The organism is Salmonella sp. SSDFZ69 (genome assembly GCF_004010755.1).
GTDB lineage: Bacteria > Pseudomonadota > Gammaproteobacteria > Enterobacterales > Enterobacteriaceae > Salmonella > Salmonella enterica.
Genome location: NZ_CP034831.1, coordinates 4,140,750 through 4,371,435, shown reverse-complemented (window position 1 = coordinate 4,371,435; position 230,686 = coordinate 4,140,750). Strand labels below are relative to the sequence as shown.

The following is a 230,686-nucleotide window of genomic DNA, read 5'->3' as shown; positions in this document are numbered from 1 at the left end:
GCGCGATCCTGGTTGTTGCTGCGACTGACGGCCCGATGCCGCAGACCCGTGAGCACATCCTGCTGGGTCGTCAGGTAGGCGTTCCGTACATCATCGTGTTCCTGAACAAATGCGACATGGTTGATGACGAAGAGCTGCTGGAACTGGTTGAAATGGAAGTTCGTGAACTTCTGTCTCAGTACGACTTCCCGGGCGACGACACGCCGATCGTTCGTGGTTCTGCTCTGAAAGCGCTGGAAGGCGACGCAGAGTGGGAAGCGAAAATCATCGAACTGGCTGGCTTCCTGGATTCTTACATTCCGGAACCAGAGCGTGCGATTGACAAGCCGTTCCTGCTGCCGATCGAAGACGTATTCTCCATCTCCGGTCGTGGTACCGTTGTTACCGGTCGTGTAGAGCGCGGTATCATCAAAGTGGGCGAAGAAGTTGAAATCGTTGGTATCAAAGAGACTCAGAAGTCTACCTGTACTGGCGTTGAAATGTTCCGCAAACTGCTGGACGAAGGCCGTGCCGGTGAGAACGTAGGTGTTCTGCTGCGTGGTATCAAACGTGAAGAAATCGAACGTGGTCAGGTACTGGCTAAGCCGGGCACCATCAAGCCGCACACCAAGTTCGAATCTGAAGTGTACATTCTGTCCAAAGATGAAGGCGGCCGTCATACTCCGTTCTTCAAAGGCTACCGTCCGCAGTTCTACTTCCGTACTACTGACGTGACTGGCACCATCGAATTGCCGGAAGGCGTAGAGATGGTAATGCCGGGCGACAACATCAAAATGGTTGTTACCCTGATCCACCCGATCGCGATGGACGACGGTCTGCGTTTCGCAATCCGTGAAGGCGGCCGTACCGTTGGCGCGGGCGTTGTTGCTAAAGTTCTCGGCTAATCGCTGATAACATTTGACGCAATGCGCAATAAAAGGGCATCATTTGATGCCCTTTTTGCACGCTTTCACACCAGAACCTGGCTCATCAGTGATTTTATTTGTCATAATCATTGCTGAGACAGGCTCTGTAGAGAGCGTATAATCCGAAAGGCGAATAAGCGTTTCGATTTGGATTGCCTCGCGATTGCGGGGTGAAAATGTTTGTAGAATACTTCTGACAGGTTGGTTTATGAGTGCGAATACCGAAGCTCAAGGGAGCGGGCGCGGCCTGGAAGCGATGAAGTGGATAGTTGTTGCCATATTGCTGATCGTCGCAATCGTCGGCAACTACCTCTATCGCGACATGATGCTGCCGCTGCGTGCGCTGGCCGTAGTAATTCTGATTGCTGCAGCGGGTGGTGTCGCGCTGTTGACGACAAAAGGTAAAGCAACCGTTGCTTTTGCCCGTGAAGCGAGAACCGAAGTCCGTAAGGTCATTTGGCCGACTCGCCAGGAAACGCTGCACACCACGCTGATCGTCGCTGCGGTTACCGCAGTTATGTCACTGATCCTGTGGGGACTGGATGGTATTCTGGTTCGCCTGGTATCCTTTATCACTGGCCTGAGGTTCTGAGATGTCTGAAGCACCTAAAAAGCGCTGGTACGTCGTTCAGGCGTTTTCCGGTTTTGAAGGCCGCGTAGCCACATCGCTGCGCGAGCATATCAAATTACACAATATGGAAGAGCTGTTTGGCGAAGTCATGGTGCCGACTGAAGAAGTCGTTGAGATCCGTGGCGGCCAGCGTCGCAAAAGCGAACGCAAATTCTTCCCGGGTTACGTTCTGGTCCAGATGGTCATGAACGACGCAAGCTGGCACCTGGTGCGTAGCGTGCCGCGTGTGATGGGCTTTATCGGCGGTACCTCTGACCGTCCGGCGCCGATCAGCGACAAAGAAGTCGATGCGATCATGAACCGCCTGCAGCAGGTTGGCGATAAGCCGCGGCCGAAAACTCTGTTTGAACCGGGTGAAATGGTTCGTGTTAACGACGGTCCGTTCGCAGACTTTAACGGCGTTGTCGAAGAAGTCGATTATGAGAAGTCTCGCCTGAAAGTGTCTGTTTCTATCTTCGGTCGTGCGACCCCGGTAGAGCTGGACTTCAGCCAGGTTGAGAAAGCGTAAGGCTGCGATCAAAAAAGCAGCGATCTAATCGTTGCATAGGGCGCGAAATTGACATACAATTTCGCGCCTTTTGTTTTTATGGGCCTTATGCCCATAAAGCGATATTTATCACGGGGAGCTTCTTTGAAGCGATACTACCCAATTCGAGGAATTTAGAATGGCTAAGAAAGTACAAGCCTACGTCAAGCTGCAGGTTGCAGCTGGTATGGCGAACCCGAGTCCGCCGGTTGGTCCAGCACTGGGTCAGCAAGGTGTGAACATCATGGAATTCTGCAAAGCGTTCAACGCAAAAACGGATTCCATCGAAAAAGGTCTGCCGATTCCGGTTGTTATTACCGTTTACGCTGACCGTTCTTTCACCTTCGTTACCAAAACGCCTCCGGCAGCTGTTCTGCTGAAAAAAGCGGCTGGTATCAAGTCTGGTTCCGGCAAGCCGAACAAAGACAAAGTAGGTAAAATTTCCCGCGCTCAGCTGCAGGAAATCGCGCAGACCAAAGCTGCCGACATGACCGGTGCCGACATTGAAGCGATGACTCGCTCCATCGAAGGTACTGCACGTTCCATGGGCCTGGTAGTGGAGGACTAAGAAATGGCTAAACTGACCAAGCGTATGCGCGTGATCCGTGAAAAAGTTGATGCGACCAAACAGTACGACATCAACGAAGCTATTGCCCTGCTGAAAGAGCTGGCCACTGCTAAATTCAACGAAAGCGTTGACGTTGCCGTTAACCTCGGCATCGATGCTCGTAAATCTGACCAGAACGTTCGTGGCGCGACTGTACTGCCGCACGGTACTGGCCGTTCTGTTCGCGTTGCCGTATTTACCCAGGGCCCGAACGCTGAAGCAGCTAAAGCTGCCGGCGCTGAGCTGGTAGGTATGGAAGATCTGGCTGACCAGATCAAGAAAGGCGAAATGAACTTCGACGTTGTTATCGCATCCCCGGATGCAATGCGCGTTGTTGGCCAGCTGGGCCAGGTTCTGGGTCCGCGCGGCCTGATGCCAAACCCGAAAGTCGGTACCGTAACGCCGAACGTTGCTGAAGCGGTTAAGAACGCTAAAGCAGGTCAGGTCCGTTACCGTAACGACAAAAACGGCATCATCCACACCACCATCGGTAAAGTGGACTTTGACGCTGACAAACTGAAAGAAAACCTGGAAGCTCTGCTGGTTGCGCTGAAAAAAGCAAAACCGAGCCAGGCGAAAGGTGTGTACATCAAGAAAGTTAGCATCTCCACCACCATGGGTGCTGGCGTTGCCGTTGATCAGGCTGGTCTGAGCGCATCTGCGAACTAAGATTAGTCTTTACGTGGGCGGTGATTTTGTCTACAATCTTACCCCCACGATTCTGTTGAAATATAACAGAGCACTATGCGAGTCATTTGAATTGCAGCAAGGCAGCAAGTGAGTGAATCGCCAGGAGCATAGTTAACTATGTGACTGGTGTGAACGAGCGCAGCTAACACAGCTGCGGTTCAAAGGACGAAGTCATAGAAAGAATTTGTTCGTTGGAGCCTGGCCTATCCAGGCCTCCGTCGAAGACCGCAGGCGTCTCGCAAGAGGCTTAATCCCCTGCGTAGACGGTGACAGAACGCTAAGATTATTTTTTATACTCTGGCTTGTTTCTGCTCACCGTATTAAGACGCTCTTCTCGTTGAGATGAGTGAAGTGAGTTCCGGAACATGAGTTCCGGCAAACATCCAGGAGCAAAGCTAATGGCTTTAAATCTTCAAGACAAACAAGCGATTGTTGCTGAAGTCAGCGAAGTAGCCAAAGGCGCGCTGTCTGCAGTAGTTGCGGATTCCCGTGGCGTAACTGTAGATAAAATGACTGAACTGCGTAAAGCAGGTCGTGAAGCTGGCGTATACATGCGTGTTGTTCGTAACACCCTGCTGCGCCGCGTCGTTGAAGGTACTCAGTTCGAGTGCCTGAAAGACACGTTTGTTGGTCCGACCCTGATTGCATACTCTATGGAACACCCGGGCGCTGCTGCTCGTCTGTTCAAAGAGTTCGCGAAAGCGAATGCAAAATTTGAGGTCAAAGCTGCAGCCTTTGAAGGTGAGCTGATCCCGGCGTCTCAGATCGACCGCCTGGCAACTCTGCCGACCTACGAAGAAGCAATTGCACGCCTGATGGCAACCATGAAAGAAGCTTCGGCTGGCAAACTGGTTCGCACACTGGCTGCTGTACGCGATGCAAAAGAAGCTGCGTAATCGCAGTTGTCTTTATCAAGCATTTGCTTACGTATAAACTTATTCTGATATTCAGGAACAATTTAAATGTCTATCACTAAAGATCAAATCATTGAAGCAGTATCCGCTATGTCCGTAATGGACGTTGTAGAACTGATTTCTGCAATGGAAGAAAAATTCGGTGTTTCCGCTGCTGCTGCTGTAGCTGTAGCTGCTGGCCCGGCTGAAGCTGCTGAAGAAAAAACTGAATTCGACGTAATTCTGAAAGCTGCTGGCGCTAACAAAGTTGCTGTTATCAAAGCAGTACGTGGCGCAACTGGCCTGGGTCTGAAAGAAGCTAAAGACCTGGTAGAATCTGCTCCGGCCGCTCTGAAAGAAGGCGTGAGCAAAGATGACGCTGAAGCACTGAAAAAATCTCTGGAAGAAGCTGGCGCTGAAGTTGAAGTTAAATAAGCCAACCCTTCCGGTTGCAGCCTGAGAAATCAGGCTGATGGCTGGTGACTTTTTAGTCACCAGCCTTTTTGCGCTGTAAGGCGCCAGTAGCGTTTCACACTGTTTGACTACTGCTGTGCCTTTCAATGCTTGTTTCTATCGACGACTTAATATACTGCGACAGAGCGTACGTTCTGTGTAAATCGCAATGAAATGGTTTAAGCGTGATAGCAACAGGCATTGCGGAAAGTATCCATTTTCCGGTCAACAAAATAGTGTTGCACAAACTGTCCCCCGCAGGACAGATGGGTCGACTTGTCAGCGAGCTGAGGAACCCTATGGTTTACTCCTATACCGAGAAAAAACGTATTCGTAAGGATTTTGGTAAACGTCCACAAGTTCTGGATGTACCTTATCTCCTTTCTATCCAGCTTGACTCGTTTCAGAAGTTTATCGAGCAAGATCCTGAAGGGCAGTACGGCCTGGAAGCAGCCTTCCGTTCCGTGTTCCCGATTCAGAGCTACAGCGGTAATTCCGAGCTGCAGTACGTCAGCTACCGCCTTGGCGAACCGGTGTTTGACGTTCAGGAATGTCAGATCCGTGGCGTGACCTATTCCGCACCGCTGCGCGTAAAACTGCGTCTGGTGATCTACGAGCGCGAAGCGCCGGAAGGCACCGTTAAAGACATTAAAGAACAAGAAGTCTACATGGGCGAAATTCCGCTCATGACCGACAACGGTACCTTTGTTATCAACGGTACTGAGCGTGTTATTGTTTCTCAGCTGCACCGTAGTCCGGGCGTCTTCTTTGACTCCGACAAAGGTAAAACCCACTCTTCGGGTAAAGTGCTGTATAACGCGCGCATCATTCCTTACCGTGGTTCCTGGCTGGACTTCGAATTCGATCCGAAGGACAACCTGTTCGTGCGTATCGACCGTCGCCGTAAACTGCCTGCGACCATCATCCTGCGTGCGCTGAACTACACCACTGAGCAGATCCTTGACCTGTTCTTTGAGAAAGTCGTCTTCGAAATTCGCGACAACAAGCTGCAGATGGAGCTGATTCCAGAACGTCTGCGCGGCGAAACCGCGTCGTTCGATATCGAAGCTAACGGCAAAGTGTACGTTGAAAAAGGCCGTCGCATTACCGCGCGTCACATCCGTCAGCTGGAAAAAGACGATATCAAGCATATCGAAGTTCCGGTTGAGTACATCGCAGGTAAAGTCGTCTCTAAAGACTACGTTGACGAATCCACTGGCGAGCTGATCTGCGCGGCGAACATGGAGCTGAGCCTGGATCTGCTGGCTAAGCTGAGCCAGTCCGGCCACAAACGTATCGAAACGCTGTTTACCAACGATCTGGACCACGGCCCGTACATTTCTGAAACGGTACGCGTCGACCCAACTAACGATCGTCTGAGCGCGCTGGTAGAAATCTACCGCATGATGCGCCCTGGTGAGCCGCCGACTCGTGAAGCGGCTGAAAGCCTGTTCGAGAACCTGTTCTTCTCCGAAGACCGCTATGACCTGTCTGCGGTGGGTCGTATGAAGTTCAACCGTTCTCTGCTGCGCGACGAAATCGAAGGTTCCGGTATCCTGAGCAAAGACGACATCATTGATGTCATGAAGAAGCTCATCGATATCCGTAACGGTAAAGGCGAAGTGGATGATATCGACCACCTCGGCAACCGTCGTATCCGTTCCGTCGGCGAAATGGCGGAAAACCAGTTCCGCGTTGGCCTGGTGCGTGTAGAGCGTGCGGTGAAAGAGCGTCTGTCTCTGGGCGATCTGGATACCCTGATGCCTCAGGATATGATCAACGCCAAGCCGATTTCCGCCGCAGTGAAAGAGTTCTTTGGTTCCAGCCAGCTGTCTCAGTTTATGGACCAGAACAACCCGCTGTCTGAGATTACGCACAAACGTCGTATCTCCGCACTCGGCCCAGGCGGTCTGACCCGCGAACGCGCAGGCTTCGAAGTTCGAGACGTACACCCGACGCACTACGGTCGCGTATGTCCTATCGAAACGCCGGAAGGTCCGAACATCGGTCTGATCAACTCCCTGTCCGTGTACGCACAGACTAACGAATATGGCTTCCTTGAGACGCCGTACCGTCGTGTGGTTGATGGCGTGGTCACTGACGAAATTCATTACCTGTCTGCTATCGAAGAAGGCAACTACGTTATCGCTCAGGCGAACTCCAACCTGGATGACGAAGGCCACTTTGTAGAAGATCTGGTGACCTGCCGTAGCAAAGGCGAATCCAGCTTGTTCAGCCGTGACCAGGTTGACTACATGGACGTTTCCACCCAGCAGGTGGTCTCCGTCGGTGCGTCCCTGATCCCGTTCCTGGAACACGATGACGCCAACCGTGCATTGATGGGTGCGAACATGCAACGTCAGGCGGTTCCGACTCTGCGCGCTGACAAGCCGCTGGTGGGTACCGGTATGGAACGTGCTGTCGCCGTCGACTCCGGTGTTACTGCAGTAGCTAAACGTGGCGGTACTGTTCAGTACGTGGATGCGTCCCGTATCGTTATCAAAGTTAACGAAGACGAGATGTACCCGGGCGAAGCGGGTATCGACATCTATAACCTGACCAAATACACCCGCTCTAACCAGAACACCTGTATCAACCAGATGCCATGTGTGTCTCTGGGCGAGCCGGTTGAACGCGGCGACGTGCTGGCAGACGGTCCGTCCACCGACCTCGGTGAACTGGCGCTCGGTCAGAACATGCGCGTGGCGTTCATGCCGTGGAACGGCTACAACTTCGAAGACTCCATCCTCGTTTCCGAGCGTGTTGTCCAGGAAGACCGTTTCACCACCATCCACATTCAGGAACTGGCGTGCGTGTCCCGTGACACCAAGCTGGGGCCGGAAGAGATCACCGCTGACATCCCGAACGTGGGTGAAGCTGCGCTCTCCAAACTGGATGAATCCGGTATCGTTTACATCGGCGCGGAAGTCACCGGCGGCGACATTCTGGTCGGTAAGGTGACGCCGAAAGGTGAAACCCAGCTGACGCCGGAAGAGAAACTGCTGCGTGCGATCTTCGGTGAGAAAGCGTCTGACGTTAAAGACTCTTCTCTGCGCGTACCTAACGGTGTCTCCGGTACGGTTATCGACGTTCAGGTCTTTACTCGCGATGGCGTAGAAAAAGACAAACGTGCTCTGGAAATCGAAGAGATGCAGCTCAAGCAGGCGAAAAAAGACCTGTCTGAAGAACTGCAGATCCTCGAAGCGGGCCTGTTTAGCCGTATCCGTGCGGTACTGGTGTCCGGCGGCGTTGAAGCTGAGAAGCTCGACAAACTGCCGCGCGACCGCTGGCTGGAACTCGGTCTGACCGACGAAGAGAAACAAAATCAGCTGGAACAACTGGCTGAGCAGTATGACGAACTGAAACACGAGTTCGAGAAAAAACTTGAAGCGAAGCGCCGTAAAATCACCCAGGGCGACGATCTGGCGCCGGGCGTGCTGAAGATCGTGAAGGTCTATCTGGCCGTTAAACGCCGTATCCAGCCGGGTGATAAGATGGCAGGTCGTCACGGTAACAAGGGTGTTATCTCTAAGATCAACCCGATCGAAGACATGCCTTACGATGAAAACGGCACGCCGGTCGACATCGTACTGAACCCGCTGGGCGTACCGTCTCGTATGAACATCGGTCAGATTCTGGAAACCCACCTGGGTATGGCTGCGAAAGGTATTGGCGACAAGATTAACGCCATGCTGAAACAGCAGCAGGAAGTCGCGAAACTGCGCGAATTCATCCAGCGTGCCTACGATCTGGGCGCCGACGTTCGTCAGAAAGTCGACCTGAGCACCTTCAGCGATGATGAAGTGCTGCGTCTGGCAGAAAACCTGCGTAAAGGTATGCCGATTGCCACACCAGTGTTTGACGGTGCGAAAGAAGCGGAAATCAAAGAGCTGCTGAAACTGGGCGACCTGCCGACCTCCGGTCAGATCACCCTGTTCGATGGCCGTACGGGTGAACAGTTCGAACGTCCGGTAACCGTCGGTTACATGTACATGCTGAAACTGAACCACCTGGTTGATGACAAGATGCATGCGCGTTCTACCGGTTCTTACAGCCTGGTTACTCAGCAGCCGCTGGGTGGTAAGGCGCAGTTCGGTGGTCAGCGCTTCGGGGAGATGGAAGTGTGGGCGCTGGAAGCTTACGGCGCCGCCTACACCCTGCAGGAAATGCTCACCGTTAAGTCTGATGACGTGAACGGTCGTACCAAGATGTATAAGAACATCGTGGACGGCAACCATCAGATGGAACCGGGTATGCCGGAATCCTTCAACGTTCTGTTGAAAGAGATCCGCTCGCTGGGCATCAACATCGAACTGGAAGACGAGTAATTCTCGCTCAAACAGGTCACTGGTGTCGGGGTAAAACCCGACACCAGATTGTGCTAACTCCGACGGGAGCAAATCCGTGAAAGATTTATTAAAGTTTCTGAAAGCGCAGACTAAAACCGAAGAGTTTGATGCGATCAAAATTGCTCTGGCTTCGCCAGACATGATCCGTTCATGGTCTTTCGGTGAAGTTAAAAAGCCGGAAACCATCAACTACCGTACGTTCAAACCTGAGCGTGACGGCCTTTTCTGCGCCCGTATCTTTGGGCCGGTAAAAGACTACGAGTGCCTGTGCGGTAAGTACAAGCGCCTGAAACATCGTGGTGTTATTTGTGAGAAGTGCGGCGTTGAAGTGACCCAGACCAAAGTACGCCGTGAGCGTATGGGCCACATCGAGCTAGCGTCCCCGACTGCTCACATCTGGTTCCTGAAATCGCTGCCGTCCCGTATCGGTCTGCTGCTCGATATGCCGCTGCGCGATATCGAACGCGTACTGTACTTCGAATCTTATGTGGTTATCGAAGGCGGTATGACCAACCTGGAACGTCAACAGATCCTGACTGAAGAGCAGTATCTGGACGCGCTGGAAGAGTTCGGTGACGAATTCGACGCGAAGATGGGTGCGGAAGCTATCCAGGCCCTGCTGAAGAGCATGGATCTGGAGCAAGAGTGTGAAACTCTGCGCGAAGAGCTGAACGAAACCAACTCCGAAACCAAGCGTAAGAAGCTGACCAAGCGTATCAAACTGCTGGAAGCCTTCGTACAGTCTGGCAACAAGCCAGAGTGGATGATCCTGACCGTTCTGCCGGTTCTGCCGCCAGATCTGCGTCCGCTGGTTCCGCTGGATGGTGGTCGTTTCGCGACTTCTGACCTGAACGATCTGTATCGTCGCGTCATTAACCGTAACAACCGTCTGAAGCGTCTGCTGGATCTGGCTGCGCCGGACATCATCGTACGTAACGAAAAACGTATGCTGCAGGAAGCGGTTGACGCCCTGCTGGATAACGGTCGTCGCGGTCGTGCGATCACCGGTTCTAACAAGCGTCCTCTGAAATCTTTGGCCGACATGATCAAAGGTAAACAAGGTCGTTTCCGTCAGAACCTGCTCGGTAAGCGTGTTGACTACTCCGGTCGTTCTGTAATCACCGTAGGTCCATACCTGCGTCTGCACCAGTGCGGTCTGCCGAAGAAAATGGCGCTGGAGCTGTTCAAACCGTTCATCTACGGCAAGCTGGAGTTGCGTGGCCTTGCCACCACCATCAAAGCCGCGAAGAAAATGGTTGAGCGCGAAGAAGCTGTCGTTTGGGATATCCTGGACGAAGTTATCCGCGAACACCCGGTACTGCTGAACCGTGCACCAACACTGCACCGTCTGGGTATCCAGGCCTTTGAACCGGTTCTGATCGAAGGTAAAGCTATCCAGCTGCACCCGCTGGTTTGTGCGGCATATAACGCCGACTTCGATGGTGACCAGATGGCTGTTCACGTACCGCTGACGCTGGAAGCCCAGCTCGAAGCGCGTGCGCTGATGATGTCTACCAACAACATCCTGTCTCCGGCGAACGGCGAACCTATCATCGTTCCGTCTCAGGACGTGGTATTGGGTCTGTACTACATGACCCGTGACTGTGTTAACGCCAAAGGCGAAGGCATGGTGCTGACTGGCCCGAAAGAAGCTGAGCGTATCTATCGCGCAGGTCTGGCCTCTCTGCATGCGCGCGTTAAAGTGCGTATCACTGAATATGAAAAAGATGAAAACGGCGAATTCGTTGCGCACACCAGCCTGAAAGACACGACCGTTGGTCGCGCCATTCTGTGGATGATCGTACCGAAAGGTCTGCCTTTCTCCATCGTCAACCAGGCGCTGGGCAAGAAAGCGATCTCCAAAATGCTGAACACTTGCTACCGTATTCTGGGCCTGAAACCGACCGTTATTTTTGCGGACCAGACGATGTACACCGGCTTTGCTTATGCAGCGCGTTCAGGTGCGTCCGTTGGTATTGATGACATGGTCATCCCGGAGAAAAAACACGAGATCATCTCTGAGGCGGAAGCTGAAGTTGCTGAGATCCAGGAGCAGTTCCAGTCTGGTCTGGTAACCGCTGGCGAACGCTATAACAAAGTTATCGATATCTGGGCTGCGGCGAACGATCGTGTATCTAAAGCGATGATGGATAACCTGCAAACCGAAACCGTGATTAACCGTGACGGCCAGGAAGAGCAGCAGGTTTCCTTCAACAGCATCTACATGATGGCCGACTCCGGTGCGCGTGGTTCTGCGGCACAGATTCGTCAGCTTGCTGGTATGCGTGGTCTGATGGCGAAGCCGGATGGCTCCATCATCGAAACGCCAATCACCGCGAACTTCCGTGAAGGTCTGAACGTACTCCAGTACTTCATCTCCACCCACGGTGCGCGTAAAGGTTTGGCGGATACCGCACTGAAAACCGCGAACTCCGGTTATCTGACCCGTCGTCTGGTTGACGTCGCGCAGGATCTGGTGGTGACCGAAGATGACTGTGGTACGCACGAAGGTATCCTGATGACCCCGGTTATCGAGGGTGGCGACGTGAAAGAGCCGCTGCGTGACCGCGTTCTGGGCCGTGTGACAGCAGAAGATGTGCTGAAACCGGGTACCGCGGACATTCTGGTTCCACGCAACACGCTGCTGCACGAACAGTGGTGTGACCTGCTGGAAGCAAACTCCGTTGACGCCGTTAAAGTGCGTTCCGTTGTATCCTGCGACACCGACTTTGGTGTATGTGCGCACTGCTATGGTCGTGACCTGGCGCGTGGCCACATCATCAACAAAGGTGAAGCTATCGGCGTTATCGCGGCACAGTCCATCGGTGAACCGGGTACACAGCTGACGATGCGTACGTTCCACATCGGTGGTGCGGCATCGCGTGCGGCTGCTGAATCCAGCATCCAGGTTAAGAACAAAGGTAGCATCAAGCTCAGCAACGTGAAGTCGGTTGTGAACTCCAGCGGTAAACTGGTTATCACTTCCCGTAACACCGAACTGAAGCTGATCGACGAATTCGGTCGTACCAAAGAGAGCTATAAAGTGCCTTATGGCGCTGTCATGGCGAAAGGTGATGGCGAGCAGGTTGCCGGCGGCGAAACCGTGGCAAACTGGGACCCGCACACCATGCCGGTTATCACTGAAGTGAGTGGTTTCATCCGCTTCACTGACATGATCGACGGTCAGACCATTACGCGTCAGACCGACGAACTGACCGGTTTGTCTTCGCTGGTGGTTCTGGATTCGGCTGAACGTACTACCGGTGGTAAAGATCTGCGTCCGGCGCTGAAAATCGTTGATGCTCAGGGTAATGACGTTCTGATCCCGGGTACCGATATGCCTGCGCAGTACTTCCTGCCGGGTAAAGCGATTGTACAGCTGGAAGATGGCGTACAGATTAGTTCTGGTGACACCCTGGCGCGTATTCCGCAGGAATCCGGCGGTACCAAGGATATTACCGGTGGTCTGCCGCGCGTTGCGGATCTGTTCGAAGCGCGTCGTCCGAAAGAACCGGCAATCCTTGCTGAAATCGCAGGTATCGTTTCCTTCGGTAAAGAAACCAAAGGCAAACGTCGTCTGGTGATTACGCCGGTTGATGGTAGTGACCCGTACGAAGAGATGATTCCGAAATGGCGTCAGCTCAACGTGTTCGAAGGTGAACGTGTAGAACGTGGTGATGTGATTTCCGATGGTCCGGAAGCGCCGCACGACATTCTGCGTCTGCGTGGCGTTCATGCTGTGACGCGTTACATTGTTAACGAAGTTCAGGATGTATACCGTCTGCAGGGCGTTAAGATTAACGATAAACACATCGAAGTTATCGTTCGTCAGATGCTGCGTAAAGCGACCATCGAAAGCGCCGGTAGTTCCGACTTCCTGGAAGGCGAACAGGTTGAATACTCTCGCGTCAAGATCGCTAACCGCGAGCTGGAAGCGAACGGCAAAGTGGGGGCTACCTTCTCCCGCGATCTGCTGGGTATCACCAAAGCGTCTCTGGCAACCGAATCGTTCATCTCTGCCGCATCGTTCCAGGAGACCACGCGTGTCCTGACCGAAGCAGCCGTTGCGGGTAAACGCGACGAGCTGCGCGGCCTGAAAGAGAACGTTATCGTGGGTCGTCTGATTCCGGCCGGTACCGGTTACGCGTACCACCAGGATCGTATGCGCCGTCGCGCCGCGGGCGAGCAGCCAGCAACACCGCAGGTCACTGCGGAAGATGCATCTGCCAGCCTGGCAGAACTGCTGAACGCAGGTCTGGGCGGTTCTGATAACGAGTAATCGTTAAATGGTGGAGGGGTATTTGTCCCTCCACCAGCTTCATGCTGGATGCCGAATTCCGGGTCGCTTGCCTACAAGGAAAGAAAATGCCAGCGATTATTTCATTAATCTATTTAATGTTTAGTCTTTTGGTATTTACAAAAAAGATAACCATTTCAAACGTTCTGTCCGCTTTTTTATTGTTTCTATCGTTATATATACTTCACCATAAATCATTACTTATATTTATTTATTGTCTTATTATTATTGTCGCCACCGTTATTCTTCTTCGAGTCAAAATCAGCGCGGATAAAAAATCCGTATTTTATTTTTCAATGCCATGCTGGCTCTTGATTTTATCTGTAATTATAAATTTAATGAATAAATGAATTATTTTTTTATGACTCTTGTTTCTCGTATTATTGGTGAAAACTCACTATCACTGGTTATATGAATAAATTGTCCAGTTTTTGCGTTATATTTTGCCATCGCACAGGGAAGACTATTACCGCCGTTAGCCATAACAAATTTTGCTTTTGTATTACGATAAAGATTGACGCCAGGAATGGGGTCCTGACCGAATGTATAAGGCGTTGGGACAATTACATTATGTTTGTTTGAGAACCACTTTGCTAAAATCCCGTCAACGCCATCAACCAGCGTAATAAAAGTAGAGAATCCACAATACTCAAAATTGAATTTTTTTACCATTGGGTTTCTTTTTTTTTGTAACATTAAATCCAAATGTGACTTTAAATTTATCCCATAAATCTAAGTTATTAAAGTCTATTGGCTCGCCATTATAAAATACCTGCTGTTAATACATTAAATGATAAACCTGTTTTATTGGTTGTTTACGCGGGAAATTTTAAATCATTAAATGAAGCATTTAATTCCATTAAGGTCTTTGTTTTACCTTATTACAGGAATTATAAATATGATGTCATTTCTGGAATAAAAATAAAGTTAACAAGCTATTTATTTAATTGCTCACTAGTAGGGTATTTATGTATCCACCGGTTAATGCTTAATTTAGCATCTTTTAGCTGACAGCGATTGCAACGCTAAAAAACATGTGCTAATAATCATCATGTAAAATATGTAATGAAGTAAGCATGGAGCATTTAATTGTTATGATCCCACCATTAAATAGATATGTTCCCGCGCTTTCAAAAAATGAATTGGTTAAAACTGTTACCGACAGGGACATTCAGTTTACAAGTTTTAATGGAAAAGATTATCCCTTGTGCTTTTTAGATGAGAAAACCCCTCTTCTTTTCCAGTGGTTTGAGCGGAATCCTGCTCGCTTTGGGAAAAATGATATACCTATAATTAACACAGAGAAAAACCCCTACCTTAACAATATCATTAAAGCAGCAACAATTGAAAAAGAACGTCTTATAGGTATTTTTGTAGATGGTGATTTTTTTCCAGGACAAAAGGATGCTTTTTCAAAACTTGAGTATGACTATGAAAACATAAAAGTCATATATAGAAATGATATTGACTTTAGCATGTACGATAAAAAATTATCAGAAATTTATATGGAAAATATTTCTAAGCAAGAGTCCATGCCAGAAGAAAAAAGGGATTATCATTTACTGCAGCTATTAAAAAAAGAATTGAGTGATATTCAAGAGGGTAATGATTCATTAATTAAATCTTACTTACTGGATAAAGGCTATGGATGGTTTGATTTTTACAGGAATATGGCTATGTTAAAGGCTGGTCAGTTATTTTTGGAGGCGGATAAGGTTGGGTGTTATGATTTATCAACAAATAGTGGGTGTATATATCTCGATGCTGATATGATTATCACGGAAAAACTGGGGGGTATATATATTCCGGATGGAATCGCTGTTCATGTAGAAAGGATAGATGGCCGTGCTTCTATGGAGAACGGGATAATAGCTGTTGATCGCAATAACCACCCGGCTTTACTTGCTGGATTGGAAATAATGCATACTAAATTTGATGCTGATCCCTATTCCGATGGTGTATGTAATGGAATTAGAAAACATTTTAATTATTCTTTAAATGAAGATTATAATTCTTTTTGCGATTTTATTGAGTTTAAGCATGATAACATTATAATGAATACCAGTCAGTTTACGCAAAGTTCATGGGCGAGGCATGTGCAGTAGTGGAAATGGCAATAATCATGCTATTGAATACATAAAATATTGGCATAAACTATCAAGTTTCGGCGAAAAAATATTTGATGCTCAGTTTTCTCTACTACAGCCAACTTTAAAATCGCAGTGCTGTTCAGAACGGACATAAAAAAACGGGAGGTCGATAACAATCTCCCGTTTTTCGCATTACGTACTCGTTCGTGAAATATTAATGCGTTTACATACGGGTTCACCGCATTTGCGAAGCGCGCCCCAGCCAACTGTCCCAGTCTTTCCACACGGGCTGTAACCCTTGCGCGCTTAACGCGCTTGCTACGGTTTCAGGCCGACGGGCATCGTGGGGAGAAAACTGCTCAAGTTCCGGATGATTATCCGCATACCCACCGGGCTGCGTTTTCGAGAAGGCGCTGACGTTGTTGATCGCCAGCGGGATCACGTTATCGCGAAACCACGGCGATTCGCGGGTGGAGAGTGATAATTCAATTTCCGGTGCCAATAACCGGAAAGCGCAAATCGTTTGCACCAGTTGCTTTTCATCCATCACAGATGTGGGTTCCACACCGCCAGTACACGGACGCAGGCGCGGGAAAGAGATAGAGTAGCGGCTTTGCCAGTACTGTTTTTGCATCCACAACAGATGTTCCGCCACCATATAGCAATCAACCCGCCAGCTGTCGGAAAGCCCGATTAGCGCGCCTAAACCAATTTTATCGATCCCCGCGCGTCCCAGTCTGTCTGGCGTCTCCAGCCGCCAGAAGAAGTCTTGCTTTTTGCCCCGTAAATGGTGCTGAGCGTATACCGGTTCGTGATAGGTCTCCTGATACACCATCACGCCATCCAGCCCCAGCGTCTTCAGCTCGGCATACTCCTCGGTCGCCAGCGGCTGCACTTCCATATGCAGCGAGGAAAACTGGCGACGAATGGCCGGTAAATGTCGGCGAAAATAGTCCATGCCGACTTTGGCCTGATGTTCGCCGGTGACTAACAGCAGATGCTCAAAACCCAACTCACGGATAGCATCGCACTCCCTTTGAATATCCACATCATCCAGCGTCTTACGCTTGATGCGGTTGCTCATTGAGAAGCCGCAGTAGGTGCAGTCGTTGGCACAGAGGTTTGAGAGATAAAGCGGCACGTAGAAACTGACGGTGTTGCCAAAGCGTTGTCGGGTCAGCCTTTGTGCCCGCTGCGCCATCGGTTCCAGATAATCGGCGGCGGCGGGGGAGAGCAACGCCATCAAATCGTCCCGGCTAAGATGCGCGGCGTTCAGTGCGCGCTCCACGTCGGCGGCAGTTTTACCGTTGATGCGCAGGCGAATATCGTCCCACTCCAGTTGCCGCCAACGGTCGCTGAAAGTTTTCATGCCAGGGCCTCCAGAAATCCGGTGAGCGGGCTGGTGGCGCTGGCGTAGGTGCTACGATTACCCGGCACCGCCTGACGCGCCAGTAATCCGGCTTCCACCGCCAGACGGAAAGCGGTTGCCATCATCACCGGATCGTCCGCCACGGCAATAGCGGTGTTAACCAGCACCGCATCAGCGCCCATTTCCAGCGCTTGAGCGGCGTGGCTGGGCACGCCAATGCCCGCATCAACCACCACCGGTACGGTGGACTGCTGGATAATAATCTCCAGCATCGCTTTGGTTTCCAGCCCTTGATTCGAACCGATAGGCGCGCCAAGCGGCATCACCGCCGCGCAGCCGACCTCTTCCAGCCGCTTGCACAACACCGGATCCGCGCCGCAGTAGGGCAGCACTACAAAACCCTGCTTCACCAGCGCCTCGGCGGCTTTTAGCGTTTCGATCGGATCCGGCAGCAGCCAGCGGGCGTCCGGATGGATTTCTAATTTCAGCCAGTGGGTTCCCAGCGCTTCGCGCGCCAGTTGGGCGGCGAAGATTGCCTCTTCGGCGGTTTTCGCCCCGGAGGTATTGGGCAGCAGCGTGACGCCCGCTTCAATCAGCGGCGCCAGGATAGCGTCGTTGTGCTGACGTAAATCCACGCGCTTCATCGCCAGCGTCACCAACTGGCTGCCGGAAGCGCGAATTGCCTCGACCATCAGTTGCGATGAGGCAAACTTCCCGGTGCCGGTGAACAGATGTGAATTAAACGCTTTGTCGGCAATACGTAACATCTCAACCTCCTGCTATAACGTGAAAAAGCAGGATCTGGTCGCCTTCCTGCACGATTTGCTGCTGCCACTGCTCGCGCGGCAGGATCTGCTGATTGAGCGCCAGAGCCGCGCCCGGTTTAAGCTGATTAAGCGTAGCGAGCAGCCCGCTGACGGTTTGCCCTTCGGCGCACTGCATCGGCTCGTCATTGAATTGAATTTGCATGTCGCCCTCCGCATACCGGACAGCCGCTGGCGCGACGCAGCGCGAGGCTGCGCCACTGGCTGGTTTTGCCGTCAAACAGGCGTAGCTCTCCGCTGGGCGTCTCAATACCGCTGAGTAATTTAATCGCCTCCAGCGCCTGCAAAGTACCCATTACGCCAACAACCGGTCCGACGATACCGGCGGTACGGCAGTTGCGTTCAGGCTCGACATCGTCCGGCCACAGGCAGCGGTAACAGCCTTGTTCCCACGGTGGCGTGAGGACCATTAGTTGGCCGCCAAAGCCGACGGCGCTGGCGGAAATTAACGGAGTGTTGAGCGCCACGCAGGCGGCGTTAATTTCCTGGCGCGTGGCCATGTTATCGGTACAGTCGAGAACCACATCGGCGCGAGCTACCGCATGCCGCAGTGCCTCGCCTTTTAGTCGCTGCTGGAGTGATACCAGTTCGATATCCGGGTTGAGCTGTGTCAGGCGCTGCTGGGCAACCTGAGATTTTGAACGCGCGATATCGTCGGTGGTGAACAGAATCTGGCGCTGCAAATTGCTCAGATGAATGTCGTCATCGTCTACCAGCGTCAGTTTGCCGATGCCTGCTCCCGCCAGATACAGCGCGGCGGGTGAACCTAACCCGCCTAAACCTACGATCAGTACATGACTCGCGAGCAGCTTTTGCTGGCCTTCAATGGCGATATCGCCGAGCAGGATTTGCCGGCTGTAGCGCATAAAGTCACGGTCATTCATCGCCGACTCCCGCGATTGCCAGCAGTTGTGCGGTGGCTTCACGCCAGTCTGCCGCTTGGGTAATGGCGCTAACCACAGCCACGCTGCCGACGCCGGTCGCCAGCACCGCCGGAGCGCGTTCAAGGCTGATGCCGCCGATCGCGACGGTCGGGTAATCCGCCAGACGTTCAATATGACTGGCCAGCTGCGCCAGCCCCTGCGGGGCGGAAGGCATCTGCTTGGTTTGCGTGGGGAAGACATGACCCAGCGCGATATAAGAAGGCTTAGCGGCCAGCGCGACGTCTATCTCCATATCATCGTGGGTCGATACGCCCAGGCGTAAGCCCGCCGCCTGAATCGCTTTCAGGTCGGTGGTTTCAAGGTCTTCCTGGCCGAGATGCACGCCGTAAGCGCGGTGCTTAATTGCCAGACGCCAGTAATCGTTGATAAACAGGCGGGCGTCATAACGACGCCCCAGTGCGATGGCGGCGATAACGTCGGCTTCCACCTCTTCATCGCGTTTATCTTTGATACGCAACTGGATCGTGCGCACGCCTGCCTCCAGCAGGCGCTCAATCCATGCAACGCTGTCCACCACCGGGTAAAGCCCGAGGCGGAACGGCACGGTCGGGAAATCAGGCTGATACATCAGGCTTCCTCCCGTTTGAGATAAATTTCGCCGCCTTTGGCGCGGAAGTTTTCCGACATATCCGCCATGCCGACTTCAATGGTTTGTGCGGCGGCGTAGTCGCGGACCTCCTGGCTGATTTTCATCGAGCAGAACTTCGGCCCGCACATGGAACAGAAGTGGGCGACCTTGCCGGATTCCTGCGGCAGGGTTTCATCGTGATAAGCGCGGGCGGTGAACGGGTCGAGCGCGAGGTTAAACTGATCTTCCCAGCGGAATTCGAAGCGCGCTTTCGACATGGCGTTATCGCGGATCTGCGCGCCCGGATGGCCTTTGGCTAAATCCGCTGCGTGGGCGGCTATCTTGTAGGTGATCAGCCCCTGCTTCACATCTTCTTTGTTCGGCAGGCCGAGGTGTTCTTTCGGCGTCACGTAACACAGCATCGCGCAGCCAAACCAGCCGATCATCGCGGCGCCAATGCCGGAGGTGAAGTGGTCATAGCCCGGCGCGATGTCGGTGGTCAACGGCCCCAAAGTGTAGAACGGCGCTTCGTGGCAGCTCTCCAGCTCTTCGGTCATGTTGCGCTGAATCATATGCATGGGTACATGACCCGGGCCTTCAATCATCACCTGCACGTCGTATTCCCAGGCGATTTTGGTCAGCTCGCCCAGCGTATGCAGCTCGGAGAACTGCGCTTCGTCGTTGGCGTCCTGAATGGAGCCGGGGCGCAGGCCGTCGCCCAACGACAGGGAAACGTCGTAGGCGGCGCAGATTTCGCAGATCTCGCGGAAATGTTCGAACAGGAAGTTCTCTTTGTGATGCGAGAGGCACCACTTCGCCATGATCGAACCGCCGCGCGAGACAATCCCGGTCAGGCGTTTGGCGGTCATCGGCACGTAACGCAGCAGCACGCCCGCGTGAATGGTGAAGTAGTCGACGCCCTGTTCTGCCTGCTCCAGCAGCGTGTCGCGGAACGCTTCCCAGGTAAGATCTTCGGCGATCCCGTTGACCTTCTCCAGCGCCTGGTAGATCGGGACGGTGCCGATCGGTACCGGGCTGTTACGCAGGATCCACTCGCGGGTTTCATGAATATAGCGGCCGGTGGAGAGGTCCATCACCGTATCCGCGCCCCAGCGGGTCGACCAGACCAGTTTTTCCACCTCTTCTTCGATGGAGGAGGTGACCGCCGAGTTGCCGATGTTGGCATTCACTTTGACCAGGAAGTTGCGGCCGATAATCATCGGCTCCGATTCCGGGTGGTTGATGTTGGCGGGAATAATCGCGCGGCCCGCGGCGACTTCATCACGCACGAATTCCGGCGTAATGTTTTCCGGCAGGCGCGCGCTAAAGCTCATCCCCGGATGCTGGTGGCGCAGCACTTCACTGCGAATGCGCTCGCGGCCCATATTTTCACGGATGGCGATGAACTCCATTTCGGGAGTGACGATCCCCTGGCGGGCATAATGAAGTTGCGTCACGCGGTGTCCGGCTTTGGCGCGTTTTGGCGTTAACAGACCGGTAAAGCGTAATGCGTCAAGCCCTCCATCTGTCAAGCGTTCGCGGGTATAGGCAGAACTGCGGTCAGCAAGCGTTTCTACATCAGCCCGCGCTTCAATCCATGGCTGGCGCAGTTTCGCCAGACCCTGCTGGACGTTAATCGCCACCTCAGGATCGCCATAGGGGCCGGAGGTGTCGTACACCGGCACGGCTTCGTTCTCTTCAAACTGCGGGTTGTCTTTACTGCCGCCGATGAGCGCCGGGCTCAGTTGAATTTCACGCATCGGTACGCGAATATCATGCTGCGAACCGGTCACGTAGATGCGTTTCGAGTTGGGAAAGGCAGTCCCTTCCAGCGTATCGATAAAATGCTGGGCTTTAGCGCGCTGCTCGCGGCGGGTTAACGTTGTTGTAGACATAGCTCATTCCAAAAAATTAAGGACGTGGCTTGTCAGACGACGGATGGAGTAATGGATGTGCGCCGCCCGTAAAGGCAGCAGCATAAAGCAGAATTACTCTTGTTCCCTTCGCAGGTATTAACCTGATCAGGTTCCGCGGATCCCGAATTAACGGTCTCAGCCTTTTCCACTTCATCCTTCGCGCTGCCTCTTCGTTGGCTTCGTCCGCTCACTCCAGTCACTTACTTATATAAGCTCCTGGAGATTCACCGACTTGCCGCCTTGACGCATCACGAACGCTTTTGTGGAAAATTAGCACTCCGACAAGATAACCGCCCCTCCGAAGAGGGGGCTGAAGTAAACTACCTGTTACTCGCGCAGAACTCAAGCGGGACGTTTGACTCTGGCGCCGTCGTGCATCGCGTCAAACACCAGCATAATCAGCTTGTCTTCCAGCACAAAGCGGGCTTCCAGCGCTTCGCCGATATCTGACAGAGCTTGTTGAAATTCGAGACAATTATCGTGATCGATGGCAGTTTCCAGGCTGGTGTCGTAATAATCCATAATGCGCTGCGTATTATCTTCCAGCAGCGGCCAGATTTTTGCCGCATGTAAAAGCTGACCGTTTCCTTCCAATTTATGGAGAATACGTTCATAAATACTGAAGTGCCCGGCGGAAAGGTAATCGACCAGGCTCTGACAAAAATCATCCAGCGCTTTTTCATTCAGCCGCATGTACGATTCTTTGCCAGGCTTAATGCCAACCAGATTGTAGTAAGCCACGAGCAGGTGCTTACGTACATCCAGCCAGCGATCGACCAGTTTGTTGCTTCCGCCAACGCGCTCCGTCAGGTTTTCCAGCTGGTTTAGCATGATTGTCTCCGCAAGTTAGATAAAGGCTGCTCGCCATGAATGTAAAAATAATGTTAACAACATGCCAGTGAAGCAAAGGTAGTGCAATAGCTATGGATCGTATAATTGAAAAATTAGAGAGTGGCTGGTGGATCGTCAGCCATGAACAAAAATTATGGTTGCCGTATGGGGAATTACCACACGGGCTGGCGGCAAATTTCGATCTTGTGGGGCAGCGCGCACTCCGGATAGGTGAATGGCAAGGCGAGCCCGTCTGGCTGGTGTTACAGCATCGACGCCATGATATGGGATCGGTTCGCCAGGTTATCGATCAGGATGCCGGGCTGTTCCAACTGGCGGGACGTGGCGTACAGTTGGCGGAGTTTTACCGATCGCATAAATTTTGCGGCTATTGCGGGCACCCTATGCACCCGAGTAAAACCGAATGGGCGATGCTGTGCAGCCATTGCCGCGAGCGTTACTACCCGCAAATCGCCCCCTGCATTATTGTTGCCATTCGCCGTGAGGATTCTATTCTACTTGCCCGGCACGTTCGCCACCGCAACGGCGTGCATACCGTGCTGGCCGGGTTTGTTGAAGTCGGCGAAACCTTAGAACAGGCGGTCGCGCGTGAAGTGATGGAGGAGAGCGGGATTAAGGTGAAAAATCTGCGCTATGTGACTTCCCAGCCGTGGCCTTTCCCGCAGTCGCTGATGACTGCTTTCATGGCGGAGTATGACAGCGGCGAGATTGTCATCGACCCGAAAGAGCTGTTGGAAGCAAATTGGTACCGTTATGACGATCTGCCGCTACTGCCGCCGCCGGGCACCGTCGCGCGCCGTTTGATCGAAGATACGGTGGCAATGTGTCGGGCTGAATATGATTGACATGTTACACTGGGCGCATCAACGCTAAAGGAATGTAAAAATGACCGAACTCAAAAACGATCGTTATCTACGTGCGCTGCTGCGCCAGCCCGTTGATGTTACGCCAGTGTGGATGATGCGCCAGGCGGGCCGTTATCTACCGGAGTACAAAGCCACTCGCGCTCAGGCGGGCGATTTTATGTCGCTGTGCAAAAATGCCGAACTGGCCTGCGAGGTCACTTTACAGCCGCTGCGCCGTTATCCGCTTGATGCGGCGATCCTTTTCTCGGATATCCTGACGATTCCGGACGCGATGGGCCTGGGGCTCTATTTTGAAGCCGGGGAAGGCCCGCGCTTTACGGCTCCTGTCACCTGCAAAGCCGATGTCGATAAGCTGCCCATTCCCGATCCGGAGGATGAACTGGGCTACGTGATGAATGCGGTACGCACGATTCGCCGCGAACTAAAAGGCGAGGTTCCTCTGATCGGCTTCTCCGGCAGCCCGTGGACGCTGGCGACTTACATGGTGGAAGGCGGCAGTAGCAAAGCCTTCACGGTGATTAAAAAGATGATGTACGCTGACCCGCAGGCGTTGCATCTGCTGCTGGATAAGTTGGCGAAAAGCGTCACGCTGTACCTCAACGCGCAGATTAAAGCGGGTGCGCAGTCGGTGATGATTTTCGATACCTGGGGCGGCGTGCTGACTGGCCGCGATTACCAGCAATTCTCCCTCTACTACATGCATAAAATCGTCGATGGCCTGCTGCGTGAAAACGACGGTCGCCGCGTGCCGGTAACGCTGTTCACTAAAGGTGGCGGTCAGTGGCTGGAGGCGATGGCGGAAACCGGCTGCGACGCGCTGGGTCTCGACTGGACGACAGATATCGCCGATGCGCGCCGTCGCGTTGGCCATAAAGTGGCGCTGCAGGGCAATATGGACCCCTCGATGCTGTATGCGCCGCCGGCACGGATCGAAGACGAAGTAGCGACTATACTTGCTGGTTTCGGTCAGGGAGAAGGGCACGTCTTTAACCTTGGACATGGCATCCATCAGGATGTGCCGCCAGAACATGCTGGCGCATTTGTGGAGGCAGTGCACCGACTTTCTGCGCAGTATCACAACTAAGGAGTTAGTATGGATCTCGCGTCGCTACGCGCTCAACAGATAGAACTTGCTTCATCGGTTTGCCGCGAAGATCGCCTGGACAAAGATCCGCCAGCGTTTATCGGCGGGGCGGACGTCGGTTTTGAGCAGGGGGGCGAGGTGACGCGGGCGGCGATGGTATTGCTGAAATATCCGTCGCTTGAACTGGTCGAGTACAAGGTGGCGCGTATTGCCACCACCATGCCGTATATCCCCGGCTTTCTCTCTTTTCGTGAATATCCTGCTCTGCTGGCGGCGTGGGAACAGCTCTCGCAAAAGCCCGATTTGCTGTTTGTGGACGGTCACGGTATTTCGCATCCGCGTCGGCTTGGCGTCGCCAGTCATTTTGGACTGTTGGTGGACGTGCCGACCATCGGCGTAGCGAAAAAACGGCTATGCGGTAAATTTGAGCCACTTTCCACCGAACCTGGCGCACTTAGCCCCTTAATGGATAAAGGCGAGCAACTGGCGTGGGTATGGCGCAGCAAGGCGCGCTGTAATCCGCTGTTTATCGCGACGGGGCACCGGGTCAGTACTGACAGCGCGCTGGCGTGGGTACAGCGCTGTATGAAAGGGTATCGCCTGCCGGAGCCGACGCGCTGGGCGGATGCCGTCGCTTCCGGACGTCCGGCGTTTGTTCGTTGGCAAGAAATTCAGCGCTGATTCAGGTAAACTGCCGCTAATTTCCGATTCGAGATTCCATCATGTTACAAAACCCGATTCATTTGCGTCTGGAGCGGCTGGAAAGCTGGCAGCACGTTACCTTTATGGCCTGCTTGTGCGAGCGCATGTACCCGAACTACGCCATGTTTTGCAAGCAGACGGAATTCGGCGACGGACAGATCTACCGTCGCATTCTGGATCTGATCTGGGAAACCCTGACGGTGAAAGATGCAAAGGTCAATTTCGATAGCCAACTGGAGAAGTTTGAAGAGGCAATTCCGGCAGCTGACGACTATGATCTGTACGGCGTTTACCCGGCGATTGATGCCTGCGTCGCATTAAGCGAATTAATGCATTCTCGCCTTAGCGGCGAAACGCTGGAACACGCTATTGAGGTTAGTAAGACTTCCATTACTACGGTAGCGATGTTGGAAATGACTCAGGCTGGTCGGGAAATGACCGATGAGGAGCTCAAAACGAACCCTGCCGTTGAACAGGAATGGGATATTCAGTGGGAAATATTCCGACTTTTAGCCGACTGCGAAGAACGCGATATTGAACTGATAAAAGGGCTCAGGGCAGACCTGCGCGAGGCTGGTGAGAGCAATATCGGTATAAATTTTCAGCAATGACACCAGAAAACGTGATTTAACGTCTGATTTGTCGTGCCATAAGGCTTCCCTTATGCCCCCCGTCTGGTCTACATTTGGGAGGCGAAAAAAAGTGGCTATCGGTGCGTGTATGCAGGAGAGTGCTTTTCTGGCATTTCCGTCGCACTCGATGCTTAGCAAGCGATAAACACATTGTAAGGATAACTTATGAACAAGACTCAACTGATTGATGTAATTGCAGACAAAGCAGAACTGTCCAAAACCCAGGCTAAAGCTGCTCTGGAATCCACTCTGGCTGCTATTACTGAGTCTCTGAAAGAAGGCGATGCTGTACAACTGGTTGGTTTCGGTACCTTCAAAGTGAACCACCGTGCTGAGCGCACTGGCCGTAACCCACAGACCGGTAAAGAAATCAAAATCGCCGCCGCTAACGTACCGGCGTTTGTTTCTGGTAAAGCTCTGAAAGACGCAGTTAAGTAAGACGCGTAGCTGTGAACAGTTTTATCGAAGGGGCTCGTCAGCCCCTTTTGTCTGTCTGGCGTCGCGCGTTTCTGTTTTCTGGCGCGCTGTTGCTGACTGCCTGCAGTCATAACGCTTCACCGCCTCCGTTTACTGCCAGCGGCTTTGCCGGCGATCACGGCGCGGTGCGTATCTGGCGTAAAGATACGAACGATGAAGTCCATCTGCTTTCTGTTTTTAGCCCGTGGCATAGCGGCAGCACGACGACCAGCGAATATCGTTGGCAGGGTGATACGCTTTCGCTTATTGAACTCAATATTTACAGCAAACCGCCAGAACATATTCGCGCGCGTTTCGACGCTCATGGCGAACTCAGTTTTATGCAGCGTGAAGTCGGGGGGCAGAAGCAGCAGCTTTCCAACGATCAGATTGCCTTGTATCGTTATCGCGCCGAACAAATCCGTCAGACCAGCGACGCCTTGCGCCTGGGGCGGGTCATACTACGCCAGGGACGCTGGCACGCCGACCATACGGTAACCACCTGTGAAGGTGAAACGCTGAAACCGGATCTGGATTCCTGGGCAATAAGCCACATTGAGCGCCGCCAGAACCACTCATCGGTAGAGGTGAGCGTAGCATGGCTGGAGGCGCCGGAAGGATCGCAACTTTTGCTGGTGGCGAATTCAGATTTCTGTCACTGGCAGCCGCAAGCGAAAACCTTTTGATGGAATACCGAATGGCGAAGCCGCCATTCGGCAAACATGCTTTACCAGTTTCCCATACCCATATGACCGCCGCCGCGATGATAACCGCCGCCATAGCCGCCGCAACCGCCATAGCCCATTCCTGCGCCGCGTGGTATGCCAGCCTGCGCCATCGCGACATCCCGTTTCACGCGTTGCTCATCTAACTTCTGGCCTAATGACTCCATCTCTTTGGCAACCGCGTTAATTTTCGCAGTATCCGGCGAACTGGCGGTCAGTAGCGCGTTGTATTCATAACGTTTGGATATCAGTTGCTGGCGCAGCGCGCTGGTCTGCGTATAGTAATCATCATAAATCTTCTGCGCCGTCGCCTGCTGTTCCGTAGTTAACGGGCTACCTCCCTGTTGCCACATACCGTCATTGTTGCCCCAGTGGTGCCCGGCGAAGGCGGCGCCGGAGCTCAGGGCCAAAAGAGAGAGGGCAATTAGCGCGATAGCTGATTTATTGTTCCGTTTCATTTTGCGTTCTCCTGTTGCTCATCTTATCCTCTCTCTTGCATCTTCCGTGCCAGGTAACTATTCCTTGTCGGGCAGCGAGTTAACCCGCTTCAGGCGGCAAAAAGCGAGTAAAAATGACTCGCATAACCCGCCTGGCGAGTCATTTTTACCCATCCGTATCCGAAAGGGTGTGCGACAACGCGCGGTTATGCGGAGCGAAGAATGGCATGATCTCTGCTTAAGTAAGGAAAATAAAAACGAGCCGGGGAAGCCTGTGAGTTTTATACGATTACATAAAGATGCCGCTGCAACGTGGTTGAGTCGGCTGTTACCTGCGGCGATCTTCATTCTGGTGGGGCTATTTTCCATTATGGTCATTCGCGACTATGGCCGTGAGAGCGCTGCCGCCAGGCAGACGCTGCTGGAAAAGGGAAATGTACTCATTCGCGCTCTGGAGTCCGGCACGCGAGTAGGTATGGGAATGCGGATGCATCACGCGCAGCAGCAGACATTGCTGGAAGAGATGGCGGGTCAGCCAGGCGTGTTGTGGTTCGCCGTAACGGATGCGCAGGGGGTAATCATCACTCATAGCAACCCTGGCATGGTGGGCAAATCGCTCTATTCCGCATCTGAAATGCATCAACTAAACCCCGGGCCGCAGGAGCGTTGGCGGCGTGTCGACGTTGCTGCTAACGGCGAGACGGTGCCTGCGCTGGAAATTTACCGTCAGTTCCAGCCGCTTTTCGGTATGAGAGGTCACGGTATGAGGGGGCACGGCATGGCGCGTAGCGCCAATGACGACGAACCAGCGAAACAAACTATTTTTATTGCCTTTGACGCCAGCGAGCTGGCCGCGACACAGGCAAGGGAGTGGCGTAATACGCTGATTGTTTTGTCTGCGTTAGCGGCGGTGCTGTTGGCAACGTTACTGGCGTTTTTTTGGCATCAGCGTTATCAGCGCTCACACAGAGAACTGCTTGATGCAATGAAGCGTAAAGAAAAGCTGGTGGCGATGGGGCATCTGGCGGCGGGCGTCGCGCACGAAATTCGTAACCCGCTCTCGTCCATCAAAGGGCTGGCGAAATACTTTGCCGAGCGCACGCCTGCCGGCGGCGAGTCGCATGAACTGGCGCAGGTGATGGCCAAAGAGGCCGACCGTTTGAACCGGGTGGTAAGCGAATTGCTCGAACTGGTAAAGCCCGCGCATCTGACGCTCCAGACGGTTAACCTCAATGATATTATTACCCACTCCCTGAATCTGGTCAGTCAGGATGCCCAAAGCAGAGAGATTCAGTTGAGATTCACGGCGAATGAGACGCTTAAGCGTATTCAGGCTGACCCGGACAGGCTGACTCAGGTGCTGTTGAATCTGTACCTGAACGCTATTCATGCGATTGGCCGCCAGGGAACGATTACCGTAGAGGCAAAAGAAAGTGGGACCGACCGCGTTATCATCACTGTTACCGATAGCGGGAAAGGGATCGCCCCGGATCAGCTGGAGGCGATTTTTACACCTTATTTTACGACCAAAGCTGACGGGACAGGCCTGGGGCTGGCGGTGGTGCAAAATATCATCGAACAGCATGGCGGCGCGATTAAGGTGAAAAGTATTGAGGGTAAAGGCGCGGTCTTTACTATCTGGTTGCCAGTGATAGCGAGACAACAGGATTAACAAGGGTGATACGCGGAAAAATCGATATTCTGGTTGTGGATGATGATGTAAGCCACTGCACGATTTTACAGGCGCTGCTTCGGGGCTGGGGCTATAACGTCGCTCTGGCCTACAGTGGGCATGATGCGTTGGCTCAGGTGCGTGAGAAAGTCTTTGATCTGGTACTGTGCGATGTGCGTATGGCGGAGATGGACGGTATCGCCACGCTGAAAGAGATTAAAGCGCTCAACCCCGCCATTCCGATTTTGATTATGACAGCATTCTCCAGCGTGGAAACGGCGGTAGAGGCGTTGAAAGCCGGCGCGCTCGACTATTTAATTAAACCGCTGGATTTTGACCGTCTGCAGGAGACGCTGGAAAAGGCGTTGGCGCATACGCGGGAAACGGGCGCTGAATTGCCATCGGCGTCGGCTGCGCAATTTGGCATGATTGGCAGCAGTCCGGCGATGCAACATTTACTGAATGAAATCGCGATGGTCGCACCATCAGACGCCACGGTATTGATTCACGGAGACTCCGGCACGGGTAAAGAGCTGGTGGCGCGGGCGCTACACGCCTGTAGCGCCAGGAGCGATAAACCGCTGGTCACGCTCAACTGCGCGGCGCTTAATGAATCGCTGCTGGAGTCTGAGCTGTTCGGCCACGAAAAAGGCGCGTTTACCGGCGCGGATAAACGTCGGGAGGGACGCTTTGTCGAAGCTGACGGCGGGACATTGTTTCTTGATGAAATCGGCGATATCTCGCCGTTAATGCAGGTACGTTTGCTGCGGGCGATTCAGGAGCGCGAAGTGCAACGCGTGGGAAGTAACCAGACGATATCTGTGGATGTTCGGTTAATTGCCGCTACCCACCGCGATCTGGCGGAAGAGGTGAGTGCTGGTCGTTTTCGCCAGGATCTCTATTACCGCCTGAATGTGGTGGCGATTGAAATGCCTTCTTTGCGCCAGCGTCGGGAAGATATTCCGCTACTGGCAGACCATTTTCTGCGGCGTTTTGCCGAACGTAACCGAAAAGCGGTGAAGGGGTTTACGCCGCAGGCGATGGATCTGCTGATCCACTACGACTGGCCGGGCAATATCCGTGAGCTGGAAAACGCTATCGAGCGGGCGGTGGTGTTGCTGACGGGAGAATACATTTCTGAACGCGAATTGCCTCTCGCTATTGCCGCGACGCCGATAAAAACGGAATACAGCGCCGAAATCCAACCGTTGGTCGATGTGGAGAAAGAGGTGATTCTGGCGGCGCTGGAAAAAACGGGCGGCAATAAAACGGAAGCCGCCCGTCAATTGGGCATTACGCGCAAAACGCTGCTGGCTAAACTCAGCCGTTAGTTCTGTTCACGCTCGATGGCGCGCCAGCCGATGTCGTTACGGCTGAAGCTGCCGTCCCAGCGGATGTCGGTCATCAGGGCGTAAGCGCGTTTCTGCGCTTCGGCCACGGTGTGGCCCAGCGCGGTGGCGCACAGGACGCGTCCGCCGCTGGTCAACACGCGGTCGTCATCGGCGAGTTTGGTGCCAGCGTGGAAGACTTTGCCGTCAGTGGAGGATTCCAGCGGCAGGCCGTGGATCTCATCGCCAGTGTTGTAGCTGCCCGGATAACCGCCCGCGGCGATCACCACGCCTAATGAAGCGCGTTCGTCCCACTCGGAGGTTTTCTCATCCAGCTTGCCGTCGCAGGCGGCCAGGCAAAGATCCACCAGATCCGACTTCATGCGTAGCATGATCGGCTGGGTTTCCGGATCGCCGAAGCGGCAGTTGAACTCGATAACTTTCGGGTTGCCCTGCTTGTCGATCATCAGACCCGCATACAGGAAGCCGGTGTACGTGTTACCTTCTGCTGCCATGCCTTTCACGGTTGGCCAGATGATGCGTTCCATGGTGCGCTGGTGCACTTCATCAGTCACCACCGGCGCCGGTGAGTAGGCCCCCATACCGCCGGTATTCGGGCCGGTATCGCCATTGCCCACGCGTTTGTGGTCCTGGCTGGTGGCCATCGGCAGAACGTGCTCGCCGTCGACCATCACGATAAAGCTCGCTTCTTCGCCGTCGAGGAACTCTTCAATCACGATGCGGTGGCCCGCGTCGCCAAAGGCGTTGCCTGCCAGCATGTCATGAACGGCGGCTTCGGCTTCTTCCAGCGTCATCGCCACGATAACGCCTTTGCCCGCAGCCAGACCATCGGCCTTGATGACGATCGGCGCGCCTTTCTCACGCAGATAAGCCAGGGCAGGCTCAATCTCGGTGAAATTCTGGTATTCCGCCGTCGGAATCTGGTGACGAGCGAGGAAATCTTTGGTGAACGCTTTGGAGCCTTCCAGTTGCGCGGCCCCTTCGGTTGGGCCAAAGATCTTCAGACCAGCGGCGCGGAATGCATCGACCACGCCAATCACCAGCGGCGCTTCCGGGCCGACGATGGTCAGATCGATCTTCTCGTTCTGGGCAAAGTTCAGCAGTGCCGGAATATCGGTGACGCCGATAGCCACGTTCTGCAACGCTGGCTCCAGCGCGGTACCGGCGTTACCCGGTGCGACAAAAACGGTATCAACCAGCGGCGACTGTGCGGCTTTCCAGGCCAGCGCGTGTTCGCGCCCGCCGTTACCAATGACTAAAACTTTCATCGTCTGCTCCCTGAATTAATGGCGGAAGTGGCGCATGTCGGTGAAGATCATCGCAATGCCGTGTTCATCGGCAGCGGCAATGACTTCATCATCACGGATAGAACCGCCAGGCTGGATAACGCAGCTCACGCCGACAGCGGCAGCGGCATCAATACCATCGCGGAACGGGAAGAAGGCATCAGAGGCCATCGCGGAGCCTTTCACTTCCAGACCTTCGTCAGCCGCTTTAATCCCGGCGATTTTGGCGGAGTACACGCGGCTCATCTGGCCTGCGCCTATGCCGATGGTCATGTTCTCTTTGGCATACACAATGGCGTTGGATTTCACGAACTTTGCCACTTTCCAGCAGAACAGCGCATCGCGCAGTTCCTGCTCAGTCGGCTGGCGTTTAGAGACCACGCGCAGTTCAGCTTCGCTCACCATACCCAGATCCCTGTCCTGAACCAGCAGGCCGCCGTTAACGCGTTTAAAGTCGAGGCCCGGTACGCGCTGTGCCCACTGGCCACAGGTCAGGACGCGAACGTTCTGTTTAGCGGCAGTGATCTTCAGCGCTTCTTCGGTCGCAGATGGGGCGATGATCACTTCCACGAACTGGCGGGAGATGATGGCCTGCGCGGTTTCAGCATCCAGCTCGCGGTTAAAGGCGATGATGCCGCCGAACGCGGAGGTCGGGTCGGTTTTATAGGCGCGATCGTAAGCGTCGAGAATAGAGGTACTTACCGCCACGCCGCACGGGTTAGCGTGCTTGACGATTACGCAGGCTGGCTCGTTGAACGCTTTCACACACTCCAGCGCCGCGTCGGTATCGGCGATGTTGTTGTAGGAAAGCGCTTTGCCCTGAACCTGTTGTGCGGTGGCAACGGACGCTTCTTTCACATTCTCTTCTATATAGAAGGCAGCCTGCTGGTGGCTGTTCTCGCCGTAGCGCATATCCTGCTTCTTAATGAAGTTCAGATTCAGCGTACGCGGGAAGCGACCGGCGGCTTCTTTGCTTTCACCGTGGTAGGCCGGAACCATGCTGCCGAAGTAGTTAGCGATCATGCTGTCGTAGGCGGCGGTGTGTTCGAAGGCTTTAATCGCGAGATCGAAACGGGTGTCGAGGGTCAGAGAACCTTCGTTAGCATCCATCTCTTTAATAATGGCGTCGTAGTCGCTGCTCTTCACCACGATAGCGACGTCTTTATGGTTCTTCGCAGCAGAGCGCACCATGGTCGGGCCGCCGATATCGATGTTCTCTACCGCATCTTCCAGCGAGCAGCCTTCGCGTGCTACGGTTTCGGCGAACGGATACAGGTTAACGACAACCATATCGATAGGGGCGATGTGGTGCTGTTCCATAATGGCATCGTCCTGGCCGCGGCGACCGAGGATGCCGCCGTGGACTTTTGGATGCAGGGTCTTTACGCGTCCATCCATCATTTCCGGGAAACCGGTGTAATCGGAAACTTCGGTCACCGGCAGGCCTTTTTCTGCTAACAGGCGGGCGGTGCCCCCCGTAGACAGCAGCTCCACACCGCGTGCGGAAAGTGCCTGGGCGAATTCGATGATACCGGCCTTGTCAGAAACACTGAGCAGAGCGCGGCGGACTGGACGACGTTGTTGCATGGTAAATCCCCTGGATTTGACGATTACAGAGAGCGTTAGCTGAATTTTTCGTGAAAAACTCAGCTAACGCCCCTTATGGGGCATTCTCATTTTGCGGCGACATTGTAACGAAAACGTTTGCGCAACGCTCGCGAATTTTTCTTTTTAAATTCTGGCCCCGCTTTTATCCCTGAAAGATCGTTTGCAGAGTGAGAAGATCCAGGAAATGAACGCGCATTTTGTGGATAAGTCTGTGCGTAAATGGGTATAACCAGGGGTTTTGCTGGGGAATGCAGCAAACAGTCATTTTTCTGCAATTTTTCTATTGCGGTCAGCAGAGAACTCCCTATAATGCGCCTCCATCGACACGGCGGATGTGAATCACTTCACACAAACAGCCGGTCGGTTGAAGAGAAAAATCCTGAAATTCAGGGTTGACTCTGAAAGAGGAAAGCGTAATATACGCCACCTCGCGACGGTGAGCTGCAAGCCGCGTCGCACCTGCTCTTTAACAATTTATCAGACAATCTGTGTGGGCACTCGAAGATACGGATTCTTAACGTCCTCGGACGAAAAATGAATACCAAGTCTCAAGAGTGAACACGTAATTCATTACGAAGTTTAATTCTTTGAGCATCAAACTTTTAAATTGAAGAGTTTGATCATGGCTCAGATTGAACGCTGGCGGCAGGCCTAACACATGCAAGTCGAACGGTAACAGGAAGCAGCTTGCTGCTTTGCTGACGAGTGGCGGACGGGTGAGTAATGTCTGGGAAACTGCCTGATGGAGGGGGATAACTACTGGAAACGGTGGCTAATACCGCATAACGTCGCAAGACCAAAGAGGGGGACCTTCGGGCCTCTTGCCATCAGATGTGCCCAGATGGGATTAGCTTGTTGGTGAGGTAACGGCTCACCAAGGCGACGATCCCTAGCTGGTCTGAGAGGATGACCAGCCACACTGGAACTGAGACACGGTCCAGACTCCTACGGGAGGCAGCAGTGGGGAATATTGCACAATGGGCGCAAGCCTGATGCAGCCATGCCGCGTGTATGAAGAAGGCCTTCGGGTTGTAAAGTACTTTCAGCGGGGAGGAAGGTGTTGTGGTTAATAACCGCAGCAATTGACGTTACCCGCAGAAGAAGCACCGGCTAACTCCGTGCCAGCAGCCGCGGTAATACGGAGGGTGCAAGCGTTAATCGGAATTACTGGGCGTAAAGCGCACGCAGGCGGTCTGTCAAGTCGGATGTGAAATCCCCGGGCTCAACCTGGGAACTGCATTCGAAACTGGCAGGCTTGAGTCTTGTAGAGGGGGGTAGAATTCCAGGTGTAGCGGTGAAATGCGTAGAGATCTGGAGGAATACCGGTGGCGAAGGCGGCCCCCTGGACAAAGACTGACGCTCAGGTGCGAAAGCGTGGGGAGCAAACAGGATTAGATACCCTGGTAGTCCACGCCGTAAACGATGTCTACTTGGAGGTTGTGCCCTTGAGGCGTGGCTTCCGGAGCTAACGCGTTAAGTAGACCGCCTGGGGAGTACGGCCGCAAGGTTAAAACTCAAATGAATTGACGGGGGCCCGCACAAGCGGTGGAGCATGTGGTTTAATTCGATGCAACGCGAAGAACCTTACCTGGTCTTGACATCCACGGAAGTTTTCAGAGATGAGAATGTGCCTTCGGGAACCGTGAGACAGGTGCTGCATGGCTGTCGTCAGCTCGTGTTGTGAAATGTTGGGTTAAGTCCCGCAACGAGCGCAACCCTTATCCTTTGTTGCCAGCGATTAGGTCGGGAACTCAAAGGAGACTGCCAGTGATAAACTGGAGGAAGGTGGGGATGACGTCAAGTCATCATGGCCCTTACGACCAGGGCTACACACGTGCTACAATGGCGCATACAAAGAGAAGCGACCTCGCGAGAGCAAGCGGACCTCATAAAGTGCGTCGTAGTCCGGATTGGAGTCTGCAACTCGACTCCATGAAGTCGGAATCGCTAGTAATCGTGGATCAGAATGCCACGGTGAATACGTTCCCGGGCCTTGTACACACCGCCCGTCACACCATGGGAGTGGGTTGCAAAAGAAGTAGGTAGCTTAACCTTCGGGAGGGCGCTTACCACTTTGTGATTCATGACTGGGGTGAAGTCGTAACAAGGTAACCGTAGGGGAACCTGCGGTTGGATCACCTCCTTACCTTAAAGAAGCGTACTTTGCAGTGCTCACACAGATTGTCTGATAGAAAGTAAAAAGCAAGGCGTCTTGCGATTGAGACTTCAGTGTCCCCTTCGTCTAGAGGCCCAGGACACCGCCCTTTCACGGCGGTAACAGGGGTTCGAATCCCCTAGGGGACGCCACTTGCTGGTTTGTGAGTGAAAGTCACCTGCCTTAATATCTCAAAACTGACTTACGAGTCACGTTTGAGATATTTGCTCTTTAAAAATCTGGATCAAGCTGAAAATTGAAACACAGAACGACGAAAGTTGTTCGTGAGTCTCTCAAATTTTCGCAACACGATGATGAATCGTAAGAAACATCTTCGGGTTGTGAGGTTAAGCGACTAAGCGTACACGGTGGATGCCCTGGCAGTCAGAGGCGATGAAGGACGTGCTAATCTGCGATAAGCGCCGGTAAGGTGATATGAACCGTTATAACCGGCGATTTCCGAATGGGGAAACCCAGTGTGACTCGTCACACTATCATTAACTGAATCCATAGGTTAATGAGGCGAACCGGGGGAACTGAAACATCTAAGTACCCCGAGGAAAAGAAATCAACCGAGATTCCCCCAGTAGCGGCGAGCGAACGGGGAGGAGCCCAGAGCCTGAATCAGCATGTGTGTTAGTGGAAGCGTCTGGAAAGGCGCGCGATACAGGGTGACAGCCCCGTACACAAAAGCGCATGTGCTGTGAGCTCGATGAGTAGGGCGGGACACGTGGTATCCTGTCTGAATATGGGGGGACCATCCTCCAAGGCTAAATACTCCTGACTGACCGATAGTGAACCAGTACCGTGAGGGAAAGGCGAAAAGAACCCCGGCGAGGGGAGTGAAAAAGAACCTGAAACCGTGTACGTACAAGCAGTGGGAGCACCCTTTGGGGTGTGACTGCGTACCTTTTGTATAATGGGTCAGCGACTTATATTCTGTAGCAAGGTTAACCGAATAGGGGAGCCGTAGGGAAACCGAGTCTTAATTGGGCGTTAAGTTGCAGGGTATAGACCCGAAACCCGGTGATCTAGCCATGGGCAGGTTGAAGGTTGGGTAACACTAACTGGAGGACCGAACCGACTAATGTTGAAAAATTAGCGGATGACCTGTGGCTGGGGGTGAAAGGCCAATCAAACCGGGAGATAGCTGGTTCTCCCCGAAAGCTATTTAGGTAGCGCCTCGTGAATTCATCTCCGGGGGTAGAGCACTGTTTCGGCTAGGGGGCCATCCCGGCTTACCAACCCGATGCAAACTGCGAATACCGGAGAATGTTATCACGGGAGACACACGGCGGGTGCTAACGTCCGTCGTGAAGAGGGAAACAACCCAGACCGCCAGCTAAGGTCCCAAAGTCATGGTTAAGTGGGAAACGATGTGGGAAGGCCCAGACAGCCAGGATGTTGGCTTAGAAGCAGCCATCATTTAAAGAAAGCGTAATAGCTCACTGGTCGAGTCGGCCTGCGCGGAAGATGTAACGGGGCTAAACCATGCACCGAAGCTGCGGCAGCGACACTCAGGTGTTGTTGGGTAGGGGAGCGTTCTGTAAGCCTGTGAAGGTGGCCTGTGAGGGTTGCTGGAGGTATCAGAAGTGCGAATGCTGACATAAGTAACGATAAAGCGGGTGAAAAGCCCGCTCGCCGGAAGACCAAGGGTTCCTGTCCAACGTTAATCGGGGCAGGGTGAGTCGACCCCTAAGGCGAGGCCGAAAGGCGTAGTCGATGGGAAACGGGTTAATATTCCCGTACTTGGTGTTACTGCGAAGGGGGGACGGAGAAGGCTATGTTGGCCGGGCGACGGTTGTCCCGGTTTAAGCGTGTAGGTGTGTGTTCCAGGTAAATCCGGTTCACTTTAACACTGAGGCGTGACGACGAGGCACTACGGTGCTGAAGCAACAAATGCCCTGCTTCCAGGAAAAGCCTCTAAGCATCAGGTAACATCAAATCGTACCCCAAACCGACACAGGTGGTCAGGTAGAGAATACCAAGGCGCTTGAGAGAACTCGGGTGAAGGAACTAGGCAAAATGGTGCCGTAACTTCGGGAGAAGGCACGCTGACACGTAGGTGAAGTGATTTACTCATGGAGCTGAAGTCAGTCGAAGATACCAGCTGGCTGCAACTGTTTATTAAAAACACAGCACTGTGCAAACACGAAAGTGGACGTATACGGTGTGACGCCTGCCCGGTGCCGGAAGGTTAATTGATGGGGTCAGCGCAAGCGAAGCTCCTGATCGAAGCCCCGGTAAACGGCGGCCGTAACTATAACGGTCCTAAGGTAGCGAAATTCCTTGTCGGGTAAGTTCCGACCTGCACGAATGGCGTAATGATGGCCAGGCTGTCTCCACCCGAGACTCAGTGAAATTGAACTCGCTGTGAAGATGCAGTGTACCCGCGGCAAGACGGAAAGACCCCGTGAACCTTTACTATAGCTTGACACTGAACATTGAGCCTTGATGTGTAGGATAGGTGGGAGGCTTTGAAGTGTGGACGCCAGTCTGCATGGAGCCGACCTTGAAATACCACCCTTTAATGTTTGATGTTCTAACGTGGACCCGTGATCCGGGTTGCGGACAGTGTCTGGTGGGTAGTTTGACTGGGGCGGTCTCCTCCTAAAGAGTAACGGAGGAGCACGAAGGTTGGCTAATCCTGGTCGGACATCAGGAGGTTAGTGCAATGGCATAAGCCAGCTTGACTGCGAGCGTGACGGCGCGAGCAGGTGCGAAAGCAGGTCATAGTGATCCGGTGGTTCTGAATGGAAGGGCCATCGCTCAACGGATAAAAGGTACTCCGGGGATAACAGGCTGATACCGCCCAAGAGTTCATATCGACGGCGGTGTTTGGCACCTCGATGTCGGCTCATCACATCCTGGGGCTGAAGTAGGTCCCAAGGGTATGGCTGTTCGCCATTTAAAGTGGTACGCGAGCTGGGTTTAGAACGTCGTGAGACAGTTCGGTCCCTATCTGCCGTGGGCGCTGGAGAACTGAGGGGGGCTGCTCCTAGTACGAGAGGACCGGAGTGGACGCATCACTGGTGTTCGGGTTGTCATGCCAATGGCACTGCCCGGTAGCTAAATGCGGAAGAGATAAGTGCTGAAAGCATCTAAGCACGAAACTTGCCCCGAGATGAGTTCTCCCTGAGACTTTAGGTCTCCTGAAGGAACGTTGAAGACGACGACGTTGATAGGCCGGGTGTGTAAGCGCAGCGATGCGTTGAGCTAACCGGTACTAATGAACCGTGAGGCTTAACCTTACAACGCCGAAGATGTTTTGGCTGATGAGAGACGATTTTCAGCACTGATTCAGAGTTGAGTACGCAATAATTTGCGCAGCAGCAAGGCGGCAAGCGAAGGAAAGGAAGGAGCATACAGAAGTATGTGACTGAGTTTACGAGCGCAGGCAACGCCGCTGATGCGATAAAGAATTGCGTACAGAGCACAAAGAATTTGCCTGGCGGCCGTAGCGCGGTGGTCCCACCTGACCCCATGCCGAACTCAGAAGTGAAACGCCGTAGCGCCGATGGTAGTGTGGGGTCTCCCCATGCGAGAGTAGGGAACTGCCAGGCATCAAATAAAGCAAAAGGCTCAGTCGAAAGACTGGGCCTTTTGTTTTATCTGTAGTCTGTCGGTGAGCACTCGTTGCGCAGCAACGGCCCGTAGGGTGCCGGGCAGGACGCCCGCCATAAACTGCCAGGCATCAGACAAGTGAAGAAGCCCATCCTGACGGATGGTCTTTTTTGCGTGTGCGGTAACATTTAAAAATGTAGGCCTGATAAGCGCAGCGCCATCAGGCAACCTGCACCGCCGGATGGCAGTTTAGCCTTATCCGACCTGTATGCACTTATCAGGCAGCACCACTACTCACGGATAAATTAAATTCAACAATGGATACGGTTTCCCAAGATCGTCAACCTCCGAACGTCCCGTCACCTTAAATCCCATTTTCTTATAAAATCCAACAGCTTGTGTATTTTGCTCGTTAACATTGGTTGTCAACCCCGGCGCCAGTGTTAACGCATGTTCAACTAATCTCTTACCGATACCCTGACCACGCACGTCCGGATCGACAAACAGCGCATCCATATGTTCGCCGGTAAGCAGCATAAATCCTACCGGCTCATCCTGATCGGTCACGGCAACCCATAGTGGCGCTTCTGGCAGAAAATCGCTCACCAGCTCTTCCAGTTCGGCCCGATAAGCGTTTGACAGAAAATCGTGCGTGGCATCGACTGAGCGACGCCAGATCGCAATCAGTTTTTCCCCTTCCTCATGCCTTGAACGGCGAATGTTAATCATCATCTTCACTCCTTTTTTGCTTACTTCTATTCTAATGCAAATGCTGTCGTGAAACTTTCTCACCTTGAACTTGCAGACTCGACATTTGCCTGATTTCTGAGTATCTTCAGCTATCTGGATGTCTAAACGTTTAAACGTATGTCGTGAGGTTATCAGGTTATGCCGATTCGCGTGCTGGACGAGCTACCCGCCGTCAATTTTTTACGTGAGGAGAATGTCTTCGTCATGACGACTTCTCGCGCATCAGGTCAGGAAATTCGCCCGCTAAAGGTACTTATCCTTAACCTGATGCCGAAGAAGATTGAAACGGAAAATCAGTTTCTGCGCTTGCTATCGAACTCGCCATTGCAGGTCGATATTCAACTGCTGCGGATAGATGCCCGCGAGTCGAGGAACACGCCAGCCGAGCACCTGAATAACTTTTACTGTAACTTCGACGATATCTGCGATCAGAACTTTGATGGGCTTATCGTGACCGGAGCGCCGCTGGGTCTGGTGGAGTTTAATGACGTGGCTTACTGGCCGCAGATTAGGCAGGTGCTGGAATGGGCGAAAGATCACGTTACTTCGACGCTATTTGTCTGTTGGGCCGTCCAGGCTGCACTCAATATTCTTTATGGTATCCCTAAGCAGACCCGTACAGATAAACTTTCCGGTGTCTATGAACATCACATCCTTCATCCTCATGCTCTGTTGACGCGTGGTTTTGATGATTCGTTTCTGGCGCCACACTCACGCTATGCCGATTTCCCGGCGGCGCTAATACGGGATTATACGGATCTTGAAATTCTGGCCGAAACAGAAGAGGGGGATGCGTACCTGTTTGCCAGCAAAGATAAACGTATTGCGTTTGTCACCGGTCATCCTGAATATGACGCTCATACGTTAGCGGGGGAATATTTTCGTGACGTTGAGGCCGGGTTAAATCCGGAGGTTCCGTACAACTATTTCCCAAAAAACGATCCGCAAAACATACCGCGCGCAACCTGGCGCAGCCACGGTAATTTACTGTTTACTAACTGGCTCAACTATTATGTCTACCAGATTACGCCATATGATCTGCGTCACATGAATCCAACCCTGGATTAATCTTCTGCTTCTGACGATCCTAAAGCGTTTCAGCATGTTGAATCAGGCACCTTCGGGTGCCTTTTTTATTTCCGAAACGCACCTCATCATGTAATTAAATTTAATTTACATTGTTATCAATAGGTTAATGCATAATTAAATTAAAAATGGAAATTGTTTTTGATTTTGAAATTTAATTGAGTAGTCTTAGTTGTGTTGAACGAAAAGCGCACAGTGATCCTTCGTTCGCATTGGGGATGTATCTGGATCAACAACGAGGAGCTGCATGATGAATCCACAGGCAACCACAACTGATGAATTAACCTTTACCAGGCCGCAAGGCGAGCTGGAAAAGCAAGTCCTGACCGCTGAGGCAGTCGAGTTTTTGACGGAGTTAGTCACCCGTTTTACGCCAAAACGCAATAAACTCCTGGCTGCACGTATCCAGCAACAGCAGGATATTGATAACGGTAAGTTGCCTGATTTTATTTCGGAAACCACTTCCATTAGAGAAAGTAATTGGCAGATTCGTGGTATTCCGGCGGATTTACAGGATCGCCGAGTAGAAATTACCGGGCCGGTTGAACGTAAAATGGTGATTAATGCCCTGAACGCAAATGTGAAAGTGTTTATGGCGGATTTTGAAGACTCGCTGGCGCCGGACTGGAATAAAGTTATTGATGGTCAAATCAACCTGCGTGATGCGGTGAACGGCACCATTAGCTATACCAACGAAGCCGGAAAAATCTATCAGCTCAAGCCCGATCCGGCCGTATTGATTTGTCGTGTACGTGGTCTACATCTGCCAGAAAAACATGTTACCTGGCGGGGGGAAGCCATTCCCGGCAGCCTGTTTGATTTTGCTCTGTACTTTTTCCACAACTATAAAGCGCTGCTCGCTAAAGGTAGCGGCCCGTATTTTTACCTGCCGAAAACGCAAGCCTGGCAGGAAGCAGCCTGGTGGAGTGAAGTTTTCAGCTACGCTGAAGACCGCTTTAACCTGCCGCGCGGTACGATCAAAGCGACCCTGTTGATTGAAACGCTGCCAGCTGTTTTCCAGATGGATGAGATTCTTCATGCGTTGCGTGATCATATTGTCGGTCTCAACTGTGGTCGCTGGGATTATATTTTCAGCTATATCAAAACGTTGAAAAATCACCCGGATCGCGTCCTGCCGGACAGGCAGGTGGTAACGATGGACAAACCGTTTCTGAGCGCCTACTCGCGCCTGCTGATCAAAACCTGTCACAAGCGCGGCGCGTTCGCGATGGGCGGTATGGCGGCGTTTATCCCGAGCAAAGACGTTGAACGCAACAATCAGGTCCTTGCCAAAGTGAAAGCGGATAAAGCGCTGGAAGCGAACAACGGCCACGACGGCACGTGGATTGCGCATCCCGGGTTGGCGGATACCGCAATGGCCGTCTTTAACGAGGTACTGGGCGAGCACAAAAATCAGCTGTTCATTACCCGTGATGAAGATGCGCCGATTACCGCTGAACAGTTACTGGAGCCATGTGAAGGCGAACGCACAGAAGCGGGAATGCGCGCCAATATTCGCGTGGCAGTGCAGTACATTGAAGCGTGGATCTCCGGCAATGGCTGTGTACCGATTTACGGTCTGATGGAGGATGCCGCGACGGCGGAAATCTCACGAACCTCTATCTGGCAGTGGATTCACCATGAGAAAACACTGAGCAATGGAAAACCCGTAACGAAAGCGCTTTTCCGCGAAATGTTGGCGGAAGAGATGCGGGTAATCCAGGACGAACTGGGCGAGCACCGCTACAGCAGCGGGCGCTTCGACGATGCCGCACGTCTGATGGAGCAAATCACCACCTCAGATGACTTAATCGACTTCCTCACCCTGCCGGGCTATCGCTTACTGGCTTAATTCACCACATAACAATATGGAGCATCTGCACATGAAAACCCGTACTCAACAAATCGAAGAATTACAGAAAGAGTGGACACAACCGCGCTGGGAAGGCATCACCCGCCCGTACAGCGCGGAGGAGGTGGTGAAATTACGCGGCTCGGTTAACCCGGAGTGCACGCTGGCGCAGCTCGGCGCCGCGAAAATGTGGCGGCTGTTGCACGGTGAAGCGAAAAAAGGCTATATCAACAGCCTTGGCGCGCTGACCGGCGGTCAGGCGTTGCAGCAGGCGAAAGCCGGTATTGAGGCGATTTATCTTTCAGGCTGGCAGGTGGCGGCAGATGCCAACCTGGCATCCAGCATGTATCCGGATCAATCGTTGTACCCGGCAAACTCTGTTCCGGCGGTAGTGGATCGGATCAACAACACTTTCCGTCGTGCGGATCAGATCCAGTGGGCATCCGGTATTGAACCCAACGATCCGCGCTATGTGGATTACTTCCTGCCGATCGTTGCTGATGCAGAAGCCGGTTTTGGTGGCGTTCTGAATGCCTTCGAACTGATGAAATCGATGATTGAAGCCGGTGCAGCGGCCGTTCACTTCGAAGATCAGCTGGCGTCGGTGAAGAAATGCGGCCATATGGGCGGCAAGGTGCTGGTCCCCACGCAGGAGGCGATTCAGAAACTGGTTGCTGCGCGTCTGGCCGCTGATGTGATGGGCGTCCCGACGCTGGTGATTGCGCGTACCGATGCGGATGCGGCAGATCTGATCACCTCCGACTGCGATCCCTATGACAGCAGTTTTATTACCGGCGAACGCACCAGCGAAGGTTTCTACCGCACCCATGCGGGCATTGAGCAGGCGATCAGCCGCGGTCTGGCGTATGCCCCGTATGCCGATCTGGTATGGTGCGAAACCTCTACGCCGGATCTCGAACTGGCGCGTCGTTTTGCCGATGCTATCCACGCGAAGTATCCGGGCAAACTGCTGGCCTATAACTGTTCGCCATCCTTCAACTGGCAGAAGAATCTGGACGACAAGACCATTGCCAGCTTCCAGCAGCAGTTGTCGGACATGGGTTACAAATACCAGTTTATTACCCTGGCGGGCATCCACAGCATGTGGTTCAACATGTTCGACCTGGCGCATGCATACGCGCAGGGCGAGGGCATGAAGCACTATGTTGAGAAGGTTCAACAACCCGAGTTCGCCGCGGCGAAAGATGGCTACACCTTTGTTTCCCACCAGCAGGAAGTGGGTACTGGTTACTTCGACAAAGTCACCACCATTATTCAGGGCGGCGCGTCATCCGTTACCGCGTTAACGGGTTCCACCGAAGAATCGCAGTTTTGATTGATGCCCGGTGGCGCTGCGCTTACCGGGCCTACAGATAGCGTAGGCCGGATAAGCGAACGCGCCATCCGGCATGACGTGGTGTCGGATGAGGGAAAAAAATGCCGCGTGGCCTGGAATTACTGATTGCTCAAACCATCCTGCAAGGCTTTGACGCGCAGTATGGTCGATTTCTGGAAGTGACTTCCGGCGCGCAGCAGCGTTTTGAACAGGCCGACTGGCACGCCGTCCAGCAGGCGATGAAAAGCCGTATCCACCTCTATGATCATCATGTGGGTCTGGTGGTGGAGCAACTGCGCTGTATTACCGATGGCAAAAGTACCGACGCGGATTTCCTTTTACGCGTTAAAGAGCATTACACCCGGCTGTTGCCGGATTACCCGCGCTTCGAGATTGCGGAGAGCTTTTTCAACTCCGTTTATTGCCGGTTATTTGACCACCGCTCGTTAACACCCGAGCGGTTGTTTATTTTCAGTTCGCAACCGGAGCGTCGCTTCCGTACTATCCCGCGCCCGCTGGCCAAAGACTTCTTTCCCGATCACGGTTGGGAGCCGCTGTTGATGCGCATACTCAGTGACTTACCGCTGCGTCTGCCCTGGCAGAATAAAAGCCGGGATATCCGCTATATTATCGCGCACCTGACTGAAACACTGGGCGAGGACGCGCTACCTCGCTGCCATGTCCAGGTGGCGAATGAGTTGTTTTACCGTAATAAAGCGGCCTGGCTGGTAGGTAAATTAACCACACCTGACGGTACGCTGCCGTTTTTATTGCCGATTCATCGTACTGATGAGGGGGAACTGTTTGTCGATACCTGCCTGACCACCACGGCAGAAGCGAGCATTGTGTTTGGTTTTGCCCGCTCTTATTTTATGGTGTATGCGCCGCTGCCTGCCGCGCTGGTTGAGTGGTTGCGTGAAATCCTGCCGGGTAAAACCACTGCCGAACTGTATATGGCGATTGGCTGCCAGAAACATGCGAAAACCGAAAGCTACCGCGAATATTTATGTTATCTGGCTGAAAGCGATGAGAAATTCATTGAGGCGCCTGGTATCCGCGGCATGGTGATGCTGGTGTTTACCCTGCCAGGTTTCGACCGGGTATTTAAAATCATTAAAGACAAATTCGCCCCGCAGAAAGAGATGTCTGCCGCCCATGTGCGTGCCTGTTATCAACTGGTAAAAGAGCATGATCGCGTCGGTCGTATGGCGGATACCCAGGAGTTTGAGAATTTCGTACTGGATAAACGGCAAATCGATCCGGCGCTGATGGCGCTGTTACGACAAGAAGTGCCAGAGAAGATTACCGATCTTGGGGAACATATCGTCATTCGCCATCTCTATATTGAACGTCGCATGGTGCCGCTCAATATCTGGCTGGAACAGGTCGAAGAGCAGCAACTGCGCGACGCGATAGAAGAGTACGGCAACGCCATTCGCCAGCTTGCCGCCGCTAATATTTTCCCCGGCGATATGTTGTTTAAAAACTTTGGCGTTACCCGTCATGGTCGCGTGGTGTTCTACGACTACGATGAAATTTGCTACATGACGGAAGTGAATTTCCGCGATATTCCGCCAGCGCGTTATCCGGAAGACGAACTGGCCAGCGAACCCTGGTATAGCGTCTCGCCGGGTGATGTTTTCCCGGAGGAGTTTCGCCACTGGCTGTGTGCCGATCCGCGTATCGGACCATTGTTTGAAGAGATGCATGCCGACCTGTTTCGCGCCGATTACTGGCGTGCGCTACAGACGCGTATTAAAGAAGGGCATGTAGAAGATGTGTATGCCTATCGTCGTCGCCAGCGCTTTAGCGTGCGTTACGGCGCGATCTCAAGTACGGCGAACTCTTCGTAAACCAGTTCCATCTCCGGCGACCAATTACCCTCGCGCTCAAAAAAGGCCCGGTGTACCGCTTGCCAGTACGCCAGGCTAAGATCGCCTTCGCCTTCCAGTGCGGCGAGATCGGCGCTCATCTCGTTAAAACGGATCAGCCTGAGCGCCAGCGTGCGTATGACGCACACGGCGTCGCCTGTGCCGTTGAGCACAATGTGATATGACCCGGGCGTGACAGGGGGCTGCTCTTTCTGATAGCTAACCAGCGAGCTACAGGTGCCACGCTTTTTACCGGCGACCACTAGCGCCGCCAGCTCGTCGGCCAGCGCCGGCGAATCACCGAAAGACCAACAGAAGGCCTGTGGGTACTTCTCCTGCCAGTATAATTTCAGGCTGCTCATTTCAGCGAGTTCCACCATAGGCCAGCGTCACCTCTTTCGCCGCTTTAATCACCATGGCGCCAAGTTCGGTGACGCGATCGTCGGTAATGCGTGAGCAGGGGCCGGAAATAGAGAGGGCCGCAAACGGTTCGCGGTGTTCGTCATAAATACACGAGGCCACGCAGCGCAGACCGAGCGCATGTTCTTCGTCGTCAAAGGAATAGCCGCGCTTGCGTGTTTGGGCGAGGTCATCTTTCAGATGCAGCGGCGACACCAGCGTCGCATGGGTATAAGCGTGCAACCCCTTGCGGTGCAGCAGACTGGTAACCTGTTCCTCACTGAGCTGTGATAAAAACGCCTTGCCCGCGCCAGAGGCGTGCATGGGCAGCTTGCCGCCAATAGGGGCGGACATGCGCATCAATTGTGTGCACTGCACCTGGTCGATAATAATGGCCTGATGGTCGCTCTGGTCGAGTACGGCAAGGTTTACCGTTTCGCCGGAGTCCTCCATCAGCTTGCGCAAAATCGGATGGACAATCGCCAGCAGATTACGGCTCTGTAAGAAGCTGCTGCCGACGATAAACGCGTGTGCGCCTACGGCCCAGTGGCCCAGCTCACCAACCTGGCGGACAAAACCCTGTTGCTGCATGGTGGTGAGTAGACGGTGAGTCGTGGAATTAGGCAAACCCGCCTGTTGCGCCAGTTCGGTCAGCGCGACGCTGCCGTTGGACTCGGCAATCCACTCCAGCAGCTTCAGACCGCGAGTTAAAGACTGAACCTGCCCGGTTACGGGTGCAGTGGTAGCGGCAGGTTTTCTCCCGCGTTTCGCGGGAACAGGGGCAACCATGGCAGACTCCTTTTTCTGTATCGTGGAAATCATTTTCGTTTTATTCAATTATAATGCAAGAGTTCCTGAACTGATCGGATGAGTGACATCACAGGATGCCCGATGGCGCTGCGCTTATCAGGCCTACGCTTTGGGAGCCGCCAAAGTAATTTGTAGACTGATAAGGCGCTTGCGCCGCCATCCGGCAAAGCGACAGAAGTGGGTGGCAAGCTGAACATGTCTCATGTTGCCCGTTGTTCTCTTTTCCGCCAGCACGCTTTGTGCCAGTATGGCTCGTTACGTGGAGCGTTGTCGGGAGCGAGTGTGAGCAGCAAAGTTGAACAACTGCGTGCGCAGTTAAATGAACGTATTCTGGTGCTGGACGGCGGTATGGGCACCATGATCCAGAGCTATCGTCTACATGAAGAAGATTTCCGCGGGGAGCGCTTTGCCGACTGGCCCTGCGACCTGAAAGGCAACAATGACCTGCTGGTACTCAGCAAGCCGGAGGTGATCGCCGCTATCCACAACGCCTACTTTGAGGCTGGCGCGGATATCATCGAAACCAACACCTTTAACTCGACAACCATTGCGATGGCGGATTACCGGATGGAATCCCTGTCGGCGGAAATTAACTATGTGGCGGCCAAACTGGCGCGTGCCTGCGCCGATGAATGGACGGCGCGAACACCAGAAAAACCACGCTTTGTTGCGGGCGTGCTTGGTCCAACTAACCGCACGGCCTCCATTTCGCCGGACGTCAACGACCCGGCGTTTCGTAATATCACCTTCGATCAGCTGGTGGCGGCCTACCGTGAATCCACTAAAGCGCTGGTGGAAGGTGGCGCAGATCTGATTCTGATTGAGACCGTCTTTGACACCCTGAATGCGAAAGCGGCGGTGTTTGCGGTGAAAGAAGAGTTTGAAGCGCTGGGCGTTGATCTGCCGATCATGATTTCCGGCACCATCACCGACGCCTCTGGCCGTACGCTTTCCGGCCAGACGACCGAAGCCTTTTATAACTCGCTGCGCCACGCCGAGGCGCTCACTTTTGGCCTTAACTGCGCGCTGGGACCAGATGAACTGCGCCAGTACGTCCAGGAACTGTCGCGGATTGCCGAATGCTACGTCACCGCGCACCCGAACGCCGGCCTGCCGAACGCTTTCGGCGAGTACGACCTCGACGCCGACACCATGGCGAAACAGATTCGCGAATGGGCGGAAGCGGGCTTCCTGAATATCGTTGGCGGCTGCTGCGGCACTACGCCGGAGCATATTGCGGCGATGAGCCGCGCCGTTGCCGGTTTGCCGCCGCGCCAGCTGCCGGATATCCCGGTGGCCTGCCGCCTTTCCGGCCTGGAGCCGCTGAACATTGGCGACGATAGCCTGTTTGTCAACGTCGGCGAACGTACTAACGTCACCGGCTCGGCCAAATTTAAACGCCTGATCAAAGAAGAGAAATACAGCGAAGCGCTGGATGTCGCCCGTCAGCAGGTAGAAAGCGGCGCGCAGATTATTGATATCAATATGGATGAGGGGATGCTCGACGCCGAAGCGGCGATGGTGCGTTTCCTCAGCCTGATTGCCGGTGAGCCGGACATTGCCCGTGTACCAATCATGATTGACTCCTCCAAATGGGAGGTTATCGAAAAAGGGCTGAAGTGCATTCAGGGTAAAGGCATCGTCAACTCTATTTCGATGAAAGAGGGCGTGGAAGCCTTTATTCATCATGCGAAGTTGCTACGTCGCTATGGCGCCGCAGTGGTGGTGATGGCTTTTGATGAGCAGGGGCAGGCCGATACCCGTGAGCGTAAAATCGAAATTTGCCGCCGAGCCTACAAAATTCTCACCGAAGAGGTGGGTTTCCCGCCGGAAGACATCATCTTCGACCCGAATATCTTCGCCGTGGCGACCGGTATTGAAGAGCACAACAACTACGCGCAGGACTTTATCGGCGCTTGTGAAGACATCAAACGCGAGCTGCCGCACGCGCTGATCTCCGGCGGCGTGTCTAACGTGTCCTTCTCGTTCCGCGGCAACGACCCGGTACGTGAAGCTATCCACGCGGTATTCCTCTACTACGCCATCCGCAACGGCATGGACATGGGCATCGTCAACGCCGGACAGCTGGCTATCTACGACGACCTGCCCGCCGAGCTGCGCGATGCGGTTGAAGATGTCATTCTTAACCGTCGCGATGACGGCACCGAGCGTTTGCTGGATTTGGCGGAGAAATACCGCGGCAGCAAAACCGACGAAGCTGCCAACGCCCAGCAGGCGGAATGGCGTAGCTGGGACGTGAAAAAGCGTCTCGAATACTCGCTGGTGAAAGGCATTACCGAGTTTATCGAGCAGGATACCGAAGAAGCCCGCCAGCAGGCCTCCCGCCCGATTGAGGTGATTGAAGGGCCGCTGATGGACGGCATGAACGTGGTCGGCGACCTGTTCGGCGAAGGGAAAATGTTCCTGCCGCAGGTGGTGAAATCCGCTCGCGTGATGAAACAAGCGGTGGCCTACCTGGAGCCGTTTATTGAAGCCAGCAAAGAAAAAGGCTCCAGCAACGGCAAGATGGTGATTGCCACCGTGAAGGGCGATGTGCACGACATTGGCAAGAACATTGTCGGCGTGGTGCTGCAATGCAACAACTACGAAATCGTCGATCTCGGCGTGATGGTGCCAGCGGAGAAAATCCTCAGAACGGCGCGTGAAGTGAATGCCGATCTGATTGGTCTTTCCGGGCTTATCACCCCGTCGCTGGACGAAATGGTCAACGTGGCGAAAGAGATGGAGCGTCAGGGCTTTACTATCCCGCTACTGATCGGCGGCGCAACCACTTCGAAAGCGCATACGGCGGTGAAAATCGAGCAGAACTACAGCGGTCCGACGGTCTACGTGCAGAATGCTTCGCGTACCGTGGGCGTGGTGGCGGCGCTACTCTCCGACACCCAGCGTGATGACTTTGTCGCCCGTACCCGCAAAGAGTACGAAACCGTGCGTATTCAGCACGCCCGCAAAAAACCGCGCACGCCGCCGGTCACGCTGGAAGCGGCGCGCGATAACGATCTGGCATTCGATTGGGAACGCTACACCCCGCCGGTAGCCCACCGTCTGGGCGTGCAGGAGGTGGAAGCCAGCATCGAAACTCTGCGCAACTACATCGACTGGACGCCGTTCTTTATGACCTGGTCGCTGGCCGGGAAGTATCCGCGTATCCTCGAAGATGAAGTGGTGGGTGAAGAGGCGCAGCGTTTGTTTAAAGACGCCAATGATATGCTGGATAAACTGAGCGCCGAGAAACTGTTGAATCCGCGTGGCGTGGTGGGCCTGTTCCCGGCGAACCGCATCGGCGATGACATCGAAATCTATCGCGACGAAACCCGTACTCATGTTCTGACGGTCAGCCACCACCTGCGCCAGCAGACCGAGAAAGTCGGTTTTGCCAACTACTGTCTGGCGGATTTTGTCGCGCCGAAACTGTCCGGAAAAGCGGACTACATCGGTGCGTTTGCAGTCACCGGCGGTCTTGAAGAAGACGCCCTGGCTGATGCTTACGAAGCGCAACACGACGACTATAACAAGATCATGGTGAAAGCGATTGCCGACCGTCTGGCGGAAGCGTTTGCCGAGTACCTGCATGAGCGTGTACGTAAGGTTTACTGGGGATATGCGCCGAACGAGAGCCTGAGTAACGACGAATTAATCCGCGAAAACTACCAGGGGATTCGCCCGGCGCCGGGTTATCCTGCCTGCCCGGAACATACCGAAAAAGGCACTATCTGGCAGCTATTGGATGTCGAAAAACACACCGGGATGAAGCTCACCGAATCTTTCGCCATGTGGCCTGGCGCGTCGGTCTCCGGCTGGTACTTCAGCCATCCTGAGAGCAAATACTTCGCGGTAGCGCAGATCCAACGCGATCAGGTGACAGATTATGCTTTTCGTAAAGGAATGAGCGTTGAGGACGTTGAGCGATGGCTGGCGCCGAACCTGGGTTACGATGCGGACTGATTCATAAAATCGTCACTTTTCCTTACAACATACAAGGCACTCATTGGGTGCCTTGTCTCTTTCTTACAATTAAACCCTTATACTGAAGGAAGGCTCTACGCTGAATTTGCCGGATGGCGGCGTAAACGCCTTATCCAGCATACCGTATTACGTATGGTAAGCCCGGTGGCGTGCAACGCCAGCAGGCCTTAACGCTTTGCGCCATCAGGCAATTTATCGCAAGTGAGCTTCAGGAAAACGTATAACGATAAGGAGAACCTGACGCCGTGTTAACTTTGCTCCATCTACTTTCTGCCGTTGCGCTGTTGGTATGGGGAACACATATCGTTCGTACTGGCGTAATGCGCGTGTTTGGCGCGCGTCTACGCACTGTCCTCAGCCGCAGCGTGGAAAAGAAACCGCTCGCCTTTTGTGCGGGTATCGGTGTTACCGCGCTGGTACAAAGCAGTAACGCCACCACTTTATTGGTAACGTCGTTTGTCGCCCAGGATCTTGTCGCCCTGACGCCAGCTCTGGTGATTGTGCTGGGCGCTGATGTGGGTACTGCGCTAATGGCGCGTATTCTCACCTTTGATTTGTCGTGGCTGTCGCCGCTGCTGATTTTTATTGGCGTGATTTTCTTTTTGGGACGTAAGCAGTCCCGTGCCGGGCAGCTTGGTCGCGTCGGTATCGGGCTTGGCCTGATTCTACTGGCGCTGGAGCTGATTGTGCAGGCGGTGACGCCGATCACTCAGGCTAATGGCGTGCAGGTCATTTTCGCGTCGCTGACGGGCGACATTATGCTGGATGCGCTGATTGGCGCGATGTTCGCTATTATCAGTTATTCCAGCCTGGCGGCGGTGTTGCTGACGGCGACCCTGACGGCGGCGGGGATTATATCGTTCCCGGTGGCATTGTGCCTGGTCATCGGCGCCAATCTGGGATCGGGGCTGCTGGCGATGCTCAATAACAGCGCCGCCAATGCTGCCGCGCGTCGCGTAGCGCTCGGCAGCCTATTGTTCAAATTGATCGGCAGCCTGGTCATCCTGCCGTTTGTCCATCCGCTGGCGAATCTGATGGATGAGCTATCGCTACCGAAGTCAGAGCTGGTGATCTATTTCCACGTTTTCTATAACCTGGTGCGCTGCCTGGCGATGGTGCCATTTGCCGAGCTGATGGCGCGTTTTTGTAAACGAATTATTCGTGATGAGCCTGAACTGGATACCCATCTGAAGCCGAAACATCTGGATGTCAGCGCGCTGGATACGCCAACGCTGGCGCTGGCTAATGCTGCCCGTGAGGTGTTGCGCATTGGCGATGCGATGGAACAGATGATGGAAGGGCTAAAAAAGGTCATGCACGGCGAGCCGCGTGAAGAGAAAGCGCTGCGCAAGCTGGCGGATGACGTTAACGTGCTCTACACCGCGATTAAGCTTTATCTGGCGCGAATGCCAAAAGACGAGCTGGCGGCGGAGGAGTCCCGTCGGTGGGCGGAGATTATTGAGATGGCCCTGAACCTCGAACAGGCGTCGGATATTATCGAGCGAATGGGCAGCGAGATTGCCGACAAGTCGCTGGCGGCGCGTCGGGCATTTTCAGAAGAAGGATTGAAAGAGCTGGATGCGCTTTACGATCAACTGCTCAGTAATCTGCAACTGGCGATGTCGGTCTTTTTCTCCGGCGATGTCACCAGCGCCCGTCGGTTGCGCCGCAGTAAACATCGCTTCCGTATACTTAATCGCCGATACTCACATGCGCATGTCGACCGCCTGCACCAGCAGAACGTGCAAAGCATTGAAACCAGCTCGCTCCATTTAGGGCTGCTGGGCGATATGAAGCGTCTTAACTCACTGTTCTGTTCGGTCGCCTATAGCGTACTGGAACAGCCGGATCAGGACGAGGAACGGGGCGAGTATTAAGTGAAATGCCGGATGGCGGGGCCTACGGAGAACATGCGTGTAGGCCCGCCATTCGGCATTCAATGTGGCCAGGGATTAAAAGCGATGACCCGCTTCCAGCGCCACGGCCTCTTCGCCCGCTTTAAACACCCAGGTGGTATTCGGGCCGCCGAGAACCGCCTGGCCGTTGCTCACCTGAATCCAGTTACCTTCCGGCAAACCAATCACTGTCAGTTCCGGCGCGACCACCAGCAGTTCGCGAATACGCTGCTCGCGGGTCTCGCCCTTATGACCTTCCGGCAAGGCGTTAGTGAAGTGAGGATTAATTTGCAGCGGGAACAGATCCAGCGCGTTGAAACCGTTTGGATCGACGATCGGCATATCGTTGGTCGTGCGGATAGTCGGGCAGGCAAGGTTGGCGCCCGCGCTCCAGCCGATATACAGCGCGCCGCGTTTTACCCTGTCCGCCATCGGCGCCAGCAGCCCGCGTTCACGCGATTCTTTCAGTAGCTGAAAGGTATTTCCGCCGCCGACAATAATGATTTCCGCTTTCTCAATCGCTGCAAGCGGATCGGCGACACGATGAATCCCTGTGACGTTTATCCCTAATGGCGCAAGTACCTCTGCGGTTTTATCCGTGTACTCGCCCCATGTTTGCGTGACGCCGGCAAACGGAATAAACACGGCTGAGCGTCGACCGTTCAATTGATTCGCTATCAGCGGCAGAGCGTGTTCCAGCCAGGCTTTACCCGGCAGCGTCGAGTTACTTAATAAAAGCAGTTCCATTACTTCTCCACCTCATCAGGAAATGTCAAAACGTAATAATGCTACCATTATCCATTTAATGTCTTACTGATATGGCTCATGATGTTGCGCGTGTTACAGGCAACGCGCGGTCGCTAAAAGTGACGCCAGGCCAGATCTGCTATCTGGTATCGCCTGAAAAATTACAGGTATAATCCGCAAAATTATTTAACACGTTTAGAGACGAAAATGGCAAAACTGACCTTACAAGAGCAACTGCTACAAGCGGGATTAGTGACCAGCAAAAAAATGGCCAAAGTCCAGCGCACGGCTAAAAAATCACGCGTTCAGGCTCGTGAGGCCAGAGAGGCGGTGGAAGAAAATAAAAAGGCGCAACTTGAGCGTGATAAACAACTCAGTGAACAGCAAAAACAAGCGGTTTTAGCGAAAGAGTTTAAAGCTCAGGTTAAGCAACTTATTGAAATGAATAGAATCAATGTATCTAAAGGCGATATTGGTTTTAACTTCACCGATAATAACGTCATCAAAAAAATAGACGTGGATAAGCTCACTCAGACGCAACTGATTAATGGGCGTCTCGCGATTGCGCGCCTGGTTATCAATAACAGCGGTGAATGTGAATATGCGATTATTCCCGCGAGCGTCGCCGATAAAATCGCACAACGAGATGCGGACAGTATTGTCGTAAACAGTGCGCTGAGTCAGGAAGAGCAGGACGAAGATGATCCGTATGCCGATTTTAAAGTTCCTGACGATTTGATGTGGTAAGTCACATTCCCGACGTTTATGTAGAAAAATTTCTCAGAGAGTAAATATGCTGACCGACACATCTACCCGGCTTAATAAATATATCAGTGAAAGCGGCATCTGTTCGCGTCGCGAGGCGGACCGTTTTATCGAACAGGGCAATGTTTTTATCAACGGCAAACGCGCCGCCATTGGCGATCAGGTGGTCGCCGGGGATGTTGTTAAAGTAAATGGTCGGTTGATTGAGCCGCGAGAAGCGGATGATTTAGTGCTGATTGCGCTGAATAAACCGGTTGGCATTGTCAGTACCACTGAAGACGGCGAACGCGACAATATTGTCGATTTTGTGAACCACAGCAAACGTATCTTCCCGATTGGTCGTCTGGATAAAGACTCGCAGGGGCTGATATTTCTGACTAACCACGGCGATCTGGTCAATAAGATTCTGCGTGCCGGTAACGATCACGAAAAAGAGTATCTGGTGACGGTGGATAAACCGATTACCGACGAGTTTATTCGTGGTATGGGCGCTGGCGTGCCGATTCTGGGTACTGTCACCAAAAAATGTAAGGTGAAAAAAGAGGCGCCGTTTGTCTTTCGCATTACCCTGGTGCAGGGATTAAACCGTCAGATCCGTCGTATGTGTGAATACTTTGGTTATGAAGTGACGAAACTGGAGCGTACGCGCATTATGAACGTCAGCCTGAGCGGGATTCCGCTGGGCGAGTGGCGCGATCTGACGGACGATGAGCTGATCGATCTGTTTAAATTGATTGAGCGTTCCTCTTCCGAAGCCAAACCAAAGGCCAAAGCGAAGCCGAAGACCACGGGTATTAAGCGACCGGTTATTGCGATCGAAAAAAGCAATGAGAAAGCGCGCCCGGCATCAAGCGGTAAGCGCTTTACCTCGCCGGGACGAAAGAAGAAAGGACGTTAACGTCTGCCGCGCGTCGGCGTATTCGCCGACCAGGAGAATGACGCTTCCGTATCGGGTTTATACGCCTGCTTTTTCTTCAACTGGCGGGCTTTTTTCGCTTCAGCCTCACGCAGCGCCATCAGCTTATCGATGTACTCTTTTTTTACGCTGTTGGTCTCAGAATTGGTCAGCGGACGACCGTGCGCAATACGGGCGCGGTCCAGCAACGTTTTCAGTTCGCGCTGTTCGCGCTCGGTCATCTCTTTTTGGGTAATGCGGGGGAGTGCCATACGGGTGCCCTCAGTTAGCCGATGCATTTAGTCTACGGCAATACGCAACGGGCGGATAGCGTGTAAGCCGGGTAAGCTTGCGCCACCCGGCAATATTTTAATTTACCTTTGCCGTTTCGCCCGATTTTTCAACAATCGATTTCCCGGACCAGTAACCAGCCAGTAGTGACCCTGAAAGGTTGTGCCACACTGAGAACAGCGCGCCAGGCAGCGCTGCGAGCGGGCCAAAGTAGATTTTACCCAATGCAGCAGCAAGACCAGAGTTCTGCATCCCGACTTCGATCGCCAGCGTTCGACAGGTTGACTCATCAAAACCGAACAGACGCCCACCCCAGTAGCCGCCAAGCAGGCCAAGGGTGTTATGCAGGATCACCGCGATGATCACCATAAAGCCGACGGAGGCGATATGTGAAGCTGAACCCGCGACCACCGCGCTGATGATTGCCAAAATGCACACCATCGAGAATGCTGGCAGATAAGGTTTTACCACTTTCACTACGCGCGGAAACAGATGGTGAATCACCAGCCCCAGCGTGATTGGAATGACCACAATCTGTAGAATGCTCAGCAGCATACCCATCACGTCGACTTGAATATGGGCATCGACGTACAGGCGCGTGAGTAGTGGTGTGGCGACCACGCCGACCAGCGTGGAGACCGATGAAATGGTGACTGAGAGCGCGACGTCTCCCTTCGCCAGATAGATCATTACGTTAGAGGCGGTGCCGCTGGCTACGCTGCCGACCAGTACCATCCCGGCGGACAGATCTGGCGGCATCTTAAACAGCAACGCCAGCAGCCATGCCGCGAGCGGCATTACCAGATAGTGCAGGAATATCCCTGCGGCGACAGGGGCTGGTCGGGAGAGCACGCGTTTAAAGTCGTCAACGTTAAGATGGACCCCCATACCGAACATAATCAACATCAGTAGTGTCGCGACCCACGGCCCAACAGGAGTAAAGGTGGATGGTGTGTAATGCGCAATGAGAGAGAGCAGCAGCGCCCATAACGGGAACAGCCGGGTAATGACGGCGAGCATGTTGTTTTCCTTGCAAGTATGTTGTGTTTGTTATCAACGGATCAGGATCGAGCCAGACCATAGTTATTGTTTATCGCGTGAAGGAAGATTATTCAAACAAATTACGCTCATGATCCAGTGTGGGCACATGGCAGGCTGGATGACGCGCCTGCGTCGCCATCCGGCAACGTATCGCCCGATGGCGCTTACGCTACCGTATTAGAAATATATAGAGGTTCTGGTGGCGTAAAGAAAAGCGCCGGCATTGAAGAGAAGGAAACTTTAACGCAGTGATAACTTATATTGTTTCACTTTGCTTTGGATTGTGTTTTTTAAACTAAAGTAAGGCACCCAGGGCAATGCTGTGTTCCAGGGGCGAGGGGAACCATGAAAACAGACTATGCTTGCTCCGTCAGGTAATTTTCCATTACCTGTCCCATCGTATAGTTCAGGGTTAAAACCAATCATTTTTGGTGTTGCTATATTAGCTTTGTAACTAATAATTCTTCCGGGTAAGATGTTTTGCCATCTTTCAGCATCTTGACATATTCTGCCGATAAATCCTTGATCGCCATGATAGGGCGGGGTTCTTATGGCATTGATTTCCTTTTCAGGATTTTTCATAAATTCATCCCACACATTTTTTTTTGCGGGTGCAGGAATAAACATAATACCTGTTGCTGGCGCAACTGAAGCACCATGCTGAGAAAAGTCATTAAGTAATGTTATTTTTTTCATAGTTGTCAGAGGAGTAATATCTCCCACAACAACGCTATCTATATCAATATAGAGAATATCCTCATTACCAAGAACAGGATGCAGTGGATTGAAAAGTTCTAGTTTTGCCCACCATCCTGGCCAATCATACAAAAGAGGCGCTGTATTTACCCCTTTTATCTTTAGCGCATCTGTTAAACAAACAGAATCATAACCTTTGAGCTGCTTATGTAACCATTGAGCATGTTTTGTGGTGAAGTCTTTGCTTTGTCTGAGCACAGAAACAATAATCATTATATTCCCCGGTGAATATTAGGTGTTTTTAGCCATGTTCCACTATATTTAATGTGCTTTATATTGCAACAAAATTAGTGTTCATATGGTTATTGAAGTTTAATTACATTCAAGATGTGAATGTAATTAATTTGTTTATAATGTTATTAATATATGTAATGTAAGTTGATAAATGGTTTAGTGATTGTTTTGTCTTTTATATTTCCATGGGGAGATATAAAATAAGAGTTGGGATGGGAGTGATCTTATTTCCCCTTTTTACTGCTCCCAGCTCTATATCAATTCCAAATTTGGAATTTAGCTTGCGATTAATCCATAATCCAGTTTTTTCTGTTTTTTTTGAACCATAGATATACATCTCATTTTCCAGACGCCACCAAAATAAAAAATTACGACGGCGATTGTTATTTGCCTGCATAAGTAATCGACATAATGAAAATTCATTCCTGCGAATAATCTCATGCCGCCAGTATTCCCGTAATCCACTTCCTTTTTTAGATATGGAAAATAATAAGCAATGTAAGAGTTTGATTTTTTCTTCCTCCAATGAAGAAAACTAACTTGTTAAATAAATGTTACTATCGTAGGAGGTTCACGTATCAATTGGTAAAAATACTATAAGATGGTTTTTTATAATACTTCATTTGCTATGCAAACTGAACATTTGATGCTAACAAATAAATACTAACGGGTATTACTTAATTCAACACCGCCGGGCTTTATACCCGGCGAGAGATTCAACAATCGTATTGCCAGCTACTGACTAAGGCATAAAGGTGGCTGGGGGAGTAGCGCCAGCTATCGTTTAGTCCGAGAAATTCAGCGCAAAACTCGCTGCAAAACAGTTTATCTTTGCGCTCCCGGTTATACAGCGCGATACCGAGCGCGCCCTGCCAGTCATAGCGTTTGCCGTTATGTTTGCGGAAAAAGGCCTCCACTTCCGGCAACGTGGCCTTTAACGGTAGCTTATCCCACTTATCGTCCGGTAACGGTATTATCTTTCCCCGCACGCCGCGATCGCGAAACGATGCAGAGTAGCAGAGGTATTCATTACCGCCGTGCGCCACCGCCAGTTCACAGTGAGAGTAGATACCGCGCGTGACTTTGCGCGTGAGCCAGTCGGCAAACCTGGCGATGCCGCGATACTCCGATCGCCCCTTATAGCAAGCGAGCCAGACGGTGGTTTGACTCATGGCTGCCAGCCTGATGAGTAGTCGTAGTCGAGCACAGCCTCGATATCCTCCAGCGCCTCTACCGCCGCAATATGCCGCTGCGCGTTGGCAAACAGGCGCATATCGTGATCCACGGTGACGGTTTCAAACTGCGCGGCGATGTCGTTGGTCAGTTTAATCAAACCGTTATTTTTGGTCTGCCACATTAACCCTGCCGGAATCTGCTTTGCCTGACCCATTCTGGTGAGTGACATTTGCTGAATACGGCTGTTAGCATCGCTGTGGAAATGGTTGCCGTCGATAACGATATAATCGGCGGTAACATCATCACGGTGAGCTTTGATTGCCTGTATAACTTGTGCTTTTACACTTTCAAGTGCTGAGACAAATAACGCTTCGTCATATACCCACTCGTTTCCCTGTAATCGGTAAAATTTTCCGGGTGGCGGTGTAGTAATAAATTCAAGAGGGTTAAGGCACACCCAACAATTTTTATCTCTTAGTCGCCACTGCTCATCATCTATAGAAATTACTGAGTCAGGTAACACTACGTTTAATGAAGAAGTATCAATCCAGTCTATAACCTCAAAGGTTGCCGGATGGTAATATGCATATTGAGTCATATATTCACCATGAGATTTTTACAAAACCGCTAGAACCGCGTCCACCAGCGTATCCTGATAAGGCTATATTTAAGCTGTTAACCGACGCTCCACCACCACCTCCAGCTCCGTAGCCACTCGCATTGCTTCCGTTAGATAAAACTGCGCCAGTTCCTCCTTTCCCAAAGAAAGTAGTTTCAGCATTACCACCTGATATAGAGTCCAACTGGTTAGAACCGCTTAAAGGTATTCTTGACTGAACAATGCCTCCCGCTCCTCCTGCCCCCCCGTTGGCGACAACATCTATAAAAATTGAGTTTCCACCGTTGATCCCAGAATTCCCAGCCTGTCCTACTTGCACCACGTTTCCAGTAGGGTTGCTATTAGGTAATACACCACCAGCCCCACTAGCGCCCCCAGCCCCCACGGTTACTGGATAATTATTTCCCGCAATAACGGGGACAATAGCAATCTCTGGCTCTCCACTTTTGCCAGCATTACCACCTGAACAATAGAGAAGACCATCTGTATTACTCGTATGCCCTCCACCTCCACCACCTCCACCGCCTCCTAACATTTCCACAAAGACCTGAGTCACCCCATCAGGTACCGTAAACGTACCGTTAGCCGTAAAAAACTGATAATGGGAATGATTAGCCGGAGCCGCTGCGCTCGCCTTGTCATACGCCGCCTTTACCGCGCTCGGCGTCGCCGCCTCCGTCGTACTGGTGCTGTCGGTGGCGTTATTAAGCTTCACGATCCCTTTTTGCGTCAGCGTGCCGTCCGGGACGCCGGTGATCTGCCCCCAGGCGTGAGTATGGTTCGCCGGGGCCGCCGCACTCGCCTTATCCATCGCCGCCTTGACCGCACTGGGCGTTGCCGCTTCGGTGGTGCTGGTGCTATCGGTGGCGCTATTAAGCTTCACAATCCCTTTTTGCGTCAGCGTGCCGTCCGGGACGCCGGTAACCTGGTTCCAGACGTGAGTATGGTTCGCCGGAGCTGCCGCATTCGCCTTATCCATCGCCGCCTTGACCGCGCTCGGCGTTGCCGCTTCCGTTGTGCTGGTGCTGTCCGTCGCACTGTTAAGCTTAACAATCCCCTTTTGCGTCAGCGTACCGTCCGGAACGCCGGTAATCTGGTTCCAGGTATGCGTGTGATTACGCGCTTCCGCCATCGCCGCTTTTACCGCCTTTGGCGTAGCCGCTTTGGTTTCGTCATCGCTGTCGGTGGCATTACTGAGCTGCGTAAAGCCTTTCTGCGTTAATGTCGCATCCGGGTGATTTGTCGAATGTTCATGCTCGTCCAGCCGGGCATCCACATAGTCGCGCGTCGCCAGCACGATGCTCGGATCGACCGTCAGCGTCACCGCCGTGGTGTTGGAGACCTCCATAATCAGGCGGATACAAACCTGCTTGCCACAGCCGCCGGGCAGCAGCGGTTTGTAGGATTCCGGGAACTTGCCGATGGCGATTAGCTCGCCCTCGTCGTCGAATACGCCCACTTCACGTACGTACCAGCCGCCAATCTCTTCCGGCAGTACCAGTTCGGCAATCAGCCAGTTGGGATTATTCGGCGCAACGGTCAGCGTATTCATCTCGCCGCGCCAGACTTCGTGGCGTAATTTGGCCTGGCTGGCGGTCGGTTCATAATATTGTCCGCCGCCGTCGCCAACCGCCATCTTTTGTAGATGTAGCTGTTTTTTGTCCGCAAGGGCGCTGGCGATTTTCGCCATTCCCCTGTCGGTCAGGAGGGTATAAAACTCATTATCCATAATTACTCCGGGTAAATAGATGTAATTTCAAGGCTCCATTGCCCTGTACCGAAATAGATCGGTTTAGTTTGTTGAACTTCCAGAACCTGGAAGGGTAAGACGGTCGTTATTTCTCCACCGTAAAGCGCGCTGCCGATAACAGGAATAGCGCTTTGGTTAATTATCCAGACAATTAACGCTTCCAGCTTTGAGCGCACGTTCTTATACTCATGAATAAGATCGACCAGGTTATTAAACAGATTTTCATCCATGCCCTGGTTAATTAGCTCAATTTCAACCTTAAAAAAATAAGCCTTACCGCCATACTCAAACCATTCGGAAATCGTGCCGGGTAAGGATAATATTTCCAGTACGCGGCGAACGGCCCAGGGAGTTCCTTTATATTTATGCAGTTCAATCGCCTGTTTAATTAACTCTCGTTTCTCCTGTTCATTGGCGGCAAATAGCCAGCCTTCAAGCCCCTGAACATGAAACTGCCCGGCCAACGAGGGCAGTGCCGAGGCATCAACGATATCCACCAGATAGACCAGCAACGCCGTCAGGTCGATTTGCGCAAAGCGTTCGGCGGCAATATTCGCCAGAATCGAAAAACATTCGTCGCTGGCCAGCGGCGGCAGAAGCAGTTTATCCATCGCTGACCCCGGCAATCGTCACGTCAATGGCCGTGCATTCCGCCCATTCGTGTGCCTGCAATACCTTTTTCGCGGGCATATCCAGCGCCACGTCGTAAACGCCATCAACCTGCAGCACTTTAATTATCTGGTTTGGCACAATGTCCTGGCCCAGCCGGGTCTGGCGCGAGCGCGTCCATGTATTAATCGCTTCACGCGCGGCGGCAAGCGTCGTCTCCTGATCGGCGGTGGTAAACAGCGTCAACCGGGCGCGGATCTGATAAGGTACGCGCGGAGAACATTTAGCGCTCACCTTATCGGTTAGCGGGCGCTTTTTCTCTTTGCTCACCTCCCGTTCGATCTGGGCAAGAAGCTCTGGCCCCGGCAGACCGTTCAGGGTCAGCGGATAGAGTTCCACGCAGCCTTCCGCCAGCCCTTCATCCGGCCCCAGCACTGCCACGTCGATAATCGACTGGCTGACCGAGAGCGTATGGAAGCGATAGGCGCCATAGCTGCCCGCGTTGCTGAAACTTTCCGGCGCTAGCTGGACGCGTTTACGTAGCGCGTCGTCGTTCTCTTCGCCGCAGCCGCCACTTGAGGCCGTCAGATTGGTGACGCTGAGATCGTAATTGCCTACCCGATCCACCAGCGCGCTGATTTGCGCAGGCTGCCAGTTATTGCCGGATTCACCGGTTCCTACACAGGTTGCAGTTACCGCAACGTTCAGGCTGCCCGCAGGCAACAGAACATCTTCGTCGGTGGCGAACATCACGCTATCCGACGCGCTGGCGCGGGTACCCTGTGGAATCACCAGGTTACTTTTAGCCGCTTGAGTAACAGAAAACTGCAGCGTGGTTTTCGCCGCCTGAGCGGGCAGACGGTGAACGCCAACCAGCTCGCCTAAATAATCCAGCATCGGCGCACGGGAATACGCGACCAGGTTTTGCTTCGCCGCCTCCTGGATGGCGATGCGGACAAGGTTTTCACGATAAGCAAACAGGTCAATGAGCAGCCGCTCAGCCTGCGCCGGATAGAGTTTTTTACCGCTGGCTTCTTCATATTGCGCAATCATCTCGCTGGTGATTTGCGCGGGATCGCGGTCAATAAAGTCGGGTTCGGCTATCGCCATAACACCTCCGTTGAGTTGATTACGCCGTCTGCGGCGCGCCATTGCACGCGTAACGTCAGGTGTTCACCGTCAATCGTCGGCGTCACCTTCAGCAACCGGCAGCGGGGTTCCCACATGCGAATCGCTTCCACCGATTCGCGAACAACGTGCGGAATGGCCCGCTCGATCGGGTAATCGATGTAGCGCCACAGATTGCTGCCAAAAAGCGGCCTGTGGGGATCGCTGCCGCGCGGCGTGCGCAGAATGATGTGTATTGCCTGATGAATATCATCCAGCCCGCAGACGTATTCTTCAGGACGTTGCAAGGCAGGTTGCCAGTGCAGGGTCGAGGGTCGTGTTTTCGTGTTCATGAGGCTATTTTCGCCTTCCGGCGGGGGGAGAGATATTAAAGCGCTTTAAGGAAATAATTGATGGCGGGGTCAGAATGTGTTTTGCCCGGCGGCGCTTCTGCGCTTACCGGGCCTGTGTTGATGCACATTTTGTTAAATGGCGAAGATCGCGTTTTACGTAAAGTTAAAATGAAATTGCTGTAATTTCACCTTTGCCTACAGAAGCGTAGTACCAGAATTCATCATTGATTTCTGCGTGCTTCATTTTTTCAACTGGAATCGTTTTCTGCCGTCCATTAACCGAGAGTGTGATCGAACCCGTTAGCTGCTCCCGGCTGATAATAGCGAAATCCCCGCGGGTGTTGCTATAAGCCGTCGTTTCATTGGGAAGGCTGTGCTTCGCTCCATTAGCGATTACAGAATAATCAAAATTGATTTTCTTTTTGAAAATAGCTTGTACATGATAATACTCGCCGTAAACAGCAGGATCATGGAATAAACCAAAATGACCACCGCTATTTTGCAACTTGACGAAATAATAGTCAGGGATGATAAACTTCTGTTTACCTGCCGCTATTTCTTTAGTAATGATTTTTTGTCTTACGATTTCCTGTCCGGCCGTTTTTTTATAACCGTTAAGCATCAATGAATAGGACCAAAGGAATACGATACCACAGAGTACAGTCACGGCAGTTACGCCTACGACTCCAGCCTTAACGCCACTTTTCAACAGGGCGTAAGCGATGAAGGAGATAGCTAAAAGGAAAAACATAAACGTACCGTTCATAACCCGATCGGGGTAGGACGGCGACGCGAACATGATTAAGGAAGTGCTAATACCTATACATACGACTAACGCAGCGCAGATAAGGGACGTTTTATCAATTTTGGCGCGAATCTGCTTATTGAATATGACCAGTAAGACCAGCAATAACAAAACAACATAAGCTATCCAGATCAGCGCCAGATGGTTATGAACGCGTTCTGTTAAGTGAATGAAAATACGTTCAAAAATCGGCCTTCCATACCAGAATTCTTTGCCGCTGGCGCGGATGAAATTGCCCGGAGAAAGTATCAATACGCATGAACCTGCGATTGCACAGAGACTATAAACTATCTTATTGCGCGAAACAGATTTGTTTTGCCATAACTCGTATGCAATGGCCAGAACAGAAATAAGCGAGACGAAAGGTGAGACGCTTTCATTGGAACAGCCTGCCATAAAGCTTAGTAATGCAACCCACGGGCTGATCGCTTTACTGTTTTTTATTGTTATGGTGTAAAAGAAGAACAGCCATGCAACAACGAACAGATTCGTCCACAAATAATTCGCAGCACCAACGATCCAGAAAGTGGTTTGACCCAAATTCGGGTTCGAAATCCAGTAAGTGAAGAATATTAGTGGGAATAATAAGTAGTCGGATTTATTCCAGCGTAATGTACCTGAGGGTATCTTCACAATGAAATAACAAAATGCCAGTGTCGAAACGGCAGCGCTGATGGAATACACGAGTTGAGAACGTGTATACAGGATGAGTGCGCTGGTGTAATCAGCTATAATCCTGCCACTCCATGTCATATAATGATGAAAATGTGATTCCGGCGAAATTCCTAAAAGGTAATAGCGGTAATCATCAGAGTGAATGGGGGTATACCATTCAATAAGAAAAATGGCCAAAAAAGCCAGTAGTATCATCGCCGTTTTCGGTAATATCTTGAGCATAGTAATCATTATTCCATCATTGTTTTTTTGTTTTTCACGATATAGCGGGGTCTTTGCTTCACCTCCGTGTAAACGCGTCCGATATATTCACCCATGATGCCTATGCCGATAAGCTGGATGCCGCCTAAGAAGAGAATCGCGGTCATAAGCGAAGGATAACCAGGAACAGGGTTTCCCCACATCAATTTATCAATGATCATCCACATGGCATATATCAGGGAGAGGGCAGAAACGCTCACTCCTATATACGTCCAGATACGCAAAGGGAAAGTAGAAAAACTTGTAATCCCCTCCAGCGCCAGGTTCCAGAGTTTCCAGCCATTAAATTTTGAGCTACCTGCGACACGTTCAGCACGGGCATATTCGACAACATCTGTTTGACCTCCAACCCATGAAAGTATACCTTTCATGAAAAGGTTACGTTCTGGTAATAGCTTGATATTTTCTACAATCTCGCGCGACATCAATCGAAAATCACCGACATTCTCTTCAATCTTTGGCGTACTGATTTTGTTATGCAGCCTGTAGAACCACTCAGCGCTTTTACGCTTCAGGTGGCCATCCGTTGAACGATCGATACGTTTAGCTAGCACCATTTCTGCACCAGCCTGCCATTTATTGATCAAATGTGGGATTACTTCGATGGGATCTTGTAAATCAACATCGATAGGGATCACCACATCTCCGGTCGCGTAATCCAATCCGGCAAAAAGTGCAGGTTCTTTACCAAAATTGCGGGTAAATGAGATCGGAACAACAAGAGGATCGGCAACAGCTAATGCGCTGATGATTGATTCAGTCGCATCGTGACTCCCATCATTAACGAAGATAATCTCAACGTTATAAGGTTTAAGTGAACTGTATTCTCTGACCGTTTTATAGAAAATAGGGATCGCGTCCTCTTCATTAAAGACGGGAACCACTAATGAAATTTTCATTTCTCATTCCTGAAAACAATGAATCTGGAATATAAAAATCCGCAAATAAGGCTAATTGCGGAAAATACAATGAGCGTAAAAATGGGAGGCATAGCACACTTGTCGCCTGTCCATCCCACGACAGCGCTCAGCACGCCCATAAAACCGACGTACAGCAAATAACGTCCGGTTGATACGCTGGCTCCAAAGGTAAACCGGGCGTTAGCGAAAAAACTAAAACTGACAGCGACAGCAAAGCCCGTTACGTTTGCCAAAGCCTGACTTGTTTGAAATCCATAGACGCAAAGGGCAAAGATAGCCCAGTGCAAAGCAGTATTAAGTACGCCTATCGAAACGTACTTTATAAATAATTTTATCATTATAGCAATCAAGAAGTTGTAATTCAGCGAAGTCTACCAGACAAAACTGAGAGGATCATTCCTGAACAGCAGATTTTATGTAAACAGGGCGAAGTTAAAGTAAAAAATAGCGTTAGTTTTCCAATATACATATATGCAATATTTGCAGCGCAAAGTGATTACATTTTCATCGGAAATAGCGCGCGAAAAGGGACTAATCACGTTGCGCTGAAAATAAATATCCTCCAGCAATTTGCCCGGTGGCGCTTTTGCGCTTACCGGGCCGGTGTTTATGCACCTTTTGCAGGCTGGATAAGGCGAAGCCACCATCCAGCAGCAATTTGCAGGTTAGTGAGAGTGGTGGTTGGAGTTGCCGCCGCTGTCCATCACTGAACCGCTGGCGTTAACGTTGCCGAGGACATTCACGTTGCCGGTAATCACCGCGCTGTTTCCGACGCCGCCGCTGCCTGCCATACCGCCAAGCCAGGTGAGTTTTTTCATCACGGTAACGTCGCCGGTAAAGGTGCTGAGCGGCGCATCGACGGTGACATTCAGCGCTTTAATGCCCGTATGGGGCGCTTCCACGTTGACATCTACCGCCTTGACGCCCACGGAGGTGGCCGCCACGTCTACGGTTTCTGATATCACCGTGACGTGCTGCGCCCTGACCTCTACTTGCGGTGAAGTAAGCTGCGTACGTTCCTTCACTTCAATGACGATTTTTTCTATGCCGCCGTTGACGGTGAGCTGGTGTAACGCACGGTCATATTCAAAGGCCGCGCCGTCGGAAAACTGCACGTAGCGCTTGTCGCGCGAGGCCAGCGGCGCGGTATCCACGCTGGAGTAGACCGCGCCCAGCACCACGCCATCCTCGCCGTTGTCGTCGAGCAGCACTTCCACCTGTTCGCCAATATCCGGCAACCAGTAATCTTTGTTGTCCTGTGTGTTGCGTTGCAGCACCGCAAGCCAGTTACTGCGCAGGTTATCGCACTCCGGTAGAGTGACTCTGACGCGCACGACCGCCTCATCAATATCGCTGATAATCCCCGTCTGGCGGGTAACGCCTTTCATATTGTCTCCTTACTGGCTGGTTGCCGGTCCGCGTGAAATGTCGATTTCGGTAGTGTAGCCGCCGCTGCGCGTGAGTTTGTGCATGGATTTATCAATCAGCCACTGCCCGGAAAGTACGCCAAAATCGCTCAGTTCTATCTTGTTGCCCGCCGTCAACTGCGGGCAGCCCATCATGCTGAGCGTGCCGGTTTGCTGGTATTCGTTGTGGCTGTCCAGCGCGGCATTGGCTTTAGCCTGCGCCGCGCCGGTATCCGGAGCGCGACTGTTAATCTTCAGGGTATCGGCGCTGGTCGCCGCACCGCGCGCCGAGGTCTTTTCCTGGCTGTCATGGGTGTAGATAACCAGTTCTTTTTGCTTGCTATTTTGATGCTGCACGGTGGCGTTTTTGTAGATCCGGTTGATGGTATCTTTGAACGTGTAGTGCGAAATATCCGTCCGCCTGAGCGTCTTCACCGGCGCCAGACAGCGCAGCGTCGGCAGATGCGAAAAGATCAGCTCCGTCGCTGTCACTTTCACGGTATAGCCATATTCACTCGCCAGCCGTTTGAGAAACGCCACGTCGGTTTCGGCATATTGCGTAACCCGATCAATCGTCAGCGGCGCAATCTTGCCCACCAGCGTTAAACCGTGTTTTTGCGCGATGCGACTGGCGATGGCGGAAAGCGTCGTCTCCTCAAAGCCCTGGCTGTTTTTGGTGCGTAGCGCTTTGCTGACCGAGGTGGCGATACCGTCGATATTGACCGTCGAAGGCGGCGCGCTGATATCAATTTTATCAATGACATAGAGTCCGCAATCGAGCAGATCTTCGCCCTGGTAGCCCAGGCGCAGCGCCAGCGTGTCGCCTTTTCCCGGATACCATTCGTTTACCCAGCGCCCGGCGCTATCTTCTAGCGCAATGGCAATAACATCCGACTCGTTTTTAATGCTGTCGCTGTAACTGATGCTGGTGACATAAGGCGCAATGTCGTAAGTGATCTCTTTATGTCCGTACCAAAGGGTAAAAATGGGCGTCAGGGTGGCGAACACCCCGCCGGATACCGTTATCTCAGCCATGGCGGTAGCTCCGGGGTCGTTTGCGTGACGCTGATAACCGGGATGATCAGCCGCACGCCTGACGGTAAAACCGGCATAATAGCGACGTGCGGATTGGCTGCGATGATGCGTTCGTAGGCCAGCGCATCGCCGTAATAGCGCCAGGCGAGATTATCCCAGCGTTCGCCGTCGGTGGTGACATGTTCAAGGTAGCGCATTACAGACTCCTCGTAATATCGGCGGCGGCAAGCTGGCTCACGTCAGGGGCGCTTGTTTGCAGCGTGCCGCGCGCCTGATTGACCAGCGTCGCGGCGCTGTCGTAAGTCGCTTCCGCGACGCTGCTGGTGATAGCGTCAAACAGCGATTCAGCGTGTTCGATAAGCGTGCCGGCATCGCCCGCGCATTCGCGGATCCCCGGCAGGCTGTCGATCAGTTCCTGCATTTTTGCCGCCAGCGCTTTCGGCAGCCCGGCCAGCGTTTGCAAATCCAGCGGCTGCTGGAACAGCGCGTCTATCGAACTCATGGTTTTTTTCAGCGAATCGACGATATCGCCGCATTTTTCTTTCAGCGCTTTGGCTTCCTTCACCAGTTCTTTCGCCTGGGCGATCGTTTTTTTGATGTCATCAATGGCGTCGGCCACCTCATCCATCATCTCTTTGGCTTCACGCATACCCTCTTCAACGGCGCTCATCAGTTCATCGAACCAGGAATCGCTAACGTCGGGAAGCTCATCCAACATCTCGTCAATGTTCGGTTCCTGGGTGGTGATGGCCGGAGGCAGCAACGGGCTCTTCGGATCGCCGGTGTACTCCTGTAGCGACAAACTGCCGCCCTGGGCAATGACGTTACCGTAAGGATCGGTGTGTTGGTGGGTAGCGGTCAGATCGGTAATCACGAACCAGCCGCGATAATCGCCGTTGCCGAACACCAGCGCCATCGCCTGGTGCGCGGTCATCGCTTCCCGCAGACGGTTCAGCTCGGTGGTCGGCTGGCAATACTGACTATGAAAGTTGAATTTCAGGGTGATTTTGTCCAGCTTATCGCCGATAAATTGCACGCCCGGTTTCCCTTCAATACGGGCATGGCTGGTATAATCCACGCCCATCGTGCTTTCAAATTCGTCCCAGTAAGCGACGACGTCAAATTCTATTTCGCCTAATACGGCATACATTATGCGTACTCCCGGCGCCGTTGTTGCGCCATGACATCGTTAATCATTCTCTCCAGCTCGCGTTTGCTCAGCGACAGCACATTGTTGATATCTTTGGCGGCATTCGCGCCGCTTCCCTGCACGGTAACCTGCGGGGAAAAGTGTACCTGCACGTTGCTTTGCGCGCGGGAGGGCAGCGTATAAGGTTTCCCGCCGGATTTGCCGGGAAGCGCGGCTGGCGTCGGCGGCGTGGCGGCGCTGTTCGTCTTCACAGGCTGCGGCGAGGCCATCGTTTTGGCCGTGGACGCCAGCGGCGTTGTCACCGCTTTCGCTCCCGATACCAGCGGCGCGCTGGCCTGTTGCGCGACCATTGTTCCGGCAATACCGGGGACGGCGGCGGCGACAGACGGCATTTCAGCGCTGATGCCCAGCGCGCTTTTCGCCCAGTCGGGGATCAGCGCTTTTATCTTCTCAATCGCCCCGTTCAGGAAAGGAAGCGCATTCAGAATGCCGTTGATCAGGCTATCGAGAATATTGCCGCCAAATTCGCTGAAGCTGGCGGGGAGTTCAATGCCAAACCAGTCCAGTACGCTGGCGAAGGCGCGGTAAAACAGCCCCAGCGGCGACCAGTCGAGAATCAAACGCGTGACGCCGGCAATGCCTCCGTCAAAGGCGGTTTTGATGCGCTCCCAGACTCCGGCAAAGAAACCGGAAATCGGTTCCCAGTAGCGATAAAGTAAATAGGCGGCGCCTGCGATAGCGGTGATAGTCAGGCCGACAGGGTTCATCAGCAGCGCCCGGCCCAGCCAGATAAACGTCTGGCCGACCAGCCGTAGCCCGCTCACCAGACCCCGACCCAGCAGCGTTGCCAGGCTTTTCGCACCGTTGCCAAACGATTTCAGAACCGACAGCGCGCGACTGCCGCCGCCCAGCGCCAGACCGGCTTTGACCTTCAGGAAGATATCGATCAGGCGAATAAACGGTGACGCAATGAGGTTTGCTCCCAGCCTGAGAATATTCAGCGCCCCGTTGAACAGCCAGATAACGCCAACGATTTTAGCGACCCCTTGCACCAGCGCCGGATTTTCCCGCAGCCAGGCGCTGAACTGCCGCACCAGCGGCGTGATGCTTTGCGCCAGTTCGCCAATGGCGGGCATCAGCTCCATACCGACGGTCAGCCACAGATCGTTAAGTGAAAGTTGTAACGCTTTGGTCTGTTCTCCGGGCGATGTCATTTTCGCGGCGAAGTCATCATCGATAAAATGTTGCTCCGCCGCCTGCATTGCGGAGGCTTTTAGCTGGCGATATTCGTCCATATTCGCCAGCATCGGGGCGAGAAAATCCCGCGTTTGCGCATCGCCGAACATCGCGCCGAGGTTAAATTTCTCCGTCATGGCCTGTAGCGCGTTGCCGCGCGCGGAAAGATCCTCAATCTTCATGGTTTGCCTGAAGGTGTCGAGGATCTGCGGGTTCATTTTCTCCAGTTGCATCTGCACGATGTGGGCCATCGCTTCCGTCACACCGATCCCGTTTTGCTGATGCTCCAGCAGCGATCCCTGAAGATCCACGCCCTGACGGGCAAACCAACTGTCCGTCTCTTTCGAGAAGGCGGATTTCAGGAAATGGTCGAAATTCGCTGCCGCCACGCTTACGTCAGGGGCGTTTTTCATGGCGATTTGCATCGTTGCGGTCAGTTCCGCAATGCCTTCTTTCCCCTGAGCGCCGGTTTTTCCGGCAAAGGCATTAATCCACTGAGTTTGTTCTGCAACGGAGCCGCCGCCGCTTTTTGCCACGCTGTACAGCATACTTTGCGCAAAACGGAAGTCGTCAGGGGCGATGTTCAGTTTGTCGCGAGTGGCCAGAGCCGCCTGCGCCCAGCTTTGCGCGCTGTCGCGGGAGGCGGTCGCGGCTTTGGCGATATCGGGCATGTAGCGGCTAAGATCCTGCAATGCGCTGACGCCGCCTTCGATCATCGTGGCGGCGGCGCTTTGCAGATCTTTTTGATCCTGATTGAAATCAAGGCTCCAGTCGCGGAGATTCAGGCTCAGAGCGTCCCGCGCGGTGTTATCCATACCGCCTTTCGCCGCCATATCGACCATGTTGCCCTGAAATTCGTAAGGCAGCTTCCAGTCGGGAGTCTCAACGTTCAGGAGCTTGCCGAGCTGTCCGGCGAACGTTTGTGTTTTTTCCAGCAACCCGGCGCGCTGTTTATCGTTCTCTTCCCGGCGAAGGGCGGAGTTAGCGAGCTGTTGCGTAAGCCGGGTGATTTTTGTTTGCTCAAAGCTGAGCGTGTGCAGCGTGCTGGCGTTGAGTGAGCCGTAACGGGCTATTGCCTGCGTCAACGTCTCATTACGCGCCTGAAGCTGAGTAATAATGTCGTTGGCCAAAATAGTGTCTCGTATAAGTTGCCCGGTAACAGGCTGCTTGCCGGAAAAAGGACAGGGAAGGAGTGAACCGGGCTTGGGTCAGGAAACCCGCAGGCATTAAGCCTGCGAGTCGTATTCGTGTTTAATTTGCGCGCTGGCTTCGTCCAGCCAGCAGGTAAAATCGTCAACCGACAGCGCGTCAATTTCACTGGGCGGAAAGCGAAACCACCTCGCCAGCAGCGCCATTGCCTGCCACAGTTGCTGTGGGTTCTGTAGCCATGCTAAGCATGGCCTGAAATCGTTTCTGCAATGCCTGATAGTCCAGCAGATCCATTTCTGCCAGGTCTTCGGTTACCAGCCCGGTCATAGCCGCCATCAGCGGCTCATCCCACTCTTCCGGTTTATCGCTGGCGCGGCGCGCGGCGCGCATATCTTTTACCTTCAGGCGACGTAATTGCAGAACGTCGATACGTTCCCCGGCGGCGGAGGTAAACGGGAATTGCAGGGTATATTTTTCGTTCATGGTGTAGTCCTTATTCGTCGTGTTAAATTCGGGGCCGTAGCCCCGAAGTAATTAACCGCCAATATTATTGCGGTAGGCATTTAATTGATCCGCGCCATTTACGCGGAAAATATTCGCCAGATAATCCAGTTCAAGAAGCGTTTCACCATCAACCACCTGTTTAATATAAGTGCAGCCGAAGGCGCTGCTAAATTCCGGGTTTTCATTCTGTTTAAACGTTCCCAGCGGGTTCTTTTTAAACATTACGGTCATATGCGTCACCAGCGCTAACTGATCCGCTTTACCCTGCGAGTTATAACAATCGATGCTGGAGCGGCACTGCAATGCCACCGCCTGCCACGGGTTTGCCGTTTTACGCATGACGTCGTGGTAAAACGAGTTCCATTTAATTTCACCTTCCAGTTTGTCAAAACCGGCAGGTAGCTCAATTTTACCGACCATCCCCAGCGCTTTATGCTCCTGCATAATCATGCTGATGTCAGGCAGTTTAATTTCACTCGCGCGACCTAAAAGATTATTACCATCAAGATAAATATTGGCGTTGGTAATACGGTTAATTTGAATTTTTCCAGCCATTAGCGATTGCTCTCCAGAGAAACTAAATATTCAGAGGTAATTTCGGTTTCAAACGTCAGACGTTCCAGCGGCGGCGGCGGGGTGAATTTGTAGCTCAGCAACAGATGCCCGGCGGCCAGTTCAGTCTGTTCATTACGCGCCGGGTCGTACCAGCATTCAAAGCCCAACAGCGCGCCGTCGGCAATCAACTTGCGGCCCCAGGTGTTCACCGATTCGGTTAGCGCATCGATCAGCGCCTGATTAATCGGCATATCCATATACTGCTGGCTGAAATAGCGAATGGATTCGTTAATCACATCACCGGTACGGCGCACGTTCTCAAAGTTACGCATATGAGTAACGGTCGGCCAGGCAGCGGTACGGTTGCCCCACAGGCGCAAACCGGAGCCATAGCTGTTGAAGATGGTGGTGATGCCGTTTTCGTTCAGTTGATTCACTTCGCTTTGCGGATCGTCGATCATCGCTGACAGCGAGCGCTCTACGCCGGTAATGCCCTGAATTTCCTGATTGGAGTTGCTCCACCAGAAGCCTTTTTCCAGATCCACTTTGGCACGCAGGCCAGCGGCGCGGGAGGAGAGCGGTTCCAGGACTTCGCTGTCCGTCGCGCTGTCGTACACTTTAACGTGCGGATAGCACAGACGCGCGCGATCGGAACTGGTATTGAAGTTAATCGCCCCCTGCGGGCCGCGCCCTGCCAGAACCTGCTGGAAAGTCGTGCCGATGGGCGCATCAATGTAGGTAATGGCTCCCAGCGCTTCTGCCTGAGCGATAAGCTTAACGGCGACCGAGTTTTGCGTACAAAAGACCGGCGCAATCAGGATCTTTGCGTAAAAACCAAACTGGTTCCAGGTGTCCTGTAACAGCTTCATGCCGGTACGGTCACCCGCGGTGTTTACCGCGCCAATAATATCGGCGGCAGTCACTTTGGTGGGGTCCGCGTAAGTATAATTTACATAGGCCTGAACGCCGGGTTTCAGGTTGGTCCCCATGCAGGTGATTTTACCGGTCAGCATATCAATGGTGTAATCGGTGCCTTTGATATAAGCGTTTCCGGCGTTCGTGCTGCGGCCAATGTTCATCGTTTGCACGGCCCCGTGCTTGAGTTGAATCTGACCGTTGTCATCAACCTTCACGGTTTCACTGGGAATGGTACTTTTGTGTACCGCCGGATTCAGCACGTTAATCACCACGACCGTCCCCGCGCCGTGATCGTAGATCGCCTTCAGCGCCTGCGGGATGGTGAAATTTGCTAGGCCTGGGCCAAACTGCGCCGCGTCGCTTTCAGAAAGGCACAGCGTTGGCTGGTTAACCGGGCCGCATGGCGCGGTGCCGATCAGACCAATAACCGCAGATTTAACCGCCTTAACCGGACGTGGGCCGGTTTCGATCTCAATGGTCTCTACACCGTGCAGGTAATTAGCTGCCATGGACAATTTCCTCTTCATTAGTTTCTACTTCTTGCGTAACCACTGGCGCCAGGTGACGGCGGGCAATCATGGTGATTACCCACTCGTTATCTTCCGGCAGCGAGATTTCGCTATTGGGCCACAGTAAGACTTCCTGACCGTCGGCGAGCGTGACGCCGCTTGCCGGGCCACTGTAGATATATTTCATTGAATTTCCTCATAATTAACGATTGTCAGCAGGGGGGAGTCCTTGCTTTCCTGTTCCGCGATAAACAGGGTGCTGGCGGTCATATCCAGGGCGTAACGGCAGAAGTTTGCGGCGTCGCCGATATATTTTTCGCTTTCCAGCCAGAGCGGACGATCACAGTCGGGAAGTTCAATGCCCCCCAACGAACGACGTAGACGATCCAGCGCGTTTATCGCGTCACTTATTTGCGGAACAATAACAGTGGCGGAAATCCGGATTAGTTGTTTTTGTACCGTGGCATCCGTATTTTCTGGTTCGGCAAAAACCGAACCGCAGTAGTGAATTAATACCGTTACCTGCTGTCCTGTTGGGATATATACTTTCGCATCGGTTGATGAAATATGTATATCCATATCAGGGTTTAATTCACGTAGTCTATTCGCCACGGTATGTACAACAGATAATGTTTCCATATACGCTTTCCTTGATTTACCGGGAGAGATAATATTCTCTCTTCGTTATCGTTCAGACGTATTTTGATGTATCAGGCATCAGGAATCTTTTAATCTCCTTTAGAGAAAAAAGTTAAAACGAATAAAAAATCCCCGGCGTATAAACGGCGGGGATTTGTTTAATGGTTCCCTCGTTGAATCAGTTCTATTTTGCTATATAGCGCATCCAGTTTTGCTTCCAGAACGGCCTGGCCGCGAAGATAATCCTCGCGGCGGACATAATGCAGCGGTAAATCGGCGCGAAATTCCAGAAATTCTCTCTCCAGCCTGGACCAGCCCGCTTCTGATTCGCGCCGGGCAGCTTCCAGTGCTTCAAAACGTTCATTCAGCCGTTTTTCAATTTGCGCCAGCAGAAGTTTACCAGCGGCAAACATTAATCCAACAAACGAAAGTAAGAGGGAGATGACTTCCCAAAAATCGATACTGAGTTTCATTACTCCCTCTGATTAATGAATGCAGCTAGCCTGCCCCCATTGCAAATAACGGGGAGCATGTTGGTATAAAATCGCTTTGGGGTAGTGACGATTCTCGCGCCAGTTTGCGGCGCTGCGCCCGGCGTTAACGCGTTCTACATGTTCAAACCAGATGGACGCATCCAACCCCTTTGCGGCGGCCAGCTTTTTATCTCTGTTAACCCAGCCTTGCCCGCCGTTATAGGCGCTCAGAGTGAAAGCCATTCGCTGGCAGCTATTTTTTGCTGACACGCTTTTCCACAACTGGCGGTCATACTGTACCAGCGCGCGTATCGCCCAGGCGGGATTAAACGGCTTGTTCTCGCGAAGCGCTGGGTACAACTGGCTTACCCATTTTGCCGTTGCAGGCATAAATTGCGCCATACCCTGCGCGCCAGCCGGAGAAAGCGCGTCAGGCGCCCAGCCGGATTCCTGATGTAGTTGCCCGGCAAAATCCGCAACGGGGGCGTTAAGCCCCCAGATTTCGCGCGCGGTACGAATCACTTCGTTGCTCCATTGCAGAGAAGCGCGCGGCGGTTCGGCAGCATCGGCAGGCAAGAAAGTCATAGCGCAGACCAGGCATACGTATTGATAACGCATCGTTACAGCCCCAGCGCGACGGCAAGGCAAATTGCCGCAACGATGATCGCGCGACGAATCATCGCCGCGGCGCAGCACAGCGATTCTTCCCAGGGGCAAAAGGAGTCGGGACGCGCCCAGGGGAAAAGACTGCGGTCGAGCCAGTAACCCAGCACCGCTGATAACGAAACCAGGCTGAGTTTATAGATGACGACCGGAATTTGCGCTGATGATGTCCAGCCGATAAGCGCAAACAGTACGACAGAGGCAATCAGCCAGCCGGAAAGTCGGGGAACAATAATTTTTCGCATACTCTATCTCCTGATAATTGAGAGAGAAGTATCGCTTTTCCCCATAGCGGAAGAACGAAAAGGGCTTTAATAAATAACTTTAAAAAATGTTTAGCGCATGGCGTCAAATGCCAACAAATAAACGAATAAATAAAGCTTTCGGGGCAGGGGGTAGAGGCTGCCTGCGGAGAGTCAGTATGTGTCTGTGGCAGGCTACGATGGCGGTATTGCTGCGTCATAATAATCTTTGATTAAAATTATCTTATTGATTTTTAAAGTCAGTTTAAAAACTCACGCGATCGTGAGGAAAGCGATCTTTTTGATCGAACGCAGAAAAAAATGCAAAAAATTAACTGTATATACATACAGTATTGTGTAAAATGATGACATCAGTGAAGGCTTACTTCACCTATAAAATAAATACATATTATAAATTGAAAGCGATATATACATTCTTTTAATTTATAATTAAATGCCGTTGATAGTAAATATTTATATATATTTTGAATATATTGTTAGGTAGTTATTGCACCGTTCTTTACGCTTCCCTTTTTGGTGCCGTCACGGGGAGCATGGTGCAGGATATGGAGATAAAATATGATTCAGAAATCAAAAGAAATGGTTCGGCTTCCGGAGATTATTAACGATCTGGCGTTTCATGCGTCGCAGGTACTTATTGAAAGCATGAATATTGATAGCGCGTCAGCCGAAAATGCCGGTCAGGCAATTGCTGACAGAATGATGCGCAACTGGGGCGGGCAAAGCATTTATTTCCCCAAAGGTATCTCTGGTCGGGCTTCGGAACGGGATTATCAGATTTACAGCGAGTGCGATGGGCGTAATTATGCGGAGCTGGCCAAAAAGTACAATTTGACACTGCAGTGGATCTATAAAATCGTTAAGCGGGTCCACACGGAAAAACAGCACCAGCGGCGTATGTTGTAAGCGATATCGGGTATGGCGTATAGCGACAAGCGCTATACGCCGGGAGCTGCGACAGGCCGGATAAGGCGCTTGCGTCGCCATCCGGCAGCGTATTGCCTGATAGCGCTCACCCGCTGCCGTGTCAGGGCGATTATTCAAATAAGTTCTGATGTAGCTTTTGCACCACTTTCTCGGCATCGTCTCCCGGCACGAGGAAGCACAGATTGTGGCTGGAGGCGCCGTAACAAATCATGCGAATGTTGAACGGTTCCAGGACGCCAAACACTTCTTTACCAACACCGCAGGCTTTTGACAGGTTGTTGCCAATCAGCGCGACCAGCGCCAGTCCTTCTTCAACTTCGACCCGACACAGCGCGGAAAGCTCCATCAATAAGGATTGGGTCAGTAACGTATCGCCCGTGGAGGTGGAGCCGGTAGTATCCAGCGTCAGCGCGACGCTCACCTCCGAAGTGGTAATCAGATCTACCGAAATATTATGCCGCGCCAGAATGCCGAACACCTCTGCCAGGAAACCTCGCGAGTGCAGCATATTCAGGCTGTGCAGCGTCAATAGCGTTTGATTGCGGCGCAGCGCCAGCGCGCGGAACAGCGGCGGGTTTTGGGTTTTATTGCACACCAGCGTACCGCCCGCTTGCGGATCTTTACTGGATCCAACGAAGACCGGGATATCACTACGCACGGCCGGGAGTAAGGTGGCTGGATGCAGTACTTTTGCGCCGAAGGTTGCCATCTCCGCCGCTTCTTCAAAGTCGATTTCATCAATTCGCTGCGCGACGGGCACTACGCGCGGGTCGGTGGTGTAAATACCGGGCACATCTGTCCAGATATCAACTCGCGCGGCATGGAGCGCTTCAGCCAGCAACGCTGCCGTATAGTCGCTGCCGCCGCGGCCTAACGTCGTGGTGCGGCCTTTGCTTTCACTGCCGATAAAGCCCTGAGTAATGACCAACGTTTCGCTCAGGCGCGGGAGCAACTGCTGCGCGGCCAGTTCCGCAAGCGCTGCGACGTCCGGTTCCGCACGACCAAAGCGATCGCTGGTACGCATCACTTTGCGCACGTCGAACCAGTGGGCCTGTACGTCGCGTTCACGCAGGATCTCAACAAATAGCAGGGTAGACATCAGCTCGCCGTGGCTGACCAGTTCATCGGTCAGGGCTGCCGATGTCGCCAGCGATGCCGCCTCCGCCAGAATAGTGATGTTTTCCAGCAGGCGTTCAATCTCTTCGCGAATGACATTTGGATGACGCAGACGATCAAGGATATCGAACTGGATTTTACGGATGGCGTCGAGCGTAGCGAAACGTTCGCCAGGCTCCATCCCTTCGGCCAGCGCCACCAGCAGATTAGTGATGCCGGCAGACGCGGAAAGCACGACTAAACGAACATTGGCGTCGGAAAGTACGATATCCGCGCTACGGTTCATGGCGTCAAAATCAGCGACGCTGGTACCGCCAAATTTGGAAACAACGATCTCTGTCATATCAACCTCGTGTCAGGAAATGAAAAACGCGACCATGGCACAAGGGCAGAACAGAAACCGGTGCAGGCGCAAATGCAAGTAACGTATTTATAAATAAAAGTTGTGGCCTGGACTGTCAACGTTGGGATTATGCGGATTTTTTATGCTGAGTTTAGGCTCAGTAACAGCGCTTATAACCCCGATACCCGTTTGTAGTATGTTGGCTTATCTATGCGCCCGGCGACTCACCCACTTGCTGCCTTTCTGCACCTCGAATTATTTAGGGTATATACTTTTTATCCTCATTCGACAGTGCCTGGGGCAACGGCACTAAAACAATCACACTTTTCTGTGACTGGCGTTACAATCGATCCCAGTCACAATTCTCAAATCAGAAGAGTATTGCTAATGAAAAACATCAATCCAACGCAGACTTCTGCCTGGCAGGCGCTCCAGAAACACTACGATGAAATGAAAGACGTTACGATCGCTGAGCTTTTCGCGAACGATAGCGACCGTTTCGCTAAATTTTCCGCGACGTTTGACGATCTGATGCTGGTGGACTTCTCCAAAAACCGCATCACCGAAGAGACGCTGGCAAAATTACAGGATCTGGCGAAAGAGACCGATCTGGCCGGCGCGATTAAATCCATGTTCTCCGGCGAGAAGATCAACCGCACCGAAGACCGCGCCGTGCTGCACGTGGCGCTGCGTAACCGTAGCAATACGCCGATCATCGTGGACGGCAAAGATGTGATGCCGGAAGTGAACGCCGTGCTTGAGAAAATGAAAACTTTCTCGCAAGCGATTATCTCCGGTCAGTGGAAAGGCTACACCGGTAAGGCCATCACCGACGTGGTGAACATCGGTATCGGCGGTTCCGACCTCGGCCCGTTCATGGTGACGGAAGCGCTGCGTCCGTATAAAAATCATCTGACTATGCACTTCGTCTCTAACGTTGATGGTACCCACATCGCTGAAGTGCTGAAAAAAGTGAACCCGGAAACCACGCTGTTCCTGGTGGCGTCGAAAACCTTCACCACGCAGGAAACCATGACCAACGCCCACAGCGCGCGCGACTGGTTCCTGAAAAGTGCAGGCGATGAAAAACACGTGGCGAAACACTTTGCTGCGCTCTCCACTAACGCCAAAGCGGTCGGCGAATTTGGTATCGACACGGCCAATATGTTCGAGTTCTGGGACTGGGTCGGAGGTCGTTACTCGCTGTGGTCTGCCATCGGGCTGTCCATTATTCTGTCCGTCGGTTTCGACAACTTTGTCGAGCTGCTTTCCGGCGCGCACGCGATGGACAAGCATTTCTCCACCACTCCGGCGGAGAAAAACCTACCCATTCTGCTGGCGTTGATTGGCATCTGGTACAACAATTTCTTCGGCGCGGAAACCGAAGCCATTCTGCCGTACGACCAGTATATGCACCGTTTCGCCGCCTACTTCCAGCAGGGTAACATGGAATCCAACGGTAAATACGTTGACCGTAACGGCAACGCCGTGGATTACCAGACAGGCCCAATTATCTGGGGCGAACCAGGCACCAACGGTCAGCACGCGTTTTATCAATTGATTCACCAGGGTACTAAAATGGTGCCGTGTGATTTTATCGCCCCGGCTATCACCCATAACCCGCTATCCGATCATCATCAGAAGCTGCTGTCTAACTTCTTCGCGCAGACCGAAGCGCTGGCGTTTGGTAAATCCCGCGAGGTGGTTGAGCAGGAATATCGCGATCAGGGTAAAGATCCGGCGCAGCTTGAACACGTTGTGCCATTCAAAGTGTTTGAAGGCAACCGCCCGACCAACTCTATCCTGCTGCGCGAAATTACGCCATTCAGCCTGGGCGCGCTGATTGCGCTGTATGAGCATAAAATCTTTACGCAGGGCGCCATCCTGAACATCTTTACTTTCGACCAGTGGGGCGTTGAGTTGGGCAAACAGTTGGCTAACCGTATTCTGCCGGAGCTGGGCGATGATAAAGCTATTTCGTCCCATGATAGCTCTACCAACGGTCTGATTAACCGTTATAAAGCCTGGCGCGCCTGATGACGCTGCGCTTATCCGGTCTACGTAATGCATAGCGTCTGTAGGCCGGATAAGGCGTTTCGCCGCCATCCGGCAAAAAGAGAATAAGATAATAAAAAAGCCGATATTCACATCGGCTTTTTTTATAAGATAATTCCGCTTGTCCGTCTTTATCCCCACAATTTTATATTGAGCTTAATCCTAAAATAAGCAATAACCAGAAAATCACTCTGCGTTATTTTCAGATTATACGGATGCCGATGTCTTTTATTTTAATTTTAACTTATTGATTTTATTTGTTTGTTAATTAAACAATGTAGACGTTACTTCTTTAAAGTTTAATTATCCTAAAACCTCGCTGTTATTTCTCCCGGACATAATCCGCCTGCTTTGGTTGTGTATACTCGGTAGCGCCCGAAATTCTTTTGGGTAAATCTCCATTCATTCAATGAAGGGAAATTATGATGAAAAAAGTACTGTATGGCATTTTTGCCATAACCGCGCTTGCGGCGACATCTGTCTCGGCAGCCCCCGTTCAGGTGGGTGAAGCGGCAGGGTCGGCAGCGACGTCGGTATCGGCGGGAAGTTCCTCCGCCACCAGCGTTAGCACCGTAAGTTCGGCGGTGGGCGTCGCGTTAGCGGCAACCGGCGGCGGCGATGGTTCCAATACCGGAACCACGACCACCACGACCACCAGTACCCAGTAGTATCGGTACGTTTAACCATAACCACACTCCGGTGTGGTTATTTTGCCCCTCTGGAGAAGCGTCGTGAAGCGACTCGCACTTATCCTGATTTGCCTGCTATTACAGGCGTGTTCGGCCACCACTAAAGGCCTGGGCGATTCACTGTGGGACAGTTTGTTCGGTACGCCAGGCGTACAGCTAACGGATGACGATATTCAAAACATGCCTTATGCCAGCCAGTACATGCAGCTTAACGGCGGTCCTCAGCTGTTTGTGGTGCTCGCTTTCTCGGAAAACGGGCAGCAGAAATGGGTGACGCAGGATGGCGCGACGATCGTGACGCAGCATGGCCGTCTGGTCAAAACGCTGCTTAGCGGCGACAACCTGATCGATGTGAATAATCTGGCGGCCGACCCGCTGGCGAAACCAGGACAGATTATCGATGGCGCGACCTGGACTCGCACCCTGGGCTGGACCGAACATCGCCAGGTGCGTTACGCCACCGCCCGTTCCGTTTTTACATGGCGAGGGACCGATAGCGTTAGCGTCGGCAGTGAAGAGACCGCCGTGCGGGTGCTGGATGAAGAAGTGACGACCGATCAAACGCGCTGGCGTAATCGCTACTGGATTGATAGCGAAGGCCAAATTCGCCAGACGGAACAGTATTTGGGCGCGAATTACTTTCCGGTGAAAACCACGCTGATTAAGGCGGCAAAATCATGATGAAAAGGATGATAAGCGCGCTGGCGCTGGCCTTTGTCGCGTCATCCGCCTTTGCCAGCGGCACTGTTACCGTTTTTACCCAAGGTAATAGCGAGCCTAAAACGGTGACAGACGCTGAGCGTCTGCTCGATTTAGTCGGACAGCCGCGCCTGGCAACGAGCTGGTGGCCTGCGGCGGTGATAGGCGAAGAACAGGCGACCGTGACGGCGCGTCAACAGCAGCAGGAACTTCTCGGGCGACTGGCGGCGCTCAGCGCTGAGGAAGATGGCGATGCGGCGGCGGCGATAAACACACTGCGCCGACAGATTCAGGCGGTGAAGGTGACGGGCAGACAATTCGTGAATCTTGATCCTGACGTGGTGCGGGTGAGCGAACGAGGTAACCCGCCGCTGCAAGGTCACTACACGCTCTGGGTCGGGCCGCAACCCACGCAGGTGACGCTCTTTGGCTTGATTAGCCAGCCGGGCAGCCAGCCGTTCGTCCCTGGGCGGGACGTCGCCAGTTATCTTGAGGGTCAGCGCTTACTCAGCGGCGCGGATCGTAGCTATGCCTGGGTGGTTTACCCTGATGGACGCAGCCAAAAAGCGCCGGTGGCTTACTGGAATAAGCGTCATATCGAGCCGATGCCCGGCAGCATTATTTTTGTCGGTTTTGCCGATTCCCTTTGGCGCGGCACGCCGGAGGCGATAAATGCCGACATTCTTCATACCCTGACGCAGCGGATACCGGAATAATGAAAAAAACACATCTGCTCAGCGTGCTGGCGCTGGGTATTAGCGCGGCCTGCCATGCCGAAACATATCCAGCCCCTGTTGGGCCTTCACAATCTGACTTTGGCGGCGTGGGCCTGCTGCAAACGCCGACAGCGCGTATGGCGCGTGAAGGGGAGATGAGCCTGAACTATCGCGATAACGATCAGTACCGCTACTACTCGGCTTCGGTTCAGCTTTTCCCGTGGCTGGAAACCACGTTGCGCTATACCGATGTCCGTACGAAAAAGTACAGCAGCGTGGAATCATTCTCCGGTGACCAGACTTACAAAGATAAAGCGTTTGATGTGAAACTGCGGTTGTGGGAAGAGAGTTACTGGATGCCGCAGGTGGCGGTTGGCGCGCGCGATATCGGCGGGACGGGGCTGTTTGATGCGGAATATATTGTAGCGAGTAAGGCCTGGGGGCCATTTGATTTTTCATTAGGTCTCGGCTGGGGCTATCTTGGCACCAGCGGCAATGTGTCTAATCCTTTCTGTTCGTATAGTGGTAAATTCTGTTCGCGTGATAACAGCTATAAAGAGGCAGGTTCCGTCGACGGTAGCGATATGTTTCACGGCCCGGCCTCGCTGTTTGGCGGCGTGGAATACCAGACCCCGTGGCAACCGCTACGCCTGAAGCTGGAGTATGAAGGCAATAACTATCAGCAGGATTTTGCGGGTAAACTGGAGCAGAAGAGCAAGTTTAACGTCGGCGCCATTTACCGCGTCACCGATTGGGCCGACGTTAACCTCAGCTACGAGCGCGGCAACACCTTTATGTTTGGCGTCACGCTGTGCACCAATTTCAACGATTTACGTCCCGCGTATCATGACAATTCACGCCCGCAATACCGACCACAGCCGCAGGATGCCATCCTGCAACATTCGGTAGTGGCTAATCAATTAACGTTATTGAAATATAATGCCGGTCTGGCGGACCCGAAAATCCAGGTCAAAGGCGATACGCTATACGTTACCGGTGAACAGGTGAAGTACCGCGACTCCCGTGAAGGGATCGTGCGCGCTAACCGGATCGTCATGAACGATCTGCCGGAGGGGATCCGCACGATCCGCGTGACGGAAAATCGCCTTAATCTGCCGCAGGTCACCACTGAAACCGATGTCGCCAGCCTGAAACGCCATCTGGAAGGCGAACCGCTGGGACATGAAACCCCGCTGGCGCAAAAACGCGTGGAGCCGATCGTGCCAGAGAGTACTGAACAGGGCTGGTATATCGACAAGTCGCGCGTTGATTTTCATCTTGATCCCGTGCTGAATCAGTCGGTAGGCGGCCCGGAAAACTTCTATATGTATCAGTTGGGCGTAATGGGAACTGCGGATCTGTGGGTCACAGATCATCTGCTCACCACGGGCAGCGTGTTTGCCAATATCGCCAACAACTACGACAAATTTAACTACACCAATCCGCCGAAGGACTCGCATCTGCCGCGGGTGCGTACGCATGTCCGTGAGTATGTGCAGAACGATGTTTATGTGAATAACCTACAGGCCAACTACTTCCAGTATTTTGGCAATGGTTTCTATGGGCAGGTCTATGGCGGTTATCTGGAGACCATGTTTGGCGGTGCCGGGGCGGAAGTCCTGTATCGCCCGGTAGACAGCAATTGGGCGTTTGGCCTGGATGCCAACTACGTGAAACAGCGTGACTGGCGTAGCGCGCAGGATATGATGAAGTTTACCGATTACAGCGTGAAGACGGGACATTTGACCGCATACTGGACGCCGTCGTTCGCCCAGGATGTGCTGGTGAAAGCCAGCGTTGGTCAGTATCTGGCGGGCGATAAAGGCGGTACGCTGGAGATCGCCAAACGCTTCGATAGCGGCGTCGTTGTCGGCGGTTACGCGACGATTACCGATGCGTCGCCGGATGAATATGGGGAAGGGGATTTTACCAAAGGCGTATATGTTTCCGTGCCGCTGGATCTCTTCTCGTCCGGCCCAACCCGAAGTCGTGCGGCAATTGGCTGGACGCCGCTGACGCGTGACGGTGGTCAACAGCTTGGCCGTAAGTTTGGCCTGTATGATATGACCAGTGACAGGAGCGTAAATTTCCGTTAATACTCAGGCCGGATAAGGCGTTCACGGCGCTATCCGGCAAATTATCTTATTGAACAAAATATAAACATAAATAAAAAATATAGATGCCCGTCACATTTGTGCGTTATACAGAAACCTCGCCGCAGAGAAAGAGGGGGCTGTTATGATGCCATTATCGCGCTCACGTCTTGAGTTTATCGCCACGATTTTACAAAACGTACTAAATTTGGGGCTGCTTACCCTCGGTCTGATCCTGGTTGTTTTTCTCGGTAAAGAGACGGTGCATCTGGCGGACGCATTATTCGTGCCTGAGCAAGCCAGCAAATATGAACTGGTGGAAGGGCTGGTGATCTACTTTCTTTATTTCGAATTTATTGCGCTGATTGTGAAGTACTTTAAGTCTGGCCTTCACTTTCCGCTGCGCTATTTCGTGTACATTGGGATCACGGCGATTGTGCGCCTGATCATTGTCGATCATAAAACGCCAATGGATGTATTACTCTATTCGGCGGCGATCCTCCTGTTGGTTATCACGTTGTGGTTATGTAATTCGAACCGACTACGACGAGAATAGGCGTCGCCACACCGTAACGGACGTATGGCGTGGCAATAAATTAGTCGCTGTCTATAACGCATAAAAAAAGCGCTCCGAAGAGCGCCAAAATACGACCATAAGTGGGGATAACATAACTTGAGGGCAGTGGCATTGCCCGTTACCGGGCAGGTACTTCGATAAAACTTAACCTTTCACCCCCCCTGCCGTCAGGCCGTTGACCAGCCAACGTTGCGCCAACAGGAACACCAGGGTGATAGGAATAGCGGAAAGGACGGCGGCGGCGGCAAAGTCGCCCCACAAATAGTTTTGCGGGTTGAGATATTGCTGCATACCCACGGCCAGCGTATAGCTGTCCACATCGCGCAGTAACAACGAGGCGACCGGAACTTCGGTAATCGCCGCGATGAACGACAGAATAAACACCACCGCCAGAATCGGTACGGAAAGCGGCAGCAGCACCAGGCGAAACGCCTGCCACGGGGTTGCGCCATCCAGCGCGGCGGCCTCTTCCAGCGAACTGTCGATAGTTTCGAAGTAGCCTTTAATCGTCCAGACATGCAGCGCAATGCCGCCAAGATAGGCGAAGATCACGCCGCCATGCGTATTCAGACCGATAAATGGAATGTATTGTCCCAGGCGATCAAATAACGCATACAGCGCTACCAGAGACAAAACCGCCGGAAACATCTGGAAAATCAGCATCCCTTTGAGCAGTGTTGCTTTACCTGGAAAACGCATTCGTGCGAAAGCGTAGGCGCAGGTGGTGGAGAGCGCCACGATGCCGATGGCGGTAATACCGGCGATTTTCACCGAGTTCCACAGCCACAGCAGGACCGGGAAGGGAGGCGGCGTTACCCGACCATCCGCATGTTCCACGCTGAAACCCAGCGCCAGCCGCCAGTGTTCCCAGGAGATTTTATCCGGGATCAGGCTTCCGGTGGCGAAGTTCCCTTCACGTAGCGAGATAGCGATGACCATCAGCAGCGGGAACATAATCGCTGCGATGAAAATCAGCAGCCCCAGGTGCGTGATGAGGAGACGCAGTTTCTGAGATTTGGGTTGGACCATAGCCATTGTTATTATCTCCCTTAATCAAACTTCATACGCGTGGCTTTCAGGTTCACTATTGCCAGCGCGCCTACCAGCAGGAAGATCAGCGTGGCAATGGCCGCCGCCAGACCGAAGTCCTGACCGCCGCCGCCTTCAAAGGCGATACGGTAGGTGTAGCTGACGAGTAGATCGGTATAACCGGCAGGCGTGGTGGTGCCGAGACGGTCTGGCCCGCCGTTGGTCAATAACTGAATCAGGACAAAGTTATTAAAGTTAAAGGCGAAGCTGGCGATCATCAGCGGCGTTAGCGGCTTAATCAGCAGCGGTAAGGTGATCTTAAAGAAATTCTGAAACGGACCGGCGCCGTCCATTGCGGAGGCTTCGTACAGGTCATCCGGAATCGCTTTCAGCAGCCCCATACACAGGATCATCATGTAGGGATAGCCCAGCCAGGTATTCACGATAATCACCATTGCCCGCGCGGTGTTGGGGTCGCTGAACCAGGCAGGTTTAATGCCAAACAGCGCGCTCAGCATCATATTGATTTCGCCAAAGCTTTGGTTGAATAACCCTTTGAAAATCAAAATTGAAATAAACGACGGTACGGCGTAGGGCAGAATCAGCAGGACGCGGTAGATAGCTTTACCTTTCAGCGCTTCCCACTGTACGAGGCAGGCCAATACCATACCAACCGCCACGGTTAACACCACAGTGAGGACCGAAAAGACCACGGTCCAGACGAAGATAGCGAAAAAGGGCTTCTGGATCCCTTCGTCGGTAAAGACGCGCGTAAAGTTTTTCGCGCCGATAGTAACGGTATAACCAGGACTGAGTTTTTTATCACCCCAGCTTCCGTCGGCGTTGATCGACTGATAATAACCGCTATCGTTATTTGGCCGGTATTTTACGCCGCTCTGGTTATTGGTCAGCAGGCCGTCATCAGCCAGTGTGTACAGCGGACGAGTACCGGAAAACTGACGCAGCGAGCTCATAATCACTTTACTTTCATCCGGCAGGACGGCGGTTATCTGGTTCAGCGCCAGACGGTTCTGGGTGATTATCCGCAGATTGGCGCGTTCGCCGCCCGGCAGGGCATCGGTCTCTTTCAGCTGTAATTTTTGTTCGCCGCCGAAGGAAAATGCGCCAGACAGGTAATGTTTGCCCGTTTCTCCGTCGGTGAGGGCCAGTTGCCACTCGTCGCCGGTCGGGTAAAGACCGAAGTTATAGGTTTTTCCTGCCTGATAAGAACGGTCCATCAGCACTTGCTGGGCGCGTTCAAAGGTGAGCTGGTTGGTGCTGCTGTAGTTAGTAAAGGCGATGGCGATGGTGCACACCAGCGGGAATAGCACAAACAGCCCCATGCCGGCGAGGCCAGGGTAAACGTAGCGCCAGGCATAGGTTTTACGATTTGCGAAAATATACAGGCCAGCAGAGCTTAAAATCAGCGTCATGATGGCGAACAGATACTCCCCTTGTACGTACATTAAAACTACAAGGTAACCCACCAGCAGGCCCAGCAGACCAATTACTGACCATTTAAGCTGGTCGCTTTGCCACCAGTGTTTCTTTTTAATGACATCCATGGGGGTTTTCCTCTACAGCGTTGAAACTTCCGGGCCGGAGATGTGCCTGATGGCGCTGCGCTTATCAGGCCTACGGTGTGTTGTAGGCCGGATAAGGCATTTATGCCGCCATCCGGCACAGGCTCGCGGCATTACTTAGTGATACGGCTTTGTGCATCTTTCAGCGCGGCATCCACGGTTTGACGGCCGCTGGCGGCGTTGATCACAGCCGTACGTACCGCATACCAGAAGGCGGACATTTGCGGAATATTCGGCATGATCTCGCCTTTCTGGGCGTTATCCATGGTGGCGGCGATACGGGGGTCTTTCGCTAACTGCTCCTGGAAAGATTTCAGCGCCACGGCACCCAGCGGTTTATCTTTGTTCACCGCTTCCAGACCCTGATCGGTCAGCAGGTAGTTTTCGAGGAACTCTTTCGCCAGCTCTTTATTCGGGCTGGCAGCGTTAATCCCCGCGCTCAGCACGCCGACGAACGGTTTCGAGGGTTTACCTTTGAAGGTCGGCAGCAGGGTGACACCGTAGTTGACTTTGCTCTTGTCGATGTTCGACCATGCCCACGGACCGTTGATGGTCATTGCCGTTTCGCCTTTATTGAAGGCCGCTTCGGCGATGGAGTAATCGGTATCGGCGCTCATATTTTTGTTCTTGATCATATCGATCAGGAAAGTCAGGCCCGCTTTCGCGCCGGCGTTGTCGACACCAACGTCTTTCACGTCATACTTGCCGTTTTCAAATTTGAACGCGTAACCGCCGTCAGCAGCGATCAAAGGCCAAGTGAAATACGGCTCTTGCAGGTTGAACATTATCGCCGACTTCCCTTTCGCTTTTAGCTCTTTATCCAGCGCCGGGATCTCTTCCCAGGTTTTCGGCGGGTTCGGGACGAGGTCTTTGTTATAAATCAGGGAGAGGGCTTCAACGGCGATGGGGTAGGCGATCAGCTTGCCGTTATAACGTACCGCATCCCAGGTGAACGGATAGAGTTTGTCCTGAAACGCTTTATCCGGAGTGACCTCCGCCAGCAGACCAGACTGCGCGTAGCCGCCAAAACGGTCGTGCGCCCAGAAGATAATGTCAGGACCGTCGCCGGTGGCTGCCACCTGCGGGAATTTCTCTTCCAGCTTATCCGGGTGCTCAACGGTCACTTTAATGCCGGTGTCTTGCTCAAATTTTTTACCGACCTCGGCCAGACCGTTATAGCCCTTGTCGCCGTTGATCCAGATAACCAGTTTACCTTCTTCAATTTTGGCGAGAGCCGGGGCGGAAATCATCATCGTCGTAAGTGCGGATAATGCGAGGATGCCTACGCCAGTTTTAATCTTCATATCTCCCATCCTTTTTGGTGATGTACACAGAGGTGGTTTAACGGTCTCTAGTTTCTTTATACGACAACCTCTTTCCATCCTCCCCGCCCCTACGCCCCACCCCGGCTTTATGTGATCTGTGTTACATAAATGTGAGTAATGCGTGCTGGCGCACATAAAAACACGCCGATTTTTGCGGGCGGCATCACGAAATTCCTTTTCTGTCCGCGCCCGTGGTCTCAGGCGCTGTGTCCTCATCCTCCCGCCTCCTCCCCCATAAAAAAGCCGGGGGGTGGAGGATTTACCCCAGTCAGGGATCGCGCATAGTCAGGCCATCATGAATGTTGCTGTCAATGACAGGTTGTAACGAAGGGAGAAGGGCATGGCGAGCGTACAGCTACGAAATGTAACGAAAGCCTGGGGTGACGTGGTGGTATCGAAAGATATTAACCTCGATATCCATGACGGGGAGTTCGTGGTGTTTGTCGGACCGTCAGGCTGTGGTAAATCGACCTTGCTGCGTATGATCGCCGGGCTTGAAACCATCACCAGTGGCGACCTGTTTATCGGGGAAACCCGTATGAATGATATCCCGCCTGCCGAGCGCGGCGTGGGCATGGTATTCCAGTCTTATGCGCTCTATCCCCATCTCTCCGTTGCAGAAAACATGTCTTTCGGCCTCAAGCTGGCGGGCGCCAAAAAAGAGGTAATGAATCAACGCGTCAATCAGGTGGCGGAAGTGCTGCAACTGGCGCATCTGCTGGAACGTAAGCCAAAAGCGCTTTCCGGCGGGCAGCGTCAGCGCGTAGCGATTGGCCGCACGCTGGTGGCGGAGCCGCGTGTGTTTTTGCTGGATGAACCGCTCTCTAACCTGGACGCCGCGCTGCGCGTGCAGATGCGTATTGAAATTTCTCGCCTGCATAAACGTCTGGGCCGCACGATGATTTACGTCACCCACGATCAGGTCGAGGCGATGACGCTGGCCGACAAAATCGTGGTGCTGGACGCCGGTCGCGTCGCTCAGGTCGGTAAGCCGCTGGAGCTGTACCACTATCCGGCGGACCGCTTTGTCGCGGGCTTCATCGGCTCGCCGAAGATGAACTTCCTGCCGGTGAAAGTGACCGCCACCGCGATTGAACAAGTCCAGGTCGAACTGCCGAATCGCCAGCAAATCTGGCTGCCGGTCGAAAGTCGCGGCGTGCAGGTCGGCGCCAATATGTCTTTAGGCATTCGGCCGGAACACCTGCTGCCGAGCGATATCGCCGATGTCACCCTGGAAGGCGAAGTCCAGGTGGTCGAGCAGTTAGGGCACGAAACACAAATTCATATCCAGATCCCCGCCATCCGTCAAAACCTGGTTTATCGCCAGAATGACGTGGTGTTGGTAGAAGAGGGCGCCACATTCGCTATCGGCCTGCCGCCAGAGCGCTGTCATCTGTTCCGCGAGGATGGCAGCGCATGTCGTCGTCTGCATCAAGAGCCGGGTGTTTAAGGCCTCCATAAAAAAACGAAACGCAAAACCATTCGCAGTTTTAGAAGGTGGCAGCGTTTAAAGAAAAGCAATGATCTCAGGAGATAGAATGATGATTACTCTGCGCAAACTCCCACTGGCAGTTGCTGTCGCAGCGGGCGTAATGTCCGCTCAGGCAATGGCTGTCGATTTCCACGGTTACGCCCGTTCCGGTATTGGCTGGACGGGAAGCGGCGGCGAACAACAATGTTTCCAGGCAACAGGTGCCCAAAGTAAATACCGTCTCGGTAACGAATGTGAAACCTATGCGGAACTGAAACTGGGCCAGGAAGTGTGGAAAGAGGGCGATAAGAGCTTCTATTTCGACACCAACGTCGCCTATTCGGTTAACCAGCAGAACGACTGGGAATCGACCGATCCCGCCTTCCGCGAAGCGAACGTGCAGGGTAAAAACCTGATTGAATGGCTGCCGGGCTCTACCATCTGGGCCGGTAAGCGCTTCTATCAGCGTCATGACGTACACATGATCGACTTCTACTACTGGGATATTTCAGGTCCTGGCGCGGGTATCGAAAATATCGATCTGGGCTTCGGTAAGCTTTCACTGGCGGCGACCCGCTCTACTGAAGCGGGCGGCTCTTACACCTTCAGCAGCCAGAATATTTATGATGAAGTGAAAGATACCGCTAACGACGTCTTTGACGTACGTCTGGCTGGTCTGCAAACGAACCCGGACGGCGTACTGGAGCTGGGCGTTGATTACGGCCGCGCCAATACGACCGATGGTTATAAGCTGGCTGATGGGGCATCGAAAGACGGCTGGATGTTCACCGCCGAACACACGCAAAGCATGTTGAAAGGCTATAACAAGTTTGTCGTGCAATATGCCACCGATGCCATGACCACGCAGGGTAAAGGCCAGGCGCGCGGTTCCGACGGTTCTTCATCTTTCACTGAAGAATTGGATGGAACCAAAATTAATTATGCCAATAAGGTCATCAACAATAACGGCGATATGTGGCGTATTTTGGATCATGGCGCCATCTCGCTTGGTGATAAATGGGATTTGATGTACGTCGGTATGTACCAGAATATCGATTGGGATAATAACCTGGGTACTGAGTGGTGGACCGTGGGCGTACGTCCAATGTACAAGTGGACGCCAATCATGAGTACCCTGCTGGAAGTCGGCTACGACAACGTGAAATCTCAGCAGACCGGCGATCGTAACAATCAATATAAAATCACCCTGGCGCAACAGTGGCAGGCGGGCGACAGCATCTGGTCGCGTCCGGCTATCCGTATTTTTGCCACCTACGCGAAATGGGATGAGAAATGGGGCTATATCAAAGACGGCGATAACATTTCCCGTTATGCCGCAGCGACTAACTCCGGCATTTCCACCAACAGCCGTGGCGATAGCGATGAGTGGACCTTCGGCGCCCAGATGGAAATCTGGTGGTAATACGATGGTCATCTGACGTAACGAGGGGCGCAAGCCCCTCTGAAACATCAGGTCTGATGATGCTTGTAAGCCGAATAAGGCGTCAGCCGCCATTCGGCGATATGTTTGGGTTGGCGCGCTATTGCCTGGCTACCGCTGAACCCGCCTTATTGAGGTGAGAATAATGAAAATGAAGAAAAGTCTCGTCGCCCTCTGTTTAACCGCAGGGCTGTTCGCCAGCGTGCCGGGTATCAGCCTGGCGGAAGTGAACTATGTACCGCAAAATACCAGCGCCGCGCCCGCTATTCCTGCTGCTGCGCTACAGCAATTAACCTGGACGCCTGTAGATCAGTCAAAAACGCAGTCTACCCAACTGGCGACTGGCGGCCAGCGCCTTGACGTCGCCGGCATTACCGGCCCGGTCGCCGCTTATAGCGTTCCGGCGAATATCGGCGAGCTGACATTAACTCTGACCAGCGAGGTCAATAAGCAAGCCAGCGTTTTTGCGCCAAACGTGTTGATTCTTGACCAAAATATGACGCCTTCGGCGTTCTTCCCCAGCAGTTACTTTACTTATCAGCAGCCGGGCGTCATGAGCGCAGACCGGCTGGAAGGCGTGATGCGCCTGACGCCTGCGTTGGGGCAGCAGAAACTCTATGTTCTGGTGTTTACGACCGAAAAAGATCTTCAGCAAACCACTACGCTGCTCGATCCGGCAAAAGCCTATGCCAAAGGCGTCGGCAACTCTATCCCGGATATTCCCGATCCAGTTGCTTGCCATACCACTGACGGCGTGGTGAAACTGAAGGTGAAAACCAACAGCAGCTCCAGCGTATTGGTCGGGCCGTTGTTTGGCTCGTCCGGTACCGGGCCGGTAACGGTAGGCAATACCGCCGCGCCGGTCGCTGCGCCAGCGCCAGTCGCGCCGAAGAAAAGCGAGCCGATGTTGAACGATACGGAAAGCTACTTTAATAAAGCGATTAAGGATGCCGTAGCGAAAGGCGACGTCGATAAAGCGCTGAAACTGCTTGATGAGGCCGAACGTCTGGGATCGACATCTGCCCGTTCCACCTTTATCAGCAGTGTAAAAGGCAAGGGGTAATTGTTTCCCCACAGTGCTGATTTTGCAGCAACTGGTGCGTCTCCTGGCGCACCTTTTTTTATCATTTCATGCGAATTGTTATTTTTTTGTTGCGCAACAGATCACTTAATTGTGATTACGCCCCCCGTAATGTCTTTTCTGAGATACAATGACTTTAGGTTATGAATCGGAGAGTAAGGCATGTCACACCCTGCGTTAACGCAACTGCGTGCGCTGCGCTATTTTGATGCGATTCCTGCGCTTGAACCCCATTTGCTGGACTGGCTGTTGCTGGAAGATTCTATGACTAAACGTTTTGAGCAGCAGGGAAAGCGGGTAAGCGTGACGCTGATTCGGGAAGCGTTTGTCGGCCAAAGTGAGGTCGAGGAAGCATCAGGTTTACTGCCATCCGAATCCCGCTACTGGTTACGTGAGATACTGCTTTGCGCTGACGGCGAGCCCTGGCTTGCCGGACGTACCGTGGTACCGGAATCCACGCTGTGCGGACCTGAACAGGTCTTACAACATCTGGGTAAAACCCCGCTTGGACGTTATCTATTTACATCATCGACACTGACCCGCGATTTTATTGAAATTGGACGCGATGCAACGCTGTGGGGGCGCCGCTCTCGACTGCGGTTGAGCGGAAAACCGCTGTTGCTTACCGAGCTTTTTTTACCTGCATCGCCGCTGTACTGAGAGGAAGATAAAGATGGAGTGGAGTCTGACGCAGAGTAAGCTGCTGGCGTTTCACCGTTTGATGCGTACAGATAAGCCTATTGGCGCGTTGCTGCTGCTCTGGCCGACGCTTTGGGCACTATGGGTGGCGACACCGGGTATGCCTCAGCTGTGGATTTTGGCGGTTTTTGTCGCTGGCGTGTGGTTAATGCGCGCGGCGGGCTGCGTGGTGAATGATTATGCCGATCGTAAATTTGACGGACATGTAAAACGTACGGTCAACCGACCTTTACCCAGCGGCGCCGTGACAGAGAAAGAAGCGCGCAACCTGTTTGTGGTGCTGGTGCTGCTGGCGTTTCTGTTGGTGCTGACGCTGAACGCCATGACGATTCTGCTTTCCGTGGCGGCGCTGGCGTTGGCCTGGGTTTATCCCTTTATGAAACGCTACACCCACCTGCCGCAGGTCGTGCTGGGGGCCGCTTTCGGCTGGTCAATCCCCATGGCGTTCGCCGCGGTGAGCGAATCCCTGCCGTTGAGCTGCTGGCTGATGTTCCTCGCCAATATTCTCTGGGCGGTGGCTTACGATACGCAATATGCGATGGTCGACAGAGATGATGATATCAAGATAGGCATTAAATCGACGGCGATCCTGTTTGGTCGTTATGACACATTGATTATCGGGATTCTGCAGCTTGGCGTCATGGCGTTAATGGCGCTGATCGGCTGGTTGAATGGTCTGGGATGGGGATATTACTGGGCTGTGCTGGTGGCGGGCGCGCTGTTTGTCTACCAGCAAAAACTGATTGCGAACCGTGAGCGTGAAGCCTGCTTTAAAGCCTTTATGAACAATAACTACGTTGGCCTGGTGCTATTTTTAGGGCTGGCGATGAGTTACTGGCACTTCTGATGTCATGCCGGGCGGACCCGGCCTACAAAGCCAAAATTTTCAATACGTCATATCAGTTGCCCGATGAGCTTGCACTATCGGGCATTTCAGGCACTGGCTTACTCGCCCTGCGTCGCGCTTTCAATCGTCAGACGGACATCAGAGGTAATTAGATCGGCAAGCATCTGATATATCTTCATCGTTTCTGCCGGTTCGGCATCGCCCGTATCACTGATATAACCCTCATCCCGTAGCGTCAACACGAGTGAACTGAACACCGCTTTGTCGAAAAACTCCGGCGCGTTAATACCGTGCAGGACAGACAGACGTTGCGCCACGGTACGGCTTTCTTTCTCCAGCGTACTGCGGTTGATGGACGGATTGGCGCTCAACAGCCAGAACGTAATGGCATAACGCTGTAGCGTTTCACGCGCGCCTGCCGCCAGCAGTTGCAGCGTACGGGAATGCGTCGGGTTGATATGCAGTTCATCATCCTGCAGGGTAATTAGCCCCTGACGCTGCATTTCACTGGCCAGCGCGTCAATGACCGAGGCTAACTCCTCGCGCTCCCAGCGCAGGAACAGCTCCGCTTTTAACATCGGATAGAGCGCTTCAACATGCTGCTGCAACGCATCACGCGAAATGCGACGATGCTGGGTGATAATCGCCGCCATCAGCGAAGGCATAATCAACATATGCGCGATATTGTTACGATAGTAGGTCATCAACACCGCCTGCTCGCGCGGCAGAATGATGATATCGCCAATGGTGTCTTTCTCGACCTCAAACTTATTCATCTGCAGCGCGTGAGCGATGAGCTCGCCAGCGCTGGCGGCAGGAACGGTTGAGTCTGTGGAATAAGGGACATTGCGCATCAGATCGAGATAGCAATCAAGCTGCTCGGTGAGCTGCTCGCGGGTGAGCGAGCGCTGACGCGACGCTAACAGCGCGGTACAACACAGGTTCATCGCGTTTGCCGCGCCAGCGTTGTTAATACGCACCATCAGATCGGCGGCGATACTATTTACCGTCGGCGTCAGCCAGGCTGGGCGTATGGCCTCTATAGGGTCGATAGATTCGCGCCACTCCGGCACATGCTGGTTCAGGTACGTCATGAGCGGCATCGGTTCGCCAAAGTTAACGTAGCCCTGACCCAGATTGCGCAGCTTGCTCAAGCCTTTCAGCATCTGCGGCAGGCTCTCTTTCTCTTTTGTCGCGCCGCGCAGTTCTTTCGCATAGGTGCCCACTTCCATGACGTGCTCATAGCCGATGTAAATAGGCACTAACGTAATTGGACGGGTACCGCCGCGCAGCATCGCCTGGATAGTCATCGACAGGGTGCCGGTTTTCGGGTCTAACAAACGTCCGGTACGCGAACGTCCTCCTTCGACAAAATACTCAACCGAGTAACCGCGGCTGAACAGCTCGCCCAGGTATTCGCGAAAGACGGTGGAATAGAGTTTATTCCCCTTAAAGGTGCGACGAATAAAGAACGCGCCCAGACGACGGAAAATCGGGCCAGCGGGCCAGAAATTAAGGTTAATACCGGCGGCAATGTGCGGCGGAACCAGTCCCTGATGGTACAGCACATAAGAAAGGAGCAAATAGTCCATATGGCTGCGGTGACAGGGCACATAGACGATTTCATGCCCGTCGTGCGCCAGTTGGCGTACGCGCTCGGCGTTATGCACGTTAATCCCCTGGTACAGTCGGTTCCAGGTAAACCCCAAAATCCTGTCGGTCAAACGAATCATCTCGTAAGAGAAGTTCGCCGCGATCTCTTCCATCAGCGCAATGGCGTTTTGCTGCGCTTTTTCATGAGAGATTTTTTTACTGCGCGCTTCGTCTTCTACCGCGCGGGCGATCGCTTTCGAGGCCAGCAGTTTGTTAAACAGATCCTGACGGGCGGGCAGGCGTGGGCCAACCGCCGCCAGACGCTGGCGAGCAAAGTGCATACGCGCCACGCGAGCCAGCTTCTGCGCGATGATTTTATCGGTGCCGTGTTCATCAGCCATGCGACGCAATGAGACGGACGGCGAGAATCGGACAAAGCTATCGCGACCCAGCCAGGAGATGGCAAAGAATTTCTGTACGCCGTTCAGCATACGTAAAGGCGGGTTCTCTTCTCCCTTTTCACGACCCGGCGCGCGGCCAAACATCACGGAAACGGGCACCATCTGCACGTCCAAAGCCGGATTACTCCGATGCAGATCGAGATAATCGTGAAAAAGTTTCACCGACTCTTCTTTTGGCGTGTAATAGGTAAAGACACGCGGTCCGCCGTGAATAAATACATAGCGTGGCAGCAGCGCGCCGTCGATCTCCAGCGGCTCCAGCGGATCCGGGAGATCGTGCGCCAGACATTGCGCCCGCAGCGTCAGTAAGTCCGCTTTTGAGTTGTATGGCAAGACATACATAATGGGGCGAGAAGTATCGAGCCCCAATTCCTGGGCGGGTTCCGCCGGAATAGACTTGCTTTTTACCAGTATGCTTAATGGTAAATTCAGTAATTTGTAGTAAATTCGTGGCCAGCCGGACATAAACGATGTAAAGCCTCTGGTTAATAATGCAAATGCGGTGCAAGGATATCAGAAAGTTTAGCGAATTTCTGTTGTATCCCGTCATACTTCGCGCTGCGTTACGGCAGTCCGAATCGTGCAGGGCAACCGTATAATGTCATTGACGTTAATAATGTAAAAAGGTTCTTTTGATGGCCAATAATACCACTGGATTCACCAGAATTATCAAAGCGGCAGGATATTCCTGGAAAGGATTTCGCGCCGCATGGACTCACGAAGCGGCGTTTCGCCAGGAAAGTATCGCGGTATTGCTGGGCGTCATCATCGCCTGCTGGCTGGATGTGGATGCGATTACCCGTGTGTTATTGATAGGTTCCGTTTTACTTATCATGATTGTTGAAATCCTCAACAGCGCTATTGAAGCGGTCGTTGACCGCATCGGTTCTGAATACCATGAGCTTTCCGGCCGTGCGAAAGATATGGGATCGGCTGCGGTGCTACTGTCTATTTTCGTTGCCCTGATGACCTGGGGCATCCTGTTATGGTCACATTTTCGATAAAGGTTCCAAATTTTATAAATCTCTTGTTTTTTGCGCCGTTTGTGGTTCCAAAATCACCTTTAACTGTATATACTCACAGCATGACTGTATATACACCCAGGGGGCGGAATGAAAGCGTTAACGGCCAGGCAACAAGAGGTGTTTGATCTCATCCGGGATCACATCAGCCAGACAGGTATGCCACCGACGCGTGCGGAAATCGCGCAGCGTTTGGGGTTCCGTTCCCCAAATGCGGCGGAAGAACACCTTAAAGCGCTGGCGCGCAAAGGGGTGCTTGAAATCGTTTCCGGCGCATCGCGAGGTATCCGTCTGTTACAGGAAGAAGAGGACGGATTACCGCTTGTCGGGCGTGTCGCGGCGGGTGAACCGCTTCTGGCGCAGCAGCATATTGAAGGCCATTACCAGGTCGATCCTTCACTGTTCAAACCCAGCGCCGATTTCCTGCTGCGCGTGAGCGGTATGTCGATGAAAGACATCGGTATTATGGATGGGGATTTGCTGGCGGTACATAAAACGCAGGACGTCCGTAATGGCCAGGTGGTTGTCGCTCGCATTGACGATGAAGTGACAGTAAAACGCCTGAAAAAGCAGGGCAATAAAGTGGAGCTGCTGCCGGAAAACAGCGAGTTTACACCGATAGTGGTGGATCTGCGCGAACAAAGCTTTACGATTGAAGGGTTGGCGGTAGGCGTCATTCGCAACGGGGAATGGTTGTAATCTCTTTTGATCTCCTTGTAAGCCGTCATTCGGCAATCGTGCAGCCTGATGGCGCTGCGCTTATCAGGCCTACGGGAATGCAGTTCCTGAGATGATTAATTTGTAGGCCGGATAAGGCGTTACGTCGCCATCCGGCAATGCGCTCGTTTCCTTTAACTCCTTGTCAGGCTTTTCTCCATGCCGCTTTTTACCTCCTCTGATAAAGCTCTCTGGCGTCTCGCGCTGCCGATGATTTTTTCTAACATCACCGTCCCCTTACTGGGACTGGTCGATACGGCGGTGATTGGTCATCTGGACAGCCCGGTTTTCCTGGGCGGCGTGGCGGTGGGCGCGACTGCCACCAGCTTTCTTTTCATGCTGCTGCTATTTCTACGTATGAGCACCACCGGCCTAACGGCGCAGGCATTTGGCGCCAAAAATCCGCAGGCGTTAGCCCGGGCGCTCATTCAACCGTTATTACTGGCGCTGGGCGCTGGCGTGATGATTGTGCTATTTCGCACGCCGCTTATCGAGCTGGCTTTACATATTGTCGGCGGGAACGACGCTGTCCTGGTGCAGGCGAGACGCTTCCTTGAAATTCGTTGGCTAAGCGCTCCCGCGTCACTGGCGAATCTGGTGCTGCTCGGGTGGCTGTTAGGCGTTCAGTATGCGCGGGCGCCGGTTATCTTGTTGGTCGTGGGCAATATCCTCAACATCGCGCTCGACCTGTGGCTGGTGATGGGGCTTCATATGAACGTGCAGGGCGCCGCCCTAGCGACGGTCATCGCAGAATATGCCACGTTACTGATCGGCCTCATGATGGTACGTAAAGTTCTCCATCTCCGCGGTGTGTCGCTGGATATGCTAAAACAGGCCTGGCGCGGCAACGTGCGCCGCCTTTTGGCGCTCAATCGCGATATCATGCTGCGCTCATTGCTCCTTCAGCTTTGTTTTGGCGCAATCACGGTGTCAGGCGCGCGGCTGGGCAGCAATATTATCGCGGTAAATGCAGTCCTGATGACCTTACTCACCTTTACGGCCTATGCGCTGGACGGTTTTGCTTATGCGGTGGAGGCGCACTCCGGTCAGGCTTACGGTGCGCGTGACGGTAGCAAGCTACTGGACGTCTGGCGAGCGGCGTGTCGTCAGTCAGGAATTGTGGCCTTGTTGTTTTCCACAGTCTATGCCCTGGCAGGCGAACATATTGTCGCGTTACTGACCTCATTGCCGCAAATACAGCTACTGGCGGATCGGTATCTTATCTGGCAGGTGGTATTACCGCTGGTGGGCGTATGGTGCTATCTGCTCGATGGTATGTTTATTGGCGCGACGCGCGCTGCCGAAATGCGCAATAGCATGGCTGTCGCCGCGGGAGGATTCGCGCTGACGCTCTTCGCCCTGCCGGTATTAGGAAATCATGGTTTATGGCTGGCATTAACCGTGTTCCTGGCGCTTCGCGGTCTGTCGTTGAGCCTTATCTGGCGTCGTCACTGGCGCGAGGGTACATGGTTTGCCAGATCGTGACGGTTAAAAATTCTGAATATAAAACCGAAGGCCGAATTCCTGCCTACAATTATTATCACGTCCAGCAGAAATTGCAGTGCATTTGGGCGAATAACACCTGCTATTCCTAACCGAATGATGAGGACAAGATGATGAATAAAGACGAAGCCGGCGGTAACTGGAAACAGTTTAAAGGTAAAATGAAAGAACAATGGGGCAAACTGACCGATGACGATATGACCGTTATCGAAGGTAAACGCGACCAACTGGTAGGTAAAATCCAGGAGCGTTACGGTTACCAGAAAGATCAGGCGGAAAAAGAGGTTGTTGACTGGGAAACCCGTAACAACTATCGCTGGTAATATGTTTTCCCCTACCAGGAGTACATGGATGTGCTTCCCACTGTTTGCTTATGAATGCGGGCGTGCCCCTCTCTACTGCCGCCCGTTTTCCGTTCAGGCTAACGCGGTTTTTTCTTCACCAGCACCGAGTGGTCGTGACCACAGTCGCCCGGATGGCGACACGCTTCCACTTCTACGCACGCAGGGCACAGACCGTGCGCCTCAATAACGTTATGTCGTAGCGCAAATCCCATTTTAGCCGCCAGCGTATGCATGATGTCTTCCACGCCCTCGGCACACTCTTCCTTCACCACGCCGCAACGATCGCAGATAAACATGGCCGAGCTGTGCGTCGGCTGGTCGAACAGGTGGCAAACCACATAACTATTGGTGGATTCCACTTTATGGACAAAACCCTGTTCGAGCAAAAAATCCAGCGCGCGGTAGATGGTGGGCGGTTTGGCCTGTGGTTCCGTTTCGCGCAGCAAATCGAGCAAATCGTATGCGCTGATGGCACCCTGTTGCAGACTCATCAGGCGCAGCACTTCGAGGCGCTGAGGCGTCAGGCGCACGTTGCGCTGCGCGCAGAGTTTTTCAGCTTGCGCCAGTAACTCTTGCGTTGTGGTCTTTTCCATGTAGCACCTCGAATGGCATGAAAGTCTAATCCGTTACTTTACCACGAGCTGCTTAAAACTCTGAAATTACCCCGCGACAATATATCGCCTGCTAAGCTTTTCCGCGCCAGTATTCTCATCTATACCTAATGAGGGTCGATATTATAACAACAGGATTTAACATCACTATTTCACAGCAATAGTTCGCCTCTGTCCGGTAAAGCGTGGCGGAGGGATTACTTCACCTGATAATAAGATGGGCTAACTGTGAACAAAAACGTCAAACTTTCACTGATTGCTATCGCGGTCTCGCTTTTTATGGCAAAGCAGGCGAGCGCCGCCAATACCTGGACGGAAGCGCGTAATGACGCAATGGGCGGGACGGGCGTCGCGTCCGCGAATTATGGCAGCGGAGTACTGTTAAATCCGGCGTTACTGGCAAAAGCCAAACCGGAAGACAATATCACTGTTGTCCTTCCTGCGGTCGGCGTCCAGATTACGGATAAAGACAATCTCCAGGATGAAATTGACGATATCAGCGATAAAGTGGATTACTACGATGAGGTCGTCGATAACCTTACGCTGGGGCAAATTCTGCTCAATCCGCGAGGCGTGCTGAATCAATTTCAGGGCGCCGCGCGCGACCTGGCCGATGAGCTGGAATATCTCAACGGAAAAACCGCCCGCGCCAATGCCGGCGCCGGGTTGGCGGTAAGTATTCCAGGGCAAACGCTTTCCGTGGCGTTTATCGCCAAAGGTTATGCGCATGGGCGCGTGAGTTCGTCCATTGATCAGAACGATATTCAGTATCTGCGCGATATCCAGCATGATGAACGTGTCGCGCTTCGTGAAGCAGGACGCGCTGCTTTGCTGGGGTCTGACGAAATTACAAAGCATTTAAACTCTACCGCGTCGGGGCGGGTAGCGATTGTGTCTGACTACGGTATTGCACTGGCGAAGCAGTTTGTGGTGGGCGAGGTGCCTGTTTCCATTGGCGTTACGCCAAAACTGCAAAAAACCTGGCTCTATAACTACACCACCTCAATTTATAACTACGACAGTAGCGACTGGAATAGCAGCCGCTATCGCAATGACGATACGGGTTTTAACATTGATGCGGGGCTTGCTGCCGATATCGGTGAAAACTGGACGCTGGGGCTGAGCGGGCAAAATCTGGTATCTCGCGATATCGATACGAAAGATATTTACATCACTAATGGTATGACGGGAGAAACCACCAACTACAAAGATACATACCAAATCCGCCCCCTGGTTACCGCGGGCATCGCATGGCATAACGATTTACTGACCGTAAGCGCCGATGGCGATCTGACGGAAACGAAAGGCTTTAAGAGCGAAGACAATTCACAGTACGTGGGTGTCGGCGCTGAAGTTCGACCGTTGTCATGGCTGGCGGTGCGCGCAGGGTATCGTGCGGATGTGAAAAATAACGATAGCAATGTGGTTACCGGCGGTCTTGGCTTTGCGCCCTTTAACCGTGTGCATCTCGACTTAATGGGACTGTACGGCGAAGATGAAACCTGGGGGGCTGGCGCGCAGCTTACGATGACATTCTGAGGCGTTTTCACCGGAGGCGCTACGCCTCCGGTTTAGCGTTATGCTATAGTGACGCCCCTTTTTTAACCGGATGCTTATTTATTCGCCATGCAGCCTGAAACCCAGTCCTCCGCTTTTCCTGCTTATCGCTTCTCCATCGCGCCTATGCTCGACTGGACGGACAGACATTGCCGCTATTTCCTGCGTTTGCTGTCTCGCCAGACGCTGCTCTACACCGAAATGGTGACCACGGGCGCGATTATTCACGGTAAGGGTGACTATCTGGCTTACAGCGAAGAAGAGCATCCGGTTGCTCTACAGCTTGGTGGAAGCGATCCGGCTCAGCTTGCGCATTGTGCAAAGCTGGCGGAAGCGCGTGGCTACGATGAAATTAACCTCAACGTGGGGTGCCCCTCCGATCGTGTGCAAAATGGTATGTTTGGCGCCTGTTTGATGGGCAATGCGCAACTGGTCGCCGATTGTGTTAAAGCCATGCGTGATGTCGTCTCGATTCCGGTAACGGTAAAAACCCGCATTGGTATTGACGATCAGGACAGTTATGCGTTTCTGTGTGATTTCATCGATACGGTTTCCGGTCGGGGCGAATGCGAGATGTTTATTATCCATGCGCGCAAAGCCTGGCTTTCTGGCTTAAGCCCGAAAGAAAATCGTGAGATCCCGCCGCTGGATTACCCGCGCGTATACCAGCTAAAGCGGGATTTTCCGCACCTGACCATGTCCATTAACGGCGGCATCAAATCGCTGGAAGAGGCGAAGGAACACCTGCGCCATATGGATGGCGTCATGGTTGGCCGCGAAGCTTATCAGAATCCGGGTATACTGGCCGCGGTGGATCGGGAGATCTTTGGCGCCGATACCACCGATGCCGATCCGGTTGCGGTGGTTCGCGCGATGTATCCCTATATTGAGCGTGAATTGAGCCAGGGAGCGTATCTGGGGCATATCACTCGCCATATGCTGGGGTTGTTCCAGGGCATCCCCGGCGCGCGGCAGTGGCGTCGCTATCTGAGCGAAAACGCCTATAAAGCTGGCGCGGATGTTGCTGTACTGGAGCAGGCGCTAAAACTGGTAGCAGACAAGCGTTAAAAGTTCGCCAAAAATTAGTCAATCTCACCACGCTCTGTGCGGTCTTGCAGGGCGTTTTCTTTATATATCAAAAACATAAATATTGGCATGATTTTTGTAATAGCTTACCTGACCAAACCCGGTAAGCGCCGTGCCGCCGGGCAATGCCATCTCTATGGGGAGCGACTATGCTGGAACTACTTTTTGTGCTTGGCTTTTTTCTGATGTTAATGGTGACGGGCGTCTCCTTGCTGGGCATTCTGACCGCGCTGGTTGTAGCGACTGCCGTCATGTTCCTGGGCGGAATGTTCGCCCTGATGATCAAGCTGTTACCGTGGCTACTGCTGGCGGTGGCTGTGGTGTGGGTGATCAAAGCAGTAAAAACGCCAAAAATCCCTCAGTATCAGCGCAATAACCGTCGGTTTTACTAAGGTATTGAGCGGTTCGTCACAACCTGGAACTTTGCCCTCACAGGCAAATAGGAATCGATTATTAAATCTGTCATGATTGCGCAGGTAACGAATTCATCGCGCTGTACCCTACATACAGCCGAACAAAAAAAGAAAGGGCTTCCCGGGTGGAAGCCCAATTTCTTTGCAGAGCTATTACGGAATCAGCAGGCTTGAGCCCTGTGTGGCCCGGCTTTCCAGCACCTCATGTGCGCGACGGGCATCTTTTAACGCATAGCGTTGATTTTCAGCCACATCAACTTTAATCACGCCGCTGGCGATCAATGAGAACAATTCATTGCTGGCTTCGGTCAGTTCTTCACGTGTCGTAATATACCCCTGTAGTGAAGGTCGCGTGGCATACAGGGAACCTTTCTGATTCAGAATACCTAAATTCACGCCAGTGACGGGGCCGGACGCATTGCCGAAACTGACCATCAGTCCCCGACGTTGCAGGCAGTCCAGTGAGGCTTCCCAGGTATCTTTCCCCACGGAGTCATAGACCACGCGGACTTTTTTGCCGCCGGTGATCTCTTTTACCCGTTCGACAATGCTCTCCTCACGGTAATTAATTACCTGCCAGGCGCCAGCGTCCAGCGCCCGCTGCGCTTTTTGCGCGCTACCGACGGTACCGATAAGCTTCGCGCCCAGCGCTTTCGCCCACTGGCAGGCGATCAGACCGACGCCGCCCGCAGCGGCATGAAACAGGAAGGGTTCGTCGGGTTTCACTTCATAGGTTTTGCGCAACAGGTAAAAAACGGTCAACCCCTTGAGAAAAGAGGCTGCCGCCTGTTCGAAGGAAATGGCGTCAGGTAAAATCGCGGCTTTATCTGCGGGGACGTTATGGACGGAACTGTAAGCGCCGAGCGTTGACTGCGCGTAGACGACGCGATCGCCCACGCGAATGTGCTCCACGCCGTTGCCGACTTTACTGACCACACCCGCAGCTTCGGTTCCCAGGCCCGCAGGCAACGACGGGGGCGGATAGAGTCCGCTACGGATATAGGTGTCGATGAAGTTGATACCAATGGCTTTGTTCTCAACCTGGATTTCATGTTCCGCCGGTTCCGCTGGCGTAAACTCCACGGTCTGAAGCACTTCCGGACCACCATGCTTGTGAAATTCAATACGCGTTGCCATGCTTCCTCCAAAAGAAATGTGGTAATCTTTCGACCCAATCACTATCTCGGTAACTCCATTCACTATGGCAGGAAATAAACCCTTCAACAAACCACAGACTGATGCCCGCGACCGCGATCCGCAGGTTGCCGGGATAAAAGTGCCGCCGCACTCGATTGAAGCGGAACAGTCGGTGTTGGGCGGTTTAATGCTGGATAACGAGCGCTGGGACGATGTGGCCGAGCGCGTGGTGGCGGAAGATTTCTATACCCGCCCGCATCGCCATATCTTTACGGAGATGGGGCGCTTGCAGGAAAGCGGCAGTCCTATCGACCTGATTACGCTCGCGGAATCGCTGGAGCGGCAGGGCCAACTGGACAGCGTCGGCGGTTTCGCCTATCTGGCGGAGTTGTCTAAAAACACGCCAAGCGCGGCGAATATCAGTGCTTATGCGGACATTGTGCGCGAACGCGCCGTGGTCCGCGATATGATCGCGGTGGCGCATGAAATTGCGGACGCTGGTTACGATCCACAGGGGCGCAATAGCGATGAACTGCTGGATCTGGCGGAGTCGCGCGTTTTCCAGATCGCGGAAAACCGGGCCAACAAAGACGAAGGTCCGAAAAGCATCGACCAGATTCTCGACGCTACCGTGGCGCGTATTGAGCAGTTGTTCCAGCAACCGCACGATGGCGTTACAGGCGTGGATACCGGCTATCAGGATCTCAATAAAAAGACGGCAGGGTTACAGCGTTCGGATTTGATTATCGTCGCGGCGCGCCCCTCCATGGGTAAAACCACTTTTGCGATGAACCTCTGCGAAAATGCGGCGATGTTGCAGGATAAACCGGTACTGATCTTCAGCCTGGAGATGCCCGGCGAACAGATCATGATGCGTATGCTGGCCTCGCTGTCCCGCGTCGATCAGACACGTATTCGTACCGGTCAACTCGATGATGAAGACTGGGCGCGAATCTCCGGCACGATGGGCATTCTGCTGGAAAAACGCAATATGTATATTGACGACTCCTCAGGTCTTACGCCGACAGAAGTCCGTTCGCGCGCGCGGCGTATTTTCCGCGAACATGGCGGGTTAAGTCTGATTATGATCGACTACCTGCAATTGATGCGTGTGCCGTCGCTTTCTGATAACCGTACTCTGGAAATCGCCGAAATTTCTCGCTCGTTGAAAGCGCTGGCGAAGGAGCTCCAGGTGCCGGTCGTGGCGCTATCGCAGCTTAACCGCTCCCTGGAACAACGCGCGGATAAACGTCCGGTGAACTCCGACCTGCGTGAATCCGGCTCTATTGAACAGGATGCCGACTTAATTATGTTTATCTACCGTGATGAGGTTTATCACGAGAACAGCGACTTAAAAGGCATTGCTGAAATTATTATTGGTAAGCAACGTAACGGTCCTATCGGTACGGTTCGTCTGACGTTCAATGGTCAGTGGTCGCGCTTCGATAACTATGCGGGACCGCAATACGATGATGAGTAACTCTCCGTCATTCTGTTAACAAGGAATTCAAATGCAAGCGGCAACAGTCGTCATTAACCGCCGCGCTCTGCGACACAACCTGCAACGTCTGCGTGAACTGGCGCCTGCCAGTAAGCTGGTTGCGGTGGTGAAAGCGAACGCTTATGGACACGGTCTTCTGGAGACCGCGCGAACGCTCCCTGATGCTGACGCTTTTGGCGTGGCGCGTCTTGAAGAGGCTCTACGTCTGCGAGCGGGCGGGATCACGCAGCCTATCCTGCTGCTGGAGGGTTTTTTCGACGCCGCCGATTTGCCGACCATTTCCGCGCAATGTCTGCATACCGCCGTACATAATCAAGAGCAGCTTGCCGCCCTGGAGGCGGTGGAGCTGGCGGAGCCGGTAACGGTCTGGATGAAACTGGATACCGGTATGCATCGTCTCGGCGTGCGTCCCGAAGAGGCGGAGGCGTTCTACCAGCGTCTGACGCACTGTAAAAATGTACGCCAGCCGGTGAATATCGTCAGCCATTTTGCCCGTGCGGATGAGCCGGAATGCGGCGCTACCGAACATCAGCTCGACATTTTTAATGCCTTCTGTCAGGGTAAACCCGGTCAGCGCTCTATTGCCGCGTCTGGCGGTATCCTGCTGTGGCCGCAGTCTCACTTTGACTGGGCGCGTCCGGGCATCATTTTGTATGGCGTATCGCCGCTGGAGCACAAACCCTGGGGGCCGGATTTTGGTTTTCAGCCGGTGATGTCCTTAACCTCCAGTTTGATCGCGGTGCGTGACCACAAAGCGGGCGAACCGGTGGGCTACGGCGGGACATGGGTGAGTGAGCGCGACACGCGCCTGGGCGTGGTGGCGATGGGTTATGGCGATGGCTACCCACGAGCGGCGCCTTCCGGTACGCCAGTACTGGTCAATGGTCGTGAAGTCCCGATTGTCGGGCGGGTGGCGATGGATATGATTTGCGTAGATTTGGGGCCAAACGCGCAGGATAACGCGGGCGATCCGGTGGTCTTATGGGGTGAAGGTCTGCCGGTTGAACGTATCGCTGAAATGACAAAAGTAAGTGCTTACGAACTTATCACGCGCCTGACCTCAAGGGTGGCGATGAAGTATATTGATTAAATACGCGGCGGGCCGGGTGGCGCTTGCGCTTATCCGGCTTGTATCGCGCATGTGCTGCAGGCCGGATAAGACGTTCACGCCGCTATCCGGTAATATGCGCATCCACCACAACATCCTCTCGATCTTCTCGTCCTTCCGGTTTATTGTGTTATTTCCTGCCCTCTGTAAACCTGGAGAACCATCGCGTGTTTCAAAAAGTTGACGCCTATGCCGGCGATCCGATTCTTTCACTGATGGAGCGTTTTAAAGACGACTCCCGTCACGACAAAGTAAATCTGAGCATTGGCCTGTATTACAACGAAGACGGGATTATCCCACAGCTTAAAACGGTGGCCGAAGCCGAAGCCCGGCTTAACGCGCAGCCGCATGGCGCTTCGCTGTACCTGCCGATGGAAGGACTCAATACTTATCGCCATACTATCGCGCCTTTGCTCTTTGGCGCCGATCACCCGGTTCTTCAGCAACAGCGCGTGGCCACTATCCAGACATTAGGCGGTTCCGGCGCGCTGAAAGTGGGCGCGGATTTCCTGAAGCGTTATTTCCCCGACGCAGGCGTATGGGTGAGCGACCCCACCTGGGAAAACCATATTGCGATATTTGCCGGGGCAGGATTCGAAGTGAGTACTTACCCCTGGTATGACGACGCGACTAACGGCATCCGTTTTAACGATCTGCTGGCCACGCTGAATACGTTACCTGCGCGCAGTATCGTGCTGCTGCACCCCTGTTGTCACAACCCGACCGGGGCGGATTTAACGCCTTCGCAATGGGATGCGGTGATTGAAATAGTGAAAGCGCGCGATCTGATTCCGTTCCTTGATATTGCCTATCAGGGGTTTGGCGCAGGCATGGACGAGGATGCTTACGCTATTCGCGCCATTGCCAGCGCCGGGTTACCTGCGTTAGTCAGTAATTCTTTTTCGAAGATTTTCTCGCTGTACGGCGAGCGCGTCGGCGGCCTGTCCGTGGTGTGTGAAGATGCTGAAATTGCCGCGCGGGTTCTGGGACAGCTAAAAGCGACGGTGCGCCGAATTTACTCCAGTCCGCCGTGTTTCGGCGCTCAGGTGGTCGCTACGGTCCTGGGCGATGAGGCGTTAAAAGCGGGCTGGCTGGCGGAAGTCGACGCGATGCGTAACCGCATTATATCGATGCGCCAGACGCTGGTGAAGGAGCTGAAGGCGGAGATGCCTGACCGCAACTTTGATTACTTGTTACAGCAGCGCGGTATGTTCAGCTATACCGGGTTAAGCGAGGAGCAGGTCGAGCGGTTGCGCGATGAGTTTGGCGTTTACCTGATTGCCAGTGGCCGCATGTGTGTCGCCGGGCTTAATGCTTCAAATGTACACCGCGTGGCGAAGGCATTTGCCGCTGTCATGTAATATTCAGGCCGGACGGCGATAACAGTGCCCTCCGGCCTGACAATAGCTGTTGTGATCATCCTCTTTTTTCGTAACAAAACCGCAGATAATCCTTCCTTTTGACCGTTACTGGCGTTATGGTCAGATAGTTTTTTGAGCAAAGACTCATCTTAATAATTATAATATTTTGAATTTTAAGGGAAAACCATGAAAAAAATAACCCTGGCGCTGAGTGCCGTCTGTTTGTTGTTTACGCTAAACCATTCCGCGAATGCGTTAGTATCTTCCCCTTCGACGCTCAATCCGGGCACTAATGTTGCAAAACTCGCGGAACAAGCGCCTGTCCATTGGGTCTCTGTCGCCCAGATTGAAAACAGCCTCACCGGACGCCCGCCGATGGCGGTCGGCTTTGATATTGACGACACCGTGTTATTTTCCAGCCCCGGATTCTGGCGCGGAAAGAAAACCTACTCCCCGGACAGCGACGATTATCTGAAAAATCCGGCCTTTTGGGAAAAAATGAACAACGGCTGGGATGAGTTCAGTATTCCAAAAGAAGTGGCCCGACAGCTCATTGATATGCATGTTCGCCGTGGCGACAGTATTTACTTTGTCACTGGTCGTAGTCAGACGAAAACGGAAACCGTGTCGAAAACGCTGGCGGATAACTTCCATATTCCGGCGGCGAATATGAATCCGGTGATTTTCGCCGGCGATAAACCGGAACAAAATACGAAAGTACAGTGGCTGCAGGAGAAGAACATGCGTATCTTCTACGGCGATTCGGATAACGATATTACCGCGGCCCGTGATTGTGGTATCCGCGGTATTCGCATCCTGCGCGCGGCTAACTCCACCTACAAACCGCTGCCGCAGGCAGGAGCGTTTGGCGAGGAAGTCATTGTCAACTCGGAGTACTAAAAATCAGGAGAGCGACAGGCTCTCCTTTTTTGCATGATTTTTGCACAAACTTGCCCCGCTGGCTTTTACCTTTTCCAGACTTGCTGCACACTATTCAGGAGACGTTTGTTTTTAGGAAGGAGCAGCCTATGTGGTATCAGCGCACCATTACACTGAGCGAGAAGCCGCGCGGGTTTCATCTGATAACAGATGAAATTACCGATAAATTGTCTGGCTTACCGCCTGTCGAAACGGGTTTGCTGCATCTGTTGTTGCTACATACCTCGGCCTCGCTGACGCTAAACGAAAACTGCGATCCCACCGTGCGCGCTGATATGGAGCGCCATTTCCTGAAAACCGTTCCCGATAATGCGGCGTATGAACATGATTACGAAGGGGCGGATGACATGCCTTCGCATATTAAGTCGTCAGTATTGGGCGTCTCGTTGCTGCTGCCTGTACGCCAGGGGCGTTTACAGTTAGGAACATGGCAAGGTATCTGGTTGGGAGAGCACCGTATTCACGGCGGTCCACGTAAAATCATCGCGACACTACAAGGGGAATGATAATGACCATTTCGGAATTACTGCAATACTGCATGGCAAAACCTGGCGCAGAGCAGAGCGTCCACAGCGACTGGAAAGCGACGCAAATTAAAGTGGAAGATGTACTTTTCGCGATGGTAAAAGAAGTTGAAGGACGCCCGGCAGCCTCTCTCAAAACCAGCCCGGAACTGGCAGAGTTGTTACGTCAGCAGCACAGCGATGTACGACCGAGTCGGCACCTTAATAAAGCGCACTGGAGCACGGTCTATCTGGACGGATCGCTGCCGGATTCACAACTCTATTATCTGGTCGATGCCTCTTATCAACAGGCGGTAAATGCGCTGCCGGAAGATAAACGCAAGCAGTTGCCGCAGTCCTGATTATAGCGCGCCGACCAACAACGCCAGGGCGATATCAATGAGGCGGATGACCGTAGACCGGATACGGCTGCCGAGGGCGATTTGCGCATTATTGGCGCGTAGCCTGGCGAGGTCCCGCTGTCCTTCCAGCAGAATAATCATATCGTCGTCGTCCAGCCAGCCGCGAGCATGTTCCTGAAGCGCGCGGGCGATAAACGCGGCGGACTCGCGTATACCGTCGTCGCTGTCTTCTCTTGCCTGCTTATACGCCTGGATAAACTCGGCAATCGCCGAGGAGGCGACAGGATGTTCGGCCCGGGCGGTGGTCATCAGGTAATGTATTTCGTTAATAGACGCCATTTTCTTCTCCCTGAGTGCAGCGGGCGCCCCAATGCAGACACTCACCCTGTATGGCTAATTTCCAGACCTGATTATTTTGCCGTTGGTATCTCTCAGCCTGGATGTAAGTAAGTGGTTGCTTACGTTGCGTAACCCGCGCATAAAGACGCAAATAGTGATTTTTCAGCAGCGCCAGATTATCGAGTCGGTGTTTATCCCCACCTTGACAGGCGACCCGCTCAGCCTGAAAAAATGTCTGGCGGATATCGCGGTCATCCTTGAGCAGTGTCTCTTTTTGCCACGGTATTCGCGCCGCGTCCTGCAGGAAGCGGGTTGAGCGCGCTTGTAATAGCGTCAGTTGTTGAAAAGCCACGGCGCTAAAGCGGTCAGGCAGCGTACAGGCGGATAAAAACAGGCACAGCAGTAGTGTGATTGCGTAGGGCAACTTCATGGTGTTTTCCATAACAGACCGTTTGCGCTATCACATGTCAGAGCGAGGCGGCACGCAAATCACAAATGCTCAACACGGATACAATGAGGTGGGATGAGGAAAAATGATGCCGCTTCCCGGCGAATCGGAAAGCGGCGTGAAGGTTATTTGAGCATAGGTTTAAGGAAGCGGGCGGTATGCGACGCCTCGCACTCCGCCACGGTTTCCGGCGTACCGGAGACGAGAATTTCGCCGCCGCCGCTGCCGCCTTCCGGGCCGAGGTCGACAATCCAGTCCGCCGTTTTAATGACGTCCAGGTTGTGTTCGATCACCACGATGGTGTTGCCCTGATCGCGCAACTGATGCAGAACGTCAAGCAACTGCTGAATATCGGCAAAGTGCAGGCCGGTGGTCGGCTCGTCGAGAATATACAGCGTCTGCCCGGTGCCGCGCTTCGACAGTTCGCGCGCCAGCTTCACGCGCTGGGCCTCGCCGCCGGAAAGCGTCGTCGCCGACTGACCAAGACGGATATAGGTCAGCCCCACGTCCATCAGCGTCTGCAGCTTACGCGCCAGCGCCGGAACCGCATCAAAGAACTCACGCGCTTCTTCAATGGTCATATCCAGCACTTCGTGGATGGTCTTGCCTTTGTACTTAATCTCCAGCGTTTCCCGGTTATAGCGCTTGCCTTTGCACTGGTCGCACGGCACGTAAATATCCGGCAGAAAGTGCATTTCGACTTTAATGACGCCATCGCCCTGGCACGCTTCGCAGCGACCGCCGCGCACGTTGAAGCTGAATCGCCCTGGCGTGTAGCCGCGCGAGCGAGACTCCGGCACGCCAGCAAAAAGCTCGCGAACCGGGGTAAAGACGCCCGTATAGGTCGCCGGGTTGGAACGTGGGGTGCGCCCGATCGGGCTCTGGTCGATATCAATCACTTTATCGAAATGTTCCAGCCCTTGAATATCCCGATACGGCGCCGGTTCGGCGATAGTCGCCCCGTTTAACTGACGCTGGGCGATGGGGAACAGCGTGTCGTTAATCAGCGTCGATTTACCGGAACCCGAGACGCCGGTGATACAGGTAAACAGCCCTACCGGTAGCGTAAGGGTCACATCTTTCAGGTTGTTGCCGCGTGCGCCGGTGAGTTTGAGCACTTTTTCTGGATTTGCCGGCACGCGTTGTTTCGGCACTTCAATTTTGCGTTTACCGCTCATGTACTGGCCGGTCAGCGATTCCGGTACCGCCATAATGGCTTCCAGCGGGCCTTCCGCCACCACCTCGCCGCCGTGAACGCCCGCGCCGGGGCCAATATCAATCACATGGTCGGCGGCGCGGATGGCGTCTTCATCGTGTTCCACCACAATCACGGTATTGCCAAGATTGCGCAGATGAATCAGCGTACCCAGCAGCCGTTCGTTATCGCGCTGGTGCAGACCGATGGACGGTTCATCCAGCACATACATCACGCCGACTAACCCGGCGCCTATCTGGCTCGCCAGACGAATACGCTGGGCTTCGCCGCCGGAAAGCGTTTCTGCCGAGCGGGAGAGCGTGAGATAGTTCAGGCCGACGTTCACCAGAAACTTGAGGCGATCGCCGATCTCTTTTAGCACTTTTTCGGCGATTTTCGCCCGTTGCCCGGAAAGCTTGAGATTAGTGAAAAAATCCATCGCATGGCCAATGCTCATATCGGAAATAGCAGGCAGCGGCGTATTTTCCACAAATACATGGCGCGCTTCGCGATTCAGTCGCGTGCCTTCACAGCTGGCGCAGGGGCGATTACTGATGAACTTCGCCAGCTCTTCGCGCACCGCGCTGGATTCCGTCTCTTTATAACGGCGCTCCATATTATGCAGCACGCCTTCGAACGGATGGCGGCGCACGGAAGTATCGCCGCGATCGTTCATATATTTAAATTCAATGTTCTCTTTGCCGGAACCGTATAGCACGACTTTATGTACGTTGGCGCTGAGGCTTGCCCACGGCGCATCCACGTCGAACTTATAGTGTTCCGCCAGCGACTTGAGCATTTGAAAGTAATAAAAATTGCGACGATCCCAACCACGAATCGCGCCGCCTGCCAGCGACAGGTCGGGATTCTGGATCACGCGGTCCGGATCGAAATATTGCTGAACGCCGAGCCCGTCACAGGTCGGGCAGGCGCCTGCCGGGTTGTTGAACGAGAACAGACGCGGTTCCAGTTCGCGCATACTGTAGCCGCAAATCGGACAGGCAAAATTGGCGGAGAACAGAAGCTCCTCCGCTTTCTCATCGTCCATATCGGCAACAACCGCCGTGCCGCCGGATAATTCCAGCGCCGTTTCGAACGACTCCGCCAGGCGTTGGGAAAGATCGTTACGAACTTTGAAGCGATCGATCACCACCTCAATGGTATGTTTCTTTTGCAGCTCCAGCTTCGGCGGATCGGAGAGATCGCAGACTTCGCCGTCAATACGGGCGCGAATGTAACCCTGGCTTGCCAGATTTTCCAGCGTTTTGGTGTGTTCGCCTTTACGCTCTTTAATAATCGGCGCCAGCAGCATCAGACGTTTGCCTTCCGGCTGTGACAGCACGTTATCGACCATCTGGCTAACGGTTTGCGCCGCCAGCGGCACGTCATGGTCCGGACAACGTGGCTCGCCCACGCGGGCAAACAGCAGGCGCAGGTAGTCGTGGATCTCGGTAATAGTACCTACCGTAGAGCGCGGGTTGTGCGATGTCGATTTCTGTTCAATTGAGATCGCGGGCGATAGCCCCTCAATATGGTCGACATCCGGTTTTTCCATGAGCGACAAAAACTGCCGCGCGTAAGCGGAGAGCGATTCAACGTAACGACGCTGCCCTTCGGCATACAGAGTGTCGAAAGCCAGTGAGGATTTGCCTGAACCCGAAAGCCCGGTCACGACAATCAGTTTGTCGCGGGGGATGACGAGGTTAATATTTTTGAGATTATGGGTGCGGGCGCCCCGAACTTCGATCTTATCCATTCACCTTTCCCGGTAGAGACTCGGATGCCTGGTTTGTTTGAAGGACAAACGGCAGAAACGGCTAATTATGACACAATTTAACCTGTTTGAATATACAGTATTGGAATGCATCTTCAGCTAAAGTATGCAACAATATGAGGTTCGCGCGAGTGACCTGGAACCTGCATCGCAGCTATTAAAATGCTACGTGGAAATGGTACACTCACGCGTTTACACTATTTATGAAACGTATTCAGGAGACTCAATTATGGCCAGCAGAGGCGTAAACAAGGTGATTCTCGTTGGTAATCTGGGCCAGGACCCGGAAGTACGCTATATGCCGAGTGGCGGCGCTGTCGCCAACTTAACGCTGGCTACTTCTGAATCCTGGCGCGATAAGCAGACCGGCGAAATGAAAGAGCAGACTGAATGGCACCGGGTGGTGATGTTCGGCAAACTGGCGGAAGTGGCCGGCGAATATCTGCGTAAAGGTTCTCAGGTGTATATCGAAGGTCAATTGCGTACCCGCAAGTGGACCGATCAGAGTGGCCAGGAACGCTATACGACTGAAATTAACGTTCCGCAGATCGGCGGCGTGATGCAGATGCTGGGTGGTCGCCAGGGCGGCAGCGCACCGGCAGGCGGTCAGCAGCAGGGGGGTTGGGGTCAGCCGCAACAACCTCAGCAGCCGCAGGGCGGTAACCAGTTCAGCGGCGGCGCGCAGTCGCGTCCACAGCAATCCGCGCCAGCGCCGTCTAACGAACCGCCAATGGATTTTGACGACGACATTCCGTTCTGATTTTTGGTAAAAAACTCAAAGCGTTATTTGCATTTTCGCTATAGTTCTCGTCTGCTGAAATGCCTGGTGTAAACCAGGCATTTTCTTACCTGGTATTATTGTCTTAGAGCCTATCCCACCAGGCGTTATTGGCGCAGCCAGTTTGGACACGGACAGCGCGCAAAAACCGGAGCGTACACGTAGTACGTGAGGATTTTGAGCACTGCCCAGGACCAAAATGGCAAGTAAAATAGCCCTAATGGGATAGGCTCTTAGTATCCCTTTCAAAAAAGAGAAGCGCATATCTTACGGAAAAATGTCGCTTATCGCCTCTGGCCGACTCGCCTCGGCACATCATTATCCAGCCGAAGTTCATAAATGTACTGCAATAACCCGGATTGTCTTAAATATGAAAGAGAAATCTCATCTGCAAAATATATAATTTATAGCCATTTTTTGACAACAAAAAGATATTATAAAATAACGGTAGAGAAGGGTCGGTATTATCAATAGTTAATTAAATGTTTGCTTTAGCTTGTGATGAGCTCAAATATGATATGTGTATCTTGCTTTATTTTTAATTGCTGAAGATAAAATTGTTACTTATAGCTGGCTTTATATAAAAAATGGTTTTATTTGTGTGTTTTTTTACGCAATTCTGATTTTTTACTCCCCACTTATTATATTTTCAATGATTTAAGTTATATTGAAGTCCCTATGACCCTATGTTTTAATTGTGAAAATTCATTTTATCCTCTGGAGGCAAATTTATTAAATACGTATGGTTATAACGCGTATTAAAAAGAAATATGTCCTTAAAATGATTTAGAGTTTCAATGATTAGCTAACAAATCTATTTATCGGCGGGTGGTTTTAATTTGCTGATGACTATTTTTTATTTATGAGCTGAGAGCTTATGCGATACCTATTATTGGGGAAGATATAGTTAGTGCAATAATTGATGTCTACCTAATTAAAAAAATGAAGAGTGTTTTTAATTAAAGCACTCATCTTTGTTGTGGGCGCATAAAAATGGCGTCGTTGTTTTTATTTTTCTGATTACGAGATGTAAGAAAACTGAAATCTATAAAGCGTATTGGTAGCAGGAAGCCAAGGGCGGTAGCGTTCACTTTCTGAATAAGTTGAGCATCCTTTATCCTTTCTAATCCACAAAAACATTTTATTCACAATGTAATATCAGGAGACAACATGGAAGACGAAAGTAATCCGTGGCCTAGTTTTGTTGATACATTCTCTACGGTATTGTGCATTTTTATATTTCTTATGTTGGTGTTTGCACTTAATAATATGATTATTATGTATGACAACTCAATTAAAGTTTATAAAGCAAATATAGAGAATAAGACTAAATCTACTGCTCAAAATAGCGGAGCCAATGACAATTCAAATCCTAATGAAATAGTTAATAAGGAAGTGAATACTCAAGATGTGTCGGACGGAATGACTACAATGTCAGGTAAGGAGGTTGGAGTATACGATATCGCCGATGGTCAGAAAATTGATATAACATCTACAAAAAATGAGCTTGTTATTACGTATCATGGCAGGCTGAGAAGCTTTTCAGAAGAGGACACTTATAAAATAAAGGCTTGGTTAGAAGACAAAATCAATAGTAATTTATTGATAGAAATGGTTATTCCTCAGGCAGACATCTCTTTCTCTGACTCTCTACGACTGGGATATGAACGGGGAATTATTTTGATGAAAGAGATTAAAAAAATATATCCTGATGTAGTTATTGACATGAGTGTTAACTCCGCAGCATCAAGTACAACGAGTAAAGCTATTATCACGACTATTAATAAAAAGGTGTCAGAGTGAAATATATAAATCATTACCGCTATTTGTTTGTCTGTTTTTTCCTTGCCATACTCCCTTTTTTCGCTTTATCTTTTCCCGGTATAAGAGAGTATGTTTTTGATAACTTCATGGTTTCTGCAATTTACAATGGAGTCATTATTGCCATTTATATTACAGGTTCTTTGTGTGCATTATTCACTATTCTTAAAAATATTTCAGCAAAAGACATATTAATAGCTCAGGACGCCAGTAGAAAAAATAGCATTCTTTCTAACCTCAATCAGGTTTTGTTTGCCGGGGAACCCAAACAGTGTGATTTCAATTTGCTGATGGAATTAGATGACAATGTGTCTACCGCCCGTAATCAACGATTGTCATTTATTATGAGCTGTAGCAATGTGTCGACGCTTGTTGGCCTGTTGGGGACGTTTGCGGGTCTGTCTATTACGATTGGTTCAATCGGGAACTTATTGAGCTCGCCATCAGATGTTGGCGGTGATAATGCAAGTAATACACTCAATATGATCGTGACAATGGTAGCGTCGCTTTCTGAACCATTGAAAGGGATGAATACCGCATTTGTATCTTCTATCTATGGTGTCGTTTGCGCCATACTCCTGACCTCACAAAGTGTTTTTGTTCGCAGCTCCTATTCCCTTGTTTCTACGGAAATCAAAAAATTAAAAATCATAAGCAACAGATCCAATAATAAACAACGAAGCCTGCGGGTTGAATCAGAGACGCTTGTAGAATTTAAAGAGTTGTTTAAAGCGTTTTTTGATAACTATCTGTCAGTTGAAAATTTACGGACGCAGGATGAAGAAAAGAAACGAGAGATGCTATCAGATAGCTTTGTCACTTTGCAAAACCGGCTATTGGATAACTCAGCAAAACTAGAGCAACTTTCTACGCTGATTGATGGTTATCTGGTAAGCAGTAACGAAAATCTCAAAAAATTATCTGACGGTGTAATAACAATTACCTCGCGTTTATCTGAAGGTAATATCCTGCTTGCTGATAATAATGCACGACTGGAGGCAATGAGTACAATACAAAATATTATAGATAAAAAGAATGATTCAATAATGGCATCAGTTGATAAATGCTATCAGGAATCTCTTTCACATGGTAAGACCATAAACGATATTGCCGCTGGCAGTGCCGATATTTCCCATACTCTCGATGGGCTGAGAAAAGAAATGGATGAGGATATGAATAATGTTCATTTAGCGCTATCCGATCTATCGGCTACTGATAAAAAGATTATTACTAATACTAAAGAGATTAGTGCTGAAATGGTTAGCTACCGTGATACCTATATGCCATTAATGGAAAAAATAACATCTATGCATCAGGAAATAGTAAAGCAACGTTTGTTAAACAAGGAGGAAAAAAATGAAGATTAAGATGTTTTTTCTGACGACTGCTTTTATTACACAAAGCACATACGCCAGCGAGCTTCCGGTCATTCCTCTAAGAGATTTAGTTAATGCCGCATTAACGCATCAGCCCTCTGTTGCTGTTTCATATTATGAGACTGAAAAGAAAAAAAGTGACTTAGATCTTTCACGGGCAGCACTTTATCCTACCCTGGATCTAACATCTGGCCTTAATAATAACAGGAAAGAGTCATCAGGTACCGAGAGGAACGTTGAAAATAAGGTGTCTTTATCATACCGAATAACGGATTTTGGAGTGAGGGGGGCTAATATCAGGAAATCTGAATACGAAAGAGATAATAGTAAAACTGACTATGAGAAAACAAAGAATATAGTGTCTCAGGAGGTTGTGACAACCTATTACAACATCAGTAAATATCGTGAAATGATTGATGGCGTAAATCTGGAGAAAGAGTTTTATAAAAAGATGCTGGAAACTTTTTCGTTGCTGGTATCTTCCGGTGTAGCGATGCAATCTGATATGCGTAAAGTACAAGTATCTATCGATGCATTAAATACCAGAAGCATTATGTATCAGTCGATGTTGGATGATGAAATGTATAAAATGCAGAATATGACTGGTCTGAATTTATCGCCAGTTCAGATTCAAAGCGATGAAAAATTCAACCTCTTCAAAAAATATATTTTTGTCGAAAGCCCTGAAAAACTTATGGACATGGTGATGAAATACAACGATGACTATAAGATGCTTGTCAATACCCGAAAAGCCGCGACCGAAGATATTAATGCCGCAAAATCATCCTATTTTCCGACTGTAGATCTCGTTTCCAGCTATGTACAGAATAACCCGAGCGGTAGTGCCAAAAAAAGTGATTATGAAGATGAATTTAAAACGGGTATCAATGTCAGTTTCAACATTTTTAATGGGTTCAGAAATTCAGCCCAGGAAAGAAAAATGGTGGCAAGTTACTCGCAGGCTAAGCTGCAAATTGACGATTTTTTGATTAAAACGCGTTATAACATTGATTCACAACTTTCAAGATACGCCGCTGCAAAAGAGACTTACTCAGTGGCGGAACGTTCACATACAAACGCGTTACAGCTTACTGAATTATATGAGCAGGAGTTTCAGTTAGGGCAAAAAAGTTTGCTTGATTTAATTTCAAGCCGTAATGAAGCATTTCAGGCATATGTAAGCATGATCGACAGCAAATATAGCCTGTATATTTTAAAGTTACAGCAACTCTCATTGATTTTTCATTTAATGGATTATTTAAAAGGAAATACTGAAAGTGAGTTAAATGTAATGAAATGAATAGAAGACAAAGCGATCATCTCATGATGATAATTATTTCTTTGACGATCTTAATTATTATCCTTACCTACTTTATAGAAATTAATTCAGTGGTTCATGGTCAGGGCGTTATCACCACTAAAGATAATGCTCAGTTAATATCTCTTTCTAAAGGAGGGACGATACAAGATATTTATGTAGCCGAGGGTGATACTGTAAAAAAAGGAGAACTCCTTGCAAAGGTCGTTAACCTTGATCTGCAAAAAGAATATCAAAGGTATAGAACTCAAAAAGGGTATCTGGATAAAGATGTTAACGAAATATCTTTCATTCTTGATAAAGAAAATGAGAGTGGGTTGATTACCCTGGATGGCACCCGTTCTTTAAGCAATAAAGAGGTAAAAGCGAATATTGAATTAGTGCATAGTCAGATAAGAGCTAAAGAGTTAAAAAAAACCTCTCTTGATTCTGAGATTAGCGGATTACAAGAGAAGCTGAGTTCGAAAGAAAAAGAACTCGCATTGCTTGCCGAAGAAATAAATATTCTTTCCCCACTGGTAAAAAAAGGAATTAGCCCATATACCAATTTTCTTAACAAGAAACAGGCGTATATAAAAGTTAAGTCTGAAATTAATGATATTGAAAGTAGTATCACTTTAAAAAAAGATGATATTGAGCTGGTTGTTAATGATATTGAGGCGCTTAATAATGAATTGCGCTTATCTTTATCTAAAATAATATCTAAAAATCTTCAGGAGCTTGAGGTTGTTAACTCTACATTAAAAGTAATAGAGAAGCAGATAAATGAGGAGGATATCTATTCACCGGTTGACGGTGTAATTTATAAAATCAATAAAAGTGCCACTACTCATGGTGGTGTGATTCAGGCGGCGGACTTACTTTTTGAAATAAAACCAAAAGTAAGGACTATGCTGGCCGATGTGAAAATATTACCCAAATACCGTGACCAAATATATGTAGATGAAGCCGTTAAACTGGATGTGCAGTCAATTATCCAACCAAAGATAAAATCGTATAATGCGACTATCGATAATATTAGCCCTGATTCCTATGAGGAAAATACCGGAGGAACAATTCAGCGTTATTATAAAGTAATTATTGCATTCGATGTTAATGAAGATGATTTACGGTGGTTAAAACCAGGTATGACTGTTGACGCCAGTGTAATTACCGGAAAACACAGCATTATGGAATACCTGTTATCTCCCTTGATGAAAGGCGTGGACAAAGCCTTTTCAGAACCCGTTAATACTAAACGATTAGATACACCTTGAGAGTGAATATAATATTATGGGAAATAAAAGCATACAAAAGTTTTTTGCCGATCAAAATTCTGTAATTGATTTATCTTCTTTGGGTAATGCCAAAGGCGCAAAAGTTTCTCTTTCCGGGCCAGACATGAACATTACCACGCCGCGTGGTTCAGTGATCATTGTCAATGGCGCTCTTTATTCAAGTATCAAAGGCAATAACCTCGCTGTTAAATTTAAAGATAAGACTATTACTGGCGCTAAAATTCTGGGCAGCGTAGATTTAAAAGATATTCAACTAGAGAGAATTGACAGCTCATTGGTTGATTCTGCTCAGGTAGAAAAGAAAGGTAATGGCAAACGACGAAATAAGAAGGAAGAAGAGGAATTAAAAAAGCAGCTTGACGATGCTGAAAACGCAAAGAAAGAAGCTGATAAGGCGAAGGAAGAAGCAGAGAAAGCTAAGGAGGCTGCAGAAAAAGCGCTCAATGAAGCGTTTGAAGTACAGAACTCGTCAAAGCAAATTGAAGAAATGCTGCAGAACTTTTTGGCTGACAATGTAGCAAAAGACAATCTGGCTCAGCAAAGCGATGCTTCCCAGCAAAATACACAGGCTAAAGCAACGCAGGCTTCTAAACAGAACGATGCTGAAAAAGTTCTTCCTCAACCTATTAATAAAAATACCAGTACTGGCAAAAGTAATAGCAGTAAAAATGAGGAAAATAAGCTCGATGCTGAGTCTGTTAAAGAGCCGCTTAAAGTCACATTAGCGCTTGCGGCCGAGAGTAACAGCGGTAGCAAAGATGATAGTATAACTAATTTTACCAAACCTCAGTTTGTAGGTAGCACTGCTCCCAATGCCACGGTCATTATTAAAATTAATGGTATTGCTGTCGGTCAGGCTGTAGCGGATAGTTTGGGTAACTTCACCTTCACTGCGCCTGAAACATTGACTGATGGAACATACAATCTGGAGGCAGAGGCCAAGACTGCTGATGGAAGCGGTAGCGCCAAACTTGTCATTACTATCGATTCCGTTACCGATAAGCCAACATTTGAGCTTTCGCCTGAAAGTAGTGTGTCCGGTCATAAGGGCTTAACGCCGACCTTGACGCCTTCAATTGTTGGTACGGCGGAAGAGAATGCTAAGGTTGACATTTATGTAGATAATAAACTGGTTGCCAGCGTTGATGTCGATAAAGATGGAAACTGGAGTTATGAATTTAAGGATAATGAATTATCTGAGGGCGAAAATAGTATAAAAGTCGTTGCTGTAGATAAAGCAGGTAATAAAAACGAAACGACGGATAGTATCATAACCGACACCATTCCTCCGGAAAAGCCGACGATTGAGCTGGATGATAGTAGTGATTCCGGCATTAAAAATGACAACATTACAAATAGCACCCTGCCAACATTTATTGGTGTGGCGGAACCCGGTTCTACAGTCTCTATTTATCTTGGACTTAAGCATCTTGGTGAGGTCATTGTTGCTAAAGATGGGACATGGAGCTATACGCTTACTACGCCGCTCAAGGATGGCGAATACAATATAACAGCAACAGCTACTGATATTGCCGGGCATACCTCAGCGACGGCAAATCTGCCTTTTACTATTGATACACGTATCAGCTATTTCAGCGCTGAGATTGAAACGACGAATGATAGCGGTATTGTCGGAGATAACGTTACTAACAATACTCGCCCAACCTTTACAGGTAAAACTGAGCCAAATGCTATTATCAGTGTCATAAATAGTGAGACTGGCGAAGAGGTTATTTTTAAAGCGAATGACAAGGGCGAATGGACGTTCAATTTCACTTCCGACTCAGTGGAAGGGATTAACAATCTTACGTTCACTGTTGAAGATGTCGCTGGCAACAAAAAGGATTTTTCCTTTAGTTACGTTATTGATACTATTGCCCCTGTACCTCCGACGGTTTCTTTGGAGGACTTTGTTGTTTTACCGAATGGTATAATTTTATCAGGGAATGATTTACCGGCTTTAGTCGGTACGGCAGAGCCAAAGTCTACCATCTTATTGATGCGAGATGGTAAATTATATGACAGCATTGAGGTTGATTCAAACGGGACCTGGAATTATCAGTTTAGTAATAAATTTCTTCAGGGCGCCTATGATATTGAAATCATTTCTCAGGATGCCGCCGGTAATAAATCCTCTACTGTTAAATATTCTTTTACTATTCAAACTGAAGTTGTACCTCCAAAAGCGGAACTCGATGCCAGTGATGATTCCGGTGCAAAAGGCGACTGGATTACCAATAAACACAATGCTCTGACATTACTGGGAACAGCGGATAGGTTTGCTACCGTAAATATCCTTATTGATGGTAAAACGATAGGCGTGACGACTGCGGATGCAGACGGTAACTGGAATTTTGATATTTCCCGAAATCTGTCTGACAATGTTTATAAGATTACGGTTGAATCCATCGATCCTTTAGGAAGAACGTCATCTGTAGATTATCAGCTTACCATTGATAGCTTTACGCCGATCCCTACTGTTATGTTGCATGATAGCGCTGACTCTGGCGTTAAAGGCGATATGATTACTAAAATTAATACGCCGTTGTTTACCGGGATGGCTGAAGCTAATGCTAAGGTTTCCATCTATGTTGACGGTGTGTTAAGTGGTGAGGCTATTGCTGGCGATGATGGTGTATGGAATTTTCAATTTACCACAGCGTTATCCGATGGCTCGCATGACGTAACGGTAAAGGTAGAAGATATTGCCGGTAATACTGCCTCCTCATCAGCGTATAATTTCCAAATCGTAACGCAAACGCAAAAACCAACAATAGAGTTGGTCAACGATACGGGGGTTGATAATACAGACCATATTATTAATGAAAAGAATCCTGCACTGACAGGAACCGCTGCACCCTATTCAACGGTTAAACTCTATATTGATGGTGCACTGATTGCTGAGGTCAGAACAAATAAAGATGGCAGATGGGAGTATACCCTGAAAGCCGATCAAGGTTTGGTTGATGGCGATCATAGAATAACCGCTTCAGTTGAAGATATCGCTGGCAACATTGCTCATTCGGATCCTTTCTTAATTAGCGTCGATACTGCTATTTCAATACCGATAGTTTCATTGAGCCCGGATTCAGATTCGGGAATTTCAGATGATAATTTAACGAATATCGTTAAACCTACCTTGCACCTAAAAGATATTGATCCGGACATTATCAGTGTTCAGGTATGGGATGCCATGTCTGATACGCAGATCGGTGTTGCCACGCAACAACCTGATGGTTCATGGGCCTATACCTTTACTTCAGATTTAACGGAAGGCTTGCATCAGGTTTATGTCAAGGTTGAGGACATTGCGGGTAATAAAGCGAACAGCGCGGTATTCGATTTTACTATCGATACCACAGTATCAACGCCGGTGATTTCCCTGCTTTCTAAGGATGATACGGGGGTTACAGGCGATAACCTGACCAATATCAATAAGCCAGGTTTTGCTATTTCCGGTGTTGATGCCGATGCGCATCGGGTCGTCGTACAGGTGATGCACAATGGCGTGAGCGAAGAGATCGAACTTTCCCACCTCAATGGTAGTTGGTTATTTACACCAGGGAATACGTGGACGGATGGCAGCTACACGTTAACGGTGAAAGTAGAAGATAAGGCAGGAAATACCAACTACTCAACGCCGCTGACGGTCGTTATCGATACCCAAATCGCCATTGATGGGGTGGAACTGGTCAACGATAGCGGCGTGAAAGGCGATAATATGACCAACGACGACCGTCCCCACTTTCGTGTGACGGTACCTACGGATGTCAATGAAGTCCGTCTGAGCATTGACGGTGGTAATTCGTGGGTTCAGGCAACTCCGGGCGTGGCAGGAAGCTGGGAGTATATCTGGCCGACAGACCTGGCAGATGGTCAATACACGCTAACGGTGGAAGCGACTGATAAAGCAGGCAATACAGTGACGAAGACCATCGATTTCGCGGTGGATACCACGCTGTCAGTGCCGGTCATCGTACTGGATAGCGCGGACGACACCGGCATCCAGGGCGATAACATGACGAATAGCACCCAGCCGACATTTGCCCTGCAGCATATTGATGATGATGCCGTTCGCGTTACGGTCAGCGTAGAGCATGGCGGCGTCACCACCACATTTGACGCCACGAAAGGCACAGGCGGATGGAGCTTTACGCCGACAGGGGCGTGGGCGGATGGTGATTATACCCTGAGTGTGTCAGTCGAAGATAAAGCGGGGAACACCAGCCATTCTGCATCGCTGACGGTGACGGTGGACACGCAAATCGCCATTAATAACATTGAACTGGTCAATGACAGCGGTATTCCCAACGATAATCTGACTAATAACGTGCGTCCGCACTTCCAGGTGACGGTACCGACGGATGTCAACGTAGTGCGCCTGAGCATTGACGGCGGCAAGACGTGGTTCAACGCTACCCAGAGCGCGACGCCGGGCGCCTGGGATTATATCTGGCCGGATGATGTGGCCGACGGAGGCTATACCCTGACGGTAGAGGCGACCGACAAGGCGGGAAACAAGACGACGCAGGAACTTGATTTCACCATCGATACCACTCTGTCTGTGCCGACCCTCTCGCTGGACAGCGCAGATGACAGCGGCATCGCGGGCGATAATATCACCAATGTTAAAACGCCGGGCTTTACCCTCAACAATATTGATACCGATGTCAGCCGGGTGATAGTGGAGGTAATGCACAATGGCATTAAACAGGAGGTGCCACTGGTTCAGACCGGCGGACAGTGGCGCTTTGCGCCGACCAGCGACTGGGCGGACGGCGACTATATCCTGACGGTGAAGGTAGAAGATAGGGCCGGAAATGTGAAGCAGTCCGCGCCGTTGACGGTGACAGTAGACACGCATATCGCCATTGACCGTATTGAACTGGTTAACGACAGCGGTATCCCCGACGATAATCTGACCAATGAAGCGCGCCCGCACTTTCAGGTGACAGTACCGGCGGATGTTAACGGTGTAAGACTGAGCATTGATGGCGGCAAAACGTGGTTTGACGCCACGCAGAGCGCGACGTCGGGCGTCTGGGATTACACCTGGCTGACGAATGTGGCTAACGGCCCTCACACCCTGATGGTGGAAGCGTCCGACAAGGCGGGAAACAAAACGACGCAGAAACTGGACTTCACCATCGATACCATTCTGTCAGAACCGACGATTACCCTGGACAGCGCGGATGATAGCGCCGCTGGCGATAACATCACCAACGTTAAGATGCCAGGCTTTACCCTCGGTAATATCGACGCCGACGTGACCAAAGTGGTGGTGACGGTGGCGCATGATGGTAAGAACCAACAGATAGAGTTGATTAAGAACGGCGGTGTGTGGCGCTTTACGCCGGGCGCAGCCTGGACCGATGGCGACTATACGCTGACGGTAAAGGTAGAAGATAAGGCGGGTAATACAAATTATTCTGCGCCGCTGACGGTGACTATCGATACGCAAACGTCTATTGATCGCATTGAGCTTCTTAATGACACGGGTATTGTCGGGGATAACCTGACCAATGAAGCACGTCCACAGTTTCATATTACGGTACCGACGGACGTGAACTCTGTGCAACTGAGTCTTGATGGCGGCATCAACTGGGTTAACGCAACGCTGACGTCTGACGGCGTTTGGGAGTATATATGGCCGACAGATCTGGTCGAAAATACGTATACCCTGACAGTGAAAGCAACCGATGTTGCAGGCAACACGGCGACGGAAACGCTCAATTTTATCATTGATACCACATTGTCGACACCGACCATCACGCTGGATAGCGCAGATGATAGCGGCACCGCCAACGATAATAAGACTAACATTAAAACGCCGGGTTTTATTATCGGCGGTATTGATTCTGACGTGACTCAGGTCGTCGTGCAGGTGATGCGCGATGGTCACAGCGAGGAGGTGGAGCTGACGCAGACTAACGGGCAGTGGCGTTTTGTACCCGGCAGCGCGTGGACTGATGGCGACTATACGCTGACGGTAACGGTGAAAGATGAGGCGGGTAATATTCGCCACTCAGCGCCATTGACGGTCACCATCGATACGCAAATCGCCATTGACCATATTGAACTGGTCAATGACAGCGGTATTCCCAACGATAATCTGACCAATGAAGCGCGCCCGCACTTCCAGGTGACGGTACCGACGGATGTCAACGTGGTGCGCCTGAGCATTGACGGCGGCAAGACGTGGTTCAACGCTACCCAGAGCGCGACGCCGGGCGTCTGGGATTATACCTGGCTGGCTGATGTGGGAGAGGGTAAGCATACCCTGACAGTGGAGGCGACCGACAAGGCGGGAAACAAAACGACGCAGCAACTGGACTTCATCATCGATACCCTACTGTCAGAACCGACTATCGTGCTGGACAGCACGGACGACAGCGGAACAAAAGGCGATAACCTGACCAACGTAAATAAGCCGACGTTTTTACTGGGCAATATTGACGCAGACGCGCGGTATGTCACGGTTGAGGTACAGCATGGCGGCACGAAAGAGGTGCTGACGGCCACCAAAGACGCGACCGGCAACTGGAGCGTGACACCGACCGGCACATGGGCAGATGGCGACTATACGCTGACAGTGAGGGTGGAAGATGAGGCGGGGAACGAAAAACACTCAGCGTCGCTGACGGTCACTGTTGATACCCAAATCACCATTGATGTTATTGAACTGGTTAATGATAACGGTATTCCCGGCGACAATATGACTAACGACGCCCATCCGCAGTTCCGCGTGACGGTACCGGGGGACGTTAACGAAGTCAGTCTGAGCATTGACGGTGGCGTGACCTGGGTTAAGGCGACACAGAGCGCGACGCCGGGCGTCTGGAATTATACCTGGCCGGGCACCGTGCCGGATGGCGACTATACGCTGAATGTGAAAGCGACTGACAATGCGGGTAATACGGTGACGGAGACACTCCACTTCACTATTGATACCACGCTGTCGACGCCGGTCATCGTACTGGATAGCGCGGACGACACCGGCATCCAGGGCGATAACATGACCAATAGCACCCAGCCGACATTTAACCTGCAACATATTGATGATGATGCCGTTCGCGTTACGGTCAGCGTAGAGCATGGCGGCGTCACCACCACATTTGACGCCACGAAAGGCACAGGCGGATGGACCTTTACGCCGCCGACATCATGGGGAGCGGGCGATTATACCCTGAGTGTGTCAGTCGAAGATAAAGCGGGGAACACCAGCCATTCTGCATCGCTGACGGTGACGGTGGACACGCAAATCGCCATTAATAACATTGAACTGGTCAATGACAGCGGTATTCCCGACGATAATCTGACTAATAACGTGCGTCCGCACTTCCAGGTGAAGGTACCGACGGATGTTAACGAGGTACGCCTGAGCATTGACGGCGGCAAGACGTGGTTCAACGCTACTCAGAGCGCGACGCCGGGCGTCTGGGATTATACCTGGCTGGCTGATGTGGGAGAGGGGAAACATACCCTGACAGTGGAGGCGACCGACAAGGCGGGAAACCAGACGACGCAGAAACTGGACTTCATCATCGATACCCTACTGTCAGAACCGACTATCGTGCTGGACAGCACGGACGATAGCGGAACAAAAGGCGATAACCTGACCAACGCGAATAAGCCGACGTTTTTACTGGGCAATATTGACGCAGACGCGCGGTATGTCACGGTTGAGGTGCAGCATGGCGGCACGAAAGAAGTGCTGACGGCCACCAAAGGCGCGACCGGCATCTGGAGCGTGACACCGACCGGCACATGGGCAGATGGCGACTATACGCTGACGGTGAGGGTGGAGGATGAAGCGGGTAACGTAAAATACTCGGCGCCGCTGACGGTCACGGTCGATACCCAAATCACCATTGATGTTATTGAACTGGTTAATGATAACGGTATTCCCGGCGACAACCTGACCAATGACGTTCGTCCACACTTCCGCGTCACGGTGCCAGGGGATGTCAACGAGGTACGTCTGAGTATCGACGGCGGTAATACGTGGGTTCGTGCAACACAGGGCACGGCAGGGACCTGGGATTACACCTGGCCGAAAGATGTGACCGACGGGCTACATACCCTGACGGTAGAAGCGACCGATAAGGCGGGAAATAAGACGACGCAGACGCTCGATTTTACCATTGATACCCGGCTGTCAACGCCTACCATCACTATGGATAGCAGGGACGATACAGGCGCCATTGGCGATCATATTACGAGCGTCAAAAGGCCGGGCTTTACCATTGGCAATATTGACGCCGATGCGCACTCGGTCATTTTGCGGATCACACAGGGCGGCAATAGCCAGGAAGTGACACTAACCCAGGTTGGAGGACAGTGGCGCTTTACGCCAGATGCTGACTGGGCGGACGGTAGCTATACACTGACGGTAGAGGTAACGGATAACGCAGGAAACGTTCGTCAGTCCACGCCGCTGATAGTGACGGTAGATACGCAAACCAGCATTACTGATATTACATTGGTCAATGATCATGGCGTGCCGGATGACAATCTAACTAACAGCACCCGTCCGCAGTTTGAGATCACGGTGCCGGTGGATGTGAATTCTGTGCAACTGAGCATTGATGGCGGCGCAAACTGGGTGAGCGCGGCGCAGGGTATCGAAGGCGTCTGGGGCTATACCTGGCCAACGGATATGGGCGATGGAAAACACACCCTAACCGTCATGGTCACCGACAGAGCGGGCAATACGGCGACGCAAACGCTTGAATTTTTCATCGACACCCGGTTGTCGACGCCGACCATTGCGCTGGATAGCACGGATGATACCGGTACGCCTGGCGATGATATGACCAATCGCACCCGACCGACCTTTATTCTGCAGAATATCGATTCGGATGTTATCAACGTTACAGTCAGCGTCACGCATAATGGAACGACAACCTCGTTTACCGCGACACAGGGGGCTGGAGGCTGGAGCTTTACACCGCCAGCGCCGTGGGGCGACGGTGATTATACGCTGACGGTGACAGTGGAGGATCGGGCGGGAAATACGCGTCCGTCTACGCCGCTGACGGTGACAGTGGATACGCAAATAGCCATTGATCATATTGAATTAGTCAACGATAGCGGCGTCCCTGGCGATAATGTGACAAAACATGTGCGTCCGCAGTTCCAGATCTCGGTACCGGATGATGTGGAAAAGGTTCTTCTGAGTATTGACGGCGGCACGACCTGGGTTACCGCAATCAAGAGTTCGACGGCTGGCATTTGGGATTACACCTGGCCGACGGATATGCCAGAGGGACAGCATACCCTGACCGTGGAAGTGACTGACGGTGCGGGTAATAAGATGACGGAGACGCTCAATTTCACTATCGACATCACGTTGATGACGCCAACCATTGAGCTGGCGCCCGATCAGGATACCGGACAGAATAAGAACGATAATCTGACCAGCGTCACTCAGCCAGTATTTGTGTTGGGGAGTATCGATAAAGATGTTCGACACGTGGAATTGAGTATTGAGCATAACGGTACGTTTAAAACGGTGGTACTCACCGAATCAGCCGACGGCTGGCGCTATCGACCAGATTCTGCTTTGGCGGACGGTAGCTACACATTCACCGTGACGGTAACAGATGTGGCAGGCAACCAGCAAACATCCGCGCCTTTAAAGGTGACGATAGACGGTACGTTGACTACGCCGGTGATTGAACTGGCAGCTGGCGAAGATAGCGGTACTGTTGGCGATCGCCTCACCAATCACGATCGGCCTGTGTTCGACATACGCCAGGTTGATTCTGACGTTACGCGCGTGATGGTCAAAGTAACTTACAACGGTAAAACGCACGAGGAAGCGGCGGTATTCACCAATGGTCAATGGCGCTTTACGCCTTCTGCGAGCTGGGCTGATGGCTCATATCAGTTAGCCGTTGTGGTGGAAGATCTGGCGGGGAATGTAAAAGAATCTGCGCCGTTTGAGGTGCGTATTGATACCACGACAACCATTAACAATATCGTATTGCTTAATGATACTGGCGTGCAGAATGATCAATTAACGAATGTTGCCAAACCGTCATTCAGAATTGACGTTCCCGGTGATGTCATCCAGGTACGCGTAACCCTGGATGGTGGCGCTAACTGGAATGTGATACGCAAAAATGCCGACGGACAGTGGATTTTTGACAGCCCGAATACTCTGGTTGACGGCACATATACCCTTCGCGTAGAGGCCACGGATGAGGCAGGTAATATTGCGAATAAAGATTTAGTATTTAATATCGATACTAACATACAGGTTCCGACTATTGCTTTAGACGCAGGACAAGATACCGGAGCGAATACAGCCGATAATATCACTAATATTTCACGACCCACCTTTACGATTGGTAATGTTGACCCCGATGTTATCAAAGTCGTGGTGACGATTGATGGTCATGATTATAACGCGACTAAGGTTGGGGCTGGTTGGCAATTTACGCCAGGCAATGCCATTCCGGATGGTTCTTATAATATTACCGTTACGGTTGAAGATAAGGCAGGGAATACCGCGACATCGAAACCATTACCTGTTGTGATAGATACGACGGCTGAAATTGAAAGCGTCACGTTGGTTACAGATAGCGGCGATAGCGATGTAGATAACATTACCAAAGTCGACAAGCCGCAGTTTAGTATTGTTACCGCTGATGATATTACCCATGTGCGCGTTAAAATCGATAACGCCGCTAATTGGATTGAACTCACAAAAGGAGGGGATGGTCGCTGGATATTTAATGTCGGTTCGGCATTACCTGATGGGATACACACTCTCTTGGTTGATGTGACTGATATCGCCGGCAACGTTGCGCAAGAAACGCTGCAGTTTACGATTGATACGACTCTGCGAGAGCCGACAATTGTACTCGATCCCACCCATGATACTGGTGATGATACTAATGATAATCTTACCAGGATTAACAAACCGGTGTTTATTATCGGTAATGTCGATAATGATGTATCACACATTGTGGTTCATATTGATGGTCGGGATTACACCATTGAAAACACAGGGGGGAATTTAACCTTTACGCCGGATCAACCGCTGTCTGACGGTCAGCATACGATCTCTGTTACCGTAACGGATATTGCTGGTAATACCAAAACATCGGCCGAACTGCAGATTGAAATCGACACGCAGGTTCAGATTGACAGTGTTACGTTAACAACAGATAGCGGCGTCAACGATCACGATAATGTCACCAATGCTACCCGCCCCTCTTTTGAAATTGCAACGCCTGATGATGTGACATCGGTGCTGGTTTCTTTCGATGGCGTAAACTGGACGCCCATCAGTAAAAATGCGGCCGGGCAGTGGGAATTTACTGCAGGTAGCGCATTGCCTGATGGTCATTATACTCTCCATGTCCAGGCGACGGATCGGGCAGGGAATACGGCAAATTCCACGCTGGGCTTCACCGTGGATACGCAGATTGACGGCCTGAGCGTCGTGATGCTGGACGACGCCGGAAAGGATTCTACGGATGGTATTACGAATATTACCTCTCCACGTTTTGAAATTTCAGCCAGAGAACCGCTGCAGAGCGTGACGGTAATTTTAAACGGGAAATCCAGCACACTGACTCAGGGGGCAGGTAATAAATGGCTGTTTACCCCTGATACACCGTTAGTGGATGGAACTTACAAAATAGAAATAGTGGCTGAAGATATCGCAGGTAATAAAATTAGCAAAGAGGTATCATTCACAATAGACACTATTGTTTCTGATCCCCGTATTGATTTGCTGGACGCGGATGATACTGGCGAAAGCGCTGTTGATAATATTACGAGTGTCACTAAACCACGTTTCGTTATTGGCAATGTACCCGCCGATATTGATACTGTGGTAATCAGAATTAACGGCGTTTCTTATCCGGTTACGGCAAATGGCAATAACCTCTGGGAATTTCAGGTTCCCGTTGCGTTAAACGATGGCGTATATGAAGCCGTTGTTGTCTTCAGAGATATTGCCGGAAATACTTCTGAAACTAAGCTGCCCTTTACCATTGATACCACAACAAGCGTCAGTGTCAGAATGGAGCCAGCGTCTGATACCGGCAGCTCCAATAGCGATAACCTTACGAATAAGCAAAATCCCAAATTCGAAGGTACTGCAGAGCCCAATGCGAAACTGGTGATTACCATTGTTGACGATAAGTCAGGTCGGGAGGTTCTAAAACACACGATTACGGTTGGCGCCGATGGCAACTGGAGTGTGACGCCGAATATACTGCCGGATGGCATGTATACCATCAACGTCGTCGCAACAGATGTCGCGGGAAATACTGCGCAAACGCAGGAAAGATTCACTATCGATACGGTTACGATCGATCCCACCATTCGCCTTTCGGATCCATCTATTGATGATCAGTATGAGGCAACCAGCCTGCGTCCTGAGTTCAAAGGGCTCGCCGAAGCGTTCTCGACGATTATGATTCAGTGGGATGGGAAAGTGGTCGGCTCGGCAAACGCCAATGCGAATGGCGAATGGAGCTGGACGCCGCCATCAGTATTAGCGCCAGGCTCCTATGTTGTGAGCATTGTTGCCAAAGATAAAGCGGGTAATGAATCGTCGCAGGTCGACTTTCCTGTCGTAATACCTGTTATTGATGTCACGCCTCCAACCATAAAGCTCAGCGAGGAGAGCGATAGTGGCGCCTTAGGAGACTTTACCACGAATAATAAAACGCCGACCCTGGTTGGGAACACGTTACCTAATGCGATTGTGAGTATTTATGTGGATGGCGTGAAGGTCGGCGAGGCGACAGCGGATACAGCGGGTCGATATACTTTCCAGTTATCGGAAATGAAAGATGGCCATTATGTCGTCCAGGTGGGTATCGTCAACCCTCGCGATAATAGCGAACTGCGTTCTACCGCCGTTGATGTCACTATCGATACCGAGGTTGCTGAACTGGTATGGAATATATCTGGAATGCATGAGGGCGGATATATCAATACGGTGACGCCGGAGATTGGCGGCACCAGTGAGCCAAACAGCAAAATCACTATCTTTGTGAATGGCGTTGAAAAAGCGATTGCTTATACGACAGGCGCAGGACACTGGGGCGTAGTATTACCCGCTTTGGGTAATGACGGTAATTATGAATTAACGTTTAAAGTTGAAGACGTTGCTGGCAATATCAGAGAGTTTGGTCCGCAGAATGTAATACTGGATACGGTAATTTCGCCGTTAACCGTGGTATTACGCGAAGCTGATGACAGTGGCAAAGTTGGCGACTGGATCACCAATAAATCTCATGTCACCATCGATGGTACTGCCGAAGCCGGAAGTACTTTAACCATCAGGAATCCGCAGGGGGGGGTTATTGCTACCCTGGTGGTAGGCAATGATGGTCGATGGAGCGCAGAATTAGATCTGCGTGAAGGTAGTAATGCCTTTGTCGTGGTATCGGAAGATAAAGCGGGCAACAGCCAACAAAAAGATATCCTGATAGAACATGATACGCAGATTGAAATCAGCGATATTTCATTAAGTCGGGATACTAATAGCGGTGATAAATATGATCTGATTACCAATAATAAGTCTCCGGTACTGGTTGCCATGACCGATCCCGGCGCGACGGTACAGGTTTATATTAATGGTGTGTTACAAGGCACAGTAGAGGCGAGTTCGTCAGGTAATATTAGCTATACCATGCCGGCAAATAGCGCCGACGGCGAGTATCAGGTGCAATTTGTTGCTACGGATACTGCTGGCAACCGGGTTGAGTCTGCGATTACAACCGTGACAATCGATTCTCAAATCGCTGTCTTTGATATTGATGAAGATTCATTACCGGCCCTCTCTAATAACCGAGCGTTGTCAGTCTCAGGTGTCGGGGAGGCTGGTTCTCAGGTCAGCATCTTTGTCGATGGTAAATTAGTCAACGTTGTTATGGTTGAGGCTGATGGCACATGGCGCGCGCCGATACTGCTGCAAGATGATGGTACGTTTAATATTCATTTCAGCATTACTGACGTTGCTGGCAACACTGAAGTGAGCAAGGATTATAGCGTGGATGTCGATTCATCAACCGACTTCCCAACGCTCAACCTTGAAGATGCGAGCAACTCTGGTTCACTTGACGATCTGATTACTAGTCACAACAAGCCTGTGTTAGTAGGCACCGCAGAAGCGGGAGCCACAATCCATATTTATGTGGATGAAAAGATCGTGGCAAATGTGCTTGTGCTTGAAGATGGAACCTGGTCCTATCAGTTTGATAATGCGTTAAAAGATGGTGAATATTCTATCCGAGTGGTTGCCGAAGACCCGGCAGGTAATACGGCAGAATCGCCTCGCTTACTCGTCACGATAGATACCAGTACGTTTATCGATAATCCTGTTATGATAGCAGGTTCTGATAACGGTATTTTCAGTAATGATAGTATAACGAGTCAGACCCGGCCTGCGTTTAGTATTTTTGGAGAAATGAACCAGAGTGTTCAGATTTTCATTGATGGAGTGCTAGTCGATACGATCACGGTGACGGACAGAAATCAAGTTTATCGACCTGAGTCACCGTTGGGCGATGGTTCCCATAGCATTTATTATGTTATCACCGATAAAGCAGGCAACACGGCTACCTCGAAAACGCTAAACTTTACTATCGATACCTTTAATACGACGCCTGTCGCCATTGATTCTATCGGTGGACAAACGTTAGCAGAGATGACCGGTAGTGATGGCAAAATATATATAACGGACACGACACGTAACTTATTGTTTAGTGGCAGTGCCGAGCCCAATAGCAAAATAGAAATCATCATTAATGGCTTAAATGTGGGGGAAGTTTGGGCTAATGACAAAGGCCACTGGCAGATGCCGGTGAACCCGCTTTATTTCACAGAAGGCCAGCTGGATATCAATGTTAAATCTACGGACCGTGCTGGTAACGTAAATCAGGAAAAGTATTCCATTTGGGTCGATACGCATATCCAGGTATTTACCAGCGAGCTTGATGACAATAAATCATCATCGAAAACGGACTGGTGGAGTAATAGCTCCACTATTACCATGAGAGGTATGGGGGAAATTGGCGCTACGGTATCATTAATCGTGGCAGGGGTCACGCTGGCAACCGCTGTCGTTGCGGCTAATGGGCAGTGGGAGTTATCGACCGATCAGCTTCCGGAAGGGAAATACGATATCACTTTGAGTATTGAGGATAACGCAGGCAACCGTAAGGAAGAGGTACATGAAATATTTATTGATCGAACGCCGCCAAACGCTCCGGTCGTAACTTATTCAGATATTGTCAACGATCTAATTATTATGCAGGGGACGGCGGAAGCCAAATCTCAGCTAATAATAACCGATAGTAATGGGAATACTTATACGTTAACCGTTCCTGATAATGGTAAATGGAGTATGGCGATTCCGTATCCATCGGAAGGGAAGTTTACCATTACGAGTGTGGATGCGATTGGTAACCGGAGTGATGATGTCCCTCTCGATATCATGAAAGAGACTCCTGTTATTTCATTATCTCCAGACTCAGACAGTGGTACGGTGGGCGATAATATTACGCGAGATAATCAGCCTACCTTTATTATCGGGAATCTGGAAAGCGATGTTGTGGTCGTTCAGGTCGATATCAATGGGACCGTATATAATGCTGAAAAAAATGCCGATGGCGTTTGGTTCTTTACGCCAGGTACACCGTTAGCTGATGGTTCCTACACGATATCGGTAATCGCAAGCGATGCCGCGGGTAATCAGAAAAACTCATTACCCATTACCGTTACGATCGACAGTACGCTGACCGTGCCGGAGATTGCGCTGGCAGCAGGTGAAGACAATGGCGCTTCACACAGCGATAACGTGACGAATCACAATCACACCCAGCCTAAGTTCACGCTGCAGCATATTGATGCTGATGTGACCGGGGTGACTGTAAACGTGACGCATAATGGCGTGACAGACATCTATCAGGCGACGCAAGGCGCGGATGGCTGGACCTTCACGCCGCCAGCCGCCTGGAATGATGGTTCCTACACGCTGAGCGTGACGGTGGTGGATCGCGCGGGGAACTCACTGCAATCTGCTTCGCTGGAGGTGACGGTTGACTCAACGGTGACGGTAACAGCGGATAGCCAGCATGACGATGCGAGCGATGACGCCACGGCAACAGCGGTTACTCCACCGGAGTCTGAAACAGTGAATGCCGAAAGCGCTACGCATCTTCGTACAGTGCCGTCGGCGGCGGAAGAAAGCGTGGTGAAGGAGACAGCCTATAGTATTACATTGTTAAACGCTGACTCTGGGGATGAAATAGATCGTTCAATTAGTCAGACACCTTCTTTTGAAATATCAGTACCTGAGAATATTGTTAATGTCAGTGTTATGTTTGAAGGAGAAGAGTTTACTCTGCCGATAACTAACCAGAAAGCAATATTCGAAGTTCCGCTATCTTTGGAAGATGGTGAATATACTATGGACGTGAAATTCATTGATAAGGACGATGATTTCCTGATTAAGGAGAAAACATTCTCAGTCGATCACTCCTCGGCGGATATTGTGAACGCAATGAATGCAAGAGGAAAGACCGAGGATGATATTAATGATTCCCCTTCCACGAGTTCTGTAGGGCACAACAATAACGGCGCTATTGATGTTTTCGCCGTTAATGAAGTTACGCTACCTGTAGATAATCAAGAAGAACACGCATAATAACGGAGGCCCCTCACCTTTGGGTGAGGGGGTTTACTTATGGATAAAAAACTAGAACCTTATTATTTAAGTGCGGAAACGGCATTATCTATAGTGTCTAAAAAATTCAACATAAAAATTGACATCAAAGAGGATGATATAAATTTAAGATTTAAAAAGTACGACAGAAATAACACTGACGACTCTATACAAATGAAGAATTTCTTTTTGTCGTTAGGGCTTTCTCTACAGGATATATTATTTAATAATGGTGAGGATTTACTAAATGAGCCTATGCCGATTTTACTATTAACACCAGAAATGAAGTGGATGGTGTGTGTGAGTGGCGGGCAAAAAATAAAGTTGGTAAACGCGCGCGGTGAACTCTGTTATGTTGAAATTGAAGATGAATATTTAAAAGAGTTATCTGCATTTAGCATACTACCTTTAAATAAAGTTGTTGATAGTATAAGAGTAAAAAATATCATAAAAAACTCTTTATCAATGAACAAGATTTTTTATACTAAATACTTCTTTTCATCTCTTTTTATGGCAATTTTTGCGTTAACTATCCCAGTATTTAGTAATCTGTTCTATGATAAGCTTGTTCCAAGTGCTTCGGTTTCATCTTTATTTGGCGTGGCTATAATTGTTGCTGTATTTATTGTTTTTGAGTTTATCCTTCGTACTTCGAAAGATATTTATCAGTCTATCACAGCAAGGCAGGATGACGTCGATATTGATATCGCATTTCTTGAAGCGGTCCTTTATAGTAAAAAGAAAAATGGCAGATCCATGTCATCAGCATTTGTGCTATGGAATGAGTTTCAGAAAATTAAACCCGTTTTATTAAACTCGATCTTTCAACGTATAGCCGATATTCCAATATTTATTATATTTCTCATTGTTATATATGTAAATTTAGGTCTGGTCGTTATTGTCCCTGTTACCATGTTTATCGTCTCTATTATTATTTCCCTCGTTAACCACCATTATACTAATGAGTTAATGAACAAACAAAAAGAAGGACAGAAGAACAGGAATATTTTTATCTCAGAAGTTTTCTTATCTATTAAAATGATCCATACCTTAAATAATCAAGGTTTACTTTTTGATTGGGTCAACACATCAAATGAACAGTCGTATCTTAACCTGAAGATAAGGAAATTAAATCTTATCTATCAATCTATATTGGGGAGTATGTCATCTATTACCCAAATAACTATTATGGTAATAGCCTTTTTTATGGTAATCAAGGGTGATGTTACTACTGGCGCAATTGTTTCATCTGTCATTGTCTCTGGTCGTATTTCCGGGATCATTTCGAATTTTTCTTCTACATTAATCTCTATTTTATCAGCAGAAAAAACCGGTAAGGATCTGCTTTCTTTTTTTGATGAAGATCAGGCAGAAAAAACACCGGCATTACAGTCAATATCAAAGTGCAATGGCGATATCTCTATTCGGGGTGTGAGTTATCAGTATGACGCTCAATCTCCGATGATTATTAACCGACTGTCTATAGACATACCTGCGGGGCAGCGTGTCGCAGTGATAGGCGAATGCGGTGCAGGAAAAAGCTCATTACTGGGAATGCTATCTGGCTACCTTTCGCCAACAGACGGTGCCATCTTATATGATGGATATAACTTAGGACATTTATCGCAGAACTTTTTTTCTCAGCATTTAAGTGTGGTGACGACACATGATGTTTTATTCACCGGAACCATTGAAAGTAATTTCGCGTTAAAACCGCAAAACGACAGGGGCCGGGTACTCAAGGCGCTTCATCTGGCGAACTGTGGTTTTATCTTGCAACATCCTATGGGGCTGAAGTTTCCGGTGAATTTTATGGCTAAAAACCTGTCATCCGGACAGCAGCAGCAGTTATTATTAGCACGTAGTCTGAGCAGTAACGCCAGCGTCTTTTTATGGGATGAACCAACATCAAATCTGGATGAGAATACCGAGAAGCAAATTTTTGATAACTTAGATGAGTTTATTCATGGGAAAACGTTGATCATGGTGACGCATCGTCGATACCTGATAAAGTATTTTGACCGGGTCCTGGTAATGAAAGGTGGAAAAATAATCCGTGATTGTTCTCCGGATAAATTATTAACGTAAAATAAGCAGCGCTTGTCGCTGTTATCAGGTGGTACTGCTTAATAAAAAAGACCCGTTGCACAAACGGGTCTTTTTTGTCATTTAACGAGTCGGCAATGTCTTCAATAAGTTTAGCTCGATTCTGTTAGGGCTATTCCACTTGCCATTTTTGGATAACCACACCTGGCGGCCCTCATCAACGGCAATGCGAGGGACGTGATGGTTCGCAAGGCTACTCCTGGCGCGCGATTCCGCGTTGAGATAACCGGTGGGCGGCTTCAGCGGCAGCGATAGCGTATCAGGTCAGCACCATCGGCCATTCTGGCGGGGTCTGGCTCATCGTTTCGACCATTACGGCTTCAATGTTATGCCAGATCGCAGCGAGATCCATCATGGTAATACCGAGTAAGCCGGTGGCAAACCAGCAGGCGGATACCACGCCCAGACCGCTACTGATCACCGCCAGACCAATATAATCTGATTTACGGAAACGGATATTGAGCGTGCTGGCTAAAAACATGAGCACGGCGCTCAACAGTTGCCAGCGGAGAAGAACGACACCAGTGGTTATGGCAGCCATGAAACATTTCCTCTGAATAGACCTTTGTCCAGGACAGCGCGGCGTTGCTCCCGGGAAGCATGGGATATTCTGGCTATCGACGGACGTCACATCAACATCGAATGAAACATTGTTTCTGTTTCATTGTTTTTGTGAACTATATCACAAAAACCAGCTTGTTCGCCAGATCGGCAATGTATTTTTTGTGCGTTTTATAACCGTATTTTTTGTGTGACTTCTACGCGTCCGTAGAGAAACTGCCGGAAAGCAAAGATGTATTATTACTACTCTTTTATTTTTTTCGTGAAATTCAGACCTGATAAAAATATCAAGTTATTTATCAAAAGAAAGGAGTAAAGATGTATACCCCATCGTTTACTTGAGTATAAATCTGATATTATCAAAAATATTTAGCGTCCTGCCTGGTATGCGAAAGAGATTGCGCGTAGTTATTAATGATAAATGTTGATCGGTAAAAGTCTGTTGCTAATATTGATAAATTCATGCACCGTAAACCTCCATTTGGTTCACGTCTTATTTTGCCAACAATAGTCACAAATAATGCAGGGAAATAGGCTGAAAATGAGTCAAAGCACACGACGCAAGGTGTTGAGATTTCTCGGAACGATCATTGTGGTGTTACTTCCTGTATTGCTGGCGATCTGGTTTGCTCATATCCGGGCAGTCTCTGAAACCAGAAATCAGTTACATTCATTTGCGCAGTTGGTATTAGATAAAACGGAGCGGGTTATCCTGCAAGCGAATTTAGCCCGCGATGCCGCTGAACAATATCAGGGGCAAGCCTGTACGCCAGCCCATCAACAGCGAATGCTGAATATTATCCGCGGTCGTTTGTACATTAATGAGTTGATTTATGCTAAGGGCCAGCGTTTTCTATGCTCTACGGTTATGACGCCAACAAGTCCTTATTTTATTCCCCGCGCTGACTATAAACGAAAGCCTGACATCGCTATTTATTACTATCGTGATACGCCTTTTTTCAACGGTTATAAAATGACATATATGCAGAGGGGAAACTATGTCGCGGTTATCAATCCCTTATCTTATAGCGAGGTGATGTCAGACGATCCGGCGTTGGCCTGGGGAATGTATGATACGGTGACCAACACCTTTTTCTCCCTGAGTGAACAGGCGCAGGCTGATCAGCTATTACCTTTGGTACGACGGAGTGAACCTGTGTTCCAACAGGGTGAGCGTTTTTATACTCTGGTTAAATCAGCAAAACGACCGGTTGCCGCGATTGTGTCAACCTCAAAGCAACGCTTTTACCAGAACCTCTTTCATCAGCTTACGTTAACGCTACCGTTAGGGATCATCTGTAGCATTATCGTCTTATTTATGTGGTCACGATCCCGGCAGGCATATTACTCACCGCGTCGATTGCTGCAACGGGCCATTACCAGGCACCAGCTTTGCCTTCATTATCAGCCGATCATTGATATCCGAAACGGGACATGTGTAGGTGCCGAAGCGCTATTGCGTTGGCCGGGCTATCACGGTCCGGTGATGAGCCCGTGCGAATTTATTCCGCTGGCGGAAAAAGAGGGGATGATTGAGCAGATCACCGATTATGTCGTCGAAGAGGTATTTAATGATTTAGGTGGTTTTCTGGCCGCGCACCCGCATCTTTATGTCTCTATCAATCTCTCTGCCGCCGATTTTCTCTCTTCCCGACTAATTGTGATGATTCATGAAAAAACGCGTCAGCATTCAGTGCTTGCGCAACAGATAAAGGTTGAAGTGACTGAGCGCGGATTTATTGATGTGCCTAAAATGACGCCGATTATTCAGGCGTTTCGCCAGGCGGGATACGAGGTGGCAATTGATGACTTTGGTACCGGCTATTCGAACTTGCATAACCTGTACTCATTAAATGTCGACCTTTTAAAAATTGATAAATCTTTTGTCGACACGCTAACCACTAATAGCGCCAGCCATTTGATTGTGGAACATATTATTGAAATGGCGCAAAGTTTGCGGCTAAAAATCATTGCGGAGGGGGTTGAAACGGCTGAACAGGTTAGCTGGTTGCTAAAACGCGGCGTGCAGTATTGTCAGGGATGGCACTTTGCGAAGGCGTTACCACCGCAGGAATTCATCGCCTGGCTACAACAAACGCCCGCGCCTCTGACGATACGCGGGCAGACGCCCTACAGGCGGTGACGGTAATCGCTGGGAGTGCGATCGAACTCGCGGCGGAATACACGCGAGAAGGTTTGCTGCGATACATAGCCCAGGTCCATCGCGATATCAAAAATCGGGCGCTCGGTCGTTCGTAGCTCAACGGCCGCCAACAGGAGACGGCGCTGGCGAATATACTCGCCTAATGTTTGATGCGTTACCGTACGAAACATCCGCTGCAAATACCACTTGGAGTAGCCCGATTTTTTTGCCACCACATCAATGTTTAGCGGTTGGTCGATATGTTCATCAATCCATTCGATAAGGGTCTGAATTATCTGCTGATGCGACATATTGTTGCCTCTTAAACAGTATTCGATTCGTCGTTTTGTCTGCGGGCGAGTATAATTCCTCAAGTTAACTTGAGGTAAAGCGATTTATGGAAAAAAAATCTCCCCGTTTAAAAGCCTTACTGACGCCGGGGGAAGTTGCGAAACGTAGCGGTGTTGCTGTGTCCGCCCTGCACTTCTATGAAAGCAAAGGGCTAATTACCAGTATCCGTAATAGCGGTAACCAACGGCGATACAAGCGTGACGTGTTGCGTTATGTCGCGATTATCAAGATCGCCCAGCGTATCGGCATCCCGCTGGCAACTATCGGCGACGCGTTTGGTATCTTGCCGGAAGGACATACGTTAAGCGCGAAAGAGTGGAAGCAGCTCTCCTCGCAGTGGCGCGAAGAGTTAGACCGACGTATTCATACGCTGGTGGCGTTGCGCGATGAGCTGGACGGTTGTATCGGCTGCGGCTGTTTATCGCGTAGCGACTGTCCGCTGCGAAATCCAGGCGACAGGCTCGGCGAACACGGGACGGGTGCCCGGCTGCTTGAAGATGATTAACATGCACTCGGCCATCGGGCTGAGTTCACCTAAAACTAAAGCGCCGCTAAGGGCGCTTTAGTTTGTTTCCGGTCTTTGTCTTTCGCTCTATCCCGCTGATTACAGGAGGGTTTCCCCCGACGTCAACACCCCTCATATCGAGCACGTGGTGGAGGTTCCGGTTTGTGTTGATACTGTAAGTGTAAGCGACGACGCCCTGTTCGCCAGCGAAATGCTGATTTTTTAGCCGAAATTTTTACGGCAACTGCCATAATTTTCTATAGTTAGTTGGCATACCTTACAGGAGACAGCCATGCTGACGGTGCACCATTTAAATCAGTCTCGTTCGCAGCGCATCCTCTGGGCGCTGGAAGAGCTGGCGTTGCCTTACCAGATTGTGCGTTACCAGCGTGAAAAGACCATGCTGGCGCCGCCGGCATTGAAAAAAGTGCATCCGCTGGGCAAGTCTCCGGTTATCGAAGATCACGGTATGGTTATTGCGGAATCGGGCGCCATCCTGGAATATTTGCAGGACACTTACGACAGTATCGGACGCTTTAAACCTGCGGATGCGCAGGGGAAACAACACTATCGATTCTGGCTACATTACGCTGAAGGTTCGCTCATGCCCTTGCTATTGATGAGACTGCTCTTTACCTCTCTGGGTAAACCGCCGGTACCATTGGGCCTGCGAACGTTGGGCGGCGTTATCGGTAAGGGCGCGCAAAAAGCGTACCTCAATCCGCAACTGGAAACCCATGCGCGCTTTATTGACGGGCATCTGGCAAATCACCCCTGGTTTGCCGGAGAGCAGTTAAGTATGGCGGATATCCAGATGAGCTTCCCGCTATTTGCGCTGCTTGCCCGAGGCGGAATCGCTCATCTCGACCATATCAACGCATGGAAAGCGCGGGTAGAAATGCGTCCAGCCTGGCAGCGAGCGATTCAGCAGGGCGGTCCGTTTACCATTCCCGGCGGATAATGGCGTTTTTGTGAGCAGATTGCGCAACGTATTTGCTAACAGCGATGCGAAAAATTGTTGCTGGATTGCGCAGGGACGATAACGTTTGCGCATCGTCTGGCGATTTATTGAGCATACTAAGCAGAAAAGCATAAAAAGCGGCAAAGTTCAGTTGAAAAAGCGTTTATGATCGCTGGATAATCGTTTGCTTTTTTTTGCCACCCGTTTTGTATACGTGGAGCTAAACGTTTGCTTTTTTTGCGGCGCCCCGGCTGTCGTAAATGTAGCACAAGGAGATAACGTTGCGCTGTTAGTGGATTACCTCCCACGTATACCGACGAATAATAAATTCTCAGGGGATGTTTTCTATGTCTACGCCTTCAGCGCGTACCGGCGGTTCACTCGACGCCTGGTTTAAAATTTCACAACGCGGGAGCACCGTTCGCCAGGAAGTCGTTGCTGGCTTAACCACGTTTCTTGCGATGGTTTACTCCGTCATCGTGGTGCCAGGGATGCTGGGTAAAGCCGGGTTCCCGCCTGCTGCAGTCTTTGTAGCGACCTGCCTGGTCGCAGGCGTCGGCTCTATCGTTATGGGGCTTTGGGCGAATCTGCCGCTGGCTATCGGTTGCGCTATCTCGTTGACGGCGTTTACCGCGTTTAGCCTGGTCCTGGGGCAGCATATTAGCGTCCCGGTCGCGCTTGGCGCCGTATTCCTGATGGGCGTACTGTTTACCGTTATCTCCGCCACCGGCATTCGTAGCTGGATTTTGCGTAACTTGCCGCAGGGCGTGGCCCACGGAACCGGTATCGGTATTGGCCTGTTTTTGTTGCTGATTGCCGCCAACGGCGTCGGCCTGGTCATTAAAAACCCGCTGGATGGCCTGCCGGTCGCGCTGGGCGATTTCGATACCTTCCCGGTGATTATGTCGCTCGTGGGGCTGGCTGTTATTCTCGGTCTGGAAAAGCTGAAAGTCCCCGGCGGCATTCTGTTGACCATTATTGGCATTTCTATTGTGGGTTTGCTCTTCGATCCTAACGTCCATTTTTCCGGCATTTTCGCCATGCCTTCGTTGAGCGATGAAAACGGCAACTCGCTGATCGGCAGCCTGGATATTATGGGCGCGTTAAACCCTGTCGTTCTGCCAAGCGTACTGGCGCTGGTGATGACGGCGGTGTTTGATGCGACCGGCACGATTCGTGCGGTCGCAGGGCAGGCTAATCTGCTGGACAAAGACGGACAAATTATCGATGGCGGCAAAGCGCTAACCACCGACTCCCTGAGTAGCGTTTTCTCCGGCCTGGTCGGGGCAGCGCCAGCCGCGGTGTATATCGAGTCTGCGGCTGGTACGGCGGCGGGCGGTAAAACGGGCCTGACGGCGATTACCGTGGGCGTGCTGTTTTTGCTGATCCTGTTTCTTTCGCCGCTCTCTTATCTCGTTCCCGTCTACGCAACCGCCCCGGCGCTCATGTATGTCGGTCTGCTGATGCTGAGTAACGTGGCGAAAATCGATTTTGCTGATTTCGTCGATGCGATGGCGGGGCTGGTAACGGCTGTATTTATTGTACTGACCTGTAACATTGTCACCGGGATTATGATCGGCTTTGCCACGCTGGTCGTCGGGCGTCTGGTTTCCGGCGAATGGCGTAAACTGAATATCGGGACTGTCGTCATTGCGGTCGCGCTGGTCGCTTTTTATGCCGGCGGCTGGGCTATCTAGCTCTGCCTTCATTCTGAAAAACGGGCGGCGTTGGCCGCCCGTTTTCATTTTCAGGACACATCACGTTACCTTTTGCGTTAATCTGAAGAAGGTGAAACCGAGGCATGATGCCTTTCTCCATCATAAAAAACATCGCAAACAGGGAACGCATGGAAATTTTCTTCACAATACTCATCATGACCCTTGTGGTCTCGCTGTCGGGGGTATTTACGCGTGTATTACCCTTCCAGCTTCCTTTACCCCTTATGCAGATCGCCATTGGCGCGCTGTTGGCGTGGCCGACGTTTGGTTTGCATGTGGAATTCGACCCGGAACTCTTCCTGGTGCTGTTTATTCCGCCGCTGCTGTTTGCGGATGGCTGGAAGACGCCGACCCGTGAATTTCTTGAGCATGGACGAGAGATTTTCGGGCTGGCGCTGGCGCTGGTCCTGGTAACGGTCGTGGGAATCGGCTTCCTGATTTATTGGCTGGTGCCCGGCATTCCGCTGATCCCCGCATTTGCGCTGGCCGCCGTGCTGTCGCCGACCGATGCGGTAGCGCTCTCCGGAATTGTGGGCGAGGGGCGCATCCCGAAAAAAATCATGGGCATTCTGCAGGGAGAGGCGTTAATGAACGACGCCTCCGGTCTGGTATCGCTGAAATTCGCCGTCGCGGTGGCGATGGGGACGATGGTCTTTACCGTCGGCGGCGCGACGCTGGAATTTTTTAAGGTCGCTATCGGCGGTATTCTGGCGGGTTTTGTGGTCAGTTGGCTGTATGGCCGCTCGCTGCGTTTTTTGAGCCGCTGGGGCGGCGATGAACCCGCGACGCAAATTGTCCTGCTGTTTCTGCTGCCCTTCGCGTCTTACCTGATTGCCGAACATATTGGCGTCTCAGGCATCCTGGCCGCGGTTGCCGCCGGGATGACCATCACCCGTTCTGGCGTAATGCGCCGCGCGCCGCTGGCAATGCGTTTGCGCGCGAACAGTACCTGGGCGATGCTGGAATTTGTCTTTAACGGTATGGTCTTTCTGCTGTTGGGACTGCAATTGCCGGGGATTCTGGAATCTTCGCTGGCGGCGGCGGAAGCTGACCCGAATGTCGAAACCTGGATGCTCTTTACCGATATCGTGCTGATTTATGCAGCATTGATGCTGGTTCGCTTCGGCTGGCTGTGGACCATGAAAAAGTTCAGCCTGCGCTTTTTGAAGAAGAAACCGATGGAGTTCGCCAGCTGGACGTCGCGTGAAATTCTGATTGCTTCCTTCGCTGGCGTTCGTGGGGCGATCACCCTGGCTGGTGTGCTCTCTATACCGTTACTTTTGCCGGATGGCAGCGGATTTCCGGCGCGTTATGAACTGGTATTCCTGGCGGCTGGCGTCATTCTGTTCTCGTTATTTGTCGGCGTGATCATGCTGCCGCTGCTGTTGCAACATCTGGAAGTCGCCGATCATGCGCAACAGTTGAAAGAGGAGCGTATCGCCCGCGCGGCGACGGCGGAAGTGGCGATTGTCGCCATTCAGAAAATGGAAGAGCGTCTGGCGGCGGATACCGAAGAAAACATCGATAATCAGTTGCTTACTGAAGTAAGCTCGCGTGTCATTGGTAACTTGCGTCGCCGTGCCGATGGGCGAAACGATGTCGAAAGCTCCATACAGGAAGAAAACCTGGAGCGACGTTTCCGTCTGGCGGCGCTGCGTTCCGAGCGCGCCGAGTTGTATCATCTGCGCGCCACGCGAGAAATCAGCAATGAAACATTGCAAAAGCTGCTGCACGACCTGGATTTGATGGAAGCGCTACTGATAGAAAATCAGTAGTCCTTGTGGCCCGGTGGCGCCATGCTTACCGGGCCTACAAGTAGGCCGGATAAGGTGCTTGCGCCGCCATCCGGCAAGGGTTTTAACCTATGGCTGACGGTTGTTTCAGCCAAAACCCTTCGCAACAGGTTAACCATGCCCGGGCGCTGTGCGACAGATACACGCCCTCTCGCCAAATCATGCCTAACTGCCAGCGGAGATCGCTTTCCAGCGGTAGCCAGCGCAGCGTGGCCTTATCCAGACGCTGACAAATCGGCTCCGGCAAAATGGCGATGCCGACGCCCGCTTGCACCATGGCGGCGAGAAAATCCCATTGCCCGCTGCGCACGGCAATCCGTGGTTTTACGTCATGCTGGCTAAATAAGGTCATCAACTGGCGGCTCAGGGCAAAGTCTTCGTTATAGATAAGAAGAGGATGCTCCGCCAGAGCTTCAGGCGCGATGGAGTCGCAGGTTGTCCACTGACCGGAACGGGGAACCAGCACGCACAGCGGATGACTGAACAGCGATAACGTCGTCAGCCCGCTCGCTTCTTCCACCGGGAGCGCGGTCATCGCAACATCCAGCTCACCATTCATTACCGCCTGCTGTACCGTCAGGCCGCCAAACTCCGAAATTTTGAGTTCAACGCCAGGGTAGCGTTGTCGAAACAAACTGATTGGCCCGGCCATCAACATGCCGACCATCGGGGGAATACCCAGCCGCAGCACGCCCTTATTGAGATGGTTAATATCGCTCAACTCAGCCTCTAACTGGCGAAACTCAGCGAGGATCGCCAGACCGCGTTCAAACACCACGCGTCCGGTATCGGTCAGCAATAACTTACGTCCGTCGCGGATCAGTAGCGTACAGTTAAGCTCATCTTCAAGATTTTTCAGCATCTTGCTAATGGTGGGCTGGGTGACAAATAACTTCTCCGCTGCGCGGGTGAAACTTTGCTGGCGCACCACCTCGACAAAATAACGCAGCGTTCTGATATCCATGATTATTCCTTCCGACTATGCCTGCAATGATTTTAATTCATTTCTGCCCGTGACGGAGGTTCTCTATACTGGCGCTCCGTATTATTTTTCAGGACATTCCCTCATGGCTGTGGCGATAAGCCGCGTTACGCCTGCCGTTGTGCAACGACTCCAGGTACCGGTTCAGGTACTGCTCTATGCAGGTTTATTCATTTTTTCCCAATATCTTGTCTCCTGGCTGCACCTGCCGTTGCCCGCGAATCTGGTCGGCATGGTGCTTATGTTGGCGCTGATCGTTTGCCGGATTATTCCGCTTAGCTGGGTACGCGCAGGCGCACGCTGGCTGCTGGCGGAGATGCTGTTATTCTTTGTTCCCGCCGTCGTGGCGGTAGTGAACTATGCCCATCTGTTACTGGTGGACGGCTGGCGCATTTTCTCGGTGATAGCGATCAGTACCTTAATGGTACTCGGCGCGACGGCGTGGGTGGTGGATAAAGTGTATCGCTATGAGATGAGTAGGCTAAACCGTGAATAACGTTCAGTTAAGCGTACTGTGCCTGGTGATTACGCTGGGAATTTATTTCGCCAATAAGCGCCTGTATCGCCGTTTTCGCAAATTGCCGTTGATGCCATTAGTGCTGACGCCGGCACTGCTGGTGTTAATGCTGGTGTTCGGTCATATCTCCTGGCAAAACTACATTGGTGAATCGCACTGGCTATTGTGGCTGCTCGGCCCGGCGACTATTGCCTTTGCGGTGCCGGTGTACGATAACCTCGCGATTATCAAACGTCACTGGATGTCGCTCACCGCGGGCGTAGTGACGGCGACGGTGGTGGCGGTCACCAGTTCCGTTTGGCTGGCGCGTCTGTTCACGTTATCGGATGAGATTCAGCGTAGTCTGGCGGTACGTTCCGTTACTACGCCGTTTGCGCTGGCGGCGGCAGAACCCCTGGGCGGGCAGCCGGATCTGGTGGCGCTGTTCGTGGTCGTCACTGGCGTGTTTGGCATGGCGGTCGGCGACGCGCTATTTTTGCGTCTCTCTATCCGGGAAGGCATGGCAAAAGGGGCAGGATTCGGCGCGGCGTCACATGGGGCGGGCACGGCGCGTTCCTATGAACTTGGTCAGCAGGAGGGCGTCGTCGCCAGTCTGGTAATGATGCTGTCCGGCGTGGTGATGGTACTGGCTGCCCCGCTGGTGGCGAGGGTGATGTTCTGATTTTCCTCCGACCCACGGGGCCGGAGGAAACGGTAAGATTAATGCGCACGCCCTTGTTGTACGCCGAATCCCGTTTGGGAGCGGATAAACTGAGCGCGGAACTGCTCACGTTCACGGTTGCCTTCTGCCGAGTTATCGGTGGCCGAGAAAAACCAGATCCCCAGGAACGCCACGCTGATAGAGAACAGCGCCGGATACTCATACGGGAAGATCGCTTTTTCGTGACCGAGGATCTGCACCCAAATGGTAGGGCCAAGAATCATCAGCACCACCGCTGTCAGTAAACCTAACCAGCCGCCCAGCATAGCGCCGCGCGTGGTCAGTTTTGACCAGTACATGGAAAGCAGAATGATGGGGAAGTTGCAGCTCGCGGCGATAGCAAACGCCAGGCCCACCATAAAGGCGATGTTCTGATTTTCAAACAGGACGCCGAGGATAATGGCGATCACGCCCAGCACCAGGACGGTGATTTTCGACACCTTCAGCTCTTCACGTTCGGTTGCGCCTTTGCGGAACACGTTAGCGTACAAATCATGCGACACCGCCGATGCGCCCGCCAGCGTCAGACCGGCGACCACCGCCAGAATGGTGGCAAACGCCACTGCCGAAATAAAGCCGAGGAACAGGTTACCGCCTACCGCGTTGGCCAGATGCACCGCCGCCATGTTATTGCCGCCAATCAGCGCGCCCGCCGCATCTTTATAGGCGGGATTCGCCCCCACCAGCATGATAGCGCCGAAGCCGATAATAAAGGTCAGAATGTAGAAATAGCCCATAAAACCGGTGGCGTAGAACACGCTCTTGCGCGCTTCGCGGGCATCGCTGACCGTAAAGAAACGCATCAGAATATGCGGCAAGCCGGCAGTGCCGAACATCAGTCCCAGACCCAACGACAATGCCGAAATCGGATCTTGCACCAATCCTCCTGGGCTCATAATCGCCGTGCCTTTCGGGTGTACCGCCATGGCTTCGGTAAACAGATTATTGAAGCTAAAGCCGACGTGTTTCATCACCATAAAGGCCATAAAACTGGCGCCAAACAGCAACAGGACGGCTTTGATAATTTGCACCCACGTTGTCGCCAGCATCCCGCCGAACAGCACGTACATCATCATCAGCACGCCGACCAGCACCACAGCGATGTGATAGTTGAGGCCGAACAGCAGTTCAATCAGTTTACCGGCGCCGACCATTTGGGCGATGAGATAAAGCGCCACCACTACCAGGGAGCCACAGGCCGAAAGAATACGGATTGGCCCCTGTTTCAGGCGATAAGAGGCAACGTCAGCAAAAGTATAACGTCCCAGATTACGCAGGCGCTCGGCAATCAAAAACAGGATGATTGGCCAGCCGACAAGGAAGCCCAGCGAATAGATCAGCCCGTCATAACCGGAGGTAAACACCAGCGCGGAAATGCCGAGAAATGACGCGGCGGACATATAGTCGCCGGCAATCGCCAGCCCGTTCTGGAACCCGGTGATATTGCCGCCAGCCGTGTAGTAGTCGCTACGGGAACGTACGCGTTTAGAGGCCCAGTAGGTAATACCGAGCGTAAACACGACGAAAATCAAAAACATGATAATCGCTTGCCAGTTGGTGGGCTGGCGTTCAACCGCGCCGCTAATGGCATCCGCCGCATGAGCGGCGAAGGGGAGTGCGGCGGCGAGCGCCGTCAGAACTCTCTTCATAATGCTTTCACCTCATGCAGTACGGCGTTATTAAGACGATCGAATTCGCCATTCGCCCGCCAGATATAAATTCCGGTCAACACAAAAGAAATCACAATCACCCCGACGCCAATGGGAATTCCTCGGGTGACGCTGGTTCCCGCATGTAGAGGCGTGCCCAGCCAGCCAGGCGCGAAGGCGATCAGTAAAATAAAGCTGATATAAACCGCCAGCATGATAACCGACAGAATCGTGGCAAACCGTTGCCGTTTTTCAACTAATTCCCTGAAACGCGCACTGTCTTCTATCCGCTGATAAATTTGGTCATTCATCACAGAGCTCTCCAGAGGTCCCCCTGCGTCTTTCGCGCTACAGGCGCGTTGGCCGCACTCGCGCGCCCCAGCCACATAGTGAACTATGCTGCTGAGGGTGTGCTCGCTTGCCGCCTTCCTGTAACACGAAATCCTTTGGGGGAGGGTTTTTTATATTTCCCTCTCCCGGTTTGAGAGAGGGCAGGGGTAGGGTCGTAGGCCGGATAAAACGCGTTCGCGTTGCCATCCGGCATTTATGGTTATGACGGCATCGCGATGGCCTGCTTCTCTTCGAGCAGTTTCTCCACCACGCCAGGATCGGCGAGAGTCGAGGTATCGCCCAGATTGCTGGTATCGCCCGCCGCGATTTTGCGCAAAATACGGCGCATAATTTTGCCGGAACGGGTTTTTGGCAGTGAGTCGGTCCAGTGCAGCACGTCCGGCGTCGCCAGCGGGCCAATCTCTTTACGTACCCAGTTGCGCACCTCCGCGTACAGTTCTGGCGACGGCTCCTCGCCGTGGTTGAGCGTCACATAAGCGTAAATCGCCTGGCCTTTGATAGCGTGTGGAATACCCACCACCGCCGCTTCGGCGATCTTCGGATGCGCCACCAGCGCTGACTCGATTTCCGCCGTACCCAGACGGTGGCCGGAGACGTTTAACACGTCATCCACGCGACCGGTGATCCAGTAATAGCCGTCCTCATCGCGACGCGCGCCGTCGCCGCTGAAATACATATTCTTAAAGGTAGAGAAATAGGTCTGCTCAAAACGTTCATGATCGCCGAACAGAGTGCGCGCCTGGCCCGGCCAGGAATCGGTGATGACCAGATTGCCTTCCGTCGCGCCTTCTTGCGGATGGCCTTCGTTATCCACCAGCGCAGGCTGTACGCCAAAGAAAGGACGGGTGGCGGAACCGGCTTTCAGTTCGATAGCGCCTGGTAGCGGCGTGATCATAAAACCGCCTGTTTCAGTCTGCCACCAGGTGTCGACGACCGGACATTTTTCCTTGCCGATCTTCTTCCAGTACCATTCCCACGCTTCGGGATTGATCGGCTCGCCGACGGAACCCAGAATGCGCAGTGAAGAACGGTCGGTGCCTTCAATGGCTTTATCGCCTTCCGCCATCAGCGCGCGGATGGCCGTCGGGGCGGTATAGAGAATGTTGACCTGGTGTTTGTCGACCACCTGGCACATGCGAGCGGGCGTTGGCCAATTCGGCACGCCTTCAAACATTAAGGTGGTCGCGCCGCAGGCCAGCGGGCCATACAACAGATAGCTGTGCCCCGTCACCCAACCCACATCGGCGGTACACCAGTAAATATCGCCAGGGTGATAATCAAAGACATACTTAAAGGTGGTCGCGGCGTAGACCAGATAGCCGCCGGTGGTGTGCAGCACGCCTTTCGGCTTGCCGGTGGAGCCGGAGGTATAAAGGATAAACAGCGGATCTTCGGCATTCATCGCTTCAGGCTGGTGCTCAGGGCTGGCTTTTTCAATCAAATCGCGCCACCACAGGTCGCGGCCTTCTTGCCAGTCAATGTCGCTGCCGGTGCGCTTCAGGACGATCACATGCTCAACGCTAGTGACATTCGGGTTTTTCAGCGCGTCATCGACATTCTTTTTCAGCGGGATACTGCGTCCGGCACGTACACCTTCGTCAGCGGTGATCACCAGCCGCGAGCTGGAGTCGATAATGCGTCCGGCGACGGCTTCCGGCGAGAAGCCCCCGAAGATCACCGAATGCACCGCACCGATGCGGGCGCAGGCCAACATTGCCACCGCCGCTTCCGGCACCATCGGCATATAAATCGCTACCACATCGCCTTTTTTAATGCCCAGATCCAGCAGCGTATTCGCGAAACGGCAGACATCGCGATGCAGTTCGCGATAAGAGATATGTTTACTCTGCGACGCGTCATCGCCTTCCCAGATAATGGCGGTGCGATCGCCATTTTCCTGCAAATGGCGGTCAAGACAGTTCGCCGCCAGATTCAGCGTGCCGTCCTCGTACCATTTAATCGACACATTGCCTGGCGCAAAGGAGGTGTTTTTCACTTTTTGGTACGGCGTGATCCAATCGAGAATTTTTCCCTGTTCGCCCCAAAACGTATCGGGGTCGTTAATAGACTGTTTATATTTAGTCTCATACTGCTCTGGATTTATCAGGCAACGATCCGCAATGTTGGCGGGAATGGCGTGTTTATGTGTTTGGCTCATGCTGTTGTTCTCCTTGTAGGATGTTAATAATATGTCGCATAAACGTTAAATGTAGGGTCTTAATAAGTTTTGTTTAGTATTTGGGCGACAGATCACGCAAAAAGGGAACTGTGCAAATAAGCAGCAATCTATTTTTTGATTGTGTCCCGCAAAATTAGATAAATTTTCGGGATAACATGACGTTATATGAAATTTTTTAAAAAAGTGATCCGTGTCCGGAAATCAGAAAAGAGAGGGAGTTTTGTCCAGGTTACTAACTCTAAAGTGGTATTTTACATACACTTACAATTGATTAAAGACAACATTTTAAGTGTGGTTATTTGTTACACATAGAGGAGATCAATGTAATAACAGTATTTGTGCGGTTGCTGTTATGGAAAACGATAAAAATCGCCATTAAAGATAATGGCGCAATCTGGATGAGACCTCTATGGCAAGGAAAACACTACGCGCACGCCGTTTCTTCAGCCTTATATTTCCTTTTTTCTTCATTACCTCTGTTTACGCTGAGCAAACGCCTGAATCCGCAAAAACCGTTACTGTTGAAGCGAAAAATGAAATGTTCGCGCCTCAACACCCCGACCAATATCAGTCATGGAAAGCGACGTCAGAACAGTCTGCCCGTGAAGATGCGCTGGCGGAAGACCCTCGTCTGGTGATCCTGTGGGCGGGCTATCCCTTCTCCCGTGATTACAACAAACCACGCGGCCACGCGTATGCGGTAACTGACGTGCGCGAAACACTGCGTACCGGCGCGCCAAAAACGGCGGAAGACGGCCCGCTGCCGATGGCCTGCTGGAGTTGTAAAAGCCCCGATGTCGCGCGCCTTATCCAACAAGAAGGCGAAGACGGCTATTTCCATGGCAAATGGGCGCGCGGCGGCCCGGAAATTGTCAACGATTTGGGCTGTGCCGACTGTCATAACACCGCGTCGGACGATTTCGCCCAAGGGAAGCCCGCGTTAACGTTGTCGCGCCCCTATGCCGAACGGGCGATGGAGGCTATCGGCAAACCGTTTGATAAAGCGGGTCGCTTTGATCAGCAATCGATGGTCTGCGGCCAGTGCCACGTGGAGTACTACTTTGACGGTAAAAACAAAGCCGTTAAGTTCCCGTGGGACGAAGGCATGAAGGTCGAAAATATGGAGCAATACTACGACACTATCGCCTTCTCTGACTGGACTAACTCTCTGTCGAAAACCCCGATGCTCAAAGCGCAGCACCCGGAATATGAAACCTGGAGCGCGGGCATTCACGGTAAGAACAACGTGACCTGTATCGACTGCCACATGCCGAAAGTACAGAACGCCGAAGGCAAGCTCTACACCGACCATAAAATCGGCAACCCGTTCGACAATTTCGCGCAAACCTGCGCCAACTGCCACACCCAGGACAAAGCGTCCCTGCAAAAAGTGGTCGCCGAGCGTAAACAGGCGATTCATGACCTGAAAATCAAGGTTGAAGATCAGCTGGTACATGCGCACTTCGAAGCGAAAGCCGCATGGGATGCGGGGGCGACAGACGCGGAAATGAAACCGATTCTGAACGATATTCGCCACGCGCAGTGGCGTTGGGATCTGGCGATTGCGTCACACGGTATTCATATGCATGCCCCGGAAGAAGGTCTACGGATGTTAGGCAGTGCGATGGATAAAGCCGCGGATGCCCGTACTAAACTGGCGCGACTGCTGGCGACCAAAGGCATTACCCATGAAATTCCGCTGCCGGATATTTCGACGAAAGAGAAGGCGCAGAAAGCGATTGGTTTGAATATGCAACAAATCAACGCGGAGAAGCAGGACTTCCTGAAAACGGTCGTACCGCAGTGGGAAGATCAGGCGCGTAAAAACGGTCTGTTAAGCCAATAACCTCACATGTGACAAATTTGCCGGATGACAGCGCAAGCGCTTTATCCGGCCTACAGAAGTCTTGTAGGCCTTAAAGCTGCGCGCCATCAGGCATTATGTAATGGAGTGAATATGAGCGTATTACGTTCGTTATTAACTGCTGGGGTGCTGGCGTCAGGCCTGTTCTGGAGCCTGAGTGGAATCACTGCCACGCCAACGCCGCAGGAGTCGGATCAACGCTGGACGGTTACTCAGCAGCGTAATCCGGATGCTGCCTGTCTGGATTGTCACAAGCCGGATACTGAAGGTATGCATGGTAAACATGCGGAAGTCATTAACCCGAACAACAAACTGCCGGTCACCTGCACCAACTGTCACGGCCAGCCGTCACCGAACCACCGCGAGGGGGTGAAGGATGTGATGCGCTTTAATGAGCCAATGTACAACGTGGAGCAGCAGAACAGCGTCTGTATGTCCTGTCACCTGCCTGAGCAGTTGCAAAAAGCGTTCTGGCCGCACGATGTCCACGTCACAAAAGTAGCGTGCGCCAGCTGTCACTCACTGCATCCGAAGCAAGACACGATGCAGACGCTAAGCGATAAAGGACGGATCAAGATTTGCGTCGATTGTCACAGCGATCAGCGTAACAATCCGAACTTTAACCCGGCGTCGGTTCCGTTGCTTAAGGAGCATCCATGAGTTGCTCTCGTCGCCAGTTTATCACCGGCGTCGGCGCGCTGGTGGCAGTGAGCGGGACGGCGGGACGCGTTGTGGCGAAGACGTTGAACATCAACGGCGTGCGTTACGGTATGGTACACGATGAGTCATTATGCATCGGCTGTACGGCCTGCATGGATGCTTGTCGGGAAGTCAACAACGTACCGGAAGGCGTATCGCGCCTGACGATTATTCGCAGCGAGCCGCAGGGGACGTTTCCTGATGTGAAATATCGCTTCTTCCGCCACTCGTGCCAGCATTGCGACCATGCCCCCTGCGTTGACGTCTGCCCGACCGGCGCATCATTCCGCGATGCCGCCAGCGGTATTGTCGACGTGAACCCTGACCTTTGCGTTGGCTGTCAGTACTGCATCGCCGCGTGTCCTTATCGCGTGCGCTTTATCCATCCGGTGAGCAAAACGGCGGATAAATGCGATTTCTGCCGGAAAACTAACCTGAAAGCGGGCAAACAGCCCGCCTGCGTTGAGTCATGTCCGACGAAGGCGCTGACGTTTGGTAATCTGGACGATCCCAACAGCGATATCTCCCGTTTGTTGCAGCAGAAAACCACCTACCGTTACAAGCTGGCGCTGGGCACAAAACCGAAGGTCTACCGCGTTCCCTTTAAATATGGGGAGGTGAGCCAATGACACCCGCTTCTGCATTTCATTTTGAATCACTGGTGTGGGACTGGCCCATCGCCATCTATCTGTTCCTGATTGGTATCTCCGCCGGACTGGTTACGTTGGCGATTCTGCTGCGTCGCTTCCATCCGGAGGCGGGCGGTTCGGACAGCACTCTGCTGCGCACCACGCTGGTGTTAGGGCCGGGGGCGATTATCTTCGGTCTGCTGATTCTGGTATTCCACCTGACGCGGCCATGGACCTTCTGGAAACTGATGTTCCACTACAGCTTCACTTCGGTGATGTCGATGGGGGTCATGCTGTTCCAGTTGTATATGGTGGTACTGGTGCTGTGGCTGGCAAAAATCTTTGAAAAAGAGGTGATTGCCCTGCAACAACGCTGGCTGCCGCGGTTAGGTATCGTACAGAAAGTGCTGACGTTGATAACGCCGTTTCATCGCGCGCTGGAGACGTTAATGCTGGTGCTGGCGGTCCTGCTCGGGGCGTACACCGGGTTTCTGCTGTCGGCGCTGAAGTCCTACCCGTTCCTGAATAACCCGATCCTGCCGGTACTATTCCTGTTCTCCGGGATTTCCTCCGGCGCGGCGGTGGCGCTGATCGCCATGGCGTTACGCCATCGTAGCAACCCGCACAGCACTGAAGCGCACTTTGTGCATCGCATGGAGGTTCCGGTGGTATGGCTGGAAATTTTCCTGCTGGCGGCGTTCTTCGTCGGTCTGGCGCTGGGCGATGACGGCAAAATGCGCGCGCTGGCGGCGGCGCTGGGCGGCGGATTCTGGAGCTGGTGGTTCTGGCTTGGCGTCGTAGGGCTGGGATTGATTATCCCGCTGCTGCTGAAACCCTGGGCAAATCGTAGCGTCACGTTTCACGGCGTGCTGGCCGTTTGCGTCGCCAGTTTGACCGGCGTGCTGTTGCTGCGCTTTTTCATTCTTTATGCGGGACAGCTAACGGTTGCATAATCTGGACATCTTCCTTCCTGAAGCCGGATTTCTGGCGCTGTTGTTGAGTCTCGGGGTCAACGTGCTGACCCCGCTGGCGACGTGGTGCGGGATGGCGCAGCATTGGCGTGGCGTCATGCGCCTGACGACCTGCGGCGCGTGGACGGCGTTCACGCTGCTGCTACTGGCGTTTGCGATTCTGGTTAGCTGTTTTCTGACCAGCGATTTTTCGGTCGTTTATGTTGCGCAGCATAGCCATAGTCAGTTGTCATGGGGACTGAAACTGGCGGCGGTATGGGGCGGTCATGAAGGCTCGCTCCTGCTGTGGGCGCTGCTTCTTTCGGGATGGACGGCGCTATTCGCCTGGCGCTCCCGGCATGAATCTGACGCGCTTTTTCCGCTGACCCTGAGCATCTTGTCCCTCATTATGGCTTCGCTGCTGCTATTTATTGTGCTGTGGTCCGATCCGTTCCTGCGTATTTTCCCTCCCGCCATGGAAGGGCGCGACCTTAATCCCATGCTGCAACATCTGGGGCTGATCTTACATCCGCCGCTGCTCTATCTGGGTTATGGCGGCCTGATGACCGCGGCGAGCGTAGCGCTGGCCTCGCTACTGTGCGGCGGCTTTAACGCGGCAACCGCCTGGGTGTGCTGGCGCTGGGCGTTACCCGGCTGGTGCGCTCTGACGCTGGGGATCATTCTCGGATCGTGGTGGGCGTATTGCGAACTGGGCTGGGGCGGCTGGTGGTTCTGGGACCCGGTGGAAAATGCCTCGTTGTTGCCGTGGCTTGCCGCCAGCGCGTTGCTGCACAGTCTGTATGTCAGCCGCCAGCGCGGGAGCTTCCGTCACTGGTCGTTGCTGCTGGCGATACTGACGCTGATCCTCTCGTTACTGGGAACGCTGATTGTGCGTTCCGGCATTCTTGTTTCGGTACATGCCTTTGCGCTGGATAACGTGCGCGCCGCGCCGCTGTTTACCCTTTTTGCCGCGTTAAGTCTGGCATCGCTTGCTCTGTACGGCTGGCGGGCGCGGGAGCCGTATCCGGCGACGCGTTTGGGCGGCGGAAAGCACGAAACGCTCATTCTGGCGACGCTGCTGCTCTTTAGCGCCGTCTTGTTGATCGTGCTGGTCGGGACGCTCTACCCCATGATTTATGGTTTGATGGGCTGGGGAAGGCTTTCGGTGGGCGCGCCCTATTTTAATCGCGTCACGCTGCCGTTTGGCCTGCTGATGCTGGTAGTTATCGTGCTGGCGACAATCAGAAGCCGCAAAGTCTCTGTGCGTTGTCAGCTTCCGGCGTTGCTGGCGCATACGGGCGTATTTATCTTCGCCGCCGGGATCATGGTTTCCAGCGGCAGTCGGCATGAAATCAGCCTTAACCTCAGCCCCGGTCAGCAGGTGGTACTGGCGGGCTATACCTTTCGTTTCGAGCGTCTGGATCTGGAGGCCAAAGGCAACTACACCAGTGAAAAAGCGCGGATCACGTTGTGGCGGAATGAAAAACGCATTGGCAGCCTGCAGCCTGAAAGGCGCTTCTATGCCGCGCGTCGTCAACAGATGATGGAGCCGGGGATTCACTGGAACCTGCTACATGACTGGTACGCGGTGATGGGCGAAAAAAACGGACCGGATCGTTACGCCATGCGCTTATACGTGCAGACCGGCGTGCGCTGGATCTGGGGTGGGGGATTGTTGATGGTGTGTGGCGCGCTGCTGAGCGGATGGCGGGGGAGGAAGCGTGACGCGTAAATTACTCACAGCGTTGCCGGATGGCGGCGTAAACGCCTTATCCGGCCTACAGGATGCGCAAACCGTAGGCCGGATAAGCGTAGCGCCATCCGGCAGAAAGTTTTTACTCTTAACGATCGTCCTGTTTTTAATCACCTTCGCCACCCACGCCCAGGTGGTGGATACCTGGCGCTTTGACAATCCACAACAGCAGGAAAAAGCGCTATCTATTGCCAGTCAACTGCGCTGTCCGCAGTGTCAGAACCAGAATTTGCTGGAATCCAATGCGCCCGTGGCGGTCAGTATGCGCCATCAGGTTTACAGCATGGTGGCCGAAGGTAAAAGCGAAGCGGAAATCACCGCCTGGATGACCGACCGTTATGGTGATTTCGTACGCTACAACCCGCCGTTGAATGAGCAAACGCTGCTGTTGTGGGCGCTGCCGTACCTGCTGTTATTGCTGGTGGGCGTGGTGGCCTGGCGGGTGAGAAAGCGTCAGCACGCAGAAGAGGGAGAACAATGAGCCAGTCTGAACACTCCACTGCGCCGTTACGTCCCATGCCCGTAAAGCGTCTGGCGGCTGCGGCGGTGTTGATGGTGGCTGCCTGTGTCGGCGGCTATCTGTTGACGCCGAAATGGCAGGCTGTGCGTAGCGAGCAACAGCGTCTGGCCGATCCGCTACGTGACTTTACGAACCCGCAAACGCCAGAGGCGCAGCTTTCCAGGCTGCAAGAAAAAATCCGCGCCAATCCGCAGGATAGCGAGCAATGGGCGCGGCTGGGCGAGTATTATCTCTATCGCAATGCGTATGACAATGCGCTGCTGGCATATCGTCAGGCGTTGCGTCTGCGAGGCGATAACGCGCAGCTTTTCGCCGCGCTGGCAACGGTGCTGTATTACCAGGCCGGGCAACATATGACGCCTGCGACGCGTGAAATGATTAATAAAGCGTTAGCGCTGGATGCGACAGAAGTGACCGCGCAGATGCTGCTGGCGGCGGATGCGTTTATGCAGGCGGATTATGCGCAAGCCGTGTCGCTGTGGCAAACCTTACTGGATGCCAACTCGCCGCGAGTGAACCGCGCGCAGCTGGTAGAGGCCATTAATTTGGCTAAATTGTTACAAAATCGGCAGAAATAATTTTTTCTTTTTTGTGACTTTTGTCATGTGTGCTGTTTAAAAAAACGGCGAATGAGCCACAGGTAAAAATTAATTACCTCAGTGTATTATTCGTTTTTGACGAAGTAAAAAACTTTCCATAACAAATAGTTATTCATCATTAACGCCATAAACTCGCGTTATTATGCATAAAAACAGCCAAAAGCCCTGTTATGAAAGGGTTGCGCAAGACGCTATGCAAATGATACTGATTATGCGCGTTAAAAAACTCTACAAACCAACGCAACACAAATCATACCCTTTCAGTATGTATTGCTCTCATGCTTTCGGCGGAGAGCAACGCTTCATCGAGGAAGTCTGTTGTTATGAAAAATTTGAAAGTCAGCCTGGCCTGGCAAATTTTGCTGGCTATGGTGCTGGGCATTCTGTTGGGCAGCTATCTGCATTATCACAGTGACAGTCGTGAATGGCTGATTGCCAACCTGCTGTCGCCTGCTGGCGATATCTTTATCCACCTGATTAAAATGATCGTCGTGCCGATCGTGATCTCGACTCTGATTGTCGGCATCGCCGGCGTTGGCGATGCGAAACAGCTAGGCCGTATCGGCGCCAAAACCATTCTCTATTTTGAACTGATCACTACGGTGGCGATTATCCTCGGCATTACGCTGGCGAATGTCTTTCAGCCAGGCTCAGGCATTGATATGTCGCAACTGGCGACCGTCGATATTTCGAAATACCAGAACACCACGGCGGAAGTACAAAGTCATGCGCATGGGCTGATGGGGACGATACTGTCGCTGGTGCCGACCAATATCATCGCATCGATGGCCAAAGGGGATATGCTGCCAATTATCTTTTTCTCGGTCCTGTTTGGACTGGGGTTGTCATCCCTGCCGGCAACGCACCGCGAACCGCTGGTGACGGTATTTCGTTCCATCTCTGAGACCATGTTTAAAGTCACCCATATGGTGATGCGCTATGCGCCAGTGGGCGTTTTTGCGCTGATCGCCGTCACGGTGGCGAATTTTGGTTTCGCGTCGCTGTGGCCGCTGGCGAAACTGGTGCTGCTGGTACACTTTGCCATTATCTTCTTTGCGCTTGTAGTGCTGGGCATCGTGGCGCGCCTGTGCGGGTTAAGTATCTGGATTCTGATTCGCATTCTGAAAGATGAATTGATTCTGGCGTACTCGACCGCCAGCTCCGAGAGCGTGCTGCCGCGCATTATCGAGAAGATGGAAGCTTACGGCGCACCAGCCTCTATCACCAGTTTCGTGGTACCGACCGGTTACTCATTTAACCTCGACGGCTCCACGTTATACCAGAGCATCGCCGCCATTTTTATCGCGCAGCTATACGGTATCGACCTGTCGCTGTGGCAGGAAATTGTATTGGTGCTGACGCTGATGGTGACGTCGAAAGGGATTGCCGGCGTGCCTGGCGTTTCCTTCGTGGTGTTACTGGCGACGCTGGGCAGCGTGGGCATTCCGCTGGAAGGGCTGGCGTTTATCGCCGGTGTCGACCGTATCCTCGACATGGCGCGTACTGCGCTAAATGTGGTGGGGAATGCGCTGGCGGTGCTGGTGATCGCCAAGTGGGAACACAAGTTTGACCGCAAAAAAGCGCTGGCCTATGAGCGCGATGTGCTGGGCAAATTTGATAAAACCGCCCAATAACGGATTGCCGAATGGCGCTTTGCTTATCCGGCCTACAGAGAAAGAAAATGTAGGCCGGATAAGGCGTTCACGCTGCCATCCGACAACCTGCTCCGGGTTGCCTGATGGCGCTACGCTTATCAGGCCTACAACGACTACGTTCATCCGGCAATAAACATCAGCCATTTGTTAGCGTTTCGAACTCTTCGCAACCGGTATCAAACCCTTCCAGACAGCTTAGATTCAACCAGTGCAACGCCTTCTGCTTGTTCTTTTCAATAAAGCCCGGTTCACCGTTTAAAAACATCATTCCCGCCCAGTATTCTGAATAGCCGGTACGGGAAATGGCGGAACTGCGTTTGAAATACCAGGCGGCTTTTTCATCATCGGCGGCAATGCCCACGCCGTTGGCGTAAATCAGGCCAAGCAACATTTGCGCATCCACCGCGGAGTCGTTATCCAGATCTTCAGAGGCCTTTTGCAGCAGCGAGATGGCTTTTGGGTAGTCCGGGCGCCCGGCCTGGGTGTTGACCAGGATCCGCGCCAGCGTAATTTCTCCCGCTTTACTGCCCGCGTTAGCCGCCTTTTCAGCCAGCTTTTTCGCGTCGGGATAATCCAGGCTTACCGGATTAGTGATTTTGATTTGCGCCAGTAGCGCGCAGGCGTCGGCGTCGCCACTGTCGGCGGCTTTTTGCGCCCAGTATTCAGCTTTGTTCAAATCGCCATAGCTCAACCAACTGTCGGCCAGAAAATATTGTGCGCGTCTGTCACCTGCCTCTGCTGCCTGCAAATACTGGCTACCCGGCTCAGGATCTGCGGCATGGGCAAAGAATGTCATAAACAACATCAATGCAAGAAGTAGTTTCATTTTGAGTTTTATTTAGGGTACGGAAAAGACAGTATAAAGAGATCGTATGGATAAAAAAACAGCCTCCGGGCGGAGGCTGTTATAGGGAAAATGCCTGATGGCGATGCTAATGCATCTAATCAGGCCTACAGTAGACGCAGGCCGAATAAAGCATTCTGATGCCGCCATCCGGCAGATCAACCCATTGCGCTTTCGCGCAGGCGGGTTTTCAGCTTGTTGTACTCATCAATCACATACTGCTCGGCGGCTCGCTGATCGGCGATCGGCTCAACGCGTACGGCGCAGTATTTGTACTCCGGCGTTTTGGTAATCGGGCTGAGGTTTTCAGTCACCAGCTCGTTACAGGCGCCAATCCACCACTGGTAGGTCATGTAAATCGCCCCTTTGTTTGGGCGATCGCTGACCTGCGCGCGGGTGATGATTTTGCCTTTGCGCGAATGAACCCACACCAGCGCTTCATCTTCAATGCCCAGACGCGCGGCGTCGGCGGTATTGATTTGCGCATAGCCCGGTTCATCGGCCAGCGCGGCCAGCGCCGCACAGTTACCGGTCATTGAGCGGCAGGAGTAGTGGCCGACTTCGCGCACCGTCGACAGTACCATCGGGTACTCTTCGGTGAGTTTATCGATAGGCGCTACCCAGTCGCAGGTGAAGAACTGCGCCAGACCGTTGGGGGTATCGAACTTCTCTTTAAAGAGGTACGAGGTTCCCTGATCGGCATCCGACGTGTCGCGGCACGGCCACTGGATATAGCCCAGCTCGCCCATTTTCTCGTAAGTGGCGCCGTAGAAATCCGGGCACAGATGACGCAACTCATCCCAGATCTCCTGGGTGTTGTTGTAGTGCATCGGATAGCCCATCCGGGTGGCGATTTCACTGATAATCTGCCAGTCGGTTTTCAGGTCCCACTTCGGTTCAACGGCTTTAAAGAAGCGCTGGAAGCCACGGTCAGCCGCAGAGAAGACGCCTTCATGCTCGCCCCAGGAGGTGGAGGGTAAAATCACATCCGCCGCCGACGCGGTTTTGGTCATGAAGATATCCTGCACGATGACCAGTTCCAGATCCTCAAACGCTTTACGTACTGCAGAGAGTTCCGCATCGGTTTGCAGCGGATCTTCACCCATAATGTACGCCGCGCGCACTTCGCCATGCGCCGCACGGTGCGGCAGCTCGCTGATGCGATAGCCGGTATGCGCAGGCAGACTTTCTACGCCCCAGGCTTTAGCGAACTTCTCGCGGTTTTCCGGGAACTTAACGTACTGGTAGCCCGGATAAGTATCCGGCAGCGCGCCCATATCGCACGCGCCCTGAACGTTGTTCTGGCCGCGAACCGGGTTAACGCCCGCGCTTGGCTTGCCGAGGTTGCCGGTCAGCATCGCGAGGCTGGTCAGTGAACGCACGGTTTCCACACCCTGATAGAACTGAGTGACGCCCATACCCCACAAGATCGCTGCGCTTTTCGCGCTGGCATACATCCGCGCCGCCTGACGAATTTCCTGTGCGCTCACGCCAGTGATCTCTTCGACGGACTCCGGCGTATAGCCTTCGACAATCTTACTGTACTCTTCAAAACCTTCGGTACGGCTGGCGACAAACGCTTTGTCGTACAGGTTTTCTTCAATAATGACATGCCCCATGGCGTTGAGCAGCGCGATATTCGAGCCGTTTTTCAACGCGATATGCATGTCAGCGATGCGCGCGGTTTCAATTTTGCGCGGATCGCAGACGATAATTTTCGCCCCGTTGCGTTTAGCGTTAATCACATGATTCGCCACGATAGGGTGGGAATCCGCCGGGTTATACCCGAAGACGAACACTAAATCAGTGTTATCAATTTCGTTGATCGCATTACTCATTGCGCCGTTACCGACCGATTGGTGCAGACCTGCAACCGATGGGCCGTGTCAGACGCGAGCGCAGCAGTCAACGTTATTGGTACCAATAACGGCGCGTGCGAATTTTTGCATTACATAGTTGGTTTCATTTCCGGTACCGCGAGAGGAGCCGGTTGTCTGGATTGCATCCGGACCGTACTTCGCTTTGATGGCGCTCAAACGTTCAGCGACGTAATTGAGCGCTTCATCCCAGGAAACAGATTCCAGTTTGCCGCCACGCTGGCGACGGATCATTGGGGTTTTCAGGCGCGGGGTCAGGATCTGGGTATCATTAATAAAATCCCAGCCGTAGTAGCCCTTCAGACACAGGGTACCCTGGTTGGTTTTCCCCTGCGCCGCCTCAGCCCGGACGATTTTGCCGTTATCGACCACCAGATTGATTTTGCAACCTGATGCGCAATACGGGCAAACCGTGACGACTTTTTTCATCGGTTTCGCTCCAGTTAATCAAATCGCGCATACGCGCTGTCGCCCTCAGTATGCATGTTTTATGCCACTTTTTTAGTATGGGCTTTCCCTGATATTACGGGCGAATTTTGCTCAAAACCCTGACGAAAAACAGGCTATCGTCAGTTTTGACGTGTCGAAAGAAAATACCGCATGACATTTATTATGGGGAGAAACGCGGAGCGCAGGCCAGATAAGGCGGATCCGCCATCCGGCAATCTGATCTGCCTGAAGTGGAAATTACCCGGATGGATAGACTCAAGGCCAGGGAACGCTTGAGACTAACGCCAGGATAGAACAGGCCGCGGCAGGCAGTTCCATACCGCGGCCCGGCTTCAGAGGAGGCTGAAAAGGATTATCGCGGCAAAAATAGCGGCAATAACGAGATATTTCAGCGCGTAATAGAGAGTGCGGTTTTTCTTTTTCAGCCGTTGCCCGGCATCGCGTGCTGCGTGAACGTATTTAAAGATGCGATTAATCGCACCGGTGCGATCGTTCTCGTCGTTTGGCGAACTGGCGGCGGACATCAACGATGCGCCGACCCAGTGGTTTACGCTCTGCGCCCAGCGCCATTTCATTGGACGCTCAATATCGCAAAAGAGGATAATACGCGTCTGCTCAGTTTTATTTTCCGCCCAATGAACGTAGGTTTCGTCGAAGATGACGGCTTCGCCGTCGCGCCAGCTATGGCGCTGTCGATCAACTTCAATAAAACAGCGGTCGTCATTCGGTGTGCTTAATCCAAGATGGTAACGTACTGAACCGGCATAGGGGTCGCGATGTTTTCCCAGATAGGCTCCGGGAGGCAACTCGGCGAACATCGCCGCTTTAATAGAGGGGATGCTGTTGACCAGCTTTGTCGTTATCGGGCATAACGTTTCCGCCGACGGGTGGGCATCGGAATACCATTTAAGGTAAAACCGTTTCCAGCCGCGCTTGAAAAAGGTGTTGAATCCGGCGTCGTTATTGGCCTGCGCGGCTTTTATGTGATGCTGAAGCCGTAGCGCCTCTTCACGAATCACCTGCCAGTTTTCCGTCAGCTTCTGCAGCTCTGGAAATGCCGTGGTATCAAAGTACGGCTGCTTTGCCGGTAACGTTGAGAAGCGAGTCATGAACATATTGATCGGCGCCATAAACGTCGAGTGGTCAAAGAGCTGACGGGAAAGTTTTTGTTTTTCCACCCCGCGTGAATGCGCATAAATGACGCTGATAATAAAAATACCGATAATGATTGCTGCGAACATAACGTCACTGTCCTTCTAAGAAAACCTCATCCCGGGATTTTCAGGCAACCCTCCCGGTGATGCCAAAGAGAAAAGTGTAGTTCGTTGACAATAAATTTACATTTCTACAACTTAAAAGGGCCATTTTTGCTAAAGAAGCGAGTCAGCCCGTTTAACCTTTATCCAGGCTTGCCGACAGTAGAATTGAGATGACTCCGCTACTTCACCCGGTGACGGCTGATTACGTTATGCCTTATCTCCTGATGACGGCTGCCCGATCACAATGCTTTCGTAAACCGAAAATGACTTTGCTTGTAACCTTCGCGAAGATAAAAACGGTGTGCATCGCGGCGTTTAATATTTGTGGAAAGCTCCGTTAGCTCGGCGCCCGCCTGACGTGCTTCTTCTTCTGCCCAGGCCAGAAGCTGACTGCCAATTTTTTGTCCCCGCATCGGCGGTAATACCACCAGCTCCTGAATTTCGCCAATCCAGTTGGCATGATGGAGATGAAACTGCATATGCAGGCTGATCATGCCGACTACCTCTCCGTTGCGCAGCGCTAAACGATAATGAACGTTGGGGTCCAGTAAATTAGCGGCAAACCCATCCCTGAAAGCCTGATAATCAAGCTCATTTTTAAGTAACTCACAGATAAGCGCGTAAACAGAATCGGTATCCTCTGTTGTCGCGTGGCGTAATTCACAGACTGGCATAATGTCCTCCCGACGCCTCATCAGGATCAACCATCTTTCGCCAGACTGTAGCAAACTACCGTCATTATTTATTCTATGACAGTTAAACGGCGGATAACGTGCAGCCAAAGATCACTCTGATGGCAAGGGGGAGGGCGAGCCTCCCGGGGAGTTAGGTGGCAGGCTGATGTTTAACCACGTTAATCATCCACGGCACACCGAAACGATCGCTGACCTTGCCGAAACCCTGCGCCCAGAAAGTCTCCTGCCAGTCCATTTCGATTTGCCCTTGTGCGGCAAGGTTATCAAACCAGCGCTTCCCTTCTGCTACATCCTGGGTATCAAGCACCAGCGTAAAGCCGGAATAATGCGCCGTTCCCGACGGGCTGGCATCACTCATCATGATATCGCTGCCGGCAATGCGCATGTTGGCGTGGGCGATAGCAGTATCGGGAAAGCGCATTCCTGACGGGCAGCCCTCTTCGTTATCCGCCGCCGAGGGGGGCATTTCACCGAAGCTGAGTTTATAAAGCAGTTCTGCGCCTAACGTTTGTTGATAATACGCGATGGCGTCGGCACAGTTGCCGGCAAAAGAGAGATAGGGACTTAACGGCATGATGGTTACCTCAGGTAAGAGATGCTCGTTAAGTGTAGTTCGAAATTGGCACAATATTGTCGGTGGCAGGGCCGCTCAGGCCCGGTAAGCAAGGCGCTACCGGGCAATGATACAGTAAATCAGTTCTTTTTCACGAACTCGGATTTCAGTTTCATCGGGCCAAAACCATCGATTTTGCAGTCGATGTTATGGTCGCCTTCAACCAGACGAATGTTCTTCACTTTGGTGCCGATTTTCAGCATGGAAGAGCTGCCTTTTACTTTCAGATCTTTCACGATGGTGACGCTATCGCCGTCCGCCAGCAGGTTGCCGTTGGCGTCTTTGACAATCAGCTCATCGCTCTCCTGAGCGGGTTCCGCATCGTTCCATTCGTGAGCGCATTCCGGGCAGATGAACATGCCGTTATCTTCGTAGGTATATTCGGAGTTACATTGCGGGCAGTGGGGTAATGACATGTTGGTATCCTCAAAAAGTCAGCGGGGGCAAACGCGCCCAAAAATGGCAGATCGCCGAAAAAGGCCGCAATTATACACAAAATCCTTAGCGTTGTCGGGACTATTGCCGCTTTTATAAAACGGTCTGCGCCACGCCAGTCAGCAATGGTTTACACTCGAATAACCGCTTTTTTACTGTCACCACAGCGCATTAGGGCGTCCTTATTTACACCTTTTGACCGAATTGACATATATGTGTGAAGTTGATCACATATTTAAACCCTGTTAGGGTAAAAAGGTCATTAACTGCCCATTCAGGCGTCAACAGGTTCGGTTGTACAGTCCGTAACCGGACAGTGTAAGTAAACCTGCTACGCTTGTATGAGGGATAGCGTTCGCGCCCCTCCCTCCGCTCGACGGCGACGCTGGCGCGGTATGCCAGTGCCCGCCGTATATAGCGCTACAGGGCTTAGCCTATGAGGACAGCTATGCTGAAAAGGAAAAAAATAAAACCGATTACACTGGGCGATGTGACCATCATTGATGATGGTAAACTTCGCAAAGCAATTACCGCCGCCTCGCTGGGCAACGCGATGGAGTGGTTTGATTTTGGTGTTTATGGATTTGTTGCCTACGCGTTGGGTAAAGTCTTTTTCCCCGGCGCCGAGCCCAGCGTCCAGATGATTGCCGCGCTGGCCACGTTTTCCGTTCCCTTCCTGATTCGTCCGCTCGGCGGGTTATTCTTTGGTATGCTCGGCGATAAATACGGGCGCCAGAAGATCCTGGCGATCACGATTGTGATTATGTCGATCAGTACCTTCTGTATCGGGTTAATCCCCTCTTACGCGACGATCGGTATCTGGGCGCCAATACTGTTGTTGCTGTGTAAAATGGCGCAGGGCTTCTCGGTTGGCGGGGAATATACCGGCGCGTCGATCTTTGTCGCGGAATATTCGCCGGATCGTAAACGCGGATTTATGGGAAGCTGGCTGGATTTTGGTTCCATCGCCGGGTTCGTGCTGGGCGCGGGCGTGGTGGTCTTGATCTCGACGATTGTCGGCGAGGAGAATTTCCTGGAGTGGGGCTGGCGTATTCCGTTCTTTATCGCCCTGCCATTGGGGATTATTGGTCTCTACTTACGCCATGCGCTGGAGGAGACGCCAGCGTTTCAGCAGCACGTGGATAAACTGGAGCAGGGCGACCGCGAAGGGTTGCAGGATGGGCCGAAAGTCTCCTTTAAAGAGATTGCCACCAAACACTGGCGTAGCCTGTTGTCATGTATCGGTCTGGTGATTGCCACCAACGTGACCTACTACATGCTGCTCACCTACATGCCGAGCTACCTGTCGCATAACCTGCACTATTCTGAAGATCACGGCGTGTTGATTATCATCGCCATTATGATCGGGATGCTGTTTGTGCAGCCGGTGATGGGGCTGCTGAGCGACCGTTTCGGTCGACGTCCGTTTGTGATTATGGGCAGCATTGCGCTGTTCGCGCTGGCGATCCCGGCCTTTATCCTGATTAACAGTAACGTTATTGGCCTGATTTTTGCCGGTTTGTTGATGCTGGCGGTGATTCTGAACTGCTTTACCGGGGTGATGGCCTCGACATTGCCGGCGATGTTTCCGACGCATATTCGTTACAGCGCGCTGGCGGCGGCTTTTAATATCTCTGTATTGATTGCCGGTCTGACGCCAACGCTGGCGGCCTGGCTGGTGGAAAGCTCGCAGGATCTGATGATGCCGGCGTATTATTTGATGGTCATCGCGGTGATAGGCTTGGTTACCGGTATTTCCATGAAAGAGACGGCCAATCGTCCGCTAAAAGGCGCAACGCCAGCGGCGTCGGACATTCAGGAAGCGAAGGAAATTCTGGGTGAGCATTACGATAATATTGAGCAGAAAATCGACGACATCGATCAGGAAATTGCGGAGCTGCAGGTCAAACGTTCGCGTCTGGTACAGCAACATCCGCGTATCGATGAATAAATTTCGCGCTTAAGGTTCGCTTAATCTCTCGCGGGCATACTCTCCTCCATACCTTTGGAGGAGAGCGTCATGAAAAGCTATATTTATAAAAGTTTGACGACCCTGTGTAGTGTGCTGATTGTCAGCAGTTTTATCTATGTGTGGGTCACGACGTATTAAACGCCTGTTATGCCTTTTTCAACAGCACCCAGGCACGGGTGCCTGTTCTTTCCGTACGGTTTTGCAGGAAAAACTGTCCCTGATGTAGCTGGGTGATGCGGCTGACGATACTCAGCCCCAGGCCAATTCCGCCATAACGGCTGTCCATCCGCACGAACGCTTCGCTTAGCTTCCCGCATTTGCTTTCATCAATACCCGGCCCCTCGTCTTCGACCGCCATAATAGCGTCGGGGTCGGCGCTAATGTGGATAGTGATATGGGTTCCTTCAGGGCTATAGCGATGCGCGTTTTCCACCAGATTTCGCAGCAGCATACGCAGTAACGTCGCGTCACCGCGCACCACCACGTCCGCCGCGCTTTCCGGCAGCAACAGAGTTTGCTGGCGCGTTTCCAGCATGGTGTTCAGCTCATCGTAGGAGGGGAGGATCACATCTTCCAGCAGTTTTACTTCCTGATAATTCCCGGAAGAGAATGACTGGCCCACGCGCGCCAGTTGCAGAAGCTGGGAGACGCTATCCATCATCTGGTCAAGACGGGCGATAAGCGGCGCGACATCAACATTGTGGGTTTTTGACAATAATTCCAGATGCAAACGCACCCCCGACAGCGGCGTGCGTAGCTCATGGGCCACATCGGCGGTAAAAAGGCGTTCATTGTCGAGCGTGGTGGTCAAACGCGTAACCAGTTGATTGATCGCCGAGACGACGGACTCAATCTCAAGCGTGGAGCTGTGAATGGCGATCGGCGTCAGATTATCCGCCGTCCGCGCTTCCAGCTCTTTTTGCAGTTCGGCGAGTGGGCGGGTAATACGCCGTACCGCCTGGTAGCAAACCAGCAGCGTCAGGCTAACCATAAATATGCTGGGGACGATCAGGCTGGCGACTGCCTCGCGAATTTCGTGCATGATATGGCGATCGTTGTTGCGATTATCCCGCAGCGCCTGCTCGAACAGTTGGATTTGCTCAGTGCTTTCATGCCATAACCAGAAGGTACTGATTAGCTGGAACACCAGCAGAATAAGACCAATTGTCAGAGTTAAACGCTGGCGAAGGGTCATCGCTCTTCGCTGAAAACGCATCAGGCTCACTTAGCTTTCCTCAGTGGCAACCAGCATGTAGCCAAACCCGCGAACCGTGCGAATGCGCGACTTGCCGACTTTGTCGCGCAAATTATGTATATGCACTTCCAGAGTGTTGGTCGAGGGTTCGTTATCCCAGTTGTAGATATCGTTATAAAGAATTTCCCGGTGCACCGGGCTGCCTGCCTTGAGCATCAATCGTGAGAGCAGCGCGTACTCCTTAGGCGTCAGGGTCAGTTCCTGTCCATCCCTCCATGCCTGATGGCGGCCTATATTGAGCGTCAGATTGCCAACCGTCAGTTCACTTTCACCCTGATTATTATGGCGGCGCAGCAGCGCGCGGATGCGGGCGTGCAACTCCTCCAGGGCGAAGGGTTTAACCAGATAATCATCTGCGCCGACATCCAGCCCGCTAATGCGGTCGTTGAGCGTATCGCGGGCGGTCAGAATGAGTACCGGCAGGGTATATTTTTTCTGTCGGATTCGCGTCAGGAAATGCAGGCCATCCTCATCGGGAAGCCCTAAATCCAGCACCATCAGACTGTAATGACCAGACTCCAGACTATGCTCGGCGGCACGCGCTGTCGAAACGCCATCACACGCATAGCCTTCGGTTTGCGCGGCGAGTATTAACCCCTGTAATAATAGCGTGTCGTCTTCAACAATCAGTATCTTCATTCGCTTAGTCTCCTGCACGGTTGCAGAATATCATCTGCGGCCTGGTAATACGTCGTTTGTACGCCGGTTAATCCCAGCATGGTTGAGAAAAGATTGTCCTGTGAATAATCCAGCGTGCTCGCCCGTTTTTGCAGGCAGGCCTGATCCACCTGATAACGCTGTTGATAATCTTTAGAAAGCCAAATGAGCATCGGGACATGTTTTTGCGTATCCGGCGCAATGGAATACGGCAAACCGTGTAAATAAACGCCATTTTCACCCAATGATTCGCCGTGATCGGAAAGATAGACCAGGCTGGTGGTGAATTTATCCTGATGAGATTTCAGCAGGTTAATAGCTTTATCTACAATATAGTCCACGTACAGCACGGTATTATCATAGGTGTTGATCAACTGCTGTTGGGAACAGTTCTGAATTTCGTTAGTGTCACAGGTTGGGGTAAATTTTTTAAACTGCGGTGGATAACGGTTGTAATAGGTTGGGCCGTGGCTGCCGATGGTATGCAGTACAATAACGCCATCGCCTTTCAAATGGTCGATATAGTCTTCCAGACCGTGAAATAACACTTCATCGTAGCACTCGCCGTCGATACATTGTCCGGGCAGGTTTAGCTCGGTGACATTTTGATGCGGAACGCGATCGCATGCGCCTTTACAGCCGCCGTCATTATCATTCCACAGTACGTTAATCCCCGCGCGCTGGATAATATCCAGCAGCCCTTCCTGGTGATGCGCCAGCTCTTCGTCATAATGTTTGCGCGGCATATCAGAAAACATGCAGGGAACGGAGATCGCGGTCGCCGTACCGCAAGAGGTGGTATGCGGGAAGTAGATCACATCGTCTTTCGCCAGCCGCGGATTGGTGTCGCGCGGATAGCCGCCAAGAGAGAAATCATCGCCGCGCGAGGTTTCGCCAACGATGAGAATCGTCAGGTTTTTGCGATCGCCTTTCAGCATTAATGGATTGCGATGGGCATCCTCGCCAATGCGTACCAGCGGCAAATTCGCCAGCCGTTGATGCGAATACCATGACCAACTGGCGACAATACTGTTCGATGGGCTTAACGCTTTGATCAACTGTTTATTATTTCGAAATAGCGAGGCGTAATCTTTATAGAAAAAGGCGGCGACCAGAATAACTAATAAAATAGAGATCAGGACGCTGACCAGGCGGTAAAGCCCGCTACGTAAGCGCGGCGTCGCCGGACGGATTTTGACCCAGAAGGCAATCACGGCTGCCAGAACGCCGCTTAATCCCAGAGTCAGCACCATTTGCGGCGTCATCAGCGCAAAGGTTTCCGCGGGCGTGGTATCCATCATATTGGCGATCATGGAGCGATCGATGATGATGCCGTAAGTCAAAATAAAATACTGCGCGGCAGCGCCGACCAGAATAAAAACGCAGGCCAGCAGTCGGTTTAGCCAAATAAATGAGGCCAGCGTCAGCACACTATTGACCACGCTAAACGCGACGACCGGCATGGAAATAAACACCAGCACATTGCGTAGCGAGTTTAACGGTAGGTCTTGTAGTACCTGCTTGTAGAACGCAATGTTCAGGCAGACGGCAATATAAAAGGAAAAAAGCAGAAGCCAGGCGATTTGCCCAAGAACAGGTCTTTTAAGAAAGCGCTTTAACATGTTGATGCGTCCATCGATTCGGTGACGCTAATCGTGACAAAGTAAAATTAAGTGAACCTTAAGAACTTAATGTTGGTGGCGGCCGGATAACCTGCGCTATCCGGCCTGTTGCGATAACATTAACTACACGTGGTCAATCCTGTTTAACCGGCGCATCCAGCGAATACGGGTTTTTGTGAATGCGGTTGTAGTTCAACGCATACAGCGCGGTGATCACCATCAACGTGACGAACGACCACATCACTTCTTTGGCGCCGGAACCGATGACCGCCCAGATGCAATACACAAACGCGACGAAGGTGATCAGCAGATACAACGGGCGCGCTTTACCAAAGTGACCGTGGCCCAACAGCAACAGCGCGGCACAGGTGTAAAGATAAGGCACCAGGGTGAAGATAACCGACACGGAGGAGACCAGACCAAACTCTTTCGCGGCGTTCGGCGACATACTGCTGAACTGGAAGATAGTCATCAGCACGCCGACGATAAGCAACCCAGCCACTGGCGTACCGGCTTTATTAACCCGCGCGAAGATCGGCGGGAAGAGACCATCGTCCGCCGCCGCTTTTGCGGTTTGACCGGCAAGCAGCGTCCAGCCGCCGAGAGAGCCCAGGCAACCTGCTGCCGCACAGAAGGAAACAATAGCCCCTGCGGTATCGCCCAGCGCCATACGCGCCGCGTCACCGAAAGGCGATGCCGACACACGCAGCGCCGCGTTGGGGATCATCCCCATAATCGCCGTTGTGGAGAGTACATAGCAGACGGCGGCGATCAGTACCCCGCCGATGGTGGCGATAGGCACATTGCGTTTCGGGTTTTTGACCACACCGGCCGCAACGGAGGCGCTTTCTACCCCGATGAATGACCACAGCGTAACGTTCAACGTGCTTTGAATTGCGCCGAAGGTATTCATGCCGCTCACGTTCCAGGCCGCCATATAGGTTTCGCCTTTAAACCAGAACCAGCCGAAGACCGCAATCCCTACGATAGGCACCAGCGCCAGTACGGTGGCGACAGCCTGTACGCGGGTAATCATTTTCGGCCCGACGATGTTCAGCAGAACAAAAATCCACAGCACCGCGACGCAGGTAAGCGTTAATACCAGCGGATCTTTCAGAATCGGGAAGAAATAGCTCAGATAGCCGACGCCGATAACGACCATCGCGATATTACCGATCCAGCATGCCAGCCAGTACAGCACGTTCGTTTGATAGCCCAAAAACGGCCCGAAGCAGCGGCGTGCGTAGGCATAAGAACCGCCGGGACTGGGATCTAAGGACGACATTTTGGCATAAACCATCGACAGCGCCAGGGCGCCGATGATAGTGACCAGCCATCCGTAGATTGCAATCCCGCCAGTGGCCGCCAGGTTGGCAGGGAGTAAGAATACCCCTGAACCCATAATATTCCCCGATACCATTAAGGTGACGGGGATTAGGCCCACTTTGTGAGCATCAGCATCCGAAGACATAATTTGGACTCCTGAAAAGGTGACTTCGTTACGATAAATTACGTCGTATCATACCCCCTCAGAATGCCGCTGAATTATGTCGGAGACGGGTTATCGCCAATGCTGTTATTATCGTGTCTTATCGTTGAGTGTAGAAAAATTAGGCAGCCGATCGTTCCCGATGTTGGCTAACATAATGCAGGGGGGTCATACCATAAAACTCTTTAAACACGGAAATAAAGTACGATGTGCTGTTATACCCACACAGCTGTGAGACTTGAGAGATATTCTTTCCGTCCATTAATAATTGGTTTACGGCATAACGCATTCGGCAGGTCGTGATTATTTGGCTATAACTGGTATTCTCGTTTTTGAGCTTTTTCTTTAACAAGCTTGGACTCAGGCACAGGCAACTGGCAACGGCGCTCAGATTCCAGTCTTTATGAATATCGCTCTGAATGATGTGGTAAACGCTGTCACTGATGCGGCTGCGCAGCATGTGCATTAACAAAGAAATAAATTTTTTGTGGTCAAGAAAGCGGGATAAAACGGTGAAAAGGAGCGCACGGGTACGTTCACTAACAATTTCATCCGGTGCTTCCATCGCGCTGTAGCGGGCGGCGACCCTGAAGATATCCGGCGTCAGACAGTTGGCGGTCAATAAGGGATCGGCGTTGCGTTGCCAGACGGGAAGGTGTGAGAGATCTTTATTCAGGAATTGTAAATAGTCTTTAATATTATTGCGACTCACTTGTATTACTAGCACGCTATTTAATGATGAAATGTCAATAACGTTATTTTCACAAGCCAGAATGGCCATATAATTCGCTTTTAAACTGATTGGCTCCTTACCATTTACTCGTAACCATGTATCTTTTTCGGTTAATAACACTATGCAAGGCTCGTTGCTGCAAATCCTCATACCCGAACTCCTGGAATATGAACATAAAAGACCGGATCTCGCCAAACGGGAGAGATAACGGGGACTGAGTCAATTGTGTGATGAATTGAAACTGCACTAAAATAACTTTCCTGAATAATATTACAATATTTGTACGATGAATTAGGGTGTACAAAAAGTTGTACGCGAGTGGAAACTTGTCATTTTTGTATAAAAAAAGCGCGGGATGGGGCCCGCGCAAAAAGGTATGACAGTATTATTGTTTTGCAGCAATACTCAGGGAATACATGCCATCCTCAAAAAAAAGACTCTTTGTGATTAGGCTTTCACGCACATAACGTGATATACGCCATCAATAATTTCCGTGCCTTCGGTTTCATGCTCAAAGCCAGGGAAGTGATGATCCCAGGATTGCAGTGAGCGTAAGTAACCCACCTGCGGACTGTTTTCATCGCCAAAGTTTTCACCGGAGAGCAGCATCGGGATGCCTGGCGGGTAAGGAATAACGGAGTTCGCCGCAATGCGACCCGGTAGATTTTCAATCGCCACCATTTCAATATTGTCGTTCACGATCGCGTTGTAGGCGTCGCGCGGGGTAATCTCCGCAACCGGCAGGGTGGAATAAGCGGCGTTGAGACGGGCGCCCGGGTTATTTTCACGTAGCCAGGCAAACATTTTATCGCCCAGGTCATGAATACCCATGTTCGCGTAAGTGTCAGGATAATCCTGCACCAGTTCCGGCATCACCTGCGCCAGCGGCGTATTCGCGTCGTAATGATGTTTGAAGGAGCACAGCGTGTTGATCAGCGTTCCCCATTTCCCGCGAGTTACCCCCATGGAGAACAGGAACATAATCTGAAAGTCGGTGGTGCGGGTCGGCACGATACCGTGGCGGCCAAGCCATGCTGTGACCAGCGCAGCAGGTACGCCGGATGCTTCCAGTTCGCCATCGTCGCCCATACCCGGCGCCAGGATACTGACTTTAATCGGGTCCAGCATACTCCAGTTATCCGGCAGGTCTTTAAAGCCGTGCCAGGTTTCCCCGGGGCGCATGACCCAGCAGTTCTGGTCAGTGGCTAGCAGTTTTGCCGGCGCGTCGGCGAAGTCATATGTTTTACCGGTTTGTGGATCGGTGACGACGTCTTTATTCCACGGTTTAAAGAACCAGTCGCCTTCATCGGTAAACTCTTTATAAAGACGCGCCATCGCCTGACGGAAATCAACCGCTTCGTCAATCACCTCTTGAGTCAGGGACAGACCGCTGTTACCGTCCATCATCGATACCGCCACATCGTTGGATGCGCAGATGGCATATAACGGAGAGGTGGTGGCATGCATCATATATGCCTGGTTGAAGCGGGAGAAATTCACCGCGCCACGGCCTTCACGGACGTGAATGTAGGAAGCTTGTGAAAGCGCATTCAGTAGTTTGTGCGTGGAGTGGGTGGCAAACACGGTCGGACCGTTATGGTCGCCTGGCTCGCCGCGCATCGCGTAGTGATCGAAATAAATCGGGTTGAAGCGCGCATAGCCGTACCATGCTTCGTCGAAGTGAATGCGATCGCTGGTTTTTGCCAGCAGATCCTGCGCCTCTTTGGCGTTATAGCATACGCCGTCATAGGTACAGTTGGTCACTACGCTGTAAGACGGTTTCTGTCCGGCTTTGGTTTTGGTCAGCGGGCTGGCGCTGATTTTTTTCTGCAAGGTTTCAGGCTGCATTTCCTGCGGGTAGATTGGCCCGATAATGCCGTAACGGTTACGGCTTGGCACCATATATACCGGTTTGGCCCCAGTGAGGATCAGCCCCTGCTCGATGGATTTATGGCAGTTACGATCCAGTACAACGACATCATTATCCGTCATACAGGCCTGCATAATAGTACGGTTAGAACCGGAGGTCCCGACAACCACGGACCAGGAGCGGTCAGCACCGAATACGCGGGCGGCGTTTTTCTCGCTTTCGCCAAACGCGCCGGTATGGTCGAGGAGTGAACCGAGCGTGGTACGCTCAATCCCCATATCGCTGCGGAACAGGTTTTCGCCATAATAATCGTGATAAAAGCGACCGGCAGGCGTTTTAGTGAAACCGACGCCGCCCTGGTGTCCCGGCGCTGCCCATGAATATTCATGAATGTCGCTGTATTTCATCAACGCGTTAAACAGCGGCGGTAACAGTTGCTGACGATACCGGGTCATGGCGGCAACGGCGCGTCCGGCGATAAAGTCAGCGGTGTCTTCCAGAATCCAGGCGAATTCATCGACAAGCTCCAGCAGGTCGCGGTCCAGCGATGCCGTCGCTTTTTCCCTGTCGCCTAACAGGAAAACGGGCACGTTTTGCTGACGCTCGTGAAGCTTACCGATCAATTGCCTGACGCTCAGGTGCTCATCCGGTTGTTCCATTTGGTAGCTAAACATCAGACAGTCAATGGCTTCGTTCGCGGACAAGATGGCATAGCCGTCATCGAAGGATGTCGATTTAATGACGGTAACATTTTGTTGGCTCAAGGCATCTGCCAGACGCTCAACCGCGTTGCCAACCCAGGTGTCCTGATGCAGAAACTCACTTTCAACAATTAATACTTTCATCATCTTTTACCCGGTTGTGGAGGCCGTGCAATTTACGCCTTGCCGACCCGCCGTATGAATGTGACGTGGGCAAGTATTACCCCGTCAAATAGGGGGTGTAAAGTGATGAAATAATGGTCAGTTATTAGTATTATTGTTTAATAAACAATGGGTTAATTATTGATAGCGAGCGATTTCACCCGCCGTTTATCGACAGGTGAATTATTTTTTTGGCTGATAGTGGTATCCGGCTTTAGCCGGGCATCGTCTGGCGTCGTTGCTGGCTTAGCTTGCGGTATTGTTGCGGCGACATACCGACAAATTTGCTAAAAGTACTGTAAAAACGGCTGCTGGATCGGAACCCGGCAGTCAGAGCGACATCGAGGATCGTTTTGTCAGTATCGCTCAATAAGGCACGTACGTGATTGATGCGCATCGCCGTGATGTACTGCTTCATCGTCAATTGCATAACCCGCTGGAATATCCCCATCGCGTAGTTAGCATTGAGTTTGACATGCTCCGCGACGTCGTTAATAGTGAGCGCCTGATCGTAGTTATCGGCAATAAATCCCAGCATCTGGCTTACGTAAAACTGCGCATGGCGTGAGACGCTATTCTTGTGGGTGCGTGATGTTTTATTGAGCAAAATGGGCTGCCAGCCGGAAAGGCTAAAGCGTTTAAGCATCAGGCCGATTTCATCGATCGCCAACTGGCGAATTTGCTCATTCGGGCTGCTTGTTTCCTGCTGCCAGCGCAACACTTCAAAGGTGCTAAGCTGCTGGGTCGCCAGTGATTTAACCACCATCCCGTGCGTGACGTGGTTGATAAGATCGCGATCCAGCGGCCAGGAGAGAAACAGGTGCATCGGCAAACTGAAAATCGCCATCTGGCGGCAGTTGCCGGGGCGGGTAAGCTGGTGTGGCGTACAGGCCCAAAACAGGGTGATATGTCCCTGCTTTATCTGCACGACTTCATTGTTGATTAAATACTCCACATCGCCGTCAAACGGAACATTCACTTCTACTTGCCCATGCCAGTGACTGCTGGCCATTCTGTGCGGCGGCCTCAGTTCAACGTCCAGTCGTTGATATTCGGAATAGAGCGACAGCGGGCTACGGGTTTGCTTTTCATCGCCGTTGCACATGTGCGGGTCGGGCGGGAGGAGGGATATTGCTTGCGTACTCATCGTCACTCCATTTCCTGAATTATCAGAATTATGCCCCTTTAGCCGGGAGGAAACCGGGAATCCGGACACAGAATCCGTCGATATTGTAGAGCGTAGCCTGACTATCAGGCCGAATACTCTGCTTTTTACGCCATTTTGTCCCAAAAACTCAGATCTTCCGCGCGCCAGCATACGATCTGAGTTTTCGGGAATGCTCATCGGGGAAGACGGAGGTTTTCACCGGGAACGCGTGCCACCATGAAGGTGTTCACTACTGTTCTGGAGAGTCATGATGACGGCACCCAAAATTACCTTTATCGGCGCAGGTTCTACGATTTTCGTCAAAAATATCCTCGGCGATGTGTTTCACCGCGAGGCGCTAAAGTCAGCGCATGTCGCCCTGATGGATATTGACGAAACCCGGCTGGAAGAGTCGCACATTGTGGTACGGAAACTGATGGACTCAGCGGGCGCTTCTGGCCGGATTACCTGCCATACCAACCAGAAAGCGGCGCTACAGGATGCGGATTTCGTGGTGGTCGCCTTTCAGATTGGCGGCTATGAACCCTGCACCGTGACCGATTTTGAGGTTTGTAAGCGTCATGGCCTGGAACAGACGATCGCCGATACGCTGGGGCCGGGCGGCATCATGCGCGCGCTGCGGACCATCCCGCATCTGTGGCGGATTTGCGAAGACATGACGGAAGTCTGTCCGAAGGCCACCATGCTCAATTACGTCAACCCGATGGCGATGAACACCTGGGCGATGTATGCCCGTTATCCGCATATCAAACAGGTCGGCCTGTGCCATTCGGTACAGGGAACGGCGGAAGAACTGGCGCGTGACCTGAATATCGATCCCGCCTCGCTGCGCTACCGCTGCGCCGGCATTAACCACATGGCGTTTTACCTGGAACTGGAGCGCAAAACGGCTGACGGGACTTATGTCGATCTCTATCCTGAATTGCTGGCGGCCTATGACGCCGGACAGGCGCCGAAGCCCAATATTCACGGCAATGAACGCTGCCAGAACATTGTGCGCTATGAGATGCTCAAAAAGTTGGGCTACTTCGTCACCGAATCATCAGAGCATTTTGCCGAGTACACGCCGTGGTTTATTAAACCGGGACGCGAGGATCTGATTGCGCGCTACAAGGTGCCGCTGGATGAATATCCGAAACGCTGCGTAGAACAACTGGCGAACTGGCATAAAGAGCTGGAGGAGTATAAAACCGCCGAGCGTATCGACATCAAACCGTCCCGCGAGTACGCCAGCACCATTATGAACGCTCTGTGGACCGGCGAGCCGAGCGTGATTTACGGCAATGTGCGTAATGAGGGGCTGATTGATAACCTGCCGCAGGGAAGCTGCGTGGAAGTGGCTTGTCTGGTGGATGCCAACGGCATTCAACCGACGAAGGTGGGGACGATCCCTTCTCATCTGGCGGCGATGATGCAGACCAACATCAACGTGCAAACGCTGTTGACCGAAGCCATCCTCACGGAAAACCGCGATCGCGTGTATCACGCGGCGATGATGGACCCTCATACCGCGGCGGTGCTGGGTATCGAAGAAATCTATGCGTTGGTTGACGATCTGATCGCCGCGCATGGCGACTGGCTTCCGGCCTGGTTACGCCGTTAATCTCCAGCCGCGCTGGACGGCAGATCCGGCGTTTAACCTCTACTAACAGAAGGCGGGCGCTGGTAACAGCGACCCGGTACCCTATGAGCATCTCTCTGACAACAAAGCTGAGTTACGGGTTCGGTGCGTTTGGTAAGGATTTCGCCATCGGCATTGTGTATATGTACCTGATGTATTACTACACCGATGTGGTGGGACTCTCGGTCGGCCTCGTCGGCACCCTCTTTCTGGTCGCGCGAATCTGGGATGCGATAAACGATCCCATCATGGGCTGGATTGTCAACGCCACGCGTTCGCGGTGGGGGAAATTTAAGCCGTGGATATTGATCGGCACCTTAACCAATTCGCTGGTGCTTTTCCTGCTGTTCAGCGCCCATCTTTTTGAGGGAACCGCGCAGGTTGTATTTGTCTGCGTAACTTACATCCTGTGGGGCATGACGTATACCATTATGGATATCCCATTTTGGTCGCTGGTGCCGACCATTACGCTGGATAAGCGAGAACGCGAACAACTGGTGCCGTTCCCGCGTTTCTTCGCCAGTCTGGCTGGCTTCGTCACTGCCGGTATAACGCTGCCGTTTGTGAACTACGTTGGCGGAGCGGATCGTGGGTTCGGCTTTCAGATGTTTACGCTGGTACTGATTGCGTTCTTTATCGCCTCGACTATCGTGACATTACGCAACGTCCATGAGGTGTACTCCTCCGACAACGGTGTAACGGCGGGCCGCCCACATCTGACGTTAAAAACGATCGTTGGATTGATATACAAAAACGATCAGCTCTCTTGCCTGTTGGGAATGGCGCTGGCGTATAACATTGCCTCTAATATTATCAATGGCTTTGCGATCTACTACTTCACCTATGTGATTGGCGATGCCGATCTTTTTCCCTATTACCTTTCTTACGCCGGCGCGGCGAATCTGCTGACGCTGATTGTCTTCCCCCGGCTGGTGAAAATGTTATCGCGGCGGATATTGTGGGCGGGCGCCTCCGTGATGCCTGTTCTGAGTTGCGCAGGACTCTTCGCGATGGCGTTGGCGGATGTCCATAATGCCGCTTTAATCGTGGCGGCGGGTATTTTCCTGAATATCGGGACCGCGCTCTTTTGGGTGCTTCAGGTAATCATGGTGGCGGATACGGTCGATTATGGGGAATTTAAGCTCAATATTCGCTGCGAGAGTATCGCTTATTCCGTACAGACGATGGTTGTGAAGGGCGGCTCGGCGTTTGCGGCGTTCTTTATCGCTCTGGTGCTGGGGCTGATTGGCTACACGCCGAACGTGGCGCAGTCTGCGCAAACCCTGCAGGGGATGCAGTTTATTATGATTGTCCTGCCGGTACTGTTTTTCATGATGACGTTGGTTCTCTACTTCCGCTACTACCGTTTGAATGGCGACATGCTGCGCAAGATTCAGATCCACCTGCTGGATAAATACCGGAAAACGCCGCCATTCGTCGAACAGCCGGATAGCCCGGCGATTTCTGTGGTAGCGACCAGCGATGTAAAAGCGTGAGCATGTTCTCTCGTGCAGGCCGGATAAGCCGGATAAGCGTAGCGCCATCCGGCAATTAACCGATAACGCGGCCCGGGAGAACGCCGGGCCTGCCAGGTTATTTCGCGCAGTTAGCGCACTGTTTGCTGACAATCTGCTGGAAGAAATCGTTGCCTTTGTCATCCACCAGGATAAAGGCCGGGAAATCTTCTACTTCAATTTTCCAGATAGCTTCCATGCCGAGTTCCGGATACTCGACGCACTCCAGATGCTTAATGCTCTGCTGTGCCAGTACCGCCGCCGGGCCGCCGATACTGCCCAAATAAAAGCCGCCATGTTTTTTACAGGCATCCGTGACCTGCTGACTACGGTTGCCTTTCGCCAGCATGATCATACTGCCGCCGTGGGATTGCAGTAGATCGACATAAGAGTCCATTCGGCCTGCGGTGGTGGGGCCTAATGAGCCAGATGGATAACCTGCCGGGGTTTTTGCCGGACCTGCGTAATAGATGGGATGGTCTTTAATATACTGCGGCAGGTCTTCGCCGGATTCAATACGCTCTTTTAGCTTCGCGTGGGCGATATCGCGACCTACGATAATGGTGCCCGTCAGCGACAGGCGAGTCGAGACCGGGTACTGCGATAGCTGGGCGAGGATCTCTTTCATCGGACGGTTGAGATCGACTTTCACCGCGTCGCCTTCGCCCGCCTGACGCAGCGCTGGCGGAATATACTGGCCCGGATTGTGTTCCAGTTTTTCGATCCAGATGCCTTCGCGGTTGATTTTCGCTTTGATGTTACGGTCGGCCGAGCAGGAGACGCCCATCCCCACCGGACAGGAAGCGCCGTGACGCGGTAGGCGAATTACGCGAATATCGTGGGCGAAATATTTCCCGCCGAACTGGGCGCCGAGGCCAAGTTTTTGCGCTTCTTCCAGCAGTTCCTGTTCCAGGTGGAGATCGCGGAATGCCTGGCCGTGCTCGTTACCTTCCGTCGGCAGCGCGTCGTAATAGTGGGTGCTGGCGAGTTTAACGGTTTTCAGCGTGCTTTCCGCCGAGGTGCCGCCAATGACAAAGGCGATATGGTATGGCGGACAGGCCGCGGTGCCCAGCGTGCGCATTTTCTCAACGAGGAAGTTTTTCAGCTTGCCTGGGGTGAGCAGCGCTTTGGTCTCCTGATAGAGATACGTTTTGTTTGCTGAACCGCCGCCTTTCGCCACGCAAAGGAACTTGTACTCGTCGCCATCGACGGCATAGAGATCGATTTGCGCTGGCAGGTTGCTGCCGGTATTGACCTCTTTGTACATATCCAGCGGCGCGTTCTGCGAGTAGCGCAGGTTATCTTCTATATAGGTATTAAACACGCCTTTGGAGAGCGCGGCTTCATCGCCGCCGCCCGTCCAGACGCGTTGGCCTTTTTTACCCATGATAATCGCCGTGCCGGTATCCTGGCAGGTCGGCAGAATGCCTTTGGCGGCGATCTCGGAGTTTCTCAGGAATTGCAACGCCACATATTTGTCGTTTTCGCTGGCTTCGGGGTCATTGAGAATGGCGGCGACTTGCTGCTGGTGTTCAGGACGGAGCATAAAAGACGCATCATGGAAGGCCTGCTGAGCCAGCAACGTTAACGCCTGCGGCTCAACGTTGAGGATAGATTCTCCGTTGAATTCACTGACGCTGACATAATCGGAGGTGAGCAGATAATACTCTGTTTTGTCCTCTCCCATCGGGAAAGGCGCCTGATAGATAAACTCTTTTTTCGACATGTGCTTCCAGCCTAATAGTAAGAAAATGTATTAAGAGCCTCACGGGCCAGGCTCTAAGTCGCGCGCCGCGCATAACCGGGCGGCGCGCGCGGCCATTACAGGAATCCGTACATTGCGGCAAAGATCCAGCCAAAGACGCAGGAGACGCTCACGCCAATCAAACCCGGCAGAATGAAGCTGTGGTTAATGACGAAGCGGCCAATACGGGTTGTGCCGGAACGGTCAAACTGAATCGCCGCCAGATCGCTTGGGTAGGTCGGCAGAATATAGTAGCCATAACATGCCGGCGCAGAGGCCACGATATACGCCGGATCGACACCGATAGCCAGCGCGACGGGAACAATCGCCGCCAGCGCCGCTGCCTGGGAGTTAACAAACTTGGAGACCAGCAGCAGAACGATGGCGTAGGCCCACGGATACTCTTTGACCATTTCGCCCAGCACGCCCTGAATTTCCGACATATGCGCGCCGAACATGGTTTCCGCCATCCAGGCGATCCCGTATACCGCGACAATCGCAATCATACCGGAACGAAAAACTTCGTTTTTTGAGATAGACGCAGGATTGGTTTTGGTCAGAATGATAATGAGCGCCCCGGTCAGCAGCATGAACATCTGAATGACCAGCACCATCGACAACGGTTTGCCGCCGAAGGTTGGACGTAAGTCGGAGTCCGCGCCCAGGAGAGCGACCACGGCAATCGCCGCCAGGAAGATCCACATCGCCAGCCAGTTGCTTTTCGGCAGTTTTTTATCCAGCAGCGTCGCGGTATCGCCGTACACGTACTGACGGTTTTCCGGTACGGAAATAAATTTCTGAAACGCTTCGTCTTTATCCAGATCTTTACCGCGGAACCAACTAAAAATACCGATTGCCAGGATACCGAGCAGGGTAGACGGGATGGTGATCGACAGCAGATCGAGGAACTCCAGATGTTTTCCGTCAAATGTCACGTTGCCCAGCATCGCTACCAGAGAAACAACGGCGACGGAAACCGGACTGGCGATGATGCCCATTTGCGCGCCGATAGAACTGGCCGCCATTGGACGTTCCGGACGGATATTATTCTTGATCGCCACATCATAGATAATCGGCAAAATGGTGTAGACCACGTGGCCTGTCCCACACAGAATCGTCAGGGTACAGGTGACGAACGGCGCCACAATAGAGACGTATTTGGGGTTGCGACGCAGCAGCTTTTCGGCAATCTGCAGCATCACATCCAGCCCGCCTGACGCCTGCAACGTCGCCGACGCGGCGACTACCGCGATAATGACCAGCATTACGTCAACGGGCGGTTTACCTGGCTGGAGATGGAAAACAAACACCAGAATGACCAGACCAATACCGCCCAACAACCCGAGCGCGATCCCGCCCTTTCGGGCACCATAAAACAGACATATTAATATTATGAGAAGCTGTATACTAAATAACATTTTTATTTATCCTCGCGATAAACCCAGTCAATTTTGATAAATGGATCACAGTCATCTTCTGATTTGTGTGAATGAGCATCAGGAAATGGCGAATATTCAATGCGCCAGTGGCGACGATTAACGATTAAGCTTTTTACAGAGTTGCTTTAAGTAATTATTTTCTTGCGATGGTGATGTTCAGAGGGAAGCACCCTCTGGCGATGGGCAGGTGGAGTCAGCGAGAGCAGTAAATTATGATTTGTCTGTTTTAAAAACAGGCGTTTATTATTTGATTTTTGTGTCTCGCCATCAGGTAAATCACGAGATAAATCGAACAGAATGTGACTTATGTGATCATTGTCACGCCATTTTTTTAAATTATTAGTATGGCGTGTGGAGACGCGTATCTGCTCACCAATATACGTATTGTCCATAGGCGTAGCACAAGCTCCATTGCTACAAACATAATTTTATTTAAGTGTCAGGAAAATTCCGGACAAATCCCTTTTTTAATAAAAATACACACTCTCGGCATGGGATAATACTTAATTAACTTTTGTTAGCGTTTTGAAATTAAAAACAGCGCATAGCGCTGTAATTATAGAAAATAACGTTAACAGGCCTGGGTTGAGTATATTTGATCTGACACAATTTCCCAGGTTTGTTATTAATGTGATAGCGTTTTTATTGGCATTGTTATAATAAATGTTACCAGGATATAACGCTTCGCGTCGGCTTTATGCGGTATCCTTACTGACAATATTGTTTCAGTAAAGAGTAATGTTCCGGCTGAACGCGGTAGCGGTAAACCGGCCTGCCGGTCACGCCGTAATGAATACTGGTGAACAAGATATGGCAATTCACCAGCCAGATGAGATATTTACGGCAGGAGACGCGCGAGATATTCACTTCGTTGGCCAACTCGTCGGTAGAAAATTCCTGCTCCTGATGCGCATCAATCCACTGGCATAAGGTGCGTAGCGTTTGCTGCGTCAGCCCTTTTGGCAGCCGACGAGGCTCCTGCTCGCTGGATGAATTACCGTGAATGAGCAGGTCAAGCTCAGACTGTTCGTAATACTGGCGTTTTTCCATCGCCGTTTTCTTACGTAGCCAGCCGGTCAACGCTTCTTCAAAGCGCGTGGCCTGAAAAGGCTTGATCAGATAATCCACCACGCCGTAGTGAAGCGAATCTTTAATGGTGGCGGCGTCAGCGGCAGAAGAAATGACAATAACGTCGCTTTTGCAGCCTGCGCTGTGCAGGACAGGCAGCAGATCCAATCCGTTTTCCTGCTGCATGTAGATATCCAGCAGGATTAGGTCAATGTGATTTTCACTGTTGAAGATAAACTCTTTCGCTTTTTCCAGCGTCGAAGCGGTTCCACAACAATGAAAACCGGAGATTTGCGCGACATAGCGGCGATTTAACTCCGCGACCATCGCATCGTCATCGACAATTAATACATTGATCATAGGCTGGTCCTTTTTCCATCCCAGGGTAACTGTACAAAAAATTGTGTGAAGATCCCAGGCTCGGACTCCACGGAAATTACGCCGCCAAGCGCTTCAACCTGCTGTTTAACCAGCGCTAAACCGACGCCGCGTTCGGCGCCTTTCGACGAGACGCCTTTTTCAAAAATCGCCTCGATGCGCTCAGGTTCGATACCCGGACCGTCATCGCTCACTTCGCAATGCAGCCAGCCATGACGGTAGTGTAACGAGACGCTGATTTCGCCGCCGGATTCCTGGCTCAATGCTTCCAGCGCGTTTTCAATCAAATTACCCAGCGCCGTAATCAGCACCGTAACCTGATCTTCATTGTTATTATCCGGTAACTGGCTGTCGCTGCTTATCACCAGGCTGTGCCCGAAATCAGAGGCGCGAGTAATCTTACTGAGCAAAAAGCCAGCGATAATCGGCGACTTTATTTTACCCAGCAGCAAACCGATCTCTTCCTGATAGTTATTGGCCGTCTTGATAATATACGCTTCAAGCTGCTTATAACTCTTCAGGTGCAATAATCCCAGAATCACATGTAATTTGTTCATGAATTCGTGGGATCGTTCACGGAGCGCATCCGCGTAGTTCACCATCCCGTCCAACCGCTGCATCAGTTGGCGAACTTCTGTTTTATCCCTGAAGGTGGATATCGCGCCGATAATTTCGCCGTTGCTGCGCACCGGAACGGTATTCACCAGCAGCAGGCGGCCTTTGACGATGATCTCTTCATCGCGGCGCGGCGTACCGTCACGCAACACTTCGCTAATGTCCACCACCTGCGACCAGGCATGACTCAGGGTGGATAATCTGGCGTCATCCTGCGTTTTTCGATAATCGAGCAGCGCCTGCGCCGCATGGTTAATCAACGTGACTTCGCCGCTATCATCCACGGCGATAACGCCCTCTTTGATTGACTGCAGCATCGCCTGGCGTTGTTCAAACAGGGTTGAGATCTCATAGGGTTCGAGGCCAAACAGGATACGTTTTAGCACCTTGACCAGCGCATACGTGCCTAATAACCCCACCAGAGCGCCGAACAGAATGGACCAGATAATACTGCCGCGGCTATTGTTGATCTGCTGCGTAACGTGACTGAGTTCCAGGCCAATCGCTACCACGCCAATCTGCCGGTGGCGTTCATCATAAACCGGTGTGAAAACGCGCAGCGCTTTGGCAAGAAAGCCGCGATTAATGGCAACGTTTTCCTTTCCCTGCAGCGCGAGCAGAATGTCATCGCCTTTGAACGGTTGACCGATTCGCTGCGTTTCTGGGTGCGAATAACGGATGCCCTGCATGTTGGTCACCACAATAAACAAAAAGCCATTATGCTGGCTCACCGCTTCGGCGAGCGTCTGAATGCCGCTTTCCGCAGGCGGTTTTTTCAGCCCCTCGCGAATTGCCGGAGAGTCCGCCAGCGAGCGCGCCACCGCCAGCGCTTTATCTGCCAGCGCGTCGCGCGTCATGCTGCTGATTTGCGAAAAATAGATCAGATGGACCACAACGAGCACCGAAAACAAAACGGCGCTGACCATCAGAATGACGGTAGTGCCGAGTTTCATGGGGCGTTTGCGTAACGCCCGGCATGGCAGGGAGTGTTTCATAGTGGACCTGAGCGGACGAATCGTAAGGTTATTATCCCTGATGAGGCGTCTAATTCAAAGGCATAGGCGATGTTGCTCCAGTGTTTAAAAGCCCGTCTTGCCTTGCAGGGGGCGCTACCTGCTCATGTCGACTGGCAAACGTCATGTCGTTAATTAATATCGCCGGATACCGTGATGGGTAATTTATTTTCATCAGAATTACATAAAATAATTTTTCATTAATTTTTATAATAACGTATGCGGTATCACATTTTATTTTTACTGACGTTCAGAATGCGTTTGATCACAATCAATCAGCACAAATATTTAATCTATTATGATTAGTTTTCATTACATATTATTAATAATTATGGAAGCAATGTGAGAAATAAAAAATGGAAATAAAAAAATGGCTGAACACAACCATAACCCGACGTGATGCTATTGTCGCTACTGCAAAAGTAGGGGCGGCGGTGACGCTAAGTCAGGCGATTACGCTGCCTTTTGCTACCACTGCCCAGGCGCAGGATACCCCGATACCGAAGGATGCCAACGGCGAAACCGTCAGGCACAGCGCCTGTCTGGTCAACTGTGGCAGCCGATGCCCGCTTAAGGTTATCGTGAAAAATGATCGCATTGTGCGTATTGAGCCGGAAGATGCGAAAGATGACGCGGTATTCGGCGAGCATCAGATTCGTCCCTGCCTGCGTGGGCGTTCCAGTCGCTGGCGCGTCTATAGCCCGGATCGCATTAAGTATCCGATGAAAAGAGTGGGAAAACGCGGCGAAGGAAAATTTAAACGTATTTCATGGGATGAGGCCACGGCCTTTATTGCGGCGGAATTAACGCGCGTTAGCGAAAAATATGGCCGGGAAGCTATTTATTATAATTATCAATCCGGGGCATATTATCATACGCAGGGATCGCCCGCCTGGAAGCGATTGTTAAATCTCACCGGCGGCTATTTAAATTACCATAATACCTACTCGACCGCGCAAATCGCGACGGCAACGCCCTATATGCATGGTACCTATGTCGGTAGCCATTTTACGCAGATCGCGCATTCCGATCTGGTGGTGCTATTTGGCCTGAATCTCTCAGAAACGCGGATGTCCGGCGGCGGTCAGGTTGAAGAGCTGCGCCGGGCGCTGGAGACCTCGAAAGCCCGGGTCATTATTATCGATCCGCGCTATACCGATTCGGTGATTACCGAACACGCCGAATGGCTACCGATTCGCCCAACCACGGACGCTGCGTTAGTCGCCGGCATAGCGCATACGCTGATTACCGAACAGCTTCTCGACGAGGCGCTGGTAAACCGCTATTGCGTCGGCTATGACCGTAGCACCTTGCCGGACACGGCTGCGCCTAACGCCAGCTATAAAGACTATGTTCTTGGCACGGGCGATGACGGTATCGCGAAAACCCCGGAATGGGCGGCGGATATCACCGGAATTCCGGCAACGCGTATTCGCCAACTGGCGCGCGAAATCGCCTCGGCGCGCGCCTGCTATATTTGCCAGGGCTGGGGGCCGCAGCGTCATGCCAACGGCGAACAAACCGTGCGTGCTATTCAGACGCTGCCAGCGTTAACCGGCCACTTCGGGCGGCCCGGCACCAACAATGGCAACTGGCCTTACGGTACGCCGTATGGCGTGCCATTGTTGCCCGTCGGTAAGAATCCGATCACAACCTCTATTCCTTGCTATCTGTGGACGGACGCCATTCAGCACCCGGAGAAAATGACCGCGACGACAATGGGCGTGAAAGGCGCGGACAGGCTAAAAACCGGGATTAAGCTGTTTTTCAACCAGGCCGGTAATACCTTGCTGAATCAGCACGGCGAAACGAACCGCACCCGTCAAATTCTCGCGGATGAATCGCTGTGTGAAACCATTATCGTGATTGAAAACCATATGACGCCCAGCGCGATGTATGCGGATCTGCTGTTGCCGGAGACCAGCTATCTTGAGGCGGAAGACCTGGTGGACAGCTCCTATGCGGCGGGATCGCATAACTATATGATTGCGATTCAGAAAACCGTTAAACCGATGTGGGAAGTGCGCAGCACGTATGACATCTGCGCGGATATCGCCGGGCATCTTGGATTGCGCGAGCAATATACCGAGGGCCGAACTCAGGCGCAGTGGGCGGAGATGCACTATCAGCAGATCCGTGAAAAACGTCCATACCTACCGGAGTGGAGCGTGGCGAAAGAGATGGGTGTGATTGACCAGCGTATCGCTACCGAGCAGCAGAGCCTTGCGTTTGCCGATTTCCGCGCCGACGCCGAGGCTAATCCACTCTCCACGCCGTCGGGCAAAATTGAAATTTACTCCCAGGCGCTGGCGGATCTGGCGCAAGCGTGGACGTTGCCAGAAGGCGAGCGAATTCCCGCATTGCCGGAATTTTGTCCGGCGAAAGAGTCGCACCTTAACAAAGCGCTGACGGCGAAGTATCCGTTGCAGTTAAGCGGCTTCCATACCAAAGGGCATACCCACTCGACCTACAGCAATGTGCTGATGCTGCATGAGGCGGTGCCGGATGAAGTCTGGATTAACCCGATTGACGCCAGCGCCCGCCAACTGAAGTCCGGCGATCGGGTGCATGTATTCAATGACCGCGGCGTGGTGGAGCTTCCCTGTAAAGTGACCCAGCGCATTTTACCCGGCGTGGCGGCGATGCCGCAGGGCGCGTGGACGCAGCTTGACGGCAACGGCGTTGATGTCGGCGGCTGTATCAATACGCTGACCAGCCACCATCCTTCGCCGCTGGCGAAAGGCAATCCGCAGCATACCAATCTGGTTGAAATTAAACGCGCTTAAGGAGTGATGTACGATGAAACAGTATGGCTTTTATGTTGACTCCTCGCGCTGTTCAGGCTGTAAAACCTGCCAGGTAAGCTGCAAGGATAATAAAGATCTGGATGTCGGTCCGAAACTGCGCCGCGTCTATGAATATGGCGGCGGAAGCTGGGTGAAAGAGGGGGAAAGCTGGCATCACGACACCTTTACCTACTACCTCTCTATTGCTTGTAACCATTGCGATGAGCCGGTATGTGTCTCCGGCTGTCCGACCGGGGCGATGCATAAACGCAAAGAAGATGGTCTGGTCGTGGTGGATGACAGCGTATGCGTCGGCTGTCGCTATTGTGAAATGCGTTGCCCCTACGGCGCGCCGCAGTTTGATACGCAGGCGAACGTGATGCGTAAATGCGACGGTTGTCTTGACCGACTGGAGAACAATCTGCGCCCTATCTGTGTGGATTCTTGCCCGCAGCGAGCGCTGGATTTCGGCCCTGTCGATGAATTACGGGCAAAATATGGCACGGAGAATCAAATCGCGCCGCTGCCTTCAGCGTCGTTCACCCATCCTAACCTCATTATTAAACCGCATCCGAAAGCGAGACCCACGGGCGATACGGAAGGCGCAATCATGAACATTCGGGAGGTGCGCCATGCATGAGTTACCGCTGGTCTTTTTTACGGTCTTTACCCAGAGCGCGGTTGGCGCGTTTATTCTGCTGCTGATTGGCGGCGCAATGGGGCTGGTCGCGCCGCGGCGCAAGGCTATTGGTCTGTTCTCGGTGATGTGCCTGTTTGGGCTGGGCGTCATTGTCGGCACCTTCCACGTCGGGCAACCGCTGCGTGCGCTGAATATGCTGCTGCGCGTCGGACATTCACCGATGAGTAACGAGATTGTCCTGTCGGCGGCTTTTGCGGCGCTCGGCGGGCTGGGGGCGCTCGGTTTGTTGCTGAACCGGGCGACGCCGCTGTGTAACGCGTTGGTCTGGTTGGCGGCGATAGTCGGAGTAGTCTTCTTATACGCCGTTCCGCAGATTTACCAACTGCCGACGGTGGCGACCTGGCGTTCATCTTACACCACGGCAATGATGATATTGACGCCGTTGATTGGCGGCGGCGCGTTGGCGGCATTGTTTGGCGTGCGCCGTCTGGGGCTACTGGTCAGCGTGTTGGCGATTTTGGTGAGCTTTTGTCTGCGCCCGGGCTATATGGCGACGCTGATGAGCGCCGATAGCGCTCTGACCGCCGCGCAACATAGCTGGTTTACCGCCCAGGCGATATTGCTGGCGGCGGGCGTGGTCGGGGTGGTGGTCTGCGCGCGCCTGAAATCCAGCGCTGCGGTGCTGGCCATGACGGCAGGGGTAGTTATCGCGGCGGAGTTGGCGGGTAGGATTGCGTTTTACAATCTGTGGACGCTGCCAATGTAGTTTTTTGCCCGGTTTATGCCATGTAAGCCTGATCAGCGTAGCGTCATCAGGCGAAATATTTCAGGAGCTATTGCTATGCCTTCCCGTGCTGTTTTGCCGCGTATCCTCGGCGCACTGTTTTACTACTCCCCTGAGAGGCCGGAGGTGAAAGCGTTGTTCGATTGTTTGCCAACGTTGCCTGAGCTTTACCCCTGGCGCGATCGTGGACCTATTGAATCACTGTGTGCGTCATGGTCGCTACCGGATGATGATGCGCTTACATGGCAATTTTCTGTGTTGTTTGAAGGCCAGGGAAAGATGCCCGTCCCGCCCTGGGGATCGGTCTATCTGGAAAAAGATAATTTGCTGATGGGGGAAACCACCGCCGATTATCGAGCTTTTTTACAGTCGCAGGGAATGGTATTCACTGACCGTGAACGCGAGCCGGAAGATCAGTTTGGCCTGATGCTATTGGCCTGTAGCGATCTGCTGGCACGAGGCGACAACGTGGCGGCCAACCGGTTACTGGAGGCGCATCTGCTGCCCTGGGGATTCCGCTATCTGGAATTGCTGCAACGCAATACCGTTAGCGCCTTCTATGCCCGGCTTGCCGTCGTAGCGACCTGTTATCTGCAGGATGTTCAGCAGCAACAGGGACTACAGCCTGAGAATAAACGGTTGTTTTTCTGAGGTATTGGTCGGGTTTTGATGGCGTGCCGTAATACTTGTGCCGCCATCGTGCCCGCTGTTGCGTCAGCGGGCACAGTTTACTATTACAGCTCCGGCGTCTTTTTGAAACCGGTCAGCATCAGCACCAGGCTCTGTTTTGAGTCCGCTGGCGTGAAGTCGTAGTGATTTCCCTGACGGTCGCCGCCGATATACCAGGATATTTCCGTTTTCCCTTCCGCCAGCGCTTTGCGCACCGCTTTATCGACATCAACCATGCGATACTCATGTGAATGGTCCAGATATAACACGGCATCGGAACGGTAGTTGATCGCCGGTTTATTGTTCCAGGACACGGTACTGACGTGCCAGTCACTGCTGGTCGGGTAAAAGAAAATTTGATCGGCGCCGTTCGCTTCCGTTTTGCCGCCAAAAAGGCGAATACGGTATTTGAATAGCGAAGCGTCCATATTGGCAGGCAGGGGCGGGATCTTAAATTTCACCAGCGTGAGCGTTTCCGGGTGCTGCGTGCGTCCGCCATTTGTCCAGTCATCCTGTACGTACAAGGTATCGACGCTGGCATGAGGCTTGTCGTCTTCGCTGCTTACCCAGGTATTTTCTTCCGCTTTACTGTAGGCGTAAGGAACCGTAGTGCCGCAATCCAGTCCCTGATTCATACACAGATCCGTCATAAACTGCGCGCCATCTTCCGTCCAGCCATTCATAAAATCGGCATGGGCGGTATAAAGACTTCCCCAGCGCTCTTCCCGGGTTTCGCCATGCATTACCGGGTCCATCGACAATTCCACTTTAGACGTATCCAGCGAGGAGATCTGCGGGAGTACCCAGGCGATGTTCATATTCACCGTTGGGATTTTTACCGGATAGTCTGCGGAACATTTCCCGTGGTCGGCATAGATAGCGTTATTGTGGCTATGGGTCGGTTTCAGGTTGACGCCATCCCAACAGTTGGGGAAAGCGATCCCGATATTAAACTGGACGGCATCGCCCGCTTTACGCAGGCCGCATATTTCGCCTACCTTGTTGGTGTAACCTTTGCCGTTGGCACATAAAAAGGTGATTGCGGAACTGGGGCCAGTACCGTGATGATCGCCTGCCAGTAACTCCAGCCCGGCCGGGAATGGATGGAGCGGATATTGCGCTACATTTGTGGATTGATAATAGGTCTTTTGGTAGGCCGGATTTACGATTTCACCATCAGGTAATTTCATGGACGGCGCCCAGTAAGCGGAGCTGTCGGCTTTATTATCACAGGTGGTATCGGGTTGCGCGCGCAACGTCTGGTAGGTAGAGACCGCGTCGGTGTGGGTGTTGCCAAAAAAGTCATGCCACATCGCCTGATTCGCTTTACCAAACATCATAATCGCGTCATCGCCCAGCGTGTGGTGATAGCCGCACACGACATGTGCCTGAGGACCGGCATGGGCCGGGAATGCGCCAGCGGCAACGAGCGTAGCCAGGCTGACGGTAATAAGGTTGAGTTTCATTTTTTTGCTGCCCGGTTGAATAGAAGTGGGAGCAGCAATAGCAGATCAGATTGCGGTGTTACATCTCATTAATTATCACTTTTTGTCATTTGCCCTGCATACAGGGGCGAATTTGCAGACGTACTATTTAAATAATTAGCCGAAACTACCCTCCTCTTGATTATGTCAATTTACAAAAAGGGTACGTTAGTGATTAAAATCGGGCTTTTTGTGATAACCCTCACTATTTCATTTTGCCTATGCTAATGGCGCTCGCCATAACCGAATAACGATTCTATCGGACATCGGCTTTATTTTTAAGAAATGCGTTACGACATCAGTCGTGACGCGATCTGCTATGGATTTTTTATGAGATTACTAAAACGCGTTATTGTGGTTGTACTCTTGGGCGTGATTTTATTTATGGTCAGGGACGATATACGCTATGTTTATCAACTGATCCTCAAATATGGTGATAAACCCTCGGCACTAGCACTGAGTAGCTATAAAGCGGTTATTCAGCAAAAACCAGTCGCAGGAGTTAAGAGTAACCTTTCAGGTTTGACCTACTCCGCCGAAGACAGGATGCTTTTCGCCGTTATTAATAATCCCCCTGAACTGGTCTGGTTAACGACAGAAGGGCAGCTGGTAGGGCGGATGCCGCTGCAGGGCATCCACGACCCGGAGTCTATTGCATGGAGTGGGGGCAACCAGTTCCAGATAGGCAGTGAGAAAGATGGCGCGGTCTATAAAACACAGGTGGATATTCAGCGCGGCACCATGCAGATAATCTCCATGGTGAAGCTTGAGGGCTATGACAAAGCAAAAAATAAAGGGCTGGAAGGTACGGCATGGGATGCGAAAAATGAGAGATTATATGCCGCAAAAGAAAGAAAACCCATAATGATCAAAGAAGTAGAGATGAGCAAAAATGGTATCACCAGAGCGTTGCCTTCTGCCATCACTGCAAGTGTGAGCGATGTCTCCGGACTTGAATACCATGCCCCAACGGATTCGCTGCTGGTGTTGTCGGACGAGTCAAAAATGATTCTTGAGGTCAGTTCCGAGTGGCGGGTGCGCGATCGATTGTTCCTGACGGCGGAGTGGTCAGGGCTCAGAGACGATATCCCCCAACCAGAAGGGATTGCCATGGATAATGAAAATAATTTGTATATTGTGAGTGAACCAAATCTGTTTTATAAATTTTCGTGTGATATACAGAATGACTAAAATCTATTTTTACTGTCACAGTATGCTAAAACAGAACAAGGTTATTAATACCATGATTTGACGATTGCTTGATTCGTTGATTCATTGTTGGGGATATTTATGTTTTACTTACCTCAGTAACGGATTACTTTGTGGTGTAGCGTAACGGTAATTGTCCTCCTCATATTTGCGGCAGCGTAGTCTGCCGCTTTTTTTTATAAATTAACTCTCTCTGTAATAATTAACAGACAATAAATATTATTCTGTTTTTTTCAGCAGGCCTCCGAAGAGGCCTCGCATGGTGATGTTTAGTTATCAGGCATAATATTCTTCATCAACACTTACCGAATGCCATGTCGCCTCGCTAAGCGAAATCATTTCATCTACGCCGGAACTCTTGTTAACCGGGTTTTTCGTCGGCGATGTGCCTGTAAATGTTCCACTGGCGGCGGCGCTATTACCAGCGGGATCGGTGGCCGTTATGGTGTACTGATTTGCCCCCGACAGAATAGCGGATTGCGGAACAGAAACATGCCAGTTACCGGTATCGTTATCGACACTGGCGGTATAGTCCGTATCGTTGACCGTGACTTTCACCTGAATATCCTGATGCGCCTCCACGACTCCCTTAAGGGTGACGGTGTTATCCAGACTGCTAACAGTCGATCCCAACGTTGGTTCGGCGGACGGTTGTGTATCAATAGTCAGCTTAATTGTTGCGTGAGCTTCTGAGGAGCCGATAAAGGTCGGTGTATTGATGTTAGTGATATTATCGCCTCTGGCGCCAATATCACTATTATCCTTCATGGAACGTACTGGCGGTGTAGAGTCTATCGTCAGCCAGCCGATAGACAGCGAAGAATTATCCATAGCGTTTGCGGAACGAACACTGATTGAACAGCTTTCATTCACTGCTGTTCCCGGAGATTTTATGGGTATTATCGGTACATCAGGTTCAGGTAAATCTTCTTTAATCAAAGCACTATCAAATTCCAGTCATTGCTATACGGGATCAGTTAAATCAAACAACGTAGATATCACACCGATCTCTGAAGATGAGATCCAGAATTGCCTTGCCTACCACTCTGGCAACATTTTAGAAAAAATTACGTAATATCGACTGATATGTAAAACTCATTCAGCATCAAATGGATTAATTCAACATCAGTAGTAATATCCATTTTTTTATAGGCTGATCTCTTTTGTGTTGAAATCGTTTTTATATTTCGATCTAACAAATTTGAGCAACTTTTAACAGATAATCCTGCTGCCACGTAATAAATAACTTTTTTCTCGCTCAATGTTAGGTCGAATTTTTTAGCGAGCAACAGAATCCCGTCTCTTATATTAATATGTTTTGCTTTGTTCTTATACTGCATTGTCAGATATCTCAATTAACATATTGATGACGAGAGGAAGATAAAAACGCTAAAAATTCCGATGGTGTAGTTTTGAAATGTTTTTTAAAAACGCATGTAAAATAAGAAGCACTATCATAACCACACATATAAGCCACTCGAGTAATATTATATTCACTATTGCGTAGAAGTTTTGTCGCTTTATTCATTCGCGCATTAAGGTAAACTTCGCTGAATGAGGTGTGCTCTTGTTTCAATTTCCTTTTTAATGTGGAGCAACTCATATAGAGTGAGTCAGAAATATCCTTGAGCGCCCATTTTCGACTTATGTCGCTTATAATAATATTATAGATGTTTTCGGCTAATGTATTTTGCGATAGTTCTCTGAAGAGAGCAAATGCTTCAGGTTCATAGATGAACTCTGAAAGGAGAAATCTTATTAAATATTCCTTTTTATCTTGGGATAATTTCTGGCTTTTATTTGAAGAGTGTAAGAGGTTGAATACTCTTGCTACGCCTGTTTCTATTGGCGCTAACAGATGTTTTGTCGTCGGTTTTGTTAATGGGGCCGAAAAGTCTGCATGTTCATACAGAAAAAAATTATAAGCATTTTTTATTGACGCTGAATCTAATTCAATTAAGTTATAATTTAACTGTTCATGAGTCTCTTCCATAGTGATATGAATAGTTTGATCTTTAGCTAAAAATATTAACATTGGCCCTGATGCCGTAATATACTCCCCGGACGATGTCGTAATTGAAATTTTACCCGTGGTGAGCTTGATGAGTACGGACTGCAGTAAATTTAATCCCTGAAGTGATAAGGATTTCCTCTGCCAGTTTTGCGCTGATTGTAAACATTCAATGCTCCCCACCTGGACAGGTGAGGGATTAAATACTTTTAGCATGATAATTTCCTTTTATTAAATGTGCGTGTAAATCAAAAATTATTCTGAAAAATATTTCAAAAAAAAATAATATATAGCTATATAATTATTTGCGAACTTAAGGTATCAGGTGCCGATCTTTTCATTTTCTATGGAAAATGCTATTTTATATTGCATTTCTACATATTATAGTATCGTTAAAAAACTATGTCGCGTATAAAAAAAAGATGGAAATTTACAAGAATTGGCTCATGTTATTATCAAATTATCTCTTTAAAATTTGAATTAAGTAATAATTGCCTTTAATCTTTTAGAGAATAGCTCTTTAATTTCATGGAGGTAGTTAGCATGAGGTATAAGATCTGATGTTAATTTGTGATAAGGTTTATCCTGGAGGTAAATATTAACGCTCTCGGCCAGGAAAGGCATACAACGCGGTAAATATATACTGCGGCGGGTAGACGGTGTAGCGATATCCGGAAGTTTGAGGGGGAGGGGAAGCATTCAATCGTATGGTTGGCTTTATGAAAAACGGTGTAACACGTTATTGAGGATCTTTGATCTTACCCAGCAATAGTGGTCACGTGACTAAGTGAGTAAACTCTCAAGCAAGAGGTGACTCATATGAAAAAACCAGCATCAACCACCAAAAAGCCACGCAAGCAGCACACGCCTGAATTTCGTCAGGAAGCCCTGAAACTGGCTGAACGCATTGGGGTGGCCGCTACCGTCCGCGAGCTTAACCTGTATGAATCACAACTCTATAACTGACGAAGCAAACAGCAAAATCAGCTCTCTTCTTCTGACCGCGAACAGGCGATGCCCGCAGAGATCGCCCATCTAAAACGTCCACTGGCAGAAGGGGATGAGGAACTGGCCATTCTCCAGAAGGCCGCGGCATACTTGGCGAAGCGCCTGAAATGAAGTATGTCTTCATCGAAAAACATCAGGCTGAATTCAGTATCAAAGCCATGTGCCGTGTACTTCAGGCTGCCCGTAGTGGCTGGTACGTCTGGCATCAGCGTCGTCATCAGATAAACCAGCGTCAGCAGTTCCGCCTTGTCTGTGATAACGTCGTCCGGGAGGCATTCAGTGACGCAAACAGCGCTATGGTGCGCCACGCCTGACGGATGTATAACATAAAAACCGTGGCGGCCAGCCTGAGATGCGTTACAGATGGTGCAATGGCGGCGTAAACGACTGGGAAAAGTCAGCGTGCATACAGACAGAGGTGGTCAGTACTATTCAACGGATTAGCAGAGCTTACTGAAACGACATAATCTGCGGGGGAGTATGAGCGCCAGAGGCTGTTGTTATGACAATGCCTGTGCAGAAAGCTTCTTTCACACGCTGAAGGTGGAACGTATCCACGGAGAGGACTTTGCCAGCTGGGAAATAATGCGGACAGCAGTGTTTAATGATATCGAGTGTGATTACAATCAATGGCGTCGTCACAGTGCCTGTGGCAGTCTCAGTCCGGAACAATTTGAAAACCAGAACCTTGCTTAGGGTTGTGTCCATATTACGCGGGTAGGATCAGTCCATTTCTGTAGTCTGCCTGTTGTTCTTCATCGTCAGTTGAAGTAACAGCTTTACCTCCGGCTACAGTAAGGATGATTGAAAAAATCATTTTAATGGCTTCAGCCAGCCCATTAAAAAATTACTTTCCAACTATCTGATTTATTAGAGGTATTGTCTTTCATTAAGATAGCGAGTCCTGGTGGTTTAAAAATAAAGACACAGTATTATAATGAAAATAACACATCATTAAATATTGAATTTGCTAACTCGTTGTGTGATGCTGAAATGATTTTATTGCATATTATTAATTTCTGGGATGAATGTTATGAATGGAAAATTTTTGTGTGGTTTATTGGTTTCGCTATTAATTAGCGGATGCGGTGACGATAACACCCCTACAGAGAAAGTCTTGAAAGAACAATTTAGTAATCAATTTCATGGGCGTCTTATCCTTGATTCAATTGATATCAAGGAAACATCGGTTGATGGAAATAAGAGAACATATGCTGCTGATGGCTTACTTTCTACTGGCTACGATCTGTATACGCCAGTTGCCTCGTTAACTGATTATATTGTTGTTCAAAAATCGTGGGATAAAGGCAAAGATATTAAATTCTCAGCAACTTTGAACAGTCTTGGTAATAAAGATACTGGATGGAAAACAATATTTTCTTCATTACAAATGTCAGAAACACCAAAAGGCAATCCAATTCCTAATGTTGAAACTGACGATAAATATATCATCATGGATGGAGCAGGGTTTGATGATAAAATAAATGCAATTAAAGATGAATATGCCAGGAAGAAATTAAAACTAAACGAATTAAATAATGATATCGCAAAAGTTAAAACTAATATATTAGTTATTAATAAAGAAATCGATGAGTATTGGGGGAAAGGGGAAGATGGAAAAACACAAAGCCGTTATTTTGTTCAGCGTGATTTGAATAAAGAGCTGGAACTCTTTAATAAAGAAAATGCTCCTTATTATTTTGAGAAGAAGTACAATACTGAAGTTTTCGACCCAGCAATGAAGGCTCGCCGGGAAAAATTAAAGAATTACAGGTTGAGTGATTTTGATGACATAAGGGCGGAGAAACGTGCTGTATTAGAAAAACATAAAGAAAAATACTCCGTAAAATATAATGAAATTAATGAGAAGATAAAAGCGAAAATGAAGGTGCTCGATGATGGTTTACAAGAGTTGATAGCAAAGAAACGTGGTCTCATACAGCAGCAATCAACCATCTCAGACGAGATTCGCAATCTTGATTATCAATATAAAAATTGGGTAAATTTTATGGAAGAGCTAAATAAAAGAAAATAACTGACTATTATTATGAGTGATAAAAAAGAGACTGAAATCTGGTCTCTTTTTTTGAGCCTGTCAGTAATTCTATATAACTGCTAATATATTAAAGGTGATTGCTCAGGCGGTCACCTAGTTCGATAATAAAGCGGCCCATCGCCAGTCGCCAGTTCTGGATCGGCATACTCCATTTTTTTGATGCATCCTTGATTGCCAGATAAATAACTTTTCGTACCGAGTCATCCGTCGGGAACACTTTGCGTTTCTTAATCGCGGCACGGATCACGCTGTTCAGGGATTCGACTGCGTTTGTAGTGTAGATGGTAGATGGTCTTGCGGATATCCGGCGGATAACTGAAGAGCGTATTGAGGTTTTCCCAGTGCGCACGCCAGCTTTTGCTGATTTTCGGATATTTCGGGAAGACGCTGTTTATCGCATCCGGGAAGCCCTTCAGACCGTCCACACAGGCAATCAGGATGTCCTGAAGGCCCCGCTTTTCAGCTCCGTCAGCACGCTTAGCCAGAACTTTGTGCCTTCATTTCCGGACAGCCACATGCCGGCAACGCTTTCTGACCTTCGGTATTGATCCCCAGCGCAGGGAAAACTGCTTTGTTTATCACACTGCCATTCTGATGAACTTTGACAACATACAGTCCATATAAACAAAGGGATACAGCGTATCCATTTGTCGGTTTTGCCACTCAATGACCTGCTCTTTTACGGCGTCGGTGACTTTATATATCAGCGTGGGCGACACATCGGAGTCGTACATTTCTTTGAAGGTGGCAACGATTTCGCGGGTAGTCATGCCTTTGGCGCAGAGGGATAAAATCTGGCTGTCCATCTGCGTAATGCGCGTCTGGTGCTTCTTAATCAGCTGTGGTTCGAAGGTATTTTCACGGTCACGCGGCGTGTTCAGTTCGATCTCGCTGTTATTGCATAACACCGTTTTTGACGAGTAGCCATTGCGGGTGTTTGAGCCTGTTTTGGGCGCATTTTTCTCATACCCGGGGTGGTCAGCCAGCTCCGCATTGAGCGCTGTTTCGACGGTAAGCTTCGTCAACATGCGGGAAAAAGCATGGAGATCGGCTTCGGTTTTAAGGCCTTCAGCCACTTCAGCCGCAAGGGCTTTAAGTTTCTTTTCGTCCATAATTGCCTGTCTCTGTTGTTGGAGTGAACATATCAAAAACAGGCACTTACACAATTTTAATTACAGTCTAACACCCGGTCACCCCTACGCAGTTGCACTTCCTTTCATTTGCTGTGGCCAGTTTGCGGGAAGACTTTCACCTTCAGTAATTAAGTTCGGGGTGATCTGCTTTACTCAATAAATTATTTTTGTCGTTCAGTTCCTCACGGACTTTTGCCAGTGACTTCTGAAAAGCCGGGATTGTTTGCAGCCTTGCAAACTCTACTGCTCCCACATAACGGCCAGCATCAACATCGCTTTGCCAGTGAGCACCACATATCACTCTGCTTTGCCCGAACTCCCATCCACGTCTGGCGAGCTCCTGCGCGCGTTCCGGTCTGGCCTGGGATAATACTAATGCCAGAAGTGTACCATAAGCAGTATGCCCGGAAGGGTAAGAGCCATCTTTTCGCAAAGTATTCTCATCTTCAGGACGGCAGGTGGAATGATTAAATAAGACAAAGGGACGAGTACGCATATAATATTTTTTTGCCGAAGCAGTAGCGTAGTAGCCGCCCATTGTCAGAAGATTCTTTAACATATTCCAGGTTTCTGGCGTATCTTTGGGGTTAATTTTAGCACCCACTACTGGCGAGAATATTCTGGCTATATTTTCCACGCTTACATCTGCATCCTCAGCAGCTTGTTTCCATCGCGGGGAACCCTTTATCGCATAGCCCTTAAAATAAGCCTCCTTATCATAGCGGAAAGCCGGATCATCATTACCTGGCGGTGGTGGTAAGTAGAACTGACTGTTCACTGATTCTTCAGGAGAATGAAAGGGTTGCACTGTTTCTGCTGATGTATATTTAGCTACGATCAGTGGTAGAAAAAATACTAAATAACGACTTTTCATAAAGACTCACTCCGGATCAGGCAATAATAAACAGATGTAATCCTATAATGATTTATTGCAATGGTTATTCAACATACAGGTAAAAAAGCAGGACGCTGCACTGGTATTATTGTCTGTCCATACCGGACTGACTGCAGCGGACAACAGAACAATACCGGTACTTCCTGCTAACAGCATTTTGTTTAACTTTTCTCCCCGGTTGTTTTTTATCTGCGTGCCTGACTGACACGCATTAGGTTAAAATGTTTACGTAATAACAAACTATGAATAAGTATTTTAAACTATGTGCCCTGTTACCCCGACAACTACCACCAGTCATGATGTGCTGAGTATTAATTTATGATTATGAAAAAGAGTCGGAAACAGTATTTAAGAATAAAGAAACCGACAAAGAAAAAATGCCAAAATTGGCGAAGGGATTATTGTTTTCAGTGATGAAAAAGTTCATGGCGGAGATATTGGACTCACTTGTCGGGGCTAGCGAACCGTCAGATGAAGTGATAGGTGTTATTACTGGTAATAATCTCCCTGTAGCTAAGTAAGCTTTTGACCCTGGCCCAAATTCAGTACAGTGCTAAATCAGAGATCTTCGTCTTTCCGGAGACTTCGGGTAAATTCAGCCGGAGTCATGTCATTTAATGATGAATGCGTTCTCTCATGATTGTATTCCCTGCGCCAGTTGTCGGGTTTTTCCTGCGCATCTTCCAGTGACAGGAACCAGTGAATGTTCAGGTATTCATCCCGCAGACTGCCGTTAAATGATTCAATAAACGGGTTATCTGTCGGCTTTCCGGGGCGCGAGAAGTCCATTGTGACGCCGTGTTCATACGCCCATTTATCCAGACTTTTTGAGATAAACTCGCTGCTGTTAATCGTCTGGATTCGTACCGGCACCCGCTTATCCGGCACCCGCAGTGCCTCCATTATTCTGACCACATCCTCGCCTTTTAACGATTTTCCGGCATGGCTCGCCAGGCATTCCCGACTAAAATTATCCACTACAGTTAGCGCCCGATCATCACGCCGGCTCTGCCACTGGTAAACGGTTCTGCTCTGCATCAGCAGCCCGCATCCCCGCCGGACGCTGATACGGTAAGCCTTCAGCAAAATGTCACCACGACCCGCTACTCTCTGACCCTAAAAGGATTCTTCGTTATTGCTATCAACCAAATCAGTTATGAGGTGATACAAAACTGTCGAAACACTGTCATCTAGCCAAGTGATACACAAAATACACAGTGAAACACTAACTCGTATCTATATGATAAATATAAAAATAAAAAAGTTGGCACGCATAATGCTGAACAGCATGTAACAGTATCTTTTGCCATAGACCATCAATTAAATGAGTCAGGTAAAGTAGAGACAGATAAAGAGGGCATTAGAATGGATTGTACGGTAATTGTGGCAACTCATGGAAAGCTGGCAAACGAATTGATTGAAACAGTCGCAATGCTGGTAGGGCGTTATGAAGACGTTAGGACGCTTGATTTTATGCCCGGAGAAAATGTTGAAGGTCTTATTTTAAAAATGAAACGTGTGGTGGATGCCGTTCCCGGGGATATGCCAGTTTTGTTTGTGGTAGATATGTTCTCAGGGAGTCCGTTTAATGCATCTACTTACTTTGTTAAGCAACGAAAAAACACCAGGGTTGTCGCAGGTGTAAATATTCCTATGCTTGTTAATATTTTTCTTGAACGTCAGGAGTCTACATCGCTCGATCACCTCGTGGATATTGCCATCACCGTGGGACAAACTTCAATTAAACCATTGTAAAACCAAGAGGCCAGAAAATGTCTACTGTATCCTTACTTCGCATTGATGACAGATTAATTCACGGCCAGGTAATGACTGGCTGGGTAAAACATATCAATGCAACTAAAATTATTATTATTGATGATGAGCTCGTCCATGATGATTTTATGATTTCTGTATTGGAAATGGCTGTACCCAACCATATGACACTGAACATTTTTAATGTTGCCCAGGCAATCGACGTGCTGAGTAATGTTAAAGACGATGGCGAAGATGACAAAATTATTATTCTTGTAAAAAGTCCGATTCCGGTACTGGCACTACTACAAGGCGGTGTTAATTTTGAAGAATTAATCGTTGGTGGCATGGGTGTAAATGAAAAGCGCTCTCGACTATATCGTAATCTGGCAGCGTCAGACGTTGAACGTGCGGCATTTAGAGAAATCAATCAGTTAGGAGTACCAATTAATATAAAGGTATTGCCCAGCGATGCCCCAATGGAGCTAATACCTTACTTATAAGTACGATCATAATAACGCAAATATACTCTACAAATATAAAGGATAATATATTATGCTTCTCTCAGCTATTTTAGTCGCCCTCATTGCTATTCTCAGCAATTGGTGGGTTAGCCATTTGCTGACTCGTTCGTGGCTTTATCCAATTATATCGGGTTTTCTTGTCGCACTTGCACTTGGTTCCCCTATCGAGGGGATGAAAGCCGCGGCCTACATTAACCTTGCCTACCTCGGGTGGATGACAGTGGGCGGTACGATGCCCGGTAACCTGCCGGTAGCATCGGTTTTTGGTACGGCGATGACCATTTTAAGTGGTGCCGCGCCTTCAACCGCAGTGGTATTTGCCGTCCCATTTTCTCTGCTGGGGATCCTGACTTTTCAGGCATCGATGAGTTTTAACGCCCTATGGGTTCACAAAGCAGAAGCGATGCTGGATCGCGGCAATATTACCGGTATGCGGATGATGAACTATATCCCATCCTTTTTTGTAAATATGGTGCTGGTCGGTATTCCTGCATTCTGCATGGTCTATTTTGGCGCGGATTTTATGAAGAACATGCTGACGATGATTCCGCAGAGCCTGGTTAATGCATTTGAGGTTATCGGCGGTATTATGCCAGCGCTGGGTATTGCAATGCTGGTCTCTTTCCTCGGTAAAAAACGTCTGATGCCATTCTTCTTTCTTGGTTTCTTCCTGGTTGCATATCTGAATCTGGGAATCATGGCAATTGCTGTATTTGCGGTTATCGCTGCGGTGATTATGAACATCAATGCTGAACAAAAAGTTTCTGCAACGAAGGGATAAGGGAGAAATTAAAATGGCAACATATCAGACTCTAAATGAATCTCAGCCCAACGAAACTCCAAATACCTCTACGCTTACCCGTAAAGAGTTGCTTAAAACATGGGCTTTAAACTATTCATCCGAAACCTGTTATAACTATGAACGTTTACAGGCTCTTGGACAAACCAGCGCCATGGTGCCGGTTATCCGTAAACTGTATCCAAATGACAAAGCCAGGCAAGTACAAGAGTTAAAAAAATATCTTAACTTTTTTAATACCGAGCCTTCATTTTGTGGTCATGTGATCACCGGTGTTTCAGTTGCAATGGAAGAACAACGGGCCAATGGTGCCCAGCTACCACCAGAGGCCATTACGTCACTACGCTCAGGCTTAATGGGGCCGGTAGCCGGTATTGGTGATACTCTGCAAGCAATCGTATATTCCATTCTGGCGGCCATTGCCTGTAATCTTGCTATACAGGGAAATATAGCGGGTCCGATACTGTTTGAAGTTTTCTATAAATTCATCATGATATTCTGTAGCCTGAATATGTTCTTTCTGGGATACAGTAAAGGTCGTACCGTTATCCTTGATATTCTGAAAAAAGGATTAATGGATAAATTAACCGACGCATTTGGACTCATTGGTCTGATGGTGGTTGGTGGTATGGCGGCATCCAGAGTTAATATTATCACTCCGGCCTCAATTAACTTAAACGGAGTTACGGTAGTCTTCCAGGATATTTTAAATACATTGCTGCCATCGCTGATTCCATTATTGATAACGCTAGGTATCCTGAAAATGGTAAATAGAAAAATGAAGCCTAATACTGTAATCGCGGTTATCTTTATTGTCGGTATTATCTCCTCTTATCTGGGGATACTGGCAGTGCCTGTTACAAAATAATTGATTACTACTAATACTAGTGCCTGCGGGCACTAGTCTCCGAGGAAAAAAAGTATGAAAGTGTTATCATTAACTGAACTCGGTAAATTCGAGTTGCAGGAAAGAGCTATTCCTACGCCAGGAGCTGGAGAGGTTTTAGTTAAAATAGGTGCGGCAGGTATCTGTGGATCTGATATTCCAAGAGCATTTGTCAATGGTCCTTATCATTATCCTATTGTTTTGGGGCACGAATTTTCTGGTCATATTGTGGCAGTCGGCGAAGGGGTTAAAGAGGATCTGGTCGGTCGTAAAACTGCTATTTTCCCACTTATTCCTTGTAATGAATGTGCATTTTGTAAAGAGCGTTACTATGCGAAATGTACACATTACAGCTATTTTGGCTCACGTCAGGATGGTGGGTTTAGCGAATACCTCAGCGTGCCTGAATTTAACCTGGTATTGCTTGATGATGATGCAGATTTACGTGAAGCCGCTATGCTCGAACCGGCTGTTGTTGGTTTACATGTAATGCGTCGCGCGCATCTGGATCTTAATGATAGCGTCGTGATTTATGGCATGGGGCCCATCGGGATTATGATTGCACGCTGGGCGGCGATCTATGGTGCTAAGAAAGTATTGCTGGTTGATATTGACCAGAAGAAAATAGAGTTTTGTCGCGCCCTGGGATTCACAGATATCTGCGACGCAAGCCAGACAGATCCTGTCGAGTGGGTGATGCAACAGACAGAAGGTTATGGTGCTGATGTCTGTATTGAGGGCAGTGGTTCCTCCTCGGGATTCATTAACTCTCTGATGTCCTGTCGGGTATTTGGCAAAGTATTGATGCTGGGGAACCCACACACTGACGTCAATATTCCGCGCGAAATCTACGATAAATTTATGCGTAAAGAAGCGCAGATTATGGGCGTCTTTAACTCTATTTATTCACAACGGCCACATGATGAGTGGAAAGATGCTGCTGCGGCTATTCAGTCCGGCAAGCTAAAAGTGAGCGATCTGATCACCCATGCCGTTCCGATGGAAGAGTTGTCTGCCTTATTTAATCTTATTCGCGACAGTAAAGTCCCCTTTTGTAAGGGAATGATGGTGATGTAAATGGCAACGAAAAATTATCGTGAAAATGTCGGAATAATCGAAAAAGAACTCTCAATGGTTCTGAGCAGAATTGATGAACGGCAAATTGATGAATATATTTCGACACTATTGCAGGCTGAAAAAGTTTTCTTTGTCGGCGTAGGGCGCGTTTTACTCGCACTTGAAATGACCGTCAAGCGTCTTAACCATCTGGGCATCAACGCCTGTGTCGTTGGGGCAGTTAATGAACCCCCTATTGGACCTAAAGATATTTTGGTAGTGGGCTCGGGGTCTGGTGAATCAATCTTTCCAAAGCATATTACTGCCTGCGCTAAACGCTATGATGCAAAAATTGTTCATCTGACTTCCAGCCCGACAAGTTCAATTGCTCAGCTTGCGGACGTTATTGTCGATTTTCACTGTGGCTCAAAAGGTGGAACAGGGGAATATATTTCGATTCAACCTATGACCACGCTATTTGAACAATCTTTGGTCCTGTTTGGCGATCTTGTTTGTCTTGAAATTATGGCTATCAAGCAATTATCGCTGGCTAATGTGAAGCTTAATCATGCAAACCTTGAATAATCGCCGTTGAAAACGGAGGAGAAGCAGAATGAAAGTAGTTGCATTGACGGCCATTGGTCACCTCGAGTTACAGGAACGTAACATGCCAGTCCCTCAAGCGGGTGAGGTGTTGCTGAAAGTGATGGCTTCCGGGTTGTGTGGTTCGGATGTGCCAAGGGCGTATCAAACAGGCACGCTGAGTTTTCCGCGCGTACTGGGGCATGAGTTCGCCGGTCGGGTTGAGGCGGTTGGTTTGGGCGGCGATCCTGCATTGATTGGCAAGCGGATGGCCGTATTCCCAATTGTACCGTGCATGACGTGCGAGTTTTGCCAGCAGCACCACTATCCTCGCTGCCTGAACTACAGCTCTTACGGTTCCCGTCGTGACGGTGGTTTTAGTGAATATTTAACGGTTCCGGAATTTAATCTCGTCGAATTCCCTGATCATGTCAGCTACAGCGCAGCGGCTATGCTTGAACCGGCTACCATTGCTTTGCATGTCATACGGCGTGCTAACCTGGATCTGAATGACAGTATCGTCATTATTGGCGCAGGTCCGATAGGGCTAATGGCAGCGCGTTGGGCGACGATTTACGGTGCGCAAAAAGTCATGCTGATTGATGTGGATCCGAAAAAAGTCGAGTTCTGCCGCGAACTGGGATTCGAACATGTGTGCCTCGCCACTGAAGAGGATGCGGTTGAGTGGGTGTTGAAAGAGACTGATGGTTTTGGTGCGCATGTCACGATTGAAGGAAGTGGTTCATGCGCCGGATTAACCCAGGCGCTGTTAGCCTGTCGTGTTTACGGCAAAGTGATGCTGATGGGCAATCCGCATGGTGATATGCAAATTCCACGTGAAGTATATGACAAAGTAATGCGTAAAGAAGCGGTTATCGCCAGTGTTTATAATTCAGTTTATAAACAAATGCCGCACGACGAATGGGCTGATGCAGCCGCCGCGATTAGTTCAGGGAAATTACAGGTCAATGACTTAATTTCTCATCAGGTAGAAATCGACAGCGTTATAGATCTTTTTGACACATTCCACCATCGTCGTGGTTTTACCTGTAAAGGTATGATGGTTACAAAGGAGTAATATGATGAAATCCCCTTTAATCGCCCCCTCGCTAATGTGCATGGATTTATTACGGCTTGAAGAGCAAGTTAGTTTTCTGAACGATAAAATCGGTTATTTCCATGTCGATATTATGGATGGTCACTATGTTCCAAATTTGACACTGTCGCCGTTTTTTGTATCGCAGATGAAGCGGGTGGCAAGCGCCCCCATTGATTGCCATCTCATGGTGACTAACCCGCAAGATTATATCAGTACCCTGGCCGACGCCGGCGCATCCATGGTGAGCTTTCATGCTGAAACGGCAAATGGGCAGGCATTCCGTCTGATTGACAATATTCGCTCAGCGGGAATGAAATGTGGATTAGTTGTAAACCCGGAAACCCAACTCGACATCGTTACGTTATATCTGGATCGTGTGGATAAAGTGACTATTATGACGGTGGATCCGGGTTTTGCCGGACAAGCATTTATATCCGCAATGCTGAAAAAGATTGCTGCCTTTGCAGAATATCGGCAGCAGCATCAACTGGAATTTTTAATTGAAGTTGACGGCTCTTGTAATAAAAACACCTATAGTGCATTAGTGGAAGCCGGGGCTGATGTGCTGATTGTCGGTTCCAGTGGTCTTTTCGGTCACTCAGAAGATATTGGTGAAGCCTGGCAGATTATGCAACGAGATCTGGCAGAAGCGCTGGCATAAGGCTCTAACAGGCGTTGGCATCCCGACGCCTGATAATCTTTTTACTCTTTTTCCAGCATATCAATAATGAAAAGTAGCTCGTCATCATTGAGTTTGACATCAAGTTTATCCTCCAGTATCTCATTGGCCTTTTGATATATTTTAAATAATTCGCTCATCAAGTATGCTTCCCGATTAAGTTTGTTATACGTTATGGTTTCATTACGAACCGAACGCTCTATCGCAACGCAGGTATGCACAATCATATTGAGTAAATTGGAACCGAATTCATCAAAGTGACGTTGTTCTTTCAACTGCTGCAGAAAAAGCATGACGATGGGCACGATTTTTTTCGGATTCAGGTAAGTTAAAAACTCTTGTAGATATTGTTCAGCCAGTTTAGTAAGCGTTACCGGGTTTTTATTTTCAACCATCACCGGAAAAGCCCCACCGATGATGGTCTGGAATGTCAATTCACCTTTTGGTGAAAAGAAATCTGGCAGTGAAATATAGGGTACATCCAGTCCGGGGTTAATCACGCCAATTGAAAGCAACACCTGATATTCAGTAGTGATTTTATGCTTCGTATTGAGCACCTCTTCAACCGACAGGTTAATGATATGGATATCTTTACGATTCATCTCTTCCAGTACTGAGCTTAATAAATTTTTAAGTTTCCGGGCAATCCCTTCGCCAGACGAACAAATAGCCAGTACTGCCAATGGTTTATTGCCAGTAACTACCGCATTGTGTTCACTGACGCCGTAACCTTTGAAATGTTGCAGGCTCAAATAAATGTCATCCAGATCGGCATCCAGCAGTGCCGAGCGTCTAAGTGCTTCAATCACTAAGGGAGTAGAAACCATGTCCAGAGTTCTGACGGGGACATTACACTCTTGTGATAAGAGATATCCCGCCTGGATGAGCGATCCCATATCCACTAATAATAAAAATCCTTTTGCATTTGAGTAAGCTGTGATGGTTTGCTTGATTTGCGCAATGGCCTGGTTCGGGCGGATATCCAACGGCATATTGACGGCTGATATATTATCTTCAGCAATTAATATTTTTGCTATGTCGACCATGTTGCTGGCGATCATATCACCATGGGTCGCAACGATAACGTGGATATGCTTATCACGTTCACGAACCACCAGCGAGGCCAAAAGAATGGTCAGATAGACAACTTCATCATCATTAATATCAATATCAAATTCTTTATACAGTCGTTTTTTGATTGTCAGCGCAGATTCATATTCTTCAAGGTTATCAACGCGATAATGTCTTATCCAGGTATTCGTGCGTGAGCGGGTTCTTTTTTGTATAATATTATTCAGATGGTACCCCAAAGACAGCAGAAATCCATGGCTGAACTCTTTATTCAACTGAAGCTCTAATTCATTTTTTAACGACTGACAGAAGACTAGTGTCGCATTCGGTAAACCGTGATCAACATGTTCAAGCTTTTTGGGTAAACTCAAGTCGATATACTGGTTGATTTCAGAAGTGATGTAATTATTTATATCAGTATCTGAAAAATTTTGCTCCAGCATGAATTGGATTTTCTTATCAATAACATCATAGACCTGAAAAGGAGTATTATGTTTATTTACATCAATATCTGTGTATAAGTCCAGGCCCGAATGTGAGTTATCAGGCATGATCGTGATAGTACCAGCCAGTGCATGCTGCAACCCAACCAGATAATCGTTGTCACGCGCCAGATTAAAAATTCCCACTTTGATATCAGAGATGAGTTTATCGTAAGTAATATTAAGCTGGTTAGGATTATTATCTTCGATAAAAAAGTGGGCGCATACGGACTGGATAGTCGATTTTAATTTACCCACGTTACCAGAGAAAGACGAGCCGATGATTGCTTTAGCGCTGTCGGTATCAATAGTTATGGCGCAGTTGATTTTTCTGGCTTCGATTTCCAGCAGATATTTTAATAGATCGACCTGATCGCCAGGTGAACGTTCGGCAAGATTAGGAATATTGATTTTGATTGGGATACGCCGCAGAAAAGTGGAAAGCAGCGTAGAATTAGGCTCTTCGGTGGTGGCGCAAATAAGTAATATTTGTGCCTTACGACTACGCTGTGTCTCCCCTAGCAACCCATAAGTGCCTGTATCCATAAAATAAAATATCATTTCTTGCCCTTCAGGCGGCAAGCGATGAACTTCATCAAGAAATAACATTCCACCATCTGCTTCACTGAGTAGGCCAAATTTATCTCTGGTAGCACCGGTAAAAGCGCCTTTTACATGGCCAAAGATATGAGAAACCAATAATTGCGGATTACTGGCATAATCAGCACAGTTAAAAACGATAAACGGTGAATTTTTATCAAGCGCATTCTGATAAACAGCGTAATTATACATCAGACTGGCAAAAAGACTTTTCCCTACACCAGTGTCCCCCGTTAACAGCGTATGCAATCCATGCGGAGGATACATAACAGCAGCTTTAGCCTGATTGATTTGTTTTTTAATGCTTCCGTTATACCCCAGAAAATACTGGAAAGGCTCTTTTTGTACATCAGGCACAGGCAGATTAGCACTCTGATGAATGGTTTTAAGGTTTTCTTTTTTGATAGAGTAAAGTACTGGGCGAGTGCTGGATTTGACTATTTTATTCTCTTTAATAAATTGATTTAAATAATTACTAACATTGGGCCTGGCAATATTTGTATATAGTGCAATCTGCTCAGTTGTCAATCCATTAGGAAAAGTGATACAAAGCTCACAAACTGCCTGAAATATTTTCTCTTTTCTGTTCATCGGAGATCACATTTTTTGTAGGGTATTATGTTTGGCGCGCGCTTTTGTGTTGTTTTAGCGCAATTTCTATATTGAGCACGCCAATCGTGTAAACGGGAATGTTATACATTGTTATAATCAACAATCGATCATTTCATAACAATGAAACGAATAAGTTGATGCTACATACCACAACCACATTGAAAGCGGCACTTCGTTTCAATGGGATTTCTACAATAGATATACACCTAAAGAGGGATTTTTACTATGACAATCAGTCTGCTATTTTCTTGTTGCTGGTAGGTAATGTTGCAATAACCCGGCGCAACTAAAACGTTTCGCTTCTTCCCGGACCAATTACTTCTTGATGAACAACAGAACATAGCAAAAAAACGAGTTAATAAAATAGTAATACTGATCTCTTAAATCCTGTCAGTAGCACTGAGTACCTTTCAGACACAAATAAATCATTGTGATCGCGCTCGCATCGTGAACAATGTTGAGCCATGAGTTATATCAATATCCACGAAATCAATAGTTTTATTGACGTTATGGGATGGAGAATGGACAGCAATACTCAGGGATTCACTTCATACTGGCGTAATAGCTTAGCTGATGCCGAGTCTGGAAAAGGGGCATTCGAGCGTAAAGATGAAGATTCATTCAATGACCTGACGGTCAACCTTTACAAACTCTGGAACCGAATGGCATCCGGGAGCTACTTCCCACCGCCAGTTCGGCGGGTGGAAATTCCCAAAAGTGGTGGTGACCCAGGCCCAAAGATGAGCGGCTGATCGCCGAAGCGCTGGGCGTTGCGCCAGAGAAAATCTGGCCTTCCCGTTATAGCTAGTCAGGCCGGAGATGGGGCTACGGATTTCCATTCCCAGAAAAGCAAAAACCCAGCCATAGGCTGGGTTTTCTGAATAAGTGGTGCCCGGACTCGGAATCGAACCAAGGACACGGGGATTTTCAATCCCCTGCTCTACCGACTGAGCTATCCGGGCAACGGGGCGCATTAAACCGTAAAGGGGCGCGGTCGTCAACGGCTTTACACGAAAAAAGTGATAAAAGCGCGCTGACTGCCTGCTTTTCAGGCAAAATGCATAAAATCAGTACCCGTCAGGTGAGCGCTCCACCCTGACGGCACTGTGCAAAACGCAGAATATCTTCCGCCAACCGCTGAGCGGTATCTACATCAGCCTGACTGCGGTTGACCAGCATTCGGCTGAGACAACCTTCCAGCACCAGTTCCATCTGCCTTGCAACCATCGCCGGATCGTCAATTTCCAGCGTGGTCAGTAGCTCATGGGTAAAATCATGTGCCGCGCGTTTTTGTTGATTAGCCAGTTGGTGAATCGGATGGGTTGGATCGGGATAAAACGTACAGGCGGCAATGAACAGACAACCAGGATAACGGTTATTACTGACACATTCCGAAAGCGCGCTGTAGCGTGCCAGTAGCTTTTGTTCAGCAGAAAGCGTCTCATCAAGAAGAAGCTGGCGTCGCCAGATATCTACCTGCTGACTCAGATAACGTAGCGCGTCATATAAAATGGCTTCTTTATCTGGCCAGAAACGCTGTAATGTGTCGAGTGGGCGATTTACGCGCTCCGCCACCATTTCCAGCGTAGTATCGGCTATCCCTTGCGTCTCCAGTAATTTCAGAGCTTCTCCCAGAATATCTTCACGTTGCACGGTATTCTCCTCCGTCTTTGCTTTTGCAAGTGTCGCTCACGGTTGGCGATCGTGCAAATGCGCGCTAAAGGTGGCGGCGTCCATAAAGCCGGTGACTCGCGATTGCGGCTGTTCCTGGCCTTGGGCATTAAAGAACAGAATGGTGGGCAGCCCGAGGACTTGCAGATGCTTTAACAGCGCGGCGTCCTGCGCATTGTTAGCGGTGACGTTAGCCTGCAAGAGCACCGTGTCGCCGAGCGCCTGCTGGACCCTCGGATCGCTGAAGGTATACTTTTCAAACTCTTTACAGGCCACGCACCAGTCGGCGTAGAAATCCAGCATAACGGGTTTGCCTTTGGCCTGCGCCAGCGCCTGATTGAGCTCGTCCACGGTAGAAATAGCCGTGAAATTGAGGTGCGCTGGAGCTTGCGCGGATGGCGATCCGAACGCCCAATCCTGTAGAGGCCGCACGCTAATGAGCGCTGCCGCCAGCAGGATAATCTGTACGATACGCATCCACGCTCGTCTGGCCTGAAGGCTGGTGATAAAGGCCCAACCAAAGAAAGCGACGCCCAGCAGCGACCACAGACGTAAACCCCAAGCCTCGCCAATAATCCGCTCCAGTAAAAAGACCGGTAACGCGAGGATCACGAAACCAAAAGCGGTTTTAACATGCGCCATCCACGGGCCGCTTTTCGGTAGCAGACGGTTGCCAAACACGGTGACCAGCATTAGCGGCAGACCCATACCTAATGCATACAAATACAGCGTACCGCCGCCCAGCCACATGTTGCCGCTCTGAGCGATATAAAGCAGGATCGCGCTTAATGGCGCTGTGGTACAGGGCGAGCAAATTAATCCGGCAATCGCCCCCATAACAAAAACACCGCCGGGCGAGCCGCCTTGCTGACGATTACTCATTAATGTCAGCCGGGTTTGCAGTGAGGAGGGGAGCTGTAGTGTGAACAGGCCAAACATCGACAACGCAAGCAGGGTGAACACGATGGCAAGGCCGATTAACACATAAGGGTGCTGCAGAGCCGCCTGAAACTGTAATCCCGCCGCGGCGACGACCAGACCCAGTGCGGTATAGGTCAGCGCCATCCCTTGTACATAGATAAAGGCCAGCAGCAGTGCGCGTCCCGTCGACAAACGTTGCCTTCCCCCCAGGACAATACCGGAAATCAGCGGATACATGGGTAAAACGCAGGGCGTAAAGGCGATGCCTATGCCGATCAGCAGCGCCCAGAGCGCGGAAAAAGGTAGCTGGGCGGCGGGTTTTGACGTCTCACTCGTCTGGGTGACAGCAGGCGTCGGCGTGGCGTCTATTGCCGCGGCGACTTCACTTAGCGGCACCGTTTTCGTTTCCGGCGGATAACAGAATCCCGCATCGGCGCACCCCTGGTACGTTATCGTTAATGTCGCGCCAGCCGCCGCCTGGTTAACCGTTACCGGAACGTTTAGCCGCTTACGGTAGATTTCGCTTTTTCCGTAGAACTCATCTTCATGCCAGACGCCTGCCGGGAGTTGGACTGCGGCGATATCCGCTTTCGTCGGCGTGATACTGATTTGTTTACGGTAAAGGTAGTAACCCTCTTTTACCTGCCAGGAGAGGGTAAGATCGTGTTGATTTTGCTGAAAATCAAAAACAAACGCCCGGTCGGCAGGGACGAACTGCGAGCGACCCGGCGCGTCGAATAATCCGGCGAAGGCGGATGTGCTGCACAGCAGCAGGATCAGCGTAAAGATGCGTTGAGCCATGAGAGGTAATCAGTATCTCCGTGAGTAACAGGTAAAACCAGAAGTTCAGGCGTTTGATACGGGTGATGAGACTTCAGGCAGTCGATAAGCGCTTGCTGATGTGAAACGGTGGTTTTTAAGATCATTTGAACTTCATACTCCTGCTCCAGCTTGCCTTCCCAGTAGTACAGCGATGTCGCGCCGGGGAGGAGGGTGGCGCAGGCGGCCAGTTTTTCCGCCAGCACTTTGGCGGCCAGATCCTGGGCGGTAGCTTCATCCGGGGCGGTACAAAGCACCACAACGGCCTCGGGGATGGAAATATCCTGACTCTTAACATCAAGCATAAACACCTCGAAAGAACAAAAAGACCCGCAAGTGAACGGTCACTATACAACGGACGAGGGCAGGATGTTAGTCAAAGGGCGGGAGAATGCGGGGCGTGATACGCCCCGCGGGTGAAACACTTACAGCATAAAGCTGCCCAGCAGGAAGCCGAAGCAGACAGCCAGAACGACGCCCAGGGTGCCTGGGATGAAGAACGGGTGGTTAAAGACGAATTTACCGATACGGGTTGTACCGGTGTCATCCATCTGTACCGCCGCAACCAGAGTCGGGTAGGTCGGCAAAATGAACAGGCCGGAAACGGCGGCGAAGGAAGCGACTGCCGTCAGCGGAGAGACGTTCAGCGCCAGCGCCATCGGCATCAGCGCTTTCGCCGTTGCCGCCTGAGAGTAGAGCAGCGCGGAAGCAAAGAAGAAGATGACGGCCAGCAGCCACGGATGCCCCTGGATGACGCTACCCGCAGTGTCTTTGATCCAGTCGATGTTAGCGGATACGAAAGTATCGCCCAGCCACGCCACGCCCAGAATACAGATACAGGCGCTCATCCCTGCTTTAAAGGTACTGGAGTTGAGGATGGCGTCAGTTTCCACTTTACACAGGATGGTGGTCAGCGTTGCGACGCTCAACATGATGATCAAAATAGCGTTGGTGGTGTTCATCAGCGGTTTCTCAACCAGGCCGAGGCTCGGACTGTTAACAATCGCATAAACAACCACGCAAATAACGCCCAGCAGGAACAGCCAGACGGAATTTTTTGCCATCGGTTTGATTTCAATCTGCTTTTCACCACGCAGTTCAATCAGCCCTTCTTCCAGACGCTTGCGGTAAATCGGGTCGTCCGACAGTTTGGAGTTGAACAGCATCGTGACCAGGAAGGACATCACCAGCACCGCCAGCAGCGTAGAGGGGATAACCACGGACAGCAGGTGAATGTAGCTAATGCCATGACCTTCCATAACAGAAGACATATACACCACGGCCGCAGAAATCGGCGAGGCGGTAATCGCAATCTGCGCGGATACCACGGCGGTCGAGAGCGGACGGCAAGGTTTGATTCCCTGCTCCTTCGCGACTTCAGCAATAACCGGCAGCGTTGCCAGGGAAATGTTCCCGGTACCAGCAAAAATAGTCAGGAAATAGGTCACAATCGGTGCGAGGATAGTGATGTATTTCGGGTTCTTACGCAGCAGTTTTTCCGTCTGGTTTACCAAATAATCCAGACCGCCCGCGACCTGCATAGCAGAGATCGCGGCGATAACCGCCATGATGATGGAAATGACATCGAATGGAATTGTCCCTGGCTTCACGCCGATGGCGGCAAGTACCAGAACACCCAGCCCACCTGCGAATCCAATACCGATGCCCCCAAGTCTGGCGCCCAAAAAGATTGCCAGCAAAACAATGATAAGTTCGACAACTATCATATTAGCCTTCCTTGTTGTTTAACAAGTTGATATTAAATTGTTGTTATTTGGTAACTTCTTGTAAGAAAAAAGGCACGTCATCGTGACGTGCCTCTTTGGTACTACCCTGTACGATTACTGTTCGCTTTCATCAGTATAACGTTTAGCTTTATAAGCCGGGTGCATCAAGTTCTGTACGGAGAAAATATCGTCCAGCTCGGCTTCCGTTAACAGGCCGCGCTCCAGCACAACTTCACGTACGCTCTTACCGGTTTCAGCACAGATTTTACCGACGATGTCGCCGTTGTGGTGGCCGATGAACGGGTTGAGGTAAGTGACGATACCGATGGAGTTATAAACGTACCCTTCGCACACTTCTTTATTCGCGGTAATGCCGTTAACGCATTTTTCCAGCAGGTTGTAGCACGCGTTGCTCAGAATGTGGATGGATTCGAACATCGCCTGACCGATAACCGGTTCCATAACGTTCAACTGCAACTGACCGGCTTCCGCCGCCATCGTAACGGTGGTGTCGTTACCGATGACTTTAAAGCATACCTGGTTTACGACTTCCGGTACAACCGGGTTCACTTTGGCTGGCATGATGGAAGAGCCCGCCTGCAGTTCCGGCAGGTTGATCTCGTTCAGGCCGGCACGAGGACCAGAAGAGAGCAAGCGCAGGTCGTTACAGATTTTGGACATCTTCACTGCCAAACGTTTCAGCGCGCTGTGAACCATAACATATGCGCCACAGTCAGATGTCGCCTCAATCAGATCTTCAGCCGGAACACAGGCGAAACCAGTGACTTCAGCCAGTTTTTTCACCGCCAGCGGAGAGTATTCTTTCGGCGTGTTCAGACCGGTACCGATTGCCGTTGCGCCAAGGTTGACTTCCAGCAGCAGCTCAGCAGTACGCTCGATGCTTTTCACTTCTTCTTTCAGCAGGATGCTGAACGCACGGAATTCTTGACCAAGCGTCATCGGTACGGCGTCCTGCAACTGGGTACGACCCATTTTCAGGATGTCCTGGAATTCAACCGCTTTACGTTCGAAACCTTCACGCAACTGGTTGATGGCATCGATCAGTTTGACGATAGAGGCGTAAACCGCTACACGGAAGCCTGTCGGATAGGCGTCGTTAGTGGATTGACATTTATTCACGTGGTCGTTCGGGTTCAGGTACTGATATTCACCTTTCTGATGACCCATCAGTTCCAGCCCGATGTTGGCCAGCACTTCGTTGGTATTCATGTTGACGGAAGTGCCCGCGCCGCCCTGGTAGACATCTACCGGGAACTGGTCCATGCACTTACCGTTGTTAAGGACTTCATCACATGCGGCAATGATGGCATTCGCCACACTCTTAGGAATGGTTTGCAGCTCTTTGTTGGCCAGCGCCGCCGCTTTTTTTACCATAACCATGCCACGCACAAATTCAGGGATGTCGCTGATTTTGTTATTGCTAATGTAGAAGTTTTCAATCGCTCTCAGAGTGTGAACACCATAGTAGGCTTCAGCTGGAACTTCCCTGGTACCCAACAGATCTTCTTCGATACGAATGTTGTTTGACATGTGAACCTTCTTTTTCAAGCTGCCAATGATTTTTACTTTAAAACACACAGGATATATGTGATTTCGAATGTTTTCTGACCGACGATTATCCCCTCCATCGGCCTGATAAACGAGATCATATGCTGGTTCAGAATTCCTACCGTAATCTGGATCACTTAAAGTGTGGGAATTTACCCCTTATTTATTATTTTGTGAAATAGGTCACCGCTTTAGTATTACTACCTAAAATAGGTGTACAAACCACTTGAAATTTTGCTACGCACCACCATATCGAATCGATGCGAATCGCAACCCCATTCAAATGGTCGTCGCAGACGGCCATGACTTACAGGAGAGTCCTTTGCGCTGGATACCCTTTTTAGCTGTCTTTCTCTATGTTTACATTGAGATTTCTATCTTTATCCAGGTCGCCCATGTGCTTGGCGTCCTGATGACGCTAATCCTGGTGATTTTTACGTCTGTTATCGGTATGTCGCTGGTACGTAACCAGGGTTTTAAAAACTTTTTGCTGATGCAACAAAAAATGGCGGCCGGTGAGAGCCCGGCGGCAGAAATGATTAAGAGTGTATCGCTGATCATCGCTGGCTTACTGCTCCTGTTGCCGGGGTTTTTCACCGATTTTCTCGGCCTTCTCCTTTTGTTACCGCCAGTGCAAAAACATTTGACGCTGAAGTTGTTGCCGCATTTACGTTTTTCCCGGATGCCGGGCGGCGGGTTTAGCGCGGGTACTGGCGGTGGCGAAACATTTGACGGCGAGTATCAGCGTAAAGATGACGATCGCGATCGTATTGAACATAAAGACGATCGTCGGGATTAAAGGTAGAGATGTTGGTCGGATAAGTCGCGTGAGGCGCTATCCGGCCAGCGAATGCGTCTTACGCCATGCGTTTTCGCTTCGGTAAAAACAGCCATAATGCAGCCAGCATGATAATGGCATATAAGCTTTTCCACCCCAGCATTGCCAGCAATAACAGGCACAGTAGACAACCCGTCACCGCCAGTGCATAGCAACGCCCTTTCAACAGTCGACAGCCCGCCAGCATACAAAGCAGATAGAGCATAATAAAAATACCGTTAGCATAGACGATCAGCGCATTGAGGTTAATCTTCAGGGCGTAGACGACCAGGGAACTCACGCAACAACAGGCCAGAATAACGTTTAACGCGTGCAAGGGAAGGCGCCCGGGAGAGAGTTGAGCCAGATAGTGATCGGGCTGATATTGCATTTGCGTCCATATCAGACGCGCAAAACTCTGAGCATACACATTCAGGCTGGCAAAGCAGGTGAGATAACCAATAATGCAGGCTATCCACAACGCCTGGATACCGAAGAGATGAACAATAATAAGCGGTAGCGAGGCTGTTGCCGCTATCTTGTCGCTATAGACGCCAAAATGCAGCACCACGGCGGTACAGGTCCAATAAATGGCGCCGGCCAGCATCAGGCCAATGATCAATGCGCGCGGAAAATCACGTTCAGGATTTTTAAATTCAGACGACAAATGCGTAAAAGCCTCAATTCCCACAAATCCCCAGAACATGATCGCCAGGGCGGTACACAGCCGGGAAAAGGTGATTTCGTTTGCGGCTGGGAAGGTGATATCTGCAGGTTTAATCGCGCCTTTCCACAGAATGGCGGCAATAAGCGCGATAATTAATCCAGCGATAATGGCTTGCAGGTTGGCGCTGGAGCTGGCGCCGCGCGATCCCATAAACCATAGCAAACCTAGAGTACCCAGCTCCCCAAATAAGAGCTGTTCGCTTTGCCAGCCAAACAGCGCCTGGCCGAAACCCACCGCAATATGCAAGGCTGCGGGAAAACTAACAGGAATGACTGATAAAAACAGCCAACTGATCACTCGTTGCAGACGCGGGCCAAATGCCATCCCGACAAAATGCGCTACGCCGCCAGCGTGTGGAAAATGACGCCCCAGCACAGCAAAGACAATCGCAATAGGGAAAATCAAAATAATGAGCAGCGGCCATGCCCAAAGGCTGATGTCGCCTGCCGCCAGCGCAGCCAGCTCCGGAAGCGCAAAAACGCCAGTCCCTAATAATGATGTGGTTAACAAGATAACGCCCTGAACCAACCCAAGCTCTTTTTTTAGTTCATTCATCAGCTCATTATCCGGCGGCATTGTAACGTCAGGTGACGACAGGCATTTTTAAGCGTATCACACACGCCTTTTCTTATAGCAGGATGTTCTAAACCTTGGGTAAACGTGAGATAAGTAGCGTTTTTACCGCTTTTTTCGCTCAGAAGAATTTTTTTTCATCTCCCCCCTTGAAGGGGCAAAACCCCATCCCCATCTCTCTGGTCACCAGCCGGGAAACCGTTTACGGGCCGGCGTCACCCATAACTGATAATGACTTTCTCAAAGGAGAGCTATCAATGAGTATTCGTCCGTTACATGATCGTGTGATCGTCAAACGTAAAGAAGTTGAGTCCAAATCTGCTGGCGGCATCGTACTGACCGGTTCCGCAGCGGGTAAATCAACTCGTGGCGAAATCATCGCTGTCGGTAAGGGTCGCATCCTGGACAACGGTACTGTACAGCCGCTGGACGTGAAAGTTGGCGACATCGTTATTTTTAACGATGGCTACGGTGTGAAATCTGAAAAGATCGACAATGAAGAAGTGTTGATCATGTCTGAAAGCGACATTCTGGCAATTGTTGAAGCGTAATCCGCGAACGACACTGAACATACGAATTTAAGGGAAAGAGAAAATGGCAGCTAAAGACGTAAAATTCGGTAACGACGCTCGTGTGAAAATGCTGCGCGGCGTAAACGTACTGGCAGATGCAGTGAAAGTAACCCTCGGTCCGAAAGGCCGTAACGTGGTTCTGGATAAATCTTTCGGTGCGCCGACTATCACTAAAGATGGTGTTTCCGTAGCGCGTGAAATCGAACTGGAAGACAAGTTTGAAAACATGGGCGCGCAGATGGTGAAAGAAGTTGCCTCTAAAGCGAACGACGCTGCAGGCGACGGTACCACCACCGCGACCGTACTGGCGCAGTCCATCATTACCGAAGGCCTGAAAGCCGTTGCTGCGGGCATGAACCCGATGGACCTGAAACGTGGTATCGACAAAGCGGTTGCTGCGGCGGTTGAAGAGCTGAAAGCCCTGTCCGTACCGTGCTCCGACTCTAAAGCGATTGCTCAGGTAGGTACTATCTCCGCTAACTCCGACGAAACCGTAGGTAAACTGATCGCGGAAGCGATGGATAAAGTCGGTAAAGAAGGCGTCATCACCGTTGAAGACGGTACCGGTCTGCAGGACGAACTGGACGTGGTTGAAGGTATGCAGTTTGACCGCGGCTACCTGTCTCCTTACTTCATCAACAAGCCGGAAACTGGCGCAGTAGAGCTGGAAAGCCCGTTCATCCTGCTGGCTGATAAGAAAATCTCCAACATCCGCGAAATGCTGCCGGTTCTGGAAGCCGTTGCAAAAGCAGGCAAACCGCTGCTGATCATCGCTGAAGATGTTGAAGGCGAAGCGCTGGCTACCCTGGTTGTTAACACCATGCGTGGCATCGTGAAAGTGGCTGCTGTTAAGGCACCGGGCTTCGGCGATCGTCGTAAAGCGATGCTGCAGGATATCGCTACCCTGACCGGCGGTACCGTAATCTCTGAAGAGATCGGTATGGAGCTGGAAAAAGCAACCCTGGAAGACCTGGGTCAGGCGAAACGCGTTGTGATCAACAAAGACACCACCACCATCATCGATGGCGTGGGTGAAGAAGCTGCCATCCAGGGCCGTGTTGCTCAGATCCGTCAGCAGATTGAAGAAGCGACCTCCGACTACGATCGTGAAAAACTGCAGGAGCGCGTAGCGAAACTGGCAGGCGGCGTTGCGGTAATCAAGGTTGGCGCTGCGACCGAAGTTGAAATGAAAGAGAAGAAAGCCCGCGTTGAAGATGCCCTGCACGCGACCCGTGCTGCGGTAGAAGAAGGCGTGGTTGCTGGTGGTGGCGTTGCGCTGATCCGCGTTGCTTCTAAAATTGCTGACCTGAAAGGCCAGAACGAAGACCAGAACGTGGGTATCAAAGTTGCGCTGCGCGCAATGGAAGCTCCGCTGCGTCAGATCGTGCTGAACTGCGGCGAAGAGCCGTCTGTTGTCGCTAACACCGTTAAAGGCGGCGACGGTAACTACGGTTACAACGCAGCAACTGAAGAATACGGCAACATGATCGATATGGGTATCCTGGACCCAACCAAAGTTACCCGTTCTGCGCTGCAGTACGCGGCTTCTGTGGCTGGTCTGATGATCACTACCGAGTGCATGGTGACCGACCTGCCGAAAAGCGATGCTCCTGATTTAGGCGCTGCTGGCGGCATGGGTGGTATGGGTGGTATGGGCGGCATGATGTAATTGCCCACCCCCTGCATCCTTCAGGCTGCAGATGCGTTGGCTAACCCCAGTCACTTCCTTGAGTAAGTGACTGGGGATTAACAAACTGGCCGCCTTCCTGCAACCAGAATGATTTGGATGTTTATCTCCCAGAATTGAGAAACCCCCGGGCAGAAATGACCGGGGGTTTTTCTTTTAGTCATCTTTTTAGTATAAGATTCAGATACGGACAAAACGTCCAGCTCATTGATTATGGGGAATAACATGCACGTGAAATATTTAGCAGGGATCGTTGGCGCCGCGCTGCTGATGGCGGGTTGTAGCTCCAGCAACGAACTCACCGCTGCCGGCCAAAATGTACGCTTTGTCGAAGATAAGCCAGGCGCGGAATGCCAGCTTATTGGTACGGCAACTGGTAAACAGAGTAACTGGTTTTCAGGCCAGCACGGCGAAGAGGGTGGCTCAATGCGTGGCGCAGCGAACGATCTGCGTAATCAGGCGGCCGCGATGGGTGGAAACGTGCTGTATGGCGTAAGTAGTCCGTCGCAGGGCATGTTGTCCAGTTTTGTCCCGACGGCCAGCGAGATGAACGGCCAGGTTTATAAATGTCCGAACTGATATGTCTGAATCGTAACGCCCTCTGAAAGATTCAGAGGGCGATATGGTTAGCGTTTTTCCTGCGATGACGCCATGCGTAGATTATGCAACGCGCGCATACATTGATCTTGCGTCAGACGCGCTGCTTTACCGGTTCCAAGCGTTCTGACAAAAACCTTACACGGTTTTCCTTCCAGCTTTTTAAGACGCGGGCTGAAATTCAGCAAGCGGCGTGATATCGCTTCAGCTTCTTTAGAGCCTGACTGACTACGGGTCTTAATGATGGTGCCGCAATCATGCGATTGTCCTGCCTCATCCGTATAACGATAAACGAGCGCTAAATAATGGTTATACAGATTATGTTTCCAGTCAGGCTGGTTATAGGTATCGAATTCGATATTACCGTTTTCCAGGCAGTCAGCATCGTATAATGGTAAAAAGTCCAGCATTGAAGAAATACGCAATGCGAGCTCACGCATTTCGGCATTATTAATGGCGTGAATAATAGCCATCACCAGAACTTCAACCTGCCACTCACCGACCTGTAAATCAAGATGGCTACCATTGTGCAGCTTTAACGTAAAGGTTAATACTTTTTCTGTATTATCGCTCAACGCTAAAGATTCAACACGCTGATTAACATCGGCATTTTCCAGCTCTTCACGGAGTATTGCCGGAATATTCTCATGCATTTTAAGCACATGACTGCTTTTGGCTTTCTGGCGTTTTTCCTGCTCTTGTTCCGGAAGCGAGTGTTGTAAATAAAGCCGGTGTTCAAGGCCGATCAACAAGTCTCGCAGCGCGAGCACAGGAAAGAAAAGCAGTGTTTCTTTATTTCTCAGTGACTTCACCTTAAGCGCCAGCGCGATAAACTTATCATTGTGACGAATAACGCCGGTATTTAGTCCCTTAATCGTTAAGGCCATGTCAATTCTCCACAAATATAAAATAATTAAATGTTTTACTGCAATGTATTTGATATATAAATTGTTTATGCCGTCCTATAAAAAGGAGAACCAGTATAATTCGAAAATGCAGTACACGCTAAGCGAGTCCTAAAACGGACTTTATTGAAAAGAGAGGACCGGAAAGGTGTATTTAACGAAGGTTAGTTTATCCTCGCCAGAGGGTGAGGAGAATCGCGGGGGAATCTCCTCGTAATATTGCGCGCTAATATATTTCGTCGTCCCTGACGCGCCCGCGAGGATTAGCACTGCCGAAGCTGTAAATCCAGCGGTGTTTTGCTCGGTTCGCCGCCGATTTCACGCGCCAGTCTTGGCACCATATAGCCGGATACCAGCGTGAGCAGTTCGCGCATGATTTGCCGGGCTTCGTCATCGGTGACCATAAAATGCGCGGCGCCCTGCACTTTATCCAGCACATGCAGGTAATAGGGCATCACGCCGGCGTCAAATAGCGCGTTGCTCAGATTCGCCAGCGTTTGCGCGTTATCATTCACGCCACGCAGCAGGACGCTCTGGTTGAGAAGCGTGACGCCCACGTGGCGCAGTTTCTTCATCGCCAGGCAGAATGCCTCGTCCACTTCATTAGCGTGGTTGATATGGTTCACCAACAAAATTTGCAGACGTGACTGGTCAAAGCGGGCGACCAGTTCGTCAGTAATGCGTGCCGGGATGACGATAGGCAACCGACTGTGGATGCGTAGCCGCTTGACGTGCTTAATGGCTTCCAGTTGCGTGAGCAGCCAGTCCAGCTCATGATCTTTCGCCATCAGCGGATCGCCGCCGGAAAAGATGATCTCATCCAGTTCCGGGTGTGCGGCGATATACTCCAGCGCGACTGTCCAGTTGCGCTTATTGCCTTGATTCTCCGCATACGGGAAGTGACGACGGAAACAGTAGCGGCAATTTACCGCACATCCGCCTTTTACCAGCAATAGCGCCCGGTTTTGGTATTTATGCAATAATCCTGGCACCACGCTGTGTTGCTCTTCCAGCGGGTCGGTGGAGAAACCGGGGGCGACAATAAATTCATCCCGGGACGTCAGCACTTGACGTAAAAGAGGATCGTCAGGGTTGCCCTTCTCCATGCGCGCAATAAAAGCGCGCGGCACGCGGAGGGCAAACAAGCGCCTGGCGTCCTGTCCTGCCCGGAGGTTTTCATCAGCTTCAATCTGTAAAAGATGCAGCAGTTCGTCGGGATTGGTCACAACATCGGCAAGTTGCGCTAACCAATCTTCTCGCAATGGGGTATTTAGGGTTACAATATGCGCCATTTTGTGGCTTAGCTACCAGTTAACAATTTCAGAGGGCCTTATGGCGACTTACTATAGCAACGATTTTCGTTCCGGTCTTAAAATCATGTTGGATGGCGAACCTTATGCGGTTGAATCCAGTGAATTCGTGAAACCGGGTAAAGGCCAGGCGTTTGCCCGCGTTAAGCTACGCCGTCTGCTGACCGGCACGCGCGTTGAGAAAACCTTCAAATCGACCGATTCCGCAGAAGGCGCGGATGTAGTCGATATGAACCTGACTTACCTGTACAACGACGGTGAGTTCTGGCATTTCATGAACAACGAAACCTTCGAGCAGCTGTCTGCAGATGCCAAGGCTATCGGCGACAACGCAAAATGGCTGTTGGATCAGGCGGAATGCATCGTGACCCTGTGGAACGGTCAGCCTATCTCTGTCACTCCGCCGAACTTTGTTGAACTGGAAATTGTTGATACCGACCCAGGTCTGAAGGGCGATACCGCAGGTACTGGCGGCAAACCAGCCACGCTGTCTACTGGCGCAGTGGTTAAAGTTCCGCTGTTCGTGCAGATTGGCGAAGTGATCAAAGTCGATACCCGTTCCGGCGAATACGTATCCCGCGTAAAATAATTTACGTTATCGGGAAAAATGGTGCAGCGTATGCTGCGCCATCCTATTTTTCGCGCCTCAATGATGAAACGCTTTATCGGTCTTGTCGCGCTGGTTCTTCTTACCAGCACATTATTAACGGCATGTAATACCGCCCGCGGCTTCGGCGAAGATATTCAGCATCTCGGCCACGCCATCTCCCGTGCAGCCAGCTAATCGCTTCTCGTCTTCCTAAAATTAGTCGATCGCCCATCATTTTCTGGGATGTTGTCTATTATTAAGTTGCTATACACAAACAACATTGGCTAGAAAAGGAAGACATTATGGTTAAAAAGACAATTGCAGCGATCTTTTCTGTTTTGGTACTTTCCACTGTATTAACTGCTTGTAATACCACGCGCGGCGTGGGCGAGGACATCTCGGACGGTGGTAGTGCGATCTCTGGCGCTGCAACCAGAGCTCAGCAGTAATCATCAACGGTACGGCATGGCGTCGTACCGTTAATCGATTTTCTCCGGAAGCATAAGAAAGGGAGAATATCGGTTATCCATATGAAGTTTCATACGGATATTACGCTTATAGGTGTAAACCGTTTTCCCGTGAATGCCAAGCGCATACGCAATCTCTTTATTGCTGGTGCCTTCCGTCCACATCGCGAGCACTTTTTCCTCCTGCGGAGAGAGCAATGGCGTGGCGCTTTCCGGCGCTTCCTGCAGTGGATGAGTATATAGCGCTCCTTTAATTCGTTGTGCAAGCTCATGTAAAGGCGTGTGTTTAGATAACACCGCATGACTGGCATATTGCGATCTGTACGGCATATTCCCTGACTGTAATAATACTAACGGCGTCATCCTGCAGGCGGCAAAAAATGCATTGATAGGCTGCTCGGGTAAGGCATCGTTGAGAAAACCATATAAATCAGCGATAACCAGATGGGGCTTCCATTGCAGAATATGTTCTTTCGCCAGTATAAGGTTATTCATCCCGGATACCAGCAGTGAAGAACTGAGCACATCAGTGTGATTAAGCCAGGCCTCCATGCCCGTACGGGTAAAGTGGCATCGGTCTATCACTAAAATTTTCAACATAGTTTTTTGCACCCGGAAGTAGATAAAGCACTTTCTTTCCCAGAAGGCGTTCCATCATAGAGAAC

Annotated in this window: 190 protein-coding genes, 2 tRNA genes, 3 rRNA genes, 9 pseudogenes and 1 riboswitch (1 of these 205 running past the window's edge); of the genes and pseudogenes, 109 read left to right on the top strand and 95 right to left on the bottom strand. The window is 51.2% G+C overall.

Annotated elements, in window-relative coordinates:
* The 10 genes from tuf to EOS98_RS21555 all read left to right on the top strand — a co-directional run.
* Positions 1-884, top strand: the 3' portion of a protein-coding gene (tuf, locus tag EOS98_RS21600; RefSeq protein WP_000031748.1) for an elongation factor Tu. The gene continues 301 nt to the left of window position 1, outside the view; only the last 884 of its 1,185 coding nucleotides appear in the window; the start codon falls outside the window, past its left edge; the stop codon is at positions 882-884.
* A 229-nt stretch (positions 885-1,113) separates the two neighbouring features.
* Positions 1,114-1,497 carry a preprotein translocase subunit SecE gene (gene secE / locus EOS98_RS21595; RefSeq protein ID WP_001275691.1) on the top strand — a complete coding sequence of 128 codons (384 nt, stop codon included), beginning with the start codon at positions 1,114-1,116 and terminating at the stop codon, positions 1,495-1,497.
* 1 nt (position 1,498) lies between these two features.
* Positions 1,499-2,044 (top strand): transcription termination/antitermination protein NusG, encoded by a 546-nt coding sequence (gene nusG, locus EOS98_RS21590; protein WP_001287521.1) that lies wholly within the window; start codon positions 1,499-1,501, stop codon positions 2,042-2,044.
* 157 nt (positions 2,045-2,201) lie between these two features.
* Complete coding sequence (rplK, locus tag EOS98_RS21585; RefSeq protein WP_001085926.1) at positions 2,202-2,630, top strand: 50S ribosomal protein L11; 429 nt, start codon at positions 2,202-2,204, stop codon at positions 2,628-2,630.
* Between the two features lie 3 nt (positions 2,631-2,633).
* Complete coding sequence (gene rplA / locus EOS98_RS21580; RefSeq protein WP_001096676.1) at positions 2,634-3,338, top strand: 50S ribosomal protein L1; 705 nt, start codon at positions 2,634-2,636, stop codon at positions 3,336-3,338.
* Positions 3,339-3,757: 419 nt separating this feature from the next.
* Positions 3,758-4,255: a 50S ribosomal protein L10 gene (gene rplJ / locus EOS98_RS21575; protein ID WP_001207203.1), complete on the top strand. Its 498-nt coding sequence runs from the start codon at positions 3,758-3,760 to the stop codon at positions 4,253-4,255.
* Positions 4,256-4,321: 66 nt separating this feature from the next.
* Positions 4,322-4,687 carry a 50S ribosomal protein L7/L12 gene (gene rplL, locus EOS98_RS21570; RefSeq protein ID WP_000028882.1) on the top strand — a complete coding sequence of 122 codons (366 nt, stop codon included), beginning with the start codon at positions 4,322-4,324 and terminating at the stop codon, positions 4,685-4,687.
* Positions 4,688-5,004: 317 nt separating this feature from the next.
* On the top strand, positions 5,005-9,033 hold the full coding sequence (rpoB, locus tag EOS98_RS21565) for a DNA-directed RNA polymerase subunit beta (protein WP_000263105.1): 4,029 nt from the start codon (positions 5,005-5,007) through the stop codon (positions 9,031-9,033).
* A 76-nt stretch (positions 9,034-9,109) separates the two neighbouring features.
* The gene (gene rpoC, locus EOS98_RS21560; RefSeq protein WP_000653965.1) at positions 9,110-13,333 is read left to right on the top strand and encodes a DNA-directed RNA polymerase subunit beta'; all 4,224 of its coding nucleotides are present in this window, start codon (positions 9,110-9,112) and stop codon (positions 13,331-13,333) included.
* Positions 13,334-13,374: 41 nt separating this feature from the next.
* Complete coding sequence (locus EOS98_RS21555; RefSeq protein ID WP_077905253.1) at positions 13,375-13,701, top strand: hypothetical protein; 327 nt, start codon at positions 13,375-13,377, stop codon at positions 13,699-13,701.
* A gap of 1 nt (position 13,702) precedes the next feature.
* Here EOS98_RS21555 and EOS98_RS21550 read toward each other — a convergent pair whose 3' ends face one another.
* Entirely contained in the window at positions 13,703-14,047 is a 345-nt protein-coding gene (locus EOS98_RS21550) for a cytoplasmic protein (RefSeq protein ID WP_127821205.1), read from the bottom strand.
* Between the two features lie 380 nt (positions 14,048-14,427).
* On the opposite strand from EOS98_RS21550, the gene EOS98_RS21540 reads away from it, so the two are divergent.
* Positions 14,428-15,456, top strand: coding sequence for a type III secretion system effector arginine glycosyltransferase SseK1 (locus EOS98_RS21540; protein ID WP_000400592.1), 1,029 nt, complete (start codon positions 14,428-14,430; stop codon positions 15,454-15,456).
* 220 nt (positions 15,457-15,676) lie between these two features.
* On the opposite strand, the gene thiH is transcribed toward EOS98_RS21540, so the two are convergent.
* The 7 genes from thiH to rsd all read right to left on the bottom strand — a co-directional run bounded on the left by thiH (position 15,677) and on the right by rsd (position 21,893).
* Complete coding sequence (gene thiH / locus EOS98_RS21535) at positions 15,677-16,810, bottom strand: 2-iminoacetate synthase ThiH (protein ID WP_126524381.1); 1,134 nt, start codon at positions 16,808-16,810, stop codon at positions 15,677-15,679.
* On the bottom strand, positions 16,807-17,577 hold the full coding sequence (gene thiG / locus EOS98_RS21530) for a thiazole synthase (RefSeq protein ID WP_080193793.1): 771 nt from the start codon (positions 17,575-17,577) through the stop codon (positions 16,807-16,809). The genes thiH and thiG overlap by 4 nt, the downstream gene beginning before the upstream one ends.
* Position 17,578: 1 nt before the next feature.
* The gene (gene thiS, locus EOS98_RS21525) at positions 17,579-17,779 is read right to left on the bottom strand and encodes a sulfur carrier protein ThiS (RefSeq protein ID WP_001166839.1); all 201 of its coding nucleotides are present in this window, start codon (positions 17,777-17,779) and stop codon (positions 17,579-17,581) included.
* Positions 17,760-18,518, bottom strand: a complete 759-nt coding sequence (thiF, locus tag EOS98_RS21520; RefSeq protein WP_126524380.1) for a thiazole biosynthesis adenylyltransferase ThiF — start codon at positions 18,516-18,518, stop codon at positions 17,760-17,762. The genes thiS and thiF overlap by 20 nt, the downstream gene beginning before the upstream one ends.
* Entirely contained in the window at positions 18,511-19,146 is a 636-nt protein-coding gene (gene thiE, locus EOS98_RS21515) for a thiamine phosphate synthase (RefSeq protein WP_001650856.1), read from the bottom strand. The genes thiF and thiE overlap by 8 nt, the downstream gene beginning before the upstream one ends.
* A complete protein-coding gene (gene thiC / locus EOS98_RS21510) occupies positions 19,146-21,041 on the bottom strand; it encodes a phosphomethylpyrimidine synthase ThiC (RefSeq protein WP_126524379.1) in 1,896 nt (631 codons plus the stop codon). Before thiC ends, thiE begins: the two co-directional genes overlap by 1 nt.
* Before the next feature lie 85 nt (positions 21,042-21,126).
* A riboswitch (TPP riboswitch) is annotated at positions 21,127-21,290 on the bottom strand.
* Positions 21,291-21,404: 114 nt separating this feature from the next.
* Positions 21,405-21,893 (bottom strand): sigma D regulator, encoded by a 489-nt coding sequence (gene rsd, locus EOS98_RS21505; RefSeq protein WP_000934315.1) that lies wholly within the window; start codon positions 21,891-21,893, stop codon positions 21,405-21,407.
* Positions 21,894-21,985: 92 nt separating this feature from the next.
* Between rsd and nudC the strand changes: the two genes are divergently transcribed.
* The 6 genes from nudC (at position 21,986) to EOS98_RS21475 (ending at position 26,340) form a co-directional block, all read left to right on the top strand.
* Positions 21,986-22,759 (top strand): NAD(+) diphosphatase, encoded by a 774-nt coding sequence (gene nudC / locus EOS98_RS21500; RefSeq protein ID WP_000373960.1) that lies wholly within the window; start codon positions 21,986-21,988, stop codon positions 22,757-22,759.
* Positions 22,760-22,799: 40 nt separating this feature from the next.
* The gene (gene hemE, locus EOS98_RS21495; protein WP_000137619.1) at positions 22,800-23,864 is read left to right on the top strand and encodes a uroporphyrinogen decarboxylase; all 1,065 of its coding nucleotides are present in this window, start codon (positions 22,800-22,802) and stop codon (positions 23,862-23,864) included.
* Positions 23,865-23,873: 9 nt separating this feature from the next.
* Positions 23,874-24,545: a deoxyribonuclease V gene (gene nfi / locus EOS98_RS21490; protein WP_000362363.1), complete on the top strand. Its 672-nt coding sequence runs from the start codon at positions 23,874-23,876 to the stop codon at positions 24,543-24,545.
* A gap of 41 nt (positions 24,546-24,586) precedes the next feature.
* On the top strand, positions 24,587-25,177 hold the full coding sequence (locus EOS98_RS21485; protein WP_000940092.1) for a YjaG family protein: 591 nt from the start codon (positions 24,587-24,589) through the stop codon (positions 25,175-25,177).
* 186 nt (positions 25,178-25,363) lie between these two features.
* A complete protein-coding gene (gene hupA, locus EOS98_RS21480) occupies positions 25,364-25,636 on the top strand; it encodes a nucleoid-associated protein HU-alpha (RefSeq protein WP_001044509.1) in 273 nt (90 codons plus the stop codon).
* A gap of 11 nt (positions 25,637-25,647) precedes the next feature.
* Positions 25,648-26,340: a DUF1481 domain-containing protein gene (locus EOS98_RS21475; protein WP_001083931.1), complete on the top strand. Its 693-nt coding sequence runs from the start codon at positions 25,648-25,650 to the stop codon at positions 26,338-26,340.
* A gap of 41 nt (positions 26,341-26,381) precedes the next feature.
* Here the strand turns inward: EOS98_RS21475 and zraP are convergent, their stop codons facing one another.
* Positions 26,382-26,837: a zinc resistance sensor/chaperone ZraP gene (gene zraP / locus EOS98_RS21470; protein ID WP_000828129.1), complete on the bottom strand. Its 456-nt coding sequence runs from the start codon at positions 26,835-26,837 to the stop codon at positions 26,382-26,384.
* 253 nt (positions 26,838-27,090) lie between these two features.
* On the opposite strand from zraP, the gene zraS reads away from it, so the two are divergent.
* Complete coding sequence (gene zraS, locus EOS98_RS21465; protein ID WP_020437385.1) at positions 27,091-28,488, top strand: two-component system sensor histidine kinase ZraS; 1,398 nt, start codon at positions 27,091-27,093, stop codon at positions 28,486-28,488.
* Between the two features lie 5 nt (positions 28,489-28,493).
* Positions 28,494-29,819 carry a sigma-54-dependent response regulator transcription factor ZraR gene (gene zraR, locus EOS98_RS21460; RefSeq protein WP_000617927.1) on the top strand — a complete coding sequence of 442 codons (1,326 nt, stop codon included), beginning with the start codon at positions 28,494-28,496 and terminating at the stop codon, positions 29,817-29,819.
* Here zraR and purD read toward each other — a convergent pair.
* The gene (purD, locus tag EOS98_RS21455; protein ID WP_023201766.1) at positions 29,816-31,105 is read right to left on the bottom strand and encodes a phosphoribosylamine--glycine ligase; all 1,290 of its coding nucleotides are present in this window, start codon (positions 31,103-31,105) and stop codon (positions 29,816-29,818) included. The two genes, zraR and purD, sit on opposite strands and share 4 nt — an antisense overlap.
* 15 nt (positions 31,106-31,120) lie before the next feature.
* Entirely contained in the window at positions 31,121-32,710 is a 1,590-nt protein-coding gene (purH, locus tag EOS98_RS21450; RefSeq protein WP_047607409.1) for a bifunctional phosphoribosylaminoimidazolecarboxamide formyltransferase/IMP cyclohydrolase, read from the bottom strand.
* Between the two features lie 625 nt (positions 32,711-33,335).
* Between purH and EOS98_RS21445 the strand changes: the two genes are divergently transcribed.
* From EOS98_RS21445 to rrf, 4 genes are all read left to right on the top strand, one after another.
* A 16S ribosomal RNA gene (locus EOS98_RS21445) occupies positions 33,336-34,877 on the top strand.
* A gap of 85 nt (positions 34,878-34,962) precedes the next feature.
* Positions 34,963-35,038 (top strand) — tRNA-Glu (locus EOS98_RS21440).
* Positions 35,039-35,231: 193 nt separating this feature from the next.
* A 23S ribosomal RNA gene (locus EOS98_RS21435) occupies positions 35,232-38,137 on the top strand.
* Between the two features lie 196 nt (positions 38,138-38,333).
* Positions 38,334-38,449: ribosomal RNA gene (gene rrf / locus EOS98_RS21430) — 5S ribosomal RNA — on the top strand.
* The 16S, 23S and 5S rRNA genes sit together here with 1 tRNA gene alongside, the layout of an rRNA operon.
* Positions 38,450-38,744: 295 nt before the next feature.
* Here the strand turns inward: rrf and EOS98_RS21425 are convergent.
* Positions 38,745-39,182: an acetyltransferase gene (locus EOS98_RS21425; RefSeq protein WP_000973248.1), complete on the bottom strand. Its 438-nt coding sequence runs from the start codon at positions 39,180-39,182 to the stop codon at positions 38,745-38,747.
* A 156-nt stretch (positions 39,183-39,338) separates the two neighbouring features.
* Here EOS98_RS21425 and metA point away from each other — a divergent pair, with 156 nt between their 5' ends.
* The 4 genes from metA (at position 39,339) to aceK (ending at position 45,327) form a co-directional block, all read left to right on the top strand.
* Positions 39,339-40,268 carry a homoserine O-acetyltransferase MetA gene (metA, locus tag EOS98_RS21420; protein ID WP_001122767.1) on the top strand — a complete coding sequence of 310 codons (930 nt, stop codon included), beginning with the start codon at positions 39,339-39,341 and terminating at the stop codon, positions 40,266-40,268.
* 268 nt (positions 40,269-40,536) lie between these two features.
* Entirely contained in the window at positions 40,537-42,138 is a 1,602-nt protein-coding gene (gene aceB / locus EOS98_RS21415) for a malate synthase A (RefSeq protein WP_001069371.1), read from the top strand.
* Positions 42,139-42,169: 31 nt separating this feature from the next.
* The gene (gene aceA, locus EOS98_RS21410) at positions 42,170-43,474 is read left to right on the top strand and encodes an isocitrate lyase (RefSeq protein ID WP_000857884.1); all 1,305 of its coding nucleotides are present in this window, start codon (positions 42,170-42,172) and stop codon (positions 43,472-43,474) included.
* 101 nt (positions 43,475-43,575) lie between these two features.
* On the top strand, positions 43,576-45,327 hold the full coding sequence (gene aceK, locus EOS98_RS21405; protein ID WP_126524378.1) for a bifunctional isocitrate dehydrogenase kinase/phosphatase: 1,752 nt from the start codon (positions 43,576-43,578) through the stop codon (positions 45,325-45,327).
* On the opposite strand, the gene EOS98_RS21400 is transcribed toward aceK, so the two are convergent.
* Together EOS98_RS21400 and iclR are read right to left on the bottom strand one after the other, a co-directional pair.
* Positions 45,291-45,698 carry an ASCH domain-containing protein gene (locus EOS98_RS21400; RefSeq protein WP_126524443.1) on the bottom strand — a complete coding sequence of 136 codons (408 nt, stop codon included), beginning with the start codon at positions 45,696-45,698 and terminating at the stop codon, positions 45,291-45,293. The genes aceK and EOS98_RS21400 overlap by 37 nt on opposite strands.
* A 10-nt stretch (positions 45,699-45,708) precedes the next feature.
* Positions 45,709-46,533, bottom strand: a complete 825-nt coding sequence (gene iclR / locus EOS98_RS21395; protein WP_000226434.1) for a glyoxylate bypass operon transcriptional repressor IclR — start codon at positions 46,531-46,533, stop codon at positions 45,709-45,711.
* Positions 46,534-46,836: 303 nt separating this feature from the next.
* Here iclR and metH point away from each other — a divergent pair, with 303 nt between their 5' ends.
* Together metH and EOS98_RS21385 are read left to right on the top strand one after the other, a co-directional pair.
* Positions 46,837-50,520, top strand: a complete 3,684-nt coding sequence (gene metH / locus EOS98_RS21390) for a methionine synthase (RefSeq protein ID WP_126524377.1) — start codon at positions 46,837-46,839, stop codon at positions 50,518-50,520.
* Positions 50,521-50,786: 266 nt separating this feature from the next.
* Entirely contained in the window at positions 50,787-52,418 is a 1,632-nt protein-coding gene (locus tag EOS98_RS21385) for a Na/Pi cotransporter family protein (RefSeq protein WP_000956811.1), read from the top strand.
* A 75-nt stretch (positions 52,419-52,493) separates the two neighbouring features.
* On the opposite strand, the gene pepE is transcribed toward EOS98_RS21385, so the two are convergent.
* Positions 52,494-53,183 carry a dipeptidase PepE gene (pepE, locus tag EOS98_RS21380; protein ID WP_126524376.1) on the bottom strand — a complete coding sequence of 230 codons (690 nt, stop codon included), beginning with the start codon at positions 53,181-53,183 and terminating at the stop codon, positions 52,494-52,496.
* Between the two features lie 71 nt (positions 53,184-53,254).
* Here pepE and EOS98_RS21375 point away from each other — a divergent pair, with 71 nt between their 5' ends.
* From EOS98_RS21375 to rluF, 3 genes are read left to right on the top strand one after another with little or no spacing between them, the layout of a single operon-like run.
* Entirely contained in the window at positions 53,255-53,356 is a 102-nt protein-coding gene (locus EOS98_RS21375; RefSeq protein ID WP_001576533.1) for a hypothetical protein, read from the top strand.
* A 34-nt stretch (positions 53,357-53,390) separates the two neighbouring features.
* Positions 53,391-53,930 (top strand): DUF2058 domain-containing protein, encoded by a 540-nt coding sequence (locus EOS98_RS21370; protein WP_001096724.1) that lies wholly within the window; start codon positions 53,391-53,393, stop codon positions 53,928-53,930.
* A gap of 46 nt (positions 53,931-53,976) precedes the next feature.
* Positions 53,977-54,846: a 23S rRNA pseudouridine(2604) synthase RluF gene (rluF, locus tag EOS98_RS21365; RefSeq protein WP_079899289.1), complete on the top strand. Its 870-nt coding sequence runs from the start codon at positions 53,977-53,979 to the stop codon at positions 54,844-54,846.
* Here rluF and EOS98_RS21360 read toward each other — a convergent pair.
* The 27 genes and pseudogenes from EOS98_RS21360 to EOS98_RS21230 form a co-directional block, all read right to left on the bottom strand.
* Positions 54,843-55,115 (bottom strand): DUF3811 domain-containing protein, encoded by a 273-nt coding sequence (locus EOS98_RS21360; protein WP_001207628.1) that lies wholly within the window; start codon positions 55,113-55,115, stop codon positions 54,843-54,845. The two genes, rluF and EOS98_RS21360, sit on opposite strands and share 4 nt — an antisense overlap.
* A 97-nt stretch (positions 55,116-55,212) precedes the next feature.
* Entirely contained in the window at positions 55,213-56,154 is a 942-nt protein-coding gene (gene panS / locus EOS98_RS21355) for a ketopantoate/pantoate/pantothenate transporter PanS (RefSeq protein WP_126524375.1), read from the bottom strand.
* Between the two features lie 261 nt (positions 56,155-56,415).
* On the bottom strand, positions 56,416-57,144 hold the full coding sequence (locus EOS98_RS21350) for a hypothetical protein (protein WP_000587743.1): 729 nt from the start codon (positions 57,142-57,144) through the stop codon (positions 56,416-56,418).
* A 196-nt stretch (positions 57,145-57,340) separates the two neighbouring features.
* Positions 57,341-57,630, bottom strand: a pseudogene (locus EOS98_RS21345) (hypothetical protein).
* A gap of 251 nt (positions 57,631-57,881) precedes the next feature.
* A complete protein-coding gene (locus EOS98_RS21340; protein ID WP_023203255.1) occupies positions 57,882-58,337 on the bottom strand; it encodes a hypothetical protein in 456 nt (151 codons plus the stop codon).
* On the bottom strand, positions 58,334-58,939 hold the full coding sequence (locus EOS98_RS21335; protein WP_126524374.1) for a DUF4376 domain-containing protein: 606 nt from the start codon (positions 58,937-58,939) through the stop codon (positions 58,334-58,336). Before EOS98_RS21335 ends, EOS98_RS21340 begins: the two co-directional genes overlap by 4 nt.
* Before the next feature lie 4 nt (positions 58,940-58,943).
* A complete protein-coding gene (locus EOS98_RS21330) occupies positions 58,944-60,689 on the bottom strand; it encodes a tail fiber protein (protein ID WP_126524373.1) in 1,746 nt (581 codons plus the stop codon).
* Between the two features lie 2 nt (positions 60,690-60,691).
* Complete coding sequence (locus EOS98_RS21325) at positions 60,692-61,321, bottom strand: phage tail protein I (protein ID WP_126524372.1); 630 nt, start codon at positions 61,319-61,321, stop codon at positions 60,692-60,694.
* The gene (locus EOS98_RS21320; protein WP_126524371.1) at positions 61,314-62,429 is read right to left on the bottom strand and encodes a baseplate J/gp47 family protein; all 1,116 of its coding nucleotides are present in this window, start codon (positions 62,427-62,429) and stop codon (positions 61,314-61,316) included. The genes EOS98_RS21325 and EOS98_RS21320 overlap by 8 nt, the downstream gene beginning before the upstream one ends.
* Positions 62,420-62,779 (bottom strand): GPW/gp25 family protein, encoded by a 360-nt coding sequence (locus tag EOS98_RS21315; RefSeq protein WP_001093501.1) that lies wholly within the window; start codon positions 62,777-62,779, stop codon positions 62,420-62,422. Before EOS98_RS21315 ends, EOS98_RS21320 begins: the two co-directional genes overlap by 10 nt.
* A 163-nt stretch (positions 62,780-62,942) precedes the next feature.
* Entirely contained in the window at positions 62,943-64,490 is a 1,548-nt protein-coding gene (locus EOS98_RS21310; RefSeq protein WP_126524370.1) for a DUF6056 family protein, read from the bottom strand.
* Positions 64,490-65,419 carry a glycosyltransferase family 2 protein gene (locus tag EOS98_RS21305; RefSeq protein ID WP_000703634.1) on the bottom strand — a complete coding sequence of 310 codons (930 nt, stop codon included), beginning with the start codon at positions 65,417-65,419 and terminating at the stop codon, positions 64,490-64,492. Before EOS98_RS21305 ends, EOS98_RS21310 begins: the two co-directional genes overlap by 1 nt.
* Complete coding sequence (locus tag EOS98_RS21300; RefSeq protein ID WP_000593184.1) at positions 65,416-65,778, bottom strand: GtrA family protein; 363 nt, start codon at positions 65,776-65,778, stop codon at positions 65,416-65,418. Before EOS98_RS21300 ends, EOS98_RS21305 begins: the two co-directional genes overlap by 4 nt.
* Positions 65,779-66,105: 327 nt before the next feature.
* On the bottom strand, positions 66,106-66,828 hold the full coding sequence (locus EOS98_RS21295) for a phage baseplate assembly protein V (protein WP_000679392.1): 723 nt from the start codon (positions 66,826-66,828) through the stop codon (positions 66,106-66,108).
* A gap of 9 nt (positions 66,829-66,837) precedes the next feature.
* Entirely contained in the window at positions 66,838-67,881 is a 1,044-nt protein-coding gene (locus EOS98_RS21290) for a phage late control D family protein (protein WP_126524369.1), read from the bottom strand.
* A complete protein-coding gene (locus EOS98_RS21285) occupies positions 67,869-68,078 on the bottom strand; it encodes a tail protein X (protein WP_001269716.1) in 210 nt (69 codons plus the stop codon). Before EOS98_RS21285 ends, EOS98_RS21290 begins: the two co-directional genes overlap by 13 nt.
* Positions 68,078-69,031 (bottom strand): phage tail protein, encoded by a 954-nt coding sequence (locus tag EOS98_RS21280; RefSeq protein ID WP_000271428.1) that lies wholly within the window; start codon positions 69,029-69,031, stop codon positions 68,078-68,080. Before EOS98_RS21280 ends, EOS98_RS21285 begins: the two co-directional genes overlap by 1 nt.
* On the bottom strand, positions 69,031-71,397 hold the full coding sequence (locus EOS98_RS21275; RefSeq protein ID WP_126524368.1) for a phage tail tape measure protein: 2,367 nt from the start codon (positions 71,395-71,397) through the stop codon (positions 69,031-69,033). The genes EOS98_RS21280 and EOS98_RS21275 overlap by 1 nt, the downstream gene beginning before the upstream one ends.
* A 96-nt stretch (positions 71,398-71,493) precedes the next feature.
* Positions 71,494-71,622, bottom strand: coding sequence for a GpE family phage tail protein (locus EOS98_RS21270; RefSeq protein ID WP_001185654.1), 129 nt, complete (start codon positions 71,620-71,622; stop codon positions 71,494-71,496).
* Complete coding sequence (locus EOS98_RS21265) at positions 71,582-71,899, bottom strand: phage tail assembly protein (RefSeq protein ID WP_001003640.1); 318 nt, start codon at positions 71,897-71,899, stop codon at positions 71,582-71,584. Before EOS98_RS21265 ends, EOS98_RS21270 begins: the two co-directional genes overlap by 41 nt.
* Before the next feature lie 51 nt (positions 71,900-71,950).
* Positions 71,951-72,475 (bottom strand): phage major tail tube protein, encoded by a 525-nt coding sequence (locus EOS98_RS21260; RefSeq protein WP_000907494.1) that lies wholly within the window; start codon positions 72,473-72,475, stop codon positions 71,951-71,953.
* Positions 72,475-73,902, bottom strand: a complete 1,428-nt coding sequence (locus tag EOS98_RS21255) for a phage tail sheath family protein (protein ID WP_000729848.1) — start codon at positions 73,900-73,902, stop codon at positions 72,475-72,477. Before EOS98_RS21255 ends, EOS98_RS21260 begins: the two co-directional genes overlap by 1 nt.
* A complete protein-coding gene (locus EOS98_RS21250) occupies positions 73,892-74,089 on the bottom strand; it encodes a hypothetical protein (protein ID WP_000875313.1) in 198 nt (65 codons plus the stop codon). The genes EOS98_RS21255 and EOS98_RS21250 overlap by 11 nt, the downstream gene beginning before the upstream one ends.
* The gene (locus EOS98_RS21245) at positions 74,086-74,541 is read right to left on the bottom strand and encodes a Gp37 family protein (protein WP_000449439.1); all 456 of its coding nucleotides are present in this window, start codon (positions 74,539-74,541) and stop codon (positions 74,086-74,088) included. The genes EOS98_RS21250 and EOS98_RS21245 overlap by 4 nt, the downstream gene beginning before the upstream one ends.
* A 158-nt stretch (positions 74,542-74,699) precedes the next feature.
* Positions 74,700-75,014 carry a membrane protein gene (locus tag EOS98_RS21240; protein WP_000777266.1) on the bottom strand — a complete coding sequence of 105 codons (315 nt, stop codon included), beginning with the start codon at positions 75,012-75,014 and terminating at the stop codon, positions 74,700-74,702.
* A gap of 12 nt (positions 75,015-75,026) precedes the next feature.
* Entirely contained in the window at positions 75,027-75,632 is a 606-nt protein-coding gene (locus EOS98_RS21235; protein ID WP_127821204.1) for a lytic transglycosylase domain-containing protein, read from the bottom strand.
* Between the two features lie 2 nt (positions 75,633-75,634).
* Positions 75,635-75,922: a putative holin gene (locus tag EOS98_RS21230; RefSeq protein ID WP_001226439.1), complete on the bottom strand. Its 288-nt coding sequence runs from the start codon at positions 75,920-75,922 to the stop codon at positions 75,635-75,637.
* Between the two features lie 576 nt (positions 75,923-76,498).
* Here EOS98_RS21230 and EOS98_RS21225 point away from each other — a divergent pair.
* Positions 76,499-76,846, top strand: a complete 348-nt coding sequence (locus EOS98_RS21225) for a Mor transcription activator family protein (protein WP_000615248.1) — start codon at positions 76,499-76,501, stop codon at positions 76,844-76,846.
* 130 nt (positions 76,847-76,976) lie between these two features.
* On the opposite strand, the gene lysC is transcribed toward EOS98_RS21225, so the two are convergent.
* Positions 76,977-78,326 carry a lysine-sensitive aspartokinase 3 gene (gene lysC / locus EOS98_RS21220; RefSeq protein ID WP_000136394.1) on the bottom strand — a complete coding sequence of 450 codons (1,350 nt, stop codon included), beginning with the start codon at positions 78,324-78,326 and terminating at the stop codon, positions 76,977-76,979.
* 387 nt (positions 78,327-78,713) lie between these two features.
* Here lysC and pgi point away from each other — a divergent pair, with 387 nt between their 5' ends.
* From pgi to psiE, 6 genes are all read left to right on the top strand, one after another.
* A complete protein-coding gene (gene pgi / locus EOS98_RS21215; RefSeq protein WP_000790032.1) occupies positions 78,714-80,363 on the top strand; it encodes a glucose-6-phosphate isomerase in 1,650 nt (549 codons plus the stop codon).
* A 443-nt stretch (positions 80,364-80,806) separates the two neighbouring features.
* A complete protein-coding gene (gene yjbE, locus EOS98_RS21210; RefSeq protein ID WP_001541297.1) occupies positions 80,807-81,049 on the top strand; it encodes an exopolysaccharide production protein YjbE in 243 nt (80 codons plus the stop codon).
* 63 nt (positions 81,050-81,112) lie between these two features.
* Positions 81,113-81,751, top strand: a complete 639-nt coding sequence (locus EOS98_RS21205; RefSeq protein ID WP_000824807.1) for a YjbF family lipoprotein — start codon at positions 81,113-81,115, stop codon at positions 81,749-81,751.
* Positions 81,748-82,485 carry a capsule biosynthesis GfcC family protein gene (locus EOS98_RS21200; RefSeq protein ID WP_126524367.1) on the top strand — a complete coding sequence of 246 codons (738 nt, stop codon included), beginning with the start codon at positions 81,748-81,750 and terminating at the stop codon, positions 82,483-82,485. The genes EOS98_RS21205 and EOS98_RS21200 overlap by 4 nt, the downstream gene beginning before the upstream one ends.
* A complete protein-coding gene (locus EOS98_RS21195; protein WP_126524366.1) occupies positions 82,485-84,581 on the top strand; it encodes a YjbH domain-containing protein in 2,097 nt (698 codons plus the stop codon). The genes EOS98_RS21200 and EOS98_RS21195 overlap by 1 nt, the downstream gene beginning before the upstream one ends.
* 142 nt (positions 84,582-84,723) lie before the next feature.
* Positions 84,724-85,134, top strand: coding sequence for a phosphate-starvation-inducible protein PsiE (gene psiE, locus EOS98_RS21190; protein WP_000982752.1), 411 nt, complete (start codon positions 84,724-84,726; stop codon positions 85,132-85,134).
* Positions 85,135-85,299: 165 nt separating this feature from the next.
* Here psiE and malG read toward each other — a convergent pair whose 3' ends face one another.
* Both malG and malF read right to left on the bottom strand, forming a co-directional pair.
* On the bottom strand, positions 85,300-86,190 hold the full coding sequence (malG, locus tag EOS98_RS21185; RefSeq protein WP_001252085.1) for a maltose ABC transporter permease MalG: 891 nt from the start codon (positions 86,188-86,190) through the stop codon (positions 85,300-85,302).
* A gap of 14 nt (positions 86,191-86,204) precedes the next feature.
* Positions 86,205-87,749 (bottom strand): maltose ABC transporter permease MalF, encoded by a 1,545-nt coding sequence (malF, locus tag EOS98_RS21180; protein ID WP_126524365.1) that lies wholly within the window; start codon positions 87,747-87,749, stop codon positions 86,205-86,207.
* A 42-nt stretch (positions 87,750-87,791) separates the two neighbouring features.
* Here malF and EOS98_RS25200 point away from each other — a divergent pair.
* Positions 87,792-87,932 (top strand): annotated as a pseudogene (locus EOS98_RS25200) (hypothetical protein); the annotation flags it as partial.
* Here the strand turns inward: EOS98_RS25200 and malE are convergent.
* Complete coding sequence (malE, locus tag EOS98_RS21175; RefSeq protein ID WP_000695415.1) at positions 87,881-89,071, bottom strand: maltose/maltodextrin ABC transporter substrate-binding protein MalE; 1,191 nt, start codon at positions 89,069-89,071, stop codon at positions 87,881-87,883. The pseudogene EOS98_RS25200 and the gene malE overlap by 52 nt on opposite strands.
* 361 nt (positions 89,072-89,432) lie before the next feature.
* Here malE and malK point away from each other — a divergent pair, with 361 nt between their 5' ends.
* From malK to ubiA, 5 genes are all read left to right on the top strand, one after another.
* Positions 89,433-90,542: a maltose/maltodextrin ABC transporter ATP-binding protein MalK gene (gene malK / locus EOS98_RS21170; RefSeq protein ID WP_000179176.1), complete on the top strand. Its 1,110-nt coding sequence runs from the start codon at positions 89,433-89,435 to the stop codon at positions 90,540-90,542.
* An 88-nt stretch (positions 90,543-90,630) separates the two neighbouring features.
* A complete protein-coding gene (locus tag EOS98_RS21165) occupies positions 90,631-91,986 on the top strand; it encodes a maltoporin (protein ID WP_000973641.1) in 1,356 nt (451 codons plus the stop codon).
* 163 nt (positions 91,987-92,149) lie between these two features.
* Positions 92,150-93,067 carry a maltose operon protein MalM gene (gene malM / locus EOS98_RS21160; protein ID WP_126524364.1) on the top strand — a complete coding sequence of 306 codons (918 nt, stop codon included), beginning with the start codon at positions 92,150-92,152 and terminating at the stop codon, positions 93,065-93,067.
* Between the two features lie 180 nt (positions 93,068-93,247).
* Complete coding sequence (gene ubiC, locus EOS98_RS21155; RefSeq protein WP_000019219.1) at positions 93,248-93,745, top strand: chorismate lyase; 498 nt, start codon at positions 93,248-93,250, stop codon at positions 93,743-93,745.
* A 13-nt stretch (positions 93,746-93,758) separates the two neighbouring features.
* Complete coding sequence (gene ubiA, locus EOS98_RS21150) at positions 93,759-94,631, top strand: 4-hydroxybenzoate octaprenyltransferase (RefSeq protein WP_000455249.1); 873 nt, start codon at positions 93,759-93,761, stop codon at positions 94,629-94,631.
* Positions 94,632-94,729: 98 nt separating this feature from the next.
* Here ubiA and plsB read toward each other — a convergent pair whose 3' ends face one another.
* Positions 94,730-97,150 (bottom strand): glycerol-3-phosphate 1-O-acyltransferase PlsB, encoded by a 2,421-nt coding sequence (gene plsB, locus EOS98_RS21145; RefSeq protein WP_000017366.1) that lies wholly within the window; start codon positions 97,148-97,150, stop codon positions 94,730-94,732.
* A gap of 170 nt (positions 97,151-97,320) precedes the next feature.
* Between plsB and EOS98_RS21140 the strand changes: the two genes are divergently transcribed.
* From EOS98_RS21140 to EOS98_RS21120, 5 genes are all read left to right on the top strand, one after another.
* Complete coding sequence (locus EOS98_RS21140) at positions 97,321-97,689, top strand: diacylglycerol kinase (protein ID WP_000002900.1); 369 nt, start codon at positions 97,321-97,323, stop codon at positions 97,687-97,689.
* A gap of 108 nt (positions 97,690-97,797) precedes the next feature.
* On the top strand, positions 97,798-98,406 hold the full coding sequence (lexA, locus tag EOS98_RS21135) for a transcriptional repressor LexA (RefSeq protein ID WP_000646079.1): 609 nt from the start codon (positions 97,798-97,800) through the stop codon (positions 98,404-98,406).
* 177 nt (positions 98,407-98,583) lie between these two features.
* Positions 98,584-99,909, top strand: coding sequence for an MATE family efflux transporter DinF (gene dinF / locus EOS98_RS21130; protein ID WP_126524363.1), 1,326 nt, complete (start codon positions 98,584-98,586; stop codon positions 99,907-99,909).
* Positions 99,906-100,019 (top strand): hypothetical protein, encoded by a 114-nt coding sequence (locus EOS98_RS21125; RefSeq protein ID WP_001575282.1) that lies wholly within the window; start codon positions 99,906-99,908, stop codon positions 100,017-100,019. The genes dinF and EOS98_RS21125 overlap by 4 nt, the downstream gene beginning before the upstream one ends.
* A gap of 21 nt (positions 100,020-100,040) precedes the next feature.
* Positions 100,041-100,250, top strand: a complete 210-nt coding sequence (locus tag EOS98_RS21120) for a CsbD family protein (RefSeq protein WP_001030592.1) — start codon at positions 100,041-100,043, stop codon at positions 100,248-100,250.
* 98 nt (positions 100,251-100,348) lie between these two features.
* Here the strand turns inward: EOS98_RS21120 and zur are convergent, their stop codons facing one another.
* The gene (gene zur / locus EOS98_RS21115; protein ID WP_000416271.1) at positions 100,349-100,864 is read right to left on the bottom strand and encodes a zinc uptake transcriptional repressor Zur; all 516 of its coding nucleotides are present in this window, start codon (positions 100,862-100,864) and stop codon (positions 100,349-100,351) included.
* 246 nt (positions 100,865-101,110) lie between these two features.
* Between zur and EOS98_RS21110 the strand changes: the two genes are divergently transcribed.
* From EOS98_RS21110 to pspG, 3 genes are all read left to right on the top strand, one after another.
* Positions 101,111-102,421, top strand: coding sequence for a conjugal transfer protein TraF (locus EOS98_RS21110; protein ID WP_001039335.1), 1,311 nt, complete (start codon positions 101,111-101,113; stop codon positions 102,419-102,421).
* Between the two features lie 87 nt (positions 102,422-102,508).
* Positions 102,509-103,507 (top strand): tRNA dihydrouridine(20/20a) synthase DusA, encoded by a 999-nt coding sequence (gene dusA, locus EOS98_RS21105; protein WP_126524362.1) that lies wholly within the window; start codon positions 102,509-102,511, stop codon positions 103,505-103,507.
* A 167-nt stretch (positions 103,508-103,674) separates the two neighbouring features.
* Positions 103,675-103,917, top strand: a complete 243-nt coding sequence (gene pspG, locus EOS98_RS21100) for an envelope stress response protein PspG (RefSeq protein ID WP_000891417.1) — start codon at positions 103,675-103,677, stop codon at positions 103,915-103,917.
* 174 nt (positions 103,918-104,091) lie between these two features.
* On the opposite strand, the gene EOS98_RS21095 is transcribed toward pspG, so the two are convergent.
* On the bottom strand, positions 104,092-105,075 hold the full coding sequence (locus EOS98_RS21095) for a quinone oxidoreductase (protein ID WP_000235550.1): 984 nt from the start codon (positions 105,073-105,075) through the stop codon (positions 104,092-104,094).
* A 64-nt stretch (positions 105,076-105,139) separates the two neighbouring features.
* Between EOS98_RS21095 and dnaB the strand changes: the two genes are divergently transcribed.
* The 6 genes from dnaB to EOS98_RS21065 all read left to right on the top strand — a co-directional run bounded on the left by dnaB (position 105,140) and on the right by EOS98_RS21065 (position 110,849).
* Positions 105,140-106,555: a replicative DNA helicase gene (dnaB, locus tag EOS98_RS21090; RefSeq protein ID WP_000918353.1), complete on the top strand. Its 1,416-nt coding sequence runs from the start codon at positions 105,140-105,142 to the stop codon at positions 106,553-106,555.
* Positions 106,556-106,586: 31 nt separating this feature from the next.
* A complete protein-coding gene (gene alr / locus EOS98_RS21085; protein ID WP_001147297.1) occupies positions 106,587-107,666 on the top strand; it encodes an alanine racemase in 1,080 nt (359 codons plus the stop codon).
* 185 nt (positions 107,667-107,851) lie between these two features.
* Positions 107,852-109,045 carry an aromatic amino acid transaminase gene (gene tyrB / locus EOS98_RS21080; RefSeq protein ID WP_000486910.1) on the top strand — a complete coding sequence of 398 codons (1,194 nt, stop codon included), beginning with the start codon at positions 107,852-107,854 and terminating at the stop codon, positions 109,043-109,045.
* A 186-nt stretch (positions 109,046-109,231) separates the two neighbouring features.
* On the top strand, positions 109,232-109,945 hold the full coding sequence (aphA, locus tag EOS98_RS21075; RefSeq protein WP_000724435.1) for an acid phosphatase AphA: 714 nt from the start codon (positions 109,232-109,234) through the stop codon (positions 109,943-109,945).
* Between the two features lie 128 nt (positions 109,946-110,073).
* Complete coding sequence (locus EOS98_RS21070; protein ID WP_000270393.1) at positions 110,074-110,490, top strand: secondary thiamine-phosphate synthase enzyme YjbQ; 417 nt, start codon at positions 110,074-110,076, stop codon at positions 110,488-110,490.
* A gap of 2 nt (positions 110,491-110,492) precedes the next feature.
* Positions 110,493-110,849 carry an MmcQ/YjbR family DNA-binding protein gene (locus EOS98_RS21065; protein WP_000155665.1) on the top strand — a complete coding sequence of 119 codons (357 nt, stop codon included), beginning with the start codon at positions 110,493-110,495 and terminating at the stop codon, positions 110,847-110,849.
* On the opposite strand, the gene EOS98_RS21060 is transcribed toward EOS98_RS21065, so the two are convergent.
* The 3 genes from EOS98_RS21060 to uvrA all read right to left on the bottom strand — a co-directional run bounded on the left by EOS98_RS21060 (position 110,850) and on the right by uvrA (position 114,587).
* Positions 110,850-111,188: a hypothetical protein gene (locus EOS98_RS21060; RefSeq protein WP_000146597.1), complete on the bottom strand. Its 339-nt coding sequence runs from the start codon at positions 111,186-111,188 to the stop codon at positions 110,850-110,852.
* The gene (locus EOS98_RS21055) at positions 111,175-111,630 is read right to left on the bottom strand and encodes a hypothetical protein (protein ID WP_126524361.1); all 456 of its coding nucleotides are present in this window, start codon (positions 111,628-111,630) and stop codon (positions 111,175-111,177) included. The genes EOS98_RS21060 and EOS98_RS21055 overlap by 14 nt, the downstream gene beginning before the upstream one ends.
* 131 nt (positions 111,631-111,761) lie before the next feature.
* Complete coding sequence (uvrA, locus tag EOS98_RS21050) at positions 111,762-114,587, bottom strand: excinuclease ABC subunit UvrA (protein WP_000357725.1); 2,826 nt, start codon at positions 114,585-114,587, stop codon at positions 111,762-111,764.
* 247 nt (positions 114,588-114,834) lie between these two features.
* On the opposite strand from uvrA, the gene ssb1 reads away from it, so the two are divergent.
* The 7 genes from ssb1 to siiF all read left to right on the top strand — a co-directional run bounded on the left by ssb1 (position 114,835) and on the right by siiF (position 139,962).
* The gene (gene ssb1 / locus EOS98_RS21040) at positions 114,835-115,365 is read left to right on the top strand and encodes a single-stranded DNA-binding protein SSB1 (protein ID WP_126524360.1); all 531 of its coding nucleotides are present in this window, start codon (positions 114,835-114,837) and stop codon (positions 115,363-115,365) included.
* Between the two features lie 1,188 nt (positions 115,366-116,553).
* Positions 116,554-117,186: an SPI-4 type I secretion system auxiliary protein SiiA gene (gene siiA, locus EOS98_RS21035; protein WP_126524359.1), complete on the top strand. Its 633-nt coding sequence runs from the start codon at positions 116,554-116,556 to the stop codon at positions 117,184-117,186.
* The gene (locus EOS98_RS21030; protein ID WP_000875180.1) at positions 117,183-118,571 is read left to right on the top strand and encodes a MotA/TolQ/ExbB proton channel family protein; all 1,389 of its coding nucleotides are present in this window, start codon (positions 117,183-117,185) and stop codon (positions 118,569-118,571) included. Before siiA ends, EOS98_RS21030 begins: the two co-directional genes overlap by 4 nt.
* A complete protein-coding gene (siiC, locus tag EOS98_RS21025; protein WP_126524358.1) occupies positions 118,561-119,880 on the top strand; it encodes an SPI-4 type I secretion system protein SiiC in 1,320 nt (439 codons plus the stop codon). Before EOS98_RS21030 ends, siiC begins: the two co-directional genes overlap by 11 nt.
* Complete coding sequence (gene siiD, locus EOS98_RS21020) at positions 119,877-121,154, top strand: SPI-4 type I secretion system protein SiiD (protein ID WP_001081935.1); 1,278 nt, start codon at positions 119,877-119,879, stop codon at positions 121,152-121,154. The genes siiC and siiD overlap by 4 nt, the downstream gene beginning before the upstream one ends.
* A gap of 16 nt (positions 121,155-121,170) precedes the next feature.
* A complete protein-coding gene (siiE, locus tag EOS98_RS21015; protein ID WP_126524357.1) occupies positions 121,171-137,856 on the top strand; it encodes a non-fimbrial adhesin SiiE in 16,686 nt (5,561 codons plus the stop codon).
* Positions 137,857-137,895: 39 nt separating this feature from the next.
* On the top strand, positions 137,896-139,962 hold the full coding sequence (gene siiF, locus EOS98_RS21010) for an SPI-4 type I secretion system protein SiiF (RefSeq protein ID WP_000358575.1): 2,067 nt from the start codon (positions 137,896-137,898) through the stop codon (positions 139,960-139,962).
* Positions 139,963-140,239: 277 nt separating this feature from the next.
* On the opposite strand, the gene EOS98_RS21005 is transcribed toward siiF, so the two are convergent.
* On the bottom strand, positions 140,240-140,521 hold the full coding sequence (locus EOS98_RS21005; RefSeq protein WP_000719058.1) for a YjcB family protein: 282 nt from the start codon (positions 140,519-140,521) through the stop codon (positions 140,240-140,242).
* Positions 140,522-141,082: 561 nt separating this feature from the next.
* Between EOS98_RS21005 and EOS98_RS21000 the strand changes: the two genes are divergently transcribed.
* Positions 141,083-142,684: an EAL domain-containing protein gene (locus tag EOS98_RS21000; protein WP_023200696.1), complete on the top strand. Its 1,602-nt coding sequence runs from the start codon at positions 141,083-141,085 to the stop codon at positions 142,682-142,684.
* On the opposite strand, the gene soxS is transcribed toward EOS98_RS21000, so the two are convergent.
* Entirely contained in the window at positions 142,672-142,995 is a 324-nt protein-coding gene (gene soxS, locus EOS98_RS20995; protein WP_000019483.1) for a superoxide response transcriptional regulator SoxS, read from the bottom strand. The two genes, EOS98_RS21000 and soxS, sit on opposite strands and share 13 nt — an antisense overlap.
* Before the next feature lie 86 nt (positions 142,996-143,081).
* Here soxS and soxR point away from each other — a divergent pair, with 86 nt between their 5' ends.
* From soxR to EOS98_RS20970, 4 genes are all read left to right on the top strand, one after another.
* Entirely contained in the window at positions 143,082-143,540 is a 459-nt protein-coding gene (gene soxR, locus EOS98_RS20990; RefSeq protein ID WP_000412686.1) for a redox-sensitive transcriptional activator SoxR, read from the top strand.
* A gap of 292 nt (positions 143,541-143,832) precedes the next feature.
* On the top strand, positions 143,833-144,501 hold the full coding sequence (locus EOS98_RS20985) for a glutathione S-transferase family protein (protein ID WP_000958575.1): 669 nt from the start codon (positions 143,833-143,835) through the stop codon (positions 144,499-144,501).
* Positions 144,502-144,848: 347 nt separating this feature from the next.
* On the top strand, positions 144,849-146,198 hold the full coding sequence (gene ghxP, locus EOS98_RS20980) for a guanine/hypoxanthine transporter GhxP (protein WP_000106907.1): 1,350 nt from the start codon (positions 144,849-144,851) through the stop codon (positions 146,196-146,198).
* A 149-nt stretch (positions 146,199-146,347) separates the two neighbouring features.
* Entirely contained in the window at positions 146,348-147,994 is a 1,647-nt protein-coding gene (locus tag EOS98_RS20970; protein ID WP_000402189.1) for a Na+/H+ antiporter, read from the top strand.
* A gap of 82 nt (positions 147,995-148,076) precedes the next feature.
* On the opposite strand, the gene EOS98_RS20965 is transcribed toward EOS98_RS20970, so the two are convergent.
* Positions 148,077-148,976: a LysR family transcriptional regulator gene (locus EOS98_RS20965; RefSeq protein ID WP_001651257.1), complete on the bottom strand. Its 900-nt coding sequence runs from the start codon at positions 148,974-148,976 to the stop codon at positions 148,077-148,079.
* Between the two features lie 103 nt (positions 148,977-149,079).
* On the opposite strand from EOS98_RS20965, the gene EOS98_RS20960 reads away from it, so the two are divergent.
* Together EOS98_RS20960 and EOS98_RS20955 are read left to right on the top strand one after the other, a co-directional pair.
* Positions 149,080-149,490: a CidA/LrgA family protein gene (locus EOS98_RS20960; RefSeq protein WP_000257347.1), complete on the top strand. Its 411-nt coding sequence runs from the start codon at positions 149,080-149,082 to the stop codon at positions 149,488-149,490.
* Complete coding sequence (locus EOS98_RS20955) at positions 149,483-150,172, top strand: LrgB family protein (protein WP_001067096.1); 690 nt, start codon at positions 149,483-149,485, stop codon at positions 150,170-150,172. The genes EOS98_RS20960 and EOS98_RS20955 overlap by 8 nt, the downstream gene beginning before the upstream one ends.
* 38 nt (positions 150,173-150,210) lie before the next feature.
* Here the strand turns inward: EOS98_RS20955 and actP are convergent, their stop codons facing one another.
* From actP to acs, 3 genes are all read right to left on the bottom strand, one after another.
* A complete protein-coding gene (gene actP, locus EOS98_RS20950) occupies positions 150,211-151,860 on the bottom strand; it encodes a cation/acetate symporter ActP (protein ID WP_000832536.1) in 1,650 nt (549 codons plus the stop codon).
* Positions 151,857-152,171 carry a DUF485 domain-containing protein gene (locus EOS98_RS20945; protein WP_000999620.1) on the bottom strand — a complete coding sequence of 105 codons (315 nt, stop codon included), beginning with the start codon at positions 152,169-152,171 and terminating at the stop codon, positions 151,857-151,859. The genes actP and EOS98_RS20945 overlap by 4 nt, the downstream gene beginning before the upstream one ends.
* A gap of 239 nt (positions 152,172-152,410) precedes the next feature.
* Positions 152,411-154,369 carry an acetate--CoA ligase gene (acs, locus tag EOS98_RS20940; protein ID WP_000083877.1) on the bottom strand — a complete coding sequence of 653 codons (1,959 nt, stop codon included), beginning with the start codon at positions 154,367-154,369 and terminating at the stop codon, positions 152,411-152,413.
* A gap of 430 nt (positions 154,370-154,799) precedes the next feature.
* On the opposite strand from acs, the gene nrfA reads away from it, so the two are divergent.
* The 7 genes and pseudogenes from nrfA (at position 154,800) to gltP (ending at position 163,038) form a co-directional block, all read left to right on the top strand.
* Entirely contained in the window at positions 154,800-156,236 is a 1,437-nt protein-coding gene (gene nrfA / locus EOS98_RS20935) for an ammonia-forming nitrite reductase cytochrome c552 subunit (protein WP_000101771.1), read from the top strand.
* A 111-nt stretch (positions 156,237-156,347) separates the two neighbouring features.
* Positions 156,348-156,914, top strand: a complete 567-nt coding sequence (gene nrfB / locus EOS98_RS20930; RefSeq protein WP_005132587.1) for a cytochrome c nitrite reductase pentaheme subunit — start codon at positions 156,348-156,350, stop codon at positions 156,912-156,914.
* Positions 156,911-157,582, top strand: coding sequence for a cytochrome c nitrite reductase Fe-S protein (gene nrfC / locus EOS98_RS20925; RefSeq protein WP_126524356.1), 672 nt, complete (start codon positions 156,911-156,913; stop codon positions 157,580-157,582). Before nrfB ends, nrfC begins: the two co-directional genes overlap by 4 nt.
* Complete coding sequence (nrfD, locus tag EOS98_RS20920) at positions 157,579-158,535, top strand: cytochrome c nitrite reductase subunit NrfD (RefSeq protein ID WP_126524355.1); 957 nt, start codon at positions 157,579-157,581, stop codon at positions 158,533-158,535. The genes nrfC and nrfD overlap by 4 nt, the downstream gene beginning before the upstream one ends.
* A pseudogene (nrfF, locus tag EOS98_RS20915) lies at positions 158,528-160,766 on the top strand (heme lyase NrfEFG subunit NrfF). The gene nrfD and the pseudogene nrfF overlap by 8 nt, the downstream one beginning before the upstream one ends.
* Entirely contained in the window at positions 160,763-161,383 is a 621-nt protein-coding gene (gene nrfG / locus EOS98_RS20905) for a heme lyase NrfEFG subunit NrfG (protein WP_000083232.1), read from the top strand. The pseudogene nrfF and the gene nrfG overlap by 4 nt, the downstream one beginning before the upstream one ends.
* A 344-nt stretch (positions 161,384-161,727) precedes the next feature.
* On the top strand, positions 161,728-163,038 hold the full coding sequence (gene gltP, locus EOS98_RS20900; protein ID WP_000793278.1) for a glutamate/aspartate:proton symporter GltP: 1,311 nt from the start codon (positions 161,728-161,730) through the stop codon (positions 163,036-163,038).
* A gap of 157 nt (positions 163,039-163,195) precedes the next feature.
* Here the strand turns inward: gltP and yjcO are convergent, their stop codons facing one another.
* The 6 genes from yjcO to EOS98_RS20865 form a co-directional block, all read right to left on the bottom strand.
* The gene (gene yjcO / locus EOS98_RS20890) at positions 163,196-163,885 is read right to left on the bottom strand and encodes a Sel1 family TPR-like repeat protein YjcO (protein ID WP_000771454.1); all 690 of its coding nucleotides are present in this window, start codon (positions 163,883-163,885) and stop codon (positions 163,196-163,198) included.
* Positions 163,886-164,061: 176 nt separating this feature from the next.
* Positions 164,062-166,209: a formate dehydrogenase H subunit alpha, selenocysteine-containing gene (locus EOS98_RS20885; RefSeq protein ID WP_011233236.1), complete on the bottom strand. Its 2,148-nt coding sequence runs from the start codon at positions 166,207-166,209 to the stop codon at positions 164,062-164,064.
* Between the two features lie 353 nt (positions 166,210-166,562).
* Entirely contained in the window at positions 166,563-167,471 is a 909-nt protein-coding gene (gene lpxO / locus EOS98_RS20880) for a lipid A hydroxylase LpxO (protein ID WP_000457029.1), read from the bottom strand.
* 257 nt (positions 167,472-167,728) lie between these two features.
* Positions 167,729-168,163 carry an aminoalkylphosphonate N-acetyltransferase gene (phnO, locus tag EOS98_RS20875; RefSeq protein ID WP_001526214.1) on the bottom strand — a complete coding sequence of 145 codons (435 nt, stop codon included), beginning with the start codon at positions 168,161-168,163 and terminating at the stop codon, positions 167,729-167,731.
* 151 nt (positions 168,164-168,314) lie between these two features.
* On the bottom strand, positions 168,315-168,758 hold the full coding sequence (gene yjdN, locus EOS98_RS20870; protein ID WP_001131305.1) for a VOC family metalloprotein YjdN: 444 nt from the start codon (positions 168,756-168,758) through the stop codon (positions 168,315-168,317).
* A 119-nt stretch (positions 168,759-168,877) separates the two neighbouring features.
* Positions 168,878-169,213, bottom strand: coding sequence for a zinc ribbon domain-containing protein YjdM (locus EOS98_RS20865; RefSeq protein ID WP_000056482.1), 336 nt, complete (start codon positions 169,211-169,213; stop codon positions 168,878-168,880).
* Between the two features lie 467 nt (positions 169,214-169,680).
* Here EOS98_RS20865 and proP point away from each other — a divergent pair, with 467 nt between their 5' ends.
* Together proP and pmrR are read left to right on the top strand one after the other, a co-directional pair.
* The gene (gene proP / locus EOS98_RS20860; RefSeq protein WP_126524351.1) at positions 169,681-171,183 is read left to right on the top strand and encodes a glycine betaine/L-proline transporter ProP; all 1,503 of its coding nucleotides are present in this window, start codon (positions 169,681-169,683) and stop codon (positions 171,181-171,183) included.
* A 69-nt stretch (positions 171,184-171,252) separates the two neighbouring features.
* On the top strand, positions 171,253-171,342 hold the full coding sequence (gene pmrR / locus EOS98_RS20855) for an LpxT activity modulator PmrR (RefSeq protein ID WP_000844399.1): 90 nt from the start codon (positions 171,253-171,255) through the stop codon (positions 171,340-171,342).
* 7 nt (positions 171,343-171,349) lie between these two features.
* On the opposite strand, the gene pmrB is transcribed toward pmrR, so the two are convergent.
* The 7 genes from pmrB to melR all read right to left on the bottom strand — a co-directional run bounded on the left by pmrB (position 171,350) and on the right by melR (position 180,840).
* Entirely contained in the window at positions 171,350-172,420 is a 1,071-nt protein-coding gene (pmrB, locus tag EOS98_RS20850) for a two-component system sensor histidine kinase PmrB (RefSeq protein ID WP_071777313.1), read from the bottom strand.
* Positions 172,421-172,429: 9 nt separating this feature from the next.
* Positions 172,430-173,098 carry a two-component system response regulator PmrA gene (pmrA, locus tag EOS98_RS20845; protein WP_000697894.1) on the bottom strand — a complete coding sequence of 223 codons (669 nt, stop codon included), beginning with the start codon at positions 173,096-173,098 and terminating at the stop codon, positions 172,430-172,432.
* The gene (eptA, locus tag EOS98_RS20840) at positions 173,095-174,738 is read right to left on the bottom strand and encodes a phosphoethanolamine transferase EptA (RefSeq protein WP_000919294.1); all 1,644 of its coding nucleotides are present in this window, start codon (positions 174,736-174,738) and stop codon (positions 173,095-173,097) included. Before eptA ends, pmrA begins: the two co-directional genes overlap by 4 nt.
* Positions 174,739-174,871: 133 nt before the next feature.
* Positions 174,872-176,209 (bottom strand): arginine/agmatine antiporter, encoded by a 1,338-nt coding sequence (gene adiC, locus EOS98_RS20835; protein WP_126524350.1) that lies wholly within the window; start codon positions 176,207-176,209, stop codon positions 174,872-174,874.
* A 139-nt stretch (positions 176,210-176,348) separates the two neighbouring features.
* The gene (locus EOS98_RS20830; RefSeq protein ID WP_001217081.1) at positions 176,349-177,110 is read right to left on the bottom strand and encodes an AraC family transcriptional regulator; all 762 of its coding nucleotides are present in this window, start codon (positions 177,108-177,110) and stop codon (positions 176,349-176,351) included.
* Between the two features lie 297 nt (positions 177,111-177,407).
* On the bottom strand, positions 177,408-179,675 hold the full coding sequence (gene adiA / locus EOS98_RS20825) for an arginine decarboxylase (protein ID WP_023201701.1): 2,268 nt from the start codon (positions 179,673-179,675) through the stop codon (positions 177,408-177,410).
* A 232-nt stretch (positions 179,676-179,907) separates the two neighbouring features.
* Positions 179,908-180,840 (bottom strand): transcriptional regulator MelR, encoded by a 933-nt coding sequence (gene melR, locus EOS98_RS20820; protein WP_000106992.1) that lies wholly within the window; start codon positions 180,838-180,840, stop codon positions 179,908-179,910.
* A 268-nt stretch (positions 180,841-181,108) separates the two neighbouring features.
* Between melR and melA the strand changes: the two genes are divergently transcribed.
* A complete protein-coding gene (melA, locus tag EOS98_RS20815; RefSeq protein WP_126524349.1) occupies positions 181,109-182,464 on the top strand; it encodes an alpha-galactosidase in 1,356 nt (451 codons plus the stop codon).
* 83 nt (positions 182,465-182,547) lie between these two features.
* A complete protein-coding gene (gene melB, locus EOS98_RS20810; protein ID WP_000028070.1) occupies positions 182,548-183,978 on the top strand; it encodes a melibiose:sodium transporter MelB in 1,431 nt (476 codons plus the stop codon).
* A gap of 97 nt (positions 183,979-184,075) precedes the next feature.
* Here the strand turns inward: melB and fumA are convergent, their stop codons facing one another.
* The 5 genes from fumA to EOS98_RS20785 form a co-directional block, all read right to left on the bottom strand.
* Entirely contained in the window at positions 184,076-185,722 is a 1,647-nt protein-coding gene (gene fumA / locus EOS98_RS20805) for a class I fumarate hydratase FumA (protein WP_000037205.1), read from the bottom strand.
* Between the two features lie 95 nt (positions 185,723-185,817).
* Entirely contained in the window at positions 185,818-187,158 is a 1,341-nt protein-coding gene (gene dcuB, locus EOS98_RS20800) for an anaerobic C4-dicarboxylate transporter DcuB (protein ID WP_000899149.1), read from the bottom strand.
* Between the two features lie 146 nt (positions 187,159-187,304).
* Complete coding sequence (locus EOS98_RS20795; RefSeq protein WP_058820869.1) at positions 187,305-187,571, bottom strand: hypothetical protein; 267 nt, start codon at positions 187,569-187,571, stop codon at positions 187,305-187,307.
* A gap of 316 nt (positions 187,572-187,887) precedes the next feature.
* Positions 187,888-188,607, bottom strand: a complete 720-nt coding sequence (gene dcuR / locus EOS98_RS20790; protein ID WP_000611307.1) for a two-component system response regulator DcuR — start codon at positions 188,605-188,607, stop codon at positions 187,888-187,890.
* Positions 188,604-190,235: a sensor histidine kinase gene (locus tag EOS98_RS20785; protein ID WP_000682903.1), complete on the bottom strand. Its 1,632-nt coding sequence runs from the start codon at positions 190,233-190,235 to the stop codon at positions 188,604-188,606. The genes dcuR and EOS98_RS20785 overlap by 4 nt, the downstream gene beginning before the upstream one ends.
* 374 nt (positions 190,236-190,609) lie before the next feature.
* Here EOS98_RS20785 and EOS98_RS20780 point away from each other — a divergent pair, with 374 nt between their 5' ends.
* From EOS98_RS20780 to EOS98_RS20765, 4 genes are all read left to right on the top strand, one after another.
* Positions 190,610-193,039 (top strand): DMSO/selenate family reductase complex A subunit, encoded by a 2,430-nt coding sequence (locus tag EOS98_RS20780; protein ID WP_139374657.1) that lies wholly within the window; start codon positions 190,610-190,612, stop codon positions 193,037-193,039.
* Between the two features lie 13 nt (positions 193,040-193,052).
* Positions 193,053-193,679, top strand: a complete 627-nt coding sequence (locus EOS98_RS20775; protein WP_000816143.1) for a DMSO/selenate family reductase complex B subunit — start codon at positions 193,053-193,055, stop codon at positions 193,677-193,679.
* Entirely contained in the window at positions 193,672-194,445 is a 774-nt protein-coding gene (locus EOS98_RS20770) for a dimethyl sulfoxide reductase anchor subunit family protein (RefSeq protein WP_000544928.1), read from the top strand. Before EOS98_RS20775 ends, EOS98_RS20770 begins: the two co-directional genes overlap by 8 nt.
* Before the next feature lie 75 nt (positions 194,446-194,520).
* A complete protein-coding gene (locus tag EOS98_RS20765; protein WP_001524257.1) occupies positions 194,521-195,114 on the top strand; it encodes a molecular chaperone in 594 nt (197 codons plus the stop codon).
* A gap of 83 nt (positions 195,115-195,197) precedes the next feature.
* Here EOS98_RS20765 and EOS98_RS20760 read toward each other — a convergent pair whose 3' ends face one another.
* Positions 195,198-196,598, bottom strand: coding sequence for a DUF1996 domain-containing protein (locus EOS98_RS20760; RefSeq protein WP_000773784.1), 1,401 nt, complete (start codon positions 196,596-196,598; stop codon positions 195,198-195,200).
* 303 nt (positions 196,599-196,901) lie between these two features.
* On the opposite strand from EOS98_RS20760, the gene EOS98_RS20755 reads away from it, so the two are divergent.
* Positions 196,902-197,807 (top strand): SdiA-regulated domain-containing protein, encoded by a 906-nt coding sequence (locus EOS98_RS20755; RefSeq protein ID WP_001268200.1) that lies wholly within the window; start codon positions 196,902-196,904, stop codon positions 197,805-197,807.
* Between the two features lie 294 nt (positions 197,808-198,101).
* On the opposite strand, the gene EOS98_RS20750 is transcribed toward EOS98_RS20755, so the two are convergent.
* The gene (locus EOS98_RS20750; RefSeq protein ID WP_225872844.1) at positions 198,102-198,593 is read right to left on the bottom strand and encodes an Ig-like domain-containing protein; all 492 of its coding nucleotides are present in this window, start codon (positions 198,591-198,593) and stop codon (positions 198,102-198,104) included.
* Here EOS98_RS20750 and EOS98_RS20745 point away from each other — a divergent pair.
* Positions 198,592-198,900: an ATP-binding cassette domain-containing protein gene (locus EOS98_RS20745; protein ID WP_126524347.1), complete on the top strand. Its 309-nt coding sequence runs from the start codon at positions 198,592-198,594 to the stop codon at positions 198,898-198,900. The genes EOS98_RS20750 and EOS98_RS20745 overlap by 2 nt on opposite strands.
* Here the strand turns inward: EOS98_RS20745 and rtsB are convergent.
* From rtsB to EOS98_RS24965, 3 genes and pseudogenes are all read right to left on the bottom strand, one after another.
* On the bottom strand, positions 198,893-199,180 hold the full coding sequence (gene rtsB / locus EOS98_RS20740) for a transcriptional regulator RtsB (protein WP_001269916.1): 288 nt from the start codon (positions 199,178-199,180) through the stop codon (positions 198,893-198,895). The genes EOS98_RS20745 and rtsB overlap by 8 nt on opposite strands.
* Positions 199,177-200,052 carry an AraC family transcriptional regulator gene (locus EOS98_RS20735; RefSeq protein ID WP_000921674.1) on the bottom strand — a complete coding sequence of 292 codons (876 nt, stop codon included), beginning with the start codon at positions 200,050-200,052 and terminating at the stop codon, positions 199,177-199,179. The genes rtsB and EOS98_RS20735 overlap by 4 nt, the downstream gene beginning before the upstream one ends.
* A 264-nt stretch (positions 200,053-200,316) precedes the next feature.
* Positions 200,317-200,539: pseudogene (locus EOS98_RS24965) on the bottom strand (hypothetical protein).
* A 116-nt stretch (positions 200,540-200,655) separates the two neighbouring features.
* Between EOS98_RS24965 and EOS98_RS20725 the strand changes: the two are divergent.
* Both EOS98_RS20725 and EOS98_RS20715 read left to right on the top strand, forming a co-directional pair.
* Positions 200,656-201,540, top strand: a pseudogene (locus EOS98_RS20725) (IS3 family transposase).
* A gap of 337 nt (positions 201,541-201,877) precedes the next feature.
* Positions 201,878-202,879 (top strand): DUF1202 family protein, encoded by a 1,002-nt coding sequence (locus EOS98_RS20715; protein WP_126524346.1) that lies wholly within the window; start codon positions 201,878-201,880, stop codon positions 202,877-202,879.
* Between the two features lie 88 nt (positions 202,880-202,967).
* Here the strand turns inward: EOS98_RS20715 and EOS98_RS20710 are convergent.
* The 3 genes and pseudogenes from EOS98_RS20710 to EOS98_RS20700 all read right to left on the bottom strand — a co-directional run.
* Positions 202,968-204,012, bottom strand: a pseudogene (locus EOS98_RS20710) (IS256 family transposase).
* A 142-nt stretch (positions 204,013-204,154) separates the two neighbouring features.
* Entirely contained in the window at positions 204,155-204,907 is a 753-nt protein-coding gene (locus EOS98_RS20705) for a non-specific acid phosphatase (protein WP_000842425.1), read from the bottom strand.
* 579 nt (positions 204,908-205,486) lie between these two features.
* Positions 205,487-206,020 (bottom strand): annotated as a pseudogene (locus tag EOS98_RS20700) (integrase core domain-containing protein); the annotation flags it as partial.
* Positions 206,021-206,293: 273 nt separating this feature from the next.
* Between EOS98_RS20700 and EOS98_RS20695 the strand changes: the two are divergent.
* The 8 genes from EOS98_RS20695 to alsE are packed head-to-tail and all read left to right on the top strand — an operon-like array spanning position 206,294 to position 212,287.
* Entirely contained in the window at positions 206,294-206,683 is a 390-nt protein-coding gene (locus tag EOS98_RS20695) for a PTS sugar transporter subunit IIA (protein ID WP_001747727.1), read from the top strand.
* A gap of 17 nt (positions 206,684-206,700) precedes the next feature.
* On the top strand, positions 206,701-207,183 hold the full coding sequence (locus EOS98_RS20690) for a PTS system mannose/fructose/N-acetylgalactosamine-transporter subunit IIB (protein ID WP_000108907.1): 483 nt from the start codon (positions 206,701-206,703) through the stop codon (positions 207,181-207,183).
* Between the two features lie 52 nt (positions 207,184-207,235).
* Positions 207,236-207,985 (top strand): PTS mannose/fructose/sorbose/N-acetylgalactosamine transporter subunit IIC, encoded by a 750-nt coding sequence (locus tag EOS98_RS20685; RefSeq protein WP_001747728.1) that lies wholly within the window; start codon positions 207,236-207,238, stop codon positions 207,983-207,985.
* A gap of 13 nt (positions 207,986-207,998) precedes the next feature.
* On the top strand, positions 207,999-208,871 hold the full coding sequence (locus EOS98_RS20680; protein ID WP_000257248.1) for a PTS system mannose/fructose/sorbose family transporter subunit IID: 873 nt from the start codon (positions 207,999-208,001) through the stop codon (positions 208,869-208,871).
* A 54-nt stretch (positions 208,872-208,925) separates the two neighbouring features.
* The gene (locus tag EOS98_RS20675) at positions 208,926-209,966 is read left to right on the top strand and encodes a galactitol-1-phosphate 5-dehydrogenase (RefSeq protein WP_024797365.1); all 1,041 of its coding nucleotides are present in this window, start codon (positions 208,926-208,928) and stop codon (positions 209,964-209,966) included.
* On the top strand, positions 209,967-210,530 hold the full coding sequence (locus tag EOS98_RS20670) for an SIS domain-containing protein (RefSeq protein ID WP_000201885.1): 564 nt from the start codon (positions 209,967-209,969) through the stop codon (positions 210,528-210,530).
* Between the two features lie 28 nt (positions 210,531-210,558).
* A complete protein-coding gene (locus tag EOS98_RS20665) occupies positions 210,559-211,605 on the top strand; it encodes a galactitol-1-phosphate 5-dehydrogenase (protein ID WP_001651304.1) in 1,047 nt (348 codons plus the stop codon).
* 1 nt (position 211,606) lies between these two features.
* On the top strand, positions 211,607-212,287 hold the full coding sequence (gene alsE, locus EOS98_RS20660) for a D-allulose 6-phosphate 3-epimerase (RefSeq protein WP_001651305.1): 681 nt from the start codon (positions 211,607-211,609) through the stop codon (positions 212,285-212,287).
* Positions 212,288-212,328: 41 nt separating this feature from the next.
* Here alsE and EOS98_RS20655 read toward each other — a convergent pair whose 3' ends face one another.
* Positions 212,329-215,049 carry a sigma 54-interacting transcriptional regulator gene (locus tag EOS98_RS20655; RefSeq protein ID WP_127821203.1) on the bottom strand — a complete coding sequence of 907 codons (2,721 nt, stop codon included), beginning with the start codon at positions 215,047-215,049 and terminating at the stop codon, positions 212,329-212,331.
* Positions 215,050-215,591: 542 nt separating this feature from the next.
* Here EOS98_RS20655 and EOS98_RS25195 point away from each other — a divergent pair.
* Both EOS98_RS25195 and EOS98_RS25190 read left to right on the top strand, forming a co-directional pair.
* A pseudogene (locus tag EOS98_RS25195) lies at positions 215,592-215,693 on the top strand (hypothetical protein); the annotation flags it as partial.
* Positions 215,694-215,803: 110 nt separating this feature from the next.
* A pseudogene (locus EOS98_RS25190) lies at positions 215,804-215,878 on the top strand (helix-turn-helix domain-containing protein); the annotation flags it as partial.
* A gap of 78 nt (positions 215,879-215,956) precedes the next feature.
* Here EOS98_RS25190 and EOS98_RS20640 read toward each other — a convergent pair.
* The 6 genes from EOS98_RS20640 to aspA form a co-directional block, all read right to left on the bottom strand.
* Positions 215,957-216,032, bottom strand: a tRNA-Phe gene (locus EOS98_RS20640).
* 115 nt (positions 216,033-216,147) lie between these two features.
* The gene (locus EOS98_RS20635; protein ID WP_001188509.1) at positions 216,148-216,723 is read right to left on the bottom strand and encodes a transcriptional regulator; all 576 of its coding nucleotides are present in this window, start codon (positions 216,721-216,723) and stop codon (positions 216,148-216,150) included.
* A 36-nt stretch (positions 216,724-216,759) separates the two neighbouring features.
* A complete protein-coding gene (locus EOS98_RS20630; RefSeq protein ID WP_000068882.1) occupies positions 216,760-218,463 on the bottom strand; it encodes a protein-disulfide reductase DsbD in 1,704 nt (567 codons plus the stop codon).
* The gene (gene cutA, locus EOS98_RS20625) at positions 218,439-218,786 is read right to left on the bottom strand and encodes a divalent cation tolerance protein CutA (RefSeq protein ID WP_000887832.1); all 348 of its coding nucleotides are present in this window, start codon (positions 218,784-218,786) and stop codon (positions 218,439-218,441) included. The genes EOS98_RS20630 and cutA overlap by 25 nt, the downstream gene beginning before the upstream one ends.
* Positions 218,787-218,906: 120 nt before the next feature.
* On the bottom strand, positions 218,907-220,208 hold the full coding sequence (dcuA, locus tag EOS98_RS20620) for an anaerobic C4-dicarboxylate transporter DcuA (protein ID WP_000637595.1): 1,302 nt from the start codon (positions 220,206-220,208) through the stop codon (positions 218,907-218,909).
* 114 nt (positions 220,209-220,322) lie between these two features.
* Entirely contained in the window at positions 220,323-221,759 is a 1,437-nt protein-coding gene (gene aspA, locus EOS98_RS20615; protein ID WP_000069440.1) for an aspartate ammonia-lyase, read from the bottom strand.
* 340 nt (positions 221,760-222,099) lie between these two features.
* Between aspA and EOS98_RS20610 the strand changes: the two genes are divergently transcribed.
* Entirely contained in the window at positions 222,100-222,576 is a 477-nt protein-coding gene (locus tag EOS98_RS20610; protein ID WP_001267291.1) for an FxsA family protein, read from the top strand.
* A gap of 58 nt (positions 222,577-222,634) precedes the next feature.
* Here EOS98_RS20610 and yjeH read toward each other — a convergent pair whose 3' ends face one another.
* Positions 222,635-223,876, bottom strand: coding sequence for an L-methionine/branched-chain amino acid transporter (yjeH, locus tag EOS98_RS20605; protein WP_023207257.1), 1,242 nt, complete (start codon positions 223,874-223,876; stop codon positions 222,635-222,637).
* A 275-nt stretch (positions 223,877-224,151) separates the two neighbouring features.
* Between yjeH and EOS98_RS20600 the strand changes: the two genes are divergently transcribed.
* The 3 genes from EOS98_RS20600 (at position 224,152) to EOS98_RS20590 (ending at position 226,732) form a co-directional block, all read left to right on the top strand.
* Positions 224,152-224,445: a co-chaperone GroES gene (locus EOS98_RS20600; protein WP_000027827.1), complete on the top strand. Its 294-nt coding sequence runs from the start codon at positions 224,152-224,154 to the stop codon at positions 224,443-224,445.
* Positions 224,446-224,488: 43 nt separating this feature from the next.
* Complete coding sequence (gene groL / locus EOS98_RS20595; RefSeq protein ID WP_000729126.1) at positions 224,489-226,135, top strand: chaperonin GroEL; 1,647 nt, start codon at positions 224,489-224,491, stop codon at positions 226,133-226,135.
* 243 nt (positions 226,136-226,378) lie between these two features.
* Positions 226,379-226,732, top strand: a complete 354-nt coding sequence (locus EOS98_RS20590; protein ID WP_000558210.1) for a DUF4156 domain-containing protein — start codon at positions 226,379-226,381, stop codon at positions 226,730-226,732.
* A 47-nt stretch (positions 226,733-226,779) separates the two neighbouring features.
* Here EOS98_RS20590 and EOS98_RS20585 read toward each other — a convergent pair whose 3' ends face one another.
* Entirely contained in the window at positions 226,780-227,637 is an 858-nt protein-coding gene (locus EOS98_RS20585; RefSeq protein ID WP_001229227.1) for a YjeJ family protein, read from the bottom strand.
* 281 nt (positions 227,638-227,918) lie between these two features.
* A complete protein-coding gene (epmB, locus tag EOS98_RS20580) occupies positions 227,919-228,947 on the bottom strand; it encodes an EF-P beta-lysylation protein EpmB (RefSeq protein ID WP_017441214.1) in 1,029 nt (342 codons plus the stop codon).
* A gap of 40 nt (positions 228,948-228,987) precedes the next feature.
* On the opposite strand from epmB, the gene efp reads away from it, so the two are divergent.
* The 3 genes from efp to ecnB all read left to right on the top strand — a co-directional run bounded on the left by efp (position 228,988) and on the right by ecnB (position 230,003).
* Positions 228,988-229,554, top strand: a complete 567-nt coding sequence (gene efp, locus EOS98_RS20575) for an elongation factor P (RefSeq protein ID WP_000257282.1) — start codon at positions 228,988-228,990, stop codon at positions 229,552-229,554.
* Positions 229,555-229,614: 60 nt separating this feature from the next.
* Complete coding sequence (locus EOS98_RS20570) at positions 229,615-229,749, top strand: entericidin A/B family lipoprotein (protein WP_000977687.1); 135 nt, start codon at positions 229,615-229,617, stop codon at positions 229,747-229,749.
* 107 nt (positions 229,750-229,856) lie between these two features.
* The gene (gene ecnB / locus EOS98_RS20560) at positions 229,857-230,003 is read left to right on the top strand and encodes a lipoprotein toxin entericidin B (RefSeq protein ID WP_000239598.1); all 147 of its coding nucleotides are present in this window, start codon (positions 229,857-229,859) and stop codon (positions 230,001-230,003) included.
* 30 nt (positions 230,004-230,033) lie between these two features.
* Here the strand turns inward: ecnB and EOS98_RS20555 are convergent, their stop codons facing one another.
* Positions 230,034-230,621: a response regulator transcription factor gene (locus EOS98_RS20555; RefSeq protein WP_001763937.1), complete on the bottom strand. Its 588-nt coding sequence runs from the start codon at positions 230,619-230,621 to the stop codon at positions 230,034-230,036.
* Between the last annotated feature and the right edge of the window lie 65 nt (positions 230,622-230,686).

Bases quoted from the DNA above. Each gene is read 5' to 3' on its own strand.
- EOS98_RS20690 (WP_000108907.1), top strand. From the start codon at position 206,701: ATGTCTACTGTATCCTTACTTCGCATTGATGACAGATTAATTCACGGC.
- EOS98_RS21485 (WP_000940092.1), top strand. From the start codon at position 24,587: ATGTTACAAAACCCGATTCATTTGCGTCTGGAGCGGCTGGAAAGCTGG.
- EOS98_RS20590 (WP_000558210.1), top strand. From the start codon at position 226,379: ATGCACGTGAAATATTTAGCAGGGATCGTTGGCGCCGCGCTGCTGATG.
- EOS98_RS20695 (WP_001747727.1), top strand. From the start codon at position 206,294: ATGGATTGTACGGTAATTGTGGCAACTCATGGAAAGCTGGCAAACGAA.
- siiC (WP_126524358.1), top strand. From the start codon at position 118,561: ATGAAGATTAAGATGTTTTTTCTGACGACTGCTTTTATTACACAAAGC.
- EOS98_RS21225 (WP_000615248.1), top strand. From the start codon at position 76,499: ATGATTCAGAAATCAAAAGAAATGGTTCGGCTTCCGGAGATTATTAAC.
- metA (WP_001122767.1), top strand. From the start codon at position 39,339: ATGCCGATTCGCGTGCTGGACGAGCTACCCGCCGTCAATTTTTTACGT.
- aceB (WP_001069371.1), top strand. From the start codon at position 40,537: ATGAATCCACAGGCAACCACAACTGATGAATTAACCTTTACCAGGCCG.
- nrfA (WP_000101771.1), top strand. From the start codon at position 154,800: ATGGCAAGGAAAACACTACGCGCACGCCGTTTCTTCAGCCTTATATTT.
- zur (WP_000416271.1), bottom strand. From the start codon at position 100,864: ATGGAAAAGACCACAACGCAAGAGTTACTGGCGCAAGCTGAAAAACTC.
- EOS98_RS21340 (WP_023203255.1), bottom strand. From the start codon at position 58,337: ATGAGTCAAACCACCGTCTGGCTCGCTTGCTATAAGGGGCGATCGGAG.
- rplK (WP_001085926.1), top strand. From the start codon at position 2,202: ATGGCTAAGAAAGTACAAGCCTACGTCAAGCTGCAGGTTGCAGCTGGT.
- EOS98_RS21200 (WP_126524367.1), top strand. From the start codon at position 81,748: ATGATGAAAAGGATGATAAGCGCGCTGGCGCTGGCCTTTGTCGCGTCA.
- EOS98_RS21000 (WP_023200696.1), top strand. From the start codon at position 141,083: ATGAGTCAAAGCACACGACGCAAGGTGTTGAGATTTCTCGGAACGATC.
- adiA (WP_023201701.1), bottom strand. From the start codon at position 179,675: ATGAAAGTATTAATTGTTGAAAGTGAGTTTCTGCATCAGGACACCTGG.
- pmrB (WP_071777313.1), bottom strand. From the start codon at position 172,420: ATGCGTTTTCAGCGAAGAGCGATGACCCTTCGCCAGCGTTTAACTCTG.
- rplJ (WP_001207203.1), top strand. From the start codon at position 3,758: ATGGCTTTAAATCTTCAAGACAAACAAGCGATTGTTGCTGAAGTCAGC.
- EOS98_RS21370 (WP_001096724.1), top strand. From the start codon at position 53,391: ATGGCAAAACTGACCTTACAAGAGCAACTGCTACAAGCGGGATTAGTG.
- EOS98_RS21295 (WP_000679392.1), bottom strand. From the start codon at position 66,828: ATGAAAGGCGTTACCCGCCAGACGGGGATTATCAGCGATATTGATGAG.
- EOS98_RS20985 (WP_000958575.1), top strand. From the start codon at position 143,833: ATGCTGACGGTGCACCATTTAAATCAGTCTCGTTCGCAGCGCATCCTC.
- yjdN (WP_001131305.1), bottom strand. From the start codon at position 168,758: ATGCCGTTAAGTCCCTATCTCTCTTTTGCCGGCAACTGTGCCGACGCC.
- EOS98_RS20685 (WP_001747728.1), top strand. From the start codon at position 207,236: ATGCTTCTCTCAGCTATTTTAGTCGCCCTCATTGCTATTCTCAGCAAT.
- EOS98_RS21245 (WP_000449439.1), bottom strand. From the start codon at position 74,541: ATGGAAACATTATCTGTTGTACATACCGTGGCGAATAGACTACGTGAA.
- EOS98_RS21195 (WP_126524366.1), top strand. From the start codon at position 82,485: ATGAAAAAAACACATCTGCTCAGCGTGCTGGCGCTGGGTATTAGCGCG.
- cutA (WP_000887832.1), bottom strand. From the start codon at position 218,786: ATGCTTGATGTTAAGAGTCAGGATATTTCCATCCCCGAGGCCGTTGTG.
- yjeH (WP_023207257.1), bottom strand. From the start codon at position 223,876: ATGAATGAACTAAAAAAAGAGCTTGGGTTGGTTCAGGGCGTTATCTTG.
- acs (WP_000083877.1), bottom strand. From the start codon at position 154,369: ATGAGCCAAACACATAAACACGCCATTCCCGCCAACATTGCGGATCGT.
- adiC (WP_126524350.1), bottom strand. From the start codon at position 176,209: ATGTCTTCGGATGCTGATGCTCACAAAGTGGGCCTAATCCCCGTCACC.
- EOS98_RS21255 (WP_000729848.1), bottom strand. From the start codon at position 73,902: ATGGCAGCTAATTACCTGCACGGTGTAGAGACCATTGAGATCGAAACC.
- EOS98_RS20775 (WP_000816143.1), top strand. From the start codon at position 193,053: ATGAAACAGTATGGCTTTTATGTTGACTCCTCGCGCTGTTCAGGCTGT.
- EOS98_RS21260 (WP_000907494.1), bottom strand. From the start codon at position 72,475: ATGGCTGGAAAAATTCAAATTAACCGTATTACCAACGCCAATATTTAT.
- nrfC (WP_126524356.1), top strand. From the start codon at position 156,911: ATGAGTTGCTCTCGTCGCCAGTTTATCACCGGCGTCGGCGCGCTGGTG.
- EOS98_RS21140 (WP_000002900.1), top strand. From the start codon at position 97,321: ATGGCCAATAATACCACTGGATTCACCAGAATTATCAAAGCGGCAGGA.
- hupA (WP_001044509.1), top strand. From the start codon at position 25,364: ATGAACAAGACTCAACTGATTGATGTAATTGCAGACAAAGCAGAACTG.
- EOS98_RS21005 (WP_000719058.1), bottom strand. From the start codon at position 140,521: ATGGCTGCCATAACCACTGGTGTCGTTCTTCTCCGCTGGCAACTGTTG.
- EOS98_RS20655 (WP_127821203.1), bottom strand. From the start codon at position 215,049: ATGAACAGAAAAGAGAAAATATTTCAGGCAGTTTGTGAGCTTTGTATC.
- EOS98_RS21060 (WP_000146597.1), bottom strand. From the start codon at position 111,188: ATGGCGTCTATTAACGAAATACATTACCTGATGACCACCGCCCGGGCC.
- EOS98_RS21425 (WP_000973248.1), bottom strand. From the start codon at position 39,182: ATGATGATTAACATTCGCCGTTCAAGGCATGAGGAAGGGGAAAAACTG.
- EOS98_RS21375 (WP_001576533.1), top strand. From the start codon at position 53,255: ATGGCTCATGATGTTGCGCGTGTTACAGGCAACGCGCGGTCGCTAAAA.
- EOS98_RS21540 (WP_000400592.1), top strand. From the start codon at position 14,428: ATGGAGCATTTAATTGTTATGATCCCACCATTAAATAGATATGTTCCC.
- dcuR (WP_000611307.1), bottom strand. From the start codon at position 188,607: ATGATCAATGTATTAATTGTCGATGACGATGCGATGGTCGCGGAGTTA.
- thiE (WP_001650856.1), bottom strand. From the start codon at position 19,146: ATGTATCAGCCTGATTTCCCGACCGTGCCGTTCCGCCTCGGGCTTTAC.
- EOS98_RS20680 (WP_000257248.1), top strand. From the start codon at position 207,999: ATGGCAACATATCAGACTCTAAATGAATCTCAGCCCAACGAAACTCCA.
- EOS98_RS20865 (WP_000056482.1), bottom strand. From the start codon at position 169,213: ATGTCATTACCCCACTGCCCGCAATGTAACTCCGAATATACCTACGAA.
- EOS98_RS20970 (WP_000402189.1), top strand. From the start codon at position 146,348: ATGGAAATTTTCTTCACAATACTCATCATGACCCTTGTGGTCTCGCTG.
- EOS98_RS20675 (WP_024797365.1), top strand. From the start codon at position 208,926: ATGAAAGTGTTATCATTAACTGAACTCGGTAAATTCGAGTTGCAGGAA.
- EOS98_RS21335 (WP_126524374.1), bottom strand. From the start codon at position 58,939: ATGACTCAATATGCATATTACCATCCGGCAACCTTTGAGGTTATAGAC.
- fumA (WP_000037205.1), bottom strand. From the start codon at position 185,722: ATGTCGAAAAAAGAGTTTATCTATCAGGCGCCTTTCCCGATGGGAGAG.
- siiF (WP_000358575.1), top strand. From the start codon at position 137,896: ATGGATAAAAAACTAGAACCTTATTATTTAAGTGCGGAAACGGCATTA.
- dcuA (WP_000637595.1), bottom strand. From the start codon at position 220,208: ATGATAGTTGTCGAACTTATCATTGTTTTGCTGGCAATCTTTTTGGGC.
- rplL (WP_000028882.1), top strand. From the start codon at position 4,322: ATGTCTATCACTAAAGATCAAATCATTGAAGCAGTATCCGCTATGTCC.
- psiE (WP_000982752.1), top strand. From the start codon at position 84,724: ATGATGCCATTATCGCGCTCACGTCTTGAGTTTATCGCCACGATTTTA.
- aceA (WP_000857884.1), top strand. From the start codon at position 42,170: ATGAAAACCCGTACTCAACAAATCGAAGAATTACAGAAAGAGTGGACA.
- rluF (WP_079899289.1), top strand. From the start codon at position 53,977: ATGCTGACCGACACATCTACCCGGCTTAATAAATATATCAGTGAAAGC.
- zraP (WP_000828129.1), bottom strand. From the start codon at position 26,837: ATGAAACGGAACAATAAATCAGCTATCGCGCTAATTGCCCTCTCTCTT.
- EOS98_RS20760 (WP_000773784.1), bottom strand. From the start codon at position 196,598: ATGAAACTCAACCTTATTACCGTCAGCCTGGCTACGCTCGTTGCCGCT.
- EOS98_RS21305 (WP_000703634.1), bottom strand. From the start codon at position 65,419: ATGAAAATTTCATTAGTGGTTCCCGTCTTTAATGAAGAGGACGCGATC.
- EOS98_RS20735 (WP_000921674.1), bottom strand. From the start codon at position 200,052: ATGCTAAAAGTATTTAATCCCTCACCTGTCCAGGTGGGGAGCATTGAA.
- pepE (WP_126524376.1), bottom strand. From the start codon at position 53,183: ATGGAACTGCTTTTATTAAGTAACTCGACGCTGCCGGGTAAAGCCTGG.
- alsE (WP_001651305.1), top strand. From the start codon at position 211,607: ATGATGAAATCCCCTTTAATCGCCCCCTCGCTAATGTGCATGGATTTA.
- actP (WP_000832536.1), bottom strand. From the start codon at position 151,860: ATGAAGAGAGTTCTGACGGCGCTCGCCGCCGCACTCCCCTTCGCCGCT.
- groL (WP_000729126.1), top strand. From the start codon at position 224,489: ATGGCAGCTAAAGACGTAAAATTCGGTAACGACGCTCGTGTGAAAATG.
- thiC (WP_126524379.1), bottom strand. From the start codon at position 21,041: ATGTCTACAACAACGTTAACCCGCCGCGAGCAGCGCGCTAAAGCCCAG.
- plsB (WP_000017366.1), bottom strand. From the start codon at position 97,150: ATGTCCGGCTGGCCACGAATTTACTACAAATTACTGAATTTACCATTA.
- thiS (WP_001166839.1), bottom strand. From the start codon at position 17,779: ATGCAAATTCAATTCAATGACGAGCCGATGCAGTGCGCCGAAGGGCAA.
- EOS98_RS21250 (WP_000875313.1), bottom strand. From the start codon at position 74,089: ATGAAATATATCTACAGTGGCCCGGCAAGCGGCGTCACGCTCGCCGAC.
- eptA (WP_000919294.1), bottom strand. From the start codon at position 174,738: ATGTTAAAGCGCTTTCTTAAAAGACCTGTTCTTGGGCAAATCGCCTGG.
- hemE (WP_000137619.1), top strand. From the start codon at position 22,800: ATGACCGAACTCAAAAACGATCGTTATCTACGTGCGCTGCTGCGCCAG.
- rplA (WP_001096676.1), top strand. From the start codon at position 2,634: ATGGCTAAACTGACCAAGCGTATGCGCGTGATCCGTGAAAAAGTTGAT.
- EOS98_RS21120 (WP_001030592.1), top strand. From the start codon at position 100,041: ATGAATAAAGACGAAGCCGGCGGTAACTGGAAACAGTTTAAAGGTAAA.
- EOS98_RS20630 (WP_000068882.1), bottom strand. From the start codon at position 218,463: ATGGCTCAACGCATCTTTACGCTGATCCTGCTGCTGTGCAGCACATCC.
- malG (WP_001252085.1), bottom strand. From the start codon at position 86,190: ATGGCTATGGTCCAACCCAAATCTCAGAAACTGCGTCTCCTCATCACG.
- siiA (WP_126524359.1), top strand. From the start codon at position 116,554: ATGGAAGACGAAAGTAATCCGTGGCCTAGTTTTGTTGATACATTCTCT.
- ssb1 (WP_126524360.1), top strand. From the start codon at position 114,835: ATGGCCAGCAGAGGCGTAAACAAGGTGATTCTCGTTGGTAATCTGGGC.
- EOS98_RS21290 (WP_126524369.1), bottom strand. From the start codon at position 67,881: ATGGCTGAGATAACGGTATCCGGCGGGGTGTTCGCCACCCTGACGCCC.
- pmrA (WP_000697894.1), bottom strand. From the start codon at position 173,098: ATGAAGATACTGATTGTTGAAGACGACACGCTATTATTACAGGGGTTA.
- melR (WP_000106992.1), bottom strand. From the start codon at position 180,840: ATGAGTACGCAAGCAATATCCCTCCTCCCGCCCGACCCGCACATGTGC.
- siiD (WP_001081935.1), top strand. From the start codon at position 119,877: ATGAATAGAAGACAAAGCGATCATCTCATGATGATAATTATTTCTTTG.
- EOS98_RS20600 (WP_000027827.1), top strand. From the start codon at position 224,152: ATGAGTATTCGTCCGTTACATGATCGTGTGATCGTCAAACGTAAAGAA.
- lpxO (WP_000457029.1), bottom strand. From the start codon at position 167,471: ATGTTCGCAGCAATCATTATCGGTATTTTTATTATCAGCGTCATTTAT.
- nrfG (WP_000083232.1), top strand. From the start codon at position 160,763: ATGAGCCAGTCTGAACACTCCACTGCGCCGTTACGTCCCATGCCCGTA.
- malK (WP_000179176.1), top strand. From the start codon at position 89,433: ATGGCGAGCGTACAGCTACGAAATGTAACGAAAGCCTGGGGTGACGTG.
- EOS98_RS21095 (WP_000235550.1), bottom strand. From the start codon at position 105,075: ATGGCAACGCGTATTGAATTTCACAAGCATGGTGGTCCGGAAGTGCTT.
- aphA (WP_000724435.1), top strand. From the start codon at position 109,232: ATGAAAAAAATAACCCTGGCGCTGAGTGCCGTCTGTTTGTTGTTTACG.
- nfi (WP_000362363.1), top strand. From the start codon at position 23,874: ATGGATCTCGCGTCGCTACGCGCTCAACAGATAGAACTTGCTTCATCG.
- EOS98_RS20965 (WP_001651257.1), bottom strand. From the start codon at position 148,976: ATGGATATCAGAACGCTGCGTTATTTTGTCGAGGTGGTGCGCCAGCAA.
- EOS98_RS20555 (WP_001763937.1), bottom strand. From the start codon at position 230,621: ATGTTGAAAATTTTAGTGATAGACCGATGCCACTTTACCCGTACGGGC.
- EOS98_RS21270 (WP_001185654.1), bottom strand. From the start codon at position 71,622: ATGGCGCTGCTGGCGAGGTGGTTTCGCTTTCCGCCCAGTGAAATTGAC.
- EOS98_RS21360 (WP_001207628.1), bottom strand. From the start codon at position 55,115: ATGGCACTCCCCCGCATTACCCAAAAAGAGATGACCGAGCGCGAACAG.
- thiG (WP_080193793.1), bottom strand. From the start codon at position 17,577: ATGTTACGTATTGCCGACAAAGCGTTTAATTCACATCTGTTCACCGGC.
- soxR (WP_000412686.1), top strand. From the start codon at position 143,082: ATGGAAAAAAAATCTCCCCGTTTAAAAGCCTTACTGACGCCGGGGGAA.
- EOS98_RS20705 (WP_000842425.1), bottom strand. From the start codon at position 204,907: ATGAAAAGTCGTTATTTAGTATTTTTTCTACCACTGATCGTAGCTAAA.
- epmB (WP_017441214.1), bottom strand. From the start codon at position 228,947: ATGGCGCATATTGTAACCCTAAATACCCCATTGCGAGAAGATTGGTTA.
- EOS98_RS20780 (WP_139374657.1), top strand. From the start codon at position 190,610: ATGGAAATAAAAAAATGGCTGAACACAACCATAACCCGACGTGATGCT.
- rsd (WP_000934315.1), bottom strand. From the start codon at position 21,893: ATGCTAAACCAGCTGGAAAACCTGACGGAGCGCGTTGGCGGAAGCAAC.
- EOS98_RS20830 (WP_001217081.1), bottom strand. From the start codon at position 177,110: ATGAGGATTTGCAGCAACGAGCCTTGCATAGTGTTATTAACCGAAAAA.
- pmrR (WP_000844399.1), top strand. From the start codon at position 171,253: ATGAAAAGCTATATTTATAAAAGTTTGACGACCCTGTGTAGTGTGCTG.
- efp (WP_000257282.1), top strand. From the start codon at position 228,988: ATGGCGACTTACTATAGCAACGATTTTCGTTCCGGTCTTAAAATCATG.
- lexA (WP_000646079.1), top strand. From the start codon at position 97,798: ATGAAAGCGTTAACGGCCAGGCAACAAGAGGTGTTTGATCTCATCCGG.
- dusA (WP_126524362.1), top strand. From the start codon at position 102,509: ATGCAGCCTGAAACCCAGTCCTCCGCTTTTCCTGCTTATCGCTTCTCC.
- ghxP (WP_000106907.1), top strand. From the start codon at position 144,849: ATGTCTACGCCTTCAGCGCGTACCGGCGGTTCACTCGACGCCTGGTTT.
- secE (WP_001275691.1), top strand. From the start codon at position 1,114: ATGAGTGCGAATACCGAAGCTCAAGGGAGCGGGCGCGGCCTGGAAGCG.
- nudC (WP_000373960.1), top strand. From the start codon at position 21,986: ATGGATCGTATAATTGAAAAATTAGAGAGTGGCTGGTGGATCGTCAGC.
- thiF (WP_126524380.1), bottom strand. From the start codon at position 18,518: ATGAATGACCGTGACTTTATGCGCTACAGCCGGCAAATCCTGCTCGGC.
- uvrA (WP_000357725.1), bottom strand. From the start codon at position 114,587: ATGGATAAGATCGAAGTTCGGGGCGCCCGCACCCATAATCTCAAAAAT.
- dinF (WP_126524363.1), top strand. From the start codon at position 98,584: ATGCCGCTTTTTACCTCCTCTGATAAAGCTCTCTGGCGTCTCGCGCTG.
- EOS98_RS21550 (WP_127821205.1), bottom strand. From the start codon at position 14,047: ATGTTACAAAAAAAAAGAAACCCAATGGTAAAAAAATTCAATTTTGAG.
- yjcO (WP_000771454.1), bottom strand. From the start codon at position 163,885: ATGAAACTACTTCTTGCATTGATGTTGTTTATGACATTCTTTGCCCAT.
- EOS98_RS21320 (WP_126524371.1), bottom strand. From the start codon at position 62,429: ATGGCGATAGCCGAACCCGACTTTATTGACCGCGATCCCGCGCAAATC.
- EOS98_RS21285 (WP_001269716.1), bottom strand. From the start codon at position 68,078: ATGCGCTACCTTGAACATGTCACCACCGACGGCGAACGCTGGGATAAT.
- EOS98_RS20960 (WP_000257347.1), top strand. From the start codon at position 149,080: ATGGCTGTGGCGATAAGCCGCGTTACGCCTGCCGTTGTGCAACGACTC.
- EOS98_RS21325 (WP_126524372.1), bottom strand. From the start codon at position 61,321: ATGGATAAACTGCTTCTGCCGCCGCTGGCCAGCGACGAATGTTTTTCG.
- EOS98_RS21300 (WP_000593184.1), bottom strand. From the start codon at position 65,778: ATGATAAAATTATTTATAAAGTACGTTTCGATAGGCGTACTTAATACT.
- lysC (WP_000136394.1), bottom strand. From the start codon at position 78,326: ATGACAGAGATCGTTGTTTCCAAATTTGGCGGTACCAGCGTCGCTGAT.
- nrfD (WP_126524355.1), top strand. From the start codon at position 157,579: ATGACACCCGCTTCTGCATTTCATTTTGAATCACTGGTGTGGGACTGG.
- EOS98_RS21240 (WP_000777266.1), bottom strand. From the start codon at position 75,014: ATGAAACTCAGTATCGATTTTTGGGAAGTCATCTCCCTCTTACTTTCG.
- yjbE (WP_001541297.1), top strand. From the start codon at position 80,807: ATGAAAAAAGTACTGTATGGCATTTTTGCCATAACCGCGCTTGCGGCG.
- siiE (WP_126524357.1), top strand. From the start codon at position 121,171: ATGGGAAATAAAAGCATACAAAAGTTTTTTGCCGATCAAAATTCTGTA.
- EOS98_RS21330 (WP_126524373.1), bottom strand. From the start codon at position 60,689: ATGGATAATGAGTTTTATACCCTCCTGACCGACAGGGGAATGGCGAAA.
- melB (WP_000028070.1), top strand. From the start codon at position 182,548: ATGAGCATCTCTCTGACAACAAAGCTGAGTTACGGGTTCGGTGCGTTT.
- EOS98_RS20765 (WP_001524257.1), top strand. From the start codon at position 194,521: ATGCCTTCCCGTGCTGTTTTGCCGCGTATCCTCGGCGCACTGTTTTAC.
- malF (WP_126524365.1), bottom strand. From the start codon at position 87,749: ATGGATGTCATTAAAAAGAAACACTGGTGGCAAAGCGACCAGCTTAAA.
- EOS98_RS20585 (WP_001229227.1), bottom strand. From the start codon at position 227,637: ATGGCCTTAACGATTAAGGGACTAAATACCGGCGTTATTCGTCACAAT.
- malE (WP_000695415.1), bottom strand. From the start codon at position 89,071: ATGAAGATTAAAACTGGCGTAGGCATCCTCGCATTATCCGCACTTACG.
- EOS98_RS20745 (WP_126524347.1), top strand. From the start codon at position 198,592: ATGGAACGTACTGGCGGTGTAGAGTCTATCGTCAGCCAGCCGATAGAC.
- EOS98_RS20795 (WP_058820869.1), bottom strand. From the start codon at position 187,571: ATGGACAATACGTATATTGGTGAGCAGATACGCGTCTCCACACGCCAT.
- phnO (WP_001526214.1), bottom strand. From the start codon at position 168,163: ATGCCAGTCTGTGAATTACGCCACGCGACAACAGAGGATACCGATTCT.
- EOS98_RS21230 (WP_001226439.1), bottom strand. From the start codon at position 75,922: ATGCGAAAAATTATTGTTCCCCGACTTTCCGGCTGGCTGATTGCCTCT.
- malM (WP_126524364.1), top strand. From the start codon at position 92,150: ATGAAAATGAAGAAAAGTCTCGTCGCCCTCTGTTTAACCGCAGGGCTG.
- gltP (WP_000793278.1), top strand. From the start codon at position 161,728: ATGAAAAATTTGAAAGTCAGCCTGGCCTGGCAAATTTTGCTGGCTATG.
- EOS98_RS20785 (WP_000682903.1), bottom strand. From the start codon at position 190,235: ATGAAACACTCCCTGCCATGCCGGGCGTTACGCAAACGCCCCATGAAA.
- EOS98_RS21315 (WP_001093501.1), bottom strand. From the start codon at position 62,779: ATGAACACGAAAACACGACCCTCGACCCTGCACTGGCAACCTGCCTTG.
- dcuB (WP_000899149.1), bottom strand. From the start codon at position 187,158: ATGTTATTTAGTATACAGCTTCTCATAATATTAATATGTCTGTTTTAT.
- EOS98_RS21265 (WP_001003640.1), bottom strand. From the start codon at position 71,899: ATGAACGAAAAATATACCCTGCAATTCCCGTTTACCTCCGCCGCCGGG.
- EOS98_RS21055 (WP_126524361.1), bottom strand. From the start codon at position 111,630: ATGGAAAACACCATGAAGTTGCCCTACGCAATCACACTACTGCTGTGC.
- aceK (WP_126524378.1), top strand. From the start codon at position 43,576: ATGCCGCGTGGCCTGGAATTACTGATTGCTCAAACCATCCTGCAAGGC.
- alr (WP_001147297.1), top strand. From the start codon at position 106,587: ATGCAAGCGGCAACAGTCGTCATTAACCGCCGCGCTCTGCGACACAAC.
- EOS98_RS21065 (WP_000155665.1), top strand. From the start codon at position 110,493: ATGACCATTTCGGAATTACTGCAATACTGCATGGCAAAACCTGGCGCA.
- melA (WP_126524349.1), top strand. From the start codon at position 181,109: ATGATGACGGCACCCAAAATTACCTTTATCGGCGCAGGTTCTACGATT.
- EOS98_RS21310 (WP_126524370.1), bottom strand. From the start codon at position 64,490: ATGATTACTATGCTCAAGATATTACCGAAAACGGCGATGATACTACTG.
- rpoB (WP_000263105.1), top strand. From the start codon at position 5,005: ATGGTTTACTCCTATACCGAGAAAAAACGTATTCGTAAGGATTTTGGT.
- iclR (WP_000226434.1), bottom strand. From the start codon at position 46,533: ATGGTTGCCCCTGTTCCCGCGAAACGCGGGAGAAAACCTGCCGCTACC.
- nusG (WP_001287521.1), top strand. From the start codon at position 1,499: ATGTCTGAAGCACCTAAAAAGCGCTGGTACGTCGTTCAGGCGTTTTCC.
- dnaB (WP_000918353.1), top strand. From the start codon at position 105,140: ATGGCAGGAAATAAACCCTTCAACAAACCACAGACTGATGCCCGCGAC.
- EOS98_RS20670 (WP_000201885.1), top strand. From the start codon at position 209,967: ATGGCAACGAAAAATTATCGTGAAAATGTCGGAATAATCGAAAAAGAA.
- proP (WP_126524351.1), top strand. From the start codon at position 169,681: ATGCTGAAAAGGAAAAAAATAAAACCGATTACACTGGGCGATGTGACC.
- purD (WP_023201766.1), bottom strand. From the start codon at position 31,105: ATGAAAGTTTTAGTCATTGGTAACGGCGGGCGCGAACACGCGCTGGCC.
- EOS98_RS20665 (WP_001651304.1), top strand. From the start codon at position 210,559: ATGAAAGTAGTTGCATTGACGGCCATTGGTCACCTCGAGTTACAGGAA.
- EOS98_RS21235 (WP_127821204.1), bottom strand. From the start codon at position 75,632: ATGCGTTATCAATACGTATGCCTGGTCTGCGCTATGACTTTCTTGCCT.
- panS (WP_126524375.1), bottom strand. From the start codon at position 56,154: ATGCTCGCCGTCATTACCCGGCTGTTCCCGTTATGGGCGCTGCTGCTC.
- EOS98_RS20755 (WP_001268200.1), top strand. From the start codon at position 196,902: ATGCGTTACGACATCAGTCGTGACGCGATCTGCTATGGATTTTTTATG.
- EOS98_RS20750 (WP_225872844.1), bottom strand. From the start codon at position 198,593: ATGAAGGATAATAGTGATATTGGCGCCAGAGGCGATAATATCACTAAC.
- nrfB (WP_005132587.1), top strand. From the start codon at position 156,348: ATGAGCGTATTACGTTCGTTATTAACTGCTGGGGTGCTGGCGTCAGGC.
- aspA (WP_000069440.1), bottom strand. From the start codon at position 221,759: ATGTCAAACAACATTCGTATCGAAGAAGATCTGTTGGGTACCAGGGAA.
- pspG (WP_000891417.1), top strand. From the start codon at position 103,675: ATGCTGGAACTACTTTTTGTGCTTGGCTTTTTTCTGATGTTAATGGTG.
- EOS98_RS21350 (WP_000587743.1), bottom strand. From the start codon at position 57,144: ATGATTATTGTTTCTGTGCTCAGACAAAGCAAAGACTTCACCACAAAA.
- EOS98_RS21280 (WP_000271428.1), bottom strand. From the start codon at position 69,031: ATGTATGCCGTATTAGGCGAAATAGAATTTGACGTCGTCGCTTACTGG.
- EOS98_RS20570 (WP_000977687.1), top strand. From the start codon at position 229,615: ATGATGAAACGCTTTATCGGTCTTGTCGCGCTGGTTCTTCTTACCAGC.
- purH (WP_047607409.1), bottom strand. From the start codon at position 32,710: ATGCAACAACGTCGTCCAGTCCGCCGCGCTCTGCTCAGTGTTTCTGAC.
- soxS (WP_000019483.1), bottom strand. From the start codon at position 142,995: ATGTCGCATCAGCAGATAATTCAGACCCTTATCGAATGGATTGATGAA.
- ubiC (WP_000019219.1), top strand. From the start codon at position 93,248: ATGTCACACCCTGCGTTAACGCAACTGCGTGCGCTGCGCTATTTTGAT.
- EOS98_RS20945 (WP_000999620.1), bottom strand. From the start codon at position 152,171: ATGAATGACCAAATTTATCAGCGGATAGAAGACAGTGCGCGTTTCAGG.
- EOS98_RS20715 (WP_126524346.1), top strand. From the start codon at position 201,878: ATGAATGGAAAATTTTTGTGTGGTTTATTGGTTTCGCTATTAATTAGC.
- pgi (WP_000790032.1), top strand. From the start codon at position 78,714: ATGAAAAACATCAATCCAACGCAGACTTCTGCCTGGCAGGCGCTCCAG.
- EOS98_RS20770 (WP_000544928.1), top strand. From the start codon at position 193,672: ATGCATGAGTTACCGCTGGTCTTTTTTACGGTCTTTACCCAGAGCGCG.
- ubiA (WP_000455249.1), top strand. From the start codon at position 93,759: ATGGAGTGGAGTCTGACGCAGAGTAAGCTGCTGGCGTTTCACCGTTTG.
- EOS98_RS21165 (WP_000973641.1), top strand. From the start codon at position 90,631: ATGATGATTACTCTGCGCAAACTCCCACTGGCAGTTGCTGTCGCAGCG.
- ecnB (WP_000239598.1), top strand. From the start codon at position 229,857: ATGGTTAAAAAGACAATTGCAGCGATCTTTTCTGTTTTGGTACTTTCC.
- thiH (WP_126524381.1), bottom strand. From the start codon at position 16,810: ATGAAAACTTTCAGCGACCGTTGGCGGCAACTGGAGTGGGACGATATT.
- EOS98_RS21555 (WP_077905253.1), top strand. From the start codon at position 13,375: ATGCTGGATGCCGAATTCCGGGTCGCTTGCCTACAAGGAAAGAAAATG.
- EOS98_RS21070 (WP_000270393.1), top strand. From the start codon at position 110,074: ATGTGGTATCAGCGCACCATTACACTGAGCGAGAAGCCGCGCGGGTTT.